A 170,305-nucleotide genomic window follows, 5' to 3' on the forward strand; every position below is an offset into this window, starting at 1 on the left:
ATCGTCCAGCGACAGCAGGGCGATCTCCCGGACCTGGACCACGATCGCCTCCTGTTCCGCTGTGAGCGTCGTGTGCATCGTCTTCGGACGATGGGTCCGGTCTTCCACCTCGGTGCGCCGGCGGCGCCACTTGCGCACCGTCATGCGACTGATGCCGTAGCGCCGGGCCAGTTCCGGGTCGCTGACGCCGGCCGGCGCCTCCTGCAGTTCCTGCCGGATCCGGGGTGTGGTGCGGGCGTTGGAATGGATCGTACTCGCCATGCGGTCAGCCTCCCGTTCGCTCATCGGGCACAATACTCATCCACTCCCGGGCATGAAACAGGGGTGCCTTCTCTCGCGGTATGCAATCAGACGAGACCTGACATATAATAAGCGACGACGCCCGGCTTTTATCAGCACGCTCGCCGGTTGTAAAAGAAGCCAAGAAGCGTGTATCTCTGCCGCTTGGGTCTGAAGATCAATTGTCTGAGAAGCTTGCGGAAGAACTGAGGGCGGGTGAGGAACGTCTCCTACGGTTTTTGGATCGATCGAAGTCCCGTTGACTGCCCCGGGGTTGTGACGGTCAGAAAAGATAGTTCGGGGTCAGACCTTGCTTTTTGCCCCCAGATCATGGGAGAGGCAAGAGGCAAGGTCTGACCCCAAGTGCGTGTGGTCGCTGCACAGCGACATGGGATCGCGACGGCGAGATGGCCAGCGATAAGGCCTTCACCGCCTGCCGGGGTTGAAGGCCTGTTGTCGGATCTTCGGTACTAACGGGTGCGCATTCACCCGTAGACGAAGATAACGGGTTCGGACCACGGTAACCAACTGTAGTGCAGACGATTAACGTCCCCTGAAGGCTTGTTTAACGCCTTAAAGTGCCCATTTCGACGCTGAAATCGGCCGCCGGGGGGCCTGGCGGAGATCGTGTAAGGCGATGACGGAGAGGCTGCCATAGTGAACCGGATCAAGATGTTGAACAGGGGGCATGATGGCTGAAGTGAATATGTGGATGGTGCGTGCGGGCCAGGGAGGGCGGCAGGCCGATGAATTTCGAGAAAAGGGGCATGTCGGCATTGGCTGGGAGGAGATCGGCGATCTGTCCGCCTTCGCGGACAAGGCTTCGCTGGTACAAGAATACCGCTCACGCTTTCCGGACTGGCCCGACGGCCGACGCCTGAGCGCGGCGAGCCAGCTGATCCGGTTTCGGGACGAGATGGCCGCGGGAGACCGGGTACTCACGTACGACTCCAGTCGCCGGATCTATCACGTGGGCACGATTACGGGGGAGTACCGGCACGACACGGCAGTGCTGCCGCCCTGCGAAAACGTGCGCGCCGTAGAGTGGCAGGCGGAGCTGGATCGGGACCGTCTTTCGCTCGCTGCGCGGAATTCTCTCGGGTCCACCCTCACGCTGTTCCGGCTCTCGGATGCGGTCAGGCAGGAGATCGAAGCCCTGCTGAGCGGGCAAGCGACCGCGCCAGTCCCGGCAGAGGAGCAGGATGACGGCGAGGACGAGGAAGCCCTGCTGAAACGCTACCGCGAAGAGGCGGTGGAGATCATCAAGGACCGGGTGAGCCGTCTGGATGCCTGGGAAATGCAGAGCCTGGTTGCCGGCCTGCTGCGTGCGATGGGCTACAAGACGCGAGAGTCTTCACCGGGGCCGGATCGGGGCGTGGACGTGATCGCCTCCCCCGATGGGTTCGGGTTCGAGTCGCCGCGCATCGTGGTGGAGGTGAAACACCGGCCGCATACGGCCATGGGCGCGCAGGAGGTGCGCAGCTTCCTGGGCGGGCGCCACGGCGACGACAAGGGCCTTTACGTGAGTACCGGCGGCTTCACCAAAGAGGCCCGTTATGAGGCGGATCGGGCGAAGATCCCGCTAATGTTGATGGACCTCAACGGCCTGGTCACCGCCCTGATGGAACACTACGACCACGCCGATTCGGAAACCCGCGCGCTGGTGCCGCTGACCCGCCTGTTCTGGCCCGCCTGAGTGTCCGGTGGCCGGGGCTCCGCACGCAAGCAAAGAGAGAAGGAGAAAGGACGTTGGGACTCGACGATCGCGACTACATGCACGAGAAAAAGAAGCCAGCCAGGAAGAGGGGCACGGGGAACAGGGCTGGCCGCCGCTCCGGCTCCGGTTCCGCTACTCGGTCCTCGCCGAGGTTGCGCACTGCGCCGGAGATGCCGGACTGGAAAACGATCCTCCTGGGCGTGTCACTCGCCGCGAACGTGATCCTGCTGATCGCCCTGGTGGTCCTGCATGTCGACTAGAGTGCTGGCCTGAGGCTGTGGCGCTTGGTCGGGGCCGTTGTTTACAGGAGAAAGACGGGGTTGGACCAAGGTAACCCACTGTAGGAAGGCGACTTCCATCCTCTCAACGCCGGTTTCTGAGCCTTGAACGAGGATTTTTTGCCGGCGAAATGGGGTCTTTGGGCGCCTCGGGCGCGCACACGCGCCATTCGCTCAAGATTGAGATGGTCTGCCGCAGGGACCCGGCGAGCGTGTTTGCGGTCAGGCCTTGCCTTTTGGCTCAAGGCATGGGTGTCCAGGAGACCTCGCGGACTTCGGGTCAGACCTTGCCTTTGGCCCCCGCATCAAGGGAGAGGCAAAAGGCAAGGTCTGACCCCATGCCTCCTCCGTTCGTAGCCCGCGAGGTTGTGGCGCGCGTGGTTCAGGTGCCCTGAATAAAGGTAACAGCCGGGTTCCTGCGGATGCCTGAGCGCACGGCGCATGCACGGTGCTTGCCCCCTACCGCATTCCTTGTCGACCTGGTGCGACGAGACGGGTCATCCGAGCGTGTCCGGCAAGGCGTAACTCGTGCTGCGTCCACCGCCCGGGTTCTTCTTTAATGCGCCTCGAGCCACCAGGTCCGCAATGTCGCGCTGCGCCGTATCCTGCGAGCACTTGGCCATCCGGGCCCAACGTGAAGAGCTCATCCCACCTTCGAATCCGTCCAGCAGGCGTTTGAGAACCTTGATCTGTCGGGCATTGAGCGGCTCCGTGGCGAAGCGGTCCCAGAATTGGGCCTTGAACAGGACGTGCTCGAGTGCATCCTGGGCGTTGCTCAGCGAACGCTGCAGGCAGCCCAGGAACCATTCCAGCCACAGGGTGATGTCCAGGTCCCCCTGTTTCTGAGTCCGCTCCAGGATGGCGTAATAGTCACTGCGTTCCCGAAGGATCTGCCCGGACATGCTGTAGAAACGTTCCGCCGAACCATCCGCTCGTGCCAGCGCCATATCGGCGATTGCCCGAGCGATACGCCCATTTCCATCCGCGAACGGGTGAATGGTCACGAACCAGAGATGGGCCAGCCCCGCCACCAATAGCGGATCCAGAGGGCCGGGCGACTTGAACCACGCGACGAAGGCGTCGACCTCCCCCGGGATTCGCTCGGCCGGTGGCGCGGAGAAGTGCACCTTCTCCCGACCAACGGGACCCGACACCACCTCCATCGGCCCTTCATCGTCATCCCGCCAACGCGCGACCGGAATCCGCGTCATCCCGCTACGTCCCGTCGGAAACAGGGCCGCATGCCAGTCGAACAGCCGATCGACTGTCAGTTCACGGTCAAAGGACTTCGTGGCATCCAGCATCAGCTCGACCATGCCGTCGACGTCCTGCCCTGAAGCGGTCAGTCCACCGGCCTCCAGGCCGAGGCGACGTGCAAGCGAGGAGCGCACCTGATCCAGCGGCAGTCGCTCGCCTTCGATCGCGCCGGAATCCACGATATCCTCCGACAGCACGCGAAACGACGCTTCCTCGCGCAGTGCGAATCCCAATCCCTGCATCCTTCCGAGCAGCCGACCCTGCTCGCGCGCGGCCGCAGCCAGCATCGGCGCGATATGTTCCGCGTCCCACTGCCAGTGGGGCCAGCCGGTCAGTTCCGAGATGTATTGCACGACATTCTCCGCAATCTATGCGTAGATTATGCGAGTCAATCTCCGCATTTCCAAGCGGCTTCGGACTACGGTAACCCTCTGTCGGAACGAAACTTTCGCATGCTGAAGGCCGGGTGCGAGCCTTGAACTAGGCATTTCACCCCCGAAATGGGACCTTCACGGCACCCTGGGCACGCCCAGTGGCCCCGGGGCTAGACCTCGCCTGTTGCCGATAAGCCCCCGAGCGGAGGGAAAGGCCCGCTCGGATCACAGCGTGTCGTAAAGGCCGCCGATCGCGAAGATGTAGATGGCTTGATCGTCGAAGCGGTAGATCAGTCGGTCCCGGGCGGACAGGCGCCGGGACCAGAAGCCCGAGAGCGAATGCCGGAGGGGTTCCGGCTTCCCGGTTCCGGTGGCCGGGTCGTTGCGGAGCATTTCCTTCAGGATCCGGCGCAGGGTTCGATGCAGCCTTGGGTCGCGCTCCCGGAGCGTTACCGCATTGCCTACGGCTCGTCTCCCTCCCAGTCCTCGTGCGCGTGGCGAACACGGATGATCAGGATTTCATCACCTTCGATCTGGAACAGCACGATGTGTGCGCCGACGGGGTGAACCCGAACGGGTGGTGAGATTTCCTTACGCTCACGCGCTGCACGAGGGTTTTCCGCCAGAAACTCGAAGGTTGCAGCCAGCAGGCTGTGGTAGCGCTCTGCCTGTTGCAGGCCGAATTGCTCGACGCTACTGCGGAAGATCTCGATGACGTCGTCTTCCGCCTTGCAGGTCAGGGCATATCGCATGCTGTTAGTCTTCGGGGTCGCTTCTGGCGGCTGACTTCAGCTCTTCCATCGTTCGCTCACCACGGCCGCTTTCCAGGCCTTCCGTGGCGAGCGCCTGCAGGTGCGCGATCTTCAGCGCCCGCTCCCGGTCGCGGCGGATCAGGTCTCGCACGTAATCACTGCTGTTGCTGTACTGGCCGGATTGCGCCTGCTCCTCCACCCAGGATTTCATGGGATCGGGTAGCGAAATGTTCATTGTGGCCATGGAGGCCTCCGCGTCTCGGGTTGGCAATCTTTGCCATAAGTATAGGCCAGCAAGCCCGGATCGTCGATCATTGCGGTCGGTCACAAGGGCCACCAACGGTACCGAGCGACGGTCGATTGCCGCGGCCTCTGCGAGGCCTCGCAATGACGGAGACAGGCCAGAGTGGTTACCCGTGGCCCATCAGCCGGGTCAGGCTGCGTCGAGCGGCGCGGACGGGTCCACCGATGGGCGCTGTATTGCATTTGCGATACACTCCGAGGAGGTTCTTGCGGAGACGCGGTATGAAAAACACAACGTTACCGGCCCTGCGGGTCAGCGATGGTTTTCGGCATCAGGTGGAGCAGGCCCTTGGCGAGGGAGAAACGCTGTCGGCCTTTATCGAGGATGCCGTTCGCCACGAGATTGACCGCCGACAGGCGCGGGCCGAGTTTCTGGCGCGCGGTCTGGAATCCGCGCGCCGCGCCCGGGAAACGGATGAGTACTTCCCGGCCCAATCGGTGCTCGACGATCTCGACCGTCTGTTAAGCAAGCAGTAGCCGACTCGCTGGAGCCTCAAGGATGAGTTACTCGGTACGATTTACAGCGCAGGCACGCGAAGATCTCCTGCGGCTTGTCGCGTTCCTCTCGGAGAGCGACCCGGCAGCCGCGGCCCATGCCCGAACCGCCATCGGCGAGGCGGTGTCGCTACTGGAGCGCTTTCCGCTGAGCTGCCGCATGCTCGACGCCTCCTACCCCCGCATCCGCGAACTCCTGATCCCGTTTGGCCGCTCGGGTTATGTCGCCCTGTTCGAAATCGACGATGCCGAGACGGTCACCCTGCTGGCGTTCCGGCACCAGCGCGAGGATGACTATTTCTAAACACGTGGGAGCCCAGCCCTCTGGGCGATGGGGTGTTGGACGCGCCTGATCGGCCAGGGGGCTGGCCTCCTACTAAACACGTGGGAGCCCAGCCCTCTGGGCGATGGGGTGTTGGACGCGCCTGATCGGCCAGGGGGCTGGCCTCCTACTAAACACGTGGGAGCCCAGCCCTCTGGGCGATGGGGTGTTGGACGCGCCTGATCGGCCAGGGGGCTGGCCTCCTGCGATAGCCGGGCCCCAAGAACACGGTGGGGAACGGGCGGTGGTGGAGGCCGGCGCGCTGCGCCTGCGTCCGATCCTGATGACCACCCTGACCACGGTGCTCGGCATGTTGCCGCTGGCGATCGGCCTCGGCGAAGGCGCGGAGATCAAGCGTACGGTTTGCGGGACGTACGTCAAGGCGTACTCTTAATCGGAGCCCACACACGCGCGAGGTGTGCCATGACGGGGAATACGGCTACAGAGGCGCGCAGCAACCTCTACCGGTTGATCGACGAAACGGCGGAATCCCATGAGCCAATCGTGATCACTGGCAAACGGAACAACGCAGTCCTGCTATCCGAGTCGGACTGGTCGGCCATTCAGGAGACCCTGTACCTGCTATCGGTGCCGGGTATGCGCGAGTCGATCCGCGAGGGGATGGAGACCCCGGCGGATGAATGCGACGAGGAGCTGGATTGGTGACATGGAAGCTGGTTGGCGACCTCAGCGGCGCACGCCGAAGATCGCCAGGACGAGGCCGACGACGGTCATTATCCCGCCAAGGATCAGGTACAGGCGCGTGTCATCGGTGTAGCGGCCGGTGAATTCCTGGTGCAGTTCCTCGGTCAGGCTTTCGGTGGCGTTGAAGCCCATGACCAGGAGGATGATCCCTCCTGCCATAAGGGCGAGTCCCAGAATCCGGGTCCAGTGCATGTTGTGTGCCTCGGTTGGCGAGTGATCCCCTGACGCTAGCACGGATTGGCGCGTTCGCAGCGTGCGGTAGGCCGCATCGGGGCTACACTGGGCACGTGTTCCACGCCCGTGGCGTAACCATCATGTTGCTGACGTTGCTGTTCATGTTCGCCATGCTGGCCCTGGGGGTCGCGCTGATGCTGTGGCACGCACGGCTGGTGTTTACGGTGGAGCTGCGTGACGGCACGGCCCGGGTGCGGCGCGGCAAGCCGCCGACGGCGTTCCTGCGCGGCTGCGAGGACGTGGCACGCCAGTACCGTCTCAAGCGCGGGCGGATCCATGCGGTACGCGCGGATGGCGGCGTTCAGCTGCGTTTCTCCCGCGATCTCCCGCAGAACACCCACCAGGCCTTTCGCAACGTCTGGACCCCGCCACCGGGCGGTGGCGGGGGCGGCGGCATGCGCGCGACGGGGTAGGGTCCCGGGCTACTGCGCGCAGAGGCCGCCGTCGACGACGTAGGTGTTGCCGGTGCAGCCGGAGGCGGCGTCGGACAGCAGGAACGCGGCCATGCCGGCGCATTCCTCGTTGTTGACGTAGCGACCCAGCGGGATGCGCGCCTCGAAGGACTGGTGCACCTCGTCGGCGTGGCCGGGGTTCGCCTGTTCCTCGATGGATTCCATCATGCGGTTGGCGACCGGGCCCGGGTTGAGGGTGTTGACGCGGATGTTCTCCGGCCCGAGTTCGGCGGCCAGGCACTTCATCATGCCCACCACCGCATGCTTGCTGGATACGTACGGCGAGAGGCCGCCGAAGCCGCGCAGTCCGGCCACGCTGGAGGTGATGACGATGCTGCCGCCGTTGCCCCGGCGCAGTGCCGGCAGGGCCGCCTCCGCACCCAGGCGCACGCCCTGCACGTTGACGGCGAAGACCTTGTCCCAGGCGGCATCGGTGCGGCTGTCGAACGGGCCGATCTCGCCCTCGATCCCGGCGTTGAGGAACACGCCATCGAGGCGGCCGAAGCGATCCACGGCGGTGGCGACCATGCGTTCGTTGTCCTCGCGCCGGGTCACGTCCACTGCCAGGCCCACCGCGCGCTCGCCGAGCGAGCGGGCGATGTCTTCCACCGGGCCCGCCTCGCGGTCGGTGATGACCAGGCTGGCGCCCTGTTCATAAAGCTTGCGCGCCGTGCTCTCGCCGATGCCCCCGGCGCCGCCGGTGATGGCGATGACCTTGCCTTCCAGACCGTTCATTTCACTTCTCCGTGTCGTTAACCGTGTGGTGAATTCGATGGGACCAACGTATCAGCTTCCGCCGCGGGTTCGCAGATGCAGCAGCCGGCCGATGAATGCGATCCCGAGGATGATCCAGCCGACGGGATACGGCAGCACGCCGGCGAAGAAGGCGGCGAGGGTGGCGAGCAGCAGCAGGCCGATGATCAGCAGCGGGATGTCCATGTACGTTCGAGCCGTGGGCCGGGCGAAGGTTCGTTGCGCCATCGTCCATAATGAAAGCCGTGGCAACGGACGGACGTGACGGGTTGCGGACTCGGGAGGGAAGCTTGGCGGAGCCGCTGCGGGTGGTGGTGTGCCCGGACAGTTTCAAGGGCAGTCTGGCGGCCGAGGAGGTGGCCGCGGCGATGGTGCGCGGCGTGCTTGCGGCGCGGCCGGATGCCCGGGTGCAAGCCCTGCCGATGGCCGATGGCGGCGAGGGCACCGCATGGCGTGTAAGCCGGGCGGCGGGCTGGGAATGGCGCCATGCGCAGGTCACCGGCCCCGACGGAACGGCGCTGCAGGCCGGCTGGGGACTGGACCCGCAGGGTCGCCGGGCGGTGCTGGACGTCGCCGCGGCCTGTGGTCTGGACCGGATCCCCGCGGGGCGCCGCGATCCCTGGCGGCTGGATACCCGGGGCGTGGGCGAACTGATGCGCGCGGCGCTGGATGCGGGGGCGCGGCATCTGCTGGTGGGCCTGGGCGGCAGTGGCACGGTGGACGGGGGCGCGGGCCTGCTGGCAGCACTGGGCGTGCGGTTCCGGGATGCGGACGGATGTGCGCTGGCGCCGCATCCGGCGGCGCTGGGGGGCCTCGCGCAGGCCGATTTCGCGGAGCTGGATCCGCGCCTGGGCGAGGTCGAGATCACGCTGCTGAGCGACGTGGACAACCCGCTGATCGGTCCGCAGGGGGCGGCGGCGGTGTTCGGGCCGCAGAAGGGCCTGGCGGTGGACGACGTCGCGGCGATGGATGCCTGCATGCAGCGCCTGGCGGGGGGCATCGAGGCCGCCGGGTGGCTGCGGCGGCCGGTGGATGCGCCGGGCGCCGGGGCGGCCGGCGGGCTGGGCTTCGCGCTGGGCTGCGTGCTGGGCGGGACCGCGCGCATGGGGGCGGCGTACGTGGCCGACCTGATCGGTCTGGATGCGGCGATGCGCGAGGCGGACCGGGTGATCACCGGCGAGGGCCGGCTGGATGGCCAGACCGCGCATGGCAAGGTGGTGGCCGAGGTGCTGCGTCGCGCCGGGGGGCTGGGCGTGCCGGTGGCGGCGGTGGCCGGTTCCGTGGATGCCGATGCGGACGAACTGGCCGCGCTGGGCCTGACCGACGTGCGCGCCCTGTGTGACGGGAGTCTGACCCTGGAAGAAGCCATGGCGCGTCCGGCGGATGCCATCGCGGCGCGCACCCGTTCCCTGATCGAAGAGGCCTGACCCCATGGATCTCGACCCCGTCATCCGGAACTGGCTGGAGCTTGCCGCGCAGGCCCCGTCGTCGCACAACAGCCAGCCGTGGCGGTTCCGCGTGGCGCGTGATGGGGTGGAGGTCTGGACCGACCCGGAGCGGGTCCTGCCGGTCTCCGATCCCGGCGGGCGCGAGCGGGTGATCAGCGTGGGCTGCGCGGTGATGAACCTGCGGGTGGCCGCGGCGGCTGACGGCCGGGGCCTGAACGTGCGTCCGGAACAGGCCGGTCCCGGACCGTACGTGCGCCTGCTGAACACGACCCACGCAGGCGCCGATCTGCAGACGCTGCCGCTACTGAAGGAGTGGATCCCTCGGCGCCGCTCGTGGCGCGGACGTTTCCGTCCGGACCCGGTGCCGCCGGAGGTTGTGGATGCGCTGGTCGCCGCGGCGCGCCAGGAGGGCGTCTGGTTGCGGCCGGTGACCGGGACGGAGCCGCGTCGCGAGATCGTACGGCTGGTGCGGGAGGCGACGCGTGAGCAGTGGCGCAACCCGGCCTGGCGGGCGGAGCTGGCGCACTGGATGCGCCCGGCGGCCGCAGGCGATGGGCTGCCGGTGGGGCGCTTCACCGGCGGTCTGACCCGCTGGGCCGTGCGCCGGCTGGTGTCGCCCCGGCGGATGGCCCGTGCCGAGGCTCGGGTGGCGAGCCGGGCGCCGGTCCTGCTGGCGCTGGGGACGGGGATCGACGGGCCGATGCAGTCGCTGGCCGCCGGGCAGGGCCTGCAGCGGGTGCTGCTGGAGGCCGCGCGTCACGGGTTCTGCGCGCGCTACCTGAATCAGCCGCTGCAGCTGCCGGAGCGACGCGCGGAGCTGGCAGAGCCGCTGAGTGGCGGGCATCCGCAGCTGCTGTTCGCACTGGGGCGCCCGGACGGGACGCCGCGGGCGACGCCCCGGCGGTCGGTGGAATCGTTGCTCCGGACGTGACGCCGGATCGGCCAGGGGGCTGGCCTCCTACGGGGTGTCGGGTCGGCCAGGGGGCTGGCCTCCTGCGGGGTGTCGGGTCGGCCAGGGGGCTGGCCCCCTGCGGGGTGTCGGGTCGGCCAGGGGGCTGGCCTCCTACTTGCCCCCGTGGGAGGCCGGCCCTCCGGCCGATTGTGCGCGCGGGCAATCGCCCGTGGAGGAATCAGGCCTCCGGCCGACCGTGGTGCAGCCGGAGGCGGGCCGGATGGTTTCAGGGCCGGCTGTAGGTATAGCCGTTGTTCTGCAGGTGCGAGATGTGGGCAACACCGCTCGGAATGATATCCGCCTCGCGAGCATCGTACAGATCTTCGTGGAGATCGATATTGCGCCCGGCCAGCGTGTTGGCGCAGACCTGGAACTCGACATCCTGGAGTTTCAGGTTGTCCACACGGGCACGCAGGTCATCGTGGTTCCGGGCCGTGTCGAGCAGGCCGAGGCCGTCCCCGTGCATGACTACCTTGATCTCCATGTTGTCTGCGCCGACAGCATTGATGTGGTTCTGAATGTTGCCCATCGCCCCCATATACCGGTCGGTGTCGTCGTAATTGACGTGATAGACGACCTTTTGCGTGCCATAACCGTTGTCGTTCGCGAGCGCCGTACCAGACATTGCGAGAGCGGCGGCTGCGGACAGAGCCAGCGGGATCATCATCCGGTTTTTCATGAGCGTACCTCTTCTTGTCATTTTTCTTTTGCACCCACGGGTGCCTGTCGCGTTTGCCAGGGGGCTGTTTATGTTGGCGCCCCTGGTACAGGAAGGGACGGGGTGAAAAAAGTTATATTCCTCATGCATGAGAGATTAGAATTTTCGCTCATGATGATGAAGGCCGTGGCCTGGACGGGTCGGCCAGGGGGCTGGCCTCCTACGACGGATGGGGCCCTGCCCCCGGTAGGAGGCCGGCCCTCCGGCCGATTGTGCGTTCGGGGAATCTCCTGCGCCGGGTCGGCCAGGGGCTGGCCTCCTACGGGACCGGGGTGGCGTGTACGGGGCCGGTTGGCTGGCCTATGCTTGAGACGGAAATGATCAGGGAAAGATGGGGGAAGAATGATGCAGGTTGTGGTCCGGGGAGTGAAGATCGAGTGCGTGACCGGCAACATCGTCGAGCAGCACGACATGGACGCCATCGTCAACGCGGCCAATGCCTGGCTGCGCCCGGGCGGGGGCGTGGCCGGGGCCATCCACCATGCGGCGGGGCCGGAGCTGGAGCGTGAATGCCAGGCGCTGGCCCCCATCGAACCGGGTCAGGCCGTGCTGACGGACGGGCACCGGCTGCGCAACCGTTACGTGATCCATTGCCTCGGGCCGGTGTACGGGCGTGACGAACCGGCCAGTCGCCTGCTGGCCTCGTGCTATCGCGAGGCCCTGGCGCGCGCCGAGGAGGCGGGGATCTTCAGCATCGCGTTCCCGGCGCTGTCCACCGGGGCGTTCGGCTACCCCATCGAGGACGCGGCGCGGGTGGCCCTGGAGACGGTGGTGCACCGGACCCCGCATCTGGAATCGGTGCGCTACATCCGCTTCGTGCTGAGCAAGGACGAGGACCGCGACATCCACGCACGCATCCTCAAGGAACTGACGGAGTAATACGGGCTCCGCGGTTCCCCGCTCAGGCGGTCAGGTCGATCTGCTGGACGCTGCCGGTTTCCCCGTCTTCGTTGATCCACAGTCCGGTGGACTCGACCTGGCCGAGCAGGGTGTTGTCTCCGCTGTGCCGCAGGTCGAACGGGGTGCTGACGTGGCCCAGGTAGATGGCGCCGACCCCGACCTCTCCCAGGGCGAGTAGCTGGTCGCGCCCCTGTTCGTCGCGCGTCCACACGCGCAGGCGGTCGTAGACCGGGTCGTCCGCGTCGATCCAGCTGTTGCCGTCGTGGTCGTGGCGGCGCAGCTCGGCAAAGCCGTCGCCGGTGAGCGGGCCGAACAACTCCGAGCCGTCGTCCACCTTGCCGCTGCCGGAGCGGTCGATGGCCAGGAACCCGCTGCCGGGCTGGAGAAAGGCCACCTGCTGTTCGTGGCCGTCGGCATCCAGGTCGAACTCGAAACGGGTGTCGGTGAGGGCGGCCGCCGGTGCATCGAAGTTGATGACCAGCGGATCGTGCAGCTCGGCGTCCATGCCGGCGCTGACGCGGGTGTGCTGCATGAACTCGCGGCTCATGCTGACGGAGAGGTCGATGTCGATCGCCTGACCGTCGGCGGTGCGCACCATGCCCCGGGCCTCGAAGGACGTGTGCTCGACTTCGATACGGGTTTCCTCCACCGACCAGGCGATGCCGGCACGGGCCACCGGGGCCGGTCCCCGTGCGTGAGCGGCGGGCGGCGAGAATTCGACCGCCTCGGCATCCTCGGCCGGGTCCGGGCGCAGCTCGGACGGGTCCAGGACCTCGATCTCCCGGCCGGTCAGGCGTTCCACGATCAGGCGCAGCAGCTCCATGCGCATGTTGTCCAGCGGGGTGAGTTCGGCATCCGCGGGTGCCGCGCCGACCGTGGAGCGGGCTTCGGTGTGCGGGGTGGCGGCCGGGGCTGACAACGATGGCAGGGCCCGGGGGGATTCGCCGGTTGCCGCGATTGCTGCGGGGGCTGCCGGCGGTGCTGGCAGGTTCGCGGCGGCGGCGCGGGTGGCGGTGACACGTGCCGAGCGGTGCGTGGCCTCGAAGGCGACGCGCTGGCTTGAAAGTTCCAGGGAATGTTCTGCGATGCGCATGGGCGGTGGCCCTCCGGGTACACAACTTCCCGGAGGTAACGGCTGGCGGGCGGCAAACTTTAGCCGCATGGCGGCAAATGGTTGCCGCCATGCCAGGTCAGGCGTGTCGGTCAGGCGGGCGAGTGGTCCGTCTCCCCGGCGGCGAGGCTGTCGGCGTAGTGGTCGCGGGCGAGGTAGGTGTAGATCGCCGGGACCACGAACAGGGTGAACAGCGTGCCGATGGCCATGCCGGCGGCGATGACCAGCCCCATGGCGAAGCGCGAGCCGGCGCCGGCGCCGGTGGACATCAGCAGCGGCACCATGGCCACCACGGTGGCGGTGGTGGTCATCAGGATCGGCCGCAGGCGCAGGCTGGCGGCCTCCTCGATCGCCTCGCGCAGCGGATGCCCCTGGCGCTGCAGCTGGTTGGCGAACTCCACGATCAGGATGCCGTGCTTGGCGATCAGGCCGATCAGCGTCAGCAGGCCCACCTGGGTGTAGATGTTCAGCGAGGTCACGCCCAGGCTGATGAAGATCAGCGCGCCGGCGATGGACATCGGCACCGTGGTGAGGATGATCAGCGGGTCGCGGAACGACTCGAACTGCGCGGCCAGCACCAGGAAGATCACGAGCAGGGCGAAGAAGAACGTCACCACCAGGTCGCCGCCCTCGGCCTTCAGCTGGCGGGATTCACCCGCGTAGTCCACGTTTACGTCCGGCGGCAGTACTTCGGCGGCGATCTCGTCGATCAGGGCCAGGGCCTCGCCGAGGGTCACGCCCGGGGCCGGCACGCCCTGCAGGGTCACCGCGTTGAGCTGCTGGAAGCGGTTCAGCTCGCGCGGGGTGACGCTTTCCTCCAGGGTCACGATGCTGGACAGCGGCACCGGCGTGCCGTCGGCGGTGCGGGTGAACAGCTCCTCCAGCTGCTCCGGGGTCAGGCGGTCGGAGCGCTGTACCTGGGGGATCACCCGGTAGCTGCGGTTCTCCATCGCGAAGCGGCCGGTGTAGCCCCCGGAGAGGAACGTGGCGAGGTCGGCGTTCAGCGTGGTCATGTCGATGCCGAGCTGGGCCGCGCGCTCGCGGTCGATCTTCAGGTCCACCCGCGGTTTGTCGAAGTCGAGATCGGTATCCAGGAAGATGAAGCGCCCGGTGGCCATCGCGCGCTCGGTGATCTCGTCACTGAACGTTTCCAGCTCCTCGAACGAGGCCGTGGAGTTGAACACCACCCCGATCGGGGCGCCGTCGCCCGGGGTCGGCAGCTGCGGTGGCTGGACCGCGAACACCTCCAGTCCCGGGATGCGCTCCAGCGCCGGTTGCAGGTCTTCTTCCAGGATCGTGTCGGTGTCGCGCTCGCGCTGTTCCCACGGGCTCAGCACGAAGCCACCCAGCGCCTGGTTGGTCGCGCCGGCCATGCCCGGGCCGCCACCGAAGCCGTTGACGATGAAGATGTTGTCCATCTCCGGGATCTCGTCGAACAGGCGGTCGGTCAGGGCCGTGTTCCGTTCCAGGTGGTCGATGCCCATGTGCGGGTCGCCCTCCATGATGGAGAAGGCGAAGCCCTGGTCCTCGGGCGGTTCCAGTTCCGACTGCGAGGTGACGAACAGGAAATAGCACGAGACCAGCACGATGGCGCCGAACATCGCGATGGTGAAGCGGTCGTTGAGGGCCCCGTGCAGGCGCCGCCGGTAGCGCCGGCGCAGGCCGTCGAAGCGGTCGTCCAGCCAGGTCTCGATGCGTCCGCGCTGCTGGCCGTCGCCGTGGCGCAGGATCTTCGAACACATCATCGGTGACAGGGTGATGGCGACGATCCCCGAGATCACCACGGTGGCCGCCAGGGTGAAGGCGAACTCGATGAACAGCGTGCCGGTCAGCCCGCCGATGAAGCCCAGCGGCAGGAACACCGCGACCAGCGTGGTGGACATCGCCACGATCGGCCAGGCCAGCTCGCGCGCCCCCTGCAGCGCGGCCTCCATGCGCGACATCCCCTCCTCGATATGCCGCGAGATGTTCTCCAGCATGATGATCGCGTCGTCCACCACGATGCCGATCGCCAGGACCATCGCCAGCAGGGTCAGGAGGTTGAGCGAGAAGCCCATCAGCAGCATCAGCATGAAGGTGCCGACCAGCGACAGCGGCACGGCCACCGCGGGGATGATCACGCTGCGCAGCGAGCCCAGGAACATGTAGATCACCGCCAGCACGATCAGGAGCGCGAGGGCGATGGTGATCAGCACCTCGTTGATCGCGCTCTCGATGTAGTCGGTGGAGTCGTAGACGATCTCGCCGTTCAGACCCGACGGCAGCCGTGGTTCCACGCGCTCGTCGAAGACCTCGCGCACCTCGGCGATCACGTCCAGGGCGTTGGCGTCCGGCGCCAGCTCGATCCCCATGAAGGTGGCCGCCTGACCGTTGAAGCGCACCGAGGAGTCGTAGGTCTCCGAGCCCAGTTCCACTTCGGCCACGTCGGCCAGGCGCACCAGGTCGCCGTCGGCCTCGAACAGTACCAGCTGCTCGAATTCCTCGACGCTCTGCAGGTCGGTGTCGGCGGTGAGGTCGAGGCTGACCATCGAACCCCGGGTCTGGCCGACCGCGGAGAGCACGTTGTTGCCCTCCAGCGCCTGGCGCACGTCGCGCCCGCTGACCCCGTAGGAGGCCATGCGGTCCGCGTCCAGCCAGGCCCGCATGGCAAAGGGCTCGCCGCCGAGGATCTCGGCGCGCTGCACGCCGTTGACGGTGGACAGCTCCGGCTGCACCTCGCGCACGAGGTAGTCGGTGATCTGGTTGTTGTCGAGCTGTTCGGAATAGAACGACAGGTACATCGCCGCGACGTCGTCGCCCACCGACAGGTCCACCACCGGGTCCTCGGCCTCGGCCGGGAGTTCGGAGCGGATCTTGTCGACCTGTGCGGAGATCTGGGTCAGCGCCTCGTTGGGGTCGTAGTCCAGCTCCAGGTGCGCCTGCACCGTGCTGGTGCCCGCCATGCTGGAGGAGACGATGTAGTCGATGCCCTCGGCCTCGGCGACCTCGCGCTCCATCGGGGTGGTGATGAAGCCCTCGACCAGATCGGCTTCCGCGCCGATGTACGAGGTGCTGACGGTCACCACCGCGTTCTGCACCTCGGGGAACTGGCGGACGTTCAGGTCCACCACCGCGCGGATGCCGAACAGCAGGATGAACAGGCTGACCACCGTGGCCAGCACCGGTTTCTGAATGAAGACGTCGGTGAAACGCATGGTCGCGGTCCGGCTCAGCGAGTGTCCGGGCGCGGGTCGCGCTCGGCATCCGGCCGGGCGTCTTCGGTGATGTTCACCGGGGTGTCGTTCTGCAGCTTGAGCAGGCCGCTGGCGGCCACGGTCTCGCCTTCCTCCAGCCCGTCGCGGATGCGGATCAGGTCGCCGCGCCGTTCGCCGGTCTCGACCAGACGCTGTTCCACCCGCTTCTGCCCGTCATCGTCCTCGAACACCACGAACGCCGACTGGCCCCACGGGGCGTGGCGGATGGCGGTCTGCGGCACCACCAGTCCTTCCTCGGCCTCGCCGCGTTGCAGCGTCACGCGGGCGAACTGTCCCGGGCGCAGGCGGTGGTCCTCGTTGTCGAGGGTGGCCTGCACGCGGAACATGCGCGACGCGGGACGCACCCGCGGCTCGATGGCGGTGATGACACCGGTGCCAACGGCGTCGTGCGCATCGGTGCGGATACGCACTTCCTGGCCCGGTTCGACTTCGCTCAGGCGTCGTTCGGGCAGGGTGAAGTTGAGGTGGATCGGATCCAGGGTCTGCAGTTCGACCACCGGGTCGCCGGGGCCGACGAACTGGCCCTCGTCGATCTGGCGGATGCCCAGCTGGCCGTCGAACGGCGCGCGCAGGCGCTTCTGCCGGATGCGCTCTTCCTGCGAGCGCACGGCGGCGCGGGCCTGTTCCGCTTCGGTCTGCCGGCGCTGCAGTTCGGAGTCGGAGATGCTGTCGCGCTCGGCCAGCCCGCGGGCGCGCTGCAGCTCGCTTTCGGCCAGCATGGCCGCGGCCTGCAGGCTCTCCAGCTCGGCGCGGTCGAGGGCGGTGTCCAGCTCCACCAGGGTCTCGCCTTCGACCACTTCGGTGCCACTGGAGAACAGGATGCGATCCACCAGGCCCTGGCTCTGGAAGCTCAGGGTCGCGCCGCGCACCGCCTCGAGACTGCCGATGGCGCGGGTCTCGGGTGTCCACGCGTCGGTCTCGACGGTGGCTGCGTTGATGGTGGCCTCGGGTTCGGGCATCTCCTCGAAATATTCGGCGATCTGCTGGTCGATGAAGGCCTTGAATCCGAAGATCCCGCCCAGCACCACGGCCACGCCGAACAGCATGTAGAAGAAACGGCGGCTCACTGGAAGGTCTCCTGCAGCACGGCGCGCACGCGCTCGGTCTCCGCGCGCACCACCGAGGGTTCGTCGGGGTCCACGCGCGGCTCCCAACGCCAGCCGGTCATCAGGGCGTGGAAGTGCCGGATCAGGTGATCCAGCGGCTGGCCGATGTCATACGCCTCCAGCAGGCCGCGCGCGTTCGCGAGGTTCTGCATGCCCAGGTTCAGGGCCCAGGGGCCGAGCCCCATCTCTTCGGCGGAGATTTCCCGTGCCACGGGAAGGTCCCCATTTTCCCGGGCCCTTTCCACCACGCCACTCACGGCATCGCTGATGGGCTGGGCGGCCGTGAGCAGGGCCTCCCGGCGTTCCTGCGAGATCTGCGCCCAGACCGCTTCGGTGAGCAGGTACTGCATCAGGCGGTAGTGGTCCGGGTTGGCGGCGGCGAAATCGAGATCCGTCAGTACGATCGCCAGCATCTGCGAGCGCGTGCCCAGGGGCAGCTCCGGCAGCCGGCGGAAGCGTTCGGCGTGCTGGATGGTGGTGCGTGTCGCCACCGCGGCCAGCAGATCCTCCTTGGAGGCGAAGTGCTGGTACAGCGTGCCGGTGGCGTATTCGCAGGCGGCGGCCAGCTTCGACATCTGCAGGGCCAGCAGGCCATCCGTGCGGATCAGCTCGTGGGCCTTGTCGATGAACAACTGTTCGCGTGCCTGGCGCTCGCGTTGCTTGCGGTCTTCGGTTCCCATGACGCTGCAGACTAGCGAACCCGGAACGGTTTGTGAACTGGGTTCATGGATTGTGTCGGATTCGTGCCGTCGACTGGAACACGCTGCGGCCGCTCGACGTCTGCCGGGGGGCCGGTTCCCTACCCCTGCCGGCCAGCGGGAAAGTATCCTTGAGGGGAAGGCAGGCCACGAGGAAGGCCCATGAAGACACTGCGCGAACGGATGGCCGACAACGGCTTCGAATCGAATATCGACTATGCCCATCATGTGGACTGTGTGCTGGCGCAGGCGGGCGGCGTGATCCCCACGCTGAACGTCGAGGGAGATTCGGGCCGGCGCAAGACGGCCTTTGCCAACGCGCTGGCCGCGGCACTGGAAGTCCCGCACGTGCTGTATCACGACTTCACCCAGGCGCAGGACCCGGTGCCGACCGCACAGCCGGCATCCAACCCGGAGGAGGGCGGCCGCGAGGAACCGCCGATCCCGGCGTTCGACCGCGAGGTCTCCAGTGCCTGCGCGTATTCCGAGGGCGAGCGCACCATCCTGATCCTGGATCAGCTGCAGGCGGCGGACTTCCGCGAGCACCTGCGGCTGTACCGCTTCGTGGTGGATGGCGAGTGGTCCATGGGCGGGGCGTCGTTCGTGGCCAGTCGGGAGCGGCTGATGCTGGTCCTGATCTCCGAGGAACCGGTCTATCATTCGTTGAAGAAGGTCGGTTTCAGCGTGTGGGTGCCGCGTGCCTCGGTGGGCGAGTCGGATTACCGCCCGGAGGACTTCGGCCTGGGGCCGGAGGCCGAAGGGCTGATGAACGGGCTCGGGGAGCTGTTCCGGACGCTGGGTGTGCAGCCCACGCCATCGGAGTTCCAGCGGCTGCTGGACGATATCCGCAACCGCGTGCGTACCCGCGAGGAGCTGACCCATTCGATCTTCGGCCGGACCGAGGGGATCGACCACATGCTGCTGGTGTCCGATGCGATCCAGCAACGCATGGAACGGCTGATGCCGGAGCTGTGGGAGTTCGTGGGGTCCGAGCACGTGGAACTTTCTGGCGTGCCCCCGGATCCCGAGTAGACGGATACCGGGCCGCAGGGCCCGGCGTCGCACGCAGGGGAGGATGGCCATGGTACGGACGGGACGGACAGTGGCCGCAGGCTGGCGGCTTGCGGGCGTGGCGGGATTGATCGTGTTGCTGGCGGGCTGCGGGCGCGCCTTTCCGGAGCCGGCGCCGGATCGGGAGTTCGCCGACGGGCTGTCGGCCGAGACCCTGTTCGAGCGAACGCTGGAGGCGCACGGGGGCGACCTGCGCGAGGATCCGCGCGACTTCAACATGGCCACCGACGGCGAATGGGGACGCATGATCCAGCGCATCCAGCCGCTGGTGGCGGACACCGGATTCCGCGGTCGCTCGGAAGAACGCTACCGGCCGGCGGATTCGCTGTATGTCCGCGAGTACACCGGGCCCGAGGGCGTAAAGCACGTGTTCCGCCACGAGGGCACGATCAGCGTGTACTACAACGGGGAGTTCGAGACCGATCCGGACCGGGTCGCCGCCACCGCGATGACCATCGACGCCGGCGAGCTGTTCCATTTCGGCCCCAGTTTCGTGAAGCACCGCGCCACCGATCTGCAGCGCCTGCCGGACCGGCGCGAGGACGGGGTGGACTACCACCGGGTGCTGGCGACCATCGAACCGGGCTTCGGCTTTGCCGAACGCGACGAGGTGGTGATGTGGATCCATCCGGAGACCGACCGGCTGTACCGCGTGCACATCACGCTGGAGGGCTTCGAGCGCACGCAGGGCGCGCACGTGGACACCACGTTCCTGGAGTACGAGGAGGTCGGGCCGTATGTCCTGCCGTCGCGCTTCGAGGAACGGGTGCGTGGCCCGCTGCGCCTGCACGTCCACGACTGGTGGGTGACCGGACGCGACATGGACCGTGGCTGGGACATCGAGGACGTGCGCGGACCAGGGTTCTCGGGCGCGGCCGAGCCGCCGGCCGCCGAGGAATAAGCCGTTCGCTGATAGACTGGCGCCTTTTCCGGATACGGATAACCGCAAGAGGGCGTGATGGCGCAGGGTTTCTGGGCACGACTGGGGCGGCAGATGCCGCTGATCCTGGCGGTGGCAACGGTGATCTCGCTGCTGGGGGCCATGCTGGTGCGTGGCGGGAGTTCACTCGGGTTCGTGGCGGCGTTCGTGGTGCTGCTGCCGCTGACACTGGCGGCGACGCTGATCCGCTGGTGGCCGGGCGGGCGCTCGGCCCGCGAGGTCTGTCGTGGCGAGCGCGTGCGCCGCGCCCTGTGGATGCTGGCGGTGGCGCTGATGCTCTCCGCGGTCATCACCCTGGTGGCGGGTGTGGCCTGGTCCGGGGCGCGCGTCGGCAACATGCTGCTGGTCGCGGGCATCCTGCTGTTGCCGCCGGCGGTGCTGATCAGCCTGCTGGTGATCCTGGGGCGGCGTTCCATCGAACTGCGCGAAGAGCTGGAGCCCGGGGCGCATGTGGAGCTGGAGACCAATGCCCACTGGGCGGTGTTTCTGCCGACGCTGGGGGTGCTGGGGCTCACGGCGCTGCTGGCCATCGGCCCGCTCGGGGTGTGGGGGCTGGGCGCGGCCGCGGTGCTCTACCTGGTGATCCTGCCGGGGCTGGCGATTCGGGGGCTGGCCAGTTTCGTCAACTCCGAGGCGGTGCTGACCGATCGTTACCTCCACGTTGCGAGCGGGCTCCTGTGGCAGCGCGCGGTGCGCTTCGATCTCAAGAGAGTCGGCGACATCGGCGTGAAGCAGCACTGGCTGGGTCGGCGCCTGGGCTTCGGCAAGGTCACGGTGGTGGATGCCGACGGGCACGCGAAGGTGGTGCCCGGCCTGCGCGACCCGGCCGGTCTGGTGCAGCGGGCCCGGGCCCGGCTCTGATCCCCAATAGGTTACCTCTATCAAGGCCATGTGAAGTCGATAATGGCTTTTATGGCTGCTCCTGCTATACCTCAGGACAGGGATACGCATGGATCGAACGAGATCGCTTGCGTGCGTGTCCACGAATACAACGCAAGAAGGAGAGAGAGATGGCAGGAGACAAAGCGAACGCCGAAGGCAAGTGCCCGGTGATGCACGGAAGCCGTACCCGCAACGATGCCGGCGGCGGTGGCCCGCGTGACTGGTGGCCCCACCAGCTGAATCTGGGCATCCTGCACCAGCACGGGATCGAGTCCGACCCGCTGGGGCCGGAGTTTGACTACGCCGAGGCGTTCAGCCAGCTGGACCTGAAGGCGGTCAAACAGGATCTGGCCGATCTGATGACCGACTCGCAGGACTGGTGGCCGGCCGACTACGGCCATTACGGCCCGTTGCTGATCCGCATGGCCTGGCACGCCGCCGGGACCTATCGCACCGCCGACGGCCGGGGCGGGGCGTCCACGGGCAACCAGCGGTTCGCCCCCATCAACAGCTGGCCGGACAACGCCAACCTCGACAAGGCGCGGCGTCTGCTGTGGCCGATCAAGCAGAAATACGGCAACAAGATCTCCTGGGCCGACCTGTACATCCTGGCCGGCAACGTGGCGCTGGAGTCCATGGGCTTCGAGACCTTCGGCTTCGGCGGCGGGCGCGAGGACATCTGGGCGCCGGAAGAGGACATCTACTGGGGTGCCGAGGACGAGTGGCTGGCGACCAGCGATCACGCGAAGAGCCGCTATTCCGGCGAACGTGAACTCGAGAACCCGCTGGCCGCGGTACAGATGGGCCTGATCTACGTGAACCCCGAGGGTCCGGACGGCAACCCCGATCCGCTCAAGTCGGCGCACGACATCCGCGAGACCTTCGAGCGCATGGCGATGAACGACTACGAGACGGTGGCCCTGACCGCCGGCGGACACACCTTCGGCAAGGTGCACGGCGCGGGCGACGCCGCCCACGTGGGACCGGAGCCGGAGGCCGCGCCGCTGGAGGAGATGGGTCTGGGCTGGAAGAGCAGCTATGGTTCCGGCAAGGGCCGCGACACCATCACCAGCGGGCTGGAGGGTGCCTGGACCCCGACCCCGCGCCAGTGGGACATGAGCTACCTGGAGGTGCTGTTCAAGTACGACTGGGAGCTGTCGAAGAGCCCGGCCGGGGCCTGGCAGTGGGTGCCGAAGAACCTCGCCGACGAGGACCACGCCCCGGACGCGGAGGACCCGTCGCAGAAGGTGGGCATCATGATGACCACCGCCGACATGGCGATGCGCGAGGATCCCGAGTACCGCAGGATCGCCCTGCACTTCAAGGAGAACCCGGAGGAGTTCGCGGATGCCTTCGCCCGCGCCTGGTTCAAGCTGACGCACCGTGACATGGGGCCGAAGGATCGCTATCTCGGACCGGAAGTCCCCGCCGAGGACCTGATCTGGCAGGATCCGGTGCCACCGGTGGATCACGTGCTGATCGATGCGCAGGATGCCGACCGGCTGAAGGCCGGGATCCTCGCGACCGGACTGACGGTGCAGGAGCTGGTGGCCACCGCCTGGTGTTCGGCGTGCACCTTCCGTCAGTCGGACAAGCGTGGCGGGGCCAACGGGGCGCGTATCCGCCTGGCGCCGCAGAAGGACTGGGAGGCGTTCGAGCCGCAGCAGCTGGCGAAGGTGCTGGACCGGCTGGAGGGCGTGCGCAAGGCCTTCAACGACGAGCAGTATGGCGACAAGCGCATCTCCCTGGCCGACATGATCGTGCTGGGCGGGGCGGCCGCCATCGAGAAGGCGGCGGCGGATGCCGGGCACCCGGTGTACGTGCCGTTCCTCCCCGGACGCACGGATGCGACCGAGGAGCAGACCGACGCCGAGTCCTTCGAGCCGATGAAGCCCGAAGCCGATGGTTTCCGCAATTACCGCCGGGCGCGCTTCACCGTGGCCGAAGAGGAGATGCTGCTGGACCGTGCCCAGCTGCTGGGTCTGACGGCCCCCGAGATGACGGTGCTGGTAGGCGGCATGCGGGCACTGGATGCCAACCACGGGGGCTCGAAGGATGGCGTGCTGACCGAGCGTCCCGGACAGCTGACCAACGATTTCTTCGTGAACCTGGTCGACATGGGCATCGAGTGGCAGCCCGTGGGCGAGGAGTCCGACCGCTTCGAGGGACGTGACCGCGCCACCGGCGAGGTGAAGTGGACCGGGACCCGCGTGGACCTGGTGTTCGGCTCCAACTCGCAGCTGCGGGCCCTGGCCGAGGCCTATGCTCAGGACGACGCGGCGGAGAAGTTCGTCTGGGACTTCGTCGATGCCTGGAACAAGGTGATGAACGCCGATCGCTTCGATCTGATGTAAGCCGAGTGCCGTAAAACCGGAGCCCGCCCCGCTTTGTTCGCCTGTGGGAACCTGCTTGCAGGCGAACAGAGGGCGGGCGCCGGTTCCTTTTTCCCGGCCCTACTCCTGTTCGGGCAGGGTGGTGTCGAACTCCACCTCCACCGAGCGCGTGCGCGACGGATCCGTCTCCTCGCTCAGCGGATTCTCCCGGTGGTGCAACTCGCCCGAAACCCGGCCGCTGATGCGGGCGGTGTCCCCGTCGACCTCCAGGCGGTCGAACTCGTACTCCACATTCTCGAGCTGGTCGTTGCCCACGAAATCGGGGCCGCCGGCCTGTTCGTGATAATAGCTGACCTCCACCCTGCCCACGTTGTCATTGAAGGTCGTCACGCTGACGATCAGCGAGCCCATGGGGTTCGGCGTGCTGCCGTCGCGCAGTCCGTGCAGGTTGAACAGGCGGGCCCCGCCGGGCAGGTCGGTGAAGAAGGCCGGCCCCCCGTCATCCGTGTCGAAGCGCTCCCAGGTCCGTTCGTCACCATCGATCGTGCCGCTCATCACCACCTCGCCGGCGACGGCCTGTCCGCCGGCCAGCGCGAGGGTGGCACCGGCCGCCAGCCCTACCAGCAGGGCGGTACGGGTGCGGGTGTTCGGTTTCGTCGGCTGCATGCTGCCTCCAGTGGAAGGGATGTGGCGAACAGCCTAAACTGCGCCCCTCCCGCCGTCGCCCCTCAAACGCAGGGGAGATCCGTCGAGCCACCGCATGCACAGGGACGAGAAGCCGCGATGAATACCAATACCTTCTATAACCGCCTTTCCGAGAAGATCAGCGATCTGATCCTGGCGGTCATCGCGCTGGGGCTGCTGGTGGTTTCGGTGAAATACGTGCAGTTCCTGACCGATCACCCGTCCACCATCCGGGACCCGGAGTTCTGGAAGCGCATCGTGCTGACGGCGCTGGTCACGGTCTTCACCGCCTACAAGTTCGTCGCTTATTCGGCCTATTTCTGCAATCCCGACAACGGCGCCCGCCTGGCCGGGCTCAGCCCGCGCCGCATCGTGGCCCTGTTCCTGCTGGATCTGGTCGAGGTCACGCTGGTGGCCTGGCTGTACGCCATCCTGCTGATCGGTCACCTGACTTCGCTGGGCGGGCGCGAGGCCGCCACCAGCGTGGAGCTGGGCGCCACCATGCTGCCTTTCCTGTTCCTGTTCCTGGCGCTGTGGCACCTGACCGTGCTGGTCTGGTACTGGGTGGCCCGCGGCGGTTACCGCGACATGCTGATCCACGTCACCTTCGCGCTGGCCTACCTGGCCATGATGACCCTGCTGCTGGCCGCCGACACCGTGCGCTACAAGGAGCTGTTCGACTGGGCCGCGATCGCCTTCTTCGCCGGCTGTGTGGCGCTGCTCTACTGGGTCAAGGGCATCCCCGACATCCGCAACGCCCTCGAAAAACCTGCCTGACACGGGGCTGCCCGGCGCGCATCACTCGCAGGTGCCGACGGCTTCGGGCGGACAGCGCGAGCCGTCCGGCCACAGCGCACGGCCGAGACGGGCGCCGTCGAGCACGGCGTCTTCCGGATTGGCGTCGCGCAGGTCGGCGTGGCGCAGGTCGGCGCCGGAAAGGTCGGCGTCGGTCAGGTCCGCGCCGCGCAGGCTGGCCCCCCGCAGTTGGGCCTCGCGCAGCCGCGCGTCGGCCAGGTTCGCCCGGCTCAGGTCGGCGAATTCCAGCAGGGCCCCGTCCAGCCGGGCCCCCTGCAGGCGGGCACCGGGCAGCCGGGCCTCGCGCAGGCTGGCGCGCGTCAGGTCCGCCTCGCGCAGGTCGGCCACTGGCATCTCGCAGCGGTTCCAGTTGACCTCCGGAGCCGGCGGGGCCGAGCAGTCGCGGGCGGGGGTCTCCGGTGGCGGCTCGCGCAGCAGCCACAGCACCAGGATCGCCACCGCCAGCGTCACCCCCAGCGTGATCCAGCGGCGAGGCCCGCGGAGGATCGCGGGCACGTGCCGTGCCGGGAGGGTCAGCAGTTCCGCCCACTGCTGACGATGGGTCACGGTCTCGGGCGATTCGGGCCGGCGCCGCTCGCCCTGACGACGTTCAAGGAGTTCCGGTGGGGTGTCCTCGTCGGGCGCGCGACGTTCGCGCAGGCGCTCGTCCTCGCGCAGTCGGGCCTGCTGCAGGCGTTCCACCCCCTCCGGGGTGTCGGCATGCAGCAGTTCCTCCGGGATCAGCCCGGGCACCTCGCGCAGCGGGTACCACAGGTGCGGCGTCGGCCCGACTTCGTCGTCCGGAGTGAGCCGCCCGAGGATCAGGTAGCGCCGGATCAGATGCGCCGGAAACGGCCCGTGCACCTCGCCGTCACGCCGGGTGTACCACAGCTCGTAGCCCTCGCTGTCCCGTTCCGGCGTCTCGCCCGGCTCATCGCTCATGGCTGTCCCCTTCCGCACCTGCGTGCAGTGTAGAGGAATACCCGGGTACGCGGGATCGGGTTTCAGGCGAGCCGTTGCTCGATGCGTTGCGCACGTGCCAGCAGGTCCCGCTTGCGTTCCGTGTCTTCGAGTCGGGCGGCCACGAAACGCGCGGTCCGGATCACCAGGCCCCAGCGCGGGCGCCTCGGAAGCGTCTCCGGATCGCAGTAACGGTCCAGCGTGCGGGTCTTGCGTGTGGTGTCATCCAGGGTCACGGTCCACAGGCCGCTTTCTTCCGCCAGATCGGCCCGGGTGAGGCCGGTTTCCAGCTCCCAGTCGCGCAGGCTCCGGGTCAGCAGGGTCGCTAGCTGCGTGCGCAGGTCATCTTCGTCACCGTCCGGCCGGTGTGTCTCCTTTTCTTCCAGGGCCCAGCGCATCTGTTCGTTCTCGTGGACCTGCAACTGGGACTGCACCCGGGCCAGCAGTTCCTGGCGGTAGAACGGCTTGGGCAGGTAGTCGTTGGCTCCGGCCTGCAGCCCTTCGACGATGTCGTGTTCACGCGTTCGCGCGGTGACGAGGATGATCGGCAGCGAGGCCGGGTCGTGTTCCTCGCGCAGTCTGCGGCAGACGGTCAGACCGCTCATGTCCGGCATCATTACGTCCAGTAGAACGAGCTGCGGGGCTTCGCGGGCGATGCATTCCAGTGCCTGTTCGCCGGAACTGGCCCGGTTCGTGCGGTAACCCTCCAGTCCCAGCTGGGTCTCCAGGACACGCGCGGCGCTGTCTTCGTCTTCAACAATCAGGATGTGCGCGCCGGTGGTTGCGTCGGGCCGGGTTGCCGTGGATTCCCCGGCCGGTTCCGGGCCGGTGGGCTGCGCCGGGGTGGTCGACGTCGGGCCGGCAGAGGGGACGGACGCGCGAGCGATCTCGAGGCAGAAACGGGCCCGGGTCCCGCCGTCCGCTCCGCCGGAGAGCTCCAGGCGGGCACCGTGGCGCTCCAGGATCTGTCGGCTGATGGCGAGTCCGAGACCGACCCCGCCGCGTCCGGCATCCGCGGATTCGTAGCCCTGTTCGTAGGGTTCCTGGAGACGTTCGGGATCCAGTTCGGCGATCCCGCTTCCGGTGTCTTCGACTTCCACACAGACGGTTTCACCCTCGCGGCGCGCCCGCAGGACGATGCGGCCCGCATCGGTGTATTTCACTGCGTTGCCCAGCAGGTTGAACAGCACCTGATGCAGGCGGTCGGTGTCGGCCCGTACCGCCGGAAGATCCGGCTCGATCTCGGTTTCCAGTGCCAGCGGCCGGTCACCGAGCAGGGGGCGCACGGATTCCGCGGCCGTGAGCAGAAGCGGGGCCGGCGCGATCGCCTCGGGCCGGATGTGCAGGTCCCCGTGTTTCAGGCGTGTGAACGAAAGAATGTCATCCACCAGCCGGCTCAGGCGGTGCCCGCTGGACTGGATCAGGTCCAGTGCGCGTGCCTGGCGCGGGTCCTCGCGCGGGAGCGATTCGGCCATGCCGATCATGGCATGCAGCGGGGTGCGCAGCTCGTGGGAGGTGCTGGCCAGGAAGTCATCCTTGAGGCGGTTCGCGCGACGCAGCTCGGATTCCAGCCGCTGGCTGCGTTCGAAGGCCCGCGCGTAGCGGCGCGAGAGGGTGATGGCGTGCAGTGCCACCGCAGCCAGGACGCCGGTATTGGCGACCGCGTTGCGTACTCCCATCTCGTTGAACCACAGGATCTGCAGGATCGCACTGCCGGCAACGACTGCGGAGCCGAGCAGGATGGGACCCGCGTCCGGCACTCCCCGCCACCAGGCCCGTGCCACGAACGCCAGGGCCAGCGCCAGCATTCCGGTGAGGAAATAGAGAAGCCAGCCCACGGCTTCGCTGCGGGTCATTTCCGTGCCCAGGAGGGTGATGGCCAGATAGATGATCAGCGGGGCCAGCACCCAGCGCGTGTAGCGCATGGGCAGTTCACGCGGGAACAGCGACGACAGGAACAAAAGATAGAAGGCCGCGGCCGTCAGGGCGGTCAGGCCGTCCAGCGGACGCGCGATCTCGATCGGCACGTGCCAGCCCATATGCACCAGCAGCTGCCCTGTCAGCGCGGTCTGCATTCCCCAGGCGACGATCATGAAGCCGAAGAACAGGTACATGGTCTCGTTCTGGCGCAGACGGAACAGCACCAGCTGGGACAGCCCGAGGAGGACCAGGCCGCCCGAGAGGGCGGCATTGCCGATCAGGTCACGCGCGACGTTGTGCTCCATCACTTCGGGCGTGGCCAGCTCGAGAGGGTGCGGGAAGCCCGCTGCGCGCGAGGTGAAGTTGCTGACATGAAACAGCAGCTCCAGCTCCTCCCCGGGGTTGTCGATGACCACGTGCCGCTCGCCGTAGTCCGGGCGGCTCTCGTCGGCCGAGCTCCCGGGTTCGCCCACCTGCGCCACCCGTTCGCCATCCACGTACAGGCGGTAGGCCGAATACACCATGGGCACGCGCAGCACCACTCGTGCGGGCGGGTCTTCCAGTGCCACGCGCAGACGAAAGCCGCCATGGCCGGCAGCGGGAAGGGCGGTTCCGTCGATGGCCAGCCCGGTCCAGCTCCCGGGCAGCTCCATGCGGGCGTCCGGTTCGTCCTCCGCGCCCGGTTCCGGAAACTTCTGCCAGAAGAACTCCCAGGGGCTGTCCAGGGAGTGTACGTCCTCCCCGAGGTCGAGGGGCGGTGTGCCGGCGTCCGCCGTCGGGGCCGAAAGCCCGAACAGCAGGGCGAGCACCAGCGCGAAGACCACTGTCACCGCCGCTTCCGGCGGGCCGCGACGCGCGCGGGCCGGGTTCATGTCTGCGGGGTGTTGCGGGGTCCGGGCATCTCTGGATCCATCCAAAGTACTGTTTCCAAAGAAGTATACATTCTGTTCCGGATTGTTCCTAGGCAGCGCTCGCGGCCCGCGGGCAGTTTGACGCGTTCATGAGAACGCCCGGGCCGCATTCGTTTGGCGGGCGAAAAAACGGAACTCCAACGGAGAACGGACACCATGAACCAGACCTTCCGCCTCGTCTTCAATCGCGCTCTTGGAACCTGGCAGGTTGCCGCCGAGATTGCCCGCGGCCGTCGCAAGGGGTGTGGTCGTCGAACCCGGTCCATGGGCGCTCCGGGTCGTTTTCGAGGCGTTCTGACAGGGGCGCTTGCCGTTGTGTTGCTGTTTCCGACCAGTGCTCACGCGTTGTGGGACTGGTTATGGACCGGCGAAGACAGTGCCGACTGGTTCGCCGCCGGTAACTGGTGGGACGACGATGGGGAGTCCACGGGTGCGCTCCCCGGGGGCGGTGACTCGGTGCTGATTGCCCGGGAAGGCGTGCATGGAGGCAATCCCTGGCCGGTGATCGACGGAGAAGAGGCGACTGTCGACTGGCTTAGCGTGGGGGCGGATCCGGAAACTGCCGAGCTGACCATCCGGAACGGCGGGGTTCTGGACGCGAGGAATGTGGGTATCGGGAGCGACCTGACGGACAGTGACGCCGGCGTCCGTGGCCGCGTGACGGTCACCGGCGAGGGCAGTGAACTGGTGGTGGATGACCCTGATGGTGGCTTGTCCGTCGGCTACTACTCGAACAGCACGGCGGAGCTGTTCATTGAGGATGGAGGAGTGGTGCAGGCGAGCCAGTCCGACGTTGGTGTTCCCAACCTTGTGGGCGGCGATGGCGGGGCCTCGGGCTATGTGGAAGTCATTGGTGAAGGATCAAGGTTCACGAACATCGGCGATCTGGATTTGGGGGGATTGTCCCAGTTCGGGTCAAGTCTGGGTGTAACCGGCAACGTGAGGGTGATCGACGGAGGCAAGCTGGATGTCACCGGGGAGCTGGGGCTTGGCTCTGAGCCGGGGAGCGTCGGCCTGCTGGAGATCGGAAGCAGCGGGGAAGACGCCCCGGGCCATGTGTATGTCCAGGATGGCATCGTGGCCAGAGAAGGCGAGTCGTTGATCCATTTCCAGCACGGGGATGAGGACTACTATTTCACCGAAGACGGGACTATTGAGGGACAGGCGCCGGCACTGGAAGGGGCACTGAATCTGCACCATTACGGGACCGGGCAAACCCTCCTGACCGGGCACACCCATGAACTGACGGGGGTGGTTGACGTTCACCGGGGGACCCTCGGGGTCGAAGAAGGGAGCATGGATCTGCAATCGGAGCCCCTCCGGGTGCTGGACGAAGGGACCTTTTTCGTGGGGGCTGGCGGACAGCTGGACGCCAAAGAGGTCGAGGTCGGTGAAGACCCGGGGGAACCGGGTCGCCTCCAGGTTGCAGAGGGTGGTCACCTGGATGTCTCGGACGGTCTGCTGCTCGGTGGTGAAGGTGAAGGTGAGCTGGAGCTGGCTGGCGGGAGCGAGGGCGAGCTCGAGTCTGCGGTTGCGGGCCGCGACAGCGGGGGAAGCGGCCGTGTCGAAATCGACGATTCCTCTTTGGCGGTGGCGCGTGGGTTCACCCTGGGGCGGGCAGGAACCGGAGAGCTGGTGCTGACCGATGGAGGTCAGCTGGATACCGCAACGTCGATCCTCGGAGAAGAGGCGGGTGCTGAAGGTGAAGTGCATCTTGAGGCAGGCCTCTGGATCAGCCGGGGTGAATTGACGGTGGGAGATGCCGGTGCCGGCACGGTTACCGTCGAGGAAGGTCTGGTTGAAACGGACGACGTCGCGAACTTCGGGGCTTCTGATTCTGGCGAAGGGACACTGGAGGTCCTCGGCGAGGATGCCGAATTCCTGGGTCGTGTCGGGATTGGCAAGAAAGGGCACGGGGTTCTGGAGGTCAGGGATGGCGGGCGCGTCGGTGGTAACCAGCTTTATCTGGCCCAGAGGGAAGGCGGGAGTGCTGAAGGTCGTATCACCGGAGAAGGGACCCGAATCGACCGCGGGGATGCGGACCTGAACACCGTAGCGGTGGGCAGCAGGGGCACGACCCGGCTGGAAGTATCGGACGGCGCGGAACTGGCCGCGACAAGGTTGTTTCTGGGCCGGTATCCCGGAGCAGAAGGGCATCTCGTTCTCGGGGACGGCGAGAGGGCCGGCATCCTGAAGGTGGACGAGACGTTCGAAGTCGGCGACGGCCACGGGATCCTCGAGTTCGATCACGCGCAAGCGCCTTATCACTTCACCGATACCGGGGAGGACGACGGAACCGAAGTCGCTCTGTCCCGCGAGGTGGAGCTGCGCCATACCGGGGAAGGCACCACGGTGTTTTCCGGGGATTATGCACTGGGCGCAGACTCGATCATTGAGGATGGCACCCTGCAGGTCGGCGCAGGGGATGAATCCGGATCCATCGAGGGACGGGTCGAGAACGACGCCGTGCTGGCCTTCAACCGCGCCGACGAGTACACGGTCGAGGCGGACGTCTCGGGGGGTGGTGACCTGGTCCAGCGTGGCGAGGGCACGCTGATCCTGGACTCGGAGCAGGACTACACCGGCGAGACCCGGGTGGAGTCCGGCACCCTGGTGGCGGATGCGGATCTGAGTGCGGCCTCGGCGCGCGTGCTGGAGGGGGGTACGCTGGCCGGGCGCGGAACCCTGGGGGATACCACCGTGGAAGATGGGGGTCGTCTGGATCCGGGCAATTCGGTCGGCAGCCTGACCGTGGACGGCGATTTGCTGCTTTCCCCCGAGTCGCGGCTGGACTTCGCCCTGGGCGCACCCGGCGAGGATGAGCCGGATGCCGGTACCAGCGACCGCATCGAGGTGACTGGCGACCTCACTCTGGACGGGGTGCTGGACCTGCGTCAGAGCGAGGATGGGGACGATGGCGACGCCGGGTTCGGGTATTACCGGCTGATGACCTGGGATGGCTCGCTCACCGACAACGAACTGGAGATCGGCGAGAGCCCGGAACTGGACGAGGGGGCCCTCTTTCTGCTGAACCCGGAAGGCGGGTATCTGGACATGCACGTCGTGGTCGCCGGCGATGACACCCTGCAGCACTGGCAGGGTGGTGACGGGACCTGGAGCGACGCCTCCGAGCAGTGGATGAACGATGGCGGCGAGGTCGCCGTTCCCTGGGCCGGCAACCATGGCGTGTTCCGGGACGAAGGGGATTATCGGGGCGGGACCGTTGAGGTCGAGGGCACCCAGTCGTTCAAGGGCCTGCAGTTCGTCGACGAGGATTACCGCCTGGAAGGACCAGGGGCCATCGCCCCCGACGCCGACGAGGACGGTGAACTGCGGGTGCTGGCGGACCGCGCCGAGATCGCGGTGGACATCACCGGTGATGGCGAGTTGTACAAGACCGAAGGCGGTACTGCCGTCCTGACCGGCGAGGCCACGCACACCGGCGGCACTCGAGTCGAATCCGGTGCCCTGCAGGTGGGCGATGGCGGAACCGAGGGCCGGCTGGCCGGGGATGTGGAACTGCTGGAGCCGGGCACCCTGCGGATGGACCGTAGTGACATCGCGACTCTGGACGGAGACGTAACCGGCGATGGCGACCTGGTGCATGCCGGCGACGGGACGCTGGTGCTGACCGGCGACTCGGCGCCCGGAGAGACCCTCATCGAAGGCGCCACCCTGCAGGTCGGGGACGGCGGCGAGGCCGGGACGCTCAATGGCGAGGTGCACAATGAGGGCACGCTGGCGTTCGATCGCGCCGATACGGTCGTGTTCGGCGGCGCACTCGAGGGCGAGGGCGATCTCGTCCAGCGTGGTGAGGGCACGCTCGCGGTCGACGGGGCTCAGGCGCTGGAAGGCGAGACCCGCGTGGAGTCCGGCGTGCTGCGGGTCGACGGTGATCTGGGGCGCTCCGCCACCACGGTCACCGACAACGCCACGCTGGCCGGCGACGGCACGGTCGGTGCGACCCGCGTCGAGGACGATGGCGTAATGGACCTTTCGGCCGGGGCCGGGGCACTGCGGATCGACGGCGATCTGGCACTGGACCCGGGCGCCACGCTGGATGTGGCGCTGGGAGAACCGGGCGAAGAAAACCCCGCCGACGGCGTGAGCGGCCGCGTGGAGGTCGCTGGCGACCTCACGCTGGATGGCACCCTGGATCTGCGCGCCAGCGAGGCCCCGGATGCCGGCGATCCCGGGCTCGGTTACTACCGCCTGATGACCTGGGAGGGAGACCTGGATGACCGCGGCCTGGCTGTCGGCGACCTGCCGGAACTGGAAGAGGATGTCCTGCACGAGCTGCAGTACGGCGATGACCGGCTGGACCTGTTCATCGGTCTTGAAGGCGATGACAGCCTGCAGCACTGGCAGGGTGGTGACGGCGTCTGGAGCGATGATGGCGCTGACTGGCTGAACAAGGACGGTGAGATCGCCGTCGCCTGGGGCGGGCAGCACGCGGTGTTCAAGGACGCCGACCCCTATCGCGGCGGCACCGTCGAGGTCGAGGGTACGCAGGCCTTCGAGGGCATGCAGTTCGTTGACAGTGGCTATCGCTTGCGGGGTGACGGCGAGCTCGAGACATCCGACGAAGGCGAGATCCGCGTGCTCGCCAGCCATGCCGAGATCCGGACGGATATCACGGGGTCCGGCGCGCTCACCAAGACCGAAGAGGGGACCCTGCTGTTCTCGGGGGATGCCGATCATGCCGGCGGTACCGATGTCGAGGCCGGGGAACTGCTGCTCGACGGCGGGTCCATCGAACACGCGGGTGCGGAAACCCGAGTGGGCATCGAAGGAGGCACGGCCCGCCTTGGCGTGGAGGACGGCGCGACCGTGCGGGATGGCGGCGCCACCCTGGGTGAATTCGAGAACGCTGCCGGTCATGCCCGTGTGCAAGGTGCCGGCTCACGCTGGGAGAGCGCTGGCGGCCTGCGGGTCGGTGCCGCCGGTGAGGGAGAACTGGAGCTTCGGTCCGGAGGCGAGCTGGCCAGTGAGTTCGCCTACGTCGGGGCCGCCGGGACCGGCAGCGGGCGCATGCACGCCAGTGGCGACGGCACCCGCGTCGATATCGCGGACGATCTGATCGTCGGTGACGGCGGGCAGGGCCGGGTCGAAGTCGAACGGGGTGCGTGGCTCGGCGCCGGGGCACTGGATATCGGGTACGCGGACTCGGCCGAAGGCAGCGCGAAGGTGGCGGGTGCCGGCACCGAACTGGAGGTCGACGGGCGCCTCACCGCGGGTACATTTGGTGAAGGCGAACTGGCGATCGCGGATGGCGCCGACGTGCGGGCCGGGAGTGGTTCAGTCGCCCGGTTCGCCGATGCCGGCGGGCAGGCCGCGGTCACCGGTGAGGGCTCGCAGTGGGCGATGGACGGCATGCTCGAGGTCGCCGCGGGTAGGGATTCCACAGGAACCGTTCAGGTCGCCGAGGGCGGTCGGATCAGCGCCGGTGCGGGCGTGGCCCTGGGTGCGGGAGCGGACAGCGAAGCCACCCTGGAGATCGGCGGCACGGACACGGCCGGGGTCGTGGAGGCCGAACGGATCGAAGGAATGGGAGACGGCGCCACCCTGAGTCTCACGCACGGTCAGGAGGACTATCACCTGACCTCCGACGGCACCGCCGGAGGAGACCCGGTGACGCTCTCCGGCGACCTCGACGTGGTGCACGCGGGCGCCGGCATGACCGTCATCGAGGGCGAACACGACCTGAGCGGCGATGCGGACGTGCATGGCGGCAACCTGCGCGTGAACGGCTCCATGGCCGATTCGGCGGTTACCGTGCACGCCGGCGGGGTGATCTCCGGCACCGGCACCGTGGGCGACCTGAACGTGGCGTCCGGGGGGCAGGCGCGGCCCGGCAACTCGGTGGGCGCGCTTGCGGTGGCCGGCGACATGACCCTGGAATCGGGCAGCGTCCATGTGGTGGAAGTCTCCGAGGACGGATCGGAGGCGGACCGTACCGGCGTCGGCGGGGAGCTGACCATCGAGGACGGGGTGCGGCTCCACGTCACCGAAGAAAACGGCGGAGATGGTCGTCTGTTCGAAGGTGACGAAATCACTCACACCGTGCTGGCGGCGGAAGGCGGCGTGGACGGTAGCTTTGACGAGGTCTCCGACGGTTTCGTCTTCCTGGATACTTCGGTGGCGTACTCCGATACCGGGGTGCAGCTGACCCTGTCGCGGGTGGCGGTGTTCGAGAGCGTGGCGGAAACCGCCAACCAGCGGGCCGTCGCGGGGGCCCTCGATGAACTGGCCGGCGACGAACGCGTTTCCGCGCTGGTGGATTCGCTGCTGGTCCGGGATACGCGCGGTGCCCGTGCCGGTCTGGATTCCCTGAGCGGTGCGGATCATACCCATGCCCAGCAGATCGGCATGCGCAGTGACCAGCGTTTCCGAGGTCTGCTTCGGGGACGCATGGGGGGTACAGTTCCTCCGGCCGCCGGGGAGGTGGCAAGTCTGTCCGACCTGGCCGGTACGCAATGGGCCTCCGCGGGCAGGCCGTCCGGTACTTCGGCAACGAGCACGCCGGAATCGGACCGCCACTGGTGGGTGCGTGCCCAGGGCGGTCAGGGGAAGATCGATGATACCTCCGGTGCGGCCGGCTCGGACTACAGTTTCGGAGGCATTGCGCTGGGGGCCGACACCTCCCTGGGAGAAGATGGCTTCATGGGGGTCGGCCTGGGCTTCAGCCGGACAACCGCGGACAGTGGCACGACCGATATCGACGTGGATTCCTGGCAGGTGGCCGTCTACGGCGGCTGGGAACGCAACGGTTATTACGTCCGCGGTGATGTTGGTGCGAGTTACCACGACGCCGAAACCGATCGCGACGTTGCCCTGACCGGTGACACCGCGGAGGCGTCCTATTCCGCGACTGGCGTTGGGGCCGGCGTGGAATTCGGGCGCGGCTTCGACGTCGGAGAGCGGACCCGCGTGGCGCCATTTGCCGGACTGGATTATCAGCAGCAGAGCCGCGGGTCGTTCACCGAATCCGGCGCCGGCCAGGCGAACCTGCAGGTGGACAGCGAGCGCGAGCATTCGCTGCGGACCCGGCTGGGCGTGAATCTGGACCAGCATTTCGAAACCGCGGGCGGGGCGGAACTGATGCCGAACGTCGAGGTGGCCTGGCTGCAGGAGCATGGTGACCGGGCCAGCGAGATGCGCACGGCTTTCGACGGGGCATCCGAGCAACGGTTCACCATAGAGGGGCCGGAACTCAGTCGTGACCGGATCCACGTGAATGCGGGAGTGAGCGCCCGTTTCGGTGAAGGGAGTCGGGTGGATGTCGGTTATCACGGCGAATTCGCGAGTTCCGATGACGTCCACGCGGCGGGGGTCACCTTCCGGCAGAGCTGGTAGGGCGACTGTCTGCAGCGTTCCCGGCCAGCGTGCGTGGCCCGCAAGACCGCCCGGTTTGCGCGGTTGTGTTGCCGGGGGTGTGATGGCGTTCGCATAGTGCATTTCGCGCGTCGTTCGTGGGGGATGCATGCAGTTTTCGCAACGGGTGCAGCGGATCAGCGGGCGGCTGGTGAACGCGATCACCCTGGCCTTCGTGATCCTGCTGGCGGGGATGCTGGTGGTGGTGGCCAACAGCGTCTGGCAGAACCAGCGGCTGCTGGATGAGCTCCACCACATGACCGAGGAACGGGCCCAGCGGATCCAGCTGGCGTCCGATCTGCTCGAAGCGGCCTACAACCGGCACCAGACCATGGTGAATCAGGTGCTGACGGATGATCCGTTCGAGCGCGACGATCTGTTGATGGAGTATCACCGCTGGGGTCACCGCGTCGGCGAGGTCCGCGAGGCCCTGGACGAGCGCGTGACCGAGGCGGTGGCCCGCGAGCGGCTGGAGGAGCAGGATGCTCTGATCCCGGAGATCGTGGAGCTGCAGGACGAGGTGGTGGATCTCGCGGCGCGCGACGAGATCGAGCCGGCGATGGCGATCCTGAGCGAGCGTCTGTTCGAGCTGGATCGGGAGTTCGACATCTCGATCGAGGAGATGCGGGCCCACGAGCGGGCGCAGATGGAGGCCGCGGCCGAACGCGCGCGCGAGGTCGGGGCCAATACGCAGCGGTTCATGCTGGTGTTCGGGGGAGGCGGCGTGCTGTTCGCCCTGGCCCTGACGCTGGTGACGCGCCGGACGCTGGTGGCGATGCATCATGATCTGCGGGAACAGGCCTCCCGGCTGGAGGAGGCCGGCCGTCGGCTGGAGCACGAGGCCACGCACGATGCCCTGACCGGCCTGCCCAACCGGCGTGCCTTCTATCGACAGCTGGAGGAGGCGATCGAGCGCGCGGGTGAGACCGGCGAAACGTTCTCGGTGGCCTTCATCGATCTGGACCAGTTCAAGCCGGTGAATGACCGCCTGGGGCATGCCGCGGGGGACGAGCTGCTGGGCGTGGTGGCCCGGCGGCTGCAGGAGGCGGTGCCGGAGGCCGCGTGCGTGGCGCGGGTGGGCGGCGACGAATTCGCCGTGCTGGTGGCGGGCGAGGCGGCGTCGGAGACGGCCGGCGAACGCCTGAAGTCGGTGGTGAGTCGGCCGGTGCAGCTGGCCGCGGGCGAGGTGACGCCCGCGATGACCCTGGGCTGGGCCGACGGGCCGGGGGACGGTGATCCGGATACGCTGCTGGGGCGCGCCGATCGCGAGATGTATGCCCGCAAGGCGGGGCGTACCCCGGCGCCGTCCTTGTAGCGACGGGGCACCGTGCGAAGAGGGCCGCCAGGGCTCGGCCGGACCCTGCGGACGCACTTTCCCGGAGGTTTCCATTTCCTTTGACCTTCGGGGGCGCCTACCATGTGCGCTCCGAAGTACCGAGAACCGGGGCCGGTGGAAGGCCACGGCGCGCAACGATGAACGATCCCGACACTGTCCCGCCACGACCCCGTCTGGGGGTCTCGCGCTGCTTGCTGGGCGAGCGGGTGCGCTACGATGGCGGTCACCGCCGCGACGACTGGCTGACGCAGGTGCTGCTCCCGCATGTGGAGCTCGTGGCCCTGTGTCCGGAGGCCGAGGCCGGTCTGGGCACGCCACGCGAGCCGATGCAGCTGGAGCGCGGCCCCGGCGAACGGCTGCGTCTGCGCGGCCGCGAGAGCGGGCAGGACCATGCGCCGGTGCTGCAGGCCTGGATCGACCGGCGGCTGCCGGAGCTGGAAGATGCGGACGGGCCGGACGGGTATCTGCTGAAGGCACGTTCGCCCAGTTGCGGGCGTGCGGTGCCCGTCAACGGTCAGCGCGAGCCGCGTCCGGGACTGTTCGCTGCGGCGCTGGAAACGGCCGACCCGTCGCGGCTGCTGGTGGACGAGAGCGTGCTGCACGATGCGCCGGCGCGCGAGGCCTTCGTGATCCGGCTGTTCGCGCTGGCGCGGCTGCGCGAGCGCCTGGCCGGCGAGTGGAGCGCCGGTGACCTGTCGGCCTTCCATGCGCGCGAGAAGATGCTGCTGCTGGCCCATGGCCGGCCGGACTACGACCACCTGGGGCGTCTGGTGGCGGCCGCCGGGACGCGTCCGCGCGCGGAGCTGGCGGCCGAATATGCAGCGATGTTTGCCCGGGCGCTTGCGCGCGGGACCACGCGCGGCGCGCACGTGAACGTGCTGCAGCACCTGCTGGGGCATTTCCGCGAATATCTGCCCGCGGACGAACGCGCGGACCTGCAGGCCGCCATCGAGGACTTCGGCGCGGGCCGCCGGGACCGCATGTCGGTAGTGCGCCGGCTGCGGGAGCGCGCGGATGCGCTGCAACTGGACTGGGTGCGCCGGCAGAGCTATCTGCGGCCGGCGCCGGATGAACTGCTGACGGGTGAAGACCCCGCGACCGAATGACTGCCGAATCCGATCTGATCATTCTCCGCCAGGCGCCGGAGATCCACCTGAAGGCGCCCGGCACGCGGCGCCATTTCACCCGCATCCTGCAGCGCAACCTGCGCCGGGCACTGGAGGTCGTGCCGCACCGTCTGGCCACCGCACAGGGGCGCCTGCTGCTGCGCACGGCGGAGCGCGAGCGGGCGCTGGAGATCCTGCCGCGGGTGTTCGGCCTGAGCACCTTCTCGCCGGTGGTGGCCGAGGTCGAGCCGGAACTGGAGGCCATCGTCGACGGCGTGCGGCGGCATTTCACCGAGGTGGTGCGCGGCCGGACCTACGCGGTGCGCTGCAAGCGCCAGGGCACCAAACGCGTGTCGGCCACCCGCATCGAGCGCGAGGCCGGTGCGGTGCTCAACGGTCCCGGACAGGTGAACCTGGATGCGCCCGACGTCACCGTGCGCATCGATCTGCAGGAAGACCGGGCCTGGCTGTTCAGCGAGCGGCGGCGCGGGGCCGGCGGGCTGCCGCTGGGAGTGCAGGGGCGCACCCTGGTGCTGCTGTCCGGCGGCTTCGATTCGGCGGTGGCCGCCTGGTACATGATGCGGCGCGGCACCACGGCGGATTTCGTGTTCTGCAACCTGGGCGGGCCCACGCACGAGGCGATGGTAGCGGCGATCGCGCGGCGTCTGGCGGGCGACTGGGCGCATGGCACCCGTCCGCGGCTGTACGTGGTTGACTTCGACGCGGTGGTGGAGGATCTGCGCGCCAGCGTCCCCGGCGATATGTGGCAGATCGTGCTCAAGCGGCTGATGTATCGCGCGGCCGAGGCGGTGGCGGCGCGCAGCGGGGCCGAGGCCCTGGTCACCGGCGAGGCCCTGAGTCAGGTGTCCTCGCAGACCCTGTCCAATCTGCAGACCATCGACGCGGTGGCCACGCTGCCGGTGCTGCGGCCGTTGATCGGTTTCGACAAGCAGGAGATCACCGACCGTGCGCGGGCGATCGGCACCTTCGAGCTGAGCGAGCGCGTGCCGGAGTTCTGCGCGCTGACGGAGCAGCCGCCGCTGGTCGAGAGCCGGACCTCGCGCATCGAACGGGCGGAAGAAGCGCTGGATCCGGCCATTCTGCAGCGAACGATCGACGCGGTGTGCGAGCGCGATCCGCTGGCGGCGGATGACGGACCGGCTGGAGTCGCGGGCGAGGGCGAAGGGATCTTCGTGGACCGCATCCCCGAGGGGGCCACGGTGATCGACTGCCAGCCACCGGAGGCCTACCGGCAATGGCACTGGCCGGGGGCGGAGAACCATCCGGCCGACACCCTGCTGCAGGCCTTCGCCGACTGGCCCGCCGACCGCGAATACGTGCTCTACTGCCAGCGCGGCAGCAATTCGGCGGTGATCGCCGAACGCATGCAGCGGGCCGGGTTCCGCGCGCGGGCCTTCCGCGGCGGGCTGAACCGCCTGAAAAGGCAGGAGGCCAGCCCCCTGGCCGATTCGGCGCAAGGGATTACCCGGACGTGAGATCGGCCGGAGGGCCGGCCTCCTACGCGGCCGGGTTTGGCCGTAGGAGGCCAGCCTCTGGCCGATCCAGGCATCAGGCCCGGCCCCATCGGCCGGAGGGCCGGCCTCCTACGTGGCCGGGTGCAATTGTAGGAGGCCAGCCCCCTGGCCGATCCGGCGCAGGGGGTTACCCGGACGTGAAATCGGCCGGAGGGCCGGCCTCCTACGCGGCCGGGTCCAACCGTAGGAGGCCAGCCTCTGGCCGATCCAGGCATCAGGCCCGGCCCCATCGGCCGGAGGGCCGGCCTCCTACGTGGCCGGGTGCAACCGTAGGAGACCTGCCCCCTGGCCGATTAAAGGCCCGATCGGGGAGGGCGCCGGATACAAAAAAGGCCCGACCAGAAGGCCGGGCCCGGGGGCAGCGCGAGGCTGCCGGAGCGTTCCCTGGACGGGATCAGTTACGGGCGCAGGCCACCCATTCGTCGACCAGCCCGGCCTCGTCATTGAAGAACTTGTCCACCGCGTGGCCGGTGGACTCCTCGTCGGCCAGATACATGTACTCGTTGAGCAGGTCGATGTCGATGTTCATGCAGCCGGCAAAGGCGGCGACCTCGGGATGGTCGTCGGCAAAGCCGGTGCGCGACATGGCGTGGATGGATTCGGCACCGCCCAGGGCACCCTTCGGATCCTCGAGGTATTCAAGCTCGTAGGCACCCAGCTTCCAGTGCGGGCTCCAGCCGGTGACCACGATGGCGTCGTCACGACGGATGGCGCGGTCGAGCGCGGCGGTCATGGCGGCGTCGGAGGCCTCGATCAGGGTGTAATCCAGCTCGTATTCCTCGATGGTGTCGTGCGACAGACGGGTCAGACCGGCGCCCGGGTCGATGCCCTGGATCTCGCCGTTCAGGCGATCGCGCCATTCGTCATCGCGCAGGTCTTCGATGGAGGTTAGGCCTTCGGCGTGCAGCGAGGCGGGCACCAGCCAGCCCAGCTTGGCATTGTCGTACAGCACGCCCAGGTCAACGATGTCATCGCCGAACTGGTCGATGTAGTCCTCGTGGGTGATCGGCTGCCAGGACATCAGCATCAGATCCAGGTCGCCCCCGGCCAGACCGGCGTACTGCGGGGCGATGTCGGTCTGCACCAGCTCCACGCCGGTGTCCAGGCGTTCCTGGATCACGCGGTCGGCGACCTGGGTGATGAACTCGGCATCGGCCCAGGCGGTCCAGCCGATGCGCACGTCGTCCGCCTGCGCGGCGGAGGTCGCCATGCCCAGGGACAGGGCAGCGGCCGTGGCGGTCGTCAGCAGTTTCTTCTTCATCATGGTTACGGTTCTCCTTGTTGCTTCTTGAGCATCCGGCCGCCGGGATTCGGGGCGGCCGCGTGGATGAACGGATGATCAGGCATCGGCCTTCTGCCGGCCGCTGAAGAACCAGCGCAGCAGATTGCCGTAGGCATTGCCCTCGCGCCGGCGCTGGCCAAAACTCTGACTGATACGGTCGAGCAGAATCGCGAGGAATACCACGGCCAGACCGCCCTCGAAGCCGACGCCGACCTGCAGACGCTGGATGCCGGTGAGCACGGTGCCGCCGAGGCCGCCGGCGCCGATCATCGACGCGATCACCACCATGGACAGCGCCAGCATGATGGTCTGGTTGATGCCGGCCATGATCGACGGCATCGCCAGCGGCAGCTGGATCTTGAACAATAGCTGACGCGGGGTGCAGCCGAAAGCCTGTCCCGCCTCCACGTGCTCGCGGCTGACCTGGCGGATGCCGAGATTGGTCAGACGCACCGCCGGCGGCATGGCGAAGATCAGCGTGGCGATCGCGCCGGGCACGGTCCCCAGGCCGAAGAAGATCGCCGCCGGGATCAGATACACGAACGGTGGCATGGTCTGCATCAGATCCAGGACCGGGCGCACCAGCATCTCCACGGTGTCGTTGCGCGACATCGCAATGCCGATCGGCAGGCCGATGATCAGGGCGGCGATGGACGAGGCGACCACCAGCGACAGGGTGCGGATGGTCTCCGGCCAAAGCTCCATCGAGAAGATCAGCAGCAGCGCCACCGCCGCGAACAGCCCGAAGCGCCAGCCCACGCGCCATATCCCGCCCAGCACGATCAGCACGGCCAGCACCCAGGGTGGCGGGAACCACAGCAGCGCCTGCACGGTTTCGGAGAACACCCCGAGCCCGAAGGCCGCGGCCAGTACGCCGGTGGTGATGGCCCCGGCCTTGATGCCGAAGCGCATCCACACGCCCGCGGCGATCAGGAAGGCGGTCAGCCACAGCGGATACAGAAGCAGGAATTCGGTCGCGTCCACCAGGGCGCGGATGACCGCCTCGATCCCGTCCAGCAGTCCCTGGAGGTTGTCGCTGATCCAGTCGACCCCGTCCTCGATCCAGTCACCGATGGTGATCGGCTCCAGTACGGTCTCGTTGAACCACTCGGCCAGTGCTTCGAGCGGCCCGATGGTTTCGTGGTCCTGGAGGTCCGGTTCGTCTTGCGTCATGGGGGTGGGCCTACTGATGGGTCCGGTCGAGGGTTTGCAGGAGGTCGCGCTGCGAGAGGGTCCCGATGAAACGGCCGTCTTCCACCACGACCAGCGGCCAGTCACTGGCGGCGGCGCGGCCGAGGACATCGGACATGGCGGTAGAGGCCTCCACCGTGTCGATGCCGTCGATGCGTGCGGCGTCGAGATCGGCGGCGTCCGCCAGGCTGCGGGCGGACACCAGGCCGCGGAAACCATCCGATTCGTCCAGAAGGACCGCGCAGCCATCGGCACCCAGCTGTTGCCGGGCCCCGGCGGCGTCCGCCTGCCCGGTCTGCAGCAGTGGCATGGCATCGTGGCGGGCGATATCGCCGGCGGAGTACACCTGGCTCACGTCCACGCCGTAGAAGAACGAGCGGACGTAGTCGTTGGCCGGGTTCGACACGATCTCCTGCGGCGTGCCGATCTGGACCACCTGCCCGCCCTGCATGATCGCGATGCGGTCGCCGATGCGCATGGCCTCGTCGAGGTCGTGCGAGATGAACACCACCGTGCGGCTCTTTTCCTGCTGGAGACGCATGAGCTCGTCCTGCATCTCGGTGCGGATCAGCGGGTCCAGCGCGGAGAAAGCCTCGTCCATCAGCAGGATGGTGGGGTCGGTGGCCAGGGCGCGGGCCAGGCCGACACGCTGCTGCATGCCGCCGGAGAGTTCGTCGGGGTAGCTGTTGGCATGCGCGCCGAGCCCCACGGCCTCCAGGGCCTGCAGGGCCCGTTCGTGCTGGCGGGCACGATCGAAACCGGAGACGTCCAGGCCCAGCGAGGCGTTCTCGATGACGGTCTTGTGCGGGAGCAGGGCGAACGACTGGAACACCATCGACATGTCGCGCCGGCGCAGGTCGATCAACTGCCTGCGGCTCATGCGGGTGATGTCCTCGCCGTTTACGTACAGGTGTCCGGCGGTGGGCTCGATCAGGCGGTTGAACATCCGGACCATGGTCGACTTGCCCGAACCGGACAGACCCATGATCACGAAGACCTCGCCCTCGCGGATGCTGAAACTGGCCTCGCGCACGCCCACGGTATTGCCGGTGCGGGCGAAGATCGCATCCTTGTCCAGACCCTGCTCCATCAGTTCCAGGGCGCGGTGCGGGCGAGGCCCGAAAATCTTGTAGAGATCTTCTACGACGAGCTTGTCACTCATGCGCGTACCGTTCGGGGTTCGGGTGGGGCGTTGTGGTGCGGCTCGCGGACCGGGTGCTTCCGGCGGTTCCTCATATACTGATACAGAAGTTGTCGCTTTCCTGCAACGTGTTCCCCGTATTTGCAGGGAAGTGCATGGATCTGTGGTGCCCGTCCCGGTCTTTTCGGCGCCGGACTGCTATACAGAGAAGAACGCTCGGTATCTCGAAGCAAGTATGAATGAATTGCTGCATGTCGTCTGCCCGCATTGTGATTCGGTGAACCGGATTCCGTCCGGCCGCATTGCCGAGGCGCCGGGCTGTGGCCGATGCCACGGGGCGCTGTTCATCGCGCGCCCTGCGGAGCTCAACGGACACAATGTCGACCGTCACCTGGAGCGCAGCGACATCCCGGTAGTGATCGATTTCTGGGCGCCGTGGTGCGGGCCGTGCAAGATGATGGGCCCTGAATTCGAGCTCGCGGCCGCCGAGCTGGAGCCGCGGGTGCGGCTGGTGCGGATCAACACGGACGCCCAGGAAACCCTCGGCAAACGGTTCGGGATCCGGAGTATCCCGACCCTCGCCCTGTTCGAACAGGGCCGGGAGGTGGCCCGGCAGCCGGGGGCGATGCGCGCCCCCGACATCATCCGCTGGGTCCGCGACGAACTCTGACGCGTCCCGGCCTACTCGGGGCGGCAGATCTCTCCGGCGCGGGCCGCCTTCAGTGTGCGCAGCGCCAGGCCGACGATCAGGATGGTGGTCAGGGCCAGCAGGATCACGCCCAGGGTTTCCATCAGCGGCAGGGCCGCATGCCTGCCGAATTCCATGGTGGCAATGCTGAACGCCGCGACCGGGAACGAATAGGCCCACCAGGAGAGGAAGAAGGGCAGGCGGAAGAACGCCGGCAGCCGCACCAGCAGGAGCAGGAACAGGAACGCGCCGGTGTAGTAGAGGATGCGCGCGAAGGCGTCCACCTCGCCGGTCAGTTCGATCCACGCGAGAAAGCCCACCGCCGGGGGTGCCAGCAGGATGGCCAGGGTCGGCATCATGCGCTCGGGCAGCGGATCGTGGAAGATGAAGCGATAGAACACCAGCGTCATCAGCACGATCCAGAACACCAGGCCGATGCTGAAGAAGAACCACGACAGCTCGATCAGGCCGAAGGCCACGCCGGGCAGCGGGATCAGGATGTTCCCCACCACCGGAATGAACCAGGCCGGGTTGATCGACTCGATCAGCATCGGCTGGGCGCCGGTCCAGCGCGCCATCGCGACCAGTGTCAGCAGCAGATGGCCAATGATGCCGACGATCCACAGGGCCAGGGCCGCGCCTTCGGCCACCGGCAGCCACAGCATGGACAGCAGGATTACCGAGATCGAGGTGGCGGCGAAGAAGTTGAGCTTCACCGGATGGTTGAACTCCTCCTTCACCTTCTGCGGCCAGCCCTGCAGCTTCGACAGGTAGGCGATCGCGAGGAAGATGAACAGCACCGTGGTCAGTCCGGTCAGTGCCGCACTGATCGTGGACGGGCCGTCCCAGACGATTTCGCCGGTGCGCCAGGCCAGGGTCAGGCCCGCCATGCCCATCACGGTTGCGAACAGGGGTACGGGCAGGTTGGGGAGTCGTCCCTCGGTGTTTTCCGTCATGATCGTCCTCGCTTCCATTGTGGTGCCCGTATCCTAGGGAAACGCCGATCAATGTGCACGTTCGCGCCCGGCGTTTGCCGGCTACTCCTCCAGCAGGCCGCGGATCTGTTCGATGACTCCGGGCTCCATCCATTCGATGGCCCCGTACAGGGCGTAGCGCACACGCCCCTCGCGGTCGATCACGTAGCTCGTGGGGAAGGCCAGGGCGCGCCAGTCTTCCAGCGATTCCTGCTGCGGGTCGAGCAGGATGGTGAAGTCGGTCTGCACCTCGTCCTCGATGAATGCGCGGATGGTGTCTTCCGGTTCGCCCAGGTTCACCGCGAGGATGCGAAAGCCCTCGTCGCGCAGTTCGTCTTCCAGGCGCTGCATCGATGGCATCTCGTGCACGCAGGGCGGGCACCAGCTGGCCCAGAAGTTGATGAGAATGACCTCGCCGCGGTAGTCGCGCAGGTCGTGTTCCTCACCGGCCAGATCGGGACGGATCAGTTCCGGCGCGTCCGGTTGCTCTTCCACCGGATTCAGGCGGGCGTCGGTGCCCGACGGGGTGCGCACCGCGAGATCGACATCCGCCGCGGGCACGCGCGGCTCGCGTGCCGAGGGCGTGCGGGCCAGCAGGTCCATGCCGCGCAGCAGTTCGCCCGGCAGTGCCTCGCGTGCGAGGCGTTCGCCGGCGGTGGCGTCCGGCCGGAAGAAATAGCGGTCGCGCAGCTCGGGGAGCAGCCTCACGCCCACGGAACTGCCGGCATCGGCCAGCGCCGCGCGCACGCGGCCCAGGTGCTGGAACTGCGGAGACTGTACGGGCTGCAGGATAAAGACCGGCAGGTTGCTGTAGTGGACGATCGGCTGGAGCTCGGGCTCGGCGGCGTCCGCCCCGGTATGCAGGAACGGGCTGAGCATCAGCACGCCGGCGAGATCTTCCGAGCCGGGGTTCGCCTGCTGCCACTGGTGCAGCCCGGTGAGGAGCCAGGGCCAGGCGCGGTCGCTGGCGAAGACGAACACCGGGCGTTCGGTCTCCTCGCGTGCGGCGTCCAGCAGATCCGGGACGGTGGCCAGCGGCATGTCGTCGAACGACGAGGCGGCCTCCGGCAGGAAATGCCCGGTGAACGGATCCGCCAGCCAGACTTCGACGCCGCGTGCCTGCAGGGCCAGGGCCTGTTGGCGGTGCTCGTCCTGCAGGCCATGCTCGGAGGGAAACCACAGCAGGACGGGACCGTGTTCGGCAGGGTAGCGCTGCACCGGGACGGGCTCACCCCCGGCGGTGACGGTGGTGGCGGCCGGGGAATCGGCAAGGGCCGTTCCCGACCCGGTCATGCCGGCCGTCAGCAACAGCAGGCACAGCGCCGGCAGCAGCCGAAGGACGGGCAGGCGAACGCCTCGGGGCCTCATCCGGGCTTGCGGAGAGGAAGATCAGTCGGCGGGTGTGCGCTCGACGCGGTCACGCGAGCGCAGGTCGCCGGAGGTGCGCTCCAGCTCGCGATCCAGGGTCAGCACCATGGTGTCGTCGCTCTCTTCCATGGTGACCTGATCGGCATCCACGCCCGGCGGCGGGAGCTGCGGGCGGAATTCCGTGACCTCGGCCGAACCCGGCGCTTCGCTGCCCGGCCAGTCCAGTTGAGACCACTCCGCCTGGGTCACCGTGGCCACAGGGGAGTCGTAGCCCGGCGGGGCCCAGAACGCCAGCACCGCGGCGGTGGCTGCCACCAGCAGGTTGAGCGAACGGCGCCGGGCGCGCAGCTCGCGTTCCTGTTGCCGGGGATCTTCCTGGATGGCGTGCATGGATCGAGGCCTCGAAAACGTTGTTCTCACGGACTCAAACGTTACGCCGGCGGCGTCCGTGCTGCAACATACCCCCGCGCTATACGGATTTCATGACCCAGTCGGTCAGGTGCCGGAAACCGCGCTTGCGCATGGCCTTCTGGATCGCCTGATAGCCGGCCTGGACCTGTTCTTCCCTGGGATATTTCTGTTCCACGGCGAGGATGTCGGCATAGATCTTCGACCATTCCTCGACGGCCTCGCGTTTGGGGCGGATGCGTACCGAGCTGTAGCCGGTGATCTCGCCGCTGGCCGCCAGTCGCGGCGCGACGCGCGTGAACACCCAGTAATTGTCGCCATTCTTCGCGCGGTTGTTGACGAAGCCGAAGAACTCGTCGCCGCCCTGGATGATCTGCCACATCGCGTAGAAGGCGGCGCGCGGCTTGTGCGGGTGGCGCAGGATGCTGTGGGGGGCGCCGATCAGTTCCTCGCGGCTGTACTGCGAGATACGGATCATGGTGTTGTTGGCCAGATCGATGACCCCGCGGGTATCCGTACGGGACTGGATCGTGTCATGCGGTTCGAGAATGATTTCGTGCCCGGTCAGGCTGCGGTCGACCATGCTGGCCCCCTTCATCTGTTGGGTGAAAACAACCACAACCACTGGGGGGCGGTCAAACCCGCGGCGGCGCCAGCGGGTATCCGGCAGGCCTGCGGGCAGGTCTATACTGGGGCCCATTTCCGGAATCAGGAGGGGGCATGGCGGCGAAGCGAAACCCGACGGTGGACCGAGTCCTGCGCGGGCTGCGCTCACGCTATCCGATCATCTATCTGCAGGGCTGGGACGAGGACCGCATCGAGCGCCTGCTGCAGCAGGTAGCGCGCAAGTACTACGGCGAAGATGGCCGACTGCAGGTCTGGTCGGCGGCGCGCGGCTTTGCGGCACCGGAGCAGGCAGGTTCCGATGCCGCGGTGGAGGTCGACGCCGCGGTGCACGATCCCGAGGCGGCGCTAGCGCGCATCGCCGGGCATCGCGATCCGCCGCGCATGACCCTGTTCAAGGACCTGCCGGTCTGGTTCGACGAACGCCCGGGACTGGTGCGTGGCCTGCGCGATCTCTACTACGAGCTGAAGGGGACCAGCAACGTCGTGTTCGTCAGCTGCCCGCAGCTGCATCTGCCGGACATCGTCAAGAAAGAGCTCTTCCTGGTCGAGGTGGATCTGCCCGACGAGGAAGAGCTGCTGGAATTTCTCGAGGGGCGCCGCGGAGCCGAGGCCTTCCCGCGCGAACGACTGTTCCGCCTGGCCGCGGGCATGCGCGGGCTGTCGCTCAACGAGGCGGGTCATCTTGCCGCGCGGCTGATGCGCATGCAGGACGTGGACGAGGATACCCTGCTGCGCGAGGTGCAGGAGGAGAAGGGGCAAATCCTGCGCAAGGAGAGCGTGCTGCAGTTCTATCCTCCGCAGCGGTCGCTGGAGGATATCGGCGGCCTGGGCGTGCTCAAGGAGTGGGTCACCACGCGAGCCGAGCTGTTCTCGGAGAAGGCCTACGAGGACGGCGTCCCGCTGCCCGCTGGCGTGCTGTTCATGGGGGTCTCCGGCTGCGGCAAGAGCATGGCGGCCAAGGCCATCGCGGCGGCCTGGGACCTGCCGCTGGCGCGGCTGGACATGAGCCTGGTGCTTTCGGGCAGCTTCGGTACGCCGGAATACGCGTTTGCCCGGGCGACGCGCATCGCCGACGAGATCGCGCCGGTGGTACTGTGGATCGACGAGCTGGAGAACGCCTTCGGCTTCGATTCCACCGGCAGCGGCGGCAACGTGAACATCTTCTCCAGCTTCCTGACCTGGCTGCAGGAGAAATCGCCCAGGGTGTTCGTGGCGGCCACCGCCAACCGCATCGAGCTGATGCCGGCGGAGCTGATGCGCAAGGGGCGCTTTGACCAGCTGTTCTTCCTGGATCTGCCCAATGCCGACGAGCGCCGCGAGATCCTGGAGCTGCACATCCGCCGCCATGGCGGCGATCCGGGCCAGTTCGACCTGGGGTATCTGACCGCCACCACCAAGGAATGGAGCGGGGCCGAGATCGAGCAGGTTGTGCGTTCGGCGCGCATCGAGGCCTATCGCGAAGACCGCGCCTTCAACCAGAAGGACATCATCCGCGCGGCCATCAACACGGTGCCGCTGTCGAAGACCATGGTCGAGCAGATCCGCGAACTGCGGAACTGGAGCTTCAAGCGCGCGGTGAATGCTTCGAAGTCCGAGAGCAAGAAGAAACCCGCCGGTTCCTGAGCCGGTTCCCGAGGCTGGTTCCGGCCACCGGCGCCCGGGTCAGTCGGCCGGTGTCAGGGGCTCCACCGATACCTCCATGCGAGTGGGGATCGCCGGTGGCCCGAACAGGTGATAAAGCGGGACATCGGCGGCATCGCGGCCGTAGGCCAGGCGCACCCGGCCGTTGCCCGGCTGCGCCTGGGTCGGGTCGAAGGTGTGCCAGCGTCCGCCGACCCAGGCCTCGAACCAGGCGTGCAGGTCCATCGGTTCCAGCCCGTGCACGTAGCCCACGGTCAGCCGCGCGGGGATGCTGAGGCTGCGGCAGAGCGCCATGCCGAGATGGGCCAGATCGCGGCAGACGCCACTGCCCCGGTTCAGCACCTCGCTGGCGGAGATCGGTGCCGGGTCGGTTTCCGGGCAGTAGCGGATGTGCTCATGGATCCAGCGCGAGATCGCGGTCACCTGCTCGTGGCCGGGCCGTCGCCCGTCCACGATCTCCCATGCCCGGGCGCCCAGCCGGTCCGCTTCGCAGAAGCGGCTGGGCAGGAGATAGACCAGGACCTCGTCGGGCAGTTGTTCCACCGGCACGAACGGGGCGTCGGTGACGTCGATATCCTCCGGGCGGATCCGGACATCCGCGCTGACGTGCACCGCGAAGGGGCCGGCGGGCGCCATCAGCCGCTGGCACAGGTTGCCGTGACGGTCGGTGTATTCGGCGACGTGGATGTCGGGGGTGACCCGGTAGCGGTCGCTGGCCACCCATTGGTGGGCGTCGCTGTGCGGCCGCAGAAGCAGCAGCATCGGGCTGGCCACCTGCAGGTTCATCTCGAGTTCGGTGGTGACCCTCAGCCACATGATGATTCCGGCCCCTTGCCCGCGGTTGTGGTGACAGTTCGCCGCAGTGTAACCCGGGTGGCGACCTCCCGGTGGAGGGGCCCGGTAGAGGGACACACGACGCTGTGGCATGATCCCGCGTCGACGGCATGCCCTTTCGGGCTGTCGACAGGGGGAACAGGGGGAGAGGCGATGCGGGCAGTGCTGCCCACGGAAGCGGATGACGCCGAGCGTTGCGGGTGCGCCGCGCGGCGGTTCCCTGCGGAGTGGGAACCGCGGGCCGGAACGCTGCTGGCCTGGCCGTCGGCCGAGCAGGCCTGGCGCGGGCAGTACGCCGGCGTGCTGGCGGCCTTTCGCGCGCTGGTCGCCGAGTTGCGCCAGGTGGAACCCGTCTGCGTGCTGGTATCGCCCGAGGAACGCGAAGATGCGGCTGCGCTGCTGGGGGGCGAGGACGGGATCTCGCTGCGGCTGGAGCCGCTGCCGGTCAACGATATCTGGATGCGCGATGCCGGTCCCCTGTGGGTCCGCGAGGGTTCACGGATGTTGCTGGTCGACGGTGGCTTCAACGGCTGGGGCAACAAGCACCCCTGCGAACTGGATGCGCTGGTCCCGCTGCTGCTGGCGCGTCGCTGGGGGCAGCGGCGCGAGCGTCTGCCGCTGACGCTGGAGGGCGGGGCCCTGGAATCCAGCGGGGCTGGAGATCTGCTGACCACCGAATCGGTGCTGGGCGCGCCCGCGCGTGACAATCCCGACATGCCGGAGATGGAACGGGCCCTGCGCACGACCCTGGGCGTGCGGCGTGTGCACTGGCTGCCGCGTGGCCTGAGCGGGGATGATACCGACGGTCATATCGACAACCTGGCCCGTTTCGTGGCCCCGGATCGCATCGTGTCGATGCGTTCGGCGGACGGGGCGCATCCGGACGCGGCGATGCTGGAGGACATGCATCGGCGTCTGAGCGCGCTGGACCTGGTGACCGGCCCGCCCGAGGTCGTGAGTCTGCCGGCCCCCGTGGTGCAGGGTCCCGATGATGAATGCCTGCCGGCGAGTTACGCCAATTTCTACATCGCCCCCGGGCGCGTGATCGTGCCGCAGTTCGGCGTGCCCGAGGATGCGGTCGCGCTGGGAGTGCTGGCCGACTGCCTGCCGGGCCACCGGCCGGTGGGGCTGGATGCCCGCGCGCTGGTGCATCTGGGCGGTGCCTTTCATTGTCTGGCCCAGCCGCTGGGCGTGTTTCCGGATGGGGCGCGAGATGTACACGGATCATAAAGTCTATCTGTTGCAGAAGATGGTCGGGCCCCTGATGATCGGGGTGTGGGTCGGCGCCCTGTCCGCGGTCTTTTTTTATGAGGCCGACATCTTCTGGCCGGACACCGGTGTGGTGTTCGGGATGGCGCTGGTCATTTCCTTCTTTGGCCTGCTCTGGAACCGTGCCTCGCGCCTGCACCCGTTGTATCGGCGGGGCAATGCGGCGATCGGCGCGGTGCGTCTCGGGATCATCCTCGGTTTTTCCTGGTGCCTGTGGGTGCTGGTGCATCACGCCGACCCGACCATCCAGGGGTTCTGGTTCGTGCTCTACGCCCTGATGGCGTTCGCCGCGATCAAAGTCTTCGGCCAGGTGGCCGGGCAGCTGTTCGGCCCGCGCCTGCAGGTGGACGTGTTCGAGCGTGGCAATCTCGCCGCCGGGGTCTTCCTCGGTGCGTTCGTGCTGGCGACCGGGATGATCTTCGGCGGCGCGAGCTGGGGCGATCTGGAGGCCGGCGGGCTGGAGTACGGCTGGATTTTCGAGGTCCTGCCGGGCTACGAGGATGGCTGGTGGATCACCCCGTGGTTCTTCGGCATGGGCTGGCTGATCCTGGTCGTCACGCTGGGGCTGTGGATCCGGCGGGAGAAGACCGACTTCTACCGCCGCGTGGTGCGTGACCGCAACATGGAGGATGCGAAGGCGGCCGCCTATTTCATGATCGCCTGCGCCATCACTCTGACCTACGCGGTGCACGGCGACTATCGCGGATTCGGTGATGCGCTGATCGGCTTCAGCGTGATCGCGCTGCCGGTGCTGGGCCACGAGGTGATGCGCCCGCCCGCGCCGTTCCATACCGGTAATCAGGCCGGTGATCAAACCGGAGACGAGGGCGTGCCGGCGGTCCGGTCGCGCGATCGCGAGGGCGTGGTCTACATCCTGCTGGCGCTGGGCGGGGTCGTGCTGGCCCCGCTGGTCTCGACCCTGCTGGGACTGCGCGGGTGAGGACCGAGCCCTGGCCGCTGGAGCCGCCGCAGGCGAGCCGCCTGCTGGATCGGCTGTCGCTGCAGCTGGGCAAGTGGGACATGCACCAGGCCGGTGATCCCACGGTGCTGCCGGATTTTCTGGTGCTGGGCGCCGAAGAGCACCGGGCGCTGGTGCGGCGTGCGCGGACCGCCTGGGCGGCACAGTGCGAGATGGAGGAGGCGGTGCGCGCGCAGCCTGCCTGTCTCGAGGCGGTGGGCGTGCCGGCCGAACTGTGCGAGGTCGTGGCCACGGCGCCCGCGCCCGGACCGCGGCTGACGCGCTGCGACTTCCACTGGAGCACCGACGAATGCTGGCGGATCAGCGAGTTCAACCAGGACGTGCCCGGCGGGCTGGCCGAGACCGCGGAGCTGGACGCCACCGTTGCCGCGGCCACGGGCGTGCGCGGGATGCGGCCGGCCGGGGATCTGGCCGCCGCGATCACTGCCGCGCTGGCGCCGTGGCCGTGTATCGGCCTGGTCCACGCAACCGCCTGGTCGGTGGATCTGCAGCAGGTCGCCGCGGTGGCGCGGTGGCTGGAGGCGGCCGGGCATGCGACGGTCATCGGCTCGCCGGCCAATCTGCAGTGGCGGGATGGTCGTCCGCACCTGTTCGATCGGCCGGTGGATGCGCTGTTCCGGCATTACCCCGCGGAATGGATCCCCGGGCTGCCCGACCCGCAGGCGTGGCTGAGGGTTGCGCAGGAGGTGCCCTGCATGAACCCGCTGACCGCCGTGGTGGCGGAGAGCAAGCGCTTTCACGCGGCCCCGGCCGAACATGCGCTGGGCCTGTCCGAGGACACGCTGGCCACGCTGGCGCGTGACTTCACCCGTTCGTGCTATCCCCGGGCGGAGGGGCGTGACGCCTGGCTGGCCGAGCGCGAGGAATGGGTGCTGAAACGCAGCTACGGACGCATGGGCGAGGGCATCCGGATCGGCGCCGCGCTGTCGGCGCAGGCCTGGGAAGAGGCCCTGGATACCGCGCTGCAGGACCCGCAGGGCTTCGTCCTGCAGGAATTCTTCGAACCCGCACCGCTGTGGTTTTCCCATGGCATGGGCTACCCGGTGGTGGGGGTCTTTCTCGTGGACGGCGAATTCGCCGGGTATCACACCCGGGTCAGCCGCCACCCCGTCATCCGGCACGATGCGAATTATGTCCCAACGATGGTTGAAACTGCTTGAGCGCCTCGCATCCCCGCTGGGGGCCGGCACCGAAGACCCCGATGCCGCACCGCCGGTGGAGGGGCAGACGGTCTCCGAAGACTGGCGTGACTACATGCACCATGAACGGCTGTACCGCCTGTACGGGCCGCATCCGGAGGGGCCGTGGCGGCCGTATCACTGCCCGACGCTGTTTGCCGGGATCGATCGCCTCAAGCTGCAGCCACACGAGCAGCAGCTGCACGAGCGGATTGCCGCCGAGCGTCCCCCGGGCACCTGGGACTGGCTGCGTCCGGATACCCTGACGGTGGTGGACCTGCCGGGCGGTCTGAGCGTGCAGATGGCGGCGACGCTGTTTGCCGAAGGGACCTGTCAGCTGATCGCGACCTTTGATCACTGGCCGCGGGCCAACTCCGAGCCCGCGGGCATGATACGCCGGCTGGACGCGGAACCCACGGCCGCGCCGCCGCACGCGGGGGATCCCCGCATCATGGTCGACTCGCGTGAAGTCGTGAACGCGATGGTGACCATGGCGCCGCGGGTGGCGGCGCGCTGGGCGCGCGGCGTGCCCGCGGACGCGCCGCCGGTGTGGGTCTGCGATGCGCGACGACTGACGCACGCGGAGCCGGAGGCGGGCGATTACGACAACCGCTATTTCATCGATGACTCCATCCTCCCCGGGCCGGAGCGCCTGCGTTCCGCCGGTATCGCGCGGGTCGTGCACGTGGCCGCGGACGCCGACGCCACGCCCGAGGACGATCTGGCCAACTGGCTGCACGAGCTCTACACCGCCGGCTTCGACACCGCCCGCATGACCCTGGGCGACCCCGAGACCTGGGTGATCCCGATGCCGATCATCCCGGCGCCGGGCGGGTCCATCGCCGGCCGGGTGAACAACCGCTCCGATCGCGGGGGCTTCGGCCAGACCATCTCCGAGCGGGGCAGCTCGGGCGGCGTCTACTCGGGCGCCGGGGCCGGGGGCTGAGCGGATGCAGGTCGCGGAGTTCATCGAACGCCATTACGGGCATTTCAACGCCCGCGAGCTGCGCGCCGCCGCGCGCGCCTGGCGCGACCACGCCGACGCCGGCGGGCGCATGTTCCTGTCGATGTCGGGAGCGATGTCCACCGCCGGGTTCGGTCGCATCCTCGCGCGCGCGATCCGCGCCGGCCTGATCCACGGGATCGCCTGCACGGGCGCGAATCTCGAGGAGGACGCCTTTCGCCTGATCGGCGCCGACACCTACGAGACCCTGCCGGACTGGCGCACCCTGGGGCCGCAGCGCGAGGCCGAACTGTACGCCCGCGGGGTCAGCCGGGTGACGGACACCGGGATCCCCGAGACGGCGATGCAGCCGATAGAATCGCTGCTGATCCGGCGCTGGGAGGCGGCGGCGCGATCCGGGCGCCAGGCCTCGCCCGCCGATTTCCTGCAGGACGTACTGCACGATGCGTGGCTGCGCGAACATTTCATCGAGCCCGAGGCCAGCTGGCTGCTGGCGGCTGCGGAACACGCGGTCCCGATCTGGACCCCCGGCTGGGAGGATTCCTCCACCGGCAATGCCTTCTCCGCCGCGGTCATGCGCGGCGACGTGGCCCGTCATGACTGCGTGGAGCCGGGCACCGCGCAGATGAACCGGCTGGTGCGCTGGTATCTGGAGAACTGCGACCCGGCCCCCGGGATCGGTTATTTCCAGATCGGCGGCGGGATCCCCGGCGACTTCGCGATCTGCGTGGTGCCGCTGATCACCCGCGAGCTGGGACTGGAAGATACCCCGACCTGGGGCTATTTCTGTCAGGTCACCGATGCCGAGACCACCTATGGCGGCTATTCCGGTGCGCCCCCGGACGAGAAGATCACCTGGGGCAAGCTGCGCCCCGGGACCCCGCGCTTCGATATCCACTCCGACGCGACCATCGTCGCGCCACTGATCCTGGCCTACATGCTGGAGGACTGACCTTACTGTCGGAGGAATATGCCTTGGTGTGGTTCGGCGAAGAGCCCGAAGGCGACGCGGCCGGCGCCGAATAGCGAACGGGACGGCGTCCAGCATGCGCCGCTCGCGGGAATGCGTTCAGGTGGTCGTGCGCGGGGTCGTGCCGGAGTCCGGGCCCGGTAGCGGGTCGGGCGGGGGAACGACGCGGTTGCGGCCCGCGGCCTTGCCGGCGTAGAGCTGACGGTCGGCGCGGGCGAGGAGAGATTCGCGGTCGTCTTCCGGGGTGAATTCGGCCACGCCCAGGGTGGCCGTGATGCCGAGGCCCGCCACGGGCTCCTCGGCCAGGGCCCGCCGGCAGCGCTCGGCCAGCGCCGTGGCCTCCCGCAGGTCGATGCCGAGGGCGACCACCAGGAGTTCCTCGCCGCCCCAGCGGGCGGTCAGGTCGCTGTCGCGCACGCGCGCCTGCAGCCGGGCGGTGACCTCGCGCAGCACCCGATCGCCATTGGCATGGCCGTGGGTGTCGTTCACGTCCTTGAAATGGTCGAGATCGGCGATGATCACGCTCATTGGCTGCCCGTAGCGGCGCGCATAAGCAATCTCGCGTTCCAGACCGGCCTCGGCGGCGCGGCGGTTGGCCAGGCCGGTGAGCGGATCGGTGGTCGCCCAGTCGTGCAGGATCTCGGCGCGCAGCAGGGCGCGCTGCAGCTGGTCGCGCATCCCGGCGACCGCGGCCAGCAGGGCCAGCAGCAGGCCGAGGAACACATGTACGCGCACCAGGTACATCAGGGTCTCGGCCGCGGGCGGGGCGGCTGCCATGTATTCCCGCAGGACCCCGGTGACCGTCAGCAGGATCGAGATCCCGAGGATGGCGAGCCCGGCGATCACCCCGCGGCGCCGGTCGAGCATCACGAAGGCGCCGGCGACCAGCAGTCCCACGGCCCAGAAGTGGCCGCCGACCAGCACCATCAGTTGCTGCTCGATCCCGGCGGCGAAGTGCATGTGCCAGGCCAGCCGCCCGAGGATCAGCGCGGAGGCGACCAGTACCATCAGCCCTTCGATGTGTTCCAGCGTCAGCCATTGCCGCCACAGCACCACCAGCAGCCCGGCGAGGGCAGCCGCGAACGGCGGATAGACCCGGGTCAGGAAGGGATCGTCGGGACCGCGGAACCACCAGCTGAGAAGGGTGATCGTGATCCCGCCGACAAGCACCAGGGCATACACCAGGCGCTTGCGGGCCCGGAGTTCGCGGATCTCGGTGCTGGATTCGTCCGGTTGTTCGGTCATCGGGCTTCGGTCGCGTGCGGGCACGGGGCCCGTTGCCGGGGTCCCGGCCGACAGGTGGCGGCCGCCCCGTTTATAGTGATGGGTTATAGTGACATTTCGAACGCGGGCGGGCCATGGCGAGAGGTGACCCTTGATGGCGGGATACGGACGGTGGATCGCGGCCGGGGGTATCGTGCTCCTGGCGGTGGCCTGGATCGCCTCGGGTGTGCTGACCCGCGAGCCGCCGGCGGAGCCGGAGCCCCGTGCGGCGCAGCCGATGGCGGTGGCGGTGGAAACCCGGGCGGCCGAACCGGTGGAGCGGATCCTGGTCCTGCAGGGACAGGTGGAACCCGACCAGCGGGTGCGGGTGCGCGCCGAGACCGCCGGGCAGGTGGCCGAATGGGCGGTGACACGGGGGGCCGAGGTGGTAGCGGAGGACCTGCTGGCCCGTCTGCGCATCGACGACCGCGAGGCACAGCGTCGCCAGGCCATTGCGCGCGAACGCGGCGCCGAGAGCGACTTCGAGGCGACCCGTCGTCTGCATCAGCAGGGGCACGCCTCGCGCACCGAGCTGGATGCGCGCGAGGCCGAGCTGGAGGCGGCGCGTGCCGCGCGTGAGGCGGCCGAGCTGGATCTGCGCAACACGCGCATCCGCGCGCCGCTGGCAGGTATCGTGCATCAGCGGCTGGCGGAACCGGGGGATTTCGTCGGCCGCGGTGACCCGGTGGCCGAGATCATCGACAACGACCCTTTGCTGGCGGTGGTGCAGGTGCCGCAGCACCAGATCGGGCGGGTCGAACGCGGGCAGACGGCGCGCATCCGCTTCCTCGACGGGCGCACCGCGGAGGGCGAGGTGCGCTTCGTCGCGCGCGTGGCCGAGCCGGGCACCCGCACCTTCCGCCTCGAGGTCGAGGTCCCCAATCCCGATGGCGCGTTGCCGTCGGGCCTCAGCGCCGGTGTGGAGATCCCCACCGACATCGTCCGCGCCCATCGCGTGTCGCCGGCGGTCATGTCCCTGGGCGATGACGGTCGCGTCGGGGTGAAGACCGTGGACGATGCCGATCGGGTGGCCTTCCACCCGGTGGAAGTCGTGCGGACCGCGGCGGATGGCGTGTGGGTGACCGGTCTTCCGGACGAGGCCCGGGTCATCACCGTGGGGCAGGGCTTCGTGACCGAGGGCGAGCGGGTGCGTCCGCAGGCGGCCGGGGAGACCGAGCGGTGAATGCGCTGATCGCCTGGGCGGTGGCACATGCCCGGACGGTCCTGCTGTTCCTGCTGCTGATCCTGGTCACCGGGTCCATGGCCTGGGTGGTGGCGCCCAAGGAGGCCGCCCCGGAGATCGACATCCCGATCTTCTTCGTCTCCGTGCCCTACCCCGGGGTTTCGCCGGAGGATGCCGAGCGCCTGATGGTGCAGCCGCTGGAGCGGGAGCTGCAGGGGCTGCCGGGCGTGGACGAGATGCAGTCCTGGGCCGGCGAGGGCTTTGCCCTGCTGCGCATCGATTTCGAACCCGGCTGGGACAACCGCCAGGCTCTGTCGGATCTGCGCGAGGAGGTCGATCTGGTTCGTCCGGAGCTGCCGGACGGGGCCGAGGAGCCGTCGGTGTCCGAGGTGGACCTGTCGCTGTTTCCGGTGGTGACGGTGAATCTCTCGGGGCCGCTGGAGGAGCGCACGCTGGTGCGTCTGGCGCGTGAGCTGCGCGACCGCGTGGAGGCGCTGCCGGGCGTGCTGGAGGCGGACATCGGCGGCGATCGCGAGGAGCAGATGGAGGTGCTGGTCGATCCGCTGGTGCTGGAGACCTACGAGCTGTCCTTCGGCGATCTGAGTCGCGCGATCGAACGCAATAACCGGCTGGTGGCCGCCGGCGCGGTGGACACCGGGGTTGGACGCATCCCGTTGCGGGTGCCGGGCACCATTGACGACATCGATGACGTGCTGGACACCGCGGTGCGGGTGGAGAACGACACCGTGGTGCGCGTGCGCGACGTGGCCGAGGTGCGCCGCAGTTATCGGGATCCGGAGGGCTTCACCCGCATCGACGGGCAGCCGTCGGTGTCGCTGGAGATCCGCAAGCAGACGGACGCCAATATCCTCGAAGTGGTGGCGGCCGCGCGCGCGACCATCGAGGCCTCGCGCGCCGAATGGCCCGACTCGCTGGAGGTGACGTATACCCAGGATCAGGCGAAGGACGTCGCCGATCTGCTGGGTGATCTGGAGAACAACGTGATCACCGCGGTGCTGATCGTGGCCCTGGTGATCCTGGTGATGATGGGCGCGCGCGCCGCGCTGCTGGTGGGGCTGGCGATCCCCGGGGCCTTCCTCGGCGGGATCCTGGCCATTCATCTGCTGGGCTTCACGCTCAACATCGTCGTGCTGTTCGCGCTGATCCTGGTGGTGGGGATGCTGGTGGACGGCGCGGTGGTGGTCGTGGAACTGGCGGACCGCTATATCGCCGAGGGGCGCGGGCGGGTCGAGGCCTTCCGCGCCGCGGCCCAGCGCATGGCCTGGCCGATCACGGCCGCCATCGCGACCACTCTGGCGGTGTTCGCGCCGATGCTGTTCTGGCCGGGGATGGTGGGCGAGTTCATCGTCTATCTGCCGGCCACGGTGATCGTGACCCTGATCGCCTCTCTGGCGATGGCGCTGGTGTTCATCCCGGTGCTGGGTTCGGTGATCGGCCCGTCGCGGCCGATCAACGCGGAACAGACGCGTTTCGTGCGCGCGGCGGAGGAGGGCCGCTTCGCCGAACTGCACGGCATCACCGCCCGGTACATTCGGATCCTGCGGCCGCTGGTGGACCGGCCGGGGCTGACCCTGGCGGCCACGGTCGGGTTGCTGGTCCTCGCCTACGCCGCCTATGCGAGTTTCGGTCGCGGGGTGGAGTTCTTCCCGTCGATCGAGCCGGAGAACGTCCAGGTCCAGGTGCAGGCGCGCGGCGATCTTTCGGTGCGCGAGGCGGACGCGCTGGTGCGCCAGGTGGAGGGTCGCCTGATGGCCTCCCCCGAGGTGAAACACGCCTATGCCCGCACCCTCGGGACCCAGCTCGCGCGTCTGCAGGGCGATTATCCGGAGGACGTGGTCGGGGTCATCCAGCTGGAGCTGACCCACTGGCGCACCCGCCCGCCGGCGGAGGCGGTCATCGCCGAATTGCGCGAGCGCACCGCGGATCTGCCCGGACTGCGGCTGCAGTTCCGGGCGCAGGAACACGGCCCGGGCGAGGGCCGGCCGATCCGCATCGTCGCCTCCGGCGAGCAGCCCGGGCGCATCCCGCCGGTGATCCGCGAGATCCGCGCGCAGATGGACGAACTGGGGGGCTTCGAGGACATCGGCGACGACTTGCCGCTGCCCGGGGTGGAGCTGGAGGTGCGCTTCGACCGCGAGCAGGCGGCGCGTTTCGGTGTGGACGTGCCGCTGCTGGGGGACGGCGTGCAGCTGCTGACCGACGGGATCCTGCTGGGGAGCTGGCGCCCCGATTTCACCGACGAGGAGGTGGACATCCGCCTGCGGCTGCCGGCCGAGCAGCGCCACCTGCAGCAGCTCGCCAATCTCAACCTGCCGGCGCCGGGCGGGCTGGTGCCGCTGGCGAATTTCGCCGAGCTGGTGCCGGTCCCGGCCACCGGGCTGATCAAGCGCCTCGACGGCCAGCGCGCCTACACCATCGAGGCGGATGCCGCGCCCGGTTACCTGGTGGACGAACGGGTGCGCGCGCTGCAGGCACGGCTGGACACCCTCGAGCTGGATGACGCGGTGGAAATCCGGTTCCGCGGCGAGGCCGAGGAGCAGGAGGAGGCCGCGCGCTTCCTGCTGGGGGCCTTCGCGATGTCGCTGTTCCTGATGCTGGCGATGATGGTCACCCAGTTCAACCGGTTCTCCCAGGCGCTGCTGGTGATGTCGGCGATCGTGTTCTCCACCGCGGGAGTTCTGCTGGCGCTGCTGGCGCGGGGTGAGCCGTTCGGCATCGTGATGAGCGGGATCGGCGTGCTGGCGCTGGCGGGGATCGTGGTCAACAACAACATCGTGCTGATCGACAACTACAACGAACAGCGCGGTCGCGGCCTGACGGCGCACGAGGCGGCCCTGCGGGCGGCGGCGCAGCGCATGCGGCCGGTACTTTTGACCGCGATCACCACCATCCTCGGCCTGCTGCCGATGGTGCTGGGCTGGACCGTGGATTTCGCCGGCCGGGATTTCTACATCGGTGCACCGGTGACGGGCTTCTGGATCCAGCTGGCAACGGCGATCGCCGGCGGGCTGCTGTTCGCGACCCCGCTGACCCTGCTGTTCACCCCGGCGATGCTGGTGCTGCTGGATCGCATGCGCGGGCGCTATGAGTCATTGCGCGTATCCATGCGTCCGGGGAACTCCAGCGAGCCGTAGCGCCAGGCCTGCAGGCCCTCGGGCCACGGATGGCGCGGCAAGCCGGCCTTGCGCAGCAGGGCGTCGACGAAGGCCTCCGCATCGGGCAGGGATTCCCAGACCGCCGGGAGGAAGGTGGCGCGCCGCGGCCCCGCCTGCAGGATCAGCCCGTCCTCGCGCGGGCGCAGCCGGTCCAGCAGGGTGTGGCGACTGGTGGCCTCCAGTGGCTCGGACGGCCCCAGCAGGGTCACCGAGTACTCCAGTCCTGCCAGTTCGGGCGCGGTTAGTGGCGGGAAGCGCGGGTCGCGGGTGGCCGCGGCGACTGCGTTGTGCAGCACGTCTTCCGCCAGCGGACGGCGCGCCTCCAGCGAGCCGATGCAGCCACGCAGTTCGCCCCCGCACTTGAGGGTTACGAAGCTGGCCCCGGGGGCATTCAGGGGCGCGGGTTCCGCCTTCGCGAGGAGCTCGGGCGCGGGGCCGTCACCGGCGGCGTGGCGGATGGCGTCGCGGGCCAGTCCGGTCAGCCGTTCACGCGCCGGAGTATCGGGTTCGAACGGGACCGTCATTGCAGGGCCCAGGCGCCGTAACCCACCACCTGGTCGCGCGGGCCGGCGGTATCCGCCGAGGTGCGCCGGTCGAGGGTGGTAATGCCCAGTCCGCGGCGTCGCGCGGCCCGCAGCAGTCCGGCCAGCGGGCGGCAGCCGCAGGCGTCTTCCGGCCCCAGCGCGGTGTCATCCATGCGCTCGATGACCTGCTGGGTCGCCGCATCCAGGCGCTGCGCGGTGGCCTCGTCGTGGAAATGCGACAGGTCCGAGCTCACCACCACCAGGGTCTCCGGGTCGTCCCACAGCCGGTCGAGCACCGCCTCGACCTGGTCCGGGGACGCATCGCCGACGACCAGCGGGACCAGGCGGAAGTCCTCGAGGGCCACCTGCAGGAACGGCAGCTGGGCCTCCAGGCTGTGCTCCGGGCCGTGGGCGGCGTCCAGGCACTGCACGCCGGGCAGACCGGCGAGGGCATCCACGGCCTCGCGGTCCACGGGGATGTCGCCCAGCGGGCTGCGGTAGTACGCGCTGTCGGTGGTGGCGATTCCGCGAAAAGGCACGCGGTGCGAGGGCCCGAGCAGGACCACCCGCCGGATGCGGCCGGCCAGCGGACGCACCCGGGCGTAGGCTGCCGCCGCGACCGGCCCGGAGAACGGGAAACCGGCATGCGGGGCGACGATCGCCCGGGGCGCCGGGGCATCTGCCTCCGGCGACGCCACCTCGGCGAGAAAGCCCTCCACCATCTGCCGCAGGGTGGCGGCATCGGCGGGGTAGAAGCGCCCGGCGACGGCGGGTTCGCGGATGGCGGCGGTGGCGGACATGTCGGGCTCCACAATATCGGGACTCATGGCTTGAATTGTGGGACCTCGGGGGCCACATTCAAGAGTATGAGCCGTACGACCGACACTCCGCAGCACGACGCCTTCACGGTGTCCACGCGCTACTGGCACGCCCTCGACGACGGCCGTGTGCAGTGCGACCTGTGTCCGCGTTTCTGCAAGCTGAAGGAAGGGCAGCGCGGCGCCTGTTTCGTGCGTGCCCGGCTGGACGACGAGGTCGTGCTGACCAGCTACGGCCGCTCTTCCGGTTATTGCGTGGATCCGATCGAGAAGAAGCCGTTGAACCATTTCCTGCCGGGGACACCGGTGCTGTCGTTCGGGACCGCCGGCTGCAACCTGGCCTGCAAGTTCTGCCAGAACTGGGACATCAGCAAGTCGCGCGAGGTCGATACCCTCGCCGACCGGGCGGATCCGGAGACCATCGCGCGGGCGGCCGAGGAGCTGGAATGCCGCTCGGTGGCGTTCACCTACAACGACCCGGTCATCTTCCACGAATACGCGATCGACGTGGCGGCGGCCTGCCGTGCGCGCGGGATCCGCACGGTGGCGGTCACCGCGGGCTACATCACCGAGGCCGCGCGCGGCGAGTTCTTCTCCGCGATGGATGCGGCCAACGTGGATCTCAAGGCGTTTACCGAGCGCTTCTACCACCGCCTGACCGGGGCGCATCTGCAGCCGGTGCTGGATACCCTGGAGTGGCTGGTGCACGAGACCGATGTGTGGACCGAGATCACCACCCTGCTGATCCCCGGAGAGAACGACAGCGATCCCGAGATCGTGGCGATGGCCGACTGGGTGTATCAGCACCTGGGTCCGGACGTGCCCATGCACTTCACCGCGTTCCACCCCGACTTCCGCATGACCGACTACCCGCGCACGCCGCCGGAGACCCTGCAACGGGCGCGCAACATCGCTCGCGAGCGGGGGCTGCATCACGTGTATACGGGGAACGTGCACGACCGCGAGGGCCAGAGCACCTGGTGTCCGTCCTGTGGCCGGCGGTTGATCGGTCGCGACTGGTACCGGCTGTCGGACTGGAACCTCACCGCCGATGGCTGCTGCAATGCCTGCGGGGCGGCCGTTGCCGGGGTGTTCGAGGCGCGGCCGGGGGACTGGGGGCCGCGTCGCCAGCCGGTGCATCTGGCGGATTTTGCCCGCTGACCGGCGCCGGCCTGCGCCCCGGCGAGTCCCTCGGCGATTCCCTCAGCGCGGGACGCCGGCGGCGGCCACCCCGCCCTCGCAGTCTTCCAGCAGCTGCGGCAGTTCCTCCGCCGGGACCGGCGGGCTGCACAGAAAACCCTGCCAGGCGTCGCAGTAGCGGGTCTTGAGGAAGCTGCGCTGGTCTTCGGTCTCGACCCCTTCCGCCTGCACTTCCAGCCCCAGGTTGTGGGCCATGTTGATGATGGTCACGGTCAGTTCGGCATCGTTGGGGTCGTGCGGCAGATCCTGGACGAAGGCCCGGTCGATCTTGAGCCAGTCGATGTTGAAGCGCTTGAGGTAGGCCAGCGAGGAATACCCGGTGCCGAAGTCGTCGATGGCCAGCGCCACGCCCAGGCCCTTGAGCTGCAGCAGGACCTCGCGCGAGCCCTCGGCCTGGATCAGGGTGGTTTCGGTCATCTCCAGCACCAGACGCCCGGGGTCCATCCCGGTGGAATCCAGCACCTCGCGCACGCGCGCGACCAGTGCGGGGTCGTTCATCTGGTGGGCCGAGAGGTTCACCGCCAGCGACAGCTCCGGCAGGCCCTGCCGGTCCCATTCCACCACCTGGCGGCAGGCCTCGCGCAGGACGAACTCGCCCAGCGGGCTGATCAGGCCGGTTTCTTCGGCCACCGGGATGAAGCGTCCGGGCGAGATCAGCCCCTTGTCCGGGTCGCGCCAGCGTACCAGCGCCTCGACCCCGGACACGCGGCGTTCGCGCAGGTCGATCTGCGGCTGGTAGAACACCTCGAGATGGCCGTTCTTCAGGGCCTCGCGCAGATGATTTTCGGTCTCCAGGCGCTCGCTGGCGGCGGCGGTGAGGTCCTCGCTGTAGAAGCTGTAGGTGTTGCGGCCCTGGGCCTTGGCGCGGTACATGGCCGCGTCCGCCTGGGTGATCAGGGCCTCGGGCGACCCGCCGTTATCGGGGAACAGGGTGATCCCCAGCGAGCCTCCGACCTGCAGCGAGCGCCACCCGCCCACCGCGAAGGGTTCGGCGATCACCGCCAGGATCTCCCGGGCCCGCTCCTCGAGGGCCTCCAGCGATTCGACATCGTCCAGCAGGACGATGAACTCGTCGCCGCCCAGGCGGGCGATGGTGTTGGCTCGTACCCGATCCTTGAGCCTGTCGGCGAGGATCTTCAGGAGTTCGTCGCCGACCTGGTGGCCGAGGCTGTCGTTGATGGTCTTGAAACGGTCGAGGTCCAGGAACAGGATCGCGACCCGCCCGCCATCTTCGGCACTGGTGTTGATCGCCGAACGCATGCGCTGGGTCAGCAGCACCCGGTTGGGCAGGTCGGTCAGCGGGTCGTGGCTGGCGCGATGCGCCAGCTCCGCCTCGTGCCGGCGCAGGCGGGTCTCGGCCTCGCGGCGCTGCTGCACCTCGCGCCCGAGGTCGCGGTTGATCCGGTGGTAGCGCATGGTCGCTGCGGCCATCAGCGCCAGCAGCCCCAGCAGCAAGGCGATGGTGACCGCCGGGTTCTCGCGCCAGTAGAGCAGCGGGTCCAGGGCCGGGTTACGTTCGTAGGGCGGGGCGCCCAGGCGTTCCAGCAGGTCATGTGCCGGGGCGTAGGACAGCGGTGCGGCCCAGCCGAAATATTCGCCGGTCCGGCTTGCCGGGTGACCCTCCGGCATTTCCAGCAGGGCCACGGTCACCGCGTTGGCCAGGGCTTCGTCGGCATGTTCCATGCGCGAGAACGGCCATTCCGGGAACAGGCGGGTGGTGTGCTCGAACGGAAAGCCGGGGGTGTCGCGCGGTTCCAGCACCCGCAGCTCGCCGGGTTCGAACGCCCCGGCCCCGGCCATGCGGTCGAGCACGCCGGTGCGGACCGTGCCGGCGTCCGCGCGGCCGTCGAGCACGGCCTCGACCACGCGGTCATGCGGCATGTCGGTGAAAGTCAGTTCGGCGAGATCCTCGCGCGGATCCACGCCGGCATCCAGCAGGGCCTCGTGCCCGGCATGCCAGCCACCCAGCGAGCCCTCCTGTACCGCAAACAGGTGCTGGCCGGCGATGTCCTCCAGCGCGGTGATGTCGTCGCGGTCGGCGCGCGTGAAGATGACGCCGCCGAACAGCCGGACCGGTTCGCCTTCGTGTGACGCGATCAGTGTGGTCAGGCGGCTGATGCCGTGGGCGTATTCCAGCTGGACGTAGTGCCCGGTATTGGTGAGAACGAAATCGATCTCTTCCCCCGCAACCGCGTCTTCCAGCTCGGGGAAGTTCATCGCCCGCATGCGGAAGCGGGCGTCGAAATCCTCGCCAAGGCGTTCGGTCAGGTAGTCCGCGGTCGGTTGCCAGCGGGCCTCCGCTGCGCTTGCCTCGCGCACTGCGAGCACACCGATGTCCACTGTCGTGGCCCCATCCGGAGCGCCGGCGACCGCGCCCGGGAGGGACGGGAGCAGCATCACGGCCAGGACAAGGATGCGGGGCAGCCATTGCATGCCGGTCAGCCTACTACGAACCGGGCGGTGGATGCTCGTTCGTGCAGACAAGGGTTTGATTCGGGAACCTTTCGTTCCCGCGAGGGGCAGGGAAATGCAGGGAGGGCAGGGAGGAAAGGCCGCCAGAGCCCCGCCCGTGCCATGACCACGGGCGGGCAAGGGGGCGAGTGGCCGGTGTTCACCAGCTCTTGTAGGGCAGGAACTTGCCGTTCCAGGTGATCTTCACCCGGTCACCCTTCGGGTCCTCGACCTTGTCGATGTCCATGGTGAAGTCGATGGCGCTCATGATGCCGTCGCCGAACTTCTCGTGGATCAGCGCCTTCATGGTGTCACCGTACACGTTGATCGCCTCGTAGAAGCGGTAGATCACCGGGTCGGTGGGGATGGTCTTGTCCCAGTGCTTGTGCGGGAACGCCTGCAGGGCCTTCGACACGTCGGGCCCGAGATCGAGAAACGCGGTGAGCCGGTCGGCCGCCTCGGTGTCGAGATGATTCATGCCGTAGCAGGCCGAGGTCACGTAGACCTCGTGCAGGCCGGTGGCCTCGGCGATGCCGGCCCAGGTCGCGGACCGGCCCTCCTTGGCTTCGAGGATGGTGGCGGTCATTTCGGTCTTGCTCATGGACATGGAAGTCTCCTGGATGGGGTCGGTGGATTGCGGTACGGGTGGTTTCAGACGGCGTGCACCGCGGGCTCGCCGGTGTTGCTCCGCCCGGTTGCGGGACCCGCCGCGGGCGGGGCCTGCGCGAGGGCGGGGTGCACGATCTGCGGCCGGTGGCGGGCCGGGGCACCGCTGGCCGCGTGCTCCCGGGCCTCCTGCGCCAGTTCCTTCGCGCGGTGGACGAGGAAGTCCACCAGGTGGTTGCGGATGGGGTAGTAGGCCTCGTGCTGATGCAGGGAGGCCCGTTCCCGCGGTCGCGGGATGTCGATCTGCACCGATTCGGCCACCCGGGCATGGGGGCCGTTGGTCATCAGCAGCACGCGGTCGGCGAGCAGGATGGCCTCGTCCACGTCATGCGTGATCATGAACACCGTCTGCCGGGTCTCGGCCCAGATCTTCAGCAGCTCTTCCTGGATTACGCCGCGGGTCAGGGCGTCCAGCGCGCCGAACGGCTCGTCCATCAGCAGCAGCTTGGGTTCGATGGCGAAGGCGCGGGCGATCCCCACGCGCTGGCGCATGCCGCCGGAGAGCTGGGATGGCTTGCGGTCCATCGCATGCTCCAGACCCACCAGCTTCAGATAGCGCTCGGCGTGTTCGCGCCGTTGCGCCCTGCTCCAGCTCGGCCAGCGGGCCCGCACCGCGAACAGCACGTTGTCGCGGGCCGACAGCCACGGCAGCAGGCTGTGGTTCTGGAAGATCACGCCCTGATCGAGGCTCGGCCCCGAGATCTCCTTGTTGTCCATGATCACGTTGCCGTCGGTGGGCGTGGCCAGGCCGGCGAGGACGTTGAGGATGGTGGATTTGCCGCAACCGGAGTGGCCGATCAGGCAGACGAACTCGCCTTTCTGGATCTCCAGGTCGACCCCTTCGAAGACCGTCATCAGGTCGCTGGAGTCGGGCTGCGGAAAGCGCTGGCTCAGGTTCTCGATTTCGAGGAAGCCCTTGCTCATGTCAGTTCTCCTTCAATGCGTCGGGCTCAGTCGGCGTAGCGCACCAGCCGGGTGGTCTGGGCGAGGGAAGCATCCAGAAGAAAGCCGACGAGGCCGATCAGGATGATCGCGAAGATCACGCTGGCGAGATCGAGGTTGTTCCACTCGTTCCAGATGTAGTAGCCGATTCCGGTACCCCCCACGAGCATTTCGGCGGCCACGATGACCAGCCACGCGATGCCGATGGAGATGCGCATGCCGGTCAGGATGGTGGGGGCCGCGGCGGGCAGGATCACCGTGAACGCTGTGCGCAGGTTGGACAGCTCGTGGGTCTTCGCCACGTTCAGCCAGTCATTGCGCACCGAGGCGACGCCGTAGGCCGTGTTCACCAGCATGGGCCAGATCGAGCAGATGAAGATCACGAAGATCGCCGACATGTTGGAGTCGCGGATGACGAACAGCGCCAGCGGCATCCAGGCCAGCGGCGAGATCGGTTTGAGAATCTGGATGTATGGATCCAGTGCCTTGTTCAGCAGGGGAGACATGCCGATCACGAAACCGAATGGAATTGCGATCAGTGCGGCCAGAGCGAAGCCCAGAAGAACCCGGTAGATTGAATAGGCCAGCTGGATGCCGATGCCCTTGTCATTCGGCCCGGCGTCGTAAAACGGACTGCTCAGTTCCTGAACCGCGTGGGCAAAGATCTCCGACGGGGCGGGGATGCCGCTGCCGGATCCCTGGGCCGAGCTCCCGCCCATCAGCTGTTCGTACTCGCTGAGTTCGCCGGTCTGCGGGGCCAGGGCTTCCGGGGCGGTGGCCCATTGCCACGCGCCCAGGAAGACCACCAGGATGACCAGCGAAAGCAGGGCCGCCCGGAAGTTGAGGTTGCTCAGCATGGGCTAGCTCCTCCGGATCTCGAAGCTGTCGAGATACCCCTCCGGGTCGGTGTAGTCGAACACCTTGCCCATGATCTCGAAATTCTTGTAAGTCCGGTCCGGTGCCTCGTACCCCATCTCCTTCATTACCTCGGCGCATTCGCTGGCGAGGAACACTTCTTCCGCCAGGCGGTTGTAGTCGAAGTCGCGATCTACGTAGCCCCAGCGCTTCATCTGCGTGAGGATCCAGGTCGCCATCGAGTGCCAGGGGAAGGGGTCGAAGTCGATCCGGTGCGGGTCGTTCTGCACGTTGCCCAGACCGTCGGCGTAGCGGCCGGTGAGCACCTGCTCCACCACCGACTGTGGCTGATTGAGGTAAGCACGCGGGGAGATGGCCTCGGCGATCTCGGCGCGGTTGTCGATGTCGGAACTGTACTGGGTGGCCTCGATGAGGGCCCGGAACAGGGCCCCGAAGGTGTTGGGATGTTCGTCGGCGAATTCTGCGGAACAGGCGAAGGCGCAGCAGGGATGGCCGTCCCAGATGTCCTTGGTCAGCATATGTATGAAGCCGATGCCATCCCAGACCGCGCGCTGGTTGAAGGGATCCGGGGCCAGATAGCCATCGACGTTTTCGGCGCGCAGGTTGGCCACCATCTCCGGCGGCGGAACGACGCGGATGCTGATGTCACGATCCGGGTCCAGCCCGTGCTCGGCGACCAGGTAGCGGAGCAGGAAATTGTGCATCGAGAACTCGAAGGGTACGGCGAAGGTGAAACCCTTCCAGTCTTTCGGGTCGCGCTTGTCCTTGTGCTTGTTGTGCAGGGTGATCGCCTGGCCGTTGATGTTTTCCACCGCCGGCATGATGTAGTGCGCGCGGGAGGAGCCGGCACCCAGGGTCATCGACAGCGGCATCGGCGAAAGCATGTGCGAGGCGTCGTATTCGCCGGAAAGGGACATGTCGCGTGCGACGGCCCATCCGGCGGTCTTGATGACGTCCACGTCCAGCCCGTGGCGCTCATAGAACCCCATGGGGTGGGCCATGATGATGGGTGTAGCGCAGGTGATCGGCACGAAACCGACGCGGAGTTTGGTCTTCTCCAGCGGTCCACCGCCTTCCTGGATGGCGGCCTTCACCTTGTCCAGGGGCAGCACTGATCCAAGTGCGGCGGCGAGGGTGCCGCCACCGAGCATCTGCAGGAAGCGGCGGCGATTGATTTCGTTGTGGCCGAACATGCCGCGCACGATCGCGCTTTCGACGGCGCGGTCGACCATGCCTTCCTGGTCGAGATCCTCTCCGGTTCGGCGTGCGCCGGGATCGGGTTCCTGGATGTTGCGCTGCTCCAGCTTCTCTTCCAGGTCCGGCGATGCGGTGTCGAAGCAGTTGCAGCTTCCGGGGCCGGTATGGCCGTGACGGCAGCTGGAGCCGTGCCGCAGGTCGGCGTTGGCGTCGAACGGATCGTGAAGGCTCTTGGTCGGCATGATCGGATCTCCTCATTTGCGGGCGATGCGGGGTCTCGAGGTCCGCACGGATTTCCCTCTGCAGTTGCCGTGCCAGGCTTGCAGAACTTTGTCCGGGGGCCGTTTTTGGTGCTCGAGCGGGCAGGCAGGGGGGGGGGCATTGTCGACATTGACGTCATTGTTGGGGCCGAGGTGTGCACGCGACATGCGCAGGTAACACGGGAACCGCTTTATTCGGCGCTTTCCTGAATTCCCAGTTTCTTCAGGCGGTAGCGCAGCTGGCGCGGGGTGAGGCCCAGGTCCATGGCGGCACGGGTCTTGTTGCCGCCGCTACGTTCGATGGCGTCCCGCAACTCGTCCGCTTCGGAGGCGTGCACGCGGCGGTAGGGGCGCACGATGGTGGAGCCGCCTGCCCTGTAGTGGTGCATGGGCGATCCGGTTGTGGAAGTGGTATCGGGCGGTGTGTTTTCCGGCGCCCCCTCCCGCGCGTCGGAAGAAGGCTCCGAGGCGGCGGGGGTCATGTCGTTGCCATGCACTCCCGGACTGATCCGGGATTCCTCGTGCAGGATCTCGTCGATCAGGCCGGTGCCGATGCGGCCCTCGCTGGAGAGCAGCACCGCGCGTTCCAGCACGTTCTCCAGCTGGCGGATGTTGCCCGGCCAGTCGAAGGTTTCCAGACGCTCCATCACCCCGTCGTCCAGGACCACGTTCCAGCCATGGACGTGGGTGTAACGGTCGAGAAAGTGCCGTGCGAGCAGGCGAATGTCGCTGGCGCGATCGCGCAGCGCGGGCATGTGCAGCGGGATTACGTTCAGGCGGTAGAACAGATCGAGCCGGAATTCCCCGGCATTGACCGCTTTCTGCAGGTCCTTGTGGGTGGCGGCGACCACGCGCACGTCCACCGGGATGTCGCGCGATCCCCCGATCGGCTGCACGACCCGTTCCTGCAACACGCGCAGGATCTTGGACTGCAGCGCCTCCGGCATGTCGCCGATCTCGTCGAGGAACAGGGTGCCGCCGTCGGCCAGGGCGATCTTGCCGGTCTTGGCGCTGGAGGCCCCCGTGAAGGCCCCTTTCTCGTGGCCGAACAGTTCCGATTCCAGCAGGTCGGCCGGGATCGCGGCACAGTTCAGGGAGATGAACGGTCGCGCGTTGCGCTGGCTGATCCGGTGGATCATGCGTGCGATCTTCTCCTTGCCGGTGCCGGAGTCGCCGGTGATCAGCACCGTGGCCTGGGTATCGGCGATGCGGTGGACCTGCTTGAGGACGCTGCGCAGGGCCGGGCTCTCGCCGAGGATCCCGTATTTCGCCCCCTGGGTGTCGAGGGCGCTCTTGAGGTAGCGGTTTTCCGAGACCAGTTCGGCCGTGCGTTCGGCGATCAGCTGGTTGATGCGCAGGACCTGGCCGATCATGGAGGCGACAACGCGCAGCACGTTGAGATCGTCCTGGAACTGGCGCGAGCGGCGGCGCAGCCGGTGGACCCCGAGTACGCCGATCGGCTGTTCGTCCTGCACGATGGGGACCCCGATATATGCCACGGTCTCCTGCGGCAGGGTGGAGCGGTCGACCGCCCGGGCGAGGTATTCCGGCTCGTTGTCGATGTCCTGGATCAGCGCGATCTGTCCGGTCTTCATCACCCGGCCGGTCACGCCCTCGCCCAGCGAGTAGCTGCCACGCTCGCGTTCGGCGTCGGTCAGGCCGTAGGCATGCCGGATCTTCAGCTGTCCGCTGTCCGGGTCCGGCAGCAGGACCCGGCCGCGATTGAGGCCCAGCAGCTGGGACATCATGCCGAGGATGCGGTAGATGGCGGCGTCGGGGTCGCGCGAGCGGCCCATCAGCCGGGCGACCTCCAGCAGCAGGGTGATCTCCTGCTCGCGGGTCGCGTGGTCGGTGCGGTCTTCGGTGGCGGTGTCGTTCATGCCCGGTGGACATGCAGAAACCCTGCCAGCGCCGTGGACCGGGCCCTGGCGGCGCACGGAGCGGATGCGGGCGGAACCTGGCGACTGATTTTGCACCGCGATGGTGCGGTCGGTTCCGGTACGCGCCCGAAGGGTGCAGTGCATGCCGCGGGCCGTGGACAAAAAAAGGCCCGGCCGCGCACGGCCGGGCAGACGGAGGGAGTGAGGGGGGCAGCTCAGCTTTCGGCGTGGTAGCTGCTGCGCCGGATCAGGCGCACGCAGATGGCGTCCAGCATGTAGCCGATCAGGCCGATCACCAGTACGAAGGCCGCCAGTTTGTCGTACTCCAGGGTGTCGCGGGCATCGTTGATGGCGTAGCCGAGGCCCGAGGTCACCCCCAGGTATTCGGCTGGGACCAGCACGATCCAGGCCACACCCACCGCCAGGCGGATGCCGGCGAACACGTCCTGGGCGATCGCGGGCATCACGATGTAGCGCAGGGTGTGGTAGGGGTTGGCGCCCAGGTTGTTGCCCACCTTCAGCCACATCGGATCGATGCGCTGCACGCCGTGCGCGGTGGCGTAGGTGATGGGCCAGACCGCGGCGATGGCGATCAGGAAGATGATCGCCGCATCCCAGGTGGCGAAGGCCAGCACCGCGATCGGCATCCACGCCAGCGGCGAGATCATGCGCAGGAACTGGAATGGCACGTGGGTGGTTTCGCGCAGCACGTTGAAGTACCCGATCATCACCCCCAGCGGGACCCCGATCAGGATCGCGTAGAGCAGGCCGAATCCGACCCGGTGCAGGCTGGACTCGATCGGCGACCACACCTGTCCGGAACTCACGATGTCCCAGAAGGCGGTCAGCGTGGGCCCGGGGGCGAAGCTGGCGAAGGCCATGGTGTCGGGGTTGTTGGCGATGGCCCAGCCGCCCCACCACCACAGGGCCAGCAGCCCGGCGATGCCGAGCAGCGGGTACTGCAGCCGCCGGCGCAGGTGGTTCAGGGAACGCAGGGAGGCCCACCCCCACTCCCCGGGGGTGGTCGGCAGGTCGAATGTCGCGTCGCGGTTCATAGCTGTACGATCTCCTCGCGGGCAAATGGCGAATCCATGTCCACGCCGGGTGCGTTGTGCCAGGCGGTGTATTTCTCCATGGCCTTCTCGACGAACTCGTAATTGACCAGATCATCGGCCACTTCCTGCGGATCCAGGCCCTGCAGAAAGGTGGTGTCGCCGCCGACCAGGGTCTCGTTCATCGCGCCCACCAGCATCTTCGTCGCCGAGGGGTAGGGCCACGGGGAGAAGTCGATGCGGCCGTTAGCCCAGTCGGCATGGCGGATCGCGCCGGAGTCGATGTAGGTACTGTCGTCGGCGTAGTTGGTCATCGCGCGTTCGACCACCCCGGACGGCATCGGCAGATACCCCTTGCCGTCGCGCGACAGCAGGTGGGCGATCTCCTTCTTGTTGTCCTGGATGTGACCCTGGGCGCGAACCACCGCGTTCATGGTCTTCTGCGTCCATTCCGGCTGGCGATCGGTGAGCGTCTCGTTCATGCACACCACGCAGCAGGGGTGGTTCTTCCAGATGTCGCCGGTGAAGCGCAGCAGGTTGCCGTGGGCCAGCATCTCGCCGGCGGCGTTGAAGGGCTCGGCGACGATGAAGGCGTCGATCGAGCGCGCGGCCAGGGCCGGCGGCATGTCCGGCGGCGGCATCAGCATCAGGTTGACCTCGTCCGGGGCCAGATCGTCGCCCTGATCCTTGATCACCGGCTTCAGGCCGGCGTCGCGCAGGGCCATCTGCATGACCACGTTGTGCATGGAGTACCAGTAAGGCACGGCCACGCTCATGCCGCCCATGTCGGCGAAGTCGTTGACCTCCACGTGACGCCCGGTGACCACCGCCGAGCCGTTGGTGTGCGCCCAGGACATGATCTTGGCCGGGAAGTTGTTCTGGTAGCGCATCCACAGCGGGATCGGCTTGAGCAGGTGGACCAGGTTGAAGCGGTTGGCCGCGAAAGATTCGATCAGCGGCGACCAGCCGCGGATCAGCTGCGGTTCGGCCACCTCCAGGCCTTCGTCCTCGAAATAGCCCTCGGAATGCGCGACCAGCAGGGCCGCGGCGTCGGTGATGGGGATGTAGCCGATGCGGACGACGCCGTCGAAGTCGTCCACTTCGGGGTCGACGCCACCCAGATCGGGCTGCTGGGCGAGCAGCGAACCCGGGGCGGTCAGGCCGGCGCCGGCGACCAGCGAGCCGGCCGCCGCCGAGCGCAGGAAGGTGCGGCGGGACAGGCTGCCGCCAAGGATGCGGTCGAGTTCCGCGTCGATGTCGTGGTGGTTGTCGCAGTTGCACATGGTGATGTTCCTCTCGGGGTAACGGGCAGGGACGGTTCAGGCCGCGCGAATCGCGCGACGGGCCGGGGCGGATCCGGATGCGGCGGGATCGTCGGCTTCGGGGGCTTCGGGGGCTTCGGCGGATGACGACGTGTCATCGGTCGGGTCGGGGCGCGAGGCCGGATGACGCGTCGCGCCAAAGAACTCCATCAGCTCGGCCTTCAGTTCGGTGAATCCGGGGCTGGTGCGGTCGCGCGGATGCGGCAGGTCCACCTTGAGCTGGTGTTGCAGCGTGCCCGGGTTGGAACCCATCACGACCACGCGATCGGCCATGGCGACGGCCTCTTCGATGTCATGGGTGACGAACACCACGGTGATGCCGCGATCCCGCGACAGCCGCACGACCTCGTCCTGCAGTTCGGTCTTGGTGAACGCATCCAGGGCGGAAAACGGCTCGTCCAGCAGCAGGAGTTCCGGGTCGGTGGCCAGGCTGCGCGCCAGGGCCACGCGCTGCTGCTGGCCACCGGACAGCGACTGCACGTTGACCTCGGCCTTTTCGGCCAGGCCCACCGTCTCCAGCAGGGCGTCGACGCGCTTGTTCATGCCTTCCTGACGGCCCTGAAAGATCAGGCCGAGGGAGGCGTTGCGGCGCACGGTCATCCACGGGTAGAGCGAGGGCTTCTGGAACATCATGTTCCAGCGCGGGCTGGGCTTGATGACCTGGTGGCCGTTGATGCGTACCGCGCCCTCGCTGGGGATCAGAAGGCCCGCGAGCATGTGCAGCAGGGTGGATTTCCCGCAGCCGCTCTGCCCGATCAGGGCGATGGTCTCGCCGGGGCTGACGGTCAGCTCGATGTCCTGGAGCGTCGGGTCCGTCTGTTTCGGATAGTGATGCGTGATGTAGTCGATGGAGATGGCTGCGCCCATGGCGATGCTCCTCTTCCGGGAACGTTGATGGGCCGTGGTTCTCACGGCGCGCTCACAGGAACCCTTACAAGAGGCGTGCCAGATGCAGAACGGCGGCGGACCGGGCGCGAAACGGGGTGGCTCCGGAGGGGGTGAAACGGCTGCAGGACGCGGATCAGCGGGGACCAGGCGGGGGTCACGGGCCGGCGCTGGCGGTGACGCCGGGTGGCGGTGGCCGACGTTTCGTCGTGGTGCAACGGGGCATTGTGTCGACAATGTTGGTGCAAAGTGCGGGCAAAGTGTCCGCTTTGTCCGCCCACGGGGCAGGGCGATCTCCCCGGATGGACTGCCGATCGGCCGAAAACCGCGGCATGGCGCCATCGGGGCCAACATGGCACGGCTTCTGCAACGGGACTGGCGACCCGGCCACCAAGGTTCGGGCAGTGACCAAACAATCGTCAGGAGACCTGATCATGTCGACCGCAGAAGCCACCACCACGATTTCCATGAATGCCCTGGATCCCATCGACCAGGACGGGCTGAACAAGCTCGCCGACAAGGGCAAGTCCAACCCCGACAGTGTCGTGACCCTCAAGGCGCGCACCGTGTGCGAGGGCAAGTTCCGCAACCTGACCTACGTGCGCGACCTCGATGCCCACGTGATCGACGAGCCCCCGCATCTGCTGGGCGACGACACTGCGCCCAACCCCTCGGAGGCCGCGCTGGCCAGCCTGGGGGCCTGCCTGTCGGTGGGGATGCATGCCAACGCCATCGATCGCGGCATCACCCTCACCAAGCTGGAGCTTTCGCTGGAGGGTGACATCAACGTGACCGCGGTCTGGGGCGTGGGCGATACCGACAAGTCCAAGCGCCTGGGCTTCACCGACATCCGCGTGAAGGTCGACCTCGAGGGCGACGCCAGCGAGGAAGAGCTGAAGGAACTGGTGGCGCACGCCGACTTCTGGTCGCCGGTCGCCAACACCATGCGCAACCCGGTCAACGTGGCCGTGGAAAAGGCCTGAGGCCGAGGAGACCCGTAATGCTCGAGACCCGTGAACAAGCAACGGGGGTGGCGCCGGTCTGTGCACCGGTGTACGCCGAGGACGGGCTGCGGGACCTGGTGGCGGGGCAGCTTGCCCCGCTCACCGTCCGCATCGACCGTGACGGCCATTACCCCGAGGAATTCCTGCATCAGGCGGGTCAGCTGGGTGCGTTCAATGCCCATCTGGCCAGTCAGAACCCCGCTGGGGCCACGGACCTGGTGTCCGCGATCCGCGCCGAGGAGGTGATCTCCGCCGAATGCATGACCACCGGCTTCGTTGCCTGGTGCCAGAACGCCTGTGCCTGGTACGTGGAGAACAGTGATTCCTCCACGCTCAAGCGCGAGGTCCTGCCGAAGCTGGCCAATGGCGAGGCGTTCGGCGCCACCGCCCTGTCCAATCCGATGAAATGGTTCGCCAGCATCGAGGAGCTCAAGCTCTCGGCCGAGCGTGTGGAGGGCGGCTACGTGGTGTCCGGGGCGCTGCCGTGGGTGTCTAATCTGGGCGACGATCACTACTTCGGTGCGATCTTCCGTACCACGGATGACAACCCGCGTCCGCTGATGGCGGTCATCAACTGCGCCGACCCCGGCTTCAGCCTGACCCCGTGCCCCGAGTTCATCGCTCTGGAGGGTTCGCGCACCTTCGGCTGCCATTTCGACCGGGTGTTCGTGCCCGACGAGCACGTGCTGGCCGATCCCCTGCCGGAGTACATCCAGCGTATCCGTCCCGGTTTCGTGCTGCTGCAGATGGGCATGGGCCTGGGCCTGATCGAGGGCTGCATCAACACCATGCACGAGGCCAACGAGACCCTGTCGCACGTGAACGGTTACCTCGATGACCAGGCGGGCGAGCTGGAGGAGGTCCTGGAAGACGCACGCCAGGCGACCTATGCCCTGGCCCGCGATCCCTTCGACACCAGCGACGCGTTCTTTGCCGACGTGCTGCAGATGCGTCTGACCGGTTCGGAACTGGCGCTGCGGGCCTCGCAGTCGGCGCTGCTGCACAGCGGGGCACGCGGTTACCTGTCCAGCGCGGCTGCCCAGCGCAAGCTACGCGAATCCTATTTCGTGGCCATCGTTACGCCTGCCATCAAGCACCTGCGCAAGGAGCTGGCGCGTATCCACGCCCACTGACCGGCGCCCGGAGGAGACATCATGCTGGAAACCACCACCAAACTCGATGCCGAAGCGGCCGTGGCCGCCCTGAAGGAGGCCGTGGAGGCGCAGGGACTGCGCGTGGCCGGAGAAATCAACGGCCAGGCCAATGCCGCGATGATCGGGGCCGAGGTCCCGGTCGACCGTATCCTCGAGGTCTTTCATCCACGCTATGCCCTGCGCGTGTGGGAGGCCTGCAAGCCCGCGGGTATCGACATCCCCCTGCGCATCCATGTCTGGAGCGACGGCGAGCAGCTGCATGTAACGGCGCGGCGTCCGTCGGAGGTGTTCGCCCCCTGGGGCAGCGCCGAGCTGGATGCGCTGGGCGCGGAGCTGGACCCGCTGTTCGAGGCGATTGTCGCCGGTCTGCCGGAGGTTGCGTGATGTCTGCTGAAGCCGAAACCGAAACCGAATATCGACGCTACATCTGCCGCGTGTGCGGCTACATCTACGACGAGGCGAAGGGCGATCCGGACTCGGGCCTGCCACCGGGGACCCGGTTCGAGGATATCCCGGACGACTGGTACTGCCCGGACTGCAACGTCACCAAGGCCGACTTCGACCGCCTGCAGCCGCGTGCCGAGGATCCGGTCGAGGCACAAGCGGCGCAGGCCTGGCGCACCCCGCTGGCGGACGACCCGGACGCGGTGGTGGTCGTCGGTGGCGGCATGGCCGGCTGGGCGATGGCCGAGGAGCTGCGCGCCCGCGACCCGGAACGCAGCATTCGTCTGGTGACCGGGGATCGCGGCGATTATTACACCAAACCGCGGATCTCCACGGCCTGTGCGCGCGGTGTGGACCCGGACGACTTGATGGAGGAATCCGGCGTGGCGCGAGCCGCGCGCCTGGGCGTCGAGCTGCTGCCGCACGTGCGCCTGCTGGACATCGACCGTCAACGCCGGCGTCTGATCACCCCGCGCGGCGGCATTCCCTACGGCGATCTGGTGCTGGCGACCGGCGCGAGCCCGATACGGCTCGACATCCCGGGTGACGGACCCCCGCCGCGGGTGGTGAACACCCTGGATGACTACCGCGCGCTGCGTGCGGAACTGCAACCCGGGGCCCGCGTGGCGATCGTGGGCGCGGGGCTGGTCGGCAGCGAGCTGGCCGATGATCTGGCGGCCGGCGGCTATTCGGTGGATCTGATCGAGATGGCCGAGCGCCCGCTGGCGCGGCTCGCGCCGCCCGAGCTGGGAGATGACCTGGCGGCTGCACTGGCGCAGCGCGGGGTCGCCCTGTACACCGGGACCTCGGTGGCTTGTCTGGAGGCCTTGCCGGCGGCGGGCGAAGGTCCCGTGGCGTCCCGGCTGACACTGGCCGGTGGCGAGACCCTGGAGGCGGACGTCGTGATTACCGCCCTCGGTTTGCAGCCGAACATCGACGTGGCTGCCGGGGCCGGCCTGGACTGCGGGCGCGGCATCCGGGTGGACGCAACGCTGGCGACCTCCGATCCCGCGATCCGCGCCCTCGGGGACTGTGCCGAATATGACGGCGTCCTGCGCCCCTACGTGGGTACGCTGCGGGCCCAGGCGGAAGTGATCGCCGATCGCCTGGCCGGGGGAACGGCGCGCTATGCACCGGACGCCGGCACCGTGCAGGTCAAGACCACCAGCCTGCCGATGCAGGTCTGCCCGCCATCGGTCGCGGATGCCGCCGCGGGTGCGTGGGTGTCCGTGGAGGGCGATGCCGACGCCCGCCGGATGGAGTTCCATGCCGACGGCCGCCTGGCGGGTTTCGCCCTGTCCGGGGCCCTGACCCGCGAGGCCGGGCCGATGGAGGCCCGGCTGGGCGAACCGGTGACGCAGCCGGAGGTTCGCGCGCGGATGGCGTCCTGACGGACGCCTCTGCCCGGGGCCCGGCGGCGCCGCCCGGGGCTTCAGCCTCCGGTCGGCTCCAGCAGCAGTGCGGTCAGCGGCGGCAGGTCCACGTGGAGGGTGGCCGGCTGGCCGTGAAACGCCTCGGTCGTGGCCTCGCATTGCAGCGGGCCGCGCGAGGCCCCGCCGTAGAACTCCGAGTCGGTGTTCAGCATCACCCGCCAGGTCCCGGAACGCGGGCTCGGGATGGGGTAGGCGCTGCGTTCCACCGGCGTCAGGTTGAGGATGACCACGCGTTCGTGGCCCTCCACGTCACGGCGCACGAAGCTGAGCACCGAATTGTCGGCGTCGTCGGCATTCAACCAGGCGAAGCCGTCGGGCTCGAACTCGCGGCCGTGCAGCGCGGGCTGCTCGCGATACACCCCGTTGAGGTCCTTCACCAGCTGTTGCAGGCCCTGATGCAGCGGGTACTGCAGCACGTACCAGTCCAGTTCTCCGGCTTCCGACCACTCGGTGCCCTGGCCGAACTCCTGGCCCATGAACAGCAGCTTCTTCCCCGGGTACAGCCACTGCCAGGCATACAGCAGGCGCATGTTGGCGTGCTGTTCCCACTCGTTGCCGGGCATGCGCCCGCGCAGGCTGCGCTTGCCGTGCACGACCTCGTCGTGCGAGAAGGGCAGCACGAAATTCTCCGAATAGGCGTAGATCTGCGCGAACGTGAGCTGACTGTGGTGGTAACGCCGGTAGACCGGGTCCATGCCGAAATACGTCAGGGTGTCGTGCATCCAGCCCATGTTCCACTTCATGGTGAAGCCCAGCCCGCCCATCGACGGCGGCCGGCTCACGCCGGGCCAGGCGGTGGATTCCTCGGCGATCATCACCACGCCGGGGTGGCCGGTCTGCACGGTCTCGTTGACGTCGCGCAGGAACTCGATCGCCTCCAGATTCTCGTTGCCGCCGTGGATGTTGGGGATCCACTCGTGATCCTCGCGGTTGTAGTCGAGATAGAGCATGGAGGCGACCGCATCCACGCGCAGGCCGTCGAGGTGGAAGTCCTCGATCCAGCACAGCGCCGATGACAGCAGGAAGTTGCGCACCTCGGGACGGCCGTAGTTGAAGATCAGCGTGCCCCATTCGCGGTGCTCGCCCAGACGCGGGTCCTCGTGCTCGTACAGCGCGGTGCCGTCGAAGCGGGCGAGGGCGAAGTCGTCGCGCGGGAAATGCCCCGGCACCCAGTCGAGGATCACCCCCAGACCGGCCTGGTGGGCGGTGTCGACGAAGCGGCGGAAGTCGTCCGGGTCGCCGAAGCGCGAGGTGGGCGCGAAGAAGCCGGTGGACTGATAGCCCCAGGAGCCGTCGAACGGGTGCTCGGTGACCGGCAGCAGCTCGAGGTGGGTGAACCCCATGTCGCGGGCGTAAGGCACCAGGCGTTCGGCCAGTTCGGCGTAGTTCGGCCAGTCGCCGTCGGGGCTGCGCTGCCAGGATCCCAGATGGACCTCGTAGACGCTCATCGGCCGGTGCTTCCAGGCTTCGGGGTCGCGATTGTCCATCCATTCGCGGTCGTTCCACTCGTAACCGCTCTCCGGGATGACCCGCGAGGCGGTCTCCGGGCGCACCTGGTAGGCGGCCGCATAGGGGTCGGACTTCAGACGCAGCTCGCCGGTGTCGCGGTTGCGGATCTCGTACTTGTACAGGGTCTCCGGACCCACCCCGGGAATGAACAGCTCCCAGGTGCCGCTGGAACCGTGCACGGTCATCGGGTGGCAGCGCCCGTCCCAGTGGTTGAAGTCGCCGACCACGCTGACCCGCTCGGCCGCCGGCGCCCATACGGCAAAACGCACGCCGTCGATCCCGTCCCGGTTTTCGCAGTGCGCGCCGAACATGCGGTGGGCGTGCCAGTGGCGGCCCTCGCCGAACAGGTGGCGGTCGAAATCCGGGATGTTCGGGGCGAAGCTCCACGGGTCGATGACGCTGACGATCTCCTTGTGTCCGGACGGGCGCCAGCGCAGCTCCGGATGCTCCGCCAGCTTGCGCGAGGCGCCCTTCCATACGAACAGCCCCGGGGTGTCGGTGGTGTCCATGGGCTCCGGGGGTGCGTCGGGTTCCGGAACCAGCCAGACCTCGTCGGCCTGCGGGAACCAGGCGCGATAGCAGGTGGTCTGGCGATTGAGGGCGTGGGCCCCCAGGACCGCATGCGCGTCGTGCAGACGGGCCTGTGCCAGACGCCGGATTTCATCCGCGACTTCCGTAATGCAATTGTTCCGGTCAGTTGTCATACTCGAGGCATCCGCTTCACGTAGAGTGGGGCCGGTCAACGGAATCCGCGGGGGAACCCGCAACCAGCAGCTTTCTGCAAGGATGGGCCTATGAACCCTCAGCCGCAACGGTTCGTCAGCCGACTGACCCGGGAAACCCTGGCACTGGTGCTTGCCGGAGGTCGCGGGTCGCGACTCAAGCAACTGACGCTGTGGCGGGCCAAGCCCGCCGTACCCTTCGGCGGCAAGTTCCGCATCATCGATTTCCCGCTGTCCAACTGCATCAATTCCGGGATCCGCCGGGTGGCGATCCTGACCCAGTACAAGGCGCATTCGCTGATCCAGCACATCCAGCGCGGCTGGAGCTTCCTGCGCGGGGAATTCGGCGAATTCATCGAACTGCTGCCGGCGCAGCAGCGCATCGAGACCTCCTGGTATTCGGGGACCGCCGACGCGGTCTACCAGAACGTCGACATCATCCGGCAGCACGCCCCCAGTTATGTGCTGATCCTCGCCGGCGATCACATCTACAAGATGGACTACGGGCAGATGATCGCCCAGCACGTGGAAAGCGGGGCGGACATGACCGTGGGCTGCCTGGAGGTACCGAAGGAGGAGGCCACCGGGTTCGGCGTGATGGGCGTGGATGCCGAGGGGCGCGTGACCTCGTTCGAGGAGAAACCCGACGATCCGGCGACCATCCCGGGCAGCGAGACCCATTCGCTGGCCTCCATGGGGATCTACGTCTTCAACCGCGATTTCCTCTTCGAGCAGCTCCTCAAGGATGCCGACGACACCTTCTCCAGCCATGATTTTGGCAAGGACATTATCCCCCGCATCATCGAGAAAAACCGCGTGATGGCGTACCCGTTCCGCGACGAGGCCGGCCAGCGCCAGGGTTACTGGCGCGACGTCGGCACCATCGATTCCTACTGGAAGGCCAACCTGGAGCTCATCGGCGTGACCCCCGAACTCAACCTGTACGACAGCGAATGGCCGATCTGGCCCTACCAGGAGCAGCTCCCGCCGGCCAAGTTCGTATTCGACGACGACGACCGCCGAGGCATGGCGATCGACTCGATGGTCTCCGGAGGCTGCATCATCTCCGGCAGCCGGGTGCGGCATTCGCTGCTGTTCTCCAGCGTGGAGGTCAGCGCCTGCGGCGAAGTGGAGAACTCGGTGATCCTGCCCGACGTGCAGGTGGGCGAAAACGCCGTGATCCGCAACGCGGTGATCGACAAGGCCTGCCGCATCCCGCCGGGGACCGAGATCGGACTGGACGACGAGGCCGACGCCCGCGATTACTACGTCTCGCCCGGGGGCGTGCGTGTGGTGACCCCGGAGATGCTCGGTCAGGGACGTCACCATGTCCGCTGAGCGCTCCTCGAAGGCCCTCGCCCGTGTTCCGGACAAGCTGGACGTGGTGCTGTGCTGGCACATGCACCAGCCGCAGTACTTCGACGGCGGCCGCCGGGAGTATGCCCTGCCGTGGACCTACCTCCATGCGCTGAAGGACTACACCGACATGGCGGCCCATCTGGAGGCCTGCCCGCGGGCGCGGGCGGTGGTGAACTTCGCCCCCATCCTGCTGGAACAGATCGCCGACTATGCACGGCGCGTGGACCGGGCCCTGAAGAACTGTGTGCCGGTCGGGGATCCGGTGCTGGACATGCTCCACATGGACATCGTGCCGGTGGAGCCGGACCAGCGCCGCGAGATCATCCGCGCCTGTCTGCGCGCCCACGCGCCGCGCATGATCGACCCGTTTCCGCTGTTTGCCCGGCTTGCGGCCATCGGACGCCAGGCGCTGGAGGACGACATTCTGCTGGCGCATCTGGACGGGCGCTTCTTCCAGGAACTGGCCACCTGCTATCAACTGGCCTGGACCGGCGAGACCGTGCGCCGCGCGCGGCCCGAACTGCAGTGCTGGTTGAAGGCCGAAGCCGGCTTCGAGTCCGGGGTGCGTCGGCGTCTGCTGGAGATCCTGCGCGACGAGCTGCACAACGTGATCCCGCGCTACCGCAAACTGGCGGAACAGGGGCGGGTGGAGCTGTCGTTCACCCCCTACGCCCACCCCATCATGCCGCTGCTGCAGGACCTGGCTTCGGCCCGCGAGGCCATGCCCGAGGCCGAACTGCCGGAGGCCCCGGCGTATCCCGATGGTGAAGCCCGGGTGCGCTGGCACATCGAACGCGGGCTGGAGGTGTTCGAGAAGCACTTCGGCATGCGTCCGACCGGTTGCTGGCCGTCCGAGGGCAGCCTGAGCGAGGCCACCATTCGCCTGCTGGACGAATACGGCCTGCGATGGACGGCCAGCGGCCAGGGCGTGCTGGGCAACAGCCTGGAAGCCGCCGGCGGCATGCCGGATGCGGAGGACAATGGCAACGGCAACGGCGAGGGCGAGGAAGACGGGCCCCGCGACCTGCAGGGCTGGCTGCACCGTGGCTATCGACTGCGGGACACCGAGATTGCGCTGTATTTCCGCGATGACGGACTGTCCGACGCGATCGGCTTCCGCTACGCCGACTGGCACGCCGATGACGCGGTGGCCGACTTCGTGCACCACATCGGAAACATCGCCGAGGTGGCCCCGGCCGGCAGCGTGGTGTCGGTGATCCTCGACGGCGAGAACGCCTGGGAGTACTACCCCGAGAACGGCTTCCATTTCCTCAGCGGGCTGTACGAGGCCCTGGCGCAGCACGAGCGGCTCAACCTGTGCACCTTCGACGACGTGTGCGCCCATGCGACGACTTCCGGGGGTGCGGCGCCGGTAGAGCTCCCCGGCCTGGTGGCGGGTTCCTGGGTCTACGGGACCTTTTCCACCTGGATTGGCGACCCCGACAAGAACCGTGGCTGGGATCGGCTGATCGAGGCCCGCGAGGCCGTGGATGCGGCGATCGCGGAGGACCCCTCGCTGGATACACCGGAACTGCGCGAACAGCTCGCGATCTGCGAGGGTTCCGACTGGTGCTGGTGGTTCGGGGCCTACAACCCGGCGGGTTCGGTCAGCGACTTCGAACAGCTCTATCGGCGCCACCTGGCCCGGTTGTACCAGCTCGCCGGCCTGGCGGTGCCCGAGGCCCTGGAGGAGGTGCTGTCGGTGGGCGGTGGCGATCCGGCTGCCGGAGGGACCATGCGGAAAGGGCAGGACTGATTCATGGAAGAAACGCAGCATTCCAATCCGCTGCTGCAGCGCCGGCGTGCCGGCGTGCTGCTGCACCCGACGTCGCTGCCGGGGCCGCATCCGGTGGGTACCCTGGGCAACGAGGCGTTTCGTTTCGTCAACTGGGCGGCCTCGGCGGGTTTCACCCTGTGGCAGATCCTGCCGCTGCACCCGGTGCAGAGCGACGGGTCGCCGTATGCCAGCATCTCGGCGTTTGCCGGTGATCCGCGGATGATCGATCCCGCGCGGCTGGCGGAGTCGACCGGGATCGTCGATGACGGCCGGCCGGTGGAAGAACTGCTGCAACGGGCCGGTGAGGCGGTGGCACGGGACGAACATGCGCTGCATTCGGCCTGCCGTGCGTTCCTCGAGGAACAGGGGCCGATCTGGCTGGATGACTTCGCGCTGTTCTGCGTGATCCGGGCGCGCCACGACGATCGCCCGTGGTGGGAATGGGACCCGGAGTTCCGCGATCGCGAGCCGGAGGCCCTGGAGCGGGTGGCCCGCGAAGAAGCGCAGGCGCTGGAGCAGGTGCGCTTCGTGCAGTTCGTGTTCGCCGATCAGTGGCGTACGCTGCGCCGCCATGCCAACGATTGCGGACTGATGCTGCTGGGGGACATGCCAATCTTCGTTGCCCATGATTCGGCGGACGTGTGGGCGAATCGCGAGCTGTTCGACCTGGATGCGCAGGGACAGCCGCGCACCGTGGCCGGGGTGCCGCCGGATTATTTCTCCGAGACCGGACAGCGCTGGGGCAATCCGCAGTACCGCTGGGACCGCCTCGCCGAGACCGGCTACGCCTGGTGGATCCTTCGCGTGCGGCGGGCGCTGGAGACGGTGGATGCCCTGCGGATCGACCACTTCCGGGGATTCGAGTCGAGCTGGGCAATCCCGGCCGAGGAGCCGGACGCGACCCGGGGTTACTGGTTCGAGGGGCCCGGTGCCGAATTCTTCGACGCGTTGGCCGACGAACTCGGGTACCTGCCGGTGCTGGCCGAAGATCTGGGGGTGATTACGCCGGAGGTCACTGCGCTGCGCGAGCGCTTCGATTTTCCCGGCATGCGGATCCTGCAGTTCGCGTTCGAGGGCGGCGAGGCCAACCCGTACCTGCCGGCGAATCATGACGAGATGAGCGCCGTGTATACCGGCACCCATGACAACGACACCACCGTGGGCTGGTTCGCGTCACTGGATGAACCCATGCAGCAGCACGTGCTGAATGTCCTGGGGGAACCGGAAGATGCGGCCGACACCATGCCCTGGCCGCTGATCCGCACGGCGTACGCCTCGCCGGCGCGTATCGCGATCCTGCCGATGCAGGACGTGCTCGAGCTGGACAGCGAACACCGGATGAACCGTCCCGGGACGGTGGAGGGTAACTGGGACTGGCGTTTTGACTGGGAGTGGGTGCCCGGGGAACGTGCCGGCGAGATGCGGGCACTGGCCGAGGCGCACGGCCGGCTGCCCGAGGGCGGGCAGGGCTGACGTTCCGGCCGGTCCGAGGGGAGGCCTCGGCGGAAACGAAAAAGGCCCGGTCAGGTGACCGGGCCTTCGGATCCGACGCGGGAAATGCGCGTGATCGGATTTACCGCTGGGGCGCCATGCCGGGCGCGCCACCGCCACCCCCGGGCTGCTGTTGCTGCATCATTTCCTGCTGCAGGGCTTCCATGCGCTCGATGACATCGTCAATGTCGGCGTTTTCCGCGCGCATGGCGCTCATCAGGTCTTCCCGCAGGGATTCCTGGGCGTCCAGGATCTCCGGATCCTCGGCTACGGCCTGCTGGGCTTCCTGCAGGTTGCGCTGCGCCTGCTGAACGTCTTCGGACTGGATCAGCTGCTGGCGTTCTTCCGCGCTCAGGTCGGGATCACGCAGGCCTTCCTCGGCGGATTCCAGGGTGTCCAGATCGGAACGCGGTTCAAAACCGGCGGCTTCCATCTTGTCGAGGACCAGTTGTTCCAGTTCCTCGCCCTTGCGCTCCAGCTCGGGGTTGTTTTCGATGGCCTGCTGCTGGGTCTGCGCGAGGGTCTGCTGGAGTTCCTGCATCTCCATCTGCGGGCCGCCCTGCTGCGGCTGCTGCTGGCCGCCCATGCCCTGGCCCATGCCCTGGGCGTGGGCCATGCCGCTGGCCAGTGCGAGGACTGCGGCGGCGGTCAGGCCGATGATCGACCGGGAATGTTTCTGCATCGTACTGCTCTCCTGAAAGGATGTCTCTTGCCACTCTGACGGCGAGTGATGAACCACAGCTTAACAGCCTCGAGGCCCGCTGTGGCGGTGGTGGGGAGACCGCGCAGATGGCCCGTACGTTCCATTGACGGGCGACTCGCCCGATCAGCGCCGCAGGTCGCGGAACCACGAGGCGATGTTCAGCAGACTGGCGAGTGACTGGGCGAGATAGGTATACGCGGCCGCGCGCAGGATACGCTCTGCGTGGCGGTAATCCGGTTCGTGCAGGTAGCCGCCCTCGCGCAGCATCGGCATCGCCCGACGGAAACTCGCGTCCAGTTCCGTGGGCAGGGTCACGAAATGGACCAGCGCCGCCATGCCCATCGACAGCACGCCGGCCAGGAAGAACAGGATGCCCGGCGCCGGGTGGCGGGTGATCAGGGTGATGATCGGGATGCCGATCATCAGGATCGCGCCCAGCCGCTGGGCGTGACGGGTGGCGGCCACCAGGGTGCCGCGCAGCTGCAGCGGGCGGTAGCCCCGTGCGTGCTGCACCGCATGGCCGACCTCGTGGGCCGCCACGGTGACCGCGGTCAGCGAATGGCCGTGATAGTTCTCCTGCGACAGCCGCACCGTGCGATCGCCGGGATCGTAGTGGTCGCCGTCTTTCGTGGTCTCTACGTCCACATGGGTCAGACCGTGGCGGTGCAGCAGCTCGCGCGCCATGGCCGCGCCGCTGTGGCGGTAGCGATCTTCGGGGCGGTGATATTTCTCCATGGTGCGCCGAACCCACCAGCCCGGCAGCCAGGCGATCAGCAGGAGCAGCGGTATGACCAGGATCAGCAGACGCATGCCATGATCTTCACCGGAGCGGCCCGCCGGTCCAAGAACCCCCGGCAGCCCGCGGGGCGGATACCGGCCGGCCGGTCACTGGTCCGTCATTCGTCGACGTCGTCGTAGTCGCCCTTGTGTTTCGGATTGGGGCGTGCCCGGCGGTCCCGCGAGTAATCGGTATCGTCGGTTTCCGCTTCGGGCATGCGCCGCGATTCCAGCACCCGGAGGTTGGCCGCCGGCGCCGACCCGTCCTTGTCCTCGCCGAAGTACAGCGTGGTGTGCGGGAACGGGATCTCGATGCCGGCAGCGTCGAAGTGGCGCTTGACCAGGCGGTTGAACGCGCGGCCCAGGCCGAACTGGGTGCCGGGCGCGGTCATGATGCGGATGCGGATGTTGACCGAGGAGTCGTCCAGCGCGGTGACTCCGTGCACCTCCATCTCGTCGAGCACGTTGGGGCCCTGTTCCGGGTCCTGCTTGAGCTCCTCGAAGGCCTCGCGCAGGCGGACGATGACCTCGTCGATGTCCTCGCGATAGGCCACCCCGTATTCGCCCACGTGGTAGGCGTATTCGCGCATGTAGTTGGAGACCGCATCCACCGCGGAGAACGGGATCAGGTGGTAGGTGCCGGCGAGGTCGCGCAGCCCGAGCGAGCGGATGGTGAGTTTCTCCACCGTGCCGGTGGTGCCGGTAACGGTGATGACGTCGCCGACGTTGATGGCGTTTTCCAGCTGGATGAACACCCCGGTGATGATGTCCTGCACCAGCTTCTGCGCGCCGAAGCCGATGGCCAGGCCCAGTACGCCAGCGCCGGCCAGCAGGGGGCCGATGTTGATGCCGAGCTCGGCGAGCACGATCATCATGGTGAATACCAGCAGGGCGATCGCCACCGCATTGCGGAAGATGGTGAGCAGGGTCTGCTCGCGCGCGGTGGGCTCGCCGTCGCCGGTCGCGGGGTTGAGCCGGTGCTCGATCCAGCTGGCGAACACCAGCCATACCAGCGCCACCGCCAGCAGGATCAGGGCGACGGAGATCGCCGTGCCGAGGATCAGCGCTCCGGCATCCGAACGCACCCAGTCGAACAGGTTGAACGCGCCCCAGCCGTCGGCGATGACCGCGAGCACGATCAGCAGGATCACCAGACGCATGGTTTTGAGGGCCCGCGGTACGTAGGCATTGAGACGGGCCTGCAGCAGCGGGAACTTCTCGCGGGTCTCGTCGGGGATGGCGATCTCGCGCCCGATGATCTGGGTCAGCAGGGTCGCGATGAAAAAGCCGACGAAGGCCGCGATCAGGGTCTGCAGCGTGGCCGTGGCCATGAACGGCAGCGCGTCGTCCGGACGGACGATGCTGACGACGGTCAGGGCGAGGAAATAAAGCAGCGCCAGCAGGTGCCAGGACCGTGCCAGCAGGCTGGTGACGATGCGGGTGAACGAGAAATACGAGCGGTTCGCCAGCGCCATCAGCCGGTCATGCACCCGCTGGCGGTTCTGTAGGATGATGGTGGCGGCGTACAGGAAGGCCGTCAGCATCACCAGCAGGCCAAGGGACCGGCCGGCCTCCGGGGAGACATGCATGCCGGTCAGTGGCACCAGCAGCAGCAGGCCGTAACCGATGTAGGAGACGATGCGCGCGAGCCAGGCGTTCCAGTAGGCGGCTTCTTCCCCGGCCATGGGCAGCAGGCGCAGGCCCTGGTAGCGGGTGGCGAAGATCAGCCGCAGCGCGGCGCGCGCCAGCTCGATCAGCAGGAAGGCATTGAGGAACAGCGAATGCCGGGTCTCCATGGCGCCGGGTTCGCCCAGTACGAACAGCGCCAGGCCGTAGCCGGCAACCCAGGCCAGGACCACCGCCACGAAGTCGATGATCGCGGCCAGGCCGACCCCGGGCAGGGTCCGCAGCAGGCGGTACTGTTCGGCCGCGTTGAGGACCCAGCGATCGATGCCGCCGAACATCGGCGACGCCACGCGGCGCAGGACCCAGTAGATCACCAGGGTGATCAGGATGATGATCGCCAGGTCTCCGACCGCCATGCCGAAGGGGATCGGGTCGATGGCGCGCAGCTGCGCAACGGTGTCTTCGGCCACCGTGCCCAGCGCGCGGACCTCGGCCACCGTGCCCTCGGCCAGTCCCTGGGTCAGCCGGGCGATGCGGCGGGGCAGGGTCACCGCCTGTTCGGCGGTTTCGTCTTCCGCCGTGCTCTCCGCCGGATCCGCGGCGCCTCCCTCCGCGCGCAGGGTCTCCAGCAGCCGTTCCCGCGCCTCCGGATCTTCCAGCAGCTCGATCAGCGCCGCGTGGGTCTCGGCGGAGGAGGGGGCATCGTCCGCCATGGCCGGGCCGGTGGTCAGGGCCAGCGTGGTCAGGAGCAGGGCCAGGAGGACGAAAAGCAGGCGCTGCGGCGAGCGAAGTGGTGCGGCCACGCGGAACCTCGGACGGGCGGGATGGAACTTCGCAGTGTAAAGGTCCGGAAGCCCGGACCAAAGTCCCGTTCAGTGTTTCCCCGGGGATTCCCGCACCGGCCGCAGCCAGCCGGGTCCCAGCACCCCCATCTGCTCCTCGATCCACGCAATGCGGCGCTCGAGGGTTTCGCCCGGGGTCACCGGATCGAGGCGTCCGGGGGAGGGCAGGATGGCCGCCAGACGCGCGGCCTGCTGCGGGGTCAGTTCGCTCGCGGGGACATCGAAATAATGCTGTGCCGCATTTTCGATGCCATAGATCCCGGGGCCCCACTGGGCCAGGTTGAGATAGACCTCGAGGATGCGTTCCTTGGACCACAGCAGTTCCATGCCCACGGTCAGACCCGCCTCCAGGGCCTTGCGCAGCCAGGAACGCTCATGCCAGAGAAACAGGTTCTTGGCGGTCTGCTGGGTGATGGTCGAGGCCCCGCGCAGGCGTCCGCCGCGCGCGTGGTCGGTCAGGGCCTGGCGCACCGACGACCAGTCGAATCCGCGGTGCCGCGGGAAGCGCTGGTCCTCGGACGCGATCACCGCCAGCAGGACGGCGTCCGGCAGTTCCTCCAGCGAGCGCCACTGGGGGCGGTAACGGGAGGCGGTCGCACGGTCGGTGGCCGTGACCATCGCCATGCCGTAAGGTGGATCGACCCGGGCGAAATACAGCAGCACCGCGACCACTGCGGCCAGCACCAGCCCCAGCAGGGCGACGAGCAGCCACAAGAGGTAACGCAGCGGCCCCGGTGGCCGGGCGCGGCGACGTCGACCCAGGAGCATCATCGCGGGCGCCGCTCCGCCGTCGGGGTTTCGTGGTGGTTGTACCCGGAGTACCGTTTCATCGGAAGCAAGAATAGCGCAGGAAAGGTCCGGCTGTGGCGAACTCCGGGACCTCCGCACGGCCCAAGGATCACGGAGATCGCCATTCGCCGCGGATCACGCGACAGGCCGGCCGGACGTGTTCCGGCCCATCAGAGACAACAACAAGGAGGCGAGCCATGGAATACCTGCCGTATCGCTACACCAGCGGAAGCGGGGAGCAGCTGACCTTCGAGTTCGCGCTGCATCCCGAGACCGATTCGGCCGTGCGCGTGCAGCAGTTGCTGGACCGCGTGCTGACCACGGTGGATCACGAAGTGGCGGTGCTGGGTGACACCTGCAACGGTGATCTGCTGCAGGCGCTGGCGATGGCGCTGGCGGTGCGCACGGAAATGATCCCCGCCGACGGCGAGATGACCCGCGGTCTCGCGCGCGATGTGGTGGAGCGTGCGCTCCGGGCGCTGCCCGAGGCGCGCCACGAGATGAGCGGGCCCGTCGGCCATGCCTGAACCGCGCGAACGGCCCGTGGTGTTCTTTGACGGCGGCTGCCCGCTGTGCCGCCGCGAGATCGGCCACTACCGGCGCCTGGACACGGCCGGCCGGATCGACTGGCGGGACATCCATGCGGATGCCGCGGCGCTGGAAGGCCGCGGCATCGCGTGGGAGGACGCCATGCGGCGTATGCATGCGGTGGACGAACACGGCCGGGTGGTGAGCGGGGCTTACGCCTTCGTCGCCACCTGGCGGCACCTGCCGTACTACCGCGTGGCGGGGGCGGTGCTGCATCGGCTGCCGCCGGTGGTCTGGCTGATGGACCGGGTGTACAACGTGTTCGCCCGTTCGCGCTGGCGTTCCCGCTGTCGCGACGGGGTCTGCCCGCCGCAGTGAGGCCCCGGTGAGCCGCGCGGCGCGCGGGCCGCAAAGGCCGCAGAAGACCTGTGTGGTCTGCGGCCGTCCGTTCACCTGGCGGCGGAAATGGGCGCGTTGCTGGGACGAGGTGAAATACTGCTCGCAGCGCTGCCGGCGGATGCGGGGCCGGCGCGGTCCGGTATAATCGTGGCCTGGTCCAGGCATGCCCGGGAGGGCCGATGTCCCGACACGATGCGCCCGACGAGCTGGAGCTGACCCTGGAGGCGGTTCTTTTTGCCGCCACCGAACCCGTACCCCTGCGCGATCTGCGCGCCGCCTGCGCGGAATCGGGCGAGGTCGAGCGCGCGTCGGTGGAAGCGGCGCTGGCGCGTCTGGAGACGCGCTATGCCGACCGCGCGATCGAACTGGTGCGTTCGGCCGGCGGGTATCGTTTCCGCGTCCGGCCGCAGTACTCGGGCAGCGTGCGCGCGGCGCGGCCGGAACGCCCGCAGCGGTTGTCGCGCGCGTTGCTGGAGACGCTTGCGATCATCGCCTATCGCCAGCCGGTCACCCGCGCCGAGATCGAATCGGTGCGCGGGGTGGCGGTCAGTTCGGGGATCATGCGCGGGCTGCAGGAACGGGAATGGATCTACGTGGTGGGGCACAAGGAGCTGCCGGGGCGACCGGCGCTGTACGGCACCACCCGCACCTTCCTCGACGATCTCGGACTGCAGGCCCTGGACCAGCTGCCGCCGCTGGACGAGATCCGCGATCTGGCCGACGTGGCCACGGACGCCGGGCTGTCACTGGCGACCGACGAGGCCAATGAGGCCGACGATGACGGCGACGGGGAGGGGGACGCAGCGGAAGCCGGCGAATCCCGGGAACCGTCCTGATCAGCGTTTCCTTCAGCGGTCGCGGCCGTTGTACATGGTCGCGATCGCCTCGCGGTAGTGCTCCCGGATCACCGGCCGCTTGAGTTTCATGGTCGGGGTCATCATGCCGTTCTCCACGCTCCACGGTTCGTGGATCACGTACACGTGGCGGATGCGCGCGTAGCCGGGGAAGTCCTCCAGCTGGTGGTGAATGCGGTCGAGGATCGCGCGTTCCACCTTGCGCGGTGGTTCTCCCGCGGTCGCCGGGTCGATCCCCTGGTCGGAGGCGAAGGTCTGCCAGGCGTCCGGTTCGGGAACCATCAGGGCGGTGAGGAACGGCTGCCCGTCGCCCACCACCATGATCTGGTCGAACAGGCCGTCGAGGCCGATGGCCATCTCCATGTCCGCCGGCGGTACCTTCTCGCCGTTGGTCAGCACCAGGATGTCCTTGATCCGGCCGGTGATGAACACGTGGCCCGTGTCGTCGATGCGCGCCTGGTCGCCGCTGCGCAGCCAGCCGTCGGCGTCGATGGTCTCGCGCGTGGCCTCTTCATTTTTCCAGTAGCCCAGCATCACGCAGTTCGAGCGCGTCTGCAGCTCGTGGTTTTCACCGATGCGTACTTCGACGTCCTTCAACGGTTTGCCGATGGAGGCGGGCAGGTTGTCGTCCGGGGTGTTCACGGTGACCACCGGGCCGGCCTCGGTCATGCCGTAGCCATGCAGTACCGGCAGCCCCAGGCCAATGAACAGCTGCGCCACCGGCGGAGGCAGCGGGGCCCCGCCGCAGACCGCGAAACGCACCTGGCCGCCCAGGCGGTCGAGTACCTTGCGCGCGACCAGGCGGTCGAGCAGTGGCCACAGCAGGAAGGCGGGGGACCAGCGACCCCGGCCCTGCTGGTGTTCGAACCGGCGCCAGCCGACGGCGGCGGTCTTCTCGAACAGCCAGCGGCCGAGCGCCGACTTCTGCCGCAGCCCGGCGCGGATACGACCATGCACGCGTTCGTAGATCCGTGGCACCGAGATCAGCACCGTCGGCCGGATGGTCTGCAGGTCTTCGCCCAGGCGCTGGATCGAGCGGGCGAAGGCGACCTCGGCCCCGACCATCATGGGCATGTAGCAGCCGGCGGTGCGTTCCAGCATGTGCGACAGCGGCAGGAACGACAGGAAACGGTCGGACGGTCCGAGCGGGCCCGTGAGGGACGAGGCCCACGCGTTTTCCACGATGTTGCGGTGCGAAAGCATCACGCCCTTGGGCCGGCCGGTGGTGCCGGAGGTATAGACGATGGTCGCGAGGGCGTCGGGGTCCAGTTCCGGATAGCGGATCGCGGACGGGTCGCCGCCCTGCAGCCAGTCTTCCAGTGGCAGGACCCGCGGATCGCCCGAGGTGCCCGCGTTGTCGCTCAGGCGCACCACGCGCTTGAGCGACGGCATCTTCTCCAGATGCTCCAGCAGGCGGCGGCCATGCACCGTGTCGCCGATCAGCAGGGCGCGCGCCTGGGTCTGCCCGATGATGTAACCGACATTTTCGGGACGGTCATCGGTGTACAGCGGTACCGTGACCAGGCCCATTTCCATGGCGGAGAGGTCGGCGGCGATCCACTCGCGCGAGTTGCCGACCATGATGGCGACGCGGTCGCCCGGCCGCAGGCCCTCGGTGGCCAGCGCCGCCTGCCAGCGGTCGACCGTGCGGCCCATCTCGCCCCAGCTGCTGGAGGTCCATTCTTCGCGCTCGGGGTCGAACTGGCGGTAGGCCGGGGCATCGGGGGTCGCGGCCACGCGGGTGCGGAACAGCGCCGGCAGGGTGGGAGCGTCTTCCGGACGGATGGTCGCGGGGTGGACCCGGGCGTTGGACATGCGCGGTCTCGCTGGACTGGTCTTGCCCTGCAAAGTAGAGGACGGCGCGGGGCGGGGGCAAGCGCGGGACGGCCGCCCTACATGCCGAGCGGATGCATCGCCGGGCCCGCGGCCACGGCCCCCAGCACCAGGCTGAAGCCGAGTACCGCGATGATCGCGCCGCCGGTCAGGCCGAAGGCCGGCCCGATCCAGGTCAGGCGCGCGGCGCGGGTGCCGGTGAAACGCCGCCGGGTCCAGTCGCGCGCGTAGACCGCGAGCATGGCCAGCACGGAGACCGTGATGGCGGTACCCGCGGACATTGCGAGGACGGCCGCCACGCCGGCCCAGACCAGACCGACGGCCGCGGATACCGCCATGATCAGCACGGCGCCGGAGCAGGGGCGGATGCCCACGGCCAGCACGGTGCCCCACCAGGTGCCCTTGTGATCGGGGTCGACGTGGTGGGGTGTGCCGCAGCCGCAGTCATGTTCGTGGTCATGCCCGTGCCCGTGGTCGTGCCCGTGCCCGTGGTCATGCCCGTGCGCGGCGGACGCACGGCGCCGCCAGGCCTGCCGCAGGGCGCGCCCCATCAGCCAGACGCCCAGCAGTCCCACCAGGGCGAAGCTGGCGATCTCCAGGTGGCGGACCTGTCCCAGGGTCTCGCGTGTCAGCCAGCCGAGCAGGCCGACCAGCAGACCGACCAGCAGGATGGCCGTGACGCCCTGGGCGAGCGATGACGCCGCCGACAGCGCGATGCCGCGGCGCAGGTTCTGCGGCTGGGTCAGCAAATAGGTGGTGATCACCGCCTTGCCGTGCCCCGGTCCTGCGGCGTGGAAGACCCCATAGAGAAAGCTCACGAGGATCAGCAGGGCGCCCGCCTGTGCCGAGGGCGCGTCGCGCAGCCCGTGCAGTCCCCGGGTCAGTTCGCGGTGCAGCTGGCGCTGGGTATGCAGGACCCAGCCGACCAGCCGTTCCAGCGGTCCGGCGTCATCCCCTCCCGGGAGCCCGGCGTCGGCGCGAGCGTCCGGGGCATCGGCGGGTCCCGTCGTTTCGGCGGGCGGTGGCTGTTCCGTGGCATCGGCATCCGCGTCGGACTCCGGGCCGCCGCCAAGGGGGTGGCCGGCCAGCGCGAGCGCGGGCAGCAGGATGCCGAGCATGAGCAGCAGGACCGCTGCGGCCCGTCCCGGGCGGCGGTTGCGAGAGAGGGCGTGTCGGATCATTTCGTTATTTTATAACGTAGCAATGGCGCGAGGAACCCGACGTCATTCACATTCCAGGCGCGCAATCTCGGCAAAATGGCGTCCGAGATCTTCGATCGGGCTGCGGGATTCGCGTTCCAGGGTGGCGGCATAACGCACCAGTTGTGGATCCGGGCGTGGTTCCTCGAGTTCGACCCGGCAGCCGTCGCCGCGGTTCACCTGGATCACGTCACCGGGGTCATGGCGGATCTCGATCCAGTAGGTGGGGTCATAGACGCGGTAGGTGAAATCCTCTGCGGCGCCGATGTCGTGCCGGTCCAGCGGGATCTCGAAGCCCAGGTGCAGGCGCCGGTCCTCCAGGCGCAGCTCGGGGGATTCGGCGGGCGGGGTGTCCAGTGTTTCGCCGTCCGCCTCGAGTTTGGTGAAGTGGTCGTATTCCGCGAGGTTGTCGAGCATGCGCGGACCGACCGTTTCCAGCACCAAGTCGATGCCGGCATCGCCGTCCATGTCGCGGGTCATCTCCTCCAGCAGCATGTGGCTGTAGGTCGGGTCGATGACCCACAACTGGTGCATGGAGGCCAGTCGGCCGTCGCTGTCGAAGTCGAGGGTGACCCGCAGATCGATCCAGGCATGCGGGTGGGCGGTGGCCATCGCGGGCAGACTGGCGGCCACCGAGATCAGGAGCGCCAGCGCCAGCCGGGCGCGTGCCCGGGTGGCGCTGCGGACAGCCCGCTCAGGCGCGCTGCCAGCGGGTGCCACCCGGCGTGTCCTCCAGTTCGATGCCGCTGGCCGTCAGCTCGTCGCGGATCGCATCGGCGGTGGCGAAATCCCGCGCGCGCCGCGCCTCGGCACGCGCGGCGATGCGTTCCTCCACCCATGCGGCGAGATCGGCATCATCGGCGACGTCGCCGCGGAACCAGGCCTCCGGGTCCTGCTGCAGCAGGCCCAGGAGTTCGCCGGCGGCCAGCAGCTCGCCCTTGCGGCGGGCGCGTTCGTCCTCGCTGTTGGCGGCCTGCAGGGCATCCGCCATGCGGTGCAGGGCGGCGAGCGCCCCGGCGGTGTCGAGATCGTCCAGCAATGCGGTGAAGACCGGGGTGTCCGTCGCATCGGCGGGGGTGGCCACGACCCCGGCGTGCTCGCGCAGCAGACGGTAGAAGCCGTCCAGCGCGTTGCGGCTCTGTTCCAGGGTGTCCTCGGAAAAGTTCAGCGGCGCGCGATAATGGCGCGACAGCAGCGCCAGGCGCAGGACCTCGCCGGGCCAGACCTGCAGCAGGTCGTGCAGCAGGCGGAAGTTGCCCAGCGACTTGGACATCTTCTCGCCTTCGATGGTCACGTGTCCGTTGTGCATCCAGTAGCGCGCGTAATAGCCACCGTGTTCGTCGCAGCCTTCGGCCGCGCAGCCCTGGGCGATCTCGTTCTCGTGATGCGGGAACACCAGATCGTGGCCGCCGCCGTGGAGGTCGATGCTGCGGCCCAGATGGGTGCGGATCATCGCGGTGCACTCCAGGTGCCAGCCCGGGCGCCCGTTGCCCCAGGGGCTGTCCCAGCCGGGTTCGTCCTCGCCGGCCGGCTTCCACAGCACGAAGTCGCCGGGATGGCGCTTGTAGTCGGCGACTTCCACCCGGGCCCCGGCCTGCATCGCCTCGAGGGTACGCCCGGACAGGGCGCCGTAGGCAGGGTAAGAGGTCACGTCGAACAGTACATGGCCGTCCGTCGCGTAGGCGTGGCCGCGCGCGAGCAGATCCTCGATCAGGGCGATCATCTCGGTCACGTGATCAGTGGCCCGGGGCTCGAGGGTCGGCTCTAGGGTGCCGAGCCGGGCGATGTCCTCGTGGAAGGCCCGGGTGAAGCGTTCGGTCAGCGCGGCGATGGGTTCGTCGTTCTCGCGCGCGGCCTGGTTGATCTTGTCGTCCACGTCGGTGATGTTGCGGGCGTAGACCACGTGCTCCGGGCCGTAAAGCGCGCGCAGCACGCGGAAGAGCACGTCGAACACCACCACCGGGCGGCCGTTGCCCACGTGCACGCGGTTGTACACGGTCGGCCCGCAGACATACATCGTCACCCGCTGCGGGTCGGCGGGAACGAAGGGCTCGCGCTGCCCCCCGAGGGTGTTGTGGATGACGAGCTGCGGTGCGCTGGCGTCGGCCATGGTCGGTGTTCCTTGTCGCGGTTTCAGGAGGCGCCGTAGAGGGTTTCGGGGTCGATCTGCGGGTCGCTGGTCACGGCGACTTCGTCGCCCTCGACCTGCAGATAGAAACAGCTGCGCCGCCCGGTGTGGCAGGCGGGGCCGGTCTGATCGACCTTCGCCAGCACGGTGTCGCCGTCGCAGTCCAGATGCAGCGACCGCAGCTGCTGGACCTGGCCGGAGGACTCGCCCTTGCGCCACAGCGCCCCGCGCGAGCGCGACCAGTAGCAGACCCGTCCGGTGCGCAGGGTCTCCTCCAGGGCCTCCCGGTTCATCCAGGCCATCATCAGGACCTCCCCGCTGTCGCCCTGCTGGGCGATGGCGGGCACCAGCCCGTCGGCGTTGAAGCGGACGCGGTCGAGGACATCGGCGAGCGGCTCGTGGTGGCCGGCCGGGGCTTTTTCCAGGTTCTTGAACATGGCGGGTCGTTCAACTTGGTCCAAACGTCAAAGAATAACATTCCGCGCCACGGGGCGGCCGGGTCTTGCGTCGTGTGCCCGTCCGGCGGATTCTTGGGGGAAGGAAGCACCGCGCAAAGAGGAGGGGGGCATGACACGCGACGCGAGTCCCGGGATCCGCCGCGGTGCCGCAATCACGGCTCTGGGTATCACCCTGATCTATCTGGTGCTCGGCCTGATGTGGATCGGGTTTTCCGACCGGGCGCTGCTGGCGCTGGTGGACGACGTGGAACTGCTATCCCGGCTGCAGACCGGTAAGGGCTGGGCCTACGTGGTGGTGACCGCCGGGCTGCTGTTCGTGTTGATCCATCGCGCGCTGGCCGCCCGCGACCGGGCGGCCGCGGAGGCGGGGCGGGCCGCGCGCATCATCGATCACTCGCCGGTGCTGGCGATCGAATGGGAGGCGCGTGACGGCTGGCCGGTCACCTATGTCTCGTCCAATGCCGCGGACTGGGGGCTGGATCGCGATGCCCTGCTGGCGGGCGACCCGGATTACGCCAGCCTGATTCACCCTGACGATCTGCCGTCCATCGTCGAGGAGGTGCAAATGCACCTCGAACATGGGCCGGATCGTTACACCCAGCTCTACCGCCTGGTACTGCCCGTGCTGGGTACGGTCTGGGTGGAAGACCGGACCTGGCTCAGCCGGGATACGGCCGGCCGTGTGACGCGCATCCACGGGGTGCTGCTGGACATCACGGAACGCCGGCGGCTGGAGCTGGAGCGTCAGCGGCAGATGGAACGGCTGGAACGGGCCGAACGCGACGCGGGCCTGGGCAGCTGGGAATACGATCCGGTGAACGGGTTCTGGTGGTCGGACCAGCTTTTCCGGTTGCTGGGGCGCCCGCCCGACGGCCCCGAACCGGACGTGGCCACGCTGCTGGAGCGTGACCTCGACACCGAGTCCGCCGACGGACCACGCCTGGCTGCCACCTTGCGGGGCATGGCTGCCGGTACCCCGCCGCAAAGCCAGCACCTGCACGTACGCCGACACCCGGGGCGCGGGCCGGAGACCTGGCTGCGCTTCGGCATTCAGCGCGCGTCGTCGTTTACGGGTGACGGCCCCGGTGGCGCGTGGCGGGTGCAGGGTACGGCGCTGGACATCACCGAACTGCACCAGGCCGAGCTGGAACTGCGTGCGCTCAATGCCGATCTGGAGCGCCGGGTCGAGCGGCGCACCGCGGAACTGCAAATCGCCAACCAGGAGCTCGAATCCTTCTCCTACGCGGTTTCCCATGATCTCAAGGCGCCGCTGCGCGGGATCCAGGGCTACAGCCAGCTGCTGGAGGCGGAGCATGCCGAGCGCCTGGATGACGAGGGTCGCGAATTCCTGCGCAATATCCGCCAGGGTGTGGCGCAGATGAACGAACTGATCGGCGACCTGCTGACGTACTCGCGCATGGAGCGGCGACCGCTGGAACAGCGCCGGATCCGGCTGCGTGACCTGGTGGCGGAGACTCTGTGTGCCCTTGAGCCGGAATACCCGGCGGCGGCGACGACCGCGATCGACGTGCCGGAAGAACTGGAGGTCGAGACCGATCCCGACGGTCTGGGATTGATCCTGCGCAACCTGCTGGAGAACGCCTTCAAGTTCAGTGCCGGTCGCGACGAACCCCGGGTCCGGGTCGCCGCTCAGCGGCGGACGTCGGTGGTGCGTCTGGAGGTGGAGGACAACGGGATCGGCTTCGACGAGGCGTTCCGGGAACGCATGTTCGAGATCTTCCAGCGTCTCAACCGCGCCGAGGACTATCCCGGCACCGGCGTGGGCCTGGCCCTGGTGCGTCGCGCGGCCCGCCGGCTGGACGCCCGGATCGAGGCCGAGGGCCGCCCCGGCGAGGGCGCGACCTTTCGTGTGGAGCTGCCGCAATGAGTGCCCCAATGAGTGACCCGGGCTCGCCACCGCCCATCTGCGTAGTCGAGGACAGCCCGGTGGATCTGGATCTGCTGCGCCATGCCTTCCGTCGCCGCCGCCTGGCCAATCCGTTGACGGTGGCGCGCGACGGGGAGGAGGCCCTGGCGGGGCTGGAGCGCTGGGCGCGGGGCGAGGAACCGGTGCCTGCGGTGGTCCTGCTGGACATCCGGCTGCCACGGATCAGCGGTCTGGAGGTGCTGCGGGCACTGCGCGCGCATCCGGAGTGCGGGCACATCCCGGTGGTGATGCTGACCTCGTCGGCGGATGACGCCGACATCCGTACTGCTTATGAGTGCGGCGCGAATTCCTATATCGTGAAGCCGGTGGACTTCGACCGGTTCATGGACGTGGCCGAACAGATCGAACTCTACTGGTGCGTGTTGAACCAGCCTCCGGCCTCGGTGTTTACCTCAGGGAGGTCCCCGCCAGATGAAGATTCTGCTCGTTGAAGACAATCCGGTGGATGCCGATCTGCAGCGTCGGGCGCTGAGCCGTGACGGGGCGGAGGTCGAGATCCGCACGGCGGGGTCGATGGCCGAAGCCTGGGCGGCGCTGGAGGAGGCCCGCTTCGATTGCGTGCTGCTCGACCTGCGGCTGCCGGACGGCAACGGCATGGACCTGATCCCGCGTCTGCGCGAGGCCGGGCGCGAGGAGGCGATCATCGTGATGACCGGCCACGGCGAACAGGAAACCGTGGTGACCGCCTTCCGCGTCGGGGCCGACGACTATCTGCCGAAGAACGAGACCTACCTGGAGCACCTGCCGGCGCGTGTGCGGGACGCCCTCGGGCGTCGCCACCGGCGGCCGGAAGAGCTGGAAACGGTGCGCGTGCTCTACGCCGAGCACAACAGCTTCGATGTCAGTCTGACGCGGCGGGAATTCGCCCGCGCGGCGCCGCATCTGCAACTGGAAGTGGTCGATTCGGCCGACGAGGTCCTGGCGCGTCTGGACGGCGGGGCCGCGGCGGACGCGGGGTACCCCGATATCCTGTTGCTGGATTATCGCCTGCCGGGGATGGATGGCCTGGAGCTGGCGCGCCGCATCCGCAGCGAGCGGGGGCTGGACATCCCCGTGATCCTGGTGACCGGGCAGGGGACCGAGGAACTGGCCGCACAGGCCCTGCGCCTCGGGGTCGACGATTTTGTGCTCAAGAGCGGGGGTTACCTCAAGGGGCTGCCGGTACTGGTCGACCAGGTGGTGGCGCGCGGACGGCTGCGGCGCGAACAGGCCGCCCTGGCGGAGAGCGAACGTCGCTATCGCCAGGTCATCGACAGCGCCGGTGACATCATCTTTCAGACCGATGCGCAGGGGCGGCTCACGTTCCTCAACCCCGCCTGGACCCGCATGACCGGACGTTCGGTCGAAGAGGCCCTGGGGCATCCGCTGACGGACTTCGTCGAGGCGGGAGAGCGCGAGGCGCTGGCGGATGTGCTGCGCGGCGAGGCGACCGTGTCGACGCTCGCGGACGAAGCCGCGATCGGCATCGTGACCCGCTGGGGCGGACTGTACTGGATGGAGCTGGAGGGGCGCTGCGAAAAGGGTACCGACGGGCAGCCCACCGGGTTCTCCGGCAACCTGGTTGACGTGACCCGGCGCGTGCGCGACCAGCGACTGGCGGCTGTGCGCGCACGGGTGCTCGACCGGCTGGCCACCGGGACACGTGATCCGGGGTTTCTGTCGGACGTGATCCAGGAGCTGGAGTCGCTGCTGCCGGAGCTGTCGGCGTCCATCATGCTGCGGGACCGCGAGACCGGGATGCTCGAATGCGTGGCGGCGCCGTCCCTGCCGGGTTCGCTGCCGTGGCTGCACAGCCCGGTGCCGGCCAGTGATGGCGTGGGCTCCTGCGGCACCGCGGCTTTTCGCGGCGAAACGGTGGTGGTGCCGCAGGTGACGGGCCATCCGTACTGGGAGGGCCTGGAGGCGCCCATGGAGGCCGCGGGGCTGCAGGCCTGCTGGTCGTTCCCGTTCTTTGATGACGACGGGCACGTGCTGGGCATGCTGGCCACCTACCTGAACGAGGCGCGCGAGCCGCGCGACGAGGAACAGGGTCTGATCGACGAGTTCACGCAACTGGCCGGTCTGGCGGTGCAGAAGCTGCACGCGGCGCAGGCCCTGGACCAGCGCGAGCAGGCGCTGGAGAGCTCGGCCCGCATGACCCTGGCACTGCTGCAGGCGGAGACCCCGGACCGGGTCATGAATGCACTGCTGGGGCGGCTGGGCGAGACCCTGGCCGGGGATCGCGCCTGGGTGGTGGTCATGGCCGCCGAGGAACCGGGCCGGGAGAACCGCGAGACGCATCGTTACTACTGGTTGCGCGGCGATTCGGCCGTTCCGGTCAGGCCACCCGCCCTGCGCAACCTGACGCCCGACAGCCTGCATGCGCGCTGGACCGAACGCCTGCGGGCCGGCGAGGCGGTCGCCGGAACCCGGGCGGAGTTCCCCGAGGAGGAACAGGCACTGCTGCAGCAGCAGGGGCTGCAGTCCCTGCTGCTGGCACCGGTGTTCCTGGAGGGCGAATATCGCGGGTTCGTCGCGGTGGATGCGCTGGTGCGGGCGCGCAAATGGAGTGCGACCGACGTGAGCGTGGCGCGCATCTTTGCCAGCAGCCTGGGGGCCGCGCTGGCGCGGCGCGAGACCGTGGTCGGCCTGCGCCGGCTGGAAGCGGTGTTCCGCAGTACCCGCGACGGCGTGGTCATCACCGACCTGTCATCGCGCATCATCGCGGTCAATCCGGCGTTCACCGAGATCACCGGATACGCGGAATCCGAGGTGCTGGGGAAGAATCCGCGCATCCTCCAGTCGGGGTATCACGATGCCGAGTTCTATCGTGCCATGTGGCAGGAGCTGGAGCGCACCGGTTACTGGGCCGGCGAGCTGTGGAATCGCCGTCGCGACGGCACCGTGTACCCCGAATGGCTGAGCCTGTCGGTGGTGGTGGACGAGAGCGGGCAGCCAATCCATTACGCCGGCACCATCACCGACATGACCGAAATCAAGCGCTCGGAGAGCGAGCTCAACTATCTGGCCGAGCATGACCCGCTGACCGACCTGCCCAACCGGACGCGGCTGCATGCGCTGCTGTCGCGCGCGGTGGACGAGGCGCGCTCGGAGGGTCACCCGCTGGGCGTGCTGAGCCTCGACCTGGACCGGTTCAAGGACGTGAACGACAGCCTGGGGCATCCGGCCGGCGACGAGGCCCTGGTCGAGGTCGCCCGGCGCCTGGGCGACACGGTGCGCCCGCCGGACATCCTCGGCCGGCTGGGTGGCGACGAATTCATGGTGGTCAGTCAGCGGGCCGCCGACCACGAATCGCTGAGCGAGGTGGCGCGCGAGCTGCAGGCCGCGCTGGATACCCCGGTCCTGCTGGACAGCGGGCACAGCGTGCATCTCAATGCCTCGATCGGCATCGCCCGCTTTCCTGATGACGGCGATACCGCGACCACACTGATCCAGCATGCCGACGCGGCCATGTTCCATTCCAAGGAAAACGGGCGCGAGGTCTGGAGTTTCTACGAGGCGGAGCTGACCCGGGCGGCCAGCGAACGGCTGGAGCTGGAAGGTCGCCTGCGCGAGGCCCTGGCGAGCGGAACCGGCGAGCTGCACGTGCATTTCCAGCCGCAGGTGCGCCTGAGCGATGGCGTACCCGCGGGCGTGGAGTGTCTGGCGCGCTGGGAGACCCCGCAGGGCGAGAGCATTACGCCGGACCGGTTCATTCCGGTCGCCGAGGCAACCGGCCTGATCGTCCCGCTGGGCGAACAGGTGCTGCGCGAGGCCTGCCGGCATGGTGTGCGCCTGCTGCGCGAGGTACGCAGCGACCTGGTGGTGGCGGTCAATCTGTCGCCGGTGCAGCTGCGCAGTGCCGGACTCGTGCGCCGGGTCGGCGAGATCCTGGCCGAGACGGGGTTCCCGGCGGAACAGCTGGAACTGGAGGTAACCGAGACCGCCATCATGAGTCAGGGCGATCAGGCCGTGTCCCGGCTCAATGCATTGAAATCGCTGGGTGTGCGTCTGGCGATCGATGATTTCGGCACCGGTTATTCGTCACTGGCGGCCCTGCAGGACTTCCCGCTGGACGTGCTCAAGATTGACCGGAGTTTCGTCGATCAGGTGGACCGCGAGGGCCGGGGGCGCTGGATTGCCGCGACCATCATCGCGATGGCGCGCAATCTGCATCTGGAGGTGATCGCCGAGGGCGTCGAGACGGCTGCCCAGGCGGCGTGGCTGAATGCCCACGGCTGCGATATCGGCCAGGGGTTCCTGTACAGCCCGGGGCTGCCCGCGGACCGGGCCGAGGCCTGGCTGCAGGCGCCCGGCCGGGTGGCGGCACTGGCCTCCGTCCGGCCGGGCTGATCCGACCGTCTCAGAACATCAGGGCTTCGGTGACGATCCGGTCCACCAGTTCGTTGACGTCACCGAGGGACTCCTGCGAGGCCTCGTCGCCGATCTGCGGCACGCGCTGATAGCTCATGTAGATCGTGCCCGGCTCCGCGGCCAGCTCGTAGATGGCGATGACGTAGGGGCAGAAGGTGATGTTGTGCGGGTCGGCTTCCATGGTCGCCCGCGAATAGGTGGCCGAGCAGAAGTCCACCGAGCGGCCGTTCAGGTAGATGCCCTCGCCGGATTCCTGGCCCGCGGTGCGGTCCAGCATGTCGGCGATGTGGCCGACGTTGTTGATCACCAGCCCCTCCGTTTCGATGGCGAACTCGACCATCTCGAAGTAGTGGTCGAAGTCCCCTTCGACGCTGTAGATCACGCGCTCGTCGCTCTCCTCGACGACCTCATAGGCCAGCGCGGGCAGGGGGAAGGCCAGCGCAGCCGTCAGGGCCAGCGCGGGCAATCCGGCGGTGATACGGCGGGCGGCCTGGCGGGTCTTGTTGCGGAATCCGGACATGGGGTGACTCCTGTGTGGCTCGCGGACAACCGATGGTATCTCTATTCTACGTCAAATGAACTGACCGCCGTCACGCCGGGCGTTCCAGCCGCTGTGCCAGAAGCTCGACTTCCAGGGGCTGTCCGGGGCCCGCTTCCACGGCATGTTCGTCGGCGCCGGGCCATTCCTGGCGCGGGCGCTGCTGCTGCATGACCTCCACGTCGGCATCCGACGCATCCCGGCCCTGCGCGGCGCGGGCCTCCAGGCGTTCGCGTAGCAGGTCCTCGTCGGCGTGGCAGGCGACGACCGCGAAGCCGGCCTCCATGCGCGCGGCAAGATCGCGGAACGGCTCCCGCTGCCCACGTTCGAGAAAGGTCGCGTCGACGATGACGGTATGCCCCAGCTCCAGCAGTTCCCCGGCGCGTTCCAGCAGGTGGTCGTAGATCCGCGTGCGGGCCTCTTCGCTGTAGGAAACGGTATCGGCCATGCGCTTGCGTTCGACGTCGCTGCGCAGGCGTACCGCGCCCAGGGCCTGGAGGATGCGGGTGCTGATCACGGTCTTGCCCGACCCGGACACCCCGTGCATCAGGATCAGGCGGGGCCGCCGCGGTTCGGTCAGGCGTTCGGCCAGCGCGAGGTAGCGCCCCATCTCGGCCTGGTGGGCGGCCTTCTCGTCCGAGGGCAGGCTGGGCTCGGCGGCATGGATGCCCTGGACCTTGGCCCGCACCAGCGCCCGATAGACCTGGTACAGCGGCAGCAGGGCCAGGCCGTCGAAATCCTCGCGTTCTTCCAGCCAGGCGTTCAGCAGCCGCCAGGCATGCGCCGGGTGCTCGCGGGCCAGCAGGTCCATGGTGGTGAAGGCGATTTCGGAGATGACATCGATCCAGCGCAGCTCCGGGTCGAACTCGATCGCATCGAAGGCCACCGGGCGCTCGCCGCCGGCATCGTCCCCGGCTTTGATGTAGACCATGTTGCCCAGATGCAGATCGCCGTGGCAGTGACGGACGTAGCCGCCGTCGTGGCGCGCCTGCATCAGCGGGCGCAGGCGGTCCAGTTCCTTCTCGGTCCAGGTCTGCAGGCGCTGCAGCCGCTCGCGTTCGCTGGGTTGCCGGGCGGATTCGAACAGGCCGGGGAAGTTTTCGCGCATCGGCGCGGCCTCGGCCTCCGGGGTGCCGTGGGCGGAATCCGGACCGGTGCGTTCGACGCTCTCGTGGAAGCGGGCGATGTAGCGGCCCAGCTCGTCCATCGCCTCGGGCGGCAGGGCGCCGCGCTCCAGCAGCCGGTCGAGCTGGCGTTCGCGGTCGAAGCGGCGCATGCGTACCGCGTATTCCAGTACTTCGCCGGGGCCGTTGATCACCGGGTGTTCGGGATCGCCGTTGATGCTGACGACCTCGTGGTAGATCTCCGGCGCCAGCCGGCGGTTGATCTCGAGCTCCGTCTCGCAGAAATGGCGGCGCGCCTGCAGGGTGGAAAAGTCGAGGAAGCCCAGGTCCAGCGGTTTCTTGAATTTCCACGCCCAGTCCCCGGCCAGGATCACCGTGGAGATGTGCGTTTCGATGCGCCGGATCCGTTCGGCCGGACCGCCATCGGGGAACGCCCCGCTCTCGATCAGCCGGGTGAGAATGCGGTGCTGCTCGTCCAGCGCGGTCATGCGGCCTCCATCAATGTTGCCCCGGGTCAGGTTATCATTGTGCGAGTTGCGGGCGAGATGCCCGTGTTCCCCCGTTCCTGTTGCAGACCGCGAGAGCCATGCCGCGTTCCTCCCGCTCCCGATCTTCGCGCAAGCGCCGCCCCGCCGGCGGCTGGCTGCGCCGCGTGCTGCGTGCCGGCACCTGGACCCTGCTCGGTCTTCTGCTGGCCGGTGCCGGCGTGGGCGTGCTGTATGTGCAGAACCTGGATCGCGAGATTCGCGCGCAGTTCGAAGGTCAGCGCTGGGCCCTGCCGGCGCGGGTGTATGCGCGACCGCTGGAGCTGTATCCCGGTCGGCGCCTGGACCGCGAGCGCCTGGTGACGGAGCTGGAGGCGCTGAATTACCAGCGCAGCGGCCAGGGCACCCGGGCCGGGGAATACGCCGTCAACGACGGCACCGTGGCCCTGACCACGCGCCCGTTCACCTTTGGCGACGGGCCCGAGCCGGCGCGTTCCGTGCGGGTGCAGATGGATCGTGGCCATGTGCGCTCGATCACCGATCGCGACACGGGCGAGGCGGTCGACCTGATGCGGGTGGAGCCGCTGCTGATCGGCAGCATCTACCCGACGCACGGTGAAGACCGCGTGGTGGTGGATCTCGACGAGGTCCCGCCGGCGCTGATCGGTGCCCTGATCGCGATCGAGGACCGGCGTTTCATGTCGCATCGCGGGGTGGACCCGGCCGGCATCGCCCGGGCGGCCTGGGCCAACCTGCGCGCCGGCCGCACGGTTCAGGGAGGCAGCACGCTGACCCAGCAGCTGGTCAAGAACTTCTACCTCACCCGCGAACAGACCCTGTCCCGCAAGCTGAACGAGGCGGTGATGGCCCTGATCCTGGAGCATCGCTACTCCAAGGAAGCCATCCTCGAGGCCTATGTCAACGAAGTGTTTCTCGGGCAGGCCGGCGAACGTGCCATCCATGGTTTCGGGCAGGCGGCCCGGTTCTATTACCAGCGCCCGCTGAACGAGCTGCGCCTGGACCAGCTCGCCCTGCTGGTGGGGCTGGCGCGCGGGGCCAGCTACTACGACCCTCGCCGCCATCCGGAGCGGGCCCGGGCGCGGCGCGACCGCGTGCTGAACGCGATGCACGAGACGGGCCTGGCGGACGCGGACACCGTGGCGACGGCCCGTGGCATGCCACTGGATGTCTCGCCGGCGATGCCCGGCGGCAGTCGCTTCCCCGCATTCCTCGATCTGGTGCGCCGGGAGCTGCGCGCCGAATACGCCGACGAGGACCTGCGCTCCGACGGGCTGCGGATCTTTACCTCGCTGGACCCGGTGATTCAGCTGGCGGTGGAGGAGGGCGTGCGCGAAGAGGTGGCGGCGGTGGCCCCGCGGGCCGGCGAACATGCGGAGGATCTGCAGGCCGCCGCGGTGGTGACCGATGCGCGCTCCGGCGAGGTGCTGGCACTGGTCGGGGACCGCAACCCGGCGTATCCGGGTTTCAACCGGGCGGTGGAGGCGCGCCGCCAGATCGGTTCGCTGGTCAAGCCGTTCGTCTACCTCGCGGCGCTGACCAATCCCCGGCGCTACACCCTGGCGAGCCTGCTGGAGGACCGGCCGGTGACCCTGCAGCTGGCGCACGGGGAACCCTGGACCCCGCGCAATTTCGACCGTGAACATCGGGGCGAGGTCACGGCCTGGGAGGCGCTGGTCCAGTCCTACAACGTGCCCACGGTGCGCCTGGCCGATCGTATGGGAGTCTCCCAGCTGGTGGAGATCCTGCAGACCTTCGGGCTGCAGGCTACCCCGGCTCCCAACCCCTCGCTGGCGCTGGGCGCACTGGAGCTGTCCCCGCTGCAGGTGGCGGGGCTTTATCAGGGGCTGGCCAGCGGCGGTTATGCCACGGGCACGCGCGCGATCCGCGACGTCCTGGATGCCGACGACGAGGTCCTGTCGCACTACGGGCTGGAACTGCGCGGCGCGGTGCCGGACGGCGCCGTGCGTCTGCTCGGCGAGGCCCTGCATGACGTGACGGTGGACGGCACCGGTCGCGTGATTGGTCAGCGCCTGCCGCAGCGCCGCCTGGCGGGCAAGACCGGGACCACCAACGATTTTCGTGATGCCTGGTTCGCCGGGTACGACGATCGCCACGTGGGCGTGGTCTGGCTGGGCATGGACGACAATCGGGCGACCGGACTGACCGGTGGTTCCGGGGCGGCGCCGGTCTGGGCCGGCATCATGGGGGAGCTGCCGGGTGGATCGGTCGAGGACGGTCGGCATCCTTCCATCGAATATCACGAGATCGACCTGGAGTCCGGGGCACGGATCGTGGACGAGGATCACGCCTGCGAACGCGTCAGGCGCCTGCCGTTCTGGCAGAATTCGGCCCCCGAGGCGTTGGCCGAGTGCGAAGGCGAGGCGGACGGCGACGCCGGCGGCTGGTTCGGCCGCATGTTCCGCAACCAGGATTGAGCGGGTATATCCGATGATGATCAAACAGCGACAAGGCGAACTTTCCGTGCAAAGCACCCCGCGCGCGCTGCGGCTGCTGGCCGGTTGTGCCGTGCTCGCGATCCTGGCCGGCTGTGCGACCCCGGAGCCGCGGCCCGCGCCGGAGGAACCCGCGACCGATGTGCCCGAACCCGAGGTCCTGGAGGTCGAGCCCGGGGCGGCCGAGGATCCGGAGCTGGCGGCCGGGGTGGACAGCGCCGCATCGGGGCTGGCGCAGCGCGCCGAGCAGGCGCGCGCGGATGCCGATCTGGCACGCGCCGGCCAGTTGCTGGAGCGGGCACTGCGCATCGCGCCGCGGGATGCCCGGCTGTGGCAGCGCCTGGCCGCGGTGCGGCTGGAACAGCGTGACTTTGATCAGGCCGAGCGGCTGGCGCAGCGTTCGCTGGGCATGGCCGCCGGCGACCGCGCCCTGCAGCGGGAGAACTGGACCGTGATCCTGCAGGCGCGCGAGGGCCGGGGCGATACGCAGGGCGCGCGCGAGGCGCGCGAGGCCCTGCGCGCGCTCGGAGGCGAACGTGTCTGAATCCGCGGAGTCGCCGGCCGTGCGAGCCCTGAGCCCGGGCGGTGACATTGCCGAGGCGGTCCCCGGGTTCCGGCCGCGCGAACCCCAGCAGGCGATGGCCGCGGCGGTGGAGGAAGGCGTGGCCACCGCGCCATCGGCCCTGCTGGTGGAGGCCGCCACCGGGGTCGGCAAGACCTATGCCTATCTGGTCCCGGTCCTGCAGCGGCGCAAGCGGGCGCTGATCTCCACCGGCACCAAGACCCTGCAGGACCAGCTCTACCATCGGGACCTCCCGGTGGTCTGCGGCGCGCTGGGCTATCAGCCGAAGACCGCGCTGCTCAAGGGGCGCTCGAACTACCTGTGCCACTACCGGCTGGAGGTCGCCGAGGCCGAGGCGTCCGGGGCCACCGGCGCCGGCGCGCGGGCCGAGCGCCTGCATACCCTGCAGGAGCTGCAGGCCATGGCGCGTACCGACGACAGCGGGGATCTCAGCCAGTCCGGCCTGCTGGCCGAGGACTCGCCGCTGTGGCCGCAGGTGACCTCGACCGTGGACAACTGCCTGGGCAACGAATGCCCGCATCTGGATGACTGCTTCGTGGTGCGTGCGCGGCGCCGCGCGCAGGAGGCGGATGTCATCGTGGTCAACCACCACCTGCTGCTGGCGGACATGGCGCTGAAGGAAGAGGGCTTCGCCGAGCTGCTGCCGGAGGTCGACGCGGTCATTGTCGACGAGGCGCATCAGCTGCCGGAGATCGCCGGGGCGTTCTTCGGCGTGGCCCTCAGCACCCGGGCCCTGCGCGAACTGGCGCGCGACACGCGCCGCGAGCAGGAGCAGCATGCCCCGGAGATGACCGACATGCGCCAGCGCGTGGCCGAGGTGGAGGCCGCGGCGGGCGGGCTGCTCGAGGTGACCGAGGGGCACGAAGGGCGCGCCAGTCTGGAGGATGCCGACCCCGAGGGCGCGCTGGGCCCGAAGCTGGACGCCCTGGACGACGCGCTGCGCTGGCTGCACGACGCCCTCCAGGTCGCGGCGCCGCGGGCGCCCGGACTGGAACAGCTGCGCGCGCGCTGCGAGCTGCTGCGCGAGCGGCTGTCGGCGTGGCGCGAGGATACCGAAGACACCGTCGCCTGGCTGGAGCGCTTTCGCCAGAGCCTGACCCTGCACCGCACCCCGCTGGATGCCGCACGCCCGCTGGCGCAGCGGCGCGCGGCGCGCCCGGCGGCCTGGATCTTTACCTCGGCGACCCTGGCGGTGGGCGAGGACTTCACCCACGCGGCGCGCCGCCTGGGGCTGCCCGGAGACGTCGCCACCGCGCGTCTGGACAGCCCGTTCGACTTCGCGCGTCAGGCCTGCCTGCTGCGCCCGGATCCGCCGCTGCCGGACCCCAACGCGCCGGATTACACCCGTGCCTGCCTGCGCTGGGCCTGGCCGCTGTTGAAGGACGGACCGGGTGGCGGATTTTTCCTGTTCACCAGCCATCGCGCGCTGCAGGAGGCCGCGACCCTGCTGCGCGAGCATCTGCCGGAGGACCGCGAACTGCTGGTGCAGGGGGAGCAGTCGCGTGGCGAGCTGCTGGAGCGTTTCCGCGCCGCCGAACGGCCCTGGCTGCTGGGCGCGCACAGTTTCTGGGAAGGTGTCGACATCCGCGGGACCGGGCTGTCGGTGGTGGTGATCGACCGCCTGCCGTTCGCCGCGCCCAACGATCCCGTGCTGCAGGCCCGCGCCGCAGCGCTGGAAGCCGAGGGTCGGCACCCGTTCATGGAGTTCAGTCTGCCGCAGGCGGTGCTGGCGCTGAAGCAGGGCGCCGGGCGCCTGATCCGCGACGGCTCGGACACCGGCATCCTCGCGCTGTGCGATCCGCGCATCGACGGCAAGCCCTACGGCAAGCGCTTTCTCAACAGCCTGCCGCCATTCCACGAGGCGACCCGCCCGCGGGCGGCGCTGGACTTTCTGCAACAGGCCCGGGAGCGCCACGCATGCGCCTGATCGCCATCGACACCGCCACCGAACGCTGTTCCGCCGCCCTGTGGGTGGACGGCGAACTGTACTCGCTGTCGGAGCGGGCACCGCAGCGTCACGGTGACCTGATCCTGGGGCAGGTCGAGACCCTGCTGGCGGAGGCCGGGATCGACCGCCATTCGCTGGATGCGGTGGCGGTGGGACGCGGTCCGGGGGCCTTCACCGGGGTGCGGCTGGGGCTGGGCGTGGCGCAGGGACTGGCGTTCGCGCTGGATTGCCCGGTGGTCCCGGTATCCTCGCTGCAGGTGCTGGCCCAGCAGGGCCTGCGGCTGGCGCCGGAGCCGGCCCCGGCGGCGGTGCTGGCCGCGCTGGACGCGCGCATGGGCGAGGTCTACTGGAGCCTGTGCCCGGTGGCGGGGGAGCGGGTCCTGCCGGCGCCGGAGGCCGTGGCGCCGCCGGAGGCGGTGGTGCCGCAGTGGCCGGCGGGCGAACGTCTGGGGCTGGGGACCGGCTTTCGTGCCTTCCCCGAACTCGCCGGGCAATGCGGGCTGGCCGACGAACGGGTGGATCCCGATGCCCTGCCGGACGCCTTTGACCTGGCCCTGCTGGCGGTGGACGCGCGGGAACGCGGCGAGGCGGTGGATCCGGCGGATGCGCAGCCGGTCTATCTGCGTGACGACGTGGCACGTCCGGCGGCGACCCCGTGAGCGCGCCCGGGAATGCCCCGGTGTGGCCCTGGGAGCCCCCGCTACAGGGCCGGCTGAAGGCGAGTGCGGAGGATTTCCGGGTGGAGGAGCTTCCGGCCACCCTGCCGGACGGCACGGGCGAACACCTGTGGCTGGAGATCGAAAAGCGCGGTTTGAACACCGAGGACGTGGCCGTGTGGATCGCGCGGTCCGCGGGTGTGGGGCGCGGCGCGGTCAGCTACGCCGGGCGCAAGGATCGTCATGCCGTGACCCGGCAGTGGTTCAGCGTGGCCTGCGCGCCGGAAGTCGATCCGGGGTCATGGACGGTGCCGGAACCCGGCGAGGCGATCGCCGCGGACGCCTGGCTGCGCATCTGCCGCCACGACCGGCATGCGCGCAAGCTGCGCACCGGGCACCTGGCGGGTAATCGCTTCACCCTGCGCCTGCGCGAGCTGGAGGGCGATGGCGACATGGCCGAGCAGGTCCTGGAACGGATCCGCGCCGGCGGCGTGCCGGCGTATTTCGGCGAACAGCGCTTCGGGCATGCCAACCGCGAGCGGGCGTACGCCTGGCTGGGCGGCGGTCGGCGTCCGCGCGGGCGCAATCAGCGCAGCCTGCTGCTGTCCGCGGCGCGCGCGGAACTGTTCAACGCGGTACTGGCCGAGCGCGTGCGCCGTGGCGACTGGGACCGCATCCTGCCGGGCGAGCGGGTCAACCTCGACGGCAGCGGCAGCGTGTTCACCGCGGATACGGTGGATGCGGAGCTGGAGGCGCGCGCCGCGCGGCTCGACGTGCATCCCACCGGGCCGCTGTGGGGGCGCGGGGATCCGGGCACCGGGGGCGAGGTGCGCGAGCTGGAAGATGCGGTGGCCGCGCAGCACGAGGTGCTGGCCCGTGGCCTGGAGGCCGAGGGTCTGAAGGCCGCGCGCCGGGCGTTGCGTCTGGTGCCGCGATCCATGGGGTGGGAATGGGAGACATCGCGGGTGCTGCGTCTGCAGCTGGAACTGGGCCCGGGGGAATACGCCACGAGTGTGGTGGAGGCCCTGATGCGCACGTCGGCCGGGGAGTGACCCCCGGGGCACCGCGCGGGGTTGCTGGCGGGTCAGCCGGAGCCGGCCAGCTGACGCTCCGCACGTTCGGCGCGTTCTTCGGCCTCGACGCGCGCGGTGATGTCCTTCTGGATCCCGATGTAGTAGGTCAGCCGGTCTTCGTCGTTGAAGATGGGCGTCAGCGACAGCTCGTTCCAGAACAGCGAGCCATCCTTGCGATAGTTGCGCAGGGTCACGCGGCAGGGGCGATCCTCGTCCAGCGCGGCGCGGATTTCGCGCACGGCATCCTGGTCGCTGTCGTCGTTCTGCAGAAAACGGCAATCGCGGTAGAGGATCTCCTCGGAACGATACCCGGTGAGCTCCTCGAACGCGCGATTCACGTAGATCAGGATATTGTCGTTGCCTTCGCGTTCGGCAATCACCACCCCGTCGTTGGAGGCGTCGACCGCGAGGGCGAGCAGCTCGGCATCAATGGTTCGCGTCATGTCTTCGGTTCGATAGGTTCCATCCGTCAACTTTACAGATTGTCATAAAGCCGCTTGACTGTCCCTTTGTCCCTGCCGGAATTCGGTTTGTTCAATCGTCCTGCCGGGGGGCTGTTGGAGTAGAGCGCAAAAAGAAAGGGCCGCACCATCGCTGATGCGGCCCTTCTCGTATCGCCATTGCCGGAGAGCGTTACATCTCCTGGGTGATGGTGAATGCCCCGCGCACCTGCCCGGCCTGGTAGCCGGTGGCCTCGTCTTCCGGATAGAGACGTTCCAGCGCGTGCTTGATGTCGGAATCGATGTCCTCGCCGTGGCAGGCCAGGCACTGGCCGCCGGTCGGGATCGCTGCCATGAACCGGAACCGCGCGCCATCCTCGGTCTGGATCACTTCGTGCGTCGGGGCGACTTCGTCGGCCGGGGTGCCGGCAACGACTTCGGCGTCAAAGCTTTCCAGCACCGCGCGCTCCCACTCGTCCGGGGCGTTGTCGGGGTTGCGCAGCTTGAGGCTGGTGCGCCCGACGTCCCAGCCGGTGTCGGCGGAGATGTCCGCGGCGATCTCCGGGGCCACCTCGTTGCAGACCTGGATGGCCTCGGTGGGGCCGCCGGTTTCCATCGCGCTCATCAGTTCGCCCTGCAGGGTGCTGGCGAATTGCTGGATGGCCTCACGGCTCTCCATGGCGCGCTGTTCGATTTCCTCTTCGCTGACCTCGGTGGCTGCCGGTTCTTCGGCGGTCGTGGTCGCCTCGTTGTTGGAGCAGCCTGCGGCGAGGGCCGCGATGCCGAGGGCGATGGGGGCAAGTTTCCAGTGATTCATGAGCAGGACCTCTTCGTCGCAGTTTCCGTTGCCTTTGGATGCATTCATTGTACAAGGCTTGTACAGGATGGTCTCGCAGCCGGTGCGGGATTGCAACCCGGGCGGCATGCGGCTGCGGCAATCCGCTGATAACGGTCAAGGTAACTCTGGACTTGATCTAAATCAACACGCCGTTCAGTGCTAATGTTCGGCGGCGATACCGGTGTCACTCAGGACGAATCCCGGCGTTTCTTGAGCAGGACGTATACGGCGCCGGTGCCACCGTCGGCCGGACGTGCCGAACAGAACGCGAGCACGTCGTCGCGCTGGCGCAGCCAGTGGTCGGTCAGCCCCTTGAGGACCGGGCCCCGCGGACTCGAGCGCTGGCCCTTGCCGTGGATGATGCGCACGCACAGGCGGTCATCCGCGCGTGCCTCGTCGATGAAACCGGCCACCGCCTGGCGTGCCTCGTCGGCGAACAGGCCGTGCAGGTCCAGTTCGTCCTGAATCCGGTAATGGCCGCCGCGCAGCTTGCGGAACACCCGCTGGCTGATGCCCGCGCGGCTGAAACGCAGCTCGTCGCCGGGCTGGAGGTCGCCGAATTCCAGCGGGTCGCTCATCCAGTCGCGCCGGGCCTGTTCCTCGTCGCGGTCGCGCTGGGCCGCGCGGGCGGGCGGGCGCGGCGTATCCTTCTCCGCGCGGTCGCTGTGAATCCGGCGTACCGGGCCCACCGCACGCAGAAACTCGTCGAAATCGCTGGGACCGTCCCCGGAATTCATGGCAGCATACTCGCTTTCCGAGGCTCCGGAACAGGCAGGAAACTGCATGTCCCGAAGCCGTTTCCAGTATATTGAAGACCCTTTCAAAGCCTCCGGCTCCCGAATGCGCATTCTGGTCAGTAACGACGATGGAATCCATGCCCCCGGCATCCAGTGCCTGGCCGGCCACCTGCGAACGGTGGCCGAGGTCCGGGTAGTGGCACCGGACCGCGACCGCAGCGGCGCCAGCAACAGTCTGACGCTGGTGCGGCCGCTGCACGCCCGATCGGTGGGCGACGCCGGTGTGCAGGTCGATGGTACACCCACCGACTGCGTGCATCTGGCGCTGACGGGGTTGCTGGAGGAGGAGCCGGATCTGGTGATCTCCGGCATCAATGCCGGGGCCAACATGGGCGATGACGTGCTGTACTCCGGCACCGTGGCCGCGGCCATGGAGGGTCGCTTCCTTGGCCTGCCCTCGATCGCGGTGTCGCTGGTGGGGAGCGACCTGCGGCATTACGACACCGCGGCGCGCGTGGTGCTGGATCTGTTGGATCGGCTGCGGCAGGTCCCGCTGCCGGCGGCGACCATCCTCAACGTGAACGTCCCGGATATTCCGTTCGATTCGATCCAGGGCGTGCAGACCACCCGCCTGGGGAACCGCCATCGCGCCGAACCCATGGTCGCCGACCAGGATCCGCGCGGGCGGGAGATCTACTGGGTGGGTCCGGCAGGGCCGGAGCAGGACGCCGGTCCCGGGACCGATTTTCATGCCGTGCGCGAGGGCTATGTCTCGATCACGCCGATCCAGGTGGATCTCACTCGTTACGACGCGATCGACACCGTCGGGCGCTGGCTGGAGGGTGCCGCGCCGGGGGATCACCACCAGGGAGGTACACCATGGTGAGCGACGCCTCCGGTGCCGGGCTGACCTCGGGACGGGCGCGCGACCGCCTGGTCCGGATCCTGGAACAGCAGGGAATCCGCGATCCGCGGGTGCTGGAGGCCATCCGCAGCACGCCCCGGCATCTGTTCGTGGAGGAGGCGCTGAGCCATCGCGCCTACGAGAACATCGCACTGCCCATCGGACACCGCCAGACCATCTCCCAGCCGTTCATCGTCGCCCGCATGACCGAGGCCCTGCTGGAGGGCGGGCCGGTGAGTACCGTGCTCGAGATCGGCACGGGGTCCGGTTATCAGGCGGCGGTGCTGGCGCAGATCGTCGACCGGGTGTACTCGATCGAGCGGATTCAGGCGCTGACCCGCAGCGCGCGCGAGCTGCTCAGCCGGCTCGGCATCAACAACGTGAATCTGCGCCACGGGGACGGGGCGGAGGGCTGGCCCGAGCGCGCACCGTATGACGGGATCATTCTCACCGCGGCTCCGCGCGAGGTGCCCGAGACCCTGCTGACCCAGCTGGCTCCCGGCGGGCGTCTGGTGGCCCCGGTAGAGAGCGCGGACGGCCGTCAGCATCTGGTCCGCTATACGCGCACCGAGGATGCGTTCGTCCGGGACGTCCTCGACGGGGTGATGTTCGTGCCCATGCTCCCGGGTGCGGAGCAGTAGCGACGTGTCCGGAATCGCGCCGCGATGAAACTGTTCGAGCCGGTCTACGATCGGGTGATGGGATGGTCCCGTCACCGCTATGCGCCCCGCTACCTGGCCGGTCTCTCCCTGGTGGAATCGTTCGTGCTGCCGTTCCCCCCGCCGGACGTCATGCTTGCGCCCATGGCGGCCGCGTCGCCGGCGCGGGCCTGGTATCTGGCCGCCCTGACCACGGTTGCCTCGGTGATCGGCGGGGTGCTGGGTTACCTCGCCGGCTGGCTGGCGTTCGAGTCGCTGGGGCCGTGGCTGCGGGACATCGGCTACGCCGCGGAGCTCGCGCAGGCCGAGGACTGGTTCGCCACCTGGGGGGTGTGGGTGGTGCTGGTGGCGGGGTTCTCGCCGCTTCCCTACAAGCTCTTCACCATCACCGCCGGGGCCCTGGCCATGGCGTGGCTGCCGTTCGTGCTCGCCTCGCTGCTGGGGCGCGGTGCGCGTTTCTTTCTGGTGGCCCTGTTCATGGCCTGGGCGGGGCCGCGCGCCGAGCGCCATCTGCGCCCCTACATGGAACGCATCGGCTGGGCCGGGATCGGCGTGCTCGTGGTGGCCATCGCGGTGTATCTGGCCCTGGAGTGAGCATGCACGAGAGGGTGCTGCGCGGCCTGATTTTCGTGTTGCTGGCGGCCCTGCTGGTGGCGGCCGTGAGCGGATGTGCGCTGCGCACGCCGGGCGATTCCCGGGTTCCCGATACGCATACCGTGTCGCGCGGTGAAACCTTGTACAGCATTGCCAGCCGCTACGGGCTGGAGTGGCGGGCGGTGGCACGACGCAACGCGATCGGTGCGCCCTATGTCATTCATCCCGGCCAGCGCCTGCGCCTGACCGGTCCGGCGCGTTCGTCGCCGCCCCCGGTGCCATCGCGCGAAACGGCGAGCGGATCCGGGGCTTCATCGAGCGAGCGGGGGCGCCCTTCCGGCACCGGTGACGAGCCTGCGTCCGCCCCGGAACCCGAGCCGGAACCCGAGCCGCGGCCGGCCCCGAGCGGTGACGGCGAATGGGTGTGGCCGGCCGATGGTGACGTGGTGCGTGCCTTCTCCGACAGCTCCAGCACCCGACGAGGGCTGGGTATCGGTGGCGAGCGGGGGGATCCGGTGCGGGCGGCGCGCAGCGGCGAGGTCGTCTATGCAGGTGGCGGTCTGGTGGGGTATGGTCGTCTGATCATCGTGCGTCACGACGAGCGTTTGCTGTCGGCCTACGGACACAACGACGAGCTGCTGGTCGAAGAAGGCGACACGGTGGAAGGCGGCGATCCGATCGCGCGCCTGGGTGCATCGGGGACGGACCGGCCGATGTTGCATTTCGAGATCCGCGTGGACGGCTCGCCGGTTGACCCGGCGGGCTACCTTCCGGATCGTTGAACCGAGCAATTGACTGGCAGGATCACGCATGAGCGACCCCCGGCACCCGGCCGATCTCGACGGCCGTGAAGGCGAGGATCCGGAATCTCCTCTGGAGGAGCCGGCATTGCATGAACCGGCGGAAGAAGAGCGGGTCGAGGACGACGTAGCCCCTCTGGAAGAAGAAGCCCCCGACCCGGTCGAGGCGGGAACGCCCGAGGAGGAGGTTCCGGTGCGTCCGCGCACCCTGCGCGATGCGCGCCCCGCGGAGCTGGACGCCATCCAGCTCTACCTGCGCGACATCGAGTTCCGCCCCCTGCTGACGCCGGACGAGGAACGGCATTACGCGCGTCTGGCACGCCAGGGAGACGAGGCCGGCCGGCGGCGCATGATCGAATGCAACCTGCGTCTGGTGGTGAAGATCGCCCGGCGCTATCTCAATCGCGGTCTGCCGCTGCTGGACCTGATCGAGGAGGGCAACCTCGGGCTGATGCATGCGGTGGAGAAATTCGATCCCGAGCGCGGTTTCCGCTTTTCCACCTATGCCACCTGGTGGATCCGTCAGACCATCGAACGCGCCCTGATGAACCAGGGGCGCACCATCCGCATCCCGGTGCATGTGTCCAAGGAACTGCGTACCCATACGCGGGTGGCGCGCGAACTGACCCAGGAGCTGGGGCGCGACCCCAGTGAAGAGGAACTGGCCGCGCGCCTGGAAAAGCCGGTGGCCGAGATCCAGAAACTGCGGGCGATGTCCGAACCCTCGACCTCCATGGACCTGCCGCCGGGGCCGGATGGTGATCGCTCATTGACCGACATCCTCGCCGACGTGAATGCGGTGGAACCCTCGTCCATCCTCGAGGATCAGGACATCCAGGATCTGGTGGAGGAATGGCTGGGTCAGCTCGACGAGAAGCAGCGCGAGGTACTGGTGCGCCGTTTCGGTCTGCACGGCTTCGAGCGCTCCACGCTGGAGAAGGTCGGCGCGGAGATCGGGGTCACGCGCGAACGCGTGCGCCAGATCCAGATGGATGCGCTCAAGCGACTGCGGAGGCTGCTGGAATCGCGCGGGATGAAGGGTGACGAGGTGCTTCCCGGGTCCTGAGTGCCGCCGGGCTCCCGAGCCCGGTTGGGCATCGACTCAATCGCCGGCGGAGGCTTCTGCCGGTTCTACGATCAATGCTGCGGCCACGTCGCGCCCTTCGGCCATGATCAGGTTGTAGGTGCGGCAGGCCGCCGCAGTGTCCATGATCTCCACCCCCAGCTCGCGCCGCTGCAGTTCGCGGCGCAGCTCGCGCGGCGGAAAGCGGCTGACCTCGCCGGTGCCGATCAGCAGGACCTCCGGGGGGTCTTCCAGGACCGGGCCCAGTGCCGCCAGGTCCAGTTCGCCGGCCGCGCGCACTGGCCAGTCCGCATGCAGCGAGCGCGGCCGCACGATCAGACTGGCGTGATAGCCGACATCGTTGATTCCGATCGCACCCGGGGCATGCCCGGTGATGCGATAGGTGACGCCGTCGGAGGTGAGTTCGGAGAACAGCATGATCCAGACGCTACCCCGTGGCGGCGCCGGGCTCAAGAGGCGGTGTCGGGGCAGGGGTCAGCGGCGCGGCCGGAAACCCGGCGGGCGCTCGGCGATCCAGTCCACGAAGCGCCGGATGGCAGGTTCGGCCAGCAGGGCCTCGCGAGTGTTCAGACGTTCGGCGAGCGTCTGTTCGTCGAACTGGCGGTGGATGTGTTCGTGGCACGGGCGGCAAACCTGCAGCAGGCGGCCCTCGCGTTCGGCTCGCGGGAACCGGCGGCGGATGCGCCGACGCCGGTGCTGCTTGCGCGGGATCAGGTGGTGCCGGGTCAGGTGTTCGTGTCGCCCGCACAGCTCGCAGATCCCGCTGGTCGGGGCCTCCGGGGGCGTGCCGGGCGCGTGTCCACCATGGCGGTCTCCGGGTGGGCACATGGATCGGCGTTTCTCTACAGGCGCGGCCGGATCGGATCGCCGGGGTGGGCACCGGGGAGGCCCATGCGCATGCGACAGCGCGGCGGCGGATTGGTCACGAAGTACTCCGGCCCGGCCAGATCGCCCATGCAGCCAATGCGATCGGGCTGGAAGGCGCGCCGCGCCAGCGCGTGCAGGGCGTCGTCCAGCGGCCCTTCCTCGCGCACCCGTTCGCTGCTGATCGGCTGCCATTCACCGTTTTCGCGTTCGGCGATGGCGAAGCCGAAGGGGAAGTAGCCGGGGCCGCCCAGGCGGATATCGGTGGCGACCAGGCACGGCGGACGGTCCTCGTCGTACTGCGCGTGAAAGCGCAGGAACGGGCCGCTGAACTCGCGCAGGCGCCGGCCGTCTTCGAGTTCCATGGCGGCTTCTTCGAGTCCGTGCGGGTCGCGGCGGAAGGTCTCGAAATCGGGACGGATCGGCTGGTCGAAGATCCCGACCCAGGCTTCGTGGAAGTGGTTGCCGTCGAGCACCGTGACCCGCCACACGAGCATGTTGAACGGGGTGGGCTGGACCAGCCGGGGCTGGTCCTCCAGCCCGGCCTGGGCCAGCGCGGGCTGGATGTGGCGGTCCAGCCAAGCCTGCAGGGCCAGGCCGCTGCCGGCGTAGGCGGTGGAAAGCACCAGCCCGGCCACCAGCGCCCGCGGCGCGAAGCGCCAGAAGGCCGCGACGATCACCCCGATCAGCAGCGGCAGGGTGTACAGCGGGTCGATCACGAAGATCGAGGCCGTCCCCACCGGGTCGACTGGCAGCGGCCAGAGGATCTGGGTGCCGTAGGTGGTCAGGGCATCGAGCAGGACATGCGTGATCAGCACCAGGGCGAAGAACCACCACCAGCGGGCAAAGCCGATGTCGCGGGTTGTCGGGGTCCGCGACAGCACCCCGGCGGCCGCCGCCGAGAATAACAGCAGCACCGGGATCGAATGGCTGAAACCCCGGTGCAGGGTGAAATCGGAAACCGCATCACCGTAAGCTATGAGGATGTCGAGATCCGGAATCAGGGCGACCAGCGCGCCGAGTACCAGGGCCTTGCGGCCCAGCCGTGAACCGAGGACGAGGCCGCCGATGGCGGCACCGAGACTGGCGTGGGTGACGGGATCCATGGGGGTCTGCGTTTCCCTGCGATGCGTGGGTGGGGTCGGGGCGCAATGATGGCGGGCGGCGACGATCACGCACAAGCCCGCGGCCGGCACGCGGATACGCGGGCCTGGGATTTCTGGATCGACCGCGGTGGCACCTTCACCGACATCGTGGCGCGCGATCCGGACGGGCGGCTGCATTCGCACAAGCTGCTGTCGGAGCACCCCGAGGCCTATGCCGACGCGGCGGTGCAGGGCATCCGCGATCTCCTCGGGCTCGCGCCGGGCGAACCGGTGCCGGCGGCGCGCATTCATGAGGTGCGCATGGGCACCACGGTGGCCACCAACGCCCTGCTGGAAGGCAAGGGCGAGCCGGTGGTGCTGGTGATCACCGCGGGCCTGGAGGACGCGCTGCGCATCGGGCATCAGGCGCGCCCGGAGCTGTTCGCGCGCGACATCCGCCTGCCGGTCCCGGTGTACGACCGGGTGGAACCGGTGGACGAGCGCGTGGATGCCGCCGGGCGGGTGCTGCGCGCGCCCGATCTGGACGCCCTGCGGTCGCGCCTGCAGGCGGCGCGGGCGGAGGGCTATCGCGCGCTGGCGGTGGCCTGCGTGCACGGCTACCGCTTCCCGGCGCACGAGCAGGCGGTGGCCGAGCTGGCGCGCGAGCTGGGCTTCGAGGAGGTGGTCGCCAGCCACGAGGTCAGCGGCCTGATCAAGCTGGTGCCGCGCGGCGAGACCGCGGTGGTGGACGCCTTTCTGTCGCCGGTGCTGCGACGCTACGTACGACAGGTGACCGCCGAGCTGGGGACGGTGCCGCTGCGCTTCATGCAGTCCTCCGGCGGACTGGTGGATGGCGAGCGCTTTCGCGGGCGCGATGCGGTGCTGTCCGGCCCGGCCGGGGGCATCGTCGGCGCGCTGCGCACCGCGGCTCCGCTGGGCTTCCAGCGCCTGATCACCTTCGACATGGGCGGGACCTCCACCGACGTGGCGCACCTGGCGGGCGAGCTGGAGCGGCGTCAGGAGAGCGAGGTGGCCGGGGTCCGCCTGCGCGTACCGATGCTCGACATCCACACCGTGGCGGCCGGCGGCGGGTCGATCTGCCGGTTCGACGGCATGCGCCTGCGCGTGGGGCCGGAGTCGGCCGGGGCGCAGCCGGGTCCGGCGGCGTACGGTCAGGGCGGTCCGCTGACGGTCACCGACTGCAACCTGCAGCTGGGACGCCTGCGGCCCGAGTATTTCCCGGCGGTGTTCGGGCCGGATCGCGACCGGCCGCTGGATGCCGGGGCGGTGGCGGAGGGCTTTGCCGCGCTGGCGGCCGAGGTGGGGGCGACCCAGGACGAGACGCCGTCGCCCGAGGCGCTGGCCGAAGGCCTGCTGGAGATCGCGGTGGAACACATGGCGCGCGCGATCAAGACGATTTCGGTGCAGCGCGGGCACGACGTCGGCGGTTATGCGCTGGTCTGCTTCGGCGGGGCCGGCGGGCAGCATGCCTGCCGGGTCGCCGAGCGTCTGGGCATGCGGCACGTGCTGCTGCATCCGCTGGGCGGGGTGCTGTCGGCCTTCGGCATGGGCCTGGCCGAGCTGCGGGCGCTGCACGAGGCGAGCCTGGAATGTCCGCTGGACGGCGATGGCGTGGTGCGGCTGGAGGCGGCGCTGGGCGAGCTGGAGGCTCGGGCCCGGGACGAGCTGACCGGGCAGGGCGTCGAGCCCGCGCAGCTGCGACTGCATCGGCGGATCCAGCTGCGGGTGGAGGGCTCGGATTCGCCCCTGGAGGTGGAGGCCGGGAGCCCGGAGGCAATGCAGCATGCGTTTGCCGAGGTCTGGCGCCGGCGTTACGGCTTCGCCCCGCCGGACCGGCGGCTGGTGGTGGCGGTGGCCGCGGTGGAGGCCGTGGGGCCGGGGGCGGAACACCCCGCGGAAGCGGCGGGCGCCGCCGCGGATGACGAGGCCGCGGCGGGCGAAGCGGAATGCGCGGAACGGGTGTCGATGTTCACCGCAGGGCAGTGGTGCGAGGTGCCGCTGTACCGCCGCGAGGCCCTGAGCCCCGGCATGCGTCTGGAGGGCCCGGCGATCGTGATCGAGGCCACCGGCACGGTGATCCTGGAGCCGGACTGGCGGGGCCGCATGGCCGCGGACGGCACGCTGGTGCTGGAGCACGACCCCGCCGCGGGGGCGCGTGATCGCAAGCGGAGCGAGGATCCGCAGCGTCGCGACCCGGTGCGGCTGGAGGTCTTCAACAACCGCTTCATGGCGATCGCCGACCAGATGGGCTTCACCCTGCAGAACACCGCCCATTCGGTGAACATCAAGGAGCGCCTGGATTTTTCCTGCGCGCTGTTCGACGGGGCCGGCCGGCTGGTGGCCAATGCGCCGCACATGCCGGTGCATCTGGGCTCCATGGGGGCCAGCGTGCGCGCGATCGTGGCAGCCTTCGGCGACGACCTGCGTCCGGGCGACACCTACGTGCTCAATGACCCGTTCAACGGCGGGACCCATCTGCCGGACATCACCGTGGTCACGCCGGTGTTCCTGGATGCCGCGGGCGGGGTCACCAGCGATCCGGCGACCCCGGCGGTGCTGCGGTACTTCGTGGCCTCGCGCGGGCATCACGCCGATGTCGGCGGGATCACGCCGGGATCGATGCCGGCGTTCTCTTCCACCCCGGAGGAGGAAGGCGTGCGCATCCCGCCGGTGCGGCTGGTGCGCGATGGCCAGTTCGATGGCGAAATCCTCCAGACGCTGCTGACGTCCGGTCCGTGGCCGGCGCGCAATCCGGCGCAGAACCGTGCCGATCTGGAGGCGCAGGTGGCGGCCAACCGGCGCGGTCTGGAGGAGCTGGATCGCCTGCTGGGCGAGAGCGGGCCGGCAATGGTGACTGCGAGCATGCAGCATGTGCAGGAGAACGCGGCTGCGGCAGTGCGGCGGCTGATCCCCGAACTGGAGCCCGGCCACTTTCGCTGTACGCTGGATAACGGGGCGGAGATCGTGGTGTCGGTGACCCCGGATCGGCCCGGATCGGCGGAGGATGCGCGGCTGGTGATCGATTTCGACGGGACCTCGGCCCAGCGCGCGGACAACTTCAACGCGCCGGTGTCCATCGTGCGCGCGGCGGTGCTGTACGTGCTGCGCTGCCTGCTGGACGACCCGGTGCCACTCAACGACGGCTGCCTGGATCCGGTGGAACTGCGGGTGCCGGAGGGCTGCATGCTCAACCCGGTGCCGCCGGCCGCGGTGGTGGCGGGCAACGTGGAGACCTCGCAGGCGGTGACCGACGCCCTGTTCGCGGCCCTGGGGGCGCAGGCGGCCGCGCAGGGGACGATGAACAACCTGACTTTCGGCAACGACCGTTACCAGTACTACGAGACCATCGCCGGGGGTGCCGGCGCGGGCTCCGGCCACCATGGCGCCAGCGCCGTGCAGACCCACATGACCAACTCGCGCCTGACCGACCCGGAGGTGCTGGAGAGCCGTTTTCCGGTGCGGGTGGAGCGCTTTGCGCTGCGCACGGGCTCGGGCGGCGCGGGGGCCTGGCGGGGTGGCGACGGGGTTATCCGCCGTCTGGGTTTCGACGAACCGATGGAGCTGACCCTGCTGGCCAATCGCCGCCGCGTGGCGCCGTTCGGCCTGTGCGGTGGTGGCGATGCGGCGGCGGGCGAGGACTGGCTGATCCGTGCAGACGGGCGCCGCGAGCGCCTGCAGGGCTGCGATCGGCGTGCGCTGGAAGCGGGCGATGCGGTGGAGATCCATACCCCGGGCGGCGGGGGATACGGGACCCCGCAGACCGAGTAGAGCCGGTCGTTCGGCGGGGCGGCCCGCGCGAGGCGTCAGCCGGTGGCGCCGGCCGATTCCCCCGTGCCCAGCTTCTGCTCCATCAGATGATCGAACAGGGATTCTTCCGGGATGATCTGTGCGCGCCCGGTGCGGAACTCCTGGGCCAGCCCCTGGAGGCTGTGCTGGCGCTTGCTGCGGCCGGCGGCATCGGTGAACAGGAAGCGCCCGGAGTGGGTGCCGCGCCAGACCAGCTTCATGCGCGTGACCCGGGTGCCGGCGGGCGAGGTGAACTGGATCCAGGTGCCCGATTCCAGGCTGTCGGCGGTGTCCACGTGCTCGTCGTCGTGGTCACGCATCAGTGACGGGTCGTCGTCCGGGAGGCGCGCTGCGGTGGCGAACGGGCTGGCCGCCGAGCGGCCCTCGCTGCGCCGGCTGCGTTCGCGAGTGCGCTCCGAGCCGGTTTTCCCGAAATCCTGATCGCGGGTGCTCGCGGCCTCCGAGGATCCGGTGCCGCCCGTTTCGTGAGCGGCCTCTCCGGTGCCCGGCTCTGCCGGCTCGGGGCGGGTGGGCTTGCGCCCGGCGGCCATCAGGTGGGCGCTGACCAGGTCCGACTTGATGCGGGCACGTTCCTCCGCCGACAGCGGAGCCCGGTCGAGATAGGCGCGGATACGGGCCAGCAGCGGCGCCGAGGACTTGAAGTCCGGGGCCTCGCGCATCAGCTGCAGCAGTTCCTCCAGCAGAGCCAGACCGGCGGGGGACTCCCGGCCGTCGTCTGCTTCCTGGCTGTCATCGGCGGCGGATGCGGCGGTGTCCGCAGGCTGTTCGCCGGGGGTGGCGGCCGGGGTCTCGTCGTCGGTCCCGTCCGTGGTGCCCGTTTCCGCGGCGCCGGCCGGGACGTCGGACGCCCGAGAGGATCCCGGACCGCCGTCCTGCACAGGGGCCGGCGCGGTGGCGGCGTCCGTACTGCCCTGCGATTCGGGGGCTGTCGCCACGCGGGCGGTCTCCTCCGCGGTGAGCAGCGGGACCCAGGCGTCCATCAGCTGCTGGCGGGCCTGGTCGGGCAGGCCGCGTCCGGCGGTTTCCACGGTCTGGTGGACGGTGGTCTCCATCTGCCAGGAGACCTCGATCCGGGTCTCCTCCTGTTCCGCCTCCCGACGTTCCTCGGCCGCCTCGGTTTCGATCTCGGATTCGACCTGCTCGAGATCCTCGCGCAGGGCCTGCAGCGCGCTGTGGTAGGCGTCGGCACTGTCGAGGCCGGCACCCCGCAGACGCTCGACGTGTTCCGCGACCAGCCGCGCCAGTGGCAGTTCGCGGGCGTCTTTGAGGTCGAGATCGGGGTCCACGCGCAGGGCGATATTGAGCAGCTGACCGGTCATCTGGCGTGCCGGGTGCTGCTTGTCGCGGAAGAAGCTGCTGTCGCGCATGGCTATGCGCACCAGAGGGAGCTGGAGGTCGGCCAGGGGTTCGCGCAGGGCCGGGTTGAGGTCGTCGCGCTTGAGGATCAGGTCGAACAGCCCCTGCAGCAGGTCCATGATGAACGGCTCCAGCGACTCGCGGCTGGGGGCGTTCTGGACCATGGTGGCCACCGCCAGGGTGCCCGGCATGCCCTGCGGCATCGCTCCGCCCTCGGCGGGCACCATGCCGCGTTCGCCGGCCGGGACGACGTAGCCGAACTGGCCCCAGTGGCCGGCGGGGGCGGCCGGTCCCGGCTCGTGCCGGGCCGTCGCGGTGGTCGCCGGGCCGGCGTGCGCTGGCGGCTCTTCTGTCCCGGCCCGGATGGCTCCGCCGCCGCCGGTGCTCCGCGTGCGCGCCACGGGACCCGTTTCGGGGACAGCCAGCCCCGCTTCGCCGAAGGCACGGAGCAGCGCCTGCATCTCCGGCTGCAGGTCGCGAACCACGTCGCGGTCGAACCAGTGCAGCAGCATCAGACAGTCTTCGGGGGGCAGGGGGACGGCTTCGACGGCCTGAAGGAAGGCATCCCCGAGGGCATGCGGATGCCAGGGGGCCGCCTCCGGGGATGCTGCGAGCCGGTAATCCCGCGTGAGCTGCTCCAGGGCGTCGATCTCTTCCGACATCACCGAGCGCGCCCCGGCGACTACCTTGCGCAGGGCGACTTCGCGTTCGGTGGCCTCCTGATCCATCACGCTCAGCTCGAGGCCGACATCGTCGGCGCCGGGGTCCGTGCCCGAGGGCGGCTGTGCCGGGGTCAGTCGTTCCGCCAGTCCGCTGCGGAACTGAACGAGCACGGATTGAGCCGCCATGCGAATCTGCCGCGACAGCATCATGTTCTGCTGCGCGCGCTGGGAATCGATCGCCTTCTCGGCCGAGTCCATCAGGCGGTCGTCGAGCTCGTTCATGAATGCGCGGTTCTTTTCCTCGAGCGAATCCATGAACGGGGTCCAGACGCGCTGCAGCAGCCGGGGCGGGATTCGGTAGGTCTGGGCCATGATCACGTGGAAATTGAGCGTTGGGTCTCACTCTATCACCGCTGTCGGGGGGCGAGGGGTGACCGGGGTCACGTCAAACCCGACGTCTGGCGGGGTTGTGATCGGCGGGTCGCGCGGAACCGGGTCGGCCGCAGTCGGTCCATGGTGTTGCGGACGGCGGGCCTGCGGCCCGGGCACCGGCAGACGGAGGGGACGATGGAACGACTGATTGACTGGGCCGAGCGCGGCTGGTTGCCGGATGCGGCCATCCGTGCCGGGATCCGGCATCTGCTGCGGCGGCGGCTGCGCGAGAGTGGCGGGTCGCCGGAGACCCTGCGTGCACGGCGCGAGGCGCTGGTACGGGCCATGCGGGAGGCGCCCGTCGCTCTGTCCACTGATACGGCCAACGAACAGCATTACGAGCTGCCGACCGAGTATTTCGAGGCGTGCCTGGGGCCGTGGATGAAGTATTCCTCCGGATGGTGGCCGGAAGGCGTGGAGGATCTGGCCGGAGCCGAGGCGGCGATGCTGCAGCTGACCACGGAGCGCGCCGGGCTGGCCGACGGCCAGCGGATCCTGGAACTGGGCTGCGGCTGGGGGTCGCTCTCGCTGTGGATGGCGGAACAGTTCCCGCGGGCCTCGATCCTGGCGGTGTCCAATTCGGCGACCCAGCGCGCGGCGATCGAGCACCGGCGCGATGCCCTCGGTCTGAGCAACCTGGAGGTGGTCACCGCCGACATGAACGATTTCAGTCCTCCGTACGGCGACTTCGACCGGGTGGTTTCCGTCGAGATGTTCGAACACATGCGCAACTGGCCGGAGCTGTTCCGTCGCATCCATGACTGGCTGCGGCCGGGCGGGTGGTTCTTCATGCATGTCTTCGCCCATCGCGACCGCGCCTATTTCTTCGAGACCGACGGTGACGCGGACTGGATGGCCCGGCACTTCTTTCGCGACGGGCTGATGCCGTCCGAGGATCTGGTGCATGAGTTTCAGGACCACCTGCGGGTGCGTCACCAGTGGCGGGTGGGCGGCGAACACTATGCGCGCAGTCTGAACGCCTGGCTGCAGCGTCAGGATGCCGCCCGCGAACGGCTGTTGCCGCTGTTCTCCCGGACGCCGGATGCGGCGGATGCGGCGCGGGTCTTCCAGCGCTGGCGGATGTTCTACATGGCCTGCGCCGAGCTGTTCGCCCGGGACGGCGGGGGTGAGTGGTTCGTCTCGCATACCCTGCTGGAACGCCCGCTGCGGGGGGACGCGGAATGAGCCTTTCGGTCGCTTTTCTTTGGGGGCTGCTGGCGGCGCTGGGTCTGATGACCCTGGTCTGGGGCGCGGCGATGCGTCGCCGCGACGCCAGCCTGGTGGATCGTTTCTGGGGTATCGGCTTCATCGTCGTCGGCGTCCTGTGGTGGGGGATGGCCGGGTTCCCGGCAGCGGGACTGTGGATGCTGGTGCCGGTGGTCCTGTGGGGCCTGCGCCTGTCGGCCTACATCACCTGGCGCAACTGGGGCCATGGCGAGGACGCGCGGTACACCGCGATGCGCGGAGAGCTGAGCGATGCGGCCTTCGCGCGCCGCAGCCTGGTCACGATCTTCGGTCTGCAGGGTGCACTGGTGGCGGTGATCGGCCTCCCGGTGCTGGCGGGGGTCAGTGCGCAGTCGATGCAGCCGCTGCTGCTGGCGGCGGGCCTCGCGGTATGGGCCTTCGGTTTCGTCTTCGAGACCGTGGCCGATCTGCAGATGGCCCGCTTCCGCGCCGATCCGCAGCGGCGTGGCGAGGTCATGGACCGGGGGCTGTGGCGCTACAGCCGGCATCCCAACTACTTCGGCGAGATCGTGGTATGGGTGGGCTATGGCCTGCTGGCGCTGGCCGCAGGCGGCTGGTGGGGTATCCCGTCGGCGGTTCTGATGATCGTTCTGATCCTGCGGGTATCCGGGGTGACGCTCCTCGAATCGCACCTGCACGAGACCCGCCCGGGTTATGCCGACTACGTTGCGCGGACCCCGGCGCTGATCCCGGGGCGCCCGCGCCGGCGGTGAATGGCGCGCAGGCTTGCCGGACCCGGGGCCGGCACGCTATAAATGCGCGATTCCGCCCCGTCCGGGGCGACGCCGACCATCCTCCGAACGTGGAACCGAGCATGAGCGCTTCCCCCAGCTCCGTCCAGGCCATGGAACTCAAGGGCCGCATGCTGCTGGTCTCGGTGCTGCGGGTGCACGACGCCGAGCCGCACAACCTCGGCCACATGCTCGCCGCGCGACGCGACGAGGCGCCCGATCTGATGCGCGACATGCCCATTGTGCTGGATCTGCAGCCGGTGGCGGATGCCGGGGACGCCGCGCTGCGCGCGGTTGTGCAGCAGGTGCGGGCCGCGGGCTTTCGCCTGATCGGGTTGCAGGACGGCGAGGCGGCGCAGGCGCTTGAAGCGGCGGATGCCGCCGGACTGCCGCCGCGTCTGGCCATGGGTGGCCGCGGCGGTTCCGGCGAAGTGGCCCTGGGCGAGGGCCGTGCGCGGCGGGAGGCCCCATCCGCGGAGGCCGGGGAGGAACGCGATTCCGCGGCGTCGGCGGCGCCGGTGGCGGTGCACAGCGCGACACGCGTGGTGGACCAGCCGGTGCGCTCGGGGCAGCAGGTCTACGCACGCGGCGGGGATCTGCTGGTGACGGCTCCGGTCTCCGCCGGTGCGGAGCTGCTGGCGGACGGCCACATCACCGTACTGGGGCCGTTGCGTGGCCGCGCCCTGGCCGGCGTGCGCGGGCTGGTGAGCGCGCGCATCTTCTGTCGCCGCCTGGAGGCCGAGCTGCTGTCGATCGGTGGACACTACCGGATTGCCGAAGACATCACGGAAGCCGAGCGCGGCGACAACCGGCTGGTGACACTGGCGGGCGAAAGCCTCAACATCACGGAGTCCTGAGCGGATTCCGCTTCCCTCGATTCTTAAGGAGACGCAGCCAACATGGCACGTATCGTAGTGGTGACTTCCGGCAAGGGGGGCGTGGGCAAGACCACGACCTCGGCCGCGATCGCGACCGGCCTGGCCCAGCGGGGCCACAGGACCGCAGTGATCGATTTCGATGTCGGTCTGCGCAATCTCGACCTGATCATGGGCTGCGAGCGGCGCGTGGTTTATGACTTCGTCAACGTGATCAACGGTGACGCGAACCTGAAACAGGCGCTGATCCGCGACAAGCGGGTGGAGAATCTGCACATCCTTCCGGCATCGCAGACCCGCGACAAGGAAGCGCTGACCGAGGATGGCGTAGAGCGCGTGCTCGGCGAGATGGCGGAAGAGTTCGATTACATCATCTGCGACAGCCCGGCCGGCATCGAGCGGGGTGCCCTGATGGCTGCCTATCATGCCGACGAGGCGGTGGTGGTCACCAATCCCGAGGTGTCCAGCGTGCGTGACTCGGACCGGATCCTGGGGATTCTCGCCTCCAAGACCCGCAAGGTGGAACAGGGCGGCGATCCGATGCCCGGGCGCCTGCTGCTGACCCGTTATTCCCCCGAGCGGGTGGAGCGCGGCGAGATGCTCAGCATCGAGGACGTGGGGGAGATCCTGGCGATCGACCTGCTGGGCGTGATTCCGGAATCCCAGGCGGTGCTGAATGCCTCCAATGCGGGGCAGCCGGTCATCCTCGACGCGGAGTCGGACGCCGGGCAGGCGTACGACGACGCCGTCGGCCGCTTCCTGGGCGAGGAGCGTCCGCTGCGTTTCGTGGACGTGCCGAAGCGGGGCTTCTTCGGCCGTTTGTTCGGAGGCTGAGTCCATGGGCATCTTCGATTATTTCCGTCAGCCACGGCAGAAGAGTGCGAACGTTGCGAAGGAGCGCCTGCAGATCATCGTGGCGCGCGAGCGCGCCGCGCGCTCCGGCCCGGATTACCTCCCGGCAATGCAGCAGGAGCTGCTGCAGGTGATCCGCAAATACGTCGAAGTGGACGACGACGCGGTGCAGATGAACGTCGATCGCGAAGGGGACTGCGAGGTGCTCGAGCTCAACATCACTCTGCCCGACCATGAGGAAGGGGCCCGCTGAGGCAACTGCGGGAACGTGGCCGATCCACCGTTTGTCCACCACGGACAACCATCGGAAGGAGACGGCGCCATGATGCAGACCATCCTGATCGTGACCACCAGTCACGACGAGCTCGCCCCGGGGCATGCGACCGGACTCTGGTTTGACGAATTCGCAGACCCCTATCAGCGGTTTCGCGAGGCCGGATACGAGATCAAGGTCGCCAGTCCCCGGGGCGGCCCGGTTCCGCTGGACCCGCGGAGCCTCGAGGCGGCCCACCCCGGGCCCGCGGCGGCGACCGCGCAACAGGCCCTGGATGACACCATCCCGCTGGATGCGTCGGTGCAGCACGAGCAGTACGCAGCGCTGTTCTTCCCCGGCGGGCACGGCACCATGTTCGATCTGCCGGATAATCCGCATGTCCAGCGGCTGGTCGTCGAATTCCTCGAGCACGACAAGGTACTCGGCGCGGTTTGCCATGGCCCGGCCTGTCTGGTGGGCGCCATGCTCCAGGATGGCAGCCCCGCGGTCTCCGGCCGGCGGGTGGCCGCCTTCACGAACAGCGAAGAAAAAGGCGTCGGTCTCGATGCCGCGGTCCCCTTTCTGCTGCAGGATCGTCTGGAGGCTCGCGGTGGCAAGGTGGACGCCGCCGACGACTGGGCGGAACACGTGGTGGTTGATGGCCGCCTGGTGACCGGACAGAACCCGCAGTCGGCACGGGCGGTCGCCGACGCCATGGTGCGCCTGTTGCGCGGCACCTGACACCTCCCGGGCCCTTCCCGGAGTCGCCCGGCGTCCCGGGCGGCTCCGTTTCTTCCCTTCGTCACCCCTCGCATCCCCTATCCCTTCGTCGCAGTCCAGGCCGGCGTGCTGCGGGTGCCTGCCGGCCGGCGTCCGCGAAACCGTGTCGTCATTGGCATGCACCGTCCGGGGTTTTCGGCTAGAATCGCGGGCGGCTCATCAGCGGGAGCGTGCGGGAAAGGTCGCGTGCCCCCCATCGCCGGGAACCCGTAAACGACGGATCCCGGGAAACCATAGATGAACGTCAATCGGTCGTATCTAGATTATTTATTTGTTATTAGTGGTTAACCTTCCTAACCTAGGCGACCGTCACGATTAACCAACGCGTAGGAGAAAGCCACATGGCCGCCAAGAAGTACTCCGCGGGTGTCAAGGATTACCGCGAAACCTACTGGATGCCGGAATACATGCCGCTGGATACCGACCTGCTGGCATGCTTCAAGATCACCCCGCAGCCGGGCATCGACCGCGAAGAAGCCGCAGCCGCCGTGGCCGCCGAGTCCTCCACCGGGACCTGGACGACGGTGTGGACCGACCTCCTTACCGATATGGACTACTACAAGGGCCGTGCCTACGCCGTCGAGGACGTGCCGGGTGACGACGAGTCCTTCTACGCGTTCATCGCCTATCCGATCGATCTGTTCGAGGAAGGCTCGGTGGTGAACGTGTTCACCTCGCTGGTGGGCAACGTGTTCGGGTTCAAGGCCATCCGTGCCCTGCGCCTGGAAGACGTGCGTTTCCCGATCGCCTACGTGAAGACCTGCGGTGGTCCGCCTGCCGGTATTCAGGTCGAGCGTGACAAGATGAACAAGTACGGCCGGCCGCTGCTGGGCTGCACCATCAAGCCGAAGCTGGGTCTGTCGGCCAAGAACTACGGGCGTGCGGTCTACGAGTGCCTGCGTGGCGGTCTCGACTTCACCAAGGACGACGAAAACATCAACTCGCAGCCGTTCATGCGCTGGCGCGAGCGTTTCGAGTTCGTGCAGGAAGCGACCGAGAAGGCCGAAGCCGAAACCGGCGAGCGCAAGGGTCACTATCTGAACGTGACCGCGCCGACCCCGGAAGAGATGTACAAGCGTGCCGAGTTCGCAAAGGAGATCGGCGCGCCGATCATCATGCACGACTACATCACCGGCGGTTTCTGCGCCAACACCGGCCTGGCCAACTGGTGCCGCGACAACGGCATGCTGCTGCACATCCACCGTGCGATGCACGCCGTCCTCGACCGTCATCCGAAGCACGGTATCCACTTCCGCGTGCTGGCGAAGATCCTGCGCCTGTCCGGCGGTGATCACCTGCACACCGGTACCGTGGTCGGCAAGCTGGAAGGCGACCGTGCCGCGACCCTCGGCTGGATCGACATGCTGCGCGAATCCTTCGTCCCGGAAGATCGCTCCCGCGGTATCTTCTTTGATCAGGACTGGGGCTCCCTGCCGGGCGTGTTCGCGGTGGCCTCCGGTGGTATCCACGTCTGGCACATGCCGTCGCTGGTCACCATCTTCGGCGACGACTCCGTGCTGCAGTTCGGCGGCGGTACGCTGGGCCATCCGTGGGGCAACGCCCCGGGTGCGACGGCCAACCGCGTGGCGCTGGAAGCCTGCGTCCAGGCCCGTAACGAAGGCCGCGACGTCGAGCGCGAAGGCAAGGAGATCCTCACCCAGGCCGCGCAGCACAGCCCCGAGCTGAAGATTGCGATGGAAACCTGGAAGGAGATCAAGTTCGAGTTCGACACCGTCGACAAGCTCGATTCCCAGCACAAGTGATCGCCCGAGTGCGGACGGCCGCTGGCGGCGCCGTCCGCACCCTGAACGAACCAGACACAGGATGACCGACATGTCCGATATTCAGAACTTCAAGCCGGTGCAGAAGTACGAAACCTTCTCCTACCTGCCGGAGATGAACGCCGACCAGGTGCGCAAGCAGATCGAATACTGCCTCGCGCAGGGCTGGAACCCCTCCGTGGAGTACTCCGAGAAGGAGCACGCCATGTCCCCCTACTGGTACATGTGGAAGCTGCCCTTCTTCGGTGAGCAGTCGGTGGAAGCCGTGCTGCAGGAAATCGAAGAGTGCCGTCGCAGCAATCCCGGCATGATGGTGCGCTTCGTCGCGTACGATAACTACGCCCAGAGCCTGGGCATGGCCTTCGTGGTCGATCGCGGCCGCTGATCCGGCTGCGGCCGGGTCGGCTGTCGCCGGCCCGGCCATTCCATACAGGGTTTTACTGTTGCCGTCGCCAACTGTAAGGAAGTGCCATGAGTAATCCGACATCCGCGTCTGCAGGCCTCTCCGGTCGCGAGCTGGCCCGCGAACGGCGCAAGGCCATGTCCCGCAATGGCAAGGCCGCCGTGAAGGGCTCGAACCAGGGCGTCTCGCGGTCCCAGGTGGTTCGTCAGAACCCCGCGCCCGCGGCGCCTGCGCCCGAGCCGGCTCCCTCGGCCCCGGAATCGGGGCGTGAGTCCGACGCGCCCGCGCAGCCCGAGCCCCGGTTCGCCGAACCGCGGGCGGAGCGGCAGACCGATGGGTCCGACGCGCCGCCTCCGGGCGCCCACCAGGGTGCCTCCAACGGGCGTCAGGCCGCGCTCGAGCGTCGGCAGAAGATGGCACGTCAGGGCAAAAAGGCCCTGGGGCGGGGCAGCACGCGCGGCTCGGGCGGATTTGCCCGGGCCGGCTCCGAACGCTCGCGGCAGCTCGAAGTCCTTGCGCAGAGCCAGGACGTGGACTGCGAGAACATGAGCGGCCGCGAGATCTGCCGCCTGCGCCGTCAGGCGCTGGCGCAGAACGGCAAGAAGGCGATGGCGACCGAACCGCGGCGCGAGGATCGTCTGCGTGGCCGTGAGCGCGACCCGGAACCGCCGCGCCCGACGCGTCCGCCGCGGGAGGCCGCGCGGCAGCCGGAATCGCCGGCGGCCGATGAATCCGCCGAACGTGCGGGAGAGGCGCTGGACCAGGGGCTGGATCGCCTGTGCGAGCAGGTGGAACAGCGTCAGGACGAGAACGATCGCGAGATCAAGCCGATGATCTCCGACGTGCGGGCCATCTGCATGGCGCGCCGGGACGCAATGGCGAGCCAGGGCAAGAAGGCGCTGCGTCGGCGTTATCAGGCCGGCACCAAGCGGCCTTCCGATCTGCCGCGCGAGGGCTCGTGGAAAGCGGCCCAGCGCAAGGGCATGACGACCCGGGAGATCGCGCGTCAGCGGCGCCAGGAACTGTGCAGCATTGGCCGCGGTTCGTCCGAGCCGGGCCGGCCTTGCGGCCGGCCGCGGCACGACGCCCAGCATGATGCGCCGCCGAAAGTCGAGGAAGGGACCACCCTTTCCGGCGGGCACGTGAGCGGCACCCAGGTCGAGAGCACTTATGCCGTGACCGGTGGCGAAGCCGGCAGCTGCTACGACGTGACCGGGACCGAATACCTGGGCGCGGAACATTTCGATCGCTACTGCGGGACCCTCCCGGAGGCCCATTCGCCCAAGGTCGGCCATTCGCATACGAGCCACGGGCAGCAAGTCAGTGGAGCCGAGGTGGGGCGGTCCCGCCAGGTCACCGGCGACGAGCGCGGCAGTTGCGAGGCGATCACCGGCACCGAGTATCTCAGTACGGAACAGTACGAGGGCTTCTGCGGCACCCGTCCGGCCCCCGGTACTCTGCGCACCGGCGTGATGCACACCGGTCGCGGCGAGGATGTCTCCGGCACAACGGTCGGTCGCAGTCCGAAGGTAACGGGTGATGAGTCGGGTTCCTGCCGGAGCGTGACCGGAACCGAGTATCTGAATACCCGCGACAGTGAGGTTCCCTGCACGGGAAAGCCTGACGGAGCGCCGGCCCGGGCCGGTGTGATGCACACCCTGCGGGGTCGTGAACTGACCGGCACCGACGTCGGGCGCTCCTCTTCAGTGACGGGTGTTGAACACGGGGACTGCAAGCCCGTGACGGGTACGGAATACCTGGGTAGCGAGGATTTCCAGCGCTGCGGGACGCGGGGCGAACCGGCGGCCTCCCGTGTCAGCGAGATGCACACCGCGCACGGCCGGTCCCTGACCGGTGTGGCCGTGGATCGCAGTCCGCGGGTGACCGGAGACGAGACGGGTTCCTGCGCCTCGCTGACGGGGACGCCTTACTACAACCGGGCCGATTTTGCGGAGCTCTGCGAGCAGCCGGCGGCCGGTGGCGTCCACAAGGTCGGCGTGATGCATACCCTGCATGGCGGCGAGGTGTCGGGAACGCGGGTGGAATCGTCCAGTCGCATCACCGGCGATGAATACGGGGGCTGCAAGCCCATTACCGGGACGGAATACGTGGGATCCGATCATTACGAAACACTGTGCGGCACCACGCCGGAGGCCGGCCCGGACAAGGTCACGATGAGCCGTACCTGGAAGCAGCAGGGGGTCTCGGGCCCGGCGATGGGACCGTCCTCGCGCGTGACCGGCGATGAGTACGGGGCGTGCAAGCCGATCAGCGGCACCTCGTACGTGGGTCCGGACCAGTATCAGCAGTACTGTGCCCCCGAGGAAGCGCGTTCGGCCGGCGTGCGCGTCGCACAGCGGCATTCGACCCCGGGGCACGCCGTTTCCGGCAGTCAGCCGGGTTATGACGACCGGGTGACCGGAACCGAACACGGTGCTTGCCAGGACGTTTCCGGCGCGCCCTATGTCGGTGCCGACGAATTCGCGTCCACCTGCGCCAATGTGGCCGGCGACCTGCATCCCCGCCTGCGTCCGGAAGGATTCGAAGGGAACGCGGTGATGCAGACCACCGCTGCATACCAGGCCGCCCCGGCGGCGGGTGATGCCGAAGTGCCGGCGGGCGGCTTCAGTGTGCCGTCTCCGGCCCGCGAGGCGCGTGAACGGCGCGTGACGGGTACGGCCTACGGTTCGAGCGGATCCATCACGGGCTCGGTGAACAAGGCGGTGGGCCTGGTGTCCGGCACCGAGGAGTTCCGTTACGGAGAGGCGCGTGCCCGGGCGGGCGTACCCATGGCCATGGCCCAGGCTCAGGCCCGGGCGGCGATGGCCGAGGTTGAGGCTGCGGAGCAGGACCGTGGCGGTGCCGAACGCGTGACCGTCAATGGGGCCGGCGGAGACTTCGCGATTACCGGTGACGACTGGCAGCGCGGGGAGTCAGTGACCGGTACCGAAGGCTTTTCGACGCGGCGCAACGTCAGCATGCGCGGGAATCCGCGGGGCGAAGGCAGCAGTGCCTGGAGCAACCGCGAGCTGGAACGCAAGGAAGTGCCTGCGAGCCGGATCACCGGGTCCTCGGGCAGTACGGACGCCGGGTCGCTGGTGACCCTGTCCGGCGGCGCCCGCGGCTGATCCGGGGAGTCGGGAGCTCATGGTCGTTCGCCGCCGCCGCAAACCGACGTCTCTGCGCCCTCGCGGGAATGTGAGCGGGCGTGGCTCGGCGTCGGCGCCGCAGGCTCAACCGGCACCCCTCGTGGGTACGGAGCCAGCGGGCGGGCCCGAGCTCGGCGAGGTCGGGCGTTATGCGCCGGTCGACGATGGCAGCGGTGTGCGGCCGGGGCATCCTCTGGCGGATGTGCGTGGTAACGAACGCCTGCAGGGATTCGAACAGGGGTTTCGCGATCGCTTCGCCGCCCTGATCCCGGTGCTGCGTGAGATCCATGCAATGCAGCACGAAAAGGACTTCGCCGAACGGGCTCAGTCGGTGGCGGAAAGTCGCCTGGGGGTGAGCCTGCCGCGGCAGGTGCTGGAAGATGCCTGGATCAATCATCTGGATACCCGGCGGCTGTACCTCGAAGGAAGTTTCCGGCTGTTTGACCGGATGGTGAACGAGTACTGGGCCGGGCGCGACGATCTGGTGGCCGAAGCGGAGTCGGCGATCGCGTGGTTCCTGGACTGCGATTTCCACGAAGTGGATATCTCGCCGTGCTCTGACGGCCGCCTGCTGGGCCTGCGGCGTTTTATCCTGCGCCTGCCCGACATGGCGGTGCGGGTGAAGAGCTACGCGGGCGCCCTGTTCGATATCGAGGAGGACGTGCGGCACTGGACCAAGCGGGAGCTGTTGCGGTTTCGTGAAGGGCGGCCGACCACTGCGGACGTGCCGAGCCGGTACCTGAAGGTGGCGGCGTACCATTACAGCAGTGCGGACCCTGATCACCAGGGCTGCACCGCTCATGCTTCCTGCGAACGGGAGGCGGCGGACGCCGCGCTGCGGCAACTGCGGGCGTTCCGGCAGGCGGTGGAAAACACCTACTGCTGCGGCGCGTCGGTGGACACCCTGCTGATCGGGGTGGACACGGACACGGATGCCATCAAGGTCCACGTGCCGGATGGCGAGACGCGGATGAGCCTGTACCGCTTTGTGGACAGCGCGGCGCTGTACCGCGAGACGCAGGACATGAACGAACAGGACGCGTCGCTCGCGGTGTATCGCGCGATTCAGGACACGGTGCATCAGCAGGGCTGGGGCACCGGGAACGGGGCGCCGCACGAGGGCATGCTGCGATTCATCTCGCGGCTGTTGATGAACAACCTGTCGCAGCTGGACTACGTCGCCCGCTATCACGGTGGCCATTACGCCGACGTCGGGCATCGCGAACGGATGATCATCGTGGGCCAGGAAGTGGAAGAGATGCAGGTGCGGAACTTCGCCTACATCGCCCATCTGGACACCATGGAAGAGGGTGCCGAGAGCATGGATGTCGGCGTGAACAAGGTGTTCCGCAAACTGAACGTGGAACGTGGTCTGCCAGTGCCGGTGGTGGTGCATTTCCGCTACGACCGCAAGGTGCCCGGTTCGCGCGAGCGGGTGGAGGCGCGCTGCCGGCGGGTACGCGACGAGATCATGAAACGCTATCGGGATCTGTCCGAAAAGGGGCTGATCGGCTGCCACATGGTGATTCGGGACAAGCGCAGCGGTTCGCAGCTGGAGCCGCTGGAGGCCTGAGGCCAACGGGAACGACATGAAGATCTGCAAGGTAGAGAAGACGCTGGTATCGACCAATCGCATTCGCGATCTGGGACATCGGCCCCTGCTGGTGGTGCAGGAGAAGGTCGGCGGGCCGCGGACCGTGGCGGTGGACGCCGTGGGCTGCGTCCCGGGGGACTGGGTGATCGTGGTGGGCTCGTCGGCGGCGCGCGAAGCGGCCGGGGACAAGTCCTATCCCAGTGACGCGACGATCGTCGGGATCATCGATCACTGGGAGGAGCAGTAAGACATGGACATCATGCGCGTGGAGGACGAGCTGACGGTGACCCGTCGGGTCGATGGCCTGAAAACGGCGTCCCTGCGCGTGCTGGTGGATGCGAAGGGCGGTCGCGCGGTCGCGGTGGATCCGGTCGGTGCGCACCCGGGGAACTGGGTGTTCACGATCAGCGGATCGGCCGCGCGCCTGGCGCTGGACGACAATTCGATCCTGACCGACCTGACGATCGGGGGGATCATTGATTACTGGGATGACGGCAGTGACGACACGTCGTCGTCGACCAGGGACAAGGCTGGGCAGGACCAGACCGATACCGGGCGCTCGGATGGCGGACGCAGGGCCGCGTGAGCGTCGAATTTTCGAAGTAACCGTAACTCCGGGAGAAAATAGCAATGGCGAGTGAAAACTTTGGTGTGGCCCTGGGCATGATCGAGACCCGCGGTCTGGTTCCGGCGATCGAGGCGGCGGATGCGATGACCAAGGCCTCCGAGGTGCGTCTGATTGGCCGCCAGTTCGTGGGCGGTGGTTACGTGACGGTTCTGGTTCGCGGCGAGACGGGTGCGGTGAACGCGGCCGTGCGTGCCGGTGCCGATTCCTGCGAGCGTGTGGGCGACGGCCTGGTGGCTGCGCATATCATTGCCCGCGTGCATTCCGAAGTGGAAAGCATCCTGCCCGAGAAGGTCGGCAACTAAAACTGATTCAAGCAAACGCGTTTATAGGAGTCTGAAAAATGGCGAGTGAAAACTTTGGTGTGGCCCTGGGCATGATCGAGACCCGCGGTCTGGTTCCGGCGATCGAGGCGGCGGATGCGATGACCAAGGCCTCCGAGGTGCGTCTGATTGGCCGCCAGTTCGTGGGCGGTGGTTACGTGACGGTTCTGGTTCGCGGCGAGACGGGTGCGGTGAACGCGGCCGTGCGTGCCGGTGCCGATTCCTGCGAGCGTGTGGGCGACGGCCTGGTGGCTGCGCACATCATTGCCCGCGTGCATTCCGAAGTGGAAAGCATCCTGCCCGAGAAGGTCGGCAACTAAAACTGATTCAAGCAAACGCGTTTATAGGAGTCTGAAAAATGGCGAGTGAAAACTTTGGTGTGGCCCTGGGCATGATCGAGACCCGCGGTCTGGTTCCGGCGATCGAGGCGGCGGATGCGATGACCAAGGCCTCCGAGGTGCGTCTGATTGGCCGCCAGTTCGTGGGCGGTGGTTACGTGACGGTTCTGGTTCGCGGCGAGACGGGTGCGGTGAACGCGGCCGTGCGTGCCGGTGCCGATTCCTGCGAGCGTGTGGGCGACGGCCTGGTGGCTGCGCATATCATTGCCCGCGTGCATTCCGAAGTGGAAAGCATCCTGCCGAGCGCGCCCAGCGCCAGCGGCTCCGCCAGCTGAGGATACGCCGATGGCCGATCCACGGATCGTGGGCTGTCTGAACCGGGCCGTCGCGCATGAAATGTCGGCGGTCCAGCAGTACATGGCCCAGGCGCGGCTGACCGCGCTCTGGGGCATGGCGGAACTGAGCGACTCGCTGCGGCGGGAAGCGCAGGAGGAACTGGAGCATGCGGATCGCCTGATGACCCGCCTGATGCACTACGGGCTGGCGCCTCCCGGCAGCCAGCTGGCACCGGTGCGTCTGGGGCGTTCGGTCCGCCAGCTGATGGAGTACAACCGCGCGCTGGAGCTGGATGCGGTGCGGATGTACGAAGAAGCGGTGGCGTACTGTCGTCGGACCGGTGCGCGTGAGGATGCCGCGCTGTTTGCGGCCCTGCTCGACGAAGAGTGGGAACACGTGCGCGAGATCGATGCTCAAATGAATGCAAACGGCAGCGGAGATTCCGATGGCCGAGAACGGTGACGTGGTTCCCGCAGGCTGGGAGCCTGGCAAGGGTTCGCTGGTGTCGATCAGCAAGCAGTACACCTTTGATCGTTACGGGGTGACGCGGGATTTCCTCGACCGGGTCGCGGATCTGTCCGAGGCCGACGGTTATCATCCGAACATCAGCTTCGGGACGACCTACGTGAACATCACCATCGACGCCCGGGACGGCGAGGCCATCGGCGAGGCGGATCGCGCCTTCGCGCTCGAGGTCGACCGGCTCGCCGGCGAGGTGACTTCATGACCCGGGGTTTGTAATGGGCTCGCGGGTGATCGCGGTCGTCAATCAGAAGGGCGGGACCGGCAAGACCACCCTGACGATGAATCTCGCGGCCGGGCTGGCCCGGCGCGGCCGGACCCTGGTCGTCGACGCCGATCCTCAGGGTTCGGCGGGGCAATGGGCGCGCATGAGTTCGGAGCGCAAGCCGTTCCCGGCATCCGTGTTCGCGGTGGCCGGGCCGCTGGATCGGGAGCTGGCGAATCTGCGGCGCGATTATGACTTCGTGGTCATCGACTGTCCGCCGACCCTGGAAGGCGGTGCGGTGAACGGGGCCCTGGCAGCGGCGGACCTGGCATTGATCCCGGTGCTTCCTTCGCCGGTGGACCTGTGGGGCAGTGTCCGCATGGGGACGGGCCTGGAGGACGCGCAACGGGCGAACCGGGATCTGCAGGCGCGTATCGTGGTTAACCAGCTTGAGGTGCGCAGCGCGCTCTCGCGCGCAATGAAGCACGCCCTCATGGAGATCGACATTCCCGCACTGGAGCAGACGCTGCGGCGGCGGGCCATCTACCGGCGTTCGGCGCTGGAAGGCAGCTCCGTCTATGATCTGGGGAAACCCGGACAGGCGGCGGCGGCCGAGATCGAAGCCATCATCGAGGAGGTTTCACAATGAGTGACCTGCAGAACAAGCTGGCGGCCGGCGTGCGTGCGGCGCGCGAAAACCAGGACAACAAGGGCGAGGCAACGGGCACTTCGACGGAGGACAAGTCGAGTGCCAGGTCGGAGTCCGCCACGGAGCAGAAAACGGCGGAGAACAAGCCGGCGCAGAAGCCCGCCTCGGGCCAGTCGTCGGCCGGCAAGGCGACGACCGGGACGCGCGGCAGCACGGCGAAAAAGCCCGCTGCAAAGAAAACCGCGGGCAGTTCCGGCGGGTCTGGCGGGTCCGGCGGCACGCGCAAGAACAGTGGAACGACGACGAAGAAGCCGGCCTCCGGCGGCACCCGCGGGAGCCGCAAGGACTCGCCGGGCAATGACGATCGTGCCACCGGTGATGCGCCCTGGGAGAATCTGCATCCGGATCGGGTCTGGCCGGACTGAGCCGGGACGGGAACGCGAGCATGGCCGGGCGCAGCCCGGCCTTTTTGTGAAGGAGCATTGCCATGCAGGACGAACTGCGCGAATACCGGGTGACCGCAGAGCCCTATTACCAGCCGGTTGCCGACGAGGTGGAGCTGTACGAGGCGGCGTATGCGGCGCGCATGCCCATGATGCTCAAGGGTCCGACGGGCTGCGGCAAGACGCGCTTCGTGGAGCACATGGCCTGGAAGCTGGGCAAGCCGCTGGTGACGGTGGCCTGCAACGAGGACATGACCGCCTCGGATCTGCTGGGGCGCTATCTGCTGGATGCGGAGGGGACCCGCTGGCAGGACGGACCGCTGACTATGGCGGCCCGGCTCGGGGCGATCTGCTATCTCGACGAGATTGTCGAGGCTCGTCAGGACACCACCGTGGTGATCCATCCCCTGACCGACAACCGGCGGGTGCTCCCGCTGGAGAAAAAGGGGGAGATGGTCGAGGCGCATCCCGACTTCCAGGTGGTGATTTCCTACAACCCGGGTTATCAGAGCCTGATGAAGGACCTGAAGCAATCGACCAAGCAGCGCTTCGGCGCGCTGGATTTCGACTATCCGGATCATGCGACCGAGACACGGATCGTCGCGCACGAGGGTGGCGTGAGCGAGGATGTCGCGGACAAGCTGGTCAGCGTGGCCGAGCGTGCACGCAATCTGAAGGGGCACGGTCTCGACGAGGGCATCTCCACCCGCATGCTGGTGTATGCGGCCACGCTGATCGGGAAAAACGTGCAGCCGCTGGCCGCCTGTCGCATGGCCCTGGTCCGGCCCATTACCGACGATCCGGACATGCGCGATGCGCTGGATTCGGCGGTAACCACGTTCTTCTAGACCGCCTTCGAGGCGGCGCGGGCGCGCGATGAGCATCCATCTGGAAGACTATCCGGACCTCCTCGACGATCTCGGGGAACACGCCGCGCAGGTGCTGGAGTCCGCGTGGCAGGAGGCGACGCGCGCGTTCAGTCCGGCCGGTCTGGAACGCTATTACCTTGAGGGGGCGCGCAGCCTGCATTCGCTCGGACGCGGGACCGAGCTGGTGATCGCCTTCATTCAGGAGGCCCCGGGGCTGGCCCAGGAGCTGGGCGAGGATGCCGTCGCGGAACTTCTGAGTTCGTCCATCCGGATGTATTCCAAGACCAGCTCGGCGGTGATCACGCTGGTGATCTCGACGGCGCCCATTGCCGCGCGTCGCCTGGGGGACCATTCGCTGTTCGAAGGCTATCTGCGCCTGCTGGATACGCTGCTGGGCCAGGCCCCGCGCGGGGTGCGCCCGATGCTGGAGCACCTGGACGAGCTGCTGAGCCATCTGACCCTGGGCGGGCTGCGACGCTGGGCCACCTGGGGCGCGCAGGCCCATCGCACGGATCTCGAGGCGCAGATCGAATACTTCGGTCTGCAGTCGCCGGAGTCGCGTTCGGTGTTCCAGAAAGAGCGCCGCGGCACGTTGTTCGTGGACGTGCAGCGGCGTATCAACCTGTATCTGCGCTCGCTGTGGGGGCGCGATTTCTTCATGCGTCCGACCAGTGGCGATTTCGAGTCGCGCGAGGGTTACCGGCCGTATATTCAGGGCTTCACCCTGTTCCTGCCGGATGCCTTCGACGATACCGACGAGCTTTCCGGTCTGGACCTGTATCGCGCGGCGGCCGCGCATGCCGCCGCGCACATGGTGCATACCCGCGAGCGTCAGGAAGAAGAGGCGCCGCGGGGGATCCGGGGCGCGCTGCTGGAGCTGTTCGAGGATGCCCGGGTCGAGGGGCTGACACTGGCCGCATTCCCGGGGCTGGCGCAGATCTGGAAACCCCTGCACACGGCCACCCCGGAAGACGGCGATGCGCCGCAGCCACTGCTGGCACGGACCGCGCGCGCCCTGATCGACGCCGATTACACGGACCCGCACCCGTTCGTGAACGAGGCGCGGGCAGGCTTCGCCCGCGAGTCCGATCTGGAGCGTGCGGGACTGGCGGCGGAACTGGCGGAAGCGCTGGCGCCGGCGTTCCCGGAGAAGGGCTACGTGAACCCGAAGCAGATCGCGCCCGAGGTCGTCTACCGCGACGACAACCGCTATACCTGGGCGGTGGGCCGCGAGGACGAAGAAGAGGCGGAGGTGCTGGGTGCACACGGCTCGGGTCAGGAACGCATCTACGTCACGCCGATGGAGATGATCAACACCCTGGACGTGCCCAGTGCCGGGGACGATGCCCAGCAGATCATGGTCCTGGCGACGGAGTTCTTCCGCGATGGCGAGGACACCAGCATCAACGCGCAGGAGGGCAAGGAGCCGATCTCGCTGCCGTTCCACTATCACGAATGGGACTACCAGATGCAGCTGGAGCGCCCGCACTGGGTGACCCTGCTGGAGCGCCGCCCTCCAAAGGGCGATCTGGACGAGATCGATGCGATCAACGAGAAACACAAGCCGCTGATTGCCCGTCTGAAATACCTGATCGAGGCGATTCAGCCACAGGGGATGCAACGCCTGCGCCGCCAGCCCGACGGCGACGAGCTGGACGTCAACGCGCTGGTGGAGGCACAGATTGACCTGCGCATGAACCGTCAGCCCGATGAGCGCATCTACACCCGTACCCTGCGCCAGGAGCGGGATCTGTCCGTGCTGGTCCTGCTGGACCTGTCGGAGTCGACCAACGAGACGGTGCGCGGGACCGACACCTCGGTGGTGCAGCTGGCGCGGGAGGCGACCACCCTGCTCTCGGGCGCGATCTCGCGCATCGGCGATCCGTTCGCGATCCACGGCTTCAACTCGGACGGGCGGCACGATGTCGAGTACTTCCGCTTCAAGGATTTCGATGCGCCATGGGACGACACCGCACGGGCGCGCCTGGCGGGCATGACCGGCGCACTGTCGACGCGCATGGGAGCGGCCATCCGGCATGCCACGGAGCAGCTGCGTGCCCGCGGCTCGCAGAAGAAGCTGATGCTGGTGATTACCGATGGCGAGCCCGCGGACACCGACGTGCGCGACCCGCAGTACCTGCGCTTCGACGCGCGCCGCGCGGTGGAGGAGGCCGGACGCAATGGCGTCCACAGTTTCTGCATGAGCCTGGACCCCAACGCCGATGATTACGTCGAACGCATCTTCGGCAACCACTACATGGTGCTGGACCGGGTCGAACGGCTGCCGGAGAAGCTGCCGATGCTGTATGCCGGCCTGACGACCCGTTAACGGGGGGCGGCGTGAGTCAGAGTGATTCGACGCGGGATTCCGGCCTTCCGCAGGTGATGCTCAAGTCGGAGCTGCCGGCGCATCTGATCCGGCATGCGACCCTGCGCCAGCTGCAGGTCTTCGAGGCGATCGTGCGCCTGGGCAGCTTCACCCGCGCCGCGGAGGAGCTGCACCTGACCCAGCCGACGGTGTCCATCCAGATCAAGAAGCTGTCCTCCGCGCTGGGGCTGCCGCTGTTCGAATATGTCGGGCGCCGGGCGTCGCCCACCGAGGTCGGGCTGCTGCTGTACGACACCTGCCGCGAGATGCTGGGGGCGCTGACCAACCTGGAGATGAAGCTGGCCGAGATGCACGGCCTCAAGCGCGGCCGGCTTCGCCTGGCGGTGATCACCACGGCGCAGTACTTCGCGCCCAGCATCCTCGGCCAGTTCGCGCGGCGCTATCCCGACGTGGAGCTGTCGCTGGAGGTTTCGAACTTCGACCGGGTGCTGGACCGCCTGGCCAATAACGACGATGACCTGTACATCATCGGCCATGTGCCGGAGCGCCTGACCGACGTGGCGGTGTACCCCTTCGCGCCCAACCCGCTGGTGGTGATGGCCAGTCGCGATCATCCGCTTGCGGGGCGCCGCAACATCCCGCTGCAGGAGCTGGAGCAGGAGAATTTCCTGATGCGCGAGCCGGGATCGGGGATCCGTGAGTCCACCCTCAAGCTGTTCCAGGAACACGGTATCAATCCGCGGGTGCGCATGGAGCTGGGCTCCAACGAGGCGATCAAGCAGGCGGTCATCGGTGGTCTGGGGATCTCGGTGCTGTCCCTGCATACCCTGAGCGCGGAGGGCGCGGAAGGGCCGGTGGCGCTGCTGGACGTGGAGCATTTCCCGATCCACCGTCAGTGGCACATCGTGCATCCGCGGCAGAAGGTGCTGTCGGTGGTGGCGCAGACCTTTCTCGACTTCGCCATTCAGGACGAGGCGCGTCTGCGCAATCAGATCGAGGACATGCTGGCCGCCTTCAAGGCGCAGGCCGATGCCGGACAGGGGCCGTCCGCCGGATGAACGGCGCCGGCTGACAGGCCCGGCTGACAGGCTATGGGGGGCGGTTTACAATCCCCCGCAAAGTACAACCTTTGATCAGGGCCGCCACGGCGCCCGCGGAGAACACCCGTGAAGAAGCCTTCCGACGACCGACCGCGCATCAGCGGCACCCGGTTCATTGATGCCGACAGCGAGCCGCGCGCCCGGTTCAGCCTGAGTGCCTCGTACCGGGACCAGCACCACCCCGTGACCGGGACGGGTGGGGACCCGAACTTTGGCGCCATCGACACCCCGTTGGACGAGAGCTGCGTGGTTTGTGCCCCTGCGACCCGGCGTCTGGCGGAAGAGCTGTTCGAACGCTGGAACGACGCGCTGAAAACCGGCGACGCCGATCGGGTGACCGACTGCTATGCCGAAGACGCGGTGCTGCTGCCCACGGTGTCGAACGTTCCGCGCACCACGCGCGACGAGATCCGCGACTATTTCCGCCATTTCCTGGAGAAACGTCCCGAGGGCACGATCAATCAGCGCAACGTGAAGTTCGGCTGCAACAAGCTGACCGATGCCGGGACCTATACCTTCCGCGTGCGCGACGGCGGCGAGGTCAGGGACGTACCGGCGCGTTACACCTTCGTCTACGAGAATCGCGACGGCGAATGGAAGATCGTGCATCACCACTCCTCGATGATGCCCGGCAACGACTGAACAAGACCGACAGTCCCGTGCCCCGCGAGAGCTGGCGCGGGGCGACGTTTCTGACTGGAGGCAAGGACCATGGTTTCCGAACCGGTCGTTCTGTTTTTCCTGCTCGGCGCGATCGCCGGGCTGGCCAAATCCGACCTGAAGATCCCGATGGCGGTGTACGAGGCACTGTCCATCTTTCTGCTGCTGGCCATCGGCCTGCACGGCGGGGTCAAGCTGGCCGAATCCGAGCTGGTGCCCCTGCTCCTGCCGGGACTGGCCGTGTTGGTGGTGGCGGCGTTCATCCCGCTGATTGCCTTCCCGGTCCTGCGCTGGGTTGGCCGCATGACCCGCGCCGACTCGGCCTCCATTGCCGGCCACTACGGCTCCGTCAGCGTGGTGACCTTCTCGGTGGCGGTGGCTTACCTGGCCCAGCGCGGGCTGGATTACGAGGGACACATGATCGTGTTCCTGGTGTTGCTGGAGATCCCCGCGATCGTGATCGGCATCCTGCTGGCCAAGGCCGGAACCGGTGGCGGCACGCGCTGGGGCAACACTCTGCACGAGGTGTTCTTCGGCAAGAGCGTGTTCCTGTTGATTGGCGGTCTGCTGATCGGCTATCTGGCCGGTCCGGAGAACATCGAGCCGCTGGAGCCGATGTTCTGGGATCTGTTCAAGGGCGTGCTGGCGCTGTTCCTGCTGGAGATGGGGCTGGTGGCGTCCAGCCGCATCGCCGAGGTGCGCAGTTACGGTGTCTTCCTGGTGGCGTTCGCGATCGTGATGCCGGTGGTGGCTGCGCTCCTCGGTATTGTGCTGGGCTGGGGGCTGGGCATGTCGCTGGGCGGCACGCTGCTGCTGGCCACGCTGTACGCCAGTGCCTCGTACATCGCGGCGCCGGCGGCCATGCGTATCGCGGTGCCGGAGGCCAACCCGGCACTGTCGATCGGGGCCTCGCTGGGGGTGACGTTCCCGTTCAACATCTTCGTCGGCGTACCGCTCTACTTCTGGTTGGCCGAACAACTCTACGCAGTCGGAGGATAGGGCATGGAAGGCGAACCGATGCGCCTGATGGTGATCGTCACCGAGGCGATCCTGGAAGACATGCTGGTCGACGAGATCCGCAAGCTGGGTGCCAGCGGCTACACCGTGATCGACGCCCGCGGCTGGGGCGAACACGGCAAGCGTCGCGGCAACTGGCGCCAGGGCGGCAATATCCGCATCGAGGTGCTGGGGTCCGAGGAGCTCTGCACCCGCATTGCCGCGCACATGCGCGACACCTACCAGAAGGACTACGGGCTGCTGATCTACACCACCGACGCGCTGCTGCACAACTGAGTCGGCTGCGGCCATGGGTGCGCGGGAGGACGAAGAGCTGGCCGCACGCGTGCGCGACGCGACCGGCGCCCGCGCGGCGTACCCGCAGGAGCGGGTGCAGGGGCTGTGGAGCGGTTACGGCGAGATCCGGCGCTACCGCCTGGAGGATGCACCGGTCCCCTCGGTGATGGTGAAGGACGTGCGCTACCCGGCAGCCGTCAGCCATCCGCGCGGCTGGGGCGGCGGGGTGTCCGACCGGCGCAAGCGGCGATCCTACGAGGTGGAGCGGGCCTGGTACGCGGATTTCTCCCCGCGGCTCGATCCGTCGCGCTGTCGGGTCCCGCGCTGTTTCGCCGCGGGTGGGGACGATCAGGGCGGCTGGATGATCCTGGAGGACCTGGATGCGGCCGGTTTCCCGGACCGTCGCGAACACCTGGACGTCGACGGTGCCGTCCTATGCCTGCGCTGGCTGGCCGAGCTGCATGCCGCGTTTGTCGGCACCGCACCCGACGGCCTGTGGCCGGTCGGCAGCTACTGGCACCTGGCGACCCGCCAGGAAGAATGGGCGGCGATCGAGGACCCGGCCATCCGCCGCACGGCCGCGGAGCTCGATCGCCGGCTGAACGCGGCCCGCTTTCACACCCTCATCCACGGCGACGCCAAGGTCGCGAACTTCTGTTTTGCTGCCGACGGGGGCGCCTTGGTGGCAGTGGACTTCCAGTACGTCGGCGGCGGCTGCGGGATGAAGGACGTGGCCTATTTCATCGGCTCCTGCCTCGACGAAGAGGAACAGGAGCATCGCGAGGCCGACCTGCTGGACGCCTATTTTGATGCCCTGCGCGAGGCGCTGCGCGATCACCACCCGGACGTGGAGGCGGCCGCGCTGGAGGCCGAATGGCGGGACCTGTTCCCGCTGGCGCAGGCCGACTTCTACCGCTTCCTGGTCGGCTGGAGCCCGGCTCACTGGAAGATCCATGACTACAGCCGGCGGGTTGCGCTGGACGTCGTACGGCGGCTGGATCCGGGGCCGGCCTGAGGCGCGCCGGATCGGCTGGCCTCCTACGGTTGCCCCGGCCGGTAGGAGGCCGGCCCTCCGGCCGATTGTGCGTTCGGGCTGTCTCCGGCGCCCGATCGGCCAGAGGCTGGCCTCCTACGGGTCGAACCCTGCCCCCGGTGGGAGGCCGGCCCTCCGGCCGATTGTGCGTTCGGGCTGTCTCCTGCGCCGGATCGGCCAGAGGCTGGCCTCCTGCGGGGCGAACCTTGCCGCCCGGTGGGAGGCCGGCCCTCCTGCCGATTGTGCGTTCGGGCTGTCTCCGGCGCCGGATCGGCCAGGGGGCTGGCCTCCTACGGCACCTCCGCAGGAGGGTGCCTTGCCGGCGCGCGATGACAGGCACCGGGTGACCCTCCATGATGGGGGCTGGCCGAACGGAGTCCGGAGCCGCGATGATCCCGCTGTGGTTCAAGCTGAGCTGGCTCGCCTTCCTCGCCGTGCTGGTGCCCGTGTACCTGCAGGAATACGGGCCGCTGAATTTCCTCTGGCTGTCCTCCATCGCGCTGGTGGCCGGCTGCGCGGCCGCCTGGCTGGAAAACCGGCGTCTCGCCTCCATGCTGCTGGTCGCGGTCCTGCTGCCGGAGCTCGTCTGGGTCCTCGACCTGGTGCTCAGCCTGCTGCTGCTCGGCAATCCGGTCATCGGTGCCGTGCACTACATGTACAACACCGACATCCCGCTGCACGTGCGCCTGCTTTCCCTCTATCACCTGCCGTTGCCGTTCGCGCTGCTGTGGATGGTCTGGCGCCTGGGTTACGACGCGCAGGCCTGGAAGTGGTGGCTGCCGATTGGCTGGGGCGTCCTGCTGGCCAGCTACGCGGTCGCGGAGGAGGGGGGCAACCTGAACTGGGTACTGGGCCCGCACGGCCAGCCGCAGGAATGGGTCGCACCCGAGCTGTGGCTGGCGTTCGTGGTGCTGTTCTGCACCGTGATGTGGTGGCTCACCCACCGCCTGGTGCGGTGGGTGTACCGCCGGTTTGGGGGCGCGCGACCGGGCGTGAGAGAGTGACGGCCGAAGCGCAAGGAAACGAGGGGGGATCATGGATGTTCGTTACGATTCGGGTGAAGTGGTTTTGGTTTGTCGCAACCGCCACGATGACCGATGTCTCTTCTACCGGCTGGACCCGCACGCGGACGACCCGTTCATTCCCTTGCACGAGACCGGAGGGGCAAGCTTCGATCGTCACTGGCGCATGGCCCGCGTCGGAGGCTATCTGCTGCAATGGGGCCCGCTGGGCGAACGCGATGGTGTATCCGGCTATCCCTACGCGCTGAGGGAGTTCGATCCTTCACTGGCCAATCCACTGCTGGGGCCTCTGGTGCAGGGCGGGTTCTGGGAACAGAACAAGTTCCTTGGATATCGCACGCATTACGGTGATGATCCCGACGAAGGGCAGCAACTGGATCTGGTGCCGGTTGGCAGTTTCGTGCTGTGTCTGATCCCCACCCGTGGTCGGGGCACCTTCGAGTTATGGAATTTCGATCCCCGGCCCGATGCCCCCGGGAGCGAAGATCCGATCCCGGAGCCCTATTCCGCACAGGGGGAGTTTACTCGCGGGCAAGGAGCGTTCCCGCTGATCCGCAAGGGTCACACGTTGCTTCCGATGGGCGATTATGTCCTGGAGCGTCTCCCCGGAGGGCGGCGTTTCCATCTGTGGAGCTTTGACCCGCAGCTCGACAACCCGCTGTCCCTTCCGGTGATCCGGGAGGGTTCCTGGAACGAGATCGATGACGGCCAAGAGCTGACGGTGGTCGGTAACCAGCTCCTGGACTGGTGCCCCGGTCATGGTCGTTACCGGCTCTGGACCCTGGATCCGGATCTTGAGGAGCTCCTCGCGGGGCCCGTGCGGGAAGGTCGACTCCCCGCGGCGATGGGCCCCGACTCGGAGCTTGTGGCATTCGAGGCCTCGCCCCGCATTGATAGTGGCAAGGCGGTGATTCCCGGGACGATGGATTTCATGCGTTCCAGGATTCGGCATGTTGTGTACTACATGCTCGAAAGCCGGTCTTTCGACAACGTGTGTGGCTGGTTGTACGAGAATGGTGGACGGGATTGCCACTTCATTGGTCGTACGGATCCTTTTGACGGTGCGACCACCGAGGATTTCAACTGGCATGGTGACCGCAAGGTGCACGTCAGTCAGTTTCACGACGGTGTCTTGAGCGAGGAATGGGATCTCGACACCCCCGGGCAGGACCCGTTTCATCACACCAGCGACAGTCTGCAGCAGATGTTTTCGGACATATCCGGTTACTGGCGAGGCGAGCCGCCGGATATGCAGGGATTCATCCTCAATACGGCAGACGATCAGGTGATGCAGACACTGAGCCCGGAACAGCTCCCGGTGCTCAATGGACTGGCACGTCATTTCGCCGTCTCGGATGAATGGTTTTCGTCGATTCCGGGAGGAACCGATGTCAATCGAGCCTTTTCGCTCACCGGCTCGGCATTCAATCGGCTGGGGACCTGGGAGGGCGGCAATGCTTATCAGTACTGGCCGTGTTATCCGCGCCGCCAGTCGATCTGGAAGCTGCTCTGGAGTCATGGCATCACCGACTGGAAGATTTACAACGCGGTGCTCTGGCAGGACGCGGTCTTTACCCGGCAGCTCTTCCTGCGTGGTCAGGTTCCGTCACTGGATGCGGAGCCGTCGCGGTACCTGGCGGATATCGAGCAATTCAAGACGGATGCCCGTCGCGGCGAACTCCCGGCTTTCAGTTACCTTGAGCCGGCCTGGATCGCCCCGTCCGGTTCTACCTCGTACCATCCCGGGAGTGACCTGGTGCCCGCGGAACGGACCCTGAACGAAATCTATGAGGCGCTACGCGACGGGCCCGCCTGGGAAAACACGCTGCTGGTGATTACGTTCGACAAGAACGGAGGTACCTACGATCACGTATCTCCGCCCTATGCATGCAAGCCCTGGCCGAATGACGGAGTGGATGGTTTCCGGTACGACCTGATGGGCCCCCGGGTGCCTGCCATTATGGTGTCGCCGTGGATCCGGGAGCGGAGCGTGATCCGATCCGGCGGAACGGTGCCGTTTGACTCGACCTCCTTCGGCGCAACCCTGCTCCAGTGGTTTGGGGTCCCGCGATGTTCATGGTGCCTGGGAGATCGCATGGTTCATGCCCCTTCCTTTGAATCCGTGTTGCAGGCGGATGAGCCACGCCAGGACGGTCCGAGCTTTACGCCGCCGTATGATCAGTCGAACCCGCGGTCACCCCACCGGTAGTGATTGCAGGTCTCGTCCCACCCGGCGGGCCGCCGGGCGGGCGGGGGCACGGGATCCCGGATGTCGTCGGGGTCGTACCGGCAATCATGGCTGGCACAGGCGTTGGCCTCATGGGCCGAGCAGTAATTCCAGGCCTCGGTGAATGAATCACAGGCGGCTTCCGGGTCGTTGGTATCAAGCTTGACCTGGATGCACAGTGACTGACGGTCCTCGGCGGACGGTTTTCCGGACCAGCGATCCTCGCACTGTTTCCGGACGGCCTCGGGTGAAGCCTCGGGGTCTTCCGCCATGGCGATCAGCCAGCATGCGGACACGAAATCCTTCTCCTCGTCCTCAATCAGGTTGAGCGATCCGCGGCCACATTTTTCGCTCGGGTTGTCCGGACAGCAGTTGTAGGAGGTGACATCCGGATGGTTGGTGGCAATCCAGGGGGTTGCCGGAGCGTCGGGGGCCAGGGAGGTCGAGCCGGTGTCGAGCACACGGACCGTGTCTCGCCCGATCATGCGGGCCCAGGTGCGGCGGGCATCGGCGCCGAATACCGCTACTGGCCGTGATTCATCGGGCTGCGTTGCGAGGAGTCGCAGCATCGGCCGAAGGAAGTCTCCGCCCGGACCGGTGCGGTCATCGAACCATTCCACGGGATCCGGCAGGTAACCGGTCTGGCCGGTGCCCGGTGCTGCAATCGGACGGGCGTCCACGATGGTCTGGAAGGCATCCGGATTCTCTGCGCCTGCGGCCCCCATGATCCGTCCCCTTCGGCACATCGTGTAGTTTTCCAGATAGTCCTGTCCGGTGAGGGCCGGGATCGGGGGATAATCGAGGAAAAGTACGGTGTGCTGGTTCGCCAGAGGCAGGCCCAGTGGCAGAAACAGGGTCCAGGGCTCACCGGCCTGTGGATGCGGGTCCCAGCAGCCTTCCCGGGCCTTGCAGGCCTCGACCCCGCGGCGGGCCTGAGCGGCGTGCTCCGAATCAAGAAAGGCTGGATGCACGGTCGCATAGCGACGGGTCGTTGCGTTCTCGGGCTGGATGCGGACTCTGACTCGTTCGTCCGTTTCACCTTCTTCAACCAGACTGACCGACACCTCGGGGTCGGGGACGCCGTCTCTCTCGAGCGACTGGGTCGTGAAATGTTCGATGGTTGCGGTCAGGTCCTCGTAGTCGCTGGCGTACGCCTCCGGGAGCCAGGATGCGTCGGGGTAGAGCTCGCGGATATGCGGCTCCGGTCCCAGGTCATATTCGACGGCTCCGGGGTTGTCGGCCATGGCGGGAATGCCGCTGCCCAGGCCCATGGCGATCATGACTACCGTCAAAAGCACCGGGCGGTTGTGGATGCAGGTACGGGGTGCTGGCATGGATGAAGTCCCTCTCTGTCTGCGGGCCAACAGGCTCCTGGTTCATGACGGGCCGGATTCGCGGGCGGGGTCCGGTGGCCGGGTGTCGGCGGGGCCAACGACCCGGTTGCGGCCGGCCTTCTTGGCGCGGTAGAGGGCTTCGTCGGCTTCGTTGATCAGATCCTGACGTCCCCCGCGGCCCGAAGGGGTCCGGGTGGCGGTCCCGATGCTCACCGTGACCACGTCCGCGGTCGTGGAATATTCGTGCGGCAGCTGCTGCTCGAGGATGGCCCCGCGCAGCCGCTCGGCCGTCGCATGCGCGGCATCGGTGTCGATGCCGGGCAGGATCACCATGAACTCCTCGCCGCCATAGCGCACCGCCAGCTGTTCCGGGTCGTCGAGGGTCTCGCGGATGATGCTGCCGATGGTGATCAGGCAGTGGTCGCCGGCGGGGTGCCCGTAGTGGTCGTTGTAGGGCTTGAAATGGTCGACGTCGAACATGATCAGTGACAGGGGCCGCTGTTCGTGCCCCAGGCGGTCCCACTGTTCCTGGAGGTAGTCGTCGCCGCGCCGGCGGTTCGCAAGACCGGTCAGGCCGTCGCGCTCGGCGAGGTTCTGCAGCTCGCGATTCACTTCCTCGAGCTGGCGGGTGCGTTCGGCCACGCGGTCCTCAAGGGTGCGGGAATACTCCCGAACCTGTTCGTAGAGGCGGGCGTTTTCAAGCGCGACGGCGGCCTGGGCGGCCAGCAGACGGACGACCTCGGCGCGGTCCGGGGGAAAGGCGCCGGCGGTCAGGTTGTTTTCCATGTACAGCGCCCCGACGAAGCGTTCCCGTCCCAGGGGTACGCAGAGCACGGAAACCACCTGGCGCGCGGCGATGGCGGGGTCGTCGGTGAAGGGCCCCTCCTGGCTGGCGTTGTCCAGGACCACGGGTTCGCCGCTGCCCAGGACATGACTGACCAGGGAGATCGGCAAGGCGATGCCGCTGCCGTCGGGGGTGATGGCGCCGGGGCCGGGGCAGGGTCCGGGTTCGAGTTCGAGTTCGGGGCCGGGCGGTGCCTGCGGCAGTTCGCCGGCCATGGCTTCCACGCCGGGCAGGCCCTGGTCCCGTCGGATCAGACAGGCCCACTGGCCGCCGGCGTTTTCGAGCAGGATCTCCAGACTGGTGCGCAGCAGCTTCTCGGTCTCGATCTCTCCGGAGATGGCGCGCGAAGCCTTCATGATCGAAGCCAGATCAAGATCCTTATGGTCCAGGGCGTCATCGCCGTGATCGCTACCGGGGCCGCCGATCTCCTCCAGGACCGGATGCCGTTCCTCCAGCAGGCGCACCTTGCGCCGCGCTCCCCAGCGCGCGTAAAGCCGGTGGGCGGCCCGCAGGTAGCCCTCGGCCGCACGGCGGCGACCCCGGTCCAACAGGTGCGATGCGGCCCGTTCGCTGGCCATCGCCTCGTCGCGCATGAAGCCGCTGGCCGCGGCCGCTTCGATGGCGGCCTCGTATCGCTCCATGGTCGGTTCGTCGCTGCCGGACAGGCGTTCCAGCTCGGCTTCCATCAGATACTGCAGGTGCAGGAAGTTGTCCGGACAGTGGTCGGCCCAGCGCCGGATCCGGTCCAGGTCTTCCAATAGCTGGTGCCGCATCGGGTCGTCGGGCGTCGTGACGCGGTCGGGATGGACCCGGACGCAGGCCAGGAAATCCAGCAGGTAGAAGCGCGCCAGCTGCGGCAGCGACATGGCCGAACGGATCAGACGCTGCCGGCGGGCCAGGTGCTCCAGGGCGTGCTCGGGGGCGTCGTGCAGGACCGCGACCTCGGCCTTGTAGATATGGTAGTTGGCCACTCCGGTCATGAACTGGCGCTGGTGCATGCCGTCGAGGCAGGCGTGTTCGTCGAACCGCTCGTCGCTCAGCGACAGCGGGTCCCGCGTGAGGCCCTGAAAGGCGTACTGCATCTGCAGGAAGAGGGTGGCCGAATCCAGCGAGTCGCGATAGTTGCATTCGCGGACGATCGCGATGTTTTCCTCGTGCTGGCGCGTGGCCTCCGGCAGGTCCAGTGCCGGATCCCAGATCACGCAGTCCTGGGCGCTGTACGCCAGATAGAGGAGATCGCCGGACTGGTGGCCGGCCTCGATGCCGCGCCGGAACCACGGGGTCAGGCTGGACCAGTGATGGCTCCAGTGGTGGATGAACATCGCGTAGACGTAGATCACCCGTGCCCGCAGGGCGAGGTCGTCGAACCGTTCGTTGATGGCCAGACCCAGGCGCCCGTACTCGAGCCCCAGCGCAGGGTCATCCAGCTCGCCACACAGCAGCATCCCGTAGGCGGCGTGGATGAAGGCGGCTTCGGGACAGTTGCCATGGCGCAGGGACAGATTCACGCCCTTGAAGACCAGGTAGGGAAACAGGTTGCCGCTGCCCGACAGGAACGATGCCGGGAAGATCTCCATCAGCAGGCGCATGGCGAGGAGCACGGAACGGTCCTCGACGTTCGGGGCGTCCAGCAGGTCGGCGATCGCCCGATCCCCCAGATGCTCCGTGATGCGTGCGCGCTCCTCGGCCACCTCGCGGTCGCCGGGATCCTCGTGGATCTCCACGCCCAGCAGGCGCAGGCCCTCGATGGCCGTGTGCATGGAGGCCTCCATGCGGCCAAGCGTTGCGTACTGGCGGGTGCGGGTGGACAGGAGTTCCACCTTTTCGTAGGTACCGGGGGCGTGGTCGAACAGGAACCCGGCCCATTCCTCGGCCTCGTCCTGCCGGCCGGTCAGATAGGCGCATTGCTGCAGCTCCCGGGCCAGTTCGAACGCCAGTTCCGGGTGCGCGGCGTCTGTCGGTTCGGGCAGCAGGGCATGGCCGACGTGCAGCAGTTCGTAGGCGGTCTCGTAGGCCGCCACGTTGCGCGCGCGTATCCCCGCGCGCAGGTTGAAACGGGCCAGCGCAAGACGTTCTTCGGGGTCCTCGATCAGCGAGCGTCCCGCATTGAGATGGCGGACCATCTCCATCAGACGGTCGCCCTCGATCGCGTCACCGGAATGCCGACGCATCAGGCGGCCGATGGACAGATGCACGCCGGTCATCGCGCGCGCATCCGACAGGCGGTAGGCGGCCTGCTGGACGCGGTCGTGTGCAAAGCGGTAGACCGGGTTCCACCGGTTCTCTTCCGGTGCACCGTCGTCCGGGGCGTGTCCCACGAGGCGATAGTCGGCGTGCAGCGGCACGATGGTGTGCTGGCGCAGGGCGGGCATCAGGGTCTCGGCCACCTCCGTGGCCGGGCATTCGCTGATCACCGCCAGGGTCTCGAGTTCGAAGGTGTTGCCGATGCAGGCGGCGAGCTGCAGGACGCGGCCGGTGGCTTCCGGCAGCTTGCGCAGGTTGTCGATCATGAACTCGACGATGTCGCCGCTCAGTCCCGCCCACAGGGCGGCTTCCGTGTCCCAGGTCCAGCCGCCGTCGGGACCGGGACGGATGACGCCTTCGTCATGCAGTGTCTGCAGCAGCTCGCCGGTAAAGAAGGGGTTGCCCCGGGCCTTGTCGTGGACCAGGTCGCCCAGCGGGCGAACCCGCGCCTCGTCGTCCTGCAGGGTATCCGCCACCATGCGGCGTATGGAGTCGCGGTCCAGCGGAGCGACCGGCAGGTCGTGGACCGGGCGCCCCGCGCGCACGGGCTCGAAGGCCTGGTGCAGGGGGTGACCCGGGGGCACCTCGTTGCTGCGATAGGCGCCGATGATCAGGAGGTGGTCGGTATCGCGTGACAGGGCGAGCTGCCTGATCAGGTCCCGGGTCGGACCGTCACTCCACTGCAGGTCGTCGATGAACAGGACCAGCGGGTGCCCGCGGCCGGCAAAAACCCGGACGAAGTCGGCCAGCACGATGCGGTTGCGGTTGCGTGCCTCGTCGGGAGGCAGCTCGGCGACCGGTGGCTGGGGGCCGATGATCAGTTCCAGTTCCGGGACCAGATCCAGCACCAGCTGAGCGTTGGGAGACAGCGCCTCGTTCAGCCGTTGCTTCCAGCGTGCAAGCCGCGCCTCCGGTTCGGCCAGCAGCTGCTGTACCAGGGTGCGGAAGGCGGCGGCCATTGCGGAGTAGGCGCCCTGATGGAACTGGTCGAACTTGCCCCGTGCGAAAAAGCCCCGTTCCCGTACCAGCGGGCGGTCGATCTCGTTGACCAGGGCGGATTTGCCGACACCGGAGTAGCCATGCACCAGGCACAGTTCGGTGCCGCCCGCCGCGGCCGATTCGAACAGCTCCGCGAGTTCGTCCAGCTCCCGTTCCCGGCCGTACAGCCGCTGCGGCAGGAGGAAGCGGGAAGGCCGGTCATGCCGCGCTGGCTCGAAGTCCTCGAGCCCAGTGCCGGACGCCACGGCCTCGGCGCACTCGGCCAGGTCGCGCGCCAGACCCGCGCCGGTCTGGTAGCGATGCTCGGGATCCTTGGTAAGCAGCCGCAGCAGGATCCGCGCAACCGCGGGCGGGAGATCGGGGGCTAGGTCGCCGGGGTCCGGAGGCGTCTGGCTGATGTGGGCATGAACCCATTCGAGGACGCCCTCGGCGGTGAACGGGCGTTGTCCGGCAAGGGCCTCGAACAGCGTGACGCCCAGGGAATAGAAGTCACTGCGGTAATCCAGTTCGCGGTTCATGCGCCCGGTCTGTTCGGGCGAGAGATAGGGCAGGGGCGCCCGACTGCCGGCCTCCAGCGAACCCTGCCGTTCGCGCCCGAGCTCCGAGGCCAGACCGAACCCGGTGAGCCGCGGCGAATCCTCGTCGGCGGGCAGACGGATATGGTCGGGGGTGACGGCCTTGTGCACCATGCCCCGGGCATGGAGCCCGTCCAGGATCTCCGCGATGCGACCGCCCATGGTCAGCCCCTGCACGAGCGGCATCCGGCCGTCGGGTGCCTGTGCCAGCCGGTCGCTCAGGGTCTCCGTCACCGGTTCGGTCACCAGCGCCGTGCGTCCGCGGCCACAGGTCTCCACGGCATGGACCTGCAGGACCCCGTCGACGTCCGCCAGTGCGCGGGCGATGCGTCCGTCCCGGCGGATCTCCGCCAGCTGCCGCCGCGACGGATAATCCGAGGCCAGGGTCTCGATGACCCGTTCTTCCCCGGAGCATTCCTCGCGTGCGTGGTAAAGCACGCGTTCGCGGTCGCGGCGCAGGACGGGCCCGACCCGGTATCCGGTCAGCCGCGGGGCCTCGGTGACCATGCGGCTAACGGGCGTCTTCGGGACGGGTGGCGGGGCCGCTGCCCGTGTGAGGGACGCTCATTCGCGTGACGATGCGGGCCCGAAGATGCGTTCGAACGTCGCCGCATAATCCTCGCGGGCCGTGTCGCGCAGGGGCTCGCCGTGTCCGCAAAGTGCATGCCGGAAGTCCCGTTCGATCAGGCGATCGAAATCCTCGGCACCGGGTTCGGCGTTCTGCAGCCAGAGTGGTCCGATGTTGGCCGGGGTGAAGAATCCCATTTCACGCATGCGCTCGCGGGAATCGTCGGAGAAGAACGTGTCGGGAGCCGTCCAGTTCTGCAGTGCATCGCAGGCCACCAGGATGCCCCCGTCGCGGTGCAGGTGCAGGATGGCTTCGGGGATCCGGGTGGTCCGGAAGGTGAACAGGTCGGCATCGGACACCGGCAGGGCCCCGTCCGGGTCCAGCGGGTGGTCGGCCGCCAGGCCGGTTTCGTGCGTCATCTCCGGCAGGGCCCAGTAACGTGCGCCGTACTGCTGCACGTAGAACGGGTCGTCCCGACCGTGCAATGCCCCCAAGCGGACCACGTCGGTGACCCTCCCGAGCTTCTCCAGTGCCGCCAGTCCCTCGCTGTCCAGACGCACGCTGTTGACCACGATCAGGCGGTCTTCGTCGCGGATCACGGTCATGTTGCGGCTGAATTTCCAGTCGGCATCCAGCAGACGGGTTTCCATGGCACCGGTGACGAAAAAGACGCCGTCATGGACTTCTTCGAGCGTGCCGTGTGGCAGGGCTGCGGGGAGTGTGCTCATGCGGGTTCCTTGCAGGCCGGGGCTGTGGTCTCAATGGTAGTCGAAGTGCCCGACATAGCGATATTCGCGGTCGTATTCCCGCAGATAGTTGTACAGGTACTGGCGCTGGGTCGGTCCGAGTCGATCGGCGCGCAGATCCTCGAGGGTTTCCGAGCCGTCGCTGGTGTCCATGCGACGCAGGTGAAACAGGGTCATGTCCTGTCCGCCAAAGAAGTCCCTGAGCCAGGCGTGTGCGGGCCGGGCGTCACTCATGTCGAACACGGCCCCGTAGAGGGCGGTGAAATGCGGATATTCGGGCAGCGATCGGGCATCGAAGCGCGGGTGGCTGCCAGGGGGGTGCTCGAACGGCGGGGCGTCTTCGACGGCGAGGGTTGGCTGGGCGCGCAGCCGGGCGATGTGTTCCCGATCGAGCCCGGCGCGTTCGGCACCGCGGATCAGGATGTTGAGGTAGCGCTGGCTGGGCAGGCAGCGATCATCCAGAAAATCCGGCCGCCCGCGATAGGCATAGGCACTTTCGCTACCCTCGGGGGTCTCCACCTCGACCACGATGCGGTCATACCCGACTCCTTTCGCCTCGACCTTGTCCAGGGCCGGCAGGCTGTCATCCGGACACTCGTGCAGGATGCCCACCACGCGGTCGCCGGGCGTTGCCGAGGGCTCGATGTTGCCCACGCCCCCCTCGTGGCGGAAGAAATGCCGGACATTGAATCGCAGCTGCCAGCCGTGGAGCACGGCGGGCCGCGAGCGTACCGGCTCCACCCCCTTGGCCCGCAGCGAGATCAGATCCAGGTTGGAGCCGAAACCGAAATACCGGAACATGGTGACCCTCCGTTTTCCACTGCGTTCGATGCCATCGCCCGCCCCGGAAGACACAAAAAAGGCCCGGCATGGCCGGGCCTTCGGGGCGGGGTCAGTCCGCCAGGCGCTTGTACTTGACCCGATGCGGCTGGTCGGCCGCGGCGCCCAGGCGCTGGTGGCGGTCTTCCTCGTACTCCTGATAGTTACCGTCGAAGAACACCACGTTGCCGTCCTCCTCGAACGCGAGGATGTGGGTGGCGATACGGTCGAGGAACCAGCGATCGTGCGAGATCACGATCGCGGAGCCGGGGAAGTCCAGCAGGGCCTCTTCCAGTGCGCGCAGGGTCTCGACGTCGAGGTCGTTGGTCGGTTCGTCCAGCAACAGGAAGTTGCCGCCGCTTTGCAGCAGCTTGGCGAGGTGCACGCGGTTGCGCTCCCCGCCGGAGAGCTCCTTCATGCGCTTCTGCTGGTCCTGGCCCTTGAAGTTGAAGCGGCCGCAATAGGCGCGTGACGGCATTTCGAAGTTGCCGACCCGGATGACGTCCTGACCGCCGGAGATCTCTTCCCACACGGTCTTTTCGTCCTCCAGCGCATCGCGGTTCTGGTCCACGTAGGCCAGCTGGACGGTCTCGCCGACGTCGATCGTGCCTTCGTCCGGTTCTTCCTGTCCGGAGATCATGCGGAACAGGGTGGTCTTGCCCACGCCGTTCGGGCCGATCACGCCGATCAGCGCACCGCGCGGCACGTTGAACGACAGGCCCTGGTAGAGCACGCGATCGCCGTAGTGCTTGGACAGGTTGTCCACCTCCAGCACCTTGTCGCCCAGACGCGGACCCGGCGGGATGTAGATCTCCTTGGTCTCGGAACGCTTCTGGTAGTCGCTGGAGGCGATCTCCTCGAAGCGCTTCAGGCGGGCCTTGCTCTTGGCGCCGCGGCCCTTGGGATTGGAACGCACCCACTCGAGCTCGGCTTCCATCGCCTTCTGCCGCGCGGCCTCGGCCTTTTCTTCCTGCTTCAGGCGCTTTTCCTTCTGCTCCAGCCACTGCGAGTAGTTGCCCTGGAACGGGATGCCCTGGCCACGGTCGAGCTCGAGGATCCAGCCGGCGACGTTGTCGAGGAAGTAGCGGTCATGGGTGACTGCGACGACGGTGCCCTGGAACTCCTGCAAAAAGCGCTCCAGCCACGCCACGGACTCGGCATCCAGGTGGTTGGTCGGCTCGTCGAGGATCAGCATGTCCGGGCTGGACAGCAGCAGCCGGCACAGCGCCACGCGGCGGCGCTCGCCGCCGGAGAGGTTGTTCACGTCGGCGTCCCACGGCGGCAGGCGCAGGGCATCGGCCGCGACCTCCAGCTTGCGGTCCAGGTTGTGACCGTCGGCGGCCTCGATCTTCGCTTCCAGTTCGGCCTGCTTCGCGGCCAGGGCGTCGAAGTCGGCATCCGGCTCGGCATAGGCCGCGTACACCTGATCCAGTTCGGTCAGGGCCTCCTTTACCGAGGCAACCCCGTCTTCCACGTTGCCGCGCACGTCCTTTTCCGGATCGAGGTGCGGTTCCTGCGGCAGGTAGCCGATCTCGATGCCCGGCTGCGGCCGCGCCTCGCCGACGATCTCCGTGTCCACGCCGGCCATGATGCGCAGCAGGGTGGACTTGCCGGCCCCGTTATAGCCCAGTACGCCGATCTTGGCGCCGGGGAAGAAGTTCAGGTTGATGTCCTTGAGGATGTACTTCTTCGGCGGGACGATCTTGCCCACGCCGTTCATCGTGTAGATGTACTGCGCCATGATGCTCCTGCGAAGCGTTTGTCGGGGTAATCAGGGCGTGCACTTTACCATTCCGGCCGGCGGGAAGCTTGGTGGTCTGCCTGCGGGCGGGGCGGTGGCTCGACAGCGCAATGACCGGACCCGAAAATGGCCCGATGATCACGTGGTGGCAGGGCCTGTTGCTGGTAGGGGCGGGGGGTGCGCTGGGCGGACTGGCGCGCTTCTGGCTCGTGCAGTGGATCGACAACCGTACCGGCGGCGGTCGGTTCCCCTGGGGGACGCTGGCGGTGAACGTCTCCGGTGCGCTGCTGATCGGCCTGGCGCTGGGCCGGGTGTCCGGGCCGGCGCTGACCTCCTGGCTCTGGTTGTTGCTGGTGGTGGGCGTGCTCGGCAGCTTCACCACGGTATCGTCGTTCAGCCTGCAGGTGGTGGGCGTGGCGGAGCGTGACGGCCTGCGCCCGGCGGTGCTCTACATCCTGCTGACGCTGGCCGGCGGGCTGATGCTGGTTTCCCTGGGCTATGGTCTGGCTCGCACGGCGGGCGGGGCGGCATGACGGGGTATGACGTCCGCCTGTCCGCGTTCGTCGCGCTGGGGGCCGCGCTGGGCAGCATGGCGCGTTACGGCCTGTCGTGGACCGGGCTGCACCTGGTGGGCACCGGGTTCCCCTGGGATACGCTCGCGGTGAACATCGCCGGGTCCTGGCTGATCGGGCTGTATGCGGTGATCAGTGCGCCGGAGGGCTGTCGCCCGGCCGACCCGGTGACGCGGCAGTTCGTGCTGGCCGGGTTCTGTGGCGGGTTCACCACCTTCTCGGTGTTCAGTCTGGAAAGCCTGTGGTTGATGCAGTCGGGCAATCCGGGTCGTGCCGCGTTGTACGTGGCCGTGTCGCTGGTGCTGTGGATCGCGGGGGGCTGGCTGGGCAGCCGCATGGGGCGGCACTGGAACGCGGCCGCGGAACGGCGGGAACGCTGAGCCCCGGTGGGTGAGGCCCGTTCGGCGGGCAACCCCGTTCCGGGGCCCGCGGCGTGGCCCGGTCAACGGGCAGGCGGGAGGGGCGGGGGCTCGATGCCGGTACGGGTCGGCCCTCCGTGTTCGATCCAGCCGTGGAGCATGCGCGGGGTGGTGGTGCCGGCCGCGCAGCGCCCTGCATGGTCGATCACGATGGCCCCGCCGTAGCCGCCGATCCGTTCGTGCAGGTGCTGCAGGCTTTTGGTCAGGGCCTCGCGGGCGTCGAGACCCAGGTAGCGGATGCGGTCGGCCAGGTCCCTGGCGAAGACGCTGCGCAGGAAATCCTCGCCGTGCCCGGTGGCGGAGATGGCGGCGGTGGCATCGTCTGCGTACGAGCCCGCGCCGGGGATGGGCGAGTCGCCGACCCGGCCCGGGCGCTGGCCGGTCATCCCGCCGGTGGAGGTGGCCGCGGCCAGATGGCCGTGGCGATCGCGCGCGACCGCGCCGATGGTTCCGGGCGCGGGCTCGTCATGATCCAGCGTGACCCGGCCCTGGCGCAGGGCACGCTCCAGCTGTTCCCGCCGCTGCGGGGTGATCAGGGTGTCTTCGTCCACCTGCGGCATCCCGATCTCGCGGGCGAAGGCGGCGGCGCCGTCCGCGACCAGCAGCACGTGTTCCCCGTCTTCAAGGATCGCCCGCGCCAGGCGGACCGGGTTGGCGATGCCCCGGACCGCCGCGACGGCCCCCGCAGCGAGAGCCGCGCCATCCATGATTGCGGCGTCCAGTTCCACCGTGGCGTCGCGGGTCAGGGCGGCGCCGGTGCCGGCGTTGAACAGGGGGTCGTCCTCGAGCCGCGCCGCGCAGTACTCCACGGTATCCAGGGCGCGTTCTCCCCGCGCCAGGCGCTCGCGGCCGGCATCCAGGATCGCGTGCAGCGCGGCGTGATACGCCTCGGCGGCCGCCGCGTCCTGCGCCTCGCGCAGCTCCCCGGCGCCGCCGTGGATCATCAGCGAGAAGTCCCCGGATGTCATCGCTTCTCCTCGATCGGGCCGTAGTGACTAACGGATGGATAACGCCAGGCTGACCGGAAGTATGGCATTGATCCGAGGTCTGTGGCGGAATGCCAAAAATTCCGACTGGATCACAAGATCTGTTCGTCTGCCAATCACGGACGGGGCGTGTCCCGGACAGTGAAGAAAGGATCGAATCAATGCACGCTGCCGCGTTCTTCAGCGGGACTGAGCGGGTGTCTCCCCGGGCCAGAGTCCTGCTCCTGTCGCTGCTGGGCATCAGCCTGTGCGTACCGGTTCACGCTCAGGTGGAGCCGGATGCAGGCACTCTCCTGCGCGACCGCCCGGAGGTGCCGCGGGAGCCGGAACGCATGCCCGAGCGCGAGGCGTTACCGGAGCCGATGGAGGAGACCGATGTTCGCATCGAGCTCGAGCGGGTGGTCTTCGAGGGCTACGAGCCGCTGGCCGAAGAACCGGAGCTGCAGGCGCTGGTGGCCGATCGGCTGGGCGAGGAGCTGGGTTTCAACGGCCTGCAGCAGCTGGCGGAGCGGGTGACCCGCCATCTGCGCGAGCAGGGGTACATCCTTTCCTTTGCCTACCTGCCGGAGCAGGACGTGAGCGACGGCGAGGTCGTGATCCGTATCCGCACCGGGGAGCTGGAGGACGCCGGTTCCTGGGAACACATCCTCGAGGACAAGGATGTGCGTCTGAGCGACGAGCGGGTCGTCGGCATGCTCAATCACCAGCTCGGTCCGGAGCAGGAAGCGCTGGTGCAGGCCGCGCAGCTGGAGCGGACCCTGTTGCTGTTCAACGACCTCGCCGGCATTCGCGCCAGCTCCAGTCTGCGGGCCGGGCGAGAGCCGGGCACCACGCGGATGGACATCGACTTTCGCGAGGAGGATCGCTACACCGGCACGCTGTGGGCGGACAACTACGGCAATCGTTACACCGGCGAGGAGCGGCTCAACGCCCGCGGTGCGATCAACAATCTCAGCGGCCGCGGGGACCGGCTCACCGGCATGGTGTCTGCCGCCCGCTGGATGACCAACCTGGATGTCCAGTACACCACCCCGCTGGGCTACAGCGGCCTGAGCGGGCACCTGGAGCTGGGGTATCTCGACTACGAGCTCGGCCGCGAGCTCTCCGATCTCGATTACGAGGGCGATGCATTGACCGCGGGGGCGGGGCTGTCCTACCCCCTGATCCGCTCCCGCCTGCGCAACTTGTCGCTGGAAGGCAGTTACCAGTATCGCGAACTGGACGACGAGCAGGCCGGCGACAACGTTCGCGACCGGGTCTACCACACCGGCACCCTCGCGCTGGACGGAGACTGGCTGGACGACATCGGCAACGGGGGTCTGGTCAACTACCGGCTGGCGGCCACCGTGGGCGATCTGGACCGGTCCGGCAACGCCTTCGACCGTGAACTTGACCGCCAGACGGCGAGAACCCACGGCAGCTTCCGCAAGCTCAACCTGGAGGCCCTGCGGCTGCAGCGGATCACGGATGATTTCAGCCTGCTGGTGCGCGCCTCCGGGCAGTACAGTTTCGACAACCTGGATTCCGCCGAGCAGTTCAGCGCGGGCGGGCCCCACGGCGTGCGCGCCTATCCGGCTGGCGAGATCAGCGGCGACCACGGCTGGCAGGCCACCGTGGAGGGCCGTTATGAGGCGGCCACCCTCGACGGCATCGACAGCCGTCTGCAGCTCACCGCCTTCTACGACGCCGGTGGCGTGACCCTGCGCCGCGACCGCTGGGACGGCTACACCCCGGCGAACGCCAACGAGACCAACACCCCCGTGATCCAGGGGGCCGGTGTGGGCGCCAATCTGCATCGACCGGGCGTTTATAGCCTGCGCGCCAGCGTCGCCTTCAAGGTGAATGACGACGTGGACGACCGCAGCGTGACCGGCAAGGACTCCGACGGCCGCAGTCGGGACCCCCGCTTCTGGGTCCAGGCCATGGTGTGGTTCTGAACCGGAGCGACCCCGCAACCACGCTCGACCCTCGAAAACGCGTTACGAGAACCCTGGTGACCGCCATGAACGACCGCAAGAACCGCATCCGTCCCGCTTCCCTGAACCACACCTACCGCCTGGTGTGGAGCGAGAAGAGCCAGAGCTTTGTGGCCGTGGCCGAGATCACCCCCGGGCGGGGCAAGGCCGGGCGTACGGTTACCGGTGCCGTCGCGGGTCTGATGCTCCTGGCCTCCTCCGCCGCTTGGGCGGTGGACCCCGGGGCATTACCCGACGGGGAGAGCCTGACCCATGGCGATGCCACCTTCACCCGTGACGGCGACGAGCTGATCATCGAGCAGGGCAGTGAGCGGATCATCACCGAGTGGGAGCGTTTCAACATCGGCGAGGATGCCGGGGTGCGCTTCGATCAGCCCGGCAGTGACAGCGCCGCGCTCAACCGCATTCTCGACGAAAATCCCAGCCAGATCCTGGGTCGGCTCGAGGCCAACGGCCAGATCTTTCTGACCAACCCGGCGGGTATTACCTTCGGCGAGGGTGCGCAGGTGAACGTGGGCAGCCTGGTCGCCTCCACCCTGGAGATCAGCGATGAGGATTTTCTCGACGGGCGGCTGAACTTCGAAAACCGCGGGAGCAGTGACGGCCGGATCAAGAACCGGGGCGAGATCGAGGCGGCCGGCGGCGTGGTGGCGCTGATTGCCAACGAGGTGAGCAACCAGGGCGAGATCCGCAACGACGGCGGCGACGTGGCGCTGGCCGCCGGGGACGAGGTCACCCTCGACTTCGACGGGGACGGCCTGACCACCGTGACCGTCGAACGTGGCGTGCTGGATGCCCTGGTCGAGAACGGCGAACTGATCCGGGCCGACGGCGGGCAGGTGGTCATGACCACCCAGGCGAAAAACGCCATCTACCGCAACCTGGTCAACAACGAAGGCACCGTCCGGGCGCGCACCCTCGAGGAGGGTGAAGACGGGCGGATCATGCTCAGTGGCGGCATGGAGGAAGGCGAGGTCCGCGCCGGAGGCACCCTGGACGCCAGTGCTCCGGACGGTGGCGACGGCGGCCGCATCGAGACCTCGGCCGCGCAGGTGGACATCGACCCCGATATCGAAGTCACCACCCACGCCGAACAGGGCCAGACCGGCGAATGGGTGATCGACCCCACCGACGTGTACATCGTCGAAGGCGACGAGGACGGTGGCCAGCTGAACGACGATTCACTGGCCGACGGAGTGACCACCGTCCACAACAACACCCTGGAGAGCGCGCTGGAAACCACCAGCGTCACCATCGAGACCCCGGAAGAAGGGGGCGAGGGGGCCGGGGATATCTTCGTCGACGCCGACGTGGCGTGGAGTGAAAACACCCTCACCCTCTCCGCCTACCGCGACATCGAGATCAACCGCCACCTGGATGCCAGCGCCGGCGGTCATCTGACCCTGGAATACGCGCAGGGAGACGCCGAGGGAGACTACCGCGTGAACATGGCGGGGGGCTATGTCGATACCACCGACGAGGGACGCGACTACGCGGGCCGGATCTCCCTGGACGGGGCGTCCACCTTCCGTACCCGGTACGCCGATGATGCCGAGATCGAACACAACGTCATCACCGACGCCAGCGAACTGGACCCGGTGCGCGATGAACTGGACGCCGACCATGTGCTGGGCGGAGACGTCGATCTGGACGGTTTTTCGGCAAACGCAGGCTGGGAGCCGGTGGGCGACGAGGAAAGCCCTTTTACGGGCGGTTTTGACGGCCTGGGCAACTCGATCGGCAACCTGACCATCGACCGCCCGGACGAGGATGAAGTGGGGCTGTTCGGTCATGCCGAGAACGCCTCCTTCCGGCACCTGCAGCTGCAAGATATCGACGTCACGGGGAAGGAAAGCACCGGGGGGCTGGTCGGTTACTGGAGCGTTACGGACAGCGCCTTCATGGAAGGGGTTCAGATATCCGGTGGAGTGACCGGGAAGGATAATTCCCTGGGTGGCCTCATTGGGAGGGCGGAAACGAATGGAGGTGAGGAAGGCGCGGAGCTGGCCATTGCGCGGATCCACATTGATGCCGTTGTCCATAACGATGGAACCGTCGGGGATTTGAGTGGGGCCTCCACCGGTGGCCTGGCCGGGAGTGTGCGTGTCGGGAGTGCAAATTCGAATGCAGATGAATATGACCAGCTGGCCATAACCCGTTCGCTGGTTACAGGGAGCGTGACCAGCAGCACGCATTACGCGGTAGGAGGCCTGGTCGGGGAATTGGCGAACCTCGGTAAAGGACTCCGAATGGATGAGGTGCAAACATCCACCAAGGTGACGGGAACCGGCCGCCTGGGTGGAATTGTTGGCGAGTTCATCGTTATGAATGAAGCAGAAGCCGAGCTTGCCGGTTTGCGGGCCTCGGGGGATGTTGTTTACGAGGAAGGCGACCAGGGTGAGGGCGAATATATTGGGGGCCTCTTTGGGGAGGTCTGGCTTCCAGGCAAAGAAGGGAGCTCCTTAACGCTTGAAAACGCCCATGCCTCGGGCAATGTGTCGGGAATAGAGCAGGTAGGCGGGCTCGTCGGTAAGTGGGGCAGCGATGGCTCGGGATCTTTTGATGCCGAGATGGATTCGGCATTGAAGAACGTCTATGCGACGGGAACGGTCTCCGGTGAGGAGTCGGTCGGGGGCTTGATCGGGCAGGTCGAAGGTGAAGCTTCAGAGGACTCGTTCCAGGTCACGCTCGAAAACGCCTACGCCACCGGGGCGGTAGAGGCTGACGCCGCCGGGGGCGGCCTGCTGGGGCGGGTGAATCTTCTGGACGGCAGTGGCGCGGTCCATCTGGAGAACGTCTACGCCTCCAACACAGTGAATGGCAGCCAGGATCCGGGGGGCCTCGTGGGCCGGGTGGACAATGACACTCGCTTCACGGTCTCCGGGGGCTTCTATGATCGCGAGACCAACACCGACGACGCCATGTTGGATGCGGATGTCTACGGCGCAAGCCGCGCCGAGATCCGGGGTGCCCTGGAAGGAGAAGGCGGCTGGACGGTCGAGGACGAAGCCAATGCCACGGATATCGAAGGTTACGGGCTGGGGCTGCTGCCGTACCTGTCGGACGTCACCATTCCGGAAGACGTGAACGAGTTGCCCATGGCGACCCTGTTCGAGGGTGGCTGGGGTGATGCCGAAGGGGACGGCGCCTATACCGTCGCGCGGGCGGATCAACTGCAGAACATCAA

Annotated in this window: 145 protein-coding genes and 2 pseudogenes; 86 read left to right on the forward strand and 61 right to left on the reverse strand. The window is 68.1% G+C overall.

Annotated features, from left to right (window positions below; translation table 11 throughout):
- On the reverse strand, positions 1 to 261 hold a 261-nt coding region (locus F573_RS14230; protein WP_155986646.1), incomplete at its 3' end, for a helix-turn-helix domain-containing protein.
- 706 nt (positions 262 to 967) lie between these two features.
- Here F573_RS14230 and F573_RS0108805 point away from each other — a divergent pair.
- Positions 968 to 1,975, forward strand: a complete 1,008-nt coding sequence (locus F573_RS0108805) for a restriction endonuclease (RefSeq protein WP_019022269.1) — start codon at positions 968 to 970, stop codon at positions 1,973 to 1,975.
- Positions 1,976 to 2,771: 796 nt separating this feature from the next.
- Here the strand turns inward: F573_RS0108805 and F573_RS0108820 are convergent.
- The 4 genes from F573_RS0108820 to F573_RS0108835 all read right to left on the reverse strand — a co-directional run bounded on the left by F573_RS0108820 (position 2,772) and on the right by F573_RS0108835 (position 4,901).
- A complete protein-coding gene (locus tag F573_RS0108820) occupies positions 2,772 to 3,884 on the reverse strand; it encodes a Fic family protein (protein ID WP_019022272.1) in 1,113 nt (370 codons plus the stop codon).
- Between the two features lie 246 nt (positions 3,885 to 4,130).
- Entirely contained in the window at positions 4,131 to 4,388 is a 258-nt protein-coding gene (locus F573_RS0108825; protein WP_081619215.1) for a Txe/YoeB family addiction module toxin, read from the reverse strand.
- Positions 4,367 to 4,657 carry a type II toxin-antitoxin system RelE/ParE family toxin gene (locus F573_RS0108830; RefSeq protein ID WP_019022274.1) on the reverse strand — a complete coding sequence of 97 codons (291 nt, stop codon included), beginning with the start codon at positions 4,655 to 4,657 and terminating at the stop codon, positions 4,367 to 4,369. Before F573_RS0108830 ends, F573_RS0108825 begins: the two co-directional genes overlap by 22 nt.
- A 4-nt stretch (positions 4,658 to 4,661) precedes the next feature.
- Positions 4,662 to 4,901, reverse strand: a complete 240-nt coding sequence (locus F573_RS0108835; protein WP_038033287.1) for a type II toxin-antitoxin system ParD family antitoxin — start codon at positions 4,899 to 4,901, stop codon at positions 4,662 to 4,664.
- A 281-nt stretch (positions 4,902 to 5,182) separates the two neighbouring features.
- Here F573_RS0108835 and F573_RS0108840 point away from each other — a divergent pair, with 281 nt between their 5' ends.
- The 4 genes and pseudogenes from F573_RS0108840 (at position 5,183) to F573_RS0108855 (ending at position 6,443) form a co-directional block, all read left to right on the forward strand.
- Positions 5,183 to 5,437, forward strand: coding sequence for a YlcI/YnfO family protein (locus tag F573_RS0108840; RefSeq protein WP_019022276.1), 255 nt, complete (start codon positions 5,183 to 5,185; stop codon positions 5,435 to 5,437).
- Positions 5,438 to 5,459: 22 nt separating this feature from the next.
- Entirely contained in the window at positions 5,460 to 5,759 is a 300-nt protein-coding gene (locus tag F573_RS0108845) for a type II toxin-antitoxin system RelE/ParE family toxin (RefSeq protein ID WP_019022277.1), read from the forward strand.
- A gap of 256 nt (positions 5,760 to 6,015) precedes the next feature.
- A pseudogene (locus tag F573_RS15235) lies at positions 6,016 to 6,156 on the forward strand (efflux RND transporter permease subunit); the annotation flags it as partial.
- 44 nt (positions 6,157 to 6,200) lie between these two features.
- Positions 6,201 to 6,443 carry a type II toxin-antitoxin system Phd/YefM family antitoxin gene (locus F573_RS0108855; protein WP_019022278.1) on the forward strand — a complete coding sequence of 81 codons (243 nt, stop codon included), beginning with the start codon at positions 6,201 to 6,203 and terminating at the stop codon, positions 6,441 to 6,443.
- A gap of 21 nt (positions 6,444 to 6,464) precedes the next feature.
- Here the strand turns inward: F573_RS0108855 and F573_RS0108860 are convergent, their stop codons facing one another.
- Positions 6,465 to 6,674 carry a DUF3185 family protein gene (locus F573_RS0108860; RefSeq protein WP_026300868.1) on the reverse strand — a complete coding sequence of 70 codons (210 nt, stop codon included), beginning with the start codon at positions 6,672 to 6,674 and terminating at the stop codon, positions 6,465 to 6,467.
- A gap of 122 nt (positions 6,675 to 6,796) precedes the next feature.
- On the opposite strand from F573_RS0108860, the gene F573_RS0108865 reads away from it, so the two are divergent.
- Positions 6,797 to 7,129, forward strand: a complete 333-nt coding sequence (locus tag F573_RS0108865; RefSeq protein WP_019022280.1) for a DUF3634 family protein — start codon at positions 6,797 to 6,799, stop codon at positions 7,127 to 7,129.
- Between the two features lie 9 nt (positions 7,130 to 7,138).
- Here F573_RS0108865 and F573_RS0108870 read toward each other — a convergent pair whose 3' ends face one another.
- Both F573_RS0108870 and F573_RS15240 read right to left on the reverse strand, forming a co-directional pair.
- The gene (locus tag F573_RS0108870) at positions 7,139 to 7,903 is read right to left on the reverse strand and encodes an SDR family NAD(P)-dependent oxidoreductase (RefSeq protein ID WP_019022281.1); all 765 of its coding nucleotides are present in this window, start codon (positions 7,901 to 7,903) and stop codon (positions 7,139 to 7,141) included.
- Between the two features lie 51 nt (positions 7,904 to 7,954).
- Positions 7,955 to 8,107 carry a hypothetical protein gene (locus F573_RS15240; protein ID WP_019022282.1) on the reverse strand — a complete coding sequence of 51 codons (153 nt, stop codon included), beginning with the start codon at positions 8,105 to 8,107 and terminating at the stop codon, positions 7,955 to 7,957.
- A 104-nt stretch (positions 8,108 to 8,211) separates the two neighbouring features.
- On the opposite strand from F573_RS15240, the gene F573_RS0108880 reads away from it, so the two are divergent.
- Positions 8,212 to 9,348, forward strand: a complete 1,137-nt coding sequence (locus F573_RS0108880) for a glycerate kinase (protein ID WP_019022283.1) — start codon at positions 8,212 to 8,214, stop codon at positions 9,346 to 9,348.
- Between the two features lie 4 nt (positions 9,349 to 9,352).
- Positions 9,353 to 10,300 (forward strand): nitroreductase family protein, encoded by a 948-nt coding sequence (locus F573_RS0108885; RefSeq protein ID WP_019022284.1) that lies wholly within the window; start codon positions 9,353 to 9,355, stop codon positions 10,298 to 10,300.
- A 247-nt stretch (positions 10,301 to 10,547) separates the two neighbouring features.
- On the opposite strand, the gene F573_RS0108890 is transcribed toward F573_RS0108885, so the two are convergent.
- Complete coding sequence (locus tag F573_RS0108890; RefSeq protein WP_026300869.1) at positions 10,548 to 11,000, reverse strand: DsrE family protein; 453 nt, start codon at positions 10,998 to 11,000, stop codon at positions 10,548 to 10,550.
- 384 nt (positions 11,001 to 11,384) lie between these two features.
- On the opposite strand from F573_RS0108890, the gene F573_RS0108895 reads away from it, so the two are divergent.
- Complete coding sequence (locus F573_RS0108895; protein WP_019569796.1) at positions 11,385 to 11,918, forward strand: macro domain-containing protein; 534 nt, start codon at positions 11,385 to 11,387, stop codon at positions 11,916 to 11,918.
- A gap of 22 nt (positions 11,919 to 11,940) precedes the next feature.
- Here the strand turns inward: F573_RS0108895 and F573_RS0108900 are convergent, their stop codons facing one another.
- The 4 genes from F573_RS0108900 to F573_RS0108915 form a co-directional block, all read right to left on the reverse strand.
- Positions 11,941 to 13,032, reverse strand: a complete 1,092-nt coding sequence (locus F573_RS0108900) for a hypothetical protein (RefSeq protein WP_019022287.1) — start codon at positions 13,030 to 13,032, stop codon at positions 11,941 to 11,943.
- Between the two features lie 110 nt (positions 13,033 to 13,142).
- A complete protein-coding gene (locus F573_RS0108905; RefSeq protein WP_019022288.1) occupies positions 13,143 to 16,244 on the reverse strand; it encodes an efflux RND transporter permease subunit in 3,102 nt (1,033 codons plus the stop codon).
- A 14-nt stretch (positions 16,245 to 16,258) separates the two neighbouring features.
- Positions 16,259 to 17,371: an efflux RND transporter periplasmic adaptor subunit gene (locus F573_RS0108910; RefSeq protein WP_019022289.1), complete on the reverse strand. Its 1,113-nt coding sequence runs from the start codon at positions 17,369 to 17,371 to the stop codon at positions 16,259 to 16,261.
- A complete protein-coding gene (locus tag F573_RS0108915) occupies positions 17,368 to 18,090 on the reverse strand; it encodes a TetR/AcrR family transcriptional regulator (RefSeq protein ID WP_019022290.1) in 723 nt (240 codons plus the stop codon). The genes F573_RS0108910 and F573_RS0108915 overlap by 4 nt, the downstream gene beginning before the upstream one ends.
- A gap of 180 nt (positions 18,091 to 18,270) precedes the next feature.
- Between F573_RS0108915 and F573_RS0108920 the strand changes: the two genes are divergently transcribed.
- The 4 genes from F573_RS0108920 to katG all read left to right on the forward strand — a co-directional run bounded on the left by F573_RS0108920 (position 18,271) and on the right by katG (position 23,355).
- Positions 18,271 to 19,140 (forward strand): hypothetical protein, encoded by an 870-nt coding sequence (locus F573_RS0108920; RefSeq protein WP_019022291.1) that lies wholly within the window; start codon positions 18,271 to 18,273, stop codon positions 19,138 to 19,140.
- A 49-nt stretch (positions 19,141 to 19,189) separates the two neighbouring features.
- On the forward strand, positions 19,190 to 20,080 hold the full coding sequence (locus F573_RS0108925) for a hypothetical protein (protein ID WP_231372029.1): 891 nt from the start codon (positions 19,190 to 19,192) through the stop codon (positions 20,078 to 20,080).
- 57 nt (positions 20,081 to 20,137) lie between these two features.
- Entirely contained in the window at positions 20,138 to 20,980 is an 843-nt protein-coding gene (locus F573_RS0108930) for a PH domain-containing protein (RefSeq protein ID WP_019022293.1), read from the forward strand.
- A gap of 149 nt (positions 20,981 to 21,129) precedes the next feature.
- Positions 21,130 to 23,355: a catalase/peroxidase HPI gene (gene katG, locus F573_RS0108935; protein WP_019022294.1), complete on the forward strand. Its 2,226-nt coding sequence runs from the start codon at positions 21,130 to 21,132 to the stop codon at positions 23,353 to 23,355.
- A 99-nt stretch (positions 23,356 to 23,454) separates the two neighbouring features.
- Here katG and F573_RS0108940 read toward each other — a convergent pair whose 3' ends face one another.
- Entirely contained in the window at positions 23,455 to 24,000 is a 546-nt protein-coding gene (locus F573_RS0108940; protein WP_019022295.1) for a hypothetical protein, read from the reverse strand.
- Positions 24,001 to 24,117: 117 nt separating this feature from the next.
- Between F573_RS0108940 and F573_RS0108945 the strand changes: the two genes are divergently transcribed.
- On the forward strand, positions 24,118 to 24,795 hold the full coding sequence (locus tag F573_RS0108945; protein ID WP_019022296.1) for a hypothetical protein: 678 nt from the start codon (positions 24,118 to 24,120) through the stop codon (positions 24,793 to 24,795).
- A gap of 21 nt (positions 24,796 to 24,816) precedes the next feature.
- Here F573_RS0108945 and F573_RS0108950 read toward each other — a convergent pair whose 3' ends face one another.
- Entirely contained in the window at positions 24,817 to 25,755 is a 939-nt protein-coding gene (locus F573_RS0108950) for a pentapeptide repeat-containing protein (RefSeq protein ID WP_019022297.1), read from the reverse strand.
- Positions 25,756 to 25,817: 62 nt separating this feature from the next.
- Positions 25,818 to 28,523 carry a response regulator gene (locus F573_RS0108955; RefSeq protein WP_231384403.1) on the reverse strand — a complete coding sequence of 902 codons (2,706 nt, stop codon included), beginning with the start codon at positions 28,521 to 28,523 and terminating at the stop codon, positions 25,818 to 25,820.
- Between the two features lie 237 nt (positions 28,524 to 28,760).
- Here F573_RS0108955 and F573_RS15555 point away from each other — a divergent pair.
- From F573_RS15555 to thiI, 5 genes and pseudogenes are all read left to right on the forward strand, one after another.
- Positions 28,761 to 28,880 (forward strand): annotated as a pseudogene (locus F573_RS15555) (ESPR-type extended signal peptide-containing protein); the annotation flags it as partial.
- Positions 28,881 to 28,919: 39 nt separating this feature from the next.
- Positions 28,920 to 35,960, forward strand: a complete 7,041-nt coding sequence (locus F573_RS0108965) for an autotransporter outer membrane beta-barrel domain-containing protein (RefSeq protein ID WP_231384404.1) — start codon at positions 28,920 to 28,922, stop codon at positions 35,958 to 35,960.
- A 127-nt stretch (positions 35,961 to 36,087) separates the two neighbouring features.
- Positions 36,088 to 37,293 carry a diguanylate cyclase domain-containing protein gene (locus tag F573_RS0108970; protein ID WP_019022300.1) on the forward strand — a complete coding sequence of 402 codons (1,206 nt, stop codon included), beginning with the start codon at positions 36,088 to 36,090 and terminating at the stop codon, positions 37,291 to 37,293.
- 158 nt (positions 37,294 to 37,451) lie between these two features.
- A complete protein-coding gene (locus tag F573_RS0108975) occupies positions 37,452 to 38,420 on the forward strand; it encodes a DUF523 and DUF1722 domain-containing protein (protein ID WP_026300871.1) in 969 nt (322 codons plus the stop codon).
- The gene (gene thiI / locus F573_RS0108980) at positions 38,417 to 39,916 is read left to right on the forward strand and encodes a tRNA uracil 4-sulfurtransferase ThiI (protein WP_019022302.1); all 1,500 of its coding nucleotides are present in this window, start codon (positions 38,417 to 38,419) and stop codon (positions 39,914 to 39,916) included. The genes F573_RS0108975 and thiI overlap by 4 nt, the downstream gene beginning before the upstream one ends.
- A 433-nt stretch (positions 39,917 to 40,349) precedes the next feature.
- Here thiI and F573_RS0108985 read toward each other — a convergent pair whose 3' ends face one another.
- The 3 genes from F573_RS0108985 to proV form a co-directional block, all read right to left on the reverse strand.
- On the reverse strand, positions 40,350 to 41,219 hold the full coding sequence (locus tag F573_RS0108985; RefSeq protein WP_018870509.1) for a glycine betaine ABC transporter substrate-binding protein: 870 nt from the start codon (positions 41,217 to 41,219) through the stop codon (positions 40,350 to 40,352).
- A gap of 75 nt (positions 41,220 to 41,294) precedes the next feature.
- Entirely contained in the window at positions 41,295 to 42,410 is a 1,116-nt protein-coding gene (locus F573_RS0108990; protein ID WP_019022303.1) for a proline/glycine betaine ABC transporter permease, read from the reverse strand.
- A 10-nt stretch (positions 42,411 to 42,420) separates the two neighbouring features.
- Positions 42,421 to 43,590, reverse strand: a complete 1,170-nt coding sequence (gene proV, locus F573_RS0108995; RefSeq protein ID WP_019022304.1) for a glycine betaine/L-proline ABC transporter ATP-binding protein ProV — start codon at positions 43,588 to 43,590, stop codon at positions 42,421 to 42,423.
- A 214-nt stretch (positions 43,591 to 43,804) separates the two neighbouring features.
- On the opposite strand from proV, the gene trxC reads away from it, so the two are divergent.
- A complete protein-coding gene (gene trxC, locus F573_RS0109000; RefSeq protein WP_019022305.1) occupies positions 43,805 to 44,239 on the forward strand; it encodes a thioredoxin TrxC in 435 nt (144 codons plus the stop codon).
- An 11-nt stretch (positions 44,240 to 44,250) separates the two neighbouring features.
- Here the strand turns inward: trxC and F573_RS0109005 are convergent, their stop codons facing one another.
- From F573_RS0109005 to F573_RS0109020, 4 genes are all read right to left on the reverse strand, one after another.
- Positions 44,251 to 45,213, reverse strand: coding sequence for an SLAC1 anion channel family protein (locus tag F573_RS0109005; protein ID WP_019022306.1), 963 nt, complete (start codon positions 45,211 to 45,213; stop codon positions 44,251 to 44,253).
- An 81-nt stretch (positions 45,214 to 45,294) separates the two neighbouring features.
- On the reverse strand, positions 45,295 to 46,599 hold the full coding sequence (locus F573_RS0109010; RefSeq protein WP_019022307.1) for a peroxiredoxin: 1,305 nt from the start codon (positions 46,597 to 46,599) through the stop codon (positions 45,295 to 45,297).
- A 21-nt stretch (positions 46,600 to 46,620) separates the two neighbouring features.
- Positions 46,621 to 46,989, reverse strand: coding sequence for a hypothetical protein (locus tag F573_RS0109015; RefSeq protein WP_019022308.1), 369 nt, complete (start codon positions 46,987 to 46,989; stop codon positions 46,621 to 46,623).
- Between the two features lie 79 nt (positions 46,990 to 47,068).
- On the reverse strand, positions 47,069 to 47,590 hold the full coding sequence (locus tag F573_RS0109020; RefSeq protein WP_019022309.1) for a PAS domain-containing protein: 522 nt from the start codon (positions 47,588 to 47,590) through the stop codon (positions 47,069 to 47,071).
- Positions 47,591 to 47,727: 137 nt separating this feature from the next.
- Between F573_RS0109020 and F573_RS0109025 the strand changes: the two genes are divergently transcribed.
- Positions 47,728 to 49,257: an AAA family ATPase gene (locus F573_RS0109025; protein WP_019022310.1), complete on the forward strand. Its 1,530-nt coding sequence runs from the start codon at positions 47,728 to 47,730 to the stop codon at positions 49,255 to 49,257.
- A gap of 39 nt (positions 49,258 to 49,296) precedes the next feature.
- On the opposite strand, the gene F573_RS0109030 is transcribed toward F573_RS0109025, so the two are convergent.
- Complete coding sequence (locus F573_RS0109030) at positions 49,297 to 50,091, reverse strand: transglutaminase family protein (RefSeq protein ID WP_019022311.1); 795 nt, start codon at positions 50,089 to 50,091, stop codon at positions 49,297 to 49,299.
- Between the two features lie 171 nt (positions 50,092 to 50,262).
- Here F573_RS0109030 and F573_RS0109035 point away from each other — a divergent pair, with 171 nt between their 5' ends.
- The 5 genes from F573_RS0109035 to F573_RS0109055 are packed head-to-tail and all read left to right on the forward strand — an operon-like array spanning position 50,263 to position 55,451.
- Positions 50,263 to 51,339 (forward strand): agmatine deiminase family protein, encoded by a 1,077-nt coding sequence (locus F573_RS0109035; RefSeq protein ID WP_019022312.1) that lies wholly within the window; start codon positions 50,263 to 50,265, stop codon positions 51,337 to 51,339.
- Positions 51,323 to 52,318: a hypothetical protein gene (locus F573_RS0109040; RefSeq protein ID WP_019022313.1), complete on the forward strand. Its 996-nt coding sequence runs from the start codon at positions 51,323 to 51,325 to the stop codon at positions 52,316 to 52,318. The genes F573_RS0109035 and F573_RS0109040 overlap by 17 nt, the downstream gene beginning before the upstream one ends.
- Entirely contained in the window at positions 52,315 to 53,517 is a 1,203-nt protein-coding gene (locus F573_RS0109045; RefSeq protein ID WP_019022314.1) for a glutathionylspermidine synthase family protein, read from the forward strand. The genes F573_RS0109040 and F573_RS0109045 overlap by 4 nt, the downstream gene beginning before the upstream one ends.
- Complete coding sequence (locus F573_RS0109050) at positions 53,504 to 54,481, forward strand: hypothetical protein (protein ID WP_019022315.1); 978 nt, start codon at positions 53,504 to 53,506, stop codon at positions 54,479 to 54,481. Before F573_RS0109045 ends, F573_RS0109050 begins: the two co-directional genes overlap by 14 nt.
- A 4-nt stretch (positions 54,482 to 54,485) precedes the next feature.
- Positions 54,486 to 55,451: a deoxyhypusine synthase family protein gene (locus F573_RS0109055; RefSeq protein WP_019022316.1), complete on the forward strand. Its 966-nt coding sequence runs from the start codon at positions 54,486 to 54,488 to the stop codon at positions 55,449 to 55,451.
- Positions 55,452 to 55,568: 117 nt separating this feature from the next.
- Here F573_RS0109055 and F573_RS0109060 read toward each other — a convergent pair whose 3' ends face one another.
- Positions 55,569 to 56,714, reverse strand: a complete 1,146-nt coding sequence (locus F573_RS0109060; RefSeq protein WP_019022317.1) for a diguanylate cyclase — start codon at positions 56,712 to 56,714, stop codon at positions 55,569 to 55,571.
- Between the two features lie 133 nt (positions 56,715 to 56,847).
- Here F573_RS0109060 and F573_RS0109065 point away from each other — a divergent pair, with 133 nt between their 5' ends.
- Together F573_RS0109065 and F573_RS0109070 are read left to right on the forward strand one after the other, a co-directional pair.
- Positions 56,848 to 57,915: an efflux RND transporter periplasmic adaptor subunit gene (locus F573_RS0109065; RefSeq protein ID WP_019022318.1), complete on the forward strand. Its 1,068-nt coding sequence runs from the start codon at positions 56,848 to 56,850 to the stop codon at positions 57,913 to 57,915.
- The gene (locus F573_RS0109070; RefSeq protein WP_019022319.1) at positions 57,912 to 61,070 is read left to right on the forward strand and encodes an efflux RND transporter permease subunit; all 3,159 of its coding nucleotides are present in this window, start codon (positions 57,912 to 57,914) and stop codon (positions 61,068 to 61,070) included. Before F573_RS0109065 ends, F573_RS0109070 begins: the two co-directional genes overlap by 4 nt.
- Here F573_RS0109070 and amrA read toward each other — a convergent pair.
- Entirely contained in the window at positions 61,019 to 61,615 is a 597-nt protein-coding gene (gene amrA / locus F573_RS0109075) for an AmmeMemoRadiSam system protein A (protein ID WP_019022320.1), read from the reverse strand. The two genes, F573_RS0109070 and amrA, sit on opposite strands and share 52 nt — an antisense overlap.
- On the reverse strand, positions 61,612 to 62,415 hold the full coding sequence (gene amrB / locus F573_RS0109080) for an AmmeMemoRadiSam system protein B (RefSeq protein ID WP_026300872.1): 804 nt from the start codon (positions 62,413 to 62,415) through the stop codon (positions 61,612 to 61,614). Before amrB ends, amrA begins: the two co-directional genes overlap by 4 nt.
- Positions 62,416 to 62,481: 66 nt before the next feature.
- Here amrB and amrS point away from each other — a divergent pair, with 66 nt between their 5' ends.
- The gene (gene amrS / locus F573_RS0109085) at positions 62,482 to 63,594 is read left to right on the forward strand and encodes an AmmeMemoRadiSam system radical SAM enzyme (protein WP_019022322.1); all 1,113 of its coding nucleotides are present in this window, start codon (positions 62,482 to 62,484) and stop codon (positions 63,592 to 63,594) included.
- Between the two features lie 42 nt (positions 63,595 to 63,636).
- Here the strand turns inward: amrS and F573_RS0109090 are convergent, their stop codons facing one another.
- From F573_RS0109090 to F573_RS0109130, 9 genes are all read right to left on the reverse strand, one after another.
- Entirely contained in the window at positions 63,637 to 66,066 is a 2,430-nt protein-coding gene (locus tag F573_RS0109090; RefSeq protein ID WP_019022323.1) for an EAL domain-containing protein, read from the reverse strand.
- A 178-nt stretch (positions 66,067 to 66,244) separates the two neighbouring features.
- Positions 66,245 to 66,691, reverse strand: coding sequence for a cyanase (cynS, locus tag F573_RS0109095; protein WP_019022324.1), 447 nt, complete (start codon positions 66,689 to 66,691; stop codon positions 66,245 to 66,247).
- A gap of 44 nt (positions 66,692 to 66,735) precedes the next feature.
- Positions 66,736 to 67,674, reverse strand: coding sequence for an ABC transporter ATP-binding protein (locus tag F573_RS0109100; protein WP_019022325.1), 939 nt, complete (start codon positions 67,672 to 67,674; stop codon positions 66,736 to 66,738).
- A gap of 26 nt (positions 67,675 to 67,700) precedes the next feature.
- Positions 67,701 to 68,549: a nitrate ABC transporter permease gene (ntrB, locus tag F573_RS0109105; protein ID WP_019022326.1), complete on the reverse strand. Its 849-nt coding sequence runs from the start codon at positions 68,547 to 68,549 to the stop codon at positions 67,701 to 67,703.
- Between the two features lie 3 nt (positions 68,550 to 68,552).
- Positions 68,553 to 70,007: an ABC transporter substrate-binding protein gene (locus F573_RS0109110; RefSeq protein WP_019022327.1), complete on the reverse strand. Its 1,455-nt coding sequence runs from the start codon at positions 70,005 to 70,007 to the stop codon at positions 68,553 to 68,555.
- A 209-nt stretch (positions 70,008 to 70,216) separates the two neighbouring features.
- Positions 70,217 to 71,905: a sigma-54-dependent Fis family transcriptional regulator gene (locus F573_RS0109115; protein WP_019022328.1), complete on the reverse strand. Its 1,689-nt coding sequence runs from the start codon at positions 71,903 to 71,905 to the stop codon at positions 70,217 to 70,219.
- A 215-nt stretch (positions 71,906 to 72,120) separates the two neighbouring features.
- Complete coding sequence (locus F573_RS0109120) at positions 72,121 to 72,960, reverse strand: ABC transporter permease (RefSeq protein ID WP_019022329.1); 840 nt, start codon at positions 72,958 to 72,960, stop codon at positions 72,121 to 72,123.
- Positions 72,957 to 74,240: an ABC transporter substrate-binding protein gene (locus F573_RS0109125; protein WP_019022330.1), complete on the reverse strand. Its 1,284-nt coding sequence runs from the start codon at positions 74,238 to 74,240 to the stop codon at positions 72,957 to 72,959. The genes F573_RS0109120 and F573_RS0109125 overlap by 4 nt, the downstream gene beginning before the upstream one ends.
- 36 nt (positions 74,241 to 74,276) lie before the next feature.
- Positions 74,277 to 75,146 carry an ABC transporter ATP-binding protein gene (locus F573_RS0109130; RefSeq protein WP_019022331.1) on the reverse strand — a complete coding sequence of 290 codons (870 nt, stop codon included), beginning with the start codon at positions 75,144 to 75,146 and terminating at the stop codon, positions 74,277 to 74,279.
- 452 nt (positions 75,147 to 75,598) lie between these two features.
- Between F573_RS0109130 and F573_RS0109135 the strand changes: the two genes are divergently transcribed.
- Genes F573_RS0109135 through F573_RS0109150 form a run of 4 tightly spaced genes read left to right on the forward strand, consistent with a single transcriptional unit; the run spans position 75,599 to position 79,157 of the window.
- A complete protein-coding gene (locus F573_RS0109135; RefSeq protein WP_019022332.1) occupies positions 75,599 to 76,147 on the forward strand; it encodes an OsmC family protein in 549 nt (182 codons plus the stop codon).
- A 17-nt stretch (positions 76,148 to 76,164) separates the two neighbouring features.
- A complete protein-coding gene (locus F573_RS0109140) occupies positions 76,165 to 77,301 on the forward strand; it encodes an acyl-CoA dehydrogenase family protein (RefSeq protein WP_019022333.1) in 1,137 nt (378 codons plus the stop codon).
- 21 nt (positions 77,302 to 77,322) lie between these two features.
- Positions 77,323 to 77,706, forward strand: a complete 384-nt coding sequence (locus F573_RS0109145; RefSeq protein WP_019022334.1) for a DUF302 domain-containing protein — start codon at positions 77,323 to 77,325, stop codon at positions 77,704 to 77,706.
- Positions 77,706 to 79,157 carry an FAD-dependent oxidoreductase gene (locus F573_RS0109150; RefSeq protein ID WP_019022335.1) on the forward strand — a complete coding sequence of 484 codons (1,452 nt, stop codon included), beginning with the start codon at positions 77,706 to 77,708 and terminating at the stop codon, positions 79,155 to 79,157. The genes F573_RS0109145 and F573_RS0109150 overlap by 1 nt, the downstream gene beginning before the upstream one ends.
- Before the next feature lie 41 nt (positions 79,158 to 79,198).
- Here the strand turns inward: F573_RS0109150 and glgB are convergent, their stop codons facing one another.
- Positions 79,199 to 81,412 carry a 1,4-alpha-glucan branching protein GlgB gene (glgB, locus tag F573_RS0109155; RefSeq protein ID WP_019022336.1) on the reverse strand — a complete coding sequence of 738 codons (2,214 nt, stop codon included), beginning with the start codon at positions 81,410 to 81,412 and terminating at the stop codon, positions 79,199 to 79,201.
- Between the two features lie 90 nt (positions 81,413 to 81,502).
- Here glgB and glgC point away from each other — a divergent pair, with 90 nt between their 5' ends.
- From glgC to malQ, 3 genes are read left to right on the forward strand one after another with little or no spacing between them, the layout of a single operon-like run.
- The gene (gene glgC, locus F573_RS0109160) at positions 81,503 to 82,768 is read left to right on the forward strand and encodes a glucose-1-phosphate adenylyltransferase (protein WP_019022337.1); all 1,266 of its coding nucleotides are present in this window, start codon (positions 81,503 to 81,505) and stop codon (positions 82,766 to 82,768) included.
- Complete coding sequence (locus tag F573_RS0109165) at positions 82,758 to 84,545, forward strand: glycoside hydrolase (protein WP_019022338.1); 1,788 nt, start codon at positions 82,758 to 82,760, stop codon at positions 84,543 to 84,545. Before glgC ends, F573_RS0109165 begins: the two co-directional genes overlap by 11 nt.
- Positions 84,546 to 84,548: 3 nt before the next feature.
- On the forward strand, positions 84,549 to 86,039 hold the full coding sequence (malQ, locus tag F573_RS0109170; RefSeq protein ID WP_019022339.1) for a 4-alpha-glucanotransferase: 1,491 nt from the start codon (positions 84,549 to 84,551) through the stop codon (positions 86,037 to 86,039).
- A gap of 100 nt (positions 86,040 to 86,139) precedes the next feature.
- Here the strand turns inward: malQ and F573_RS0109175 are convergent, their stop codons facing one another.
- The 4 genes from F573_RS0109175 to mtgA all read right to left on the reverse strand — a co-directional run bounded on the left by F573_RS0109175 (position 86,140) and on the right by mtgA (position 90,776).
- Complete coding sequence (locus F573_RS0109175; RefSeq protein ID WP_019022340.1) at positions 86,140 to 86,739, reverse strand: hypothetical protein; 600 nt, start codon at positions 86,737 to 86,739, stop codon at positions 86,140 to 86,142.
- Positions 86,740 to 86,883: 144 nt separating this feature from the next.
- Positions 86,884 to 87,570 (reverse strand): zinc metallopeptidase, encoded by a 687-nt coding sequence (locus F573_RS0109180; protein ID WP_019022341.1) that lies wholly within the window; start codon positions 87,568 to 87,570, stop codon positions 86,884 to 86,886.
- A gap of 86 nt (positions 87,571 to 87,656) precedes the next feature.
- Positions 87,657 to 89,966: a mechanosensitive ion channel domain-containing protein gene (locus F573_RS0109185; RefSeq protein ID WP_019022342.1), complete on the reverse strand. Its 2,310-nt coding sequence runs from the start codon at positions 89,964 to 89,966 to the stop codon at positions 87,657 to 87,659.
- 69 nt (positions 89,967 to 90,035) lie between these two features.
- The gene (gene mtgA / locus F573_RS0109190) at positions 90,036 to 90,776 is read right to left on the reverse strand and encodes a monofunctional biosynthetic peptidoglycan transglycosylase (RefSeq protein ID WP_019022343.1); all 741 of its coding nucleotides are present in this window, start codon (positions 90,774 to 90,776) and stop codon (positions 90,036 to 90,038) included.
- A gap of 215 nt (positions 90,777 to 90,991) precedes the next feature.
- Here mtgA and F573_RS0109195 point away from each other — a divergent pair, with 215 nt between their 5' ends.
- Genes F573_RS0109195 through scpB form a run of 4 tightly spaced genes read left to right on the forward strand, consistent with a single transcriptional unit; the run spans position 90,992 to position 92,557 of the window.
- A complete protein-coding gene (locus F573_RS0109195; RefSeq protein WP_018870549.1) occupies positions 90,992 to 91,321 on the forward strand; it encodes a hypothetical protein in 330 nt (109 codons plus the stop codon).
- On the forward strand, positions 91,314 to 91,700 hold the full coding sequence (locus tag F573_RS0109200) for a thiol-disulfide oxidoreductase DCC family protein (protein ID WP_019022344.1): 387 nt from the start codon (positions 91,314 to 91,316) through the stop codon (positions 91,698 to 91,700). The genes F573_RS0109195 and F573_RS0109200 overlap by 8 nt, the downstream gene beginning before the upstream one ends.
- Positions 91,701 to 91,707: 7 nt before the next feature.
- A complete protein-coding gene (locus F573_RS14860; protein WP_081617424.1) occupies positions 91,708 to 91,866 on the forward strand; it encodes a DUF2256 domain-containing protein in 159 nt (52 codons plus the stop codon).
- Positions 91,867 to 91,900: 34 nt separating this feature from the next.
- Positions 91,901 to 92,557, forward strand: a complete 657-nt coding sequence (scpB, locus tag F573_RS0109205) for an SMC-Scp complex subunit ScpB (protein ID WP_019022345.1) — start codon at positions 91,901 to 91,903, stop codon at positions 92,555 to 92,557.
- 12 nt (positions 92,558 to 92,569) lie between these two features.
- Here the strand turns inward: scpB and F573_RS0109210 are convergent, their stop codons facing one another.
- The 5 genes from F573_RS0109210 to hisI all read right to left on the reverse strand — a co-directional run bounded on the left by F573_RS0109210 (position 92,570) and on the right by hisI (position 98,172).
- Complete coding sequence (locus F573_RS0109210; RefSeq protein ID WP_019022346.1) at positions 92,570 to 94,390, reverse strand: long-chain fatty acid--CoA ligase; 1,821 nt, start codon at positions 94,388 to 94,390, stop codon at positions 92,570 to 92,572.
- A gap of 77 nt (positions 94,391 to 94,467) precedes the next feature.
- Positions 94,468 to 95,589 (reverse strand): nickel/cobalt transporter, encoded by a 1,122-nt coding sequence (locus F573_RS0109215; RefSeq protein WP_019022347.1) that lies wholly within the window; start codon positions 95,587 to 95,589, stop codon positions 94,468 to 94,470.
- Positions 95,590 to 95,631: 42 nt separating this feature from the next.
- Positions 95,632 to 96,327: a DUF1007 family protein gene (locus F573_RS0109220; RefSeq protein ID WP_019022348.1), complete on the reverse strand. Its 696-nt coding sequence runs from the start codon at positions 96,325 to 96,327 to the stop codon at positions 95,632 to 95,634.
- Positions 96,302 to 97,717: a cysteine--tRNA ligase gene (cysS, locus tag F573_RS0109225; RefSeq protein WP_019022349.1), complete on the reverse strand. Its 1,416-nt coding sequence runs from the start codon at positions 97,715 to 97,717 to the stop codon at positions 96,302 to 96,304. Before cysS ends, F573_RS0109220 begins: the two co-directional genes overlap by 26 nt.
- Before the next feature lie 23 nt (positions 97,718 to 97,740).
- Positions 97,741 to 98,172 carry a phosphoribosyl-AMP cyclohydrolase gene (hisI, locus tag F573_RS0109230; protein ID WP_019022350.1) on the reverse strand — a complete coding sequence of 144 codons (432 nt, stop codon included), beginning with the start codon at positions 98,170 to 98,172 and terminating at the stop codon, positions 97,741 to 97,743.
- Between the two features lie 130 nt (positions 98,173 to 98,302).
- On the opposite strand from hisI, the gene F573_RS0109235 reads away from it, so the two are divergent.
- Genes F573_RS0109235 through F573_RS0109245 form a run of 3 tightly spaced genes read left to right on the forward strand, consistent with a single transcriptional unit; the run spans position 98,303 to position 104,473 of the window.
- Complete coding sequence (locus F573_RS0109235; protein WP_019022351.1) at positions 98,303 to 100,081, forward strand: ATP-binding protein; 1,779 nt, start codon at positions 98,303 to 98,305, stop codon at positions 100,079 to 100,081.
- A gap of 8 nt (positions 100,082 to 100,089) precedes the next feature.
- A complete protein-coding gene (locus F573_RS0109240) occupies positions 100,090 to 100,572 on the forward strand; it encodes a response regulator (protein ID WP_018870558.1) in 483 nt (160 codons plus the stop codon).
- Entirely contained in the window at positions 100,553 to 104,473 is a 3,921-nt protein-coding gene (locus tag F573_RS0109245) for an EAL domain-containing protein (RefSeq protein ID WP_019022352.1), read from the forward strand. Before F573_RS0109240 ends, F573_RS0109245 begins: the two co-directional genes overlap by 20 nt.
- A 10-nt stretch (positions 104,474 to 104,483) precedes the next feature.
- Here the strand turns inward: F573_RS0109245 and F573_RS0109250 are convergent, their stop codons facing one another.
- Both F573_RS0109250 and F573_RS0109255 read right to left on the reverse strand, forming a co-directional pair.
- On the reverse strand, positions 104,484 to 105,014 hold the full coding sequence (locus tag F573_RS0109250) for a hypothetical protein (RefSeq protein WP_018870560.1): 531 nt from the start codon (positions 105,012 to 105,014) through the stop codon (positions 104,484 to 104,486).
- Positions 105,015 to 105,084: 70 nt separating this feature from the next.
- A complete protein-coding gene (locus tag F573_RS0109255; protein ID WP_019022353.1) occupies positions 105,085 to 106,644 on the reverse strand; it encodes a bifunctional aminoglycoside phosphotransferase/ATP-binding protein in 1,560 nt (519 codons plus the stop codon).
- A 98-nt stretch (positions 106,645 to 106,742) separates the two neighbouring features.
- Between F573_RS0109255 and mrcB the strand changes: the two genes are divergently transcribed.
- Genes mrcB through truD form a run of 5 tightly spaced genes read left to right on the forward strand, consistent with a single transcriptional unit; the run spans position 106,743 to position 113,354 of the window.
- Positions 106,743 to 109,097, forward strand: coding sequence for a penicillin-binding protein 1B (gene mrcB, locus F573_RS0109260; RefSeq protein ID WP_019022354.1), 2,355 nt, complete (start codon positions 106,743 to 106,745; stop codon positions 109,095 to 109,097).
- A gap of 13 nt (positions 109,098 to 109,110) precedes the next feature.
- On the forward strand, positions 109,111 to 109,659 hold the full coding sequence (locus tag F573_RS0109265) for a tetratricopeptide repeat protein (RefSeq protein ID WP_019022355.1): 549 nt from the start codon (positions 109,111 to 109,113) through the stop codon (positions 109,657 to 109,659).
- Positions 109,652 to 111,625 (forward strand): ATP-dependent DNA helicase, encoded by a 1,974-nt coding sequence (locus F573_RS0109270; RefSeq protein ID WP_019022356.1) that lies wholly within the window; start codon positions 109,652 to 109,654, stop codon positions 111,623 to 111,625. Before F573_RS0109265 ends, F573_RS0109270 begins: the two co-directional genes overlap by 8 nt.
- A complete protein-coding gene (tsaB, locus tag F573_RS0109275) occupies positions 111,616 to 112,305 on the forward strand; it encodes a tRNA (adenosine(37)-N6)-threonylcarbamoyltransferase complex dimerization subunit type 1 TsaB (protein WP_019022357.1) in 690 nt (229 codons plus the stop codon). Before F573_RS0109270 ends, tsaB begins: the two co-directional genes overlap by 10 nt.
- Before the next feature lie 20 nt (positions 112,306 to 112,325).
- Positions 112,326 to 113,354, forward strand: coding sequence for a tRNA pseudouridine(13) synthase TruD (truD, locus tag F573_RS0109280; RefSeq protein ID WP_019022358.1), 1,029 nt, complete (start codon positions 112,326 to 112,328; stop codon positions 113,352 to 113,354).
- 32 nt (positions 113,355 to 113,386) lie between these two features.
- On the opposite strand, the gene F573_RS0109285 is transcribed toward truD, so the two are convergent.
- The 3 genes from F573_RS0109285 to F573_RS0109295 form a co-directional block, all read right to left on the reverse strand.
- Entirely contained in the window at positions 113,387 to 113,818 is a 432-nt protein-coding gene (locus F573_RS0109285; protein ID WP_018870567.1) for a PAS sensor domain-containing protein, read from the reverse strand.
- A 190-nt stretch (positions 113,819 to 114,008) separates the two neighbouring features.
- On the reverse strand, positions 114,009 to 114,632 hold the full coding sequence (locus F573_RS0109290) for a DUF3365 domain-containing protein (RefSeq protein WP_026300873.1): 624 nt from the start codon (positions 114,630 to 114,632) through the stop codon (positions 114,009 to 114,011).
- A 209-nt stretch (positions 114,633 to 114,841) separates the two neighbouring features.
- On the reverse strand, positions 114,842 to 115,390 hold the full coding sequence (locus tag F573_RS0109295; protein WP_019022360.1) for a Smr/MutS family protein: 549 nt from the start codon (positions 115,388 to 115,390) through the stop codon (positions 114,842 to 114,844).
- Positions 115,391 to 115,493: 103 nt separating this feature from the next.
- Here F573_RS0109295 and surE point away from each other — a divergent pair, with 103 nt between their 5' ends.
- The 5 genes from surE to rpoS are packed head-to-tail and all read left to right on the forward strand — an operon-like array spanning position 115,494 to position 119,413.
- On the forward strand, positions 115,494 to 116,276 hold the full coding sequence (surE, locus tag F573_RS0109300; RefSeq protein WP_019022361.1) for a 5'/3'-nucleotidase SurE: 783 nt from the start codon (positions 115,494 to 115,496) through the stop codon (positions 116,274 to 116,276).
- Entirely contained in the window at positions 116,270 to 116,935 is a 666-nt protein-coding gene (locus F573_RS0109305) for a protein-L-isoaspartate(D-aspartate) O-methyltransferase (RefSeq protein WP_018947694.1), read from the forward strand. Before surE ends, F573_RS0109305 begins: the two co-directional genes overlap by 7 nt.
- A gap of 24 nt (positions 116,936 to 116,959) precedes the next feature.
- Positions 116,960 to 117,547: a YqaA family protein gene (locus tag F573_RS0109310; protein WP_019022362.1), complete on the forward strand. Its 588-nt coding sequence runs from the start codon at positions 116,960 to 116,962 to the stop codon at positions 117,545 to 117,547.
- A gap of 2 nt (positions 117,548 to 117,549) precedes the next feature.
- Positions 117,550 to 118,329: a peptidoglycan DD-metalloendopeptidase family protein gene (locus F573_RS0109315; protein WP_019022363.1), complete on the forward strand. Its 780-nt coding sequence runs from the start codon at positions 117,550 to 117,552 to the stop codon at positions 118,327 to 118,329.
- 28 nt (positions 118,330 to 118,357) lie between these two features.
- A complete protein-coding gene (gene rpoS / locus F573_RS0109320; RefSeq protein WP_019022364.1) occupies positions 118,358 to 119,413 on the forward strand; it encodes an RNA polymerase sigma factor RpoS in 1,056 nt (351 codons plus the stop codon).
- 36 nt (positions 119,414 to 119,449) lie between these two features.
- Here rpoS and F573_RS0109325 read toward each other — a convergent pair whose 3' ends face one another.
- The 3 genes from F573_RS0109325 to F573_RS0109335 are packed head-to-tail and all read right to left on the reverse strand — an operon-like array spanning position 119,450 to position 121,401.
- The gene (locus tag F573_RS0109325) at positions 119,450 to 119,848 is read right to left on the reverse strand and encodes an Mth938-like domain-containing protein (protein WP_019022365.1); all 399 of its coding nucleotides are present in this window, start codon (positions 119,846 to 119,848) and stop codon (positions 119,450 to 119,452) included.
- Between the two features lie 57 nt (positions 119,849 to 119,905).
- Positions 119,906 to 120,259, reverse strand: coding sequence for a hypothetical protein (locus F573_RS0109330; RefSeq protein WP_019022366.1), 354 nt, complete (start codon positions 120,257 to 120,259; stop codon positions 119,906 to 119,908).
- 14 nt (positions 120,260 to 120,273) lie between these two features.
- Positions 120,274 to 121,401: a metal-dependent hydrolase gene (locus tag F573_RS0109335; protein WP_019022367.1), complete on the reverse strand. Its 1,128-nt coding sequence runs from the start codon at positions 121,399 to 121,401 to the stop codon at positions 120,274 to 120,276.
- 45 nt (positions 121,402 to 121,446) lie between these two features.
- Here F573_RS0109335 and F573_RS0109340 point away from each other — a divergent pair, with 45 nt between their 5' ends.
- Complete coding sequence (locus F573_RS0109340) at positions 121,447 to 125,169, forward strand: hydantoinase B/oxoprolinase family protein (protein WP_019022368.1); 3,723 nt, start codon at positions 121,447 to 121,449, stop codon at positions 125,167 to 125,169.
- 35 nt (positions 125,170 to 125,204) lie between these two features.
- On the opposite strand, the gene F573_RS0109345 is transcribed toward F573_RS0109340, so the two are convergent.
- The gene (locus F573_RS0109345) at positions 125,205 to 127,598 is read right to left on the reverse strand and encodes a DUF1631 family protein (protein WP_019022369.1); all 2,394 of its coding nucleotides are present in this window, start codon (positions 127,596 to 127,598) and stop codon (positions 125,205 to 125,207) included.
- A 195-nt stretch (positions 127,599 to 127,793) separates the two neighbouring features.
- Here F573_RS0109345 and F573_RS0109350 point away from each other — a divergent pair, with 195 nt between their 5' ends.
- From F573_RS0109350 to F573_RS0109485, 28 genes are all read left to right on the forward strand, one after another.
- Positions 127,794 to 128,843, forward strand: coding sequence for a cyclopropane-fatty-acyl-phospholipid synthase family protein (locus tag F573_RS0109350; RefSeq protein WP_019022370.1), 1,050 nt, complete (start codon positions 127,794 to 127,796; stop codon positions 128,841 to 128,843).
- Positions 128,840 to 129,616, forward strand: a complete 777-nt coding sequence (locus F573_RS0109355; protein WP_019022371.1) for a DUF1295 domain-containing protein — start codon at positions 128,840 to 128,842, stop codon at positions 129,614 to 129,616. Before F573_RS0109350 ends, F573_RS0109355 begins: the two co-directional genes overlap by 4 nt.
- Before the next feature lie 101 nt (positions 129,617 to 129,717).
- Positions 129,718 to 130,491 carry a septum site-determining protein MinC gene (minC, locus tag F573_RS0109360; RefSeq protein ID WP_051075379.1) on the forward strand — a complete coding sequence of 258 codons (774 nt, stop codon included), beginning with the start codon at positions 129,718 to 129,720 and terminating at the stop codon, positions 130,489 to 130,491.
- A 42-nt stretch (positions 130,492 to 130,533) separates the two neighbouring features.
- The gene (gene minD / locus F573_RS0109365) at positions 130,534 to 131,343 is read left to right on the forward strand and encodes a septum site-determining protein MinD (RefSeq protein WP_019022373.1); all 810 of its coding nucleotides are present in this window, start codon (positions 130,534 to 130,536) and stop codon (positions 131,341 to 131,343) included.
- A gap of 4 nt (positions 131,344 to 131,347) precedes the next feature.
- Positions 131,348 to 131,614, forward strand: coding sequence for a cell division topological specificity factor MinE (gene minE / locus F573_RS0109370; protein WP_018870583.1), 267 nt, complete (start codon positions 131,348 to 131,350; stop codon positions 131,612 to 131,614).
- Between the two features lie 69 nt (positions 131,615 to 131,683).
- Positions 131,684 to 132,355 carry a type 1 glutamine amidotransferase domain-containing protein gene (locus F573_RS0109375; RefSeq protein WP_019022374.1) on the forward strand — a complete coding sequence of 224 codons (672 nt, stop codon included), beginning with the start codon at positions 131,684 to 131,686 and terminating at the stop codon, positions 132,353 to 132,355.
- A gap of 380 nt (positions 132,356 to 132,735) precedes the next feature.
- Positions 132,736 to 134,157 (forward strand): form I ribulose bisphosphate carboxylase large subunit, encoded by a 1,422-nt coding sequence (locus F573_RS0109380; RefSeq protein ID WP_019022375.1) that lies wholly within the window; start codon positions 132,736 to 132,738, stop codon positions 134,155 to 134,157.
- Positions 134,158 to 134,227: 70 nt separating this feature from the next.
- Complete coding sequence (locus F573_RS0109385) at positions 134,228 to 134,560, forward strand: ribulose bisphosphate carboxylase small subunit (protein WP_019022376.1); 333 nt, start codon at positions 134,228 to 134,230, stop codon at positions 134,558 to 134,560.
- 86 nt (positions 134,561 to 134,646) lie between these two features.
- Positions 134,647 to 137,706: a CsoS2 family carboxysome shell protein gene (locus F573_RS0109390; protein WP_019022377.1), complete on the forward strand. Its 3,060-nt coding sequence runs from the start codon at positions 134,647 to 134,649 to the stop codon at positions 137,704 to 137,706.
- A 121-nt stretch (positions 137,707 to 137,827) separates the two neighbouring features.
- Positions 137,828 to 139,300, forward strand: a complete 1,473-nt coding sequence (locus F573_RS0109395; protein WP_019022378.1) for a carboxysome shell carbonic anhydrase — start codon at positions 137,828 to 137,830, stop codon at positions 139,298 to 139,300.
- 16 nt (positions 139,301 to 139,316) lie between these two features.
- Positions 139,317 to 139,568 carry a carboxysome peptide A gene (locus F573_RS0109400; RefSeq protein ID WP_018870589.1) on the forward strand — a complete coding sequence of 84 codons (252 nt, stop codon included), beginning with the start codon at positions 139,317 to 139,319 and terminating at the stop codon, positions 139,566 to 139,568.
- A gap of 3 nt (positions 139,569 to 139,571) precedes the next feature.
- Positions 139,572 to 139,907 carry a carboxysome peptide B gene (locus F573_RS0109405; RefSeq protein ID WP_018870590.1) on the forward strand — a complete coding sequence of 112 codons (336 nt, stop codon included), beginning with the start codon at positions 139,572 to 139,574 and terminating at the stop codon, positions 139,905 to 139,907.
- A gap of 44 nt (positions 139,908 to 139,951) precedes the next feature.
- The gene (locus F573_RS0109410) at positions 139,952 to 140,251 is read left to right on the forward strand and encodes a BMC domain-containing protein (RefSeq protein WP_019022379.1); all 300 of its coding nucleotides are present in this window, start codon (positions 139,952 to 139,954) and stop codon (positions 140,249 to 140,251) included.
- Positions 140,252 to 140,289: 38 nt separating this feature from the next.
- Positions 140,290 to 140,589 carry a BMC domain-containing protein gene (locus F573_RS0109415; protein WP_019022379.1) on the forward strand — a complete coding sequence of 100 codons (300 nt, stop codon included), beginning with the start codon at positions 140,290 to 140,292 and terminating at the stop codon, positions 140,587 to 140,589.
- Positions 140,590 to 140,627: 38 nt separating this feature from the next.
- On the forward strand, positions 140,628 to 140,942 hold the full coding sequence (locus F573_RS0109420; protein ID WP_019022380.1) for a BMC domain-containing protein: 315 nt from the start codon (positions 140,628 to 140,630) through the stop codon (positions 140,940 to 140,942).
- A 10-nt stretch (positions 140,943 to 140,952) separates the two neighbouring features.
- On the forward strand, positions 140,953 to 141,405 hold the full coding sequence (locus tag F573_RS0109425; RefSeq protein WP_019022381.1) for a bacterioferritin: 453 nt from the start codon (positions 140,953 to 140,955) through the stop codon (positions 141,403 to 141,405).
- Entirely contained in the window at positions 141,389 to 141,670 is a 282-nt protein-coding gene (locus F573_RS0109430) for a 4a-hydroxytetrahydrobiopterin dehydratase (protein WP_018871382.1), read from the forward strand. The genes F573_RS0109425 and F573_RS0109430 overlap by 17 nt, the downstream gene beginning before the upstream one ends.
- Before the next feature lie 13 nt (positions 141,671 to 141,683).
- Positions 141,684 to 142,319: a ParA family partition ATPase gene (parA, locus tag F573_RS0109435; protein ID WP_018871381.1), complete on the forward strand. Its 636-nt coding sequence runs from the start codon at positions 141,684 to 141,686 to the stop codon at positions 142,317 to 142,319.
- Positions 142,316 to 142,744: a hypothetical protein gene (locus tag F573_RS0109440; RefSeq protein WP_019022382.1), complete on the forward strand. Its 429-nt coding sequence runs from the start codon at positions 142,316 to 142,318 to the stop codon at positions 142,742 to 142,744. Before parA ends, F573_RS0109440 begins: the two co-directional genes overlap by 4 nt.
- 62 nt (positions 142,745 to 142,806) lie before the next feature.
- Positions 142,807 to 143,610 carry a CbbQ/NirQ/NorQ/GpvN family protein gene (locus tag F573_RS0109445; RefSeq protein WP_018871379.1) on the forward strand — a complete coding sequence of 268 codons (804 nt, stop codon included), beginning with the start codon at positions 142,807 to 142,809 and terminating at the stop codon, positions 143,608 to 143,610.
- A 28-nt stretch (positions 143,611 to 143,638) separates the two neighbouring features.
- Complete coding sequence (locus F573_RS0109450; RefSeq protein WP_019022383.1) at positions 143,639 to 145,960, forward strand: nitric oxide reductase activation protein NorD; 2,322 nt, start codon at positions 143,639 to 143,641, stop codon at positions 145,958 to 145,960.
- Positions 145,961 to 146,016: 56 nt separating this feature from the next.
- Positions 146,017 to 147,018, forward strand: a complete 1,002-nt coding sequence (locus F573_RS0109455) for a LysR family transcriptional regulator (protein WP_018871377.1) — start codon at positions 146,017 to 146,019, stop codon at positions 147,016 to 147,018.
- Positions 147,019 to 147,126: 108 nt separating this feature from the next.
- Positions 147,127 to 147,702 (forward strand): SgcJ/EcaC family oxidoreductase, encoded by a 576-nt coding sequence (locus tag F573_RS0109460; protein ID WP_019022384.1) that lies wholly within the window; start codon positions 147,127 to 147,129, stop codon positions 147,700 to 147,702.
- 69 nt (positions 147,703 to 147,771) lie between these two features.
- Positions 147,772 to 148,719 carry a sodium-dependent bicarbonate transport family permease gene (locus F573_RS0109465; protein ID WP_019022385.1) on the forward strand — a complete coding sequence of 316 codons (948 nt, stop codon included), beginning with the start codon at positions 147,772 to 147,774 and terminating at the stop codon, positions 148,717 to 148,719.
- A 3-nt stretch (positions 148,720 to 148,722) separates the two neighbouring features.
- Positions 148,723 to 149,013: a hypothetical protein gene (locus F573_RS0109470; RefSeq protein WP_018871374.1), complete on the forward strand. Its 291-nt coding sequence runs from the start codon at positions 148,723 to 148,725 to the stop codon at positions 149,011 to 149,013.
- Between the two features lie 13 nt (positions 149,014 to 149,026).
- A complete protein-coding gene (locus tag F573_RS0109475) occupies positions 149,027 to 150,028 on the forward strand; it encodes a phosphotransferase (RefSeq protein WP_019022386.1) in 1,002 nt (333 codons plus the stop codon).
- 407 nt (positions 150,029 to 150,435) lie between these two features.
- On the forward strand, positions 150,436 to 151,050 hold the full coding sequence (locus F573_RS0109480) for a hypothetical protein (RefSeq protein ID WP_018870507.1): 615 nt from the start codon (positions 150,436 to 150,438) through the stop codon (positions 151,048 to 151,050).
- Positions 151,051 to 151,081: 31 nt separating this feature from the next.
- Positions 151,082 to 153,277, forward strand: coding sequence for an alkaline phosphatase family protein (locus tag F573_RS0109485; RefSeq protein ID WP_019022387.1), 2,196 nt, complete (start codon positions 151,082 to 151,084; stop codon positions 153,275 to 153,277).
- Here the strand turns inward: F573_RS0109485 and F573_RS0109490 are convergent.
- From F573_RS0109490 to ettA, 5 genes are all read right to left on the reverse strand, one after another.
- The gene (locus F573_RS0109490; protein WP_231384407.1) at positions 153,247 to 154,629 is read right to left on the reverse strand and encodes a hypothetical protein; all 1,383 of its coding nucleotides are present in this window, start codon (positions 154,627 to 154,629) and stop codon (positions 153,247 to 153,249) included. The two genes, F573_RS0109485 and F573_RS0109490, sit on opposite strands and share 31 nt — an antisense overlap.
- 42 nt (positions 154,630 to 154,671) lie before the next feature.
- Entirely contained in the window at positions 154,672 to 159,798 is a 5,127-nt protein-coding gene (locus F573_RS0109495) for a diguanylate cyclase domain-containing protein (protein ID WP_019022389.1), read from the reverse strand.
- Between the two features lie 57 nt (positions 159,799 to 159,855).
- On the reverse strand, positions 159,856 to 160,587 hold the full coding sequence (locus F573_RS0109500) for a hypothetical protein (RefSeq protein WP_019022390.1): 732 nt from the start codon (positions 160,585 to 160,587) through the stop codon (positions 159,856 to 159,858).
- A gap of 30 nt (positions 160,588 to 160,617) precedes the next feature.
- Positions 160,618 to 161,406 (reverse strand): gamma-glutamylcyclotransferase family protein, encoded by a 789-nt coding sequence (locus tag F573_RS0109505; protein ID WP_019022391.1) that lies wholly within the window; start codon positions 161,404 to 161,406, stop codon positions 160,618 to 160,620.
- 91 nt (positions 161,407 to 161,497) lie between these two features.
- Positions 161,498 to 163,165, reverse strand: coding sequence for an energy-dependent translational throttle protein EttA (gene ettA / locus F573_RS0109510; RefSeq protein WP_019022392.1), 1,668 nt, complete (start codon positions 163,163 to 163,165; stop codon positions 161,498 to 161,500).
- Positions 163,166 to 163,275: 110 nt separating this feature from the next.
- On the opposite strand from ettA, the gene crcB reads away from it, so the two are divergent.
- Both crcB and F573_RS0109520 read left to right on the forward strand, forming a co-directional pair.
- Positions 163,276 to 163,698, forward strand: a complete 423-nt coding sequence (gene crcB / locus F573_RS0109515; RefSeq protein WP_026300876.1) for a fluoride efflux transporter CrcB — start codon at positions 163,276 to 163,278, stop codon at positions 163,696 to 163,698.
- A complete protein-coding gene (locus F573_RS0109520) occupies positions 163,695 to 164,117 on the forward strand; it encodes a CrcB family protein (protein ID WP_018870497.1) in 423 nt (140 codons plus the stop codon). Before crcB ends, F573_RS0109520 begins: the two co-directional genes overlap by 4 nt.
- A 62-nt stretch (positions 164,118 to 164,179) precedes the next feature.
- Here the strand turns inward: F573_RS0109520 and F573_RS0109525 are convergent, their stop codons facing one another.
- Positions 164,180 to 165,124 (reverse strand): isoaspartyl peptidase/L-asparaginase family protein, encoded by a 945-nt coding sequence (locus tag F573_RS0109525; RefSeq protein WP_019022394.1) that lies wholly within the window; start codon positions 165,122 to 165,124, stop codon positions 164,180 to 164,182.
- Between the two features lie 179 nt (positions 165,125 to 165,303).
- Here F573_RS0109525 and F573_RS0109530 point away from each other — a divergent pair, with 179 nt between their 5' ends.
- Both F573_RS0109530 and F573_RS15245 read left to right on the forward strand, forming a co-directional pair.
- Positions 165,304 to 167,079, forward strand: a complete 1,776-nt coding sequence (locus F573_RS0109530; RefSeq protein ID WP_019022395.1) for a ShlB/FhaC/HecB family hemolysin secretion/activation protein — start codon at positions 165,304 to 165,306, stop codon at positions 167,077 to 167,079.
- 65 nt (positions 167,080 to 167,144) lie between these two features.
- Positions 167,145 to 170,305 (forward strand): filamentous hemagglutinin N-terminal domain-containing protein (locus F573_RS15245; protein ID WP_019022396.1); only part of this gene is annotated, 3,161 nt, incomplete at its 3' end.

This window comes from Thioalkalivibrio sp. ALE23, assembly GCF_000378545.1.
In the GTDB taxonomy this organism is placed as follows: domain Bacteria; phylum Pseudomonadota; class Gammaproteobacteria; order Ectothiorhodospirales; family Ectothiorhodospiraceae; genus Thioalkalivibrio.

Coding starts and splice junctions, on each gene's coding strand:
- minC (WP_051075379.1), top strand. CDS start 129,718: ATGAGCGCTTCCCCCAGCTCCGTCCAGGCCATGGAACTCAAGGGCCGC.
- F573_RS0109040 (WP_019022313.1), top strand. CDS start 51,323: ATGTACACGGATCATAAAGTCTATCTGTTGCAGAAGATGGTCGGGCCC.
- F573_RS0109235 (WP_019022351.1), top strand. CDS start 98,303: ATGACACGCGACGCGAGTCCCGGGATCCGCCGCGGTGCCGCAATCACG.
- F573_RS0109335 (WP_019022367.1), bottom strand. CDS start 121,401: ATGGATCCCGTCACCCACGCCAGTCTCGGTGCCGCCATCGGCGGCCTC.
- F573_RS0109060 (WP_019022317.1), bottom strand. CDS start 56,714: ATGACCGAACAACCGGACGAATCCAGCACCGAGATCCGCGAACTCCGG.
- rpoS (WP_019022364.1), top strand. CDS start 118,358: ATGAGCGACCCCCGGCACCCGGCCGATCTCGACGGCCGTGAAGGCGAG.
- F573_RS0109015 (WP_019022308.1), bottom strand. CDS start 46,989: ATGCACGCCATCCAGGAAGATCCCCGGCAACAGGAACGCGAGCTGCGC.
- F573_RS0108845 (WP_019022277.1), top strand. CDS start 5,460: ATGAGTTACTCGGTACGATTTACAGCGCAGGCACGCGAAGATCTCCTG.
- F573_RS0109215 (WP_019022347.1), bottom strand. CDS start 95,589: ATGATCCGACACGCCCTCTCTCGCAACCGCCGCCCGGGACGGGCCGCA.
- F573_RS0109250 (WP_018870560.1), bottom strand. CDS start 105,014: ATGTCCGGATTCCGCAACAAGACCCGCCAGGCCGCCCGCCGTATCACC.
- F573_RS0109285 (WP_018870567.1), bottom strand. CDS start 113,818: ATGACGCGAACCATTGATGCCGAGCTGCTCGCCCTCGCGGTCGACGCC.
- F573_RS0108840 (WP_019022276.1), top strand. CDS start 5,183: ATGAAAAACACAACGTTACCGGCCCTGCGGGTCAGCGATGGTTTTCGG.
- surE (WP_019022361.1), top strand. CDS start 115,494: ATGCGCATTCTGGTCAGTAACGACGATGGAATCCATGCCCCCGGCATC.
- katG (WP_019022294.1), top strand. CDS start 21,130: ATGGCAGGAGACAAAGCGAACGCCGAAGGCAAGTGCCCGGTGATGCAC.
- F573_RS0109375 (WP_019022374.1), top strand. CDS start 131,684: ATGATGCAGACCATCCTGATCGTGACCACCAGTCACGACGAGCTCGCC.
- ettA (WP_019022392.1), bottom strand. CDS start 163,165: ATGGCGCAGTACATCTACACGATGAACGGCGTGGGCAAGATCGTCCCG.
- F573_RS0109255 (WP_019022353.1), bottom strand. CDS start 106,644: ATGACCGCGCTGGACGAGCAGCACCGCATTCTCACCCGGCTGATCGAG.
- F573_RS0109340 (WP_019022368.1), top strand. CDS start 121,447: ATGATGGCGGGCGGCGACGATCACGCACAAGCCCGCGGCCGGCACGCG.
- mrcB (WP_019022354.1), top strand. CDS start 106,743: ATGCCGCGTTCCTCCCGCTCCCGATCTTCGCGCAAGCGCCGCCCCGCC.
- F573_RS0108895 (WP_019569796.1), top strand. CDS start 11,385: ATGCAGGTTGTGGTCCGGGGAGTGAAGATCGAGTGCGTGACCGGCAAC.
- glgC (WP_019022337.1), top strand. CDS start 81,503: ATGAACCCTCAGCCGCAACGGTTCGTCAGCCGACTGACCCGGGAAACC.
- F573_RS0109110 (WP_019022327.1), bottom strand. CDS start 70,007: ATGCCGACCAAGAGCCTTCACGATCCGTTCGACGCCAACGCCGACCTG.
- F573_RS0108950 (WP_019022297.1), bottom strand. CDS start 25,755: ATGAGCGATGAGCCGGGCGAGACGCCGGAACGGGACAGCGAGGGCTAC.
- F573_RS0109380 (WP_019022375.1), top strand. CDS start 132,736: ATGGCCGCCAAGAAGTACTCCGCGGGTGTCAAGGATTACCGCGAAACC.
- F573_RS0109210 (WP_019022346.1), bottom strand. CDS start 94,390: ATGTCCAACGCCCGGGTCCACCCCGCGACCATCCGTCCGGAAGACGCT.
- F573_RS0108925 (WP_231372029.1), top strand. CDS start 19,190: ATGGTACGGACGGGACGGACAGTGGCCGCAGGCTGGCGGCTTGCGGGC.
- F573_RS0109025 (WP_019022310.1), top strand. CDS start 47,728: ATGGCGGCGAAGCGAAACCCGACGGTGGACCGAGTCCTGCGCGGGCTG.
- F573_RS0109130 (WP_019022331.1), bottom strand. CDS start 75,146: ATGGGCGCAGCCATCTCCATCGACTACATCACGCATCACTATCCGAAA.
- minE (WP_018870583.1), top strand. CDS start 131,348: ATGGGCATCTTCGATTATTTCCGTCAGCCACGGCAGAAGAGTGCGAAC.
- F573_RS0109180 (WP_019022341.1), bottom strand. CDS start 87,570: ATGCGTCTGCTGATCCTGGTCATACCGCTGCTCCTGCTGATCGCCTGG.
- F573_RS0109520 (WP_018870497.1), top strand. CDS start 163,695: ATGACGGGGTATGACGTCCGCCTGTCCGCGTTCGTCGCGCTGGGGGCC.
- F573_RS0109440 (WP_019022382.1), top strand. CDS start 142,316: ATGAGTGACCTGCAGAACAAGCTGGCGGCCGGCGTGCGTGCGGCGCGC.
- F573_RS0109385 (WP_019022376.1), top strand. CDS start 134,228: ATGTCCGATATTCAGAACTTCAAGCCGGTGCAGAAGTACGAAACCTTC.
- F573_RS0109010 (WP_019022307.1), bottom strand. CDS start 46,599: ATGAGGCCCCGAGGCGTTCGCCTGCCCGTCCTTCGGCTGCTGCCGGCG.
- F573_RS0109415 (WP_019022379.1), top strand. CDS start 140,290: ATGGCGAGTGAAAACTTTGGTGTGGCCCTGGGCATGATCGAGACCCGC.
- F573_RS0109495 (WP_019022389.1), bottom strand. CDS start 159,798: ATGGTCACCGAGGCCCCGCGGCTGACCGGATACCGGGTCGGGCCCGTC.
- F573_RS0109345 (WP_019022369.1), bottom strand. CDS start 127,598: ATGGCCCAGACCTACCGAATCCCGCCCCGGCTGCTGCAGCGCGTCTGG.
- F573_RS0108860 (WP_026300868.1), bottom strand. CDS start 6,674: ATGCACTGGACCCGGATTCTGGGACTCGCCCTTATGGCAGGAGGGATC.
- F573_RS0109165 (WP_019022338.1), top strand. CDS start 82,758: ATGTCCGCTGAGCGCTCCTCGAAGGCCCTCGCCCGTGTTCCGGACAAG.
- F573_RS0109265 (WP_019022355.1), top strand. CDS start 109,111: ATGATGATCAAACAGCGACAAGGCGAACTTTCCGTGCAAAGCACCCCG.
- F573_RS0109290 (WP_026300873.1), bottom strand. CDS start 114,632: ATGAATCACTGGAAACTTGCCCCCATCGCCCTCGGCATCGCGGCCCTC.
- F573_RS0109480 (WP_018870507.1), top strand. CDS start 150,436: ATGATCCCGCTGTGGTTCAAGCTGAGCTGGCTCGCCTTCCTCGCCGTG.
- tsaB (WP_019022357.1), top strand. CDS start 111,616: ATGCGCCTGATCGCCATCGACACCGCCACCGAACGCTGTTCCGCCGCC.
- F573_RS0109525 (WP_019022394.1), bottom strand. CDS start 165,124: ATGACATCCGGGGACTTCTCGCTGATGATCCACGGCGGCGCCGGGGAG.
- thiI (WP_019022302.1), top strand. CDS start 38,417: ATGACTGCCGAATCCGATCTGATCATTCTCCGCCAGGCGCCGGAGATC.
- F573_RS0108885 (WP_019022284.1), top strand. CDS start 9,353: ATGGATCTCGACCCCGTCATCCGGAACTGGCTGGAGCTTGCCGCGCAG.
- ntrB (WP_019022326.1), bottom strand. CDS start 68,549: ATGCTGAGCAACCTCAACTTCCGGGCGGCCCTGCTTTCGCTGGTCATC.
- F573_RS0108900 (WP_019022287.1), bottom strand. CDS start 13,032: ATGCGCATCGCAGAACATTCCCTGGAACTTTCAAGCCAGCGCGTCGCC.
- scpB (WP_019022345.1), top strand. CDS start 91,901: ATGTCCCGACACGATGCGCCCGACGAGCTGGAGCTGACCCTGGAGGCG.
- crcB (WP_026300876.1), top strand. CDS start 163,276: ATGACCGGACCCGAAAATGGCCCGATGATCACGTGGTGGCAGGGCCTG.
- cynS (WP_019022324.1), bottom strand. CDS start 66,691: ATGTCCATGAGCAAGACCGAAATGACCGCCACCATCCTCGAAGCCAAG.
- F573_RS0109175 (WP_019022340.1), bottom strand. CDS start 86,739: ATGCAGAAACATTCCCGGTCGATCATCGGCCTGACCGCCGCCGCAGTC.
- minD (WP_019022373.1), top strand. CDS start 130,534: ATGGCACGTATCGTAGTGGTGACTTCCGGCAAGGGGGGCGTGGGCAAG.
- F573_RS0108970 (WP_019022300.1), top strand. CDS start 36,088: ATGCAGTTTTCGCAACGGGTGCAGCGGATCAGCGGGCGGCTGGTGAAC.
- F573_RS0108940 (WP_019022295.1), bottom strand. CDS start 24,000: ATGCAGCCGACGAAACCGAACACCCGCACCCGTACCGCCCTGCTGGTA.
- F573_RS0108975 (WP_026300871.1), top strand. CDS start 37,452: ATGAACGATCCCGACACTGTCCCGCCACGACCCCGTCTGGGGGTCTCG.
- trxC (WP_019022305.1), top strand. CDS start 43,805: ATGAATGAATTGCTGCATGTCGTCTGCCCGCATTGTGATTCGGTGAAC.
- F573_RS0109400 (WP_018870589.1), top strand. CDS start 139,317: ATGAAGATCTGCAAGGTAGAGAAGACGCTGGTATCGACCAATCGCATT.
- F573_RS0109390 (WP_019022377.1), top strand. CDS start 134,647: ATGAGTAATCCGACATCCGCGTCTGCAGGCCTCTCCGGTCGCGAGCTG.
- F573_RS0109055 (WP_019022316.1), top strand. CDS start 54,486: ATGCAGGTCGCGGAGTTCATCGAACGCCATTACGGGCATTTCAACGCC.
- F573_RS0109420 (WP_019022380.1), top strand. CDS start 140,628: ATGGCGAGTGAAAACTTTGGTGTGGCCCTGGGCATGATCGAGACCCGC.
- F573_RS0109445 (WP_018871379.1), top strand. CDS start 142,807: ATGCAGGACGAACTGCGCGAATACCGGGTGACCGCAGAGCCCTATTAC.
- F573_RS0108830 (WP_019022274.1), bottom strand. CDS start 4,657: ATGCGATATGCCCTGACCTGCAAGGCGGAAGACGACGTCATCGAGATC.
- F573_RS0109530 (WP_019022395.1), top strand. CDS start 165,304: ATGCACGCTGCCGCGTTCTTCAGCGGGACTGAGCGGGTGTCTCCCCGG.
- F573_RS15240 (WP_019022282.1), bottom strand. CDS start 8,107: ATGGACATCCCGCTGCTGATCATCGGCCTGCTGCTGCTCGCCACCCTC.
- F573_RS0108990 (WP_019022303.1), bottom strand. CDS start 42,410: ATGACGCAAGACGAACCGGACCTCCAGGACCACGAAACCATCGGGCCG.
- F573_RS0109020 (WP_019022309.1), bottom strand. CDS start 47,590: ATGGTCGACCGCAGCCTGACCGGGCACGAAATCATTCTCGAACCGCAT.
- F573_RS0109325 (WP_019022365.1), bottom strand. CDS start 119,848: ATGCTGTTCTCCGAACTCACCTCCGACGGCGTCACCTATCGCATCACC.
- F573_RS0109200 (WP_019022344.1), top strand. CDS start 91,314: ATGCCTGAACCGCGCGAACGGCCCGTGGTGTTCTTTGACGGCGGCTGC.
- F573_RS0109465 (WP_019022385.1), top strand. CDS start 147,772: ATGGTTTCCGAACCGGTCGTTCTGTTTTTCCTGCTCGGCGCGATCGCC.
- F573_RS0108805 (WP_019022269.1), top strand. CDS start 968: ATGATGGCTGAAGTGAATATGTGGATGGTGCGTGCGGGCCAGGGAGGG.
- F573_RS0109100 (WP_019022325.1), bottom strand. CDS start 67,674: ATGAGCAAGGGCTTCCTCGAAATCGAGAACCTGAGCCAGCGCTTTCCG.
- F573_RS0108920 (WP_019022291.1), top strand. CDS start 18,271: ATGAAGACACTGCGCGAACGGATGGCCGACAACGGCTTCGAATCGAAT.
- proV (WP_019022304.1), bottom strand. CDS start 43,590: ATGAGTGACAAGCTCGTCGTAGAAGATCTCTACAAGATTTTCGGGCCT.
- F573_RS0109005 (WP_019022306.1), bottom strand. CDS start 45,213: ATGACGGAAAACACCGAGGGACGACTCCCCAACCTGCCCGTACCCCTG.
- F573_RS0109470 (WP_018871374.1), top strand. CDS start 148,723: ATGGAAGGCGAACCGATGCGCCTGATGGTGATCGTCACCGAGGCGATC.
- parA (WP_018871381.1), top strand. CDS start 141,684: ATGGGCTCGCGGGTGATCGCGGTCGTCAATCAGAAGGGCGGGACCGGC.
- F573_RS0109410 (WP_019022379.1), top strand. CDS start 139,952: ATGGCGAGTGAAAACTTTGGTGTGGCCCTGGGCATGATCGAGACCCGC.
- F573_RS0109490 (WP_231384407.1), bottom strand. CDS start 154,629: ATGCCAGCACCCCGTACCTGCATCCACAACCGCCCGGTGCTTTTGACG.
- F573_RS0109295 (WP_019022360.1), bottom strand. CDS start 115,390: ATGAATTCCGGGGACGGTCCCAGCGATTTCGACGAGTTTCTGCGTGCG.
- F573_RS0108945 (WP_019022296.1), top strand. CDS start 24,118: ATGAATACCAATACCTTCTATAACCGCCTTTCCGAGAAGATCAGCGAT.
- F573_RS0108890 (WP_026300869.1), bottom strand. CDS start 11,000: ATGAAAAACCGGATGATGATCCCGCTGGCTCTGTCCGCAGCCGCCGCT.
- F573_RS0109135 (WP_019022332.1), top strand. CDS start 75,599: ATGTCGACCGCAGAAGCCACCACCACGATTTCCATGAATGCCCTGGAT.
- F573_RS0109240 (WP_018870558.1), top strand. CDS start 100,090: ATGAGTGACCCGGGCTCGCCACCGCCCATCTGCGTAGTCGAGGACAGC.
- F573_RS0108905 (WP_019022288.1), bottom strand. CDS start 16,244: ATGCGTTTCACCGACGTCTTCATTCAGAAACCGGTGCTGGCCACGGTG.
- F573_RS0108985 (WP_018870509.1), bottom strand. CDS start 41,219: ATGATGAAGAAGAAACTGCTGACGACCGCCACGGCCGCTGCCCTGTCC.
- F573_RS0108915 (WP_019022290.1), bottom strand. CDS start 18,090: ATGGGAACCGAAGACCGCAAGCAACGCGAGCGCCAGGCACGCGAACAG.
- F573_RS0109425 (WP_019022381.1), top strand. CDS start 140,953: ATGGCCGATCCACGGATCGTGGGCTGTCTGAACCGGGCCGTCGCGCAT.
- F573_RS0109310 (WP_019022362.1), top strand. CDS start 116,960: ATGAAACTGTTCGAGCCGGTCTACGATCGGGTGATGGGATGGTCCCGT.
- F573_RS0109475 (WP_019022386.1), top strand. CDS start 149,027: ATGGGTGCGCGGGAGGACGAAGAGCTGGCCGCACGCGTGCGCGACGCG.
- F573_RS0109485 (WP_019022387.1), top strand. CDS start 151,082: ATGGATGTTCGTTACGATTCGGGTGAAGTGGTTTTGGTTTGTCGCAAC.
- amrS (WP_019022322.1), top strand. CDS start 62,482: ATGAGCCGTACGACCGACACTCCGCAGCACGACGCCTTCACGGTGTCC.
- F573_RS0109115 (WP_019022328.1), bottom strand. CDS start 71,905: ATGAACGACACCGCCACCGAAGACCGCACCGACCACGCGACCCGCGAG.
- cysS (WP_019022349.1), bottom strand. CDS start 97,717: ATGGCCGACGCCAGCGCACCGCAGCTCGTCATCCACAACACCCTCGGG.
- F573_RS0109450 (WP_019022383.1), top strand. CDS start 143,639: ATGAGCATCCATCTGGAAGACTATCCGGACCTCCTCGACGATCTCGGG.
- F573_RS0109455 (WP_018871377.1), top strand. CDS start 146,017: ATGCTCAAGTCGGAGCTGCCGGCGCATCTGATCCGGCATGCGACCCTG.
- F573_RS0109120 (WP_019022329.1), bottom strand. CDS start 72,960: ATGAACCGCGACGCGACATTCGACCTGCCGACCACCCCCGGGGAGTGG.
- F573_RS0109430 (WP_018871382.1), top strand. CDS start 141,389: ATGGCCGAGAACGGTGACGTGGTTCCCGCAGGCTGGGAGCCTGGCAAG.
- F573_RS0109330 (WP_019022366.1), bottom strand. CDS start 120,259: ATGTGCCCACCCGGAGACCGCCATGGTGGACACGCGCCCGGCACGCCC.
- F573_RS0109305 (WP_018947694.1), top strand. CDS start 116,270: ATGGTGAGCGACGCCTCCGGTGCCGGGCTGACCTCGGGACGGGCGCGC.
- F573_RS0108870 (WP_019022281.1), bottom strand. CDS start 7,903: ATGAACGGTCTGGAAGGCAAGGTCATCGCCATCACCGGCGGCGCCGGG.
- glgB (WP_019022336.1), bottom strand. CDS start 81,412: ATGACAACTGACCGGAACAATTGCATTACGGAAGTCGCGGATGAAATC.
- amrB (WP_026300872.1), bottom strand. CDS start 62,415: ATGTCCGCCACCGCCGCCATCCGCGAACCCGCCGTCGCCGGGCGCTTC.
- F573_RS0109090 (WP_019022323.1), bottom strand. CDS start 66,066: ATGCAATGGCTGCCCCGCATCCTTGTCCTGGCCGTGATGCTGCTCCCG.
- F573_RS0109140 (WP_019022333.1), top strand. CDS start 76,165: ATGCTCGAGACCCGTGAACAAGCAACGGGGGTGGCGCCGGTCTGTGCA.
- F573_RS0109195 (WP_018870549.1), top strand. CDS start 90,992: ATGGAATACCTGCCGTATCGCTACACCAGCGGAAGCGGGGAGCAGCTG.
- F573_RS0109125 (WP_019022330.1), bottom strand. CDS start 74,240: ATGTGCAACTGCGACAACCACCACGACATCGACGCGGAACTCGACCGC.
- F573_RS0109145 (WP_019022334.1), top strand. CDS start 77,323: ATGCTGGAAACCACCACCAAACTCGATGCCGAAGCGGCCGTGGCCGCC.
- amrA (WP_019022320.1), bottom strand. CDS start 61,615: ATGACGGTCCCGTTCGAACCCGATACTCCGGCGCGTGAACGGCTGACC.
- F573_RS0108835 (WP_038033287.1), bottom strand. CDS start 4,901: ATGGCCACAATGAACATTTCGCTACCCGATCCCATGAAATCCTGGGTG.
- F573_RS0108930 (WP_019022293.1), top strand. CDS start 20,138: ATGGCGCAGGGTTTCTGGGCACGACTGGGGCGGCAGATGCCGCTGATC.
- F573_RS0109150 (WP_019022335.1), top strand. CDS start 77,706: ATGTCTGCTGAAGCCGAAACCGAAACCGAATATCGACGCTACATCTGC.
- F573_RS0109035 (WP_019022312.1), top strand. CDS start 50,263: ATGCGGGCAGTGCTGCCCACGGAAGCGGATGACGCCGAGCGTTGCGGG.
- F573_RS0109405 (WP_018870590.1), top strand. CDS start 139,572: ATGGACATCATGCGCGTGGAGGACGAGCTGACGGTGACCCGTCGGGTC.
- F573_RS0108865 (WP_019022280.1), top strand. CDS start 6,797: ATGTTGCTGACGTTGCTGTTCATGTTCGCCATGCTGGCCCTGGGGGTC.
- F573_RS0108855 (WP_019022278.1), top strand. CDS start 6,201: ATGACGGGGAATACGGCTACAGAGGCGCGCAGCAACCTCTACCGGTTG.
- mtgA (WP_019022343.1), bottom strand. CDS start 90,776: ATGATGCTCCTGGGTCGACGTCGCCGCGCCCGGCCACCGGGGCCGCTG.
- F573_RS0109500 (WP_019022390.1), bottom strand. CDS start 160,587: ATGAGCACACTCCCCGCAGCCCTGCCACACGGCACGCTCGAAGAAGTC.
- malQ (WP_019022339.1), top strand. CDS start 84,549: ATGGAAGAAACGCAGCATTCCAATCCGCTGCTGCAGCGCCGGCGTGCC.
- F573_RS0109355 (WP_019022371.1), top strand. CDS start 128,840: ATGAGCCTTTCGGTCGCTTTTCTTTGGGGGCTGCTGGCGGCGCTGGGT.
- F573_RS0109245 (WP_019022352.1), top strand. CDS start 100,553: ATGAAGATTCTGCTCGTTGAAGACAATCCGGTGGATGCCGATCTGCAG.
- F573_RS0109350 (WP_019022370.1), top strand. CDS start 127,794: ATGGAACGACTGATTGACTGGGCCGAGCGCGGCTGGTTGCCGGATGCG.
- F573_RS0109030 (WP_019022311.1), bottom strand. CDS start 50,091: ATGTGGCTGAGGGTCACCACCGAACTCGAGATGAACCTGCAGGTGGCC.
- F573_RS0109505 (WP_019022391.1), bottom strand. CDS start 161,406: ATGTTCCGGTATTTCGGTTTCGGCTCCAACCTGGATCTGATCTCGCTG.
- F573_RS0109065 (WP_019022318.1), top strand. CDS start 56,848: ATGGCGGGATACGGACGGTGGATCGCGGCCGGGGGTATCGTGCTCCTG.
- F573_RS0109315 (WP_019022363.1), top strand. CDS start 117,550: ATGCACGAGAGGGTGCTGCGCGGCCTGATTTTCGTGTTGCTGGCGGCC.
- hisI (WP_019022350.1), bottom strand. CDS start 98,172: ATGTTCAAGAACCTGGAAAAAGCCCCGGCCGGCCACCACGAGCCGCTC.